Origin of the sequence: Streptococcus parasanguinis, assembly GCF_000963275.1 — a bacterium.
Classification (GTDB): domain Bacteria; phylum Bacillota; class Bacilli; order Lactobacillales; family Streptococcaceae; genus Streptococcus; species Streptococcus parasanguinis_B.
This window is the reverse complement of sequence record NZ_JYOW01000001.1, coordinates 691,225-921,910: the sequence shown is the minus strand read 5'-3', so window position 1 is coordinate 921,910 and position 230,686 is coordinate 691,225. Positions and strand designations below refer to the sequence as shown.

General features: G+C 41.7%; 221 protein-coding genes, 3 tRNA genes, 2 pseudogenes, 1 riboswitch and 1 other annotated feature (2 of these 228 running past the window's edge). Of the genes and pseudogenes, 144 read left to right on the top strand and 82 right to left on the bottom strand.

Going from position 1 to position 230,686, the window contains the following annotated elements:
- The 19 genes from proB to ldcB all read left to right on the top strand — a co-directional run.
- A protein-coding gene (proB, locus tag TZ97_RS04600) for a glutamate 5-kinase (protein WP_031573640.1) crosses the window boundary here: on the top strand, window positions 1-310 show its end. The gene continues 800 nt to the left of window position 1, outside the view; 310 of the gene's 1,110 nt are visible here — the last part of the coding sequence; its start codon lies off the left edge, out of view; the stop codon is at window positions 308-310.
- Window positions 311-320: 10 nt separating this feature from the next.
- Entirely contained in the window at window positions 321-1,568 is a 1,248-nt protein-coding gene (locus tag TZ97_RS04595; RefSeq protein ID WP_031573643.1) for a glutamate-5-semialdehyde dehydrogenase, read from the top strand.
- 3 nt (window positions 1,569-1,571) lie between these two features.
- Window positions 1,572-2,372 (top strand): pyrroline-5-carboxylate reductase, encoded by an 801-nt coding sequence (gene proC / locus TZ97_RS04590; protein ID WP_031573645.1) that lies wholly within the window; start codon window positions 1,572-1,574, stop codon window positions 2,370-2,372.
- A 116-nt stretch (window positions 2,373-2,488) separates the two neighbouring features.
- Entirely contained in the window at window positions 2,489-3,619 is a 1,131-nt protein-coding gene (gene hemW, locus TZ97_RS04585) for a radical SAM family heme chaperone HemW (RefSeq protein WP_045759550.1), read from the top strand.
- 3 nt (window positions 3,620-3,622) lie between these two features.
- Window positions 3,623-4,378, top strand: a complete 756-nt coding sequence (locus TZ97_RS04580) for an acyl-ACP thioesterase domain-containing protein (protein WP_003007697.1) — start codon at window positions 3,623-3,625, stop codon at window positions 4,376-4,378.
- Window positions 4,368-5,054 (top strand): hypothetical protein, encoded by a 687-nt coding sequence (locus TZ97_RS04575; RefSeq protein ID WP_045759549.1) that lies wholly within the window; start codon window positions 4,368-4,370, stop codon window positions 5,052-5,054. Before TZ97_RS04580 ends, TZ97_RS04575 begins: the two co-directional genes overlap by 11 nt.
- Window positions 5,055-5,825 (top strand): TIGR01457 family HAD-type hydrolase, encoded by a 771-nt coding sequence (locus TZ97_RS04570; RefSeq protein ID WP_045759548.1) that lies wholly within the window; start codon window positions 5,055-5,057, stop codon window positions 5,823-5,825.
- A complete protein-coding gene (locus TZ97_RS04565) occupies window positions 5,818-6,438 on the top strand; it encodes a TIGR01906 family membrane protein (protein ID WP_045759547.1) in 621 nt (206 codons plus the stop codon). Before TZ97_RS04570 ends, TZ97_RS04565 begins: the two co-directional genes overlap by 8 nt.
- On the top strand, window positions 6,435-7,418 hold the full coding sequence (locus tag TZ97_RS04560; RefSeq protein ID WP_031573660.1) for a CPBP family intramembrane glutamic endopeptidase: 984 nt from the start codon (window positions 6,435-6,437) through the stop codon (window positions 7,416-7,418). Before TZ97_RS04565 ends, TZ97_RS04560 begins: the two co-directional genes overlap by 4 nt.
- 200 nt (window positions 7,419-7,618) lie before the next feature.
- A complete protein-coding gene (gene uvrC, locus TZ97_RS04555; protein ID WP_031573664.1) occupies window positions 7,619-9,454 on the top strand; it encodes an excinuclease ABC subunit UvrC in 1,836 nt (611 codons plus the stop codon).
- Between the two features lie 10 nt (window positions 9,455-9,464).
- Window positions 9,465-10,307, top strand: a complete 843-nt coding sequence (locus TZ97_RS04550) for a metallophosphoesterase family protein (RefSeq protein ID WP_045759546.1) — start codon at window positions 9,465-9,467, stop codon at window positions 10,305-10,307.
- 148 nt (window positions 10,308-10,455) lie between these two features.
- Window positions 10,456-11,061 (top strand): nitroreductase family protein, encoded by a 606-nt coding sequence (locus TZ97_RS04545; RefSeq protein ID WP_003001591.1) that lies wholly within the window; start codon window positions 10,456-10,458, stop codon window positions 11,059-11,061.
- Between the two features lie 34 nt (window positions 11,062-11,095).
- Window positions 11,096-12,502 carry a dipeptidase PepV gene (gene pepV / locus TZ97_RS04540; RefSeq protein WP_045759545.1) on the top strand — a complete coding sequence of 469 codons (1,407 nt, stop codon included), beginning with the start codon at window positions 11,096-11,098 and terminating at the stop codon, window positions 12,500-12,502.
- Window positions 12,503-12,554: 52 nt separating this feature from the next.
- The gene (locus TZ97_RS04535) at window positions 12,555-13,139 is read left to right on the top strand and encodes a uracil-DNA glycosylase family protein (RefSeq protein WP_045759544.1); all 585 of its coding nucleotides are present in this window, start codon (window positions 12,555-12,557) and stop codon (window positions 13,137-13,139) included.
- A gap of 12 nt (window positions 13,140-13,151) precedes the next feature.
- Window positions 13,152-13,643 carry a prolyl-tRNA synthetase associated domain-containing protein gene (locus tag TZ97_RS04530; RefSeq protein WP_045759543.1) on the top strand — a complete coding sequence of 164 codons (492 nt, stop codon included), beginning with the start codon at window positions 13,152-13,154 and terminating at the stop codon, window positions 13,641-13,643.
- Between the two features lie 20 nt (window positions 13,644-13,663).
- Window positions 13,664-13,948: a rhodanese-like domain-containing protein gene (locus TZ97_RS04525; protein ID WP_045759542.1), complete on the top strand. Its 285-nt coding sequence runs from the start codon at window positions 13,664-13,666 to the stop codon at window positions 13,946-13,948.
- Window positions 13,949-14,341: 393 nt separating this feature from the next.
- Window positions 14,342-15,481, top strand: a complete 1,140-nt coding sequence (locus TZ97_RS04520) for a DUF6574 domain-containing protein (protein ID WP_045759541.1) — start codon at window positions 14,342-14,344, stop codon at window positions 15,479-15,481.
- 66 nt (window positions 15,482-15,547) lie between these two features.
- Window positions 15,548-17,335 (top strand): TcaA second domain-containing protein, encoded by a 1,788-nt coding sequence (locus TZ97_RS04515; protein ID WP_200893073.1) that lies wholly within the window; start codon window positions 15,548-15,550, stop codon window positions 17,333-17,335.
- A gap of 10 nt (window positions 17,336-17,345) precedes the next feature.
- On the top strand, window positions 17,346-18,125 hold the full coding sequence (ldcB, locus tag TZ97_RS04510) for an LD-carboxypeptidase LdcB/DacB (RefSeq protein ID WP_003007645.1): 780 nt from the start codon (window positions 17,346-17,348) through the stop codon (window positions 18,123-18,125).
- Between the two features lie 33 nt (window positions 18,126-18,158).
- On the opposite strand, the gene TZ97_RS04505 is transcribed toward ldcB, so the two are convergent.
- From TZ97_RS04505 to coaA, 3 genes are all read right to left on the bottom strand, one after another.
- Window positions 18,159-18,665, bottom strand: coding sequence for a DNA topology modulation protein (locus TZ97_RS04505; RefSeq protein WP_045759539.1), 507 nt, complete (start codon window positions 18,663-18,665; stop codon window positions 18,159-18,161).
- A gap of 66 nt (window positions 18,666-18,731) precedes the next feature.
- Window positions 18,732-18,980: a 30S ribosomal protein S20 gene (rpsT, locus tag TZ97_RS04500; protein WP_003007640.1), complete on the bottom strand. Its 249-nt coding sequence runs from the start codon at window positions 18,978-18,980 to the stop codon at window positions 18,732-18,734.
- A gap of 96 nt (window positions 18,981-19,076) precedes the next feature.
- Entirely contained in the window at window positions 19,077-19,997 is a 921-nt protein-coding gene (gene coaA, locus TZ97_RS04495) for a type I pantothenate kinase (RefSeq protein WP_003007638.1), read from the bottom strand.
- Window positions 19,998-20,087: 90 nt separating this feature from the next.
- On the opposite strand from coaA, the gene TZ97_RS04490 reads away from it, so the two are divergent.
- The 14 genes from TZ97_RS04490 to TZ97_RS04425 all read left to right on the top strand — a co-directional run bounded on the left by TZ97_RS04490 (window position 20,088) and on the right by TZ97_RS04425 (window position 34,125).
- The gene (locus TZ97_RS04490; RefSeq protein ID WP_037615364.1) at window positions 20,088-20,681 is read left to right on the top strand and encodes a class I SAM-dependent methyltransferase; all 594 of its coding nucleotides are present in this window, start codon (window positions 20,088-20,090) and stop codon (window positions 20,679-20,681) included.
- Window positions 20,678-21,955 carry a pyrimidine-nucleoside phosphorylase gene (locus tag TZ97_RS04485; protein ID WP_045759538.1) on the top strand — a complete coding sequence of 426 codons (1,278 nt, stop codon included), beginning with the start codon at window positions 20,678-20,680 and terminating at the stop codon, window positions 21,953-21,955. Before TZ97_RS04490 ends, TZ97_RS04485 begins: the two co-directional genes overlap by 4 nt.
- A gap of 17 nt (window positions 21,956-21,972) precedes the next feature.
- On the top strand, window positions 21,973-22,635 hold the full coding sequence (gene deoC, locus TZ97_RS04480) for a deoxyribose-phosphate aldolase (RefSeq protein ID WP_045759537.1): 663 nt from the start codon (window positions 21,973-21,975) through the stop codon (window positions 22,633-22,635).
- Entirely contained in the window at window positions 22,622-23,011 is a 390-nt protein-coding gene (locus TZ97_RS04475) for a cytidine deaminase (RefSeq protein ID WP_031573704.1), read from the top strand. The genes deoC and TZ97_RS04475 overlap by 14 nt, the downstream gene beginning before the upstream one ends.
- Before the next feature lie 75 nt (window positions 23,012-23,086).
- Window positions 23,087-24,148 (top strand): BMP family lipoprotein, encoded by a 1,062-nt coding sequence (locus tag TZ97_RS04470; RefSeq protein ID WP_031573707.1) that lies wholly within the window; start codon window positions 23,087-23,089, stop codon window positions 24,146-24,148.
- 134 nt (window positions 24,149-24,282) lie between these two features.
- Window positions 24,283-25,818 carry an ABC transporter ATP-binding protein gene (locus TZ97_RS04465; protein ID WP_045759536.1) on the top strand — a complete coding sequence of 512 codons (1,536 nt, stop codon included), beginning with the start codon at window positions 24,283-24,285 and terminating at the stop codon, window positions 25,816-25,818.
- Window positions 25,811-26,872 (top strand): ABC transporter permease, encoded by a 1,062-nt coding sequence (locus TZ97_RS04460; RefSeq protein WP_003007621.1) that lies wholly within the window; start codon window positions 25,811-25,813, stop codon window positions 26,870-26,872. Before TZ97_RS04465 ends, TZ97_RS04460 begins: the two co-directional genes overlap by 8 nt.
- Entirely contained in the window at window positions 26,872-27,828 is a 957-nt protein-coding gene (locus tag TZ97_RS04455; protein ID WP_021153355.1) for an ABC transporter permease, read from the top strand. The genes TZ97_RS04460 and TZ97_RS04455 overlap by 1 nt, the downstream gene beginning before the upstream one ends.
- A 275-nt stretch (window positions 27,829-28,103) precedes the next feature.
- On the top strand, window positions 28,104-28,706 hold the full coding sequence (locus tag TZ97_RS04450; RefSeq protein WP_045759535.1) for a hypothetical protein: 603 nt from the start codon (window positions 28,104-28,106) through the stop codon (window positions 28,704-28,706).
- A gap of 21 nt (window positions 28,707-28,727) precedes the next feature.
- Window positions 28,728-29,363: a copper homeostasis protein CutC gene (locus TZ97_RS04445; protein ID WP_045759534.1), complete on the top strand. Its 636-nt coding sequence runs from the start codon at window positions 28,728-28,730 to the stop codon at window positions 29,361-29,363.
- Between the two features lie 103 nt (window positions 29,364-29,466).
- The gene (locus TZ97_RS04440; protein WP_023918296.1) at window positions 29,467-30,132 is read left to right on the top strand and encodes an MmcQ/YjbR family DNA-binding protein; all 666 of its coding nucleotides are present in this window, start codon (window positions 29,467-29,469) and stop codon (window positions 30,130-30,132) included.
- A gap of 1 nt (window position 30,133) precedes the next feature.
- Window positions 30,134-31,888, top strand: coding sequence for an ABC transporter ATP-binding protein (locus tag TZ97_RS04435; protein ID WP_045759533.1), 1,755 nt, complete (start codon window positions 30,134-30,136; stop codon window positions 31,886-31,888).
- Complete coding sequence (locus tag TZ97_RS04430) at window positions 31,875-33,629, top strand: ABC transporter ATP-binding protein (RefSeq protein WP_045759532.1); 1,755 nt, start codon at window positions 31,875-31,877, stop codon at window positions 33,627-33,629. Before TZ97_RS04435 ends, TZ97_RS04430 begins: the two co-directional genes overlap by 14 nt.
- Before the next feature lie 247 nt (window positions 33,630-33,876).
- On the top strand, window positions 33,877-34,125 hold the full coding sequence (locus tag TZ97_RS04425; protein ID WP_045759531.1) for a hypothetical protein: 249 nt from the start codon (window positions 33,877-33,879) through the stop codon (window positions 34,123-34,125).
- A gap of 17 nt (window positions 34,126-34,142) precedes the next feature.
- Here TZ97_RS04425 and TZ97_RS04420 read toward each other — a convergent pair whose 3' ends face one another.
- The 3 genes from TZ97_RS04420 to TZ97_RS04410 form a co-directional block, all read right to left on the bottom strand.
- Window positions 34,143-35,447: an aminotransferase-like domain-containing protein gene (locus TZ97_RS04420; protein WP_045759530.1), complete on the bottom strand. Its 1,305-nt coding sequence runs from the start codon at window positions 35,445-35,447 to the stop codon at window positions 34,143-34,145.
- Window positions 35,448-35,510: 63 nt separating this feature from the next.
- Window positions 35,511-36,158 (bottom strand): PAQR family membrane homeostasis protein TrhA, encoded by a 648-nt coding sequence (trhA, locus tag TZ97_RS04415; protein WP_003011253.1) that lies wholly within the window; start codon window positions 36,156-36,158, stop codon window positions 35,511-35,513.
- Window positions 36,133-36,633: a DUF1836 domain-containing protein gene (locus tag TZ97_RS04410; RefSeq protein WP_045759529.1), complete on the bottom strand. Its 501-nt coding sequence runs from the start codon at window positions 36,631-36,633 to the stop codon at window positions 36,133-36,135. The genes trhA and TZ97_RS04410 overlap by 26 nt, the downstream gene beginning before the upstream one ends.
- A 66-nt stretch (window positions 36,634-36,699) precedes the next feature.
- On the opposite strand from TZ97_RS04410, the gene yaaA reads away from it, so the two are divergent.
- On the top strand, window positions 36,700-37,425 hold the full coding sequence (gene yaaA / locus TZ97_RS04405) for a peroxide stress protein YaaA (RefSeq protein WP_045759528.1): 726 nt from the start codon (window positions 36,700-36,702) through the stop codon (window positions 37,423-37,425).
- Between the two features lie 118 nt (window positions 37,426-37,543).
- On the opposite strand, the gene TZ97_RS04400 is transcribed toward yaaA, so the two are convergent.
- Complete coding sequence (locus TZ97_RS04400) at window positions 37,544-37,990, bottom strand: MarR family winged helix-turn-helix transcriptional regulator (protein WP_003001765.1); 447 nt, start codon at window positions 37,988-37,990, stop codon at window positions 37,544-37,546.
- A 291-nt stretch (window positions 37,991-38,281) separates the two neighbouring features.
- On the opposite strand from TZ97_RS04400, the gene TZ97_RS04395 reads away from it, so the two are divergent.
- From TZ97_RS04395 to TZ97_RS04365, 7 genes are all read left to right on the top strand, one after another.
- Window positions 38,282-38,695, top strand: a complete 414-nt coding sequence (locus tag TZ97_RS04395) for a cell wall elongation regulator TseB-like domain-containing protein (RefSeq protein WP_045759527.1) — start codon at window positions 38,282-38,284, stop codon at window positions 38,693-38,695.
- A 16-nt stretch (window positions 38,696-38,711) separates the two neighbouring features.
- A complete protein-coding gene (locus TZ97_RS04390; RefSeq protein ID WP_045759526.1) occupies window positions 38,712-39,890 on the top strand; it encodes a pyridoxal phosphate-dependent aminotransferase in 1,179 nt (392 codons plus the stop codon).
- Window positions 39,891-40,038: 148 nt separating this feature from the next.
- Window positions 40,039-41,385 carry an asparagine--tRNA ligase gene (gene asnS / locus TZ97_RS04385; protein WP_045759525.1) on the top strand — a complete coding sequence of 449 codons (1,347 nt, stop codon included), beginning with the start codon at window positions 40,039-40,041 and terminating at the stop codon, window positions 41,383-41,385.
- A 68-nt stretch (window positions 41,386-41,453) separates the two neighbouring features.
- Window positions 41,454-42,191, top strand: a complete 738-nt coding sequence (locus TZ97_RS04380) for a DUF1003 domain-containing protein (protein WP_045759524.1) — start codon at window positions 41,454-41,456, stop codon at window positions 42,189-42,191.
- Between the two features lie 58 nt (window positions 42,192-42,249).
- Window positions 42,250-43,449 (top strand): MFS transporter, encoded by a 1,200-nt coding sequence (locus TZ97_RS04375; RefSeq protein ID WP_045759523.1) that lies wholly within the window; start codon window positions 42,250-42,252, stop codon window positions 43,447-43,449.
- A gap of 116 nt (window positions 43,450-43,565) precedes the next feature.
- Window positions 43,566-45,293 (top strand): ABC transporter ATP-binding protein, encoded by a 1,728-nt coding sequence (locus TZ97_RS04370; RefSeq protein ID WP_045759522.1) that lies wholly within the window; start codon window positions 43,566-43,568, stop codon window positions 45,291-45,293.
- Window positions 45,290-47,032 (top strand): ABC transporter ATP-binding protein, encoded by a 1,743-nt coding sequence (locus TZ97_RS04365; protein ID WP_045759521.1) that lies wholly within the window; start codon window positions 45,290-45,292, stop codon window positions 47,030-47,032. The genes TZ97_RS04370 and TZ97_RS04365 overlap by 4 nt, the downstream gene beginning before the upstream one ends.
- 338 nt (window positions 47,033-47,370) lie before the next feature.
- Here the strand turns inward: TZ97_RS04365 and TZ97_RS04360 are convergent, their stop codons facing one another.
- Together TZ97_RS04360 and TZ97_RS04355 are read right to left on the bottom strand one after the other, a co-directional pair.
- Window positions 47,371-48,111, bottom strand: a complete 741-nt coding sequence (locus TZ97_RS04360) for an amino acid ABC transporter ATP-binding protein (protein ID WP_045759520.1) — start codon at window positions 48,109-48,111, stop codon at window positions 47,371-47,373.
- On the bottom strand, window positions 48,111-50,294 hold the full coding sequence (locus tag TZ97_RS04355) for an amino acid ABC transporter substrate-binding protein/permease (protein ID WP_045759519.1): 2,184 nt from the start codon (window positions 50,292-50,294) through the stop codon (window positions 48,111-48,113). The genes TZ97_RS04360 and TZ97_RS04355 overlap by 1 nt, the downstream gene beginning before the upstream one ends.
- A 260-nt stretch (window positions 50,295-50,554) precedes the next feature.
- Here TZ97_RS04355 and TZ97_RS04350 point away from each other — a divergent pair, with 260 nt between their 5' ends.
- The 14 genes from TZ97_RS04350 (at window position 50,555) to TZ97_RS04285 (ending at window position 63,469) form a co-directional block, all read left to right on the top strand.
- A complete protein-coding gene (locus TZ97_RS04350) occupies window positions 50,555-51,502 on the top strand; it encodes a CPBP family intramembrane glutamic endopeptidase (protein WP_045759518.1) in 948 nt (315 codons plus the stop codon).
- Window positions 51,503-51,798: 296 nt separating this feature from the next.
- A complete protein-coding gene (gene uvrB / locus TZ97_RS04345) occupies window positions 51,799-53,787 on the top strand; it encodes an excinuclease ABC subunit UvrB (RefSeq protein ID WP_045759517.1) in 1,989 nt (662 codons plus the stop codon).
- Window positions 53,788-53,802: 15 nt separating this feature from the next.
- Window positions 53,803-54,300, top strand: a complete 498-nt coding sequence (locus TZ97_RS04340) for a GNAT family N-acetyltransferase (RefSeq protein WP_045759516.1) — start codon at window positions 53,803-53,805, stop codon at window positions 54,298-54,300.
- A 93-nt stretch (window positions 54,301-54,393) separates the two neighbouring features.
- Window positions 54,394-55,017, top strand: coding sequence for an NAD(P)H-dependent oxidoreductase (locus TZ97_RS04335; protein WP_045759515.1), 624 nt, complete (start codon window positions 54,394-54,396; stop codon window positions 55,015-55,017).
- 30 nt (window positions 55,018-55,047) lie between these two features.
- Window positions 55,048-55,602, top strand: coding sequence for a hypothetical protein (locus tag TZ97_RS10815; RefSeq protein WP_045759514.1), 555 nt, complete (start codon window positions 55,048-55,050; stop codon window positions 55,600-55,602).
- A gap of 297 nt (window positions 55,603-55,899) precedes the next feature.
- Window positions 55,900-56,367, top strand: coding sequence for an 8-oxo-dGTP diphosphatase (locus TZ97_RS04325; RefSeq protein WP_045759513.1), 468 nt, complete (start codon window positions 55,900-55,902; stop codon window positions 56,365-56,367).
- 122 nt (window positions 56,368-56,489) lie between these two features.
- The gene (locus TZ97_RS04320) at window positions 56,490-56,894 is read left to right on the top strand and encodes a PaaI family thioesterase (RefSeq protein ID WP_003016342.1); all 405 of its coding nucleotides are present in this window, start codon (window positions 56,490-56,492) and stop codon (window positions 56,892-56,894) included.
- Entirely contained in the window at window positions 56,869-57,621 is a 753-nt protein-coding gene (locus TZ97_RS04315) for an HAD family hydrolase (RefSeq protein ID WP_045759512.1), read from the top strand. The genes TZ97_RS04320 and TZ97_RS04315 overlap by 26 nt, the downstream gene beginning before the upstream one ends.
- A 128-nt stretch (window positions 57,622-57,749) precedes the next feature.
- Window positions 57,750-58,085: a zinc ribbon domain-containing protein YjdM gene (locus TZ97_RS04310; RefSeq protein ID WP_003016288.1), complete on the top strand. Its 336-nt coding sequence runs from the start codon at window positions 57,750-57,752 to the stop codon at window positions 58,083-58,085.
- A 44-nt stretch (window positions 58,086-58,129) separates the two neighbouring features.
- Window positions 58,130-58,765 (top strand): Pr6Pr family membrane protein, encoded by a 636-nt coding sequence (locus TZ97_RS04305; protein ID WP_045759511.1) that lies wholly within the window; start codon window positions 58,130-58,132, stop codon window positions 58,763-58,765.
- A gap of 262 nt (window positions 58,766-59,027) precedes the next feature.
- Window positions 59,028-59,546, top strand: coding sequence for a bifunctional pyr operon transcriptional regulator/uracil phosphoribosyltransferase PyrR (gene pyrR, locus TZ97_RS04300; RefSeq protein WP_003001719.1), 519 nt, complete (start codon window positions 59,028-59,030; stop codon window positions 59,544-59,546).
- Window positions 59,547-59,592: 46 nt separating this feature from the next.
- A complete protein-coding gene (locus tag TZ97_RS04295) occupies window positions 59,593-60,516 on the top strand; it encodes an aspartate carbamoyltransferase catalytic subunit (protein WP_003007497.1) in 924 nt (307 codons plus the stop codon).
- A 125-nt stretch (window positions 60,517-60,641) separates the two neighbouring features.
- Window positions 60,642-61,733, top strand: coding sequence for a carbamoyl phosphate synthase small subunit (locus tag TZ97_RS04290; RefSeq protein ID WP_024055662.1), 1,092 nt, complete (start codon window positions 60,642-60,644; stop codon window positions 61,731-61,733).
- Entirely contained in the window at window positions 61,730-63,469 is a 1,740-nt protein-coding gene (locus TZ97_RS04285; RefSeq protein WP_045759510.1) for an ATP-binding protein, read from the top strand. The genes TZ97_RS04290 and TZ97_RS04285 overlap by 4 nt, the downstream gene beginning before the upstream one ends.
- A 37-nt stretch (window positions 63,470-63,506) precedes the next feature.
- On the opposite strand, the gene pepT is transcribed toward TZ97_RS04285, so the two are convergent.
- Genes pepT through TZ97_RS04270 form a run of 3 tightly spaced genes read right to left on the bottom strand, consistent with a single transcriptional unit; the run spans window position 63,507 to window position 66,303 of the window.
- Window positions 63,507-64,727 (bottom strand): peptidase T, encoded by a 1,221-nt coding sequence (gene pepT, locus TZ97_RS04280; protein WP_045759509.1) that lies wholly within the window; start codon window positions 64,725-64,727, stop codon window positions 63,507-63,509.
- A 2-nt stretch (window positions 64,728-64,729) separates the two neighbouring features.
- Complete coding sequence (locus tag TZ97_RS04275) at window positions 64,730-65,551, bottom strand: Cof-type HAD-IIB family hydrolase (RefSeq protein WP_045759508.1); 822 nt, start codon at window positions 65,549-65,551, stop codon at window positions 64,730-64,732.
- Window positions 65,548-66,303, bottom strand: a complete 756-nt coding sequence (locus TZ97_RS04270; protein WP_045759507.1) for a LexA family transcriptional regulator — start codon at window positions 66,301-66,303, stop codon at window positions 65,548-65,550. The genes TZ97_RS04275 and TZ97_RS04270 overlap by 4 nt, the downstream gene beginning before the upstream one ends.
- 195 nt (window positions 66,304-66,498) lie before the next feature.
- Here TZ97_RS04270 and TZ97_RS04265 point away from each other — a divergent pair, with 195 nt between their 5' ends.
- From TZ97_RS04265 to TZ97_RS03935, 67 genes and pseudogenes are all read left to right on the top strand, one after another.
- Complete coding sequence (locus TZ97_RS04265) at window positions 66,499-66,936, top strand: GNAT family N-acetyltransferase (protein ID WP_045759506.1); 438 nt, start codon at window positions 66,499-66,501, stop codon at window positions 66,934-66,936.
- A 66-nt stretch (window positions 66,937-67,002) separates the two neighbouring features.
- Entirely contained in the window at window positions 67,003-68,829 is a 1,827-nt protein-coding gene (lepA, locus tag TZ97_RS04260; protein WP_045759505.1) for a translation elongation factor 4, read from the top strand.
- Between the two features lie 308 nt (window positions 68,830-69,137).
- Complete coding sequence (locus TZ97_RS04255) at window positions 69,138-69,782, top strand: hypothetical protein (protein ID WP_045759504.1); 645 nt, start codon at window positions 69,138-69,140, stop codon at window positions 69,780-69,782.
- A gap of 84 nt (window positions 69,783-69,866) precedes the next feature.
- Window positions 69,867-70,361 (top strand): YkgJ family cysteine cluster protein, encoded by a 495-nt coding sequence (locus TZ97_RS04250; protein WP_045759503.1) that lies wholly within the window; start codon window positions 69,867-69,869, stop codon window positions 70,359-70,361.
- Window positions 70,361-71,050, top strand: coding sequence for a pyrimidine 5'-nucleotidase PynA (gene pynA, locus TZ97_RS04245; RefSeq protein ID WP_045759502.1), 690 nt, complete (start codon window positions 70,361-70,363; stop codon window positions 71,048-71,050). Before TZ97_RS04250 ends, pynA begins: the two co-directional genes overlap by 1 nt.
- Window positions 71,051-71,173: 123 nt before the next feature.
- Window positions 71,174-71,446, top strand: a complete 273-nt coding sequence (gene rpsP / locus TZ97_RS04240) for a 30S ribosomal protein S16 (RefSeq protein WP_003007475.1) — start codon at window positions 71,174-71,176, stop codon at window positions 71,444-71,446.
- Window positions 71,447-71,466: 20 nt separating this feature from the next.
- Entirely contained in the window at window positions 71,467-71,706 is a 240-nt protein-coding gene (kphA, locus tag TZ97_RS04235) for an RNA-binding protein KphA (RefSeq protein WP_003001620.1), read from the top strand.
- Between the two features lie 43 nt (window positions 71,707-71,749).
- Window positions 71,750-72,082 (top strand): MazG nucleotide pyrophosphohydrolase domain-containing protein, encoded by a 333-nt coding sequence (locus TZ97_RS04230; RefSeq protein ID WP_045759501.1) that lies wholly within the window; start codon window positions 71,750-71,752, stop codon window positions 72,080-72,082.
- A gap of 74 nt (window positions 72,083-72,156) precedes the next feature.
- Window positions 72,157-72,939 carry an alpha/beta hydrolase gene (locus TZ97_RS04225; RefSeq protein ID WP_045760189.1) on the top strand — a complete coding sequence of 261 codons (783 nt, stop codon included), beginning with the start codon at window positions 72,157-72,159 and terminating at the stop codon, window positions 72,937-72,939.
- Between the two features lie 36 nt (window positions 72,940-72,975).
- Entirely contained in the window at window positions 72,976-73,494 is a 519-nt protein-coding gene (rimM, locus tag TZ97_RS04220; RefSeq protein WP_003016315.1) for a ribosome maturation factor RimM, read from the top strand.
- Window positions 73,484-74,200 carry a tRNA (guanosine(37)-N1)-methyltransferase TrmD gene (gene trmD / locus TZ97_RS04215; RefSeq protein ID WP_045759500.1) on the top strand — a complete coding sequence of 239 codons (717 nt, stop codon included), beginning with the start codon at window positions 73,484-73,486 and terminating at the stop codon, window positions 74,198-74,200. The genes rimM and trmD overlap by 11 nt, the downstream gene beginning before the upstream one ends.
- Before the next feature lie 138 nt (window positions 74,201-74,338).
- Complete coding sequence (locus tag TZ97_RS04210; RefSeq protein ID WP_045759499.1) at window positions 74,339-76,660, top strand: CAP domain-containing protein; 2,322 nt, start codon at window positions 74,339-74,341, stop codon at window positions 76,658-76,660.
- A 230-nt stretch (window positions 76,661-76,890) separates the two neighbouring features.
- Entirely contained in the window at window positions 76,891-77,634 is a 744-nt protein-coding gene (locus tag TZ97_RS04205) for a DeoR/GlpR family DNA-binding transcription regulator (RefSeq protein WP_045759498.1), read from the top strand.
- Window positions 77,631-78,542 carry a 1-phosphofructokinase gene (pfkB, locus tag TZ97_RS04200; protein ID WP_045759497.1) on the top strand — a complete coding sequence of 304 codons (912 nt, stop codon included), beginning with the start codon at window positions 77,631-77,633 and terminating at the stop codon, window positions 78,540-78,542. Before TZ97_RS04205 ends, pfkB begins: the two co-directional genes overlap by 4 nt.
- Entirely contained in the window at window positions 78,539-80,506 is a 1,968-nt protein-coding gene (locus tag TZ97_RS04195; protein ID WP_045759496.1) for a PTS fructose transporter subunit IIABC, read from the top strand. The genes pfkB and TZ97_RS04195 overlap by 4 nt, the downstream gene beginning before the upstream one ends.
- Before the next feature lie 132 nt (window positions 80,507-80,638).
- Complete coding sequence (locus tag TZ97_RS04190) at window positions 80,639-81,013, top strand: DUF1149 family protein (RefSeq protein WP_009731099.1); 375 nt, start codon at window positions 80,639-80,641, stop codon at window positions 81,011-81,013.
- A 3-nt stretch (window positions 81,014-81,016) separates the two neighbouring features.
- The gene (locus TZ97_RS04185; protein WP_045759495.1) at window positions 81,017-81,865 is read left to right on the top strand and encodes a DegV family protein; all 849 of its coding nucleotides are present in this window, start codon (window positions 81,017-81,019) and stop codon (window positions 81,863-81,865) included.
- Between the two features lie 10 nt (window positions 81,866-81,875).
- The gene (gene dapB, locus TZ97_RS04180; protein ID WP_045759494.1) at window positions 81,876-82,643 is read left to right on the top strand and encodes a 4-hydroxy-tetrahydrodipicolinate reductase; all 768 of its coding nucleotides are present in this window, start codon (window positions 81,876-81,878) and stop codon (window positions 82,641-82,643) included.
- Window positions 82,640-83,851, top strand: coding sequence for a CCA tRNA nucleotidyltransferase (locus TZ97_RS04175; protein ID WP_045759493.1), 1,212 nt, complete (start codon window positions 82,640-82,642; stop codon window positions 83,849-83,851). The genes dapB and TZ97_RS04175 overlap by 4 nt, the downstream gene beginning before the upstream one ends.
- Window positions 83,848-85,716, top strand: a complete 1,869-nt coding sequence (locus TZ97_RS04170) for an ABC-F family ATP-binding cassette domain-containing protein (protein ID WP_045759492.1) — start codon at window positions 83,848-83,850, stop codon at window positions 85,714-85,716. The genes TZ97_RS04175 and TZ97_RS04170 overlap by 4 nt, the downstream gene beginning before the upstream one ends.
- Window positions 85,717-85,725: 9 nt before the next feature.
- Complete coding sequence (locus TZ97_RS04165; RefSeq protein WP_045759491.1) at window positions 85,726-86,244, top strand: hypothetical protein; 519 nt, start codon at window positions 85,726-85,728, stop codon at window positions 86,242-86,244.
- 86 nt (window positions 86,245-86,330) lie between these two features.
- On the top strand, window positions 86,331-87,290 hold the full coding sequence (locus TZ97_RS04160; protein ID WP_045759490.1) for an ROK family glucokinase: 960 nt from the start codon (window positions 86,331-86,333) through the stop codon (window positions 87,288-87,290).
- Between the two features lie 78 nt (window positions 87,291-87,368).
- Entirely contained in the window at window positions 87,369-88,208 is an 840-nt protein-coding gene (locus tag TZ97_RS04155; protein WP_045759489.1) for a thymidylate synthase, read from the top strand.
- Window positions 88,209-88,411: 203 nt separating this feature from the next.
- Window positions 88,412-91,204 carry a CshA/CshB family fibrillar adhesin-related protein gene (locus tag TZ97_RS11070; RefSeq protein WP_412179241.1) on the top strand — a complete coding sequence of 931 codons (2,793 nt, stop codon included), beginning with the start codon at window positions 88,412-88,414 and terminating at the stop codon, window positions 91,202-91,204.
- 114 nt (window positions 91,205-91,318) lie between these two features.
- Window positions 91,319-92,878 (top strand): annotated as a pseudogene (locus tag TZ97_RS11095) (CshA family fibrillar surface protein C); the annotation flags it as partial.
- Between the two features lie 111 nt (window positions 92,879-92,989).
- Complete coding sequence (locus TZ97_RS11065) at window positions 92,990-96,346, top strand: LPXTG cell wall anchor domain-containing protein (protein ID WP_459542872.1); 3,357 nt, start codon at window positions 92,990-92,992, stop codon at window positions 96,344-96,346.
- 146 nt (window positions 96,347-96,492) lie between these two features.
- Entirely contained in the window at window positions 96,493-97,002 is a 510-nt protein-coding gene (locus TZ97_RS04145) for a dihydrofolate reductase (RefSeq protein ID WP_045759488.1), read from the top strand.
- A gap of 208 nt (window positions 97,003-97,210) precedes the next feature.
- Complete coding sequence (clpX, locus tag TZ97_RS04135; protein WP_045759487.1) at window positions 97,211-98,443, top strand: ATP-dependent Clp protease ATP-binding subunit ClpX; 1,233 nt, start codon at window positions 97,211-97,213, stop codon at window positions 98,441-98,443.
- A gap of 11 nt (window positions 98,444-98,454) precedes the next feature.
- Window positions 98,455-99,057 carry a ribosome biogenesis GTP-binding protein YihA/YsxC gene (gene yihA, locus TZ97_RS04130; protein WP_045759486.1) on the top strand — a complete coding sequence of 201 codons (603 nt, stop codon included), beginning with the start codon at window positions 98,455-98,457 and terminating at the stop codon, window positions 99,055-99,057.
- Window positions 99,058-99,206: 149 nt separating this feature from the next.
- Window positions 99,207-99,911 (top strand): glucosaminidase domain-containing protein, encoded by a 705-nt coding sequence (locus TZ97_RS04125; RefSeq protein WP_021153281.1) that lies wholly within the window; start codon window positions 99,207-99,209, stop codon window positions 99,909-99,911.
- A 167-nt stretch (window positions 99,912-100,078) separates the two neighbouring features.
- The gene (locus TZ97_RS04120; RefSeq protein ID WP_045759485.1) at window positions 100,079-100,876 is read left to right on the top strand and encodes a formate/nitrite transporter family protein; all 798 of its coding nucleotides are present in this window, start codon (window positions 100,079-100,081) and stop codon (window positions 100,874-100,876) included.
- Window positions 100,877-100,937: 61 nt separating this feature from the next.
- Window positions 100,938-101,072: a sequence feature (ribosomal protein L10 leader region), on the top strand.
- Window positions 101,073-101,110: 38 nt separating this feature from the next.
- Window positions 101,111-101,611 carry a 50S ribosomal protein L10 gene (gene rplJ, locus TZ97_RS04115; RefSeq protein ID WP_003001722.1) on the top strand — a complete coding sequence of 167 codons (501 nt, stop codon included), beginning with the start codon at window positions 101,111-101,113 and terminating at the stop codon, window positions 101,609-101,611.
- Window positions 101,612-101,686: 75 nt separating this feature from the next.
- A complete protein-coding gene (gene rplL, locus TZ97_RS04110) occupies window positions 101,687-102,055 on the top strand; it encodes a 50S ribosomal protein L7/L12 (RefSeq protein WP_045759484.1) in 369 nt (122 codons plus the stop codon).
- Between the two features lie 159 nt (window positions 102,056-102,214).
- Window positions 102,215-102,658 carry a hypothetical protein gene (locus TZ97_RS04105; RefSeq protein WP_045759483.1) on the top strand — a complete coding sequence of 148 codons (444 nt, stop codon included), beginning with the start codon at window positions 102,215-102,217 and terminating at the stop codon, window positions 102,656-102,658.
- A gap of 147 nt (window positions 102,659-102,805) precedes the next feature.
- Window positions 102,806-103,258, top strand: a complete 453-nt coding sequence (locus TZ97_RS04100; RefSeq protein ID WP_003007432.1) for a hypothetical protein — start codon at window positions 102,806-102,808, stop codon at window positions 103,256-103,258.
- A gap of 108 nt (window positions 103,259-103,366) precedes the next feature.
- Window positions 103,367-103,816, top strand: coding sequence for a hypothetical protein (locus TZ97_RS04095; RefSeq protein ID WP_045759482.1), 450 nt, complete (start codon window positions 103,367-103,369; stop codon window positions 103,814-103,816).
- Window positions 103,817-103,993: 177 nt separating this feature from the next.
- Window positions 103,994-105,730 carry an ABC transporter ATP-binding protein gene (locus tag TZ97_RS04090; RefSeq protein WP_045759481.1) on the top strand — a complete coding sequence of 579 codons (1,737 nt, stop codon included), beginning with the start codon at window positions 103,994-103,996 and terminating at the stop codon, window positions 105,728-105,730.
- Between the two features lie 13 nt (window positions 105,731-105,743).
- Window positions 105,744-107,522: an ABC transporter ATP-binding protein gene (locus TZ97_RS04085; protein ID WP_045759480.1), complete on the top strand. Its 1,779-nt coding sequence runs from the start codon at window positions 105,744-105,746 to the stop codon at window positions 107,520-107,522.
- A gap of 189 nt (window positions 107,523-107,711) precedes the next feature.
- A complete protein-coding gene (locus TZ97_RS04080; protein WP_052690139.1) occupies window positions 107,712-109,706 on the top strand; it encodes a right-handed parallel beta-helix repeat-containing protein in 1,995 nt (664 codons plus the stop codon).
- Window positions 109,707-109,839: 133 nt separating this feature from the next.
- Complete coding sequence (locus TZ97_RS04075; RefSeq protein WP_045759479.1) at window positions 109,840-110,346, top strand: GNAT family N-acetyltransferase; 507 nt, start codon at window positions 109,840-109,842, stop codon at window positions 110,344-110,346.
- 105 nt (window positions 110,347-110,451) lie between these two features.
- Entirely contained in the window at window positions 110,452-112,026 is a 1,575-nt protein-coding gene (gene cls / locus TZ97_RS04070) for a cardiolipin synthase (protein WP_045759478.1), read from the top strand.
- Between the two features lie 15 nt (window positions 112,027-112,041).
- Window positions 112,042-112,701 (top strand): DNA alkylation repair protein, encoded by a 660-nt coding sequence (locus TZ97_RS04065; RefSeq protein WP_045759477.1) that lies wholly within the window; start codon window positions 112,042-112,044, stop codon window positions 112,699-112,701.
- Window positions 112,702-112,984: 283 nt separating this feature from the next.
- Window positions 112,985-113,986 carry a DUF3137 domain-containing protein gene (locus TZ97_RS04060; protein WP_045759476.1) on the top strand — a complete coding sequence of 334 codons (1,002 nt, stop codon included), beginning with the start codon at window positions 112,985-112,987 and terminating at the stop codon, window positions 113,984-113,986.
- Complete coding sequence (locus TZ97_RS04055) at window positions 113,983-114,534, top strand: LemA family protein (protein ID WP_045759475.1); 552 nt, start codon at window positions 113,983-113,985, stop codon at window positions 114,532-114,534. The genes TZ97_RS04060 and TZ97_RS04055 overlap by 4 nt, the downstream gene beginning before the upstream one ends.
- 144 nt (window positions 114,535-114,678) lie before the next feature.
- A complete protein-coding gene (locus TZ97_RS04050; RefSeq protein ID WP_045759474.1) occupies window positions 114,679-115,755 on the top strand; it encodes an aspartate-semialdehyde dehydrogenase in 1,077 nt (358 codons plus the stop codon).
- Between the two features lie 252 nt (window positions 115,756-116,007).
- Window positions 116,008-116,943: a 4-hydroxy-tetrahydrodipicolinate synthase gene (gene dapA / locus TZ97_RS04045; protein ID WP_037607907.1), complete on the top strand. Its 936-nt coding sequence runs from the start codon at window positions 116,008-116,010 to the stop codon at window positions 116,941-116,943.
- A gap of 71 nt (window positions 116,944-117,014) precedes the next feature.
- Window positions 117,015-117,353, top strand: a complete 339-nt coding sequence (locus TZ97_RS04040) for an ATP cone domain-containing protein (protein WP_006597242.1) — start codon at window positions 117,015-117,017, stop codon at window positions 117,351-117,353.
- A 113-nt stretch (window positions 117,354-117,466) separates the two neighbouring features.
- Window positions 117,467-118,318 carry a ribosome biogenesis GTPase YlqF gene (gene ylqF, locus TZ97_RS04035; RefSeq protein WP_023918177.1) on the top strand — a complete coding sequence of 284 codons (852 nt, stop codon included), beginning with the start codon at window positions 117,467-117,469 and terminating at the stop codon, window positions 118,316-118,318.
- The gene (locus TZ97_RS04030) at window positions 118,305-119,072 is read left to right on the top strand and encodes a ribonuclease HII (protein WP_045759473.1); all 768 of its coding nucleotides are present in this window, start codon (window positions 118,305-118,307) and stop codon (window positions 119,070-119,072) included. Before ylqF ends, TZ97_RS04030 begins: the two co-directional genes overlap by 14 nt.
- A 3-nt stretch (window positions 119,073-119,075) precedes the next feature.
- Window positions 119,076-120,005 (top strand): ROK family protein, encoded by a 930-nt coding sequence (locus TZ97_RS04025; protein WP_045759472.1) that lies wholly within the window; start codon window positions 119,076-119,078, stop codon window positions 120,003-120,005.
- 61 nt (window positions 120,006-120,066) lie between these two features.
- Window positions 120,067-120,915, top strand: a complete 849-nt coding sequence (gene dprA, locus TZ97_RS04020) for a DNA-processing protein DprA (RefSeq protein ID WP_003007405.1) — start codon at window positions 120,067-120,069, stop codon at window positions 120,913-120,915.
- A gap of 86 nt (window positions 120,916-121,001) precedes the next feature.
- Window positions 121,002-123,083, top strand: a complete 2,082-nt coding sequence (gene topA / locus TZ97_RS04015) for a type I DNA topoisomerase (protein ID WP_045759471.1) — start codon at window positions 121,002-121,004, stop codon at window positions 123,081-123,083.
- A gap of 106 nt (window positions 123,084-123,189) precedes the next feature.
- Entirely contained in the window at window positions 123,190-123,867 is a 678-nt protein-coding gene (locus TZ97_RS04010; protein WP_045759470.1) for a SatD family protein, read from the top strand.
- Window positions 123,851-124,555 carry a DUF3307 domain-containing protein gene (locus TZ97_RS04005; RefSeq protein ID WP_045759469.1) on the top strand — a complete coding sequence of 235 codons (705 nt, stop codon included), beginning with the start codon at window positions 123,851-123,853 and terminating at the stop codon, window positions 124,553-124,555. The genes TZ97_RS04010 and TZ97_RS04005 overlap by 17 nt, the downstream gene beginning before the upstream one ends.
- 154 nt (window positions 124,556-124,709) lie before the next feature.
- A complete protein-coding gene (trmFO, locus tag TZ97_RS04000) occupies window positions 124,710-126,044 on the top strand; it encodes a methylenetetrahydrofolate--tRNA-(uracil(54)-C(5))-methyltransferase (FADH(2)-oxidizing) TrmFO (RefSeq protein ID WP_031573201.1) in 1,335 nt (444 codons plus the stop codon).
- A gap of 93 nt (window positions 126,045-126,137) precedes the next feature.
- Window positions 126,138-126,965 carry an alpha/beta hydrolase gene (locus tag TZ97_RS03995; RefSeq protein ID WP_045759468.1) on the top strand — a complete coding sequence of 276 codons (828 nt, stop codon included), beginning with the start codon at window positions 126,138-126,140 and terminating at the stop codon, window positions 126,963-126,965.
- 39 nt (window positions 126,966-127,004) lie between these two features.
- Window positions 127,005-127,745, top strand: a complete 741-nt coding sequence (locus TZ97_RS03990; RefSeq protein ID WP_045759467.1) for an esterase family protein — start codon at window positions 127,005-127,007, stop codon at window positions 127,743-127,745.
- A gap of 21 nt (window positions 127,746-127,766) precedes the next feature.
- Window positions 127,767-128,933 (top strand): ATP-grasp domain-containing protein, encoded by a 1,167-nt coding sequence (locus TZ97_RS03985; RefSeq protein ID WP_045759466.1) that lies wholly within the window; start codon window positions 127,767-127,769, stop codon window positions 128,931-128,933.
- A 219-nt stretch (window positions 128,934-129,152) separates the two neighbouring features.
- On the top strand, window positions 129,153-130,121 hold the full coding sequence (locus tag TZ97_RS03980) for a thiamine pyrophosphate-dependent dehydrogenase E1 component subunit alpha (RefSeq protein WP_045760187.1): 969 nt from the start codon (window positions 129,153-129,155) through the stop codon (window positions 130,119-130,121).
- Between the two features lie 16 nt (window positions 130,122-130,137).
- Window positions 130,138-131,130: an alpha-ketoacid dehydrogenase subunit beta gene (locus TZ97_RS03975; protein WP_045759465.1), complete on the top strand. Its 993-nt coding sequence runs from the start codon at window positions 130,138-130,140 to the stop codon at window positions 131,128-131,130.
- 271 nt (window positions 131,131-131,401) lie between these two features.
- The gene (locus tag TZ97_RS03970; protein ID WP_003007379.1) at window positions 131,402-132,445 is read left to right on the top strand and encodes a dihydrolipoamide acetyltransferase; all 1,044 of its coding nucleotides are present in this window, start codon (window positions 131,402-131,404) and stop codon (window positions 132,443-132,445) included.
- A gap of 41 nt (window positions 132,446-132,486) precedes the next feature.
- Window positions 132,487-134,193 carry a dihydrolipoyl dehydrogenase gene (gene lpdA, locus TZ97_RS03965; protein ID WP_045759464.1) on the top strand — a complete coding sequence of 569 codons (1,707 nt, stop codon included), beginning with the start codon at window positions 132,487-132,489 and terminating at the stop codon, window positions 134,191-134,193.
- Window positions 134,194-134,261: 68 nt separating this feature from the next.
- On the top strand, window positions 134,262-135,251 hold the full coding sequence (locus TZ97_RS03960; protein ID WP_045759463.1) for a lipoate--protein ligase: 990 nt from the start codon (window positions 134,262-134,264) through the stop codon (window positions 135,249-135,251).
- A gap of 372 nt (window positions 135,252-135,623) precedes the next feature.
- Window positions 135,624-137,633: a DUF1430 domain-containing protein gene (locus TZ97_RS03955; protein ID WP_045759462.1), complete on the top strand. Its 2,010-nt coding sequence runs from the start codon at window positions 135,624-135,626 to the stop codon at window positions 137,631-137,633.
- Between the two features lies 1 nt (window position 137,634).
- The gene (locus TZ97_RS03950; RefSeq protein ID WP_045759461.1) at window positions 137,635-138,261 is read left to right on the top strand and encodes a putative bacteriocin export ABC transporter; all 627 of its coding nucleotides are present in this window, start codon (window positions 137,635-137,637) and stop codon (window positions 138,259-138,261) included.
- A gap of 473 nt (window positions 138,262-138,734) precedes the next feature.
- A complete protein-coding gene (locus TZ97_RS03940; RefSeq protein ID WP_045759459.1) occupies window positions 138,735-139,661 on the top strand; it encodes an ABC transporter ATP-binding protein in 927 nt (308 codons plus the stop codon).
- Window position 139,662: 1 nt separating this feature from the next.
- Window positions 139,663-140,424, top strand: coding sequence for an ABC transporter permease (locus TZ97_RS03935; protein ID WP_045759458.1), 762 nt, complete (start codon window positions 139,663-139,665; stop codon window positions 140,422-140,424).
- A gap of 174 nt (window positions 140,425-140,598) precedes the next feature.
- Here TZ97_RS03935 and xerS read toward each other — a convergent pair whose 3' ends face one another.
- From xerS to TZ97_RS03875, 12 genes are all read right to left on the bottom strand, one after another.
- Window positions 140,599-141,669 carry a tyrosine recombinase XerS gene (gene xerS, locus TZ97_RS03930; protein ID WP_045759457.1) on the bottom strand — a complete coding sequence of 357 codons (1,071 nt, stop codon included), beginning with the start codon at window positions 141,667-141,669 and terminating at the stop codon, window positions 140,599-140,601.
- Between the two features lie 193 nt (window positions 141,670-141,862).
- Window positions 141,863-142,846: an acetylxylan esterase gene (locus TZ97_RS03925; protein ID WP_045759456.1), complete on the bottom strand. Its 984-nt coding sequence runs from the start codon at window positions 142,844-142,846 to the stop codon at window positions 141,863-141,865.
- A 105-nt stretch (window positions 142,847-142,951) separates the two neighbouring features.
- Window positions 142,952-143,719: an alpha/beta hydrolase gene (locus TZ97_RS03920; RefSeq protein WP_021153217.1), complete on the bottom strand. Its 768-nt coding sequence runs from the start codon at window positions 143,717-143,719 to the stop codon at window positions 142,952-142,954.
- A gap of 65 nt (window positions 143,720-143,784) precedes the next feature.
- Window positions 143,785-145,356, bottom strand: a complete 1,572-nt coding sequence (gene ffh / locus TZ97_RS03915; RefSeq protein ID WP_024055635.1) for a signal recognition particle protein — start codon at window positions 145,354-145,356, stop codon at window positions 143,785-143,787.
- A gap of 18 nt (window positions 145,357-145,374) precedes the next feature.
- A complete protein-coding gene (locus tag TZ97_RS10895; RefSeq protein ID WP_003007304.1) occupies window positions 145,375-145,590 on the bottom strand; it encodes a hypothetical protein in 216 nt (71 codons plus the stop codon).
- A gap of 2 nt (window positions 145,591-145,592) precedes the next feature.
- Window positions 145,593-145,925 (bottom strand): putative DNA-binding protein, encoded by a 333-nt coding sequence (locus TZ97_RS03905; protein WP_003001435.1) that lies wholly within the window; start codon window positions 145,923-145,925, stop codon window positions 145,593-145,595.
- A gap of 80 nt (window positions 145,926-146,005) precedes the next feature.
- Window positions 146,006-146,950 (bottom strand): 3-oxoacyl-[acyl-carrier-protein] synthase III C-terminal domain-containing protein, encoded by a 945-nt coding sequence (locus tag TZ97_RS03900; RefSeq protein ID WP_045759455.1) that lies wholly within the window; start codon window positions 146,948-146,950, stop codon window positions 146,006-146,008.
- Window positions 146,951-146,962: 12 nt separating this feature from the next.
- A complete protein-coding gene (locus TZ97_RS03895) occupies window positions 146,963-148,228 on the bottom strand; it encodes a F390 synthetase-related protein (protein WP_045759454.1) in 1,266 nt (421 codons plus the stop codon).
- A complete protein-coding gene (locus TZ97_RS03890; RefSeq protein ID WP_045759453.1) occupies window positions 148,194-149,021 on the bottom strand; it encodes an MBL fold metallo-hydrolase in 828 nt (275 codons plus the stop codon). Before TZ97_RS03890 ends, TZ97_RS03895 begins: the two co-directional genes overlap by 35 nt.
- On the bottom strand, window positions 148,996-149,973 hold the full coding sequence (locus TZ97_RS03885) for an NAD-dependent epimerase/dehydratase family protein (RefSeq protein WP_045759452.1): 978 nt from the start codon (window positions 149,971-149,973) through the stop codon (window positions 148,996-148,998). The genes TZ97_RS03890 and TZ97_RS03885 overlap by 26 nt, the downstream gene beginning before the upstream one ends.
- Window positions 149,970-151,247, bottom strand: coding sequence for a glycosyltransferase (locus TZ97_RS03880; RefSeq protein WP_045759451.1), 1,278 nt, complete (start codon window positions 151,245-151,247; stop codon window positions 149,970-149,972). The genes TZ97_RS03885 and TZ97_RS03880 overlap by 4 nt, the downstream gene beginning before the upstream one ends.
- A 227-nt stretch (window positions 151,248-151,474) precedes the next feature.
- Window positions 151,475-152,173: a GntR family transcriptional regulator gene (locus tag TZ97_RS03875; RefSeq protein WP_045759450.1), complete on the bottom strand. Its 699-nt coding sequence runs from the start codon at window positions 152,171-152,173 to the stop codon at window positions 151,475-151,477.
- A 128-nt stretch (window positions 152,174-152,301) separates the two neighbouring features.
- Between TZ97_RS03875 and guaA the strand changes: the two genes are divergently transcribed.
- Complete coding sequence (gene guaA / locus TZ97_RS03870) at window positions 152,302-153,867, top strand: glutamine-hydrolyzing GMP synthase (RefSeq protein ID WP_023918114.1); 1,566 nt, start codon at window positions 152,302-152,304, stop codon at window positions 153,865-153,867.
- Window positions 153,868-154,124: 257 nt separating this feature from the next.
- Here the strand turns inward: guaA and TZ97_RS03865 are convergent, their stop codons facing one another.
- The 4 genes and pseudogenes from TZ97_RS03865 to TZ97_RS03850 all read right to left on the bottom strand — a co-directional run bounded on the left by TZ97_RS03865 (window position 154,125) and on the right by TZ97_RS03850 (window position 161,352).
- Window positions 154,125-155,426, bottom strand: a complete 1,302-nt coding sequence (locus TZ97_RS03865; protein ID WP_045759449.1) for an McrC family protein — start codon at window positions 155,424-155,426, stop codon at window positions 154,125-154,127.
- A 3-nt stretch (window positions 155,427-155,429) separates the two neighbouring features.
- On the bottom strand, window positions 155,430-157,157 hold the full coding sequence (locus tag TZ97_RS03860) for an McrB family protein (protein ID WP_459542871.1): 1,728 nt from the start codon (window positions 157,155-157,157) through the stop codon (window positions 155,430-155,432).
- Between the two features lie 335 nt (window positions 157,158-157,492).
- A pseudogene (locus TZ97_RS03855) lies at window positions 157,493-159,529 on the bottom strand (restriction endonuclease); the annotation flags it as partial.
- Window positions 159,475-161,352: an Eco57I restriction-modification methylase domain-containing protein gene (locus TZ97_RS03850; RefSeq protein ID WP_045759448.1), complete on the bottom strand. Its 1,878-nt coding sequence runs from the start codon at window positions 161,350-161,352 to the stop codon at window positions 159,475-159,477. The pseudogene TZ97_RS03855 and the gene TZ97_RS03850, both read right to left, overlap by 55 nt.
- Before the next feature lie 446 nt (window positions 161,353-161,798).
- Here TZ97_RS03850 and TZ97_RS03845 point away from each other — a divergent pair, with 446 nt between their 5' ends.
- The 3 genes from TZ97_RS03845 (at window position 161,799) to TZ97_RS03835 (ending at window position 163,308) form a co-directional block, all read left to right on the top strand.
- Window positions 161,799-162,485 (top strand): DUF3800 domain-containing protein, encoded by a 687-nt coding sequence (locus TZ97_RS03845; protein ID WP_045759447.1) that lies wholly within the window; start codon window positions 161,799-161,801, stop codon window positions 162,483-162,485.
- Between the two features lie 312 nt (window positions 162,486-162,797).
- Complete coding sequence (locus tag TZ97_RS03840) at window positions 162,798-163,013, top strand: hypothetical protein (RefSeq protein ID WP_042507510.1); 216 nt, start codon at window positions 162,798-162,800, stop codon at window positions 163,011-163,013.
- A 67-nt stretch (window positions 163,014-163,080) separates the two neighbouring features.
- Window positions 163,081-163,308, top strand: coding sequence for a hypothetical protein (locus TZ97_RS03835; protein ID WP_045759446.1), 228 nt, complete (start codon window positions 163,081-163,083; stop codon window positions 163,306-163,308).
- A 173-nt stretch (window positions 163,309-163,481) separates the two neighbouring features.
- Here the strand turns inward: TZ97_RS03835 and pezT are convergent, their stop codons facing one another.
- The 12 genes from pezT to TZ97_RS03775 all read right to left on the bottom strand — a co-directional run bounded on the left by pezT (window position 163,482) and on the right by TZ97_RS03775 (window position 173,657).
- Entirely contained in the window at window positions 163,482-164,249 is a 768-nt protein-coding gene (pezT, locus tag TZ97_RS03830) for a type II toxin-antitoxin system toxin PezT (protein WP_045759445.1), read from the bottom strand.
- Window positions 164,249-164,725 (bottom strand): type II toxin-antitoxin system antitoxin PezA, encoded by a 477-nt coding sequence (gene pezA, locus TZ97_RS03825; RefSeq protein WP_045759444.1) that lies wholly within the window; start codon window positions 164,723-164,725, stop codon window positions 164,249-164,251. Before pezA ends, pezT begins: the two co-directional genes overlap by 1 nt.
- 258 nt (window positions 164,726-164,983) lie before the next feature.
- A complete protein-coding gene (locus tag TZ97_RS03820; protein ID WP_045759443.1) occupies window positions 164,984-165,994 on the bottom strand; it encodes a DUF1002 domain-containing protein in 1,011 nt (336 codons plus the stop codon).
- A gap of 167 nt (window positions 165,995-166,161) precedes the next feature.
- Window positions 166,162-167,007, bottom strand: coding sequence for an alpha/beta hydrolase (locus TZ97_RS03815; RefSeq protein WP_045759442.1), 846 nt, complete (start codon window positions 167,005-167,007; stop codon window positions 166,162-166,164).
- Between the two features lie 161 nt (window positions 167,008-167,168).
- The gene (locus TZ97_RS03810) at window positions 167,169-167,771 is read right to left on the bottom strand and encodes a lysozyme family protein (protein WP_003007284.1); all 603 of its coding nucleotides are present in this window, start codon (window positions 167,769-167,771) and stop codon (window positions 167,169-167,171) included.
- Window positions 167,771-168,745 (bottom strand): nucleoid-associated protein, encoded by a 975-nt coding sequence (locus TZ97_RS03805; protein ID WP_045759441.1) that lies wholly within the window; start codon window positions 168,743-168,745, stop codon window positions 167,771-167,773. The genes TZ97_RS03810 and TZ97_RS03805 overlap by 1 nt, the downstream gene beginning before the upstream one ends.
- A gap of 8 nt (window positions 168,746-168,753) precedes the next feature.
- Window positions 168,754-170,010, bottom strand: coding sequence for a serine hydroxymethyltransferase (gene glyA, locus TZ97_RS03800; RefSeq protein ID WP_045759440.1), 1,257 nt, complete (start codon window positions 170,008-170,010; stop codon window positions 168,754-168,756).
- A 38-nt stretch (window positions 170,011-170,048) separates the two neighbouring features.
- Entirely contained in the window at window positions 170,049-170,660 is a 612-nt protein-coding gene (locus TZ97_RS03795) for an L-threonylcarbamoyladenylate synthase (RefSeq protein ID WP_045759439.1), read from the bottom strand.
- On the bottom strand, window positions 170,647-171,483 hold the full coding sequence (gene prmC, locus TZ97_RS03790) for a peptide chain release factor N(5)-glutamine methyltransferase (protein ID WP_045759438.1): 837 nt from the start codon (window positions 171,481-171,483) through the stop codon (window positions 170,647-170,649). The genes TZ97_RS03795 and prmC overlap by 14 nt, the downstream gene beginning before the upstream one ends.
- A complete protein-coding gene (prfA, locus tag TZ97_RS03785; protein ID WP_045759437.1) occupies window positions 171,483-172,562 on the bottom strand; it encodes a peptide chain release factor 1 in 1,080 nt (359 codons plus the stop codon). The genes prmC and prfA overlap by 1 nt, the downstream gene beginning before the upstream one ends.
- A 9-nt stretch (window positions 172,563-172,571) precedes the next feature.
- Window positions 172,572-173,051, bottom strand: coding sequence for a GNAT family N-acetyltransferase (locus TZ97_RS03780; protein ID WP_045759436.1), 480 nt, complete (start codon window positions 173,049-173,051; stop codon window positions 172,572-172,574).
- A 21-nt stretch (window positions 173,052-173,072) separates the two neighbouring features.
- Window positions 173,073-173,657: a thymidine kinase gene (locus TZ97_RS03775; protein WP_003007269.1), complete on the bottom strand. Its 585-nt coding sequence runs from the start codon at window positions 173,655-173,657 to the stop codon at window positions 173,073-173,075.
- A gap of 114 nt (window positions 173,658-173,771) precedes the next feature.
- Here TZ97_RS03775 and TZ97_RS03770 point away from each other — a divergent pair, with 114 nt between their 5' ends.
- Entirely contained in the window at window positions 173,772-173,954 is a 183-nt protein-coding gene (locus TZ97_RS03770) for a 4-oxalocrotonate tautomerase (protein WP_001117401.1), read from the top strand.
- A gap of 59 nt (window positions 173,955-174,013) precedes the next feature.
- Here TZ97_RS03770 and ilvD read toward each other — a convergent pair whose 3' ends face one another.
- The 21 genes from ilvD to nox form a co-directional block, all read right to left on the bottom strand.
- Window positions 174,014-175,732 carry a dihydroxy-acid dehydratase gene (gene ilvD, locus TZ97_RS03765; protein ID WP_003016651.1) on the bottom strand — a complete coding sequence of 573 codons (1,719 nt, stop codon included), beginning with the start codon at window positions 175,730-175,732 and terminating at the stop codon, window positions 174,014-174,016.
- 126 nt (window positions 175,733-175,858) lie between these two features.
- Window positions 175,859-177,202 (bottom strand): MATE family efflux transporter, encoded by a 1,344-nt coding sequence (locus TZ97_RS03760; RefSeq protein WP_037607892.1) that lies wholly within the window; start codon window positions 177,200-177,202, stop codon window positions 175,859-175,861.
- A 110-nt stretch (window positions 177,203-177,312) separates the two neighbouring features.
- Window positions 177,313-178,575 carry a nucleobase:cation symporter-2 family protein gene (locus tag TZ97_RS03755; RefSeq protein WP_003001507.1) on the bottom strand — a complete coding sequence of 421 codons (1,263 nt, stop codon included), beginning with the start codon at window positions 178,573-178,575 and terminating at the stop codon, window positions 177,313-177,315.
- A complete protein-coding gene (locus TZ97_RS03750; protein WP_045759435.1) occupies window positions 178,575-179,156 on the bottom strand; it encodes a xanthine phosphoribosyltransferase in 582 nt (193 codons plus the stop codon). Before TZ97_RS03750 ends, TZ97_RS03755 begins: the two co-directional genes overlap by 1 nt.
- 90 nt (window positions 179,157-179,246) lie before the next feature.
- Window positions 179,247-179,342: riboswitch (purine riboswitch) on the bottom strand.
- Window positions 179,332-180,315 carry a GMP reductase gene (gene guaC / locus TZ97_RS03745; protein ID WP_045759434.1) on the bottom strand — a complete coding sequence of 328 codons (984 nt, stop codon included), beginning with the start codon at window positions 180,313-180,315 and terminating at the stop codon, window positions 179,332-179,334. (Overlaps the previous riboswitch by 11 nt.)
- A 182-nt stretch (window positions 180,316-180,497) precedes the next feature.
- Window positions 180,498-181,223, bottom strand: coding sequence for an alpha/beta fold hydrolase (locus TZ97_RS03740; protein ID WP_045759433.1), 726 nt, complete (start codon window positions 181,221-181,223; stop codon window positions 180,498-180,500).
- Window positions 181,224-181,255: 32 nt separating this feature from the next.
- Window positions 181,256-182,182: a hypothetical protein gene (locus tag TZ97_RS03735; protein ID WP_045759432.1), complete on the bottom strand. Its 927-nt coding sequence runs from the start codon at window positions 182,180-182,182 to the stop codon at window positions 181,256-181,258.
- An 87-nt stretch (window positions 182,183-182,269) separates the two neighbouring features.
- Window positions 182,270-183,157 carry an NAD glycohydrolase inhibitor gene (ifs, locus tag TZ97_RS03730; RefSeq protein ID WP_045759431.1) on the bottom strand — a complete coding sequence of 296 codons (888 nt, stop codon included), beginning with the start codon at window positions 183,155-183,157 and terminating at the stop codon, window positions 182,270-182,272.
- 84 nt (window positions 183,158-183,241) lie between these two features.
- Window positions 183,242-183,763, bottom strand: a complete 522-nt coding sequence (locus TZ97_RS03725) for a hypothetical protein (protein WP_152620212.1) — start codon at window positions 183,761-183,763, stop codon at window positions 183,242-183,244.
- A 34-nt stretch (window positions 183,764-183,797) separates the two neighbouring features.
- A complete protein-coding gene (locus TZ97_RS03720) occupies window positions 183,798-184,265 on the bottom strand; it encodes a hypothetical protein (RefSeq protein ID WP_045759429.1) in 468 nt (155 codons plus the stop codon).
- A gap of 49 nt (window positions 184,266-184,314) precedes the next feature.
- Window positions 184,315-185,064, bottom strand: coding sequence for a PoNe immunity protein domain-containing protein (locus tag TZ97_RS03715; RefSeq protein WP_045759428.1), 750 nt, complete (start codon window positions 185,062-185,064; stop codon window positions 184,315-184,317).
- A 32-nt stretch (window positions 185,065-185,096) separates the two neighbouring features.
- Window positions 185,097-185,843, bottom strand: coding sequence for a PoNe immunity protein domain-containing protein (locus tag TZ97_RS03710; protein ID WP_045759427.1), 747 nt, complete (start codon window positions 185,841-185,843; stop codon window positions 185,097-185,099).
- A gap of 34 nt (window positions 185,844-185,877) precedes the next feature.
- Window positions 185,878-186,609 carry a PoNe immunity protein domain-containing protein gene (locus tag TZ97_RS03705; protein WP_045759426.1) on the bottom strand — a complete coding sequence of 244 codons (732 nt, stop codon included), beginning with the start codon at window positions 186,607-186,609 and terminating at the stop codon, window positions 185,878-185,880.
- 78 nt (window positions 186,610-186,687) lie between these two features.
- Window positions 186,688-187,623, bottom strand: a complete 936-nt coding sequence (locus TZ97_RS03700) for a hypothetical protein (protein WP_045759425.1) — start codon at window positions 187,621-187,623, stop codon at window positions 186,688-186,690.
- 662 nt (window positions 187,624-188,285) lie between these two features.
- On the bottom strand, window positions 188,286-188,483 hold the full coding sequence (locus TZ97_RS03695) for a Sec-independent protein translocase subunit TatA/TatB (RefSeq protein ID WP_003007243.1): 198 nt from the start codon (window positions 188,481-188,483) through the stop codon (window positions 188,286-188,288).
- Window positions 188,483-189,202, bottom strand: a complete 720-nt coding sequence (tatC, locus tag TZ97_RS03690) for a twin-arginine translocase subunit TatC (protein WP_045759424.1) — start codon at window positions 189,200-189,202, stop codon at window positions 188,483-188,485. The genes TZ97_RS03695 and tatC overlap by 1 nt, the downstream gene beginning before the upstream one ends.
- The gene (locus TZ97_RS03685; protein WP_045759423.1) at window positions 189,189-190,874 is read right to left on the bottom strand and encodes an FTR1 family iron permease; all 1,686 of its coding nucleotides are present in this window, start codon (window positions 190,872-190,874) and stop codon (window positions 189,189-189,191) included. Before TZ97_RS03685 ends, tatC begins: the two co-directional genes overlap by 14 nt.
- Complete coding sequence (gene efeB, locus TZ97_RS03680) at window positions 190,852-192,057, bottom strand: iron uptake transporter deferrochelatase/peroxidase subunit (protein ID WP_045759422.1); 1,206 nt, start codon at window positions 192,055-192,057, stop codon at window positions 190,852-190,854. The genes TZ97_RS03685 and efeB overlap by 23 nt, the downstream gene beginning before the upstream one ends.
- 5 nt (window positions 192,058-192,062) lie before the next feature.
- A complete protein-coding gene (efeO, locus tag TZ97_RS03675) occupies window positions 192,063-192,935 on the bottom strand; it encodes an iron uptake system protein EfeO (protein ID WP_045759421.1) in 873 nt (290 codons plus the stop codon).
- A 109-nt stretch (window positions 192,936-193,044) separates the two neighbouring features.
- Window positions 193,045-194,589 carry a ClC family H(+)/Cl(-) exchange transporter gene (locus TZ97_RS03670; RefSeq protein ID WP_045759420.1) on the bottom strand — a complete coding sequence of 515 codons (1,545 nt, stop codon included), beginning with the start codon at window positions 194,587-194,589 and terminating at the stop codon, window positions 193,045-193,047.
- A 361-nt stretch (window positions 194,590-194,950) separates the two neighbouring features.
- Entirely contained in the window at window positions 194,951-196,327 is a 1,377-nt protein-coding gene (gene nox / locus TZ97_RS03665; protein ID WP_045759419.1) for a H2O-forming NADH oxidase, read from the bottom strand.
- A gap of 225 nt (window positions 196,328-196,552) precedes the next feature.
- Between nox and TZ97_RS03660 the strand changes: the two genes are divergently transcribed.
- From TZ97_RS03660 to TZ97_RS03650, 3 genes are read left to right on the top strand one after another with little or no spacing between them, the layout of a single operon-like run.
- Window positions 196,553-197,476, top strand: a complete 924-nt coding sequence (locus TZ97_RS03660; RefSeq protein WP_200893072.1) for an FAD:protein FMN transferase — start codon at window positions 196,553-196,555, stop codon at window positions 197,474-197,476.
- 25 nt (window positions 197,477-197,501) lie between these two features.
- Window positions 197,502-198,107: an NADPH-dependent FMN reductase gene (locus tag TZ97_RS03655; RefSeq protein WP_045759417.1), complete on the top strand. Its 606-nt coding sequence runs from the start codon at window positions 197,502-197,504 to the stop codon at window positions 198,105-198,107.
- Between the two features lie 18 nt (window positions 198,108-198,125).
- Window positions 198,126-199,370: an NAD(P)H-dependent oxidoreductase gene (locus tag TZ97_RS03650; protein WP_045759416.1), complete on the top strand. Its 1,245-nt coding sequence runs from the start codon at window positions 198,126-198,128 to the stop codon at window positions 199,368-199,370.
- 36 nt (window positions 199,371-199,406) lie between these two features.
- Here the strand turns inward: TZ97_RS03650 and TZ97_RS03645 are convergent, their stop codons facing one another.
- The 3 genes from TZ97_RS03645 to brnQ form a co-directional block, all read right to left on the bottom strand.
- Window positions 199,407-199,967: a TlpA family protein disulfide reductase gene (locus TZ97_RS03645; RefSeq protein ID WP_045760184.1), complete on the bottom strand. Its 561-nt coding sequence runs from the start codon at window positions 199,965-199,967 to the stop codon at window positions 199,407-199,409.
- A gap of 23 nt (window positions 199,968-199,990) precedes the next feature.
- Window positions 199,991-200,698, bottom strand: coding sequence for a thiol-disulfide oxidoreductase-associated membrane protein CcdA2 (gene ccdA2, locus TZ97_RS03640; protein ID WP_045759415.1), 708 nt, complete (start codon window positions 200,696-200,698; stop codon window positions 199,991-199,993).
- Window positions 200,699-201,093: 395 nt separating this feature from the next.
- The gene (gene brnQ, locus TZ97_RS03635) at window positions 201,094-202,410 is read right to left on the bottom strand and encodes a branched-chain amino acid transport system II carrier protein (protein ID WP_045759414.1); all 1,317 of its coding nucleotides are present in this window, start codon (window positions 202,408-202,410) and stop codon (window positions 201,094-201,096) included.
- A gap of 135 nt (window positions 202,411-202,545) precedes the next feature.
- Here brnQ and TZ97_RS03630 point away from each other — a divergent pair, with 135 nt between their 5' ends.
- Window positions 202,546-203,574: a YdcF family protein gene (locus TZ97_RS03630; protein ID WP_045759413.1), complete on the top strand. Its 1,029-nt coding sequence runs from the start codon at window positions 202,546-202,548 to the stop codon at window positions 203,572-203,574.
- A gap of 185 nt (window positions 203,575-203,759) precedes the next feature.
- On the opposite strand, the gene TZ97_RS03625 is transcribed toward TZ97_RS03630, so the two are convergent.
- The gene (locus TZ97_RS03625) at window positions 203,760-204,314 is read right to left on the bottom strand and encodes a GNAT family N-acetyltransferase (protein ID WP_045759412.1); all 555 of its coding nucleotides are present in this window, start codon (window positions 204,312-204,314) and stop codon (window positions 203,760-203,762) included.
- 96 nt (window positions 204,315-204,410) lie between these two features.
- On the opposite strand from TZ97_RS03625, the gene TZ97_RS03620 reads away from it, so the two are divergent.
- Entirely contained in the window at window positions 204,411-205,754 is a 1,344-nt protein-coding gene (locus tag TZ97_RS03620) for an MATE family efflux transporter (RefSeq protein ID WP_045759411.1), read from the top strand.
- Window positions 205,755-205,822: 68 nt separating this feature from the next.
- Here TZ97_RS03620 and TZ97_RS03615 read toward each other — a convergent pair whose 3' ends face one another.
- Entirely contained in the window at window positions 205,823-207,493 is a 1,671-nt protein-coding gene (locus TZ97_RS03615) for a formate--tetrahydrofolate ligase (RefSeq protein WP_045759410.1), read from the bottom strand.
- Window positions 207,494-207,668: 175 nt separating this feature from the next.
- Here TZ97_RS03615 and TZ97_RS03610 point away from each other — a divergent pair, with 175 nt between their 5' ends.
- From TZ97_RS03610 to TZ97_RS03590, 5 genes are all read left to right on the top strand, one after another.
- A complete protein-coding gene (locus tag TZ97_RS03610) occupies window positions 207,669-208,346 on the top strand; it encodes a phosphopantothenate--cysteine ligase (protein WP_045759409.1) in 678 nt (225 codons plus the stop codon).
- Window positions 208,347-208,356: 10 nt separating this feature from the next.
- Window positions 208,357-208,896 (top strand): phosphopantothenoylcysteine decarboxylase, encoded by a 540-nt coding sequence (gene coaC / locus TZ97_RS03605; protein ID WP_045759408.1) that lies wholly within the window; start codon window positions 208,357-208,359, stop codon window positions 208,894-208,896.
- The gene (locus tag TZ97_RS03600) at window positions 208,893-209,453 is read left to right on the top strand and encodes an ECF transporter S component (protein ID WP_045759407.1); all 561 of its coding nucleotides are present in this window, start codon (window positions 208,893-208,895) and stop codon (window positions 209,451-209,453) included. The genes coaC and TZ97_RS03600 overlap by 4 nt, the downstream gene beginning before the upstream one ends.
- 150 nt (window positions 209,454-209,603) lie before the next feature.
- Complete coding sequence (locus tag TZ97_RS03595) at window positions 209,604-211,319, top strand: phospho-sugar mutase (protein WP_045759406.1); 1,716 nt, start codon at window positions 209,604-209,606, stop codon at window positions 211,317-211,319.
- A gap of 109 nt (window positions 211,320-211,428) precedes the next feature.
- Window positions 211,429-211,776, top strand: a complete 348-nt coding sequence (locus TZ97_RS03590) for a thioredoxin domain-containing protein (protein ID WP_045759405.1) — start codon at window positions 211,429-211,431, stop codon at window positions 211,774-211,776.
- 804 nt (window positions 211,777-212,580) lie between these two features.
- On the opposite strand, the gene mutY is transcribed toward TZ97_RS03590, so the two are convergent.
- From mutY to TZ97_RS03560, 5 genes are all read right to left on the bottom strand, one after another.
- Window positions 212,581-213,726 (bottom strand): A/G-specific adenine glycosylase, encoded by a 1,146-nt coding sequence (mutY, locus tag TZ97_RS03580; RefSeq protein WP_045759403.1) that lies wholly within the window; start codon window positions 213,724-213,726, stop codon window positions 212,581-212,583.
- Window positions 213,727-213,972: 246 nt separating this feature from the next.
- Window positions 213,973-214,947 (bottom strand): phosphate acetyltransferase, encoded by a 975-nt coding sequence (gene pta / locus TZ97_RS03575; RefSeq protein ID WP_003015160.1) that lies wholly within the window; start codon window positions 214,945-214,947, stop codon window positions 213,973-213,975.
- A gap of 21 nt (window positions 214,948-214,968) precedes the next feature.
- Window positions 214,969-215,862 (bottom strand): RluA family pseudouridine synthase, encoded by an 894-nt coding sequence (locus TZ97_RS03570; RefSeq protein ID WP_045759402.1) that lies wholly within the window; start codon window positions 215,860-215,862, stop codon window positions 214,969-214,971.
- Entirely contained in the window at window positions 215,859-216,677 is an 819-nt protein-coding gene (locus TZ97_RS03565; protein ID WP_319637125.1) for an NAD kinase, read from the bottom strand. The genes TZ97_RS03570 and TZ97_RS03565 overlap by 4 nt, the downstream gene beginning before the upstream one ends.
- Window positions 216,661-217,332: a GTP pyrophosphokinase gene (locus tag TZ97_RS03560; protein WP_023918039.1), complete on the bottom strand. Its 672-nt coding sequence runs from the start codon at window positions 217,330-217,332 to the stop codon at window positions 216,661-216,663. Before TZ97_RS03560 ends, TZ97_RS03565 begins: the two co-directional genes overlap by 17 nt.
- Window positions 217,333-217,427: 95 nt before the next feature.
- Here TZ97_RS03560 and TZ97_RS03555 point away from each other — a divergent pair, with 95 nt between their 5' ends.
- From TZ97_RS03555 to TZ97_RS03530, 6 genes are all read left to right on the top strand, one after another.
- On the top strand, window positions 217,428-217,985 hold the full coding sequence (locus tag TZ97_RS03555; RefSeq protein WP_045759400.1) for a CYTH domain-containing protein: 558 nt from the start codon (window positions 217,428-217,430) through the stop codon (window positions 217,983-217,985).
- A gap of 72 nt (window positions 217,986-218,057) precedes the next feature.
- Complete coding sequence (locus TZ97_RS03550; RefSeq protein ID WP_003007186.1) at window positions 218,058-219,014, top strand: ribose-phosphate diphosphokinase; 957 nt, start codon at window positions 218,058-218,060, stop codon at window positions 219,012-219,014.
- Window positions 219,015-219,023: 9 nt separating this feature from the next.
- Window positions 219,024-220,136: a cysteine desulfurase family protein gene (locus tag TZ97_RS03545; protein ID WP_045759399.1), complete on the top strand. Its 1,113-nt coding sequence runs from the start codon at window positions 219,024-219,026 to the stop codon at window positions 220,134-220,136.
- Between the two features lie 9 nt (window positions 220,137-220,145).
- On the top strand, window positions 220,146-220,493 hold the full coding sequence (locus TZ97_RS03540) for a DUF1831 domain-containing protein (protein ID WP_009730974.1): 348 nt from the start codon (window positions 220,146-220,148) through the stop codon (window positions 220,491-220,493).
- A 1-nt stretch (window position 220,494) separates the two neighbouring features.
- The gene (locus TZ97_RS03535; RefSeq protein ID WP_045759398.1) at window positions 220,495-220,710 is read left to right on the top strand and encodes a DUF4649 family protein; all 216 of its coding nucleotides are present in this window, start codon (window positions 220,495-220,497) and stop codon (window positions 220,708-220,710) included.
- A 130-nt stretch (window positions 220,711-220,840) separates the two neighbouring features.
- Entirely contained in the window at window positions 220,841-221,488 is a 648-nt protein-coding gene (locus TZ97_RS03530; RefSeq protein ID WP_003007178.1) for a redox-sensing transcriptional repressor Rex, read from the top strand.
- 202 nt (window positions 221,489-221,690) lie between these two features.
- On the opposite strand, the gene radC is transcribed toward TZ97_RS03530, so the two are convergent.
- The 4 genes from radC to gyrA all read right to left on the bottom strand — a co-directional run bounded on the left by radC (window position 221,691) and on the right by gyrA (window position 226,091).
- Window positions 221,691-222,374: a RadC family protein gene (gene radC / locus TZ97_RS03525; RefSeq protein ID WP_045759397.1), complete on the bottom strand. Its 684-nt coding sequence runs from the start codon at window positions 222,372-222,374 to the stop codon at window positions 221,691-221,693.
- Between the two features lie 54 nt (window positions 222,375-222,428).
- The gene (locus tag TZ97_RS03520; protein ID WP_003003299.1) at window positions 222,429-222,707 is read right to left on the bottom strand and encodes a hypothetical protein; all 279 of its coding nucleotides are present in this window, start codon (window positions 222,705-222,707) and stop codon (window positions 222,429-222,431) included.
- A gap of 170 nt (window positions 222,708-222,877) precedes the next feature.
- Window positions 222,878-223,621 carry a class A sortase gene (locus TZ97_RS03515; RefSeq protein ID WP_045759396.1) on the bottom strand — a complete coding sequence of 248 codons (744 nt, stop codon included), beginning with the start codon at window positions 223,619-223,621 and terminating at the stop codon, window positions 222,878-222,880.
- Window positions 223,622-223,634: 13 nt separating this feature from the next.
- The gene (gyrA, locus tag TZ97_RS03510) at window positions 223,635-226,091 is read right to left on the bottom strand and encodes a DNA gyrase subunit A (protein ID WP_045759395.1); all 2,457 of its coding nucleotides are present in this window, start codon (window positions 226,089-226,091) and stop codon (window positions 223,635-223,637) included.
- A 198-nt stretch (window positions 226,092-226,289) separates the two neighbouring features.
- On the opposite strand from gyrA, the gene TZ97_RS03505 reads away from it, so the two are divergent.
- Entirely contained in the window at window positions 226,290-227,276 is a 987-nt protein-coding gene (locus tag TZ97_RS03505; protein ID WP_021153137.1) for an L-lactate dehydrogenase, read from the top strand.
- A gap of 44 nt (window positions 227,277-227,320) precedes the next feature.
- Here TZ97_RS03505 and TZ97_RS03500 read toward each other — a convergent pair whose 3' ends face one another.
- From TZ97_RS03500 to TZ97_RS03470, 7 genes are all read right to left on the bottom strand, one after another.
- Entirely contained in the window at window positions 227,321-227,737 is a 417-nt protein-coding gene (locus tag TZ97_RS03500; RefSeq protein WP_045759394.1) for an NUDIX hydrolase, read from the bottom strand.
- Window positions 227,738-227,793: 56 nt separating this feature from the next.
- Window positions 227,794-227,865: transfer RNA gene (locus tag TZ97_RS03495), tRNA-Arg, on the bottom strand.
- Window positions 227,866-227,941: 76 nt separating this feature from the next.
- A complete protein-coding gene (gene rpsA / locus TZ97_RS03490) occupies window positions 227,942-229,141 on the bottom strand; it encodes a 30S ribosomal protein S1 (protein ID WP_003011990.1) in 1,200 nt (399 codons plus the stop codon).
- A 168-nt stretch (window positions 229,142-229,309) separates the two neighbouring features.
- Window positions 229,310-229,381: transfer RNA gene (locus tag TZ97_RS03485), tRNA-Gln, on the bottom strand.
- 9 nt (window positions 229,382-229,390) lie between these two features.
- A tRNA-Tyr gene (locus TZ97_RS03480) sits at window positions 229,391-229,471 on the bottom strand.
- Window positions 229,472-229,523: 52 nt separating this feature from the next.
- Window positions 229,524-229,754, bottom strand: coding sequence for a DUF2969 domain-containing protein (locus TZ97_RS03475; RefSeq protein ID WP_021153135.1), 231 nt, complete (start codon window positions 229,752-229,754; stop codon window positions 229,524-229,526).
- A gap of 234 nt (window positions 229,755-229,988) precedes the next feature.
- Window positions 229,989-230,686, bottom strand: partial view of a branched-chain amino acid aminotransferase gene (locus tag TZ97_RS03470; RefSeq protein ID WP_021153134.1) — the 3' portion only. It continues 325 nt past the right edge of the window; 698 of the gene's 1,023 nt are visible here — the last part of the coding sequence; the start codon falls outside the window, past its right edge; it ends in the stop codon at window positions 229,989-229,991.

Here is a 230,686-nt window from a genome sequence, read left to right as displayed (position 1 = left end):
GCTAGCCTTTTATGCAGAAAGCAAAGGTGCTGTTTGGGTGGATGCTGGAGCAGCGCAAGCCCTGTTGGATCATGGAAAGAGTCTATTGATTTCTGGTGTGACCAAGGCAGAAGGAGATTTTTCTTATCACGATATCGTCAGCGTCTATCATCAAGAGACTGGTCAATTACTAGGAAAAGGCAAGGTCCGTCTCGGCCAATCAGCTGTGCGTGATATGCTCCAGTCTAAAAAAGCTAAGGGAATCCTCATCCACCGGGATGATTGGATCTCGGTAACTCCCGAGATTGACCTACTCTTTACAGAATTCTAGAGGAAAACGTATGGGAACAACACAAGAACAATTAGCCTTAGCGAGATCAGCTAAGAAAAGCATCAATACAGCCAGTACCGCTCTTAAAAATCAAGCCTTGGAGGCTATGGCTAGCCAGCTTTTGAAAGCGACGGAAGCCATTTTAGTAGCCAATCAAATCGATATGGAAGCGGCACGCGGGAAGATTTCTGAAGTCATGCTGGATCGCCTCTTTCTTGATCAAGAGCGGATTGTAGGGATGGCACAAGGAATTCGTGCTTTAATAGACCTGCCAGATCCGATTGGGGAAGTGCTGGATACTGAAGTCTTGGAAAATGGTCTTGAAATCCAGAAAGTTCGAGTCGCCATGGGTGTTATTGGCATCATTTATGAAAGTCGACCAAATGTGACGTCGGACGCTGCAGCACTTGCCATCAAGAGTGGAAATGCAGTGGTCCTTCGTACTGGAAAGGATGCCTTTCATTCTGCTCAAGCGATCGTGACAGCCCTCAAGGCTGGATTGGAAGAAGCCGGACTGAATCCAGATCTTCTCCAACTGATCCAAGATACGAGTCGAGCTTCTAGCCTTGCGTTGATGAAGGCTAAGGGCTATCTGGATTTGCTCATTCCGCGTGGTGGTGCTGGCTTGATCCAAGCGGTGGTTGAAAATGCCATTGTCCCCGTGATCGAGACAGGAACTGGGATCGTCCATGTCTATGTGGACAAGGAGGCTGATTTCCAGAAAGCCCTCGCCATTATTGAAAATGCTAAGACCAGTCGCCCATCCGTCTGCAATGCCATGGAGGTCTTGTTGGTGGATCAAGCGATCGCGTCTGATTTCTTGCCTTTGGTCAAAGAGCGTTTAGTGGAAGCACGAGAAAGATCCGTTGAGTTGCGCCTAGATGAGCAAGCACAGGCTATCATTTCTGGAACAGCAGCACAGGAACTGGATTTTGATACCGAATTTTTAGATTATATTTTAGCAGTCAAGGTCGTTGATGGAGTTGAGGAAGCGACGAACCACATTGAAGCGCATAGCACCCATCATTCGGATGCCATTGTGACAGAAAATTCTGAGACAGCGGCTTATTTCACCAAGCAAGTAGATTCAGCAACCGTTTATGTCAATGCTTCTACACGCTTTACAGATGGGGGTCAGTTTGGCCTAGGTTGTGAAATGGGGATCTCGACCCAAAAACTCCATGCGCGTGGACCGATGGGACTACGGGAAATGACCAGTTACAAGTATATTGTCATTGGAAATGGTCAAGTGAGGTAAGAAATGAAAGTTGCATTTATCGGTCTTGGAAACATGGGGGCTAGTTTAGCCAAAGCAGTCGCAAAGGAAGTGGACGCGCAAGACCTGCTCTTGGTCAATCGTTCTCCTCAAAAGGTACAAGAGTTTATCAGCCAGTATGGGGGAACGGCGTCTAATCTTGAACAAGTCTTTCAAGAGGCTGAAGTGATTTTTTTAGGGGTCAAACCCTATCAGATTTGCCCTCTTTTAGAAGAGTATCAAGGCATCTTGGCCCAACGCTCTAATCTCTTGCTGGTTTCCATGGCTGCAGGCCTGGAATTAGAAAAGATGGCTGACGTGATCCAGAACGGCCAGCTAGGGCTAATTCGCATCATGCCCAATACGCCTGTGGCCATTGGTCAAGGTGTTATCAGTCTGGCCCGCTCTCAAATAGTGACAGACCAGCAGATAGCCCAGGTCAAGCAGCTCTTAGCAGGAGCAGGGGCTCTCTACGAGATCGAGGAAAAATTAATGGATCCTGCAACGGCTGTCGCAGGCTGTGGACCAGCCTTTGTCTATCAGATGATTGAAGCCATGGCAGATGCAGGAGTAGGCTTAGGACTTACACGAGAGCAAGCCTTACAGATGGCTGCCCAGACCTTCCAAGGAGCCAGTCAAATGGTCTTAGAGACAGGCGAGCACCCAGCCAACTTGCGAGATGCAGTTTGTAGCCCAGGTGGCTCTACCATCGCAGGAGTCAACCGCTTAGAACAAGTCGGCTTGCGGGGCGACATCATTGCAGGAGTGGAAGCAGCCTACAAACGCACCCAAGAATTGGGAAAATAGACGAAAGAATGAGAACCGAAATGGGTCAACCTGTTTCGGTTTTTTTCTTATTTTGAGCCATCTTTACCCCTATTTTTACCATCAGTTTTAGGCCATTTTATGGTATAATTAAAAGTATGCATACAAAACCAACGTCCGCTTATGTCCACATCCCATTTTGTACCCAGATTTGTTTTTATTGTGATTTTTCGAAGGTCTTTATTAAGAACCAACCAGTCGATGCCTATTTGGATCATTTGATCCAAGAATTTCGTCGGGAAGAAATCTCACACTTACGGACTCTCTATATTGGGGGTGGGACACCGACAGCCTTATCTGCAGATCAGCTAGCCTATCTGCTCAAGGAGCTGACCAAGTCGCTTGATCTGTCTCAAATGGAAGAGCTGACGATCGAGGCCAATCCTGGTGATTTGGATCCGGATAAGATTGCAGTCTTGAAGGATTCGCCGGTTAATCGGGTTTCATTGGGCGTGCAGACCTTTGATAATCGCTTGCTCAAGAAGATTGGTCGGAGCCACCAAGAGCAGGACATTTATGACAATATCGACCGTCTGAAGCTGGCTGGTTTTGACAATATTTCGATCGACCTCATTTATGCCCTTCCGACGCAAACCATGGAGCAGGTCAAAGAGAATGTCGCGAAGGCTCTTGCCCTCGACATTCCCCACATGAGCCTCTATAGCTTGATTCTGGAGAATCACACGGTCTTTATGAATCGCATGAGACGGGGCAAGCTTCCTCTACCTAAAGAGGAGATGGAAGCGGAGATGTTTGAATACATTATTCAGGAGATGGAGCGTGCGGGCTTTGAGCATTACGAAATTTCTAATTTCTCCAAGCCTGGTTTTGAAAGTCGGCACAATCTCATGTATTGGGACAATGCCGAGTATTATGGTTTGGGAGCTGGAGCATCCGGCTATGTCGATGGGATTCGCTACAAGAATCATGGCCCCATTCGTCACTATATGCAGGCTGTCGAAGAGGGAAATGCGCGTGTCCAAGAAGAGCATCTGACTCAGACAGAAATGATGGAGGAAGAGATGTTTCTAGGACTACGTAAGAAAACAGGCGTTTCCAAGAAGCGTTTTGAAGAAAAGTTTGGTGTGAATTTTGACCAACAATATGGATCAGTGGTTGAGAAATTGATCCAGCAGGGCCTTTTGGTACCTGACAAGGACATTGTACGAATGACCAAGAAAGGTCTCTTTTTAGGAGACACTGTAGCAGAGAAGTTTATTTTGGAGTAGAAAATGGCAAAAACATTTGAATACAGCATGAAAATTCCGTTTGATATGAGCGATGTCAATGGATTTATAAAAATTCCGCAATTGATCTTGCTGTCTTTGCAGGTATCAGGCATGCAATCGATTGAGCTGGGCATGAGTGATATGTACATTCTAGAGAATTACAATCTAGTCTGGATTATCACGGATTACAATATGAAGATCGAGCGTCTCCCTGTTTTTGATGAGAAAATCACTATTGAAACCTATGCCAAGAGTCACAATCGACTTTTCTGCTACCGGGCCTTTAATATCAAGGATGAAGCAGGAAATACTATCATTGAGATGGTCGCGACCTTTGTCTTGATGGATCGTGATACACGCAAGGTTCATCCTGTTATGAGTGAAATCACGGATGCCTTTGACTCTGAATTTTCAAAAACCATGCTCCGCGGTCCCCGTTTCAAAGAATTAGAAGGTGGCGTGGAACAAGAATACCGAGTTCGGTTTTACGACTTGGATATGAACGGACATGTCAACAATAGCAAGTACTTGGACTGGGTTTTTGAGGTGATGGGAGCAGACTTCTTGACCCATCATGTCCCTAAAAAAGTTCATCTAAAATATGTCAAAGAAGTGCTAGCAGGAGGTCTCATCACCTCTCAATATGAACAAGAGGGCTTGAAGACCCAGCACCAAATTACTTCAGATGGTCAGATCAATGCCCAAGCTGAAATTGAGTGGGAAGAAGTAGAAGAAAAGGGTTGGACTTATGGAAAGTAGAAGATTAAAAAATAAAAAACAGGAACTTGAAAGCTATCAAAAACGGGTTGTGGCCTATGCCAAGCGTCAAAAGAACCCTTTGTACATGTTGGGAGATTGGCTCTTGACTCTTTGTGCTTTGGGCATCATCCTGGTAGAGGAAATTTATAAATTTTTCCGCTATCGCTTGAATTTAGATAGTTTTAGTCGCTTTTTAAGAGAAGATATACGCTGGTACCGGGTCTGGATCCATTTCACCTTGGCCTTTCTTTTACCGGTCATGATCTTCTCGATTGGGATTACTAGCCAATCAGGATCCTTCTGGTCCAATTTCTATCACCGCTTGTCCCAAGGCGTGCTCTTTAGCACGACAGTCAGCCTCGCTGCGACCTTGGTGACGGATTTTGTGGAGAATTTGCAACCAGAAACTAAGTCTGACGGGAAAAATCGGAGCACTAAACGCACGGTTTATCAAATCAGTGTGGATCAGGCAACCGTGATAGGCTTGTTATTGACCATTGTGATCCTCATGGTAGCATCCTTCTTGTTCACCCAATCAGGAAGTCAAGGGATTAATTTTACAGGTTTGATTTTACAATTTATCCTCTATGCTGGAGCCTTGCTCTTATATGGTTCTGGTGGACGAGTCGATGCAGAGAAGTTTCATGAAGAAGCTGACACAGAAAGGGAAGAATAAATGCACTATAAGGGCTATTTGATTGATTTGGATGGCACTATTTACAAAGGAAAATCACGAATTCCTGCAGGAGAAGCTTTTGTTCATGAACTGCAGGCGCGTGAGATTCCATATCTCTTTGTGACCAATAACACAACCCGCACACCAGAGACTGTTCGGGATATGCTGGCCACTCATTTCAATATTGAAACCCCAGTTTCGACTATCTATACAGCTACCCTTGCGACCATTGACTACATGAATGACCAAAATTTGGGCAAAAAGGTCTATGTGATCGGAGAAGCGGGGCTCAAAGATGCTATTGAAGAAGCTGGCTATATCATCGATGAAGAAGCACCTGATTATGTGGTGATTGGCCTCGATTGGCAAGTGGATTATGAGAAGTTTGCTATTGCGACCTTGGCGATTCAAAAAGGAGCTCACTTTATTGGGACCAATCCGGACCTGAACATTCCAACAGAGCGTGGCTTGATGCCAGGAGCAGGATCCTTGATTGCGCTTGTAGAGGCTGCGACACGGGTCGAGCCTGTCATCATTGGAAAACCAAAGGCCATCATCATGGATAAGGCTATTGAACATTTGGGTCTTGAAAGAGAAGAAGTCGTTATGGTCGGGGACAATTATCTAACAGATATACGTGCAGGTATTGACAATGGGATTCCAACCCTTTTGGTGACGACAGGTTTTACCAAACCAGAAGAAGTGCCGACCTTACCAATTGCACCGACACATGTTGTTTCCAGTTTAGCGGAGTGGGATTTTGATGCTTAAAAGTCTGAAATCAATCAACCAATTTTTCTTTATCTTGTCAGCTGCAATCCTTCTCACCATTGCTCTCGCTTGGGCCCTCTATCCCATGGAGATTCATTGGTTGGGGATTCAAAGTCGGACTGGTTTTTCGGCATCTGTCATCATGAAGAATTTTAATGTTTTGATGAACTATTTGACCAATCCGTTTCAATGGGTGTTGAAGATGCCTCAATTCCCCTCTTCAAAAAATGGACTGCACCATTTTGAGGCCGTCAAGTACCTATTTCACTTAGTGACAGTCGTTTTCGTGGTGACACTCCCTGGTTTTATCCAGTTTATGCGGACAGTTGTCAAAAAAGGCTACTTGGCCTTGTACCGTAGTCTCTTCTTTTGGATGATGGTTTTACCAGTAGTGCTTGCAGTGGTGGCTGTTATGATTGGCTTTGATCAATTCTTTACGCTCTTTCATCAGGTCTTATTTGCTGGGGACAATACTTGGCTCTTTGATCCGCGCGTGGATTCGATTATTCTTGCATTACCAGAAGACTACTTTATGCATGCCTTTTTGATTTTCTTTGTCTTATACGAAGGAATGTGTGCGAGTTTTTATCTATTTTCTAGGAGGAAGAAATGAACCAATACAACCGATTATTAGACCCTAAAAAAGATATAGGAAGGTATTCCGGGACACTTGCTATTTATCTCTTGGTAATGACCTTAGTAACAGTCCTGTGGGAAGTCCTCCTTGGATTGACCATAGCAGGCTCTCTCAGAAAAGATCCGAGTCAAGTAACGGAGAAACTCAATGCCCTGAATGTTTGGGCTGGTATTCCCTACCTTATCTCTATTTCCATTGGACTCTTTCTCTTTAATGCCTATCGTAAGAAGGCCCTCTATAAATATGATCTTAAGCACAAGGGACGTAAGATGACTCTTTCAGTCTTCTTTATCCTTCTCGCCTTTCTTGGCTTTTCTCAAGTCTTTTCATCTGTGATGACACAAGTGATTGAGCGCATGTTTGAGACCATTGGCCTTCATTCTCCAACACCCGATCTAGGTGATACGATTGAGCGATCATGGACCATGCTCTTGTATGCTGGCTTTTTTGGTCCTATCACAGAGGAATTCTTCTTCCGTGGGGCAGGCTTGCGTGGCCTGGAACGGTATGGCAAGATCTTCGCCATTGTCATGACGGCTATCTTGTTTGGTCTCTTCCATGCCAACTTTGACCAGCTCTTTTTCGCAAGTATTATTGGCCTAGGATTCGGCTACATTGCCTTTGAATACAATATCTGGTGGGCTATTTTCTATCACATTTTCAATAATTTTGTGATTTCCCAAGGCTTGCATTATGTGGCCTATCATGTGGACGAGGGACTAGCGAATTGGCTCCAAATCGGTGTTTTAGCCATTGGTTCCATTGTCATGATAGTGGTTCTTGCGACTAAATGGCCAGCTATCAAGGCTTATATTCAAGTCAATAAACCTCAACCGGGAGTTTTCCAGCGTGCCCTCGCGTCCTTCTGGTTCTGGTTCTTCGTGTTATTTACTATCCTGATGTCTATTGTTCCTTATGTGATTCCGATCTTCCAGATGGCTAATCTCAAAGGATAAAGTTTATCGATTGCTAGTAAAGGGGGATCCTTTAAGATCCCTCTTTTTGCTATGAAAAAGGGCAAGTGAAGATGAAGGAGTGAGGATGAGGGTCTGATATACTATTTAATAATTATTTTTTACTTGGTGAAGGTGGATAACAATAATACAAACATACTAGAGAGAGGCTAACCCCTCTCTTTTTTGCTATAATAGAGAGTATGAATAACTTGATTAAATCCAAGCTCGAGCTCTTGCCGACGAGCCCGGGCTGTTACATTCACAAAGACAAGAACGGAACCATCATCTATGTGGGTAAGGCCAAAAATCTTCGCAATCGGGTGAGGTCCTATTTCAGAGGGAGCCATGATACTAAGACGGAAGCGCTGGTATCTGAGATTGTGGATTTTGAATTTATCGTCACCGAGTCCAATATTGAGGCCTTGCTTCTTGAGATCAACCTGATCAAGGAGAACAAGCCCAAGTACAATATCATGCTCAAGGACGACAAGTCCTATCCCTTCATCAAGATTACCAATGAGCGTTATCCGCGCCTCATCATCACGCGCCAGGTCAAAAAGGATGGTGGTCTCTATTTTGGTCCCTATCCAGATGTGGGAGCGGCCAATGAGATCAAGAGGCTTTTGGATCGGATTTTCCCATTCCGCAAGTGTACCAATCCGCCTTCCAAGGTCTGCTTTTACTACCATTTAGGGCAATGTATGGCCCACACAGTATGCCACAAGGACGAGTCCTATTTCAAGGGCATGGCCCAGGAGGTTTCTGATTTCCTCAAGGGGCAGGATGATAAGATTATCGATGAGCTCAAGCTCAAGATGAATACTGCTGCGCAAAACATGGAATTTGAGCGGGCAGCCGAGTACCGCGATCTGATCCAGGCCATCGGGACCCTGCGGACCAAACAGCGGGTCATGGCTAAGGATTTGCAGAACCGGGATGTCTTTGGCTACTACGTGGACAAGGGCTGGATGTGTGTGCAGGTCTTCTTTGTCCGTCAGGGCAAGCTGATCGAGCGTGACGTCAACCTCTTTCCCTACTACAATGATCCGGACGAGGATTTCTTGACCTATGTGGGGCAGTTTTACCAGGAGAAATCTCACCTGATCCCCAATGAAATCCTGATCCCTCAAGATATCGATGAGGAAGCGGTCAAGGCCCTAGTGGATACCAAGGTCCTCAAGCCCCAGCGTGGGGAGAAGAAGCAGTTGGTCAATCTGGCCATCAAGAATGCGCGTGTCAGTCTGGAGCAGAAGTTCAATCTTCTTGAAAAATCCATGGAAAAGACCCAAGGTGCCATTGAAAATCTTGGAAAACTCCTGCAAATTCCAACTCCTGTGCGCATTGAGTCCTTTGACAACTCCAACATCATGGGGACCAGTCCAGTTTCAGCCATGGTGGTCTTTGTCAATGGGAAGCCAAGCAAAAAGGACTACCGCAAGTACAAGATCAAGACCGTCGTCGGACCAGATGACTATGCCAGCATGCGGGAGGTCATTCGCAGACGCTACAGCCGGGTTATGCGGGATGGCCTGACGCCACCTGATCTGATCGTTATCGATGGTGGTCAGGGCCAGGTTAATATCGCTAAACAGGTGATCCAAGAAGAGTTAGGGCTGGATATTCCCATTGCAGGCCTACAAAAGAATGACAAGCACCAGACCCATGAATTGCTCTTTGGCGATCCTCTCCAAATTATTGAACTTTCGCGCACCTCACAGGAATTTTTCCTCCTCCAACGGATCCAGGATGAGGTCCACCGTTTCGCCATCACCTTCCACCGCCAGCTTCGGTCTAAGAATTCCTTCTCCTCCCAGCTGGATGGGATCGAAGGCTTGGGACCAAAACGCAAGCAATTGCTGATGAAGCACTTCAAGTCGCTGACCAAGATCAAAGAAGCTACTGTAGATGAGATTGTCACGGTTGGCATCCCACGAGCAGTCGCGGAGGCAGTGCAAGCCAAGCTCCATCAAGGAAAGCAAGAAGAAGCAAGTCCCTTGATGGAAGTTGCGGAGGATTCTGAATCATACCAATCATAAGGAGTTTAAAATGAACCATCGAATCGCTATTTTATCTGATATCCACGGAGATACGACAGCCCTGGAGGCAGTGATTGGGGATGCGCGTGCTCAAGGCGCGACAGAATACTGGCTTTTAGGGGACATTTTGCTTCCTGGGCCTGGAAGAGATGACCTTTTTGAGTTGCTGGATGCGATTCCGATCACAGCGGCTGTTCGGGGAAATTGGGACGATTGTCTCTTAGAAGCCTTGGATGGCGAGTACGGACTTGAGGATCCGCAGGAGATCCAACTCCTTCGCCTCACTCAGTACCTTATGGAAGGACTGGATCCTAAGCGAATTGATTGGCTTCGATCCCTTCCATTGGTAGAGAAGAAGGAGGTCAATGGCATTCGCTTTTCACTGACCCACAATTTGCCAGAAAAGAATTATGGTGGGGATTTGCGTCCAGCTAATGCGACGGAGAACTTTGACCAATTGCTGGATGACCAGACGGATCTGGCGATCTACGGTCATGTCCACAAGCAGTTGCTTCGCTATGGCAGCCAGGGTCAGCAGATCCTCAATCCGGGGACTATTGGCATGCCTTATTTTGACTGGGAACCAATTCAAAACCACAGAGCTCAGTATGCGCTAATCGATGTCGAAGCAGATGGGGTGACCAACCTGCAATTTCGTAAGGTGGCCTATGACTATGAAGCAGAGCTCCAAGATGCCAAGGACAAGGGCCTCCCCTTTATTGAGATGTACGAAGAATTGAGACGCGAGGATAACTATCGGGGCCATAACATCGAGCTTCTAACTAGCTTAATTGAGAAATACGGTTATGCCAAAGAAGTAGCTGCCTATTTCAATCTTTCTAATGAATCATAGATGGGTCTCTTATGTATTCAACCTATAACAAAGAAGCGGATCTTCAAAATGTCTGCTTCTTTTTTCACAATCTTAGGCTGTAAAACCCTGCAAGCTCTTTCATTTTGTGTTAAAATAGAGGTAACAGAAATAGAAAAGGAAGAAGCTTATGAAATTTCTAGAGCTCAATAAAAAACGCCATGCGATCAAGCATTTCACTGACCAACCGGTCGATCCAAAGGATGTACGGACTGCTATTGAGATCGCAACCTTGGCCCCTAGTGCCCACAATAGCCAGCCTTGGAAATTTGTGGTCGTTCGTCAAAAAAATGCTGAATTGGCAAAATTAGCCTATGGTGCAAACTACGATCAAGTCATGGAAGCACCTGTGACCATCGCCCTCTTTACAGATACTGATTTGCAAAAACGGGCTCGCAAGATTGCGCGTGTCGGTGGGGTGAAAAACTTCACAGACGAACAGTTGCAATACTTTATGCAAAATCTTCCTGCTGAATTTGCGCGCTATGATGCCCAACAAACAAGTGATTACTTGGCTTTGAATGCTGGTCTTGTGGCCATGAACTTGGTACTTGCTTTGACAGACCAAGGCATTGGAACCAATATTATCTTGGGATTTGATAAATCGAAAATCAATGAAGTCTTGGATATCGAAGAGCGTTTCCGTCCGGAAGTCTTGATTACGGTTGGCTATGCGGCTGAAAAAGTAGAGCCAAGCTATCGCTTACCAGTAGACGAAATCATTGATAAACGCTAAGCCAATTAGCAAATAGAAGATCGAGGAGGAATTCATGACAACAGTTGACTTTAAAGCAGAAGTAGAAAAACGTCGCGATGAGATGATGGCTGACTTATACAGCCTCTTGGAAATCAATTCTGAACGCGATGACAGCAAGGCAGATGCAGAGCATCCTTTTGGACCTGGTCCTGTAAAAGCTCTTGAAAAATTCTTGGAAATTGCCAAACGTGATGGCTATGAAACCAAGAATGTCGATAATTATGCCGGTCACTTTACCTTTGGTGAAGGAGAAGAAGAGCTTGGGATCTTTGCTCATATGGACGTCGTGCCTGCAGGTAGTGGTTGGAAGACGGATCCCTACAAACCAGAAATTATCGATGGCAAGCTCTATGCGCGTGGTTCGTCTGATGATAAAGGGCCTACAATGGCCTGCTACTATGGTTTGAAGATCATTAAAGACCTAGGACTCCCTGTTTCTAAGCGCGTGCGCTTTGTTGTCGGTACGGATGAAGAATCAGGCTGGGGCGACATGGATTACTATTTCAAACACGTCGGACTTCCTGAGCCAGATTTTGGCTTCTCACCAGATGCGGAATTCCCAATCATCAATGGGGAAAAAGGAAACATCACTGAGTACCTTCATTTTGGAAATGACAACACAGGAAGTGCCCATCTTCATAGCTTTACAGGCGGCCTTCGTGAAAACATGGTACCAGAGTCAGCGACTGCAGTCGTTTCTGGACAACTACCAGATCTTGCTGGCCTCTTAGATGCCTTTGCCAAGGAACACCAGCTCAAGTATGAAATCTCAACTGTTGACGAAAAAACCTATACCGTTACGATTGTCGGGAAATCTGCTCATGGATCAACTCCTGAAGATGGGATCAATGGTGCAACCTACTTGGCTCTCTTGTTGAACCAATTTGATTTTGGTGGTGCTGCTAAGGCTTACCTTCATGTGACAGCTTCACTTCTTCACGAAGATTTTGCAGGTGAAAAATTAGGAATTGCCCATACAGATGCCAAAATGGGACCATTGAGTATGAATGCAGGTGTCTTCCATTTTGATGACAGCCAAGCAGACAACACTATTGCCCTCAATATCCGTTACCCTCAAGGTACAGATCCTGAAACTATCAAAGCTATCCTTGAAAAGATCGAAGGAGTGGCTACAGTAAGCTTGTCAGCCCATGGTCACACACCTCACTATGTTCCGATGGATGATGAATTGGTATCCACCCTCTTGCGTGTTTACGAAAAACAAACTGGCCTCAAAGGACATGAACAAGTGATCGGTGGTGGTACCTTTGGTCGTCTCTTGAAACGTGGCGTTGCCTTTGGTGCTATGTTCCCAGACTATGTCAATACTATGCACCAAGCTAATGAGTTCGCAGATGTTGAAGATCTCTATCGTGCAGTAGCTATTTACGCAGAAGCCATCTATGAACTAATCAAATAATCCACTACTCGGCCAGTTTTTCTGGCTGAGTTTTTCCATAGAAGGAGGACTTATGTCAACGATTGAAAGCATTAAACAAGCCATTATGGCAGATCCTCAAAATAAAGAATATACAGAGAAAGGGATAGAGCCACTCTTTGCAGCCCCAAAGACAGCTCGTATCAATATTATCGGACAAGCTCCAGGGATGAAGACGGAAGAAGCTGGTATTTACTGGAAGGATAAGAGTGGTGACCGCCTGCGCGAATGGTTAGGAGTTGACGAAGACACCTTTTATAATTCTGGTTTGTTTGCGGTCATCCCCATGGACTTTTATTTCCCAGGGCATGGGAAATCTGGTGACCTTCCACCTCGCAAAGGATTTGCGGAAAAGTGGCACCCTCAACTTCTCAAGGAGTGTCCGGATATTGAGTTAACCCTCTTAATTGGACAATATGCCCAAGCATACTACCTTCATGAAAAGGTTAGTGGCAAGGTAACCGAACGGGTTCACCATTTTAAAGATTATTTGCCAACCTATTTTCCACTCGTTCACCCTTCCCCTCGCAATCAAATCTGGATGGCTAAAAATCCTTGGTTTGAGGCAGAGGTGGTTCCAGAATTGCAAACCTTAGTACAAGAGATCATTCAAAAATAAAGGAGAGCGACGATGGATCCTTATCAACAAGTTAAAGAGAAATTAGACGAGTTAGGCATTTCATTTGACGTGGTGGAACACCCACCTGCATTCACAACTGAGCAGGCCGATTCTTACATTGAAGGCTTAGAAGCTGTTCGGACCAAGTCCATGTTTTTGACCAATAAGAAGAAAACCCAATTCTATCTGCTCATCATGGACGACCAGAAACCATTGGATATGGAGGATTTCAAAGAGCAAGTGGAAGCCAACCGGATCCGCATGGCTTCAGCAGATTCTTTAGCTGAAAAAATGCAATTACCGGCAGGTACGGTTTCTCCATTTGGTTTATTGAACAATGGAGAAAAAGATATTCGAGTCTATTTCGATAAAGACATTGTGTCAGAGGAGATCATGACTTTCCATCCCAATACCAATGAAAAGACGATCTTTATTAAAACCCAAGACTTGTTACGATTTTTAGAGGCTGTTGGCTTTCATTATGAAATTCTAACCCTCCCATAACATACCTGATAGGAGAAATCATGAAAGAAATTCCATTTTCAAGCTTTTACCAAGCTTATCAAAAAGGAGACTTACACGTTCTTGATGTACGCGAGCAGGAGGAATATGATGCCCTTCACTTAGACGGAGTTCGTCTTCTTCCCTTATCTGAGTTAGCAGATCGCTACCAGGAATTAGAGAAGGATTATCCCTATTATGTCATCTGCAAGTCTGGTCGACGCTCAGCACGTGCTTGCCAATTTTTGGAAGAGCAAGGCTATGATGTGACCAACGTCCAAGGTGGCATGGATGCATTTGAATCCTAAGAAACGGGAGTGGGAAAGAACTCCTTAAAATAAAAAAAGTTGAAAAGGTTCCCCAAACCTTTTCAATCTTCCCACCTCCGCATAGCTTCAACAGTCTGGGAGACTGTTGAAGGTTGTGGATAAAGGAAACTTTGTTTCCCTCATTAGGTCATCTTTGGAGCTTAAAAGGCGAACAAAGATGCCAATCAACCACTGCGTCTTGCACTTATTCCTATCAAACATCAAAGGCTGGACAGTTTTTGCCCAGCCTCTTTTTCTTTACTAATTTCTAAAAATGAGTAGAATTTGTATGTTTTTCAAAAGATCTTGCAGGGATTTTCCAGTCTTTCATTGAAAATGGTTCAGAAATTTTGTATAATACCCTAGTATAAACAATAGTTAAGGAGATTCATTATGTCAAAACAAGATTGGCTGGATTATTTCGAAGCCGTAAATGGTCGTTCTGCTAGTGCAGAAGAAATTGCTCAAGCACTGGCTGCAGGAGAATTTCAAGAAGAAGTAGTGGTTCCAGAAACCCCACAAGCTCCAGAATTTGTCGCAGCACCAACTGCCCCTGTTGAAGAACCAGTAGCAGCTCCACAAGCCCCAGAGTTTGTTGCAGCGCCAACTGCCCCTGTTGAAGAACCAGTCGCAGCGCCACAAGCCCCAGAGTTTGTCGCAGCACCAACTGCCCCTGTTGAAGAACCAGTAGCAGCTCCTCAAGCTCCAGACTTTGTCGCAGCGCCAACTGCCCCTGTTGAAGAACCAGTCGCAGCTCCAGTTCAAGAGCCTGCCCCTCAAGCTGCTCCAGCGAATGGACCTGCTTTCCAACAAGCTCCACAACAAACCTACCAACAACCTACTCAAGCAGCTTATCAACAAGCTCCTTACCAAGGTCAACCAGGACAACCTTATCCTGCCCAACCAAGTCAATTTGGTGTAGCCGTTGGGGGTTACTGGAATTGGTTCCTTTCAGCTTTGAAACGTCCAACAGCTGTAGAAAATCCAAAAGCTCTTAACGGAATTTTACAGTATGTCTTAACTGCCTTTGTCTTGACCCTATCAACTTTCTTCACAGCTAGTGGATTTACAGGCGGTTATGGAATGGATTTCCGTGCCTTTATGTTGACATTGATTTCCCTATTCTTTAGCGTTTACGCCTTCCAAGTAGCTGGATTCTTTGTTCGTCGTGTGGTTCTTCAAGATAAGGAATACAGTTACGGTCGTTCATTTGAAGAGTTTGGACGTTTGTCTGTTTACACTTTGCCACTTGCCCTTCTTGCTTTCTTAGTAGGTCTTGTAAAAGTTTATGAATTTTATGGCTTTGTAAACTTCCTTATTTTCTTCTTGTTCTTTGTTGGAACATGCTACGTCGTTCATCAAGGATTGAACAAGACAAGCTTTAAAGCAGATAAATTCTTGCTTCTAGTAGCATCATCTGTTGTCTTGCTTCTCATTGCCATCTTTGTCATTTATGTGAATGCTCGTATTTTAGAACAAGTAGCCGTAGGATTTATTCCAAGTGCTCCAAATTTCTCTAACTTTGGATTCTAACAATATCACAAAACGGAAGGTGGGGGAACCCACTTTCCCTATTTTATAATGAGGGAGAAGAGATCCATGCAAAAGAAATGGGTTGAATTATTTGAAAAAGTGATTGGTCGCAAACCGTCACCAGAAGAGTTTATGGCTGGGAAAGCTTGTGGATTTGATTTGAAACAAATTCAGTCTATCGCAGGGAATGCCCCGGCAGAGGAAGTCGCTACTGTTGAGGAACCAGTGTTTGAACCAGTTGAAGAAGTGAAGAATGTTGATCCACTTCTAGCAGCTCGTCAGGCTTGGTTGCAACATTTTGAAGAAACCTATGGGCGCAAGCCAAGTGCAGAAGAATTTACCGCGGCTAAAAGTCAAAACTTTGAGTTTTTTGTAGGACCTGTACCTGAAGCAGAATTTGCGACCCTAGATGCAACAGAAGTAACACAGGAATATGTACCTCAACAGCCAACTCAAGAGTATACGGCTCCACTTGCTGCTGAGCAAACGCAGATCTTTGCTGGTCCAAATGTCACAGAAGCAGGTCCAGCTCAGAAAAAACAAAAGGCCCCTAAAACGAAGGGTGGAAAGAAAATTTCCAAGAAGAAAATTGGAATTATTTCTGCTATTGCAGTCCTTGTGATCGCTTTGGTGGCAGCCTTCTTTTACTTCCAGTCTACAACACGTGTCGAAGTGACTGCAGATAAATTCATTAAGGCAGTGGACACCAAGGATTATCGCGAGGCAGCAGACCTGCTTTCAACCGATAACGATAAATGGACGAAGGATGAAGCCGAAAGCTTTATTACCAGCATGGAAGATCAAGGGGTCGATATCGGCACAGAGTTGAACAAGATCATTGATAATGGTGGAGAGGGCAGCTATACGGATAAATCTGGAAACAAAATTTTTGGTTTGGAAAAAGCGGACAAGAAATTTGGGATCTTCCAAGAATACCGTGTAGCCAGCTATCCAGTACAAGTCAAGGTCAAGACCAATTTGGACCAAGCCAAACTCAAAGTGGCTGCCAATAAAACGGTGACCTTGAAGAAAGATGCAGTGACAGACCTTGGTTCTTTCCATTACAATACAAAAGAAATGGAATTGACTGCTAAAACAGAGGTCGGAAATGTTACTTCTAAGATCCATCTCAATCCTAAAAAAGCAACCAAGAATAACTTAGAATTGCAGTTGAATTCTGAAAAACGCAATTTAGAAGTTGAGTTCCCAGATGAAGTTGAAAACCCAACGGATGTGAAGGTTGTGGTTAACGGCAAAGAAGTCGGAACCAGCACGACCTTTGAAGTAGATAGCATCCCTTATCAAGAAATTGAAGTACATGCTGTCTTCAACATGAATGGGGAAACCTATACAACTGAGAAGGCTAAGGTGACGATTGAAGAGGGTGAGAACGATCCGATCGAACTTAAACTAGCCAAAGATACCCTAAAACGCATCAAGAGTGCACAAGATGCTAAGAAAGCGCAAGCTGCCAAAGAAGAACAAAATCGGACCTTGGCGGAAGAATTCTTGAAAGAGTACCGCGACGCTGTCTTTAGCTCCGTTTCAAACCGAAATAACACCTACTCTAAATACTATGACACACAAAGTCAAGCTTACAAGGACATGGTTGAGTTCACAACTGGTGATGGTGTTCGAAAGGCTAAAATTGACTACTATACTCCAGGAGCTTTGGACATTCAAAGTGTCACGGAAGAAAATGGTGTGGTGACGATCAAGACTTATGAAGACTTTACCGTGCATTATACAGATAGCCATCCAGATTCACAAAACCGCAAGTACAAGACCTACACCTTGAAAAAAGTAGGTGCAAGTTATGTGATTACGGATATTGTCGTAACAAAAGAATCATAGGAGATTCCCCATGAAAGCAAGATTTTCCAAATTAACTTTAGTGACAGTTGCCTTGTTAACCCTGACAGCTTGCTCCCAATCTCAATCCACTAGTTCTAAATCTTCTGCAAAAGAAGAAAGCAAACAAACGCAAACCAAGTCTTCCAAAGAAACGTCTTCTGCAAAGGATACGTCAAAAGAAACTGGCAAAGAAGAGTCGTCAAAAGCTGGTAAGTCAGATGTGAAAGTGGATTCTGGTGTGAGCTATAATGGTTCCTACTATAGTGTCAAAGGGAAATATGGTGAGGTCATGATCGCCAACAAACATTATCCCTTGTCGCCTGACTTTAACCCAGGGGAAGATCCTGAAGCTGTTTCAGCCCTTCATGAATTGATCGCAGCCATGCAGGCAGAAGGTTATCCGATCAGTGACCAATATAGTGGTTTTCGTAGCTACGACACCCAAGTTGGCCTCTACCAAAACTATGTCAATCAAGATGGTCAGGAGGCCGCAGATCGTTATTCTGCTAGACCAGGTTATAGTGAACACCAGACAGGTTTGACCTTTGATTTGATCGATACCAGTGGGAATCTGGTGACAGAACCTGGACCAAGTAAGTGGTTGCTCAAGAACGCAGCTAAATATGGATTTGTGGTTCGTTACCAAGAAGGTAAAGAAAAAGTGACAGGCTACATGCCTGAAAGCTGGCATCTCCGCTATATCGGAAAAGAAGCACAAGATATCGCTGACTCAGGTTTGAGTCTGGAAGAATACTATGGCTTCACCGGTGGCGATTACGTTGATAAATAAGAAAAGGTTGGGGTTGATATCCCAACCTTTTTATTATATGTTTTTTAGAAACGTATCCAGTTCTTTTTGGTTTTTAAGAGAGATAAATTTGTCTGGATAGGTTTGGCCGATAGTCCGATAGCGTGTGACCTGTCTGGCTTGGCGTCCATCCCAAAGAATCCAACGGATGAATTCCCAGTCAAATCGTTCAGGGCAGCCAGCTGCCATACTCTCACGGACCCGACCTTTATAACGGCGGTATCGTTTCCACCCTCTATAGAGGCAGTTCCAACAAGAGAAGTTGAGAAAGATAATCTGGTCGGCTTGCTCCATTCTCTCCTCATAGCAGCACCAAGAGTAATTGCCATCAATGACCCAGTCTTTATGATCGCTGAGAAACTGTCTCATCTCACCTTCCATCGTATCCCGGTCACTGTCTATCCAGCCCGGTTGAAATTGAAGGGTATCCATGTGGAGCTTGGGAATGGAGTAGTAGCGAGCTAAGTTTTCAGCCAAGGTGGATTTACCTGAGCCAGAATAGCCGATAATAACGATTTTCATAAGCACCTCTCAAAAAATTAGGCACAAAAAAAGCTCCGGAGAGCTTGATTTTTATGCTGTTCTTGATTAACCAAGTTTCGCTGCAAGACGTGCTTTATCACGGCTAGCTTTGTTCTTGTGGATCAAACCTTTAGTTTCTGCTTTATCGATAGCTGAGCTAGCAGCGCGGTAAAGTTCTTCAGATGGGTTTGCTTCAAAAGCTTTGATTGCAGTACGCATAGCTGATTTTTGAGCTGAGTTTTTTTCGTTTTGTTTAACGTTCAATTCAGCGCGTTTGATAGCTGATTTAATGTTTGCCAAGTTATTCACCTCCATTGATAATCTAACTATCTCATTATATATGAAAAGTTAAGATTTGACAAGCCTAAAATAGCTTTTCCTTAAAAAAGTACCGTTAACAGGCCATTTTCTCTAGCGTTTGAGATAAATTTCGTCGATTTCATGGTTGGTTGCCTTATGGAGAATCAGATCAGCTCGGTTTCTGGTTGGTTGGATGTAATGTTGCAAGTTGACTAAATTAATGGATTCCCAGACCTGATGGGCCATGCTTAAAACTTCTTCTAGGGGTTGCTCTGTAAATCGATAGTAGTAGTTATTGGGATCATTCTGAGCTAATGCAAGGAGTTTTTGGAAGCGATCGATATACCAAGATTCGATATCATCAACTGCAGCATCCACATAGATTGAAAAATCAAAGAAATCGGTCATATAGAGACTGTCATTTTGCGGATTTTGAAAGACATTGATCCCTTCTACAATGACAAAATCAGCTGGTAAAATGGTTTGCTTCTCATCTGGGACAATATCATATATTTCGTGGGAATAGACGGGGATTTCTACGCTCTTGTTGTTTTTGATTTGATTAAGAAAATCAAGGAGCAATTCCATATCATAGCTTTCTGGAAATCCTTTCCGATTGAGGATCTCTTGTTCTTTTAAGATAGCATTTGGATAGAGAAAGCCATCCGTTGTCACCAACTCTACCGTCGAGCCTTCAAAGGTTCGAGACAGCAGGATTTGAAGTAAACGGCTAGTGGTAGATTTTCCAACCGCAACGCTCCCTGAAACCCCAATGATAAAGGGTTGGCGTTCACTCGTTTTTTGAAGAAAAATACCTTTTGAGAAGGCCAAATCTTCTTTGGAACGCTTGTAGATTCCAATCAGGTTTGTCAAAGGCAGGTAGACGTCACGTACATCCTGGAGGTTAATGCGGTCGTTAAAACTTTTAATAGAATTGAGCTCTGTTTGGGAGAGAGGTGGGGTGGTTTTGCGGTGCAAATTTTGCCAGGTTTCCCGATTAATTTTTTCAAAATGTAGAAATTCTTTGTCCATATGTCACTCCTATTGTAGTCTTTAGTATACCAATTTTTAGAGGTCATGTAAACGATTTAAAAAAGGAATGAATTATGATAAAATAACCTTATGAGTAAAATGTATTTCGATGTAAACCCCGATGCAGCCCATGATATTCATGATCTGGCTGTTGTTTTATTGGGGCAAAAGATGAATTTCTATACGGACGCGGGCGTCTTTAGTAAAAAAATGATTGACTATGGAAGCCAGGTGCTTTTATCAACCCTGGATTTTCAAGAAGGAGAAAGTGTCCTCGATGTTGGCTGTGGCTATGGTCCAATCGGCCTCTCTCTGGCTAAAGCCCAGGGAGTTGCAGTGACCATGGTCGATGTCAATGAGCGGGCACTGGACTTGGCTAAGAAAAATGCCAGTCGAAACGGCGTGGAAGCTCAGATCTTTTCTTCGGATGTCTATGAAGCAGTAGAAGGGGTCTTTGACCATGTAATCAGTAATCCGCCGATCCGAGCTGGTAAGAAAGTGGTTCACCAAGTGATCACTGGTAGTTTTGAGCATTTGAAACCAGGTGGAGACTTGACCATTGTCATTCAGAAAAAACAAGGGGCTCCGAGCGCTAAGGCCAAGATGGAAGAGACCTTTGGCAATTGTGAGACCGTAAAAAAAGACAAAGGCTATTATATTTTAAGAAGTGAGAAAGAATCATGAGAGCAGTAGATATCATTCAGAAAAAAAGAGATGGTCTTGCCTTAAACAAGGAAGAAATTGAATGGCTGATTGAGGGCTATGTGGCTGGAACGGTTCCAGATTACCAAATGTCCGCTTTTGCTATGGCTGTTTATTTTAAGGGGATGACGACAGAAGAAATCTCTCATATGACCATGAAGATGGTCCAAACGGGGCAACAGTTTGATCTGTCAGCTATTCCAGGGATCAAGGTGGACAAACATTCGACTGGTGGTGTGGGAGACAAGGTAACCTTGGTCTTGGTGCCTTTGGTTGCAAGTTTCGGAGTGCCGGTTGCCAAAATGAGCGGTCGTGGCTTAGGACACACAGGTGGGACCATCGATAAGTTGGAATCCATTAAAGGTTTCCAGATTGAACGGACCCAAGAGGAATTTATCCAGCAGGTGCAGGAGATCGGCTTATCGGTTATTGGGCAATCCGACCAACTCGTAAAAGCAGACAAACTCTTGTATGCTCTGCGTGATGTGACGGCGACAGTGGATACCATTCCTTTGATTGCTAGCTCCGTTATGAGTAAGAAAATCGCTGCTGGAGCGGATGCTATTCTTTTGGACGTGACGGTAGGCGAGGGTGCCTTCATGAAGAATATTGAGGATGCTCGTCGCTTAGCACGTACCATGGTGGATCTTGGAAATGCAGTGGGTCGGAAAACCATCGCTGTCATTACAGATATGAGCCAACCATTGGGAACCAGTATTGGCAATCGTTTAGAGATTTTGGAAGCCCTGGATATTCTGAAAGGACAGGGGCGCGCTGAAGTCACTGAGTTTATTTGTGAATTAGCGCAAATCATGTTGAAATTGGCCAATGTAGATCAATCGATTGAAGCCATCCTTGAACACTTGACCAATGGTCAAGCTTTAGCGAAGTTTGAAGAAATGGTGGTGGCTCAAGGTGGAGACTTAGAAGATTTGCATCGTCCCGTTAAAGTGGATCAGGTCCTTGAAGTAACAGCGGACCAAGATGGCGTCATTGCTGCTTTACCTGCCATGGAGTTTGGTTTGTTTGCTATGCGCCTGGGTGCTGGTCGTGCTGTCAAATCGGATCCCCTCGATTATGAAACAGGGATTGTGTTTGACAAAAAAGTGGGAGAGCACGTCAAAAAAGGGGAACGCATTGCTCGCATTTTCATGAATGAAAAAAATTCACAAGAAAGCGTTACAGAATTCAAAAAAAATGTTAAAATACTAGAAAGGGCTGAAAGCGTTAAAGAAATTATTGAAATAATATCTTAAGCAGCTCAGGAGATTGTATGAAGTTAAATAAATATATCGATCACACTCTTTTAAAACCAGATGCGCAACAAGAACAGATCGAAAAGCTGATCGAAGAAGCCAAGGCTTATGATTTTGCGAGTGTCTGTGTGAACCCGACATGGGTGAATTTTGCGGCTGAGGGCTTGCGCGATTCAGACGTTAAAGTTTGTACCGTCATTGGTTTTCCTTTAGGAGCAAATACACCATTTGTCAAAGCGTGTGAAACAAAAAATGCGATTCAAAATGGTGCCGATGAGATTGACATGGTCATTAATATCGGGGCTCTTAAGTCTAAGAATTTAGCACTAGTTGAGGAAGATATCCAAGCGGTAGTCGAAGCGAGCGGTGATAAGCTGGTCAAAGTCATCATTGAGACTTGTCTCTTAACCGATGATGAAAAGATCGTTGCTTGTCAAATTGCTAAGTTAGCTGGCGCAGACTTTGTGAAGACTTCAACTGGCTTCTCAACTGGAGGAGCAACGGTAGAAGATGTGGCCTTAATGCGTCAAACTGTTGGACCCGACATGGGTGTTAAGGCTTCTGGTGGTGCTCGCTCTTATGAAGATGCTCTTTCTTTTATCGAAGCTGGTGCGACCCGTATTGGGACTTCTTCTGGTGTAGCCATCATGGAAGGAAAGGTGGCTCATGGCGACTACTGAGTTGATTGACTTAGCAGTTGAAGTGAGTAAACAAGCCTATGTGCCTTACTCTCATTTCCCAATTGGAGCTGTACTGCTAACGAAGGATGGAGAAATCTATACAGGGGTCAATATAGAAAATGCCAGTTTTGGTTTAACCAACTGTGGAGAACGGACAGCCATTTTTAAAGCTGTTTCTGAAGGAGCTCGTGAGTTTCAAGAGCTCATTATCTACGGGCAAACAGAAAAGCCCATCTCTCCATGTGGTGCTTGTCGCCAGGTCATGGCTGAATTTTTTGAGCCAGACCTTCCTGTAACCTTAGTATCTAAAGATAAATCGACGGTCGTGATGACGGTCAAGGAATTACTTCCATATTCCTTTACAGACTTGACTTAATGGGTCTGTGAGGCGGTCTTTTGACCCTTTCAATACTTCGCAACAATGTTGCACAATAATTTAGGAGGTTCAGTAATGAACAAGAAACAATGGCTAGGCCTTGGTCTAGTAACTGTCGCTGCTATCGGACTTGCAGCATGTGGAAATCGTGCGTCTAAAAAAGATAGCGCTAACTCAGAATCTAAAACAGATTTGAAAGCTGCTATCATTACCGATACTGGTGGTGTGGATGACAAATCATTCAACCAATCTGCTTGGGAAGGTTTGCAAGCTTGGGGTAAAGAAAACGGTCTTTCTAAAGGGAACGGATTTGACTACTTCCAATCAACAGATGAATCTCAATATGCGACAAACCTTGATGAAGCTGTTTCTAACGACTACAAATTGATCTTTGGTGTTGGTTTTGCCTTGAGCGACTCTGTTAAAAAAGCTGCAAAAGACAACCAAGATGTGAACTATGTCATCATCGATGACCGTATTGAAGGACAAAAGAACGTAGCATCTGCTGTTTATGCCGATAACGAAGCTGGTTACCTTGCTGGTATCGCTGCTGCAAAAACTACAAAAACTAAACAAGTTGGTTTTGTAGGTGGTATGGAAAGTGAAGTTATCACTCGTTTCCGCGCTGGATTTGAAGCTGGTGTTAAATCTGTTGACCCATCTATCAAAGTTCAAGTAGACTACGCTGGTTCGTTCGGTGACTCTGCTAAAGGTAAAACAATTGCTGCTGCACAATACGCTGCAGGTGCAGACGTTATCTACCAAGTAGCTGGTGGTACTGGTGCAGGTGTCTTCTCTGAAGCTAAAGACTTGAACGAGAAGAAAAATGAAGACGAAAAAGTTTGGGTTCTTGGTGTTGACCGTGACCAAAAAGCTGAAGGTGAATACACTTCTAAAGATGGTAAAAAATCTAACTTTGTATTGGCTTCAAGCTTGAAGAAAGTCGGAGAATCTGTAAAAGACTTGGCTAAGAAAACTGCTGACGGTAAATTCCCTGGCGGTAAAGTGATTACTTATAGCTTGAAAGATGGTGGAGTTGATTTGACAACTGACAACCTTTCTGCAGATGCTAAAAAAGCAGTCGAAGATGCTAAAGCTAAAATCCTTGACGGGTCTCTTAAAGTTCCTGAAAAATAATATTTGATTGGATCGGCCCGACCTTCAAGGGCCGTTCCTTTTAATAAATTGAGACATTTTTGTCTCAGTAAAATCTATTAGCAACCCTAGTAGATTTTATTGAAATAAAAATAGATTTGAAAGGAAACACCCCCATGACACATGAATATGTCATCGAAATGCGTGAGATTACCAAAAAATTTGGTGACTTTGTAGCAAATGACAAGATTAATCTTCAGTTGCGCAAAGGTGAAATCCATGCACTTCTTGGAGAAAATGGTGCAGGGAAATCTACCCTGATGAATATGCTGGCTGGTTTGTTGGAACCAACTAGCGGAGACATCGTGGTAAATGGAAAAACTGTTAACCTAGACTCACCTTCAAAAGCAGCTTCTTTAGGAATTGGAATGGTGCACCAACACTTTATGTTGGTTGAAGCTTTCACTGTTGCTGAAAATATCATCCTTGGTTCTGAAACCACTAAACACGGTGTTTTGGACCTTAAGAAAGCCAGTCAAGATATCCTTGACTTGTCTAAAAAATATGGCTTGGCAGTAGATCCAAATGCTAAAGTTGAGGATATTTCCGTTGGTGCGCAGCAACGTGTGGAAATCTTAAAGACGCTTTATCGTGGAGCCGACATCCTAATCTTCGATGAACCAACTGCGGTGTTGACACCAGCTGAAATCGAAGAATTGATGACAATCATGAAGAACTTGGCGAATGAAGGAAAATCGATCATCTTGATTACGCACAAGTTGGATGAAATCCGTGCTGTTTCTGACCGCGTCACAGTTATCCGTCGTGGTAAATCGATTGAGACAGTCGAGATTGGTGGAGCTACTAACCAAGACTTGGCCGAAATGATGGTCGGCCGTTCTGTTTCCTTTAAGACTGAAAAAGGTCCTTCTCAACCGAAAGAAGTGGTCTTGTCGATCGAAAACTTGGTTGTAAACGAAAACCGTGGTGTCCCAGCTGTTAAGAATTTGTCACTGGAACTTCGTGCTGGTGAAGTCGTTGGGATCGCAGGGATTGATGGAAATGGTCAGTCTGAGTTGATCCAAGCCATTACAGGTCTACGGAAGGTAAAATCGGGTTCAATTAAGATTAAAGGCAAGGATGTTGTAGGACTACGTCCACGTCAAATCACAGAAATGAAGGTAGGGCACGTCCCTGAAGACCGTCACCGGGATGGTTTGGTCCTTGATATGATGATCTCTGAAAACATGGCTCTTCAAACCTACTATAAAGAACCTCTTAGCAAGAATGGTATTTTGAATTATCCAAATATTACCTCTTATGCCAAGAAGTTGATGGAAGAGTTTGACGTTCGTGCAGCTAGTGAAGTGGTACCAGCTAAGGCTCTTTCTGGAGGAAACCAGCAAAAAGCCATTATCGCTCGGGAAATCGATCGCGATCCAGATCTCTTGATCGTCAGCCAGCCGACTCGTGGATTGGACGTTGGAGCGATCGAATATATCCACAAACGTTTGATACAAGAACGGGATAATGGAAAAGCCGTTCTGGTTGTCAGCTTTGAATTAGATGAAATTTTGAATGTTTCTGATCGTATTGCGGTTATTCATGATGGGAAGATCCAAGGGATCGTAACCCCTGAAACAACGAATAAGCAAGAACTTGGAATCCTCATGGCAGGAGGACAAGTAAAGGAGGGAGCATCAAATGAATAAGAATTTAAAACAAATTGCCGTTCCATTGGTGTCTGTCCTTTTAGGATTGGTCTTGGGTGCCATTATTATGTGGGCCTTCAGCTATGATGCCCTTTGGGGATATGAATTGCTGTTTAAAAAAGCCTTTGGTTCGATTAAGAGTTGGGGAAATATTTCCCGTGCCATGGGGCCACTGATTTTGGTTGCTCTTGGATTTTCAGTAGCTAGCCGGGCCGGCTTCTTTAACGTTGGACTTCCTGGTCAGGCTTTTGCAGGATGGATCATGGCGACTTGGTTTGCCCTCTCCTTCCCAAATATGCCTCGCTTACTGATGATTCCGATGACCGTTTTGATTGCGGCTATTGCAGGTGGATTTATTGGAGCGATTCCTGGTTTCCTTCGTGCCTATCTCGGAACCAGTGAGGTCATCATCACCATTATGATGAACTACATTGTTCTCTATGGTGGGAATGCCTTGATACATAGCTTCCCAGCTTCCTTGATGAAAAACAAGGACTCAACCATTGATGTGGGAGCCAACGCTGTCTACCAGACGGAGTGGTTGCGTAATTTGACGGACAAATCACAAATGAACATCGGGATCTTCTTTGCCATCATCGCAGTGGTGGTCATCTGGTTCTTGATGAAGAAAACAACACTTGGTTTTGAAATCCGTGCCGTTGGTCTCAATGCGAATGCGGCAGAATACGCAGGGATGTCTGCAAAACGGACCATTATCCTTTCTATGATAATTTCTGGTGCTCTTGCTGGTATTGGTGGGGTAGCAGAAGGTCTAGGTATTTACTCAAATGTCTATGTTCAAACAAGCTCAATGAGTGTTGGATTTAACGGAATGGCCGTTGCCCTTCTTGCGATGAATTCACCAATTGGTATTCCATTTGCTGCCTTCTTGTTTGGTGCACTTCAAATTGGGGGAGTTGGTATGAAGCCAGCTGCAATCCCTGAAGAAGTCGTTCAAATTGTGACAGCATCCATTATCTTCTTCGTATGTGCCCACTACATTATCGAAAAGATGATCTCGATGCGTTCAGCTAAAAAAGGAGGAGCAAACTAATGAGTATTGTAACGATTTTAAGTATTCTTGTTTCCTCTATGATTGTGTATGCGGCGCCGCTGATCTTCACAAGTATCGGAGGAGCATACTCAGAACACGCTGGGGTTGTTAACGTTGGTCTGGAAGGAATCATGGTTATGGGAGCCTTCTCAGGTATTATCTTTAACTTGACTTTTGAGCCTGAGTTAGGAAGTTTGACACCATGGTTGTCCTTGATCGTTGCTGCAGGAATTGGAGTACTCTTCTCCTTGATCCACGCGGTGGCAACCATTCATTTCCGTGCTGACCATATCGTCTCAGGTACAGTATTGAACTTGATGGCACCTCCATTGGCAGTCTTTCTTGTCAAAGCGATGTATAACAAGGGACAAACTGATAATATCAAAGTTGCCTTTGGGAAAACATCTATTCCAGTCTTATCTAAAATTCCGGTCATTGGGGATATTTTCTTCAACAATGCCAGCATCATCGGCTGGGTTGCGATTCTATTTTCATTCTTTGCTTGGTTTATCATGTTCAAGACGAAATTTGGATTGCGTCTTCGTTCAGTTGGTGAACACCCACAAGCAGCAGATACATTGGGAATCAATGTATATAGAATGCGCTACTTAGGAGTGATGATCTCAGGTGCTCTTGCAGGAATCGGAGGAGCCATTTACGCTCAGTCAGTTTCTGTTAACTTCGCGGTGACGACTATTGTAGGTCCTGGATTTATCGCCCTTGCGGCTATGATTTTCGGGAAATGGAACCCAATCGGGGCCATGCTTGCTAGTCTCTTCTTTGGAGCTTCTCAAAGTTTGGCTGTTATCGGGAATCAATTGCCTTTGCTTAAAGGGATCCCATCCATCTACTTGCAAATTGCGCCTTACGTTTTGACCATGGTTGTCTTGGCAGCCTTCTTTGGACAAGCAGTTGCGCCAAAAGCAGATGGTGTTAACTATATTAAATCGAAATAATGCACAGAGAGAGGTTGGGACAAAAGTCCTAGCCTCTCAATTGTTTTTGGATTGTCGAGTAAGACGCAGTGGTTGAGTGGGCTCTACTACGCTGATTTTATCAACTTTTACAGCCCTACTCAACTGTGCAGAGGTGGGACGACGAAATCGAATTCTAACGAATTACCGATTTCTGTCCCACGCTCTCTTTTGCTTTGTAAAGGCCCCTCTTAGTCGCAATTTCTTTAGAATTAAGGTACAATAAGAATACAACTTTTCACGTATTGGAGGAGCAGATGTTTAAGTGGATAAGACGCCTGATTGGCATGGTGATCGTTTTATTGATTTTATTAGTGATCTTGTTGGTTCCTGGAACTATTCCTGAAGGGGAGCAGCTGAGAAATGTGCAGGCAGGGAGTTCTTTGATTGAGCTGGCTCAAAATGCTGTTTCAAACGCCTCTGTGAGCACGGAAGGACTCTCAACTGAGCTAAGTCTCAATTCTGTACAATTAAGTCAGGTCGTAAAATCAAGTGCTGGTTCTGCCCTTGACAATTCTGACTATCAAAAGATGGCACTAGGAATGGATGGCAATGACCTTCACGTCAAAGTTCCTGTTTCCTTAGGGCCAGTTGATAGCTATCTAGATTTAACCATGACCGGTCAAGTTGAAAACAATGTCATGAATTTGACTGTGACCAGTGCTAAATTAGGGAAAATGCCCATTCCAAAATTCTTGGTTCTCAACTATTTGAAGGATCAATCCAATCAAAATGGAGGCGGCTTTACAGTGAATGGTGATCAAATCACCCTTGAGATCCCTCAAGCAGGCTATAGTATCTCAAAAGCGAGAGTGGAAAATGGCAATGCTAAGGTAACTGTTAGTATATCCTTGTTTTAAGTCTTTGAAAATGGAGTTGTCATGCTTGTCTTTGAATTTTGTGCAGAGAATTTAACTTTTATTGATAAGGCGATTGCTGCTGGGGCAGGTCGCATTGAACTGTGCGACAACCTGGCAGTAGGCGGGACCACACCGAGTATAGGTGTGATCAATGAAGCAATCAAACTGACAAGAGAGAAGTCCGTGGATCTATGTGTCATTATCCGGCCCCGTGGTGGCGATTTTGTCTACACTGAGCTGGAAGTCGAAGCTATGCTAGCGGATATTCGGGCTGCGAAAGAAATAGGGGTTACTTGTTTTGTGCTGGGTGCGCTGACGAGCGATCGAAAGTTGGACCAGAGGATCATGCAGCTTTTACTAGCAGCCTGTGGAGAGGCAGAGGTGGTCTTTCATATGGCCTTTGATGAGTTAGCTCATACAGATCAGCTAGAAGCGATTGAGTGGCTTTCTGATCAGGGTGTGGCCCGTATTTTAACACGAGCTGGAAGTCCAGGTGACCCACTAGAGCAACGTTTTGCACACTATCATCGTTTATTAGATGCGGCTAATGGAAAGATTCAGATCCTGCCAGGTGGAGGTGTGACCCTTGACAATCGTCAGCTCTTTTTGGAGCAATTGGGCGTTTGTCAACTGCATGGCACGCGCATCGTGTTTTAAAAAAGAAACGATCACTGCTTGAAGTAGTTTTGAAGATCCGTTATCAAGGTTGGGGACGTTGTTTCCAGCCTCTTCTAGTGCAAAAATGAATAAGGGAGAGAAAATGTTTTTAGAGCATTATTTTGAACGGTACACCTTTCAGCCAGAAAAGGGATTGGCTTACGGATTTAAGAAGAGAGGGGCAGGCTATGAGTACCAGTGTCCCGTCTTATCGGACTCTTTTCTCTTAAAGGTCCGTGTCTGCGACCAGAAGATTTCTTTTCAGGTCTATGATCAGGATACAGGAGACGAGTATATCCAAATCCATCAGGAACAGCTACAAGGAAATTTCGTCGGCCAAGTCAGGGAATCCTGTCAGGAAAGTCTTGCAAGGATTCGCCAAGCTTGTTTTGAGGTCCAAGAATTTCTCTATCCTCAAGCCAAGCGTCTCATGTCCTATATCTCCCTGCACTATCAGGGAACGATTGAGTATTTGTGGGAGAGATCTCCGGAATCCGGTGCCATTCGCCACCGAGACACCCTCAAGTGGTATGGTGTCTTTATGACCATTGATTGGAAAAAACTGGATGCTGGCAAGTCTGGGAAAATAGAAGTTTTGAATGTCAAGTCTGACCAAGTAGCCCATTTCATCCAGCAGAAAGGGATTTATCCAGCTTTTCATATGAATAAAAAATATTGGGTGAGTATCCCCTTAGATGGAACAATTGCTGATGAGGAGTTGTTTGCTCTAGTGGATAGTAGTTGGCAACTCACAAAAAAGGGGAAATAAGATGAATCTGTTGAGGAAATTATCTTGGTTTTTTAATTTAGAGAAGAAGCGATACTTGATCGGGATAGGGTCCTTGATCTTGGTTAGCTTTTTAAATCTCATTCCTCCAAGAATCATGGGACTTGTGATCGATTTGATCGATAAAAGAAGGCTGACGCTGGGGCAGTTAGTTGTAGATATCGCTCTTTTGGTCCTCGCAGCTCTTGCTATGTATGGCCTTCGTTTTGTCTGGAGACGCTATATTTTTGGAACGGCCAATAAGTTGGCTCGGATCTTGCGTTACCGTTTGTTTAAGCAATTTACGCTCATGTCTCCGTCTTTTTATCAGCGTTATCGGACAGGGGATCTCATGGCCCATGCCACTAATGATATCAATGCGGTAACCATGTTTGCTGGTGGTGGAGTCATGTCTGCTGTAGATGCTTCTGTGACAGCCTTGGTGACCCTAGTCAGCATGTTTTTCATGATTGATTGGCGCTTAACCCTCTTAGCTATTTTGCCCCTACCGGTCATGGTAGTAGTAACTTCGGCTATCGGACGCAAAAATCACAAAGCCTTCAAAGAGGCCCAAGAAGGCTTCTCAGAGCTGAACAACTTTGTTCAGGAATCAGTATCAGGAGTCAAGGTGACCAAATCCTTTGGCTTTCAGGCAGATGAGATTCAGGCTTTTGAAAAAACCAATCAAATGGTCTTTTCAAAGAATATGACTTCAGCCGGTTACAATGCTTTGTTTGATCCGACCACTCTTCTTTTTGTCGGTCTCTCCTATGTCTTGACGCTCTACTTCGGGGGGCTATTTGTTCAGGAAGGGAGCCTGACGGTTGGACAAATCGTAACCTTTATAACCTATCTCAATATGCTCGTCTGGCCTCTTCAAGCTATGGGCTTCTTGTTTAATATTAGTCAGCGTGCTAGCGTTTCCTATGATCGGATTGAGACACTTTTAGCAGAAACACCTGATATCCAAGATCCAAGTCAACCAGTCAAAAACATTCAAAATGGCGATCTGGAATATGACATTGAAGAATTCGCCTATGAGAAAGAGCCTGTCCTTGAAAAGGTTGTCTTTCATTTAGAAAAAGGGCAAACCCTTGGAATTGTGGGTCCAACTGGATCTGGAAAGACCACCTTGTTGCGTCTCTTGCTTAGAGAGCACGACTTGGAGCAGGGAGATATCTTGCTCAATGGAATCTCCATCAAACATTATCGCTTAGAAGATCTTCGAAGCTTGATCGGCTACGTCCCTCAAGATCAGATTCTCTTTGCCATGACCATTCGCGAGAATGTCGCTTTTTCAGATCCACAGATCAAGGAGGAAGAGGTGATGAAGGCTCTGAGAACTTGTGGAGTCTATGAAGATATTCTGGCCATGCCAGACCAGATGGAGACAGTGCTAGGAGAGAGAGGGGTCTCTCTTTCTGGCGGACAAAAGCAACGGATTGCCATGAGTCGTGCTTTGGTCATGAATCCTGAGATCCTGATTTTGGATGATTCCCTGTCTGCAGTAGACGCTAAGACGGAGCATCAGATTATCGAAAATATGAAACAGGAACGCAAGGGGAAAACAACCATCATCACAGCTCACCGCTTATCAGCGATCGTTCACGCGGATTTGATTCTGGTAATGGAAAACGGACAGATCAAGGAGAGAGGAAATCATGAGGAATTAATGGCTCAAAAAGGTTGGTACTATGAAACCTACCAAGCCCAACAATTATCAGAAGAAATGGAGGGAAAGCTGAATGAAAATATCTGAAGCTCGTGTGATGAAGCGGCTCTTGACTTACATGTGGCGTTATAAATGGTTAACAGCATTAGCCTTAGCGTTTACCTTCCTAACTAGCCTTTTATTGACGGCGATCCCTCTTGCAGCTCGCTGGTATATTGACCACCTAGTGGATCCAACAGAAGCCGGCTCTCCAGTACTGACAGCTTTTCAGTTTTTGATTCTCTACTATGGGTTATTCATTGGCCGCGTGCTGGCAACTTACCTGAGCCAGTTAACCTTTGCACGTGTATCCAATTCCATCGTAAGAGATATCCGTCTAGATATTTTCAAAAATCTTCAAAGACTGGGCATGTTCTTTTATGACCAGACAGCAGCAGGTTCGATTGTTTCGCGTGTGACCAATGATACCCAGGCAGTCGCAGATATGTTTTCTACGGTCTTTTCAAGCCTGGTTTCATCCTTTTTACTCTTTCTAGTCACCTTGGTAACCATGTTTAGTTTGGACTGGCATTTGACCATTTGGATCCTGCCTTTTCTTCCCATTATTTGGTTTTCCATCCGTCTCTATCGCAAGTTATCCAATCGCTTGGTCAAGATGACCCGACAAAAATTATCAGATATCAATGTGAAATTATCGGAATCTATTGAAGGAATGCGGATTGTACAGGCCTTTCGTCAAGAAAAGCGCTTGACGGATGAATTCGAACAGATAAATGGGGAACATTTAGACTATGCCAACCGATCTGTGGATGTCAATTCCCTCTTTTTGAGGCCAGCTATGACCCTGTTACAGGTTCTGGCTTATGCGGTTATTCTAACCTTTTTCGGCCTAAATTGGCAGTCCTCTGGCTTTACAGCCGGTCTTATCTATGCCTTTATCCAGTATGTTAGCCAGCTTTTCCAGCCCTTGATTGATGTCACTCAAAATTTTGCAACCTTGCAGACCTCAACCATTTCTGCAGGTCGTGTCTTTGAGATGATGGATCGAGACGACTATGAGCCCAAGCAAGCTGGTAGCCTGAAAGAAATCGAGCGGGGAGATATTCGTTTTGAGCATGTATCTTTTTCTTATGATGGCAAACGGGATGTCCTAAAAGATATCTCCTTTGAGGTTAAAAATGGACAAACCATTGCCTTTGTCGGTCATACTGGTTCTGGTAAATCCTCTATTATCAATCTCTTCATGCGCTTTTATGAATTTGATCGTGGCCAGATCTTGATTGATGGACAGGATATCAAGGACTACAGCCAGGAAGCCTTGCGCAAGTCTATTGGTCTAGTGTTGCAGGAACCCTTCCTCTATCATGGAACCATTGCTTCTAATATCCGTATGTACCATAAAGAATTGACAGATGAGGACGTCCGACAAGCAGCTGCATTTGTGGATGTAGCAGACTTTATTGAGAGTCTACCTGGTGGCTATGACCATCCGGTAACAGAGCGGGGTTCTACCTTATCGACTGGTCAGCGTCAGCTTCTGGCTTTTGCTCGAACCATTGCTGCCCAGCCTAAGATCCTCATTTTGGATGAGGCTACTGCCAATATTGACCAAGAGACGGAAGAGATGATCCAAAATTCTCTGAAGAAGATGCGCCAAGGGCGGACAACCATTGCCATTGCCCATCGCCTTTCTACCATCCAAGATGCCGATTGTATCTATGTTCTCGATAAAGGAAAAATCATCGAATCAGGCAACCACGACCAACTCATTGCTCTAGGAGGAACGTATAAGAAAATGTATGACCTTCAGGCAGGTATGATGAAATAAGGACAAACAAGGAGAGTGGGACAGAAATCGGTAATTCGTTAGAATTCGATTTCGTCGTCCCACCTCCGCACAGTTGAGTAGGGCTGTAAAAGCTGATGAAAACAGCGTAGTAGAGCCCACTCAACCACTGCGTCTTGCTCGACAATCCAAAAACAATTGAAAGGCTAGGACTTTTGTCCCAGCCTCTTGTTTTTCTATCTTGAAAGCTGTAAAATAAAGAAAAGAACAGAAAAAGGGAGCATACACCATGTCAAACGATCTGATCCTGATGGGAGTTGTGATTGTCTTATTTGGACTCTATTTCACCCTTCAAGTTGAGCTCAATAAAGTCAGAAATCAATTCACCCACTATCTTCTAAAACCAGGTAGTATTTCCAAGGAACAAAGAGAGAAGTACCTCAAAGAACCAGAGATGGAAGCGATTCGCCTAATTCGTCTCGATTATCGGATCGGTCTTCAAAATGCCAAACTTATCTATGAGCACTTAAAGAAATAAGAAAACCCTCGTATAGTCTATACGAGGGTTTCTCTTTCAAAAAAAGGCGTCAGCTTTGGTAAAACGTTGGCAACATCTGCTGATTGGATTTTTGCTAGTTGATAGGGACAAGGAGTGATGTAGGCTGCTTCAAAGAAATCAAGCGGGAGTCCACTGTGTTTTAAGGCAGCAAGAGATTTGACCTGATGAAGATCTAGTAGGATCCCATCGTGGGTCAGGGCCAGATGAGGGAGAAGAGAAGACTGATCCATCAAGGTCTTCAATCTTTCTTCTTCCTCTTTTTTTCTGGCTAGGAGTCGTTTTTTATTGGTCAAATACATACCATTATCAATGTAGAGACTTAAGGCCTTTTGCATGATGAGATTGCTATCATAGTCCAGAATCGTCTTATAGGTCAAGACCGGCTTTAAAAGGGCTTGGGGAAGGATCATGGAAGTGATGCGAAGAGCAGAAAAAAGATTGGTCGAAAAAGATTTGATATGGATGACTCGGTCCTTTTGATCCAAATAATGAAAAGATGGAGCATTGCTGCCATCAAGATCTCCCAAATAGTCGTCCTCAACAAGGTAAACATCATATTGGTCAGCTAGTTGCAAGATCGCTTCTTTCTGCTTGGTCGAATAGCTATGACCAAGCGGATAGTGAAAACGAGGGATCGTGTAGAAGAATTTGATATGGCCACTTTTAAAAATCTCTTCAAGCTCCTCAAGATCAATCCCCGTTAAATTACGTTGAATGGTACGGTAGGCAAGTTGCTGTGAATCTAAGAGTTGGTTCATCCGGTGATAAGTCGGTTGCTCGATCAAGATCTGCGATTTTTTATTGGGAAAGTCAATCTGGCTGAGGATATTAAGCGCCTGCTGGGTACCAGCAGTCAAAACAATCTGATCTGCAGTCGTATAAATACTTTCTTCCTTCAATAAGCCTTGAATCGATTGGCGTACTTCGAGTAAGCCTGCTTGGTCCGAAAAGTTATTAAAGAGATAATTCTCCCGTCCAATCAAGGTTTCATTAATACAAGTCCGGAAATCCTCGAAAGCCTGGTTGCGGTCTTTCTCTAATTTTAGCGGAAGATCCTCATGTCGATTAGGTTCTTGCTCCAAAACATAGTAGCCACTTTGAGGCTTAGCATAGAGGAAGTGCTGGTAAGTCAAGTCCAGCAGGGCTCGTTGCACTGTGTCCTTATTACAAGAAAATTGACTAGCTAACTGGCGAACGGAGGGAATTTTCTCTCCAGTTTCCAGTTCTCCATCTTGAATGGCTTTTTTTAGTACATGAATAATTTGTTGGTATTTGCTCGTCTTCATCCTGACTGTCCCCATACAGTTTTTTTCTATTGTACAGAAAAAATCACAAAAAAACCACTCCGAAGAGTGGTGAGCGTATTACATAAAGTAAACGATGGCTAAATACTGAAGAGCAGAAGCTGCCAGGATGAAGAGGTGCCAAATCATGTGGAAGTATGGTTTTTTCTTAGCATAAAAGCCAGCTCCAACCGTGTAGCACAGACCGCCCATGAGCATGAGACCCCAGAAGATCGGATTGGTTTGGCTAACGATTTGGGGAATAATAAAGATGACCAACCAGCCCATGATCAAGTAAAGAGCGAGACTGAACTTTTCATTGACTTTTTTAGCAAAGATTTTGTAGAGAATACCAAAGATGGTGGTGCCCCATTGGATCAAGATAATGCTGTAACCCATCCAGTTGTTCATCAAGGTAAGGACTACTGGTGTGTAACTACCTGCGATCGCAATGTAGATCATGGAATGGTCGATAATGCGAAGTACATACTTTTGAGGTGAATCGTAAGACATGGCATGGTAGACGGTCGAAGACAGAAACATCAAAAAGAGACTGATCACAAAGATAGAAGTCCCAAAAGCACTAAGCAGACCGTGTTGCTCAAAGCTATAGACTGCTGAGATCGGAAGCAAGATCAACATGAGGAGGGCCCCAACAGCGTGGGTTACGCTATTTGCGATCTCTTCTCCAAAGGATAATTTTTTACTTAGTTTCATGGTGTAATTCATCAGTTTCTTCCTCCGTTTTTACTGGTTGAATATAAGATAGGGTTTCAAGATAAAGTTGAACTGTCTGACAGGCAGAGCGAATGATAGGAGCGATCGGCTCTTTTTGCTCATTGAGATAAGCGACAAAGCTATTATAGAGAAGATCTGAGCTTGCCTGGTCCTGCAAGAAATTTAAGGTAGAAGCGATCTCCTGAATAGAAAAGACCGTTTTTAAGGTTGTAATAGCAATCAAGCGAGCTACCTGTCTACGCTGGTATTTCTTCTTATCTGGTTTTTCGACATAGCCATGTTTTACGTAATTGTTGATCATGGCAGCCGTCAAGCCCTTGTCTGAAGAAGAGTGAACAGGTGCACAGGTTTTATTGACATAAAGTAGGACCTGATCAAGATAGAGGTCTAGCTCAGGTAGTTGCTCCCACGTTGGATAGGAAAAAGTGGACACTAAATCTTCACCTTTCTTTAATCTAGTTTTCATAACTAGATAATAACATTTATAAAAACTCCTGTCAAGAAAATTTGAAAAATATGGTACAATAGACCTATGAAACTATTAATTCCATCCGCCAAAGAACTGAACGAACAGGCTCGTATCGTCGAGCCCCAACCCTTGTCAGAGAACACAAAAACCATCCTCCAAGCTTTGAAGGCATTCTCGCTAGAAGAATTAGCGACCTTTTACGGGATCTCAGAGGAAAGAGCCCTAGTAGAAAAGGAAAGAATTGAAGCTTTGTTAGCTGGGAGTGCTAAAACCTATCCTGCTTTGGAACTGTTTGATGGCCTTATGTATCGTAGTATCGAGCGTCAAGACTTATCCGAAAAAGAGCAGGCTTATCTGCAGGAGCATTTGTTAATCACGACCGCTTTATATGGTGTACTACCTGCCTATGAAGGGATTGCTCCCCATCGCTTGGATTTTATGATGAAGCTAAAACCAGCTGGAAAATCTCTAAAGGCATTCTGGAAAGAGGACTATGATCAGGCAGTAGAAGGTGAGGAGCAGATCTTATCCCTTTTGTCCTCTGAGTTTGAACAGGTCTTTTCAAAAGCCATTCGTGAGCGAATGATTCGGATCAAATTCATGGAGAATCGTGGTGGGACACTGAAGATTCACTCGACGATTTCAAAAAAAGCACGTGGGGCTATGGTGACAGCCATGATGAAGGAAGAAATCACCCATCTAGAAGATCTGAAATCACTAGAAGTAGCAGGTTTCTCTTATCGTGAGGATTTATCGCAAGAGAAGGAATGGATCTTTGTGAAAGAATAAATAAAAATATTCCTGAGAAGCGTCAGGAATATTTTTTTGATCTGTTAGATAAAGAGAATGCACGATGAAAACTCCAAAATGGAGGATTTTGGAGTCAGAATCGTCTTGAGCAGTAGGCTTAGGCGATATGTTTGAATTTCTTCAAGAGTTCTGTCAACTCAGCTTGCTCGCCACTATTAAAGACTTGCATCAAGCGTTGAATATTCTTGATATGATCTGGAAGAGCTTCTTCGATCTTTTTACGACCGGCATCTGTAATAGATACAAGATAAGCACGGCGGTCTTCTGGATCGGTTTCGCGTGTAATCCAACCATCTCGGACCATATTGCGAATAACCACAGTCATATTTCCAGAGGTCGCAAGAATGCTGTCAATCAGATCTTGAATGCGGAGATCGCCTTTACTGTACAAGGTTTCAAGTACAGAGAATTGAGTTGGTGTCAACTGGTGCTTTTTAAAGATATGAGCCTCAGACGCACGGATCAATCGTTCTGCCTTGTGGAAGACGATCATGGTTTTTAAATCTACGTTTGCTTCTTTGAATAATCTCTTTAAATTTTCCATATCTATATTTTATCAATAAATAGTATTTCTGTCGTTTAATTTTATTTTCAAATTAGTTACAAAATTGTGACAAATGTATTAAACTATGAACAAATGATAGCATAGATGTTAATTTTACTTTGTTTATCAAACAATTTTATACTAAAACATTGTAACAGGTATGAAATATTAGTAACAATTCTTTCTTGAAAATCTATAGAATTCTAGGTGGCTTTGGTGTATAATGAGGGAGTGAAACAGAAAAATTATCTTTTTATAATATGGCAACATATAATAGGAATCTGTATCTTAGTGTTGACGATCCTTTTTTCTTGGCTATTTCTTGCTGAAAAAACTTCTGATCGCTTGCAGGATCAAATGGCGCAAGCAAGAAAAATAGCTCTGTCTCACTCTTCTATTGCTACTATTGAGTCGGAGAGTTTCTATCATGGCAAAGAAGCCTATCTTTCCTTTATTGGCAAGGACCAAGAGGGGCAAGATCTAGCGGTTTTGGTGGGGCAGGCAGATGATGCAGTCTATACCTACCCTTTGAAAGAAGGAGTTAGTTCCAAAGAGGCAGCTTCCGTCGTCAAAGAGAAGAGTCAGGACGCGATTGATCGGGTAACGTTTGGACGCTTTAAAGGAAAACCGATCTGGGAAGTCAAGGCCGGGAGTTCCTATTATGTGGTGGATTTCAAGACTGGGAAAGTCACCGGTGTTTTTTAAGATTTGAGGAGGAAATATGAAATTATCAAATCGTGTATTGGAAATGGAAGAAAGTGTGACCTTGGCTGCAAATGCGCGTGCCAAAGCTTTGGCAGCAGAAGGTCGTGATATCTTAAGTTTGACCCTGGGTCAACCTGACTTTGCGACTCCCAAAAATATTCAAGAAGCAGCAGTCGCATCCATTGAGGATGGTCGTGCCAGCTTTTATACGGTCGCATCTGGACTTCCAGAATTGAAGGATGCCATTAGCGACTATATGAAAGAGTTTTATGGCTATGCAGTGAACCGAAATGAGGTTGTGGTCGGTACTGGTGCCAAGTTTATCCTCTATGCCTTCTTTACTTCTGTCATTAATCCAGGTGATGAAGTCATCATTCCAACCCCTTGCTGGGTTTCTTATGTAGACCAGGTTAAGATGGTAGAAGGCACACCTGTTACTTTCCAAACAACAGAAGAAAATCACTTCAAGGCAACGGTAGAGCAACTGGAAGCAGCACGGACAGACAAGACCAAGGTTGTCTTGCTGAATTCGCCATCCAATCCAACAGGAATGATCTACAGTAAAGAAGAACTCGAGGCAATCGGAAATTGGGCTGTTGAACATGACATCTTGATTTTGGCAGACGATATCTATGGTCGATTGGTTTATAATGGCAATACCTTTACGCCCATTTCTAGCTTATCAGAAGCGATTCGCAAGCAAACTATCGTGATTAACGGAGTTTCCAAAACTTACGCTATGACCGGTTGGCGGGTTGGCTTTGCAGTGGGTGATCCAGAGATTATTGGAGCCATGGCCAAGGTGATCAGCCAAACAACTTCCAACTTAACAACCGTTTCCCAATATGCCGCAATCGAAGCCCTCACAGGAGATCAATCTTCTATTGAGATCATGCGTCAGGCTTTTGAAGAGCGTTTGAATACTATTTATCCTTTGTTGAATGAAGTGCCTGGTTTTGAAGCCATCAAACCTCAAGGAGCCTTCTATCTCTTCCCAAATGTCAAGAAGGCCATGGAGATGAAGGGCTATACGGATGTGACGGAATTTACCACTGCAATTTTAGAAGAAGCAGAGGTTGCTTTAGTAACGGGAGCTGGCTTTGGTGCCCCTGAAAATATTCGCTTGTCTTATGCGACAGATTTGGACACCCTGAAAGAAGCTGTTCGCCGACTCAAGGCCTTTATGGAAAAATAAAATCGCAAGATCCTTAGTAATGAGCTGAGGATCTTTTTCTTTAAAAAAAATCTGGTTTTCACAGGTAGAGCCTAGCACTGAAAGCCTTTTTATGATACAATTAAGAAGATAATGTCTTCGGACAAGTTTAACGAGAAAAGGAAGATGAATGATGACAAAACGTATTACTATCATCGAAGTAAAAGACTATGTTGGTCAAGAAGTGACCATCGGTGCTTGGGTGGCCAACAAATCAGGTAAAGGAAAAATTGCTTTCTTGCAATTGCGTGACGGGACTGCCTTTTTCCAAGGTGTGGCTTTTAAACCAAACTTTATCGAAAAATTCGGCGAAGAAGTGGGGCTTGAAAAATTTGATACCATCAAACGCTTGAGCCAAGAAACATCAGTGTTTGTGACTGGTATTGTCAAAGAAGACGAGCGTTCTAAATTTGGTTACGAATTGGATATTACAGACATCGAAGTGATCGGTGAATCTCAAGATTACCCAATCACTCCTAAAGAACACGGGACAGACTTCTTGATGGACAACCGCCACTTGTGGTTGCGTTCACGCAAGCAAGTTGCTGTGATGCAAATCCGTAATGCCATTATCTATGCAACTTATGAGTTCTTTGATAAGAATGGCTTCATGAAGTTTGATAGCCCAATTCTTTCAGGAAATGCTGCAGAAGATTCTACAGAACTTTTCGAAACAGACTACTTTGGAACACCAGCCTATTTGAGTCAATCAGGTCAGCTTTATCTGGAAGCAGGTGCTATGGCACTTGGTCGCGTCTTTGACTTTGGTCCAGTATTCCGTGCTGAAAAATCAAAAACTCGTCGTCACTTGACTGAGTTCTGGATGATGGATGCTGAGTACTCATACTTGACACACGATGAGTCACTTGACTTGCAAGAAGCTTATGTGAAAGCTCTTCTACAAGGTGTTTTGGACCGTGCACCTCAAGCCTTGGAAACCTTGGAACGTGATACGGAGCTCTTGAAACGCTATATTGCAGAGCCATTCAAACGCATTACTTACGATGAAGCCATTGATCTCTTGCAAGAGCATGAAAACGATGAAGATGCGGACTATGAGCACCTTGAGCATGGAGATGACTTTGGTTCACCACATGAAACTTGGATTTCAAACCACTTTGGTGTGCCAACCTTCGTGATCAACTATCCAGCTGACATCAAGGCCTTCTATATGAAACCAGTTCCTGGTAACCCAGACCGCGTGCTTTGTGCAGACTTACTCGCACCAGAAGGTTACGGAGAAATCATCGGTGGTTCAATGCGTGAGGAAGACTACGATGCCCTTGTTGCTAAAATGGATGAACTTGGCATGGATCGTACAGAGTATGAATTCTACCTTGACCTTCGTAAATACGGTACAGTTCCACACGGTGGATTTGGTATTGGGATTGAACGGATGGTAACCTTCGCAGCTGGTACAAAACATATCCGTGAAGCCATTCCATTCCCACGTATGTTGCATCGTATCAAACCTTAATAGACGTAAAAACGCCATTTGGCGTTTTTCACTTTTATCTGCTTCAAAAAACTATGAAAGGAATTTCAATGCTGAAAATAGACATCATCGATGGGAAAGAATACGAGGATGGTCAGGGGTCTTTGATCGCAGATCTAGACCATAGCATTCAACAGATGCTCAAGACCTCCTACCCGGAAAGTCAAATGGATGATTTTATCACGTATAAAAATTTGAGCCAATATTGTATGGATTATCTAGGTCAGATTATTGAGCGTGCCAATGATAAAAATGATGCGATTAAACAGCAGGTAACAGCTGTCATGCCCGAAAGCGAGCGTCCCTTTAACGTTGAAGACCGCTTGACAGCCAGCTATACCTTCGGTCAGCGTGTGGCGGATTCGGTTGCGCGCTTCGGTGGTTCTTGGACCTTTATTATTAGCTTCATCCTGATGATGGCTATCTGGATGTTGATTAATGTCTTGCATCCCTTTGGCTGGAATTTTGACCCTTATCCTTTCATCTTGCTGAATCTAGCACTTTCTACGATTGCGGCGATTCAAGCTCCTTTGATCATGATGAGCCAAAACAGGGCAGCAGATTATGATCGCCTGCAAGCGCGAAATGACTTTAACGTCAATATGGAGTCTGAACGGGAAATTCGTTTGTTGCATACGAAAATTGACCATATGGTGCAGCAAGACCAGACGGATTTGCTGGAAATTCAAAAGTTGCAAACCGAATTGTTGGTATCCTTGTCTAATCAAGTGAGCCAATTGCGTCAAGAACTGAATCAAGAAAGAATGAAAGAGGTGGAGAAAATGTAGGCAACTCTAAGTAAGTCTTTTAGAAACACTCAAATAATCTATTGAAAGAGGAAAAACAATGTTTAAAAGAACTTACAAACGCAATATTTCACTCCTAGCAGGACTGGAATTTACATCTTATTTTGGAATCACCAGTTTTTGGATTTTATTTTTTATTCAGAATGGTCTTTCTTTACTTCAAATCGGTCTATTAGAGAGTATCTTTCATGGGACGAGCCTTTTATGCGAGATCCCATCTGGTATGTTGGCCGATCGCTTTAGCTACAAGACCAATCTTTATTTGGCTCGCTTGTCCAGTATTGGATCCTCGATCTTGATTTTATTTGGTCAGGGGAATTTTTGGATCTATGCCATTGCTATGATGGTCAATGCTTGGTCTTATAATTTTGACTCGGGGACCAGTACAGCTTTCTTATTTGATTCAGCAGTGGAAGCGGGTCAAAAGGACCGTTATCTTCAGATATCCAGCTTTTTGTCTGGTGTGGCCGAAGTCACCCGAACGTTAGGTACAGTTGTGGCAGGCTTCTTTATTCACGGAGCATTGGCTTGGACCTATTATATTGCTATTGGTCTTTCCTTGCTTTCCATTCTTTTGATCTTTCTAATGAAAGAGCCAGAGAGCAAGAGTGATGAAAGAAATCATTTGACCTTAAAGCGGATATTGGAGGTAGTGAAACAAGAATGGCAGGACAAACCAGTCTTGTTTTACTGGATGCTCACCTATCAGTTGGTAGGGACCATCATGTGTATGTTTTATTTTTACTACCAACAGAAAATTAGTGACTTAGCCAGTTGGCAAGTTTCGCTCATCATGTTAATTGGTAGTGGATTCAATCTCCTGGCGGTTTATTTGGCCAGTCAAATCGGGAAAAAATGGAATAGTAATCAAGTCTTTCCGATTCTAGTTGCACTGACAGGGTTGGCCTTGTTTTTGGTAGGTGTAAAGACTCCATTCGCTTATCTGTGTGTCTATCTCTTGACCAATGCTCTTTATGCCGTTTATCAACCCATCTACTACAATGATTTACAAGCCTATCTACCTTCCAGTGTACGAGCAACCATGCTGAGTATCAATTCCATGATGTTTAGTCTATCTATGATTGTCATTTTCCCACTGACTGGTTGGTTCATTGATAGCTGTGGCTTTGTAGCAGTCTTTCTTGTATTAGGCCTTATAACACTATTTTCTTTCCCACTACTAATGATTGGATTGGGGAAAATGGGTAAGACCTTAAGCAAGGTAACAAAGAAGGAATAAGATTTCTGACCTTCATCTGGTCAGTATTCAACTCTCTCTGCTCTGTAGGGGGAGTTTTTTCATCTTAAGAATTTGTGGTAAAATAGGTATATCCTATTTAAAAAGAATCGAGTTGTATGAAATCATTATTGAAGTATTTTAAGGGCTATCTATGGGAAACTTTTCTAGGGCCCGCGTTTAAACTTTTAGAAGCTATTTTTGAATTGTGTGTCCCCTTAATCATCGCCCACTTAGTCGATCAGGTCATTCCGAAAAAGGAAACGAGCGCAGTGGTGATGACGGTCGGTGTTTTGTTTTTATTTGCGAGCTTTGGGGTCGTCGTAGCCATTACGGCCCAGTATTTTTCTTCTAAAGCAGCTGTCGGCTTTACCCGCGAGATGACCAAAGATTTGTATGAGAAGATCTTATCGCTTCCAAAGGACAAGCGCGATAGGATCGGTACTTCTAGTTTGGTAACCCGTCTTACTTCTGATACCTATCAAATCCAGGTTGGGATCAACCAATTCTTGCGCCTCTTTTTGAGAGCACCGATTATTGTCTTTGGTTCTATCATCATGGCCTTCACCATCAGTCCTAAACTCACTCTTTGGTTCTTGGGGATGGTGGCGATTTTAACCCTGATTATTGTCATCATGTCTCGGATTGTCAATCCTCTTTTTGCCAAGATTCGTAAAATTACAGACCGAATGGTCACGGTGACGCGTCAGCAATTTCAAGGGATACGGGTGATTCGGGCCTTTGGACAAGATGCTAGTGAATTAGAAGATTTTAGAGAGGTCAATCAGGACTACAAGATCTGGCAAATTCGCGCTGGTATCTGGTCTAGTTTGGTGAGTCCCTTGACATTCCTTGTGGTCAATACGACCTTGGTTTGTGTTATTTGGCAAGGACAATTGAATATCTCTGCTGGCCTTCTAACCCAAGGGATGTTGGTCGCTTTGGTCAATTATTTATTACAAATTTTAACAGAATTGATCAAACTGGCTATGCTGGTCACGTCTTTAAATGTCAGCTATATTTCAGCCAAGCGGGTACAAGAGATCTTTGATTTGAAAGAAGAAGACCTCCTAGAAGCTTTGACAGAGGAAACCGCAAGAGAACAAGAAGCGATCAGTGCAGAGGAAGTTTCTTTCACCTATCCAACGGCTTCAAGCCCAGCCCTAGAGGGAATTTCCTTTGATCTTGACCAAGGACAGATGCTGGGAATTATCGGTGGTACAGGATCTGGGAAGTCCACCCTTGTTCAGTTATTGAGTCATTTGTATGCTGTTAGTCAGGGGAAATTAGCCCTCTATCATCAAGGTAACTCTCCTAGAACTCTCAAGGAATGGCGGGAGTGGGTAGCTCTTGTCCCACAGAAGGCAGAGCTCTTTAGAGGGACTATCCGCTCGAATCTCTTACTAGGGATGGAAGAAAATCTATCGGATGATGATTTGTGGTGGGCCCTAGAAACAGCTCAGGCGGCTGATTTTGTCCGTGAAAAAGAAGGACAACTCGATGAGCCAGTGGAAGCCTTTGGTCGAAATTTCTCAGGTGGGCAACGTCAGCGTTTGACCATTGCGCGTGCCCTTTTGAAGAAGGCTCCTTTCTTGATTTTGGATGATTCAACTTCTGCCTTGGATTATTTGACGGAAGCACGTCTCTTAAAATCGATAAAAGAAGAATTGAGTGATACGAGTTTGATCCTAGTATCTCAACGAACCAATAGTCTCAAGTCTGCTGATCAGATTTTGGTCTTGAACAAGGGACATCAAGTAGGACTAGGAAATCATGATTTCCTTTTGTCTACCAATGAGATTTATCAAGAAATTCATTATTCACAACACGGGAGGGAGGAAGCATGAGTCAAAAACGTTCTAGTTATGTAAAACGTCTGTTTAGAGATTTTGCTCACCATCCCGGGCTCCTGATTCTAGCTAGTCTTGGAACCATCGCTCAAGTAGCCTTAACGGTCTGGTTACCGATCCTGATCGGACATGCAGTTGATTTAGTCATCAATCCTCAAGGGATGAAAGTCTTATGGCCTGTTTTGATCCAAATGGTTCTGGTCATTGTGGCTAATACCCTGATCCAATGGATCAATCCTCTTGTCTATAATCAATTGGTCTATCGGTTTAGCCAAAGCCTAAGAGCAGAAGTGATGGAAAAAGTACACCGATTGCCCTTGTCTTATCTAGATAAACAAGGGAGCGGGGACTTCGTCAGTCGCCTCACGACCGATGTAGAGCAACTTAATAGTGGTCTTCTGATGGTCTTTAACCAGTTTTTTGTTGGCCTCCTAACCATTCTTGTCACTATCGTGACCATGGCAGAATTGGATTTCTTTATGATGGTGGCTGTTCTGGTCTTAACTCCTTTATCCCTTGTGATTGCTCGTTTTATTGCCAAGCGTTCTTATACGCTTTTCCAAAAGCAGACCAAGGCGCGTGGTCTTCAAACCCAGTTGATCGAAGAGTCTTTGACCCAGGAAAGTTTAATCCAGTCCTTTAACGCTCAGGATCAATTTCGTACGGCTTTTAAAGGGACTAATGAAAGCTATGCCAATTATTCCCAATCCGCTGTCTTTTATTCCTCAACTGTCAACCCTGCCACTCGCTTTGTGAATGCCTTGATTTATGCGGTAGTGGCTGGATTTGGTGCTGTACGCATTATTTCGGGATCTCACTTTACTGTTGGTCAATTGGTGACCTTCCTCAATTATGTCAACCAATACACCAAGCCCTTTAATGACATCTCCTCCGTCTTGTCAGAACTCCAAAGTGCCCTTGCTTGCGCAGAGCGCTTGTATAGCGTCTTGGATCAAGCTGAGGTCGAAGAGACGGGGCAACGGGTCCTGGAAAGTCAGGATGTCAAAGGTGCGATTGGTTTTGAACACGTCACATTTGGCTATGATTTGGGGCGGACTTTGATCAAAGATTTAACCATTCAGGTTCCAGCTGCCAGTAAAGTGGCCATTGTAGGGCCTACAGGAGCAGGAAAATCGACCTTGATTAATCTGCTTATGCGGTTCTACCCTGTTAATTCTGGAGAGATCACGATTGATGGGGTGCCAATTACGGACTACACCCGTGCTTCTTACCGCCAACAGTTTGGTATGGTCCTGCAAGAAACTTGGCTCAAGGTCGGGACCATTCATGAAAATATTGCCTTTTCTCGTCCCGATGCAACTAGAGAAGAAGTCATAGAAGCAGCCAAAGCAGCCAATGCAGATTTCTTTATCCGGCAGTTGCCACAAGGGTACGATACCTATCTTTCAGATGCTGGAGAGTCTTTGTCTCAAGGACAACGCCAACTCTTAACGATTGCGCGGGTTTTCCTTTCAGTTCCTAAGATTTTGATCTTGGATGAGGCGACATCCTCCATCGATACTCGGACTGAGGTCTTGATTCAAGATGCCTTTAATCAGCTCATGAAAGGACGGACCAGCTTCATCATTGCTCACCGCTTGTCGACCATTCAAAATGCCGATATGATCCTTGTCATGGTGGATGGCGATATTGTTGAGCATGGCACTCATGAAGAGCTCATGCAAGCGCAAGGTGTTTACTACAAGATGCAGACAGCTCAGCAACAGATTAGTTAGAACGTAAACAAACCATTTTTAATGTAAAATAAGTATAGTGATTCTGCAAAGAAATAAATATCTACCCAATTTGTATAACGAATTAAGAGAACATTAAAACTTTCCGCTGTGAGAAAAGTGCCTGAAACAATTTAGTTTCAGGCACTTGGAATTATTGAGACTTTAGGCTCAATAATTAGTTTTGGAACTTCGCAGAATTTCGCTGACGTCCGTACTCACTTTAGGAAAGTTTTTAATATGTCTATATCTTCAATCTAAGCATTTTCAGGTTTGAAAATGCTTTTTTTGTCTAAAAAACATCTAGCAAAATTGCTAGATGCTTCAAAAACCACTATTTTTTAAACGTTTAGAACCTTATCCAAGAATTCTTTCAAACGTGGGTGTTGTGGGTTGTCGAAGATTTGGTCTGGTTTGCCATCTTCGAGGAATTCACCGTCTGCGGTGAAGATGACGCGGTTGGCTACTTGGCGGGCAAATCCCATCTCGTGGGTAACGATGATCATGGTCATGCCTTGCTCTGCTAACTCTTTCATAACGTTCAATACATCTCCAACCATCTCAGGGTCAAGGGCAGAAGTCGGTTCGTCAAAGAGCATAATATCTGGATTCATGGCAAGTCCACGTGCGATAGCCACACGTTGTTTTTGACCACCGGAAAGGCTGTTTGGATTGGCATCGGCTTTATCTGCGAGTCCAACTTTTTCCAACAATTCCATACCGACTTTTTGAGCTTCTTCGCGAGTCATTAGTTTGTGCTCTACTGGTGCAAACATAATGTTTTCAAGAACGCTCATGTGAGGGAAGAGGTTGAAGTGTTGGAAGACCATCCCGACATTTTCACGGACCAAATCGACATTGGTTTTTGGATCGGTTAGATCATATCCATTAACTGTAATTTGACCTTTTGTCACTTCTTCGAGGAGATTGAGACTACGAAGGAAGGTCGATTTACCTGAACCCGATGGTCCGATAATGCAGACCACATCCCCTTCGTAGAATTTTGCTGAGATTCCTTTTAAGACCTCATTTTCACCGTAGTATTTATGGAGGTCATGGACATCAATTTTTAATTTAGCCATTAGTTAGCCCTCTTTTCTAATTTTTTTGCAAATCGTGTTAGCAAGGTGATAATCACGAGGTAGAAGACGGCAAGGATCGCATACATCTTGAAACTTTGGTAGTTTCGAGCGATGATGATCTTACCAGTTTGGAAGAGTTCTACCAATCCGATCGCAGATACGATAGTCGTATCTTTCAGGGCAATGACGAATTGGTTAACAAAGTTTGGAAGCATGAGTTTGGTTGCTTGTGGCAAGATGATCTTGCGCATGGTCTTACCATAAGAGATTCCAAGGCTTCGGCTGGCTTCCATCTGTCCAATCGGTACAGCTTGGATCCCCCCACGGACAATTTCTGCGATATAGGCAGCAGCATTGAGAGAGAGGGCAATAGTACCTGCGACAAAGTCGTTGATTGGGGATTGATGACCTGTGACCGATTCAATCAAGTTTGGAATTCCCCAGAAGATGAAGGCGGCGAGGATCATGAGTGGGATCCCACGAATAACATCGACAAAGATTTCAGCAGTCCAGCGGAGCCACTTATAAGGGCTAACACTAAACATCCCAAAGATAACACCGATCACCATAGCAATGGCGAAAGAGAGAAGGGCAAGGGCAAGAGTGACACCCAAACCACTTAACAATTGTTTGTAGTTGTTTTGGAGCAAGCCCCAGATCGTTGTTTCATCTGCTGTTGTACTTGAAGTACTTGATTTGCTATCTGCTTTAAGGTATTTATCGAGAATCTTTTGGTATTGACCGCTTTTCTTCAAGTTCGCAAGACCGTTATTGAACATTTCGATCAATTCAGGATTTTCACCCTTCTTAACGGCAAATGCTAGTTGACCACTTGGAGTCCCTTCGATAGGTGTTTTGAATTTACGTCCTTGTTTAATAGCGTATTTGATAACAGGTTCGTCATCCATGATCGCTGCAACAGAACCAGAATTCAAACTATCATACATAGAAGCTCCGTCAGAGAACGTTTTGATCTTGTAACCATATTTCTTTTGGTTTTCTTCAAGGAAGTTTTGTGAGGAAGTACCGTTTTTAACACCGACTGTCTTTCCTTTTAGGTCATCATATGAATCAATCTTGCTGCTTTCTTGAACGGCTAGAATAGAATTGGCCGTGTAGTATGGTTCAGAAAAATCAAATGTTTCTTTCCGAGCATCTGTTACGGTCATCCCTGCGATCATTCCTTGCGCATGGCCGGATTGGACATCACTTACCGCTGCGTCAAATCCAGGATTATTAATCTCGATGGTAAATCCTTGGTCTTTGGCAATAGCCTTGATCAAGTCCATATCGATCCCTGTGTATTTGTTTTTTCCATTTTGGAAGACAAATGGTGCAAAAGATGAGTCACTTGAAATTACATATTTTGATTTTTTAGGAGTTGCTTTTTGACCAGCAGGAGTAGTTGTTTCTGGAACGGCACTGTTACTTGATGATTGGCTTTCACCTGTCCATTTCTTGATGATCTCATCAAGTGTTCCATCAGCTTTCATTTGAGCGAGAGCCTTGTTAAATTCAGTGATCAACTTTTCATGATTTCCACCTTTTTTAACACCAAAGGCAAAGCCACCGACTGCTTCCCCGTTCATATTGATAGCTAGGTCCTGACCCTTTTGAATGGCATATTGAATGACGGGTTGATCATCCATGACTGCATCCACTGCACCAGCTGATAAACTGTTGTACATGAGATCGCCAGTATCAAAGGTCTTGATCTTGTAGCCGTACTTGTCCTTGTTTTTATCGAGGAAGCGTTGGGCTGCAGTTCCGTTTTTGACACCGACTGTCTTCCCTTTTAATTGGCTGTACTTCGTGATTTTGTCAGCTTTCGTAGTCGCAATGACAACTTTTGTATCATAGTAAGTATCAGACATGGTGAAGACTTTTTCACGCTCGGTTGTTTTGGTCATTCCGGCCATGATGGCATCTGCTTGACCAGCTTGAACTGCATTGACCGCTGCATCAAATCCCGGGAAGGATTTGTCCAAATCCCAGCCATTGATTTCAGCGACCTTGTCCAAGATCTCTACGTCAATTCCTTTATAGGTTTGATCTGAATCCTTAAATTCAAACGGTGCATACGCTGTGTCGAAAACGACCTTGATCGTTTCAGCATGAGCATGACCAGCGAATGCAACGAATGGAAATAAGAAAAGCAAACATGCTAGTAATTTTTTCTTCATTTCTGTCTCCTTTTAATTCTTTTCTCTTTGGGGTTTTGACCCATGAGCACATTGACCAAAGGATGGCCTTAAAAAAACAAATCATTCATACCAAAACGAGTATGAATGGTCTTATGTTTTTCTACAAAAGCTATTATATCAGAAAAGACGTTGCTTTGCAAGAAAAATCCAGTTTTCATGTTAGGTTATCTAACATGAGTTGATCTTGCAGCTCCAGATTTTCTTTGTTACAATGGACCTATTAGATAAAGGAGGTTACGATGAAGAAAGGGTTGATCATTCAAGAAATCAAAACGAAGACGTCTGTGCCAGTTTTCGTTTCTACACTATTTTATGTATTATTAGCATCTCTCTTTATAGAAGGAGGCCTTTGGATTGGTAGTGAACTTGTGGGGCCATTTTCCTTAGTGATCGGTTTTCTAGTGGAGTTCTTCTCACCAGGAAATGGGGTTGCAAGTATTCAAGAGTTTTTCTTCCATTATATTCTCTATTATGAGCTTTTCAGTTTTGTATTTATTCTCTTACTCTTTATTTTTTGGGTGAAAGTAATAGAGAAGAATTCCTTATCAAGCTTAGGTTTTGTAAAAAGAAATTGGCTCAAGTATCTAGGCTGGGGGATCTTGCTTTCCCTTCTTCAAATGGGAATGATTGCCCTTGTCTACCAAGTGGGTGGAATCGGGACTTTTGAGCTAAATGAATTAAGTTTAGAACCCATCCTCTTTATTCTAGGTTTATTCCCATTTTGGCTCCTTCAAGGAGGAACGGAAGAAGTAGCGACGCGGGGTTGGCTCCTGACTCGGATTGCTGCAAGAGCCAATCTACCCTTAGCGATCTTGATTTCTAGTAGTCTCTTTGGCATTCTGCATATGGGTAATGCAGGAGTGACCTTCTTATCCGTTCTGAATATCATCCTTGATGGGGTGCTAGCTGGTCTGCTTTTTATCTATACCGATAGTATCTGGCTAGTGGTCGCTCAGCACGGGACCTGGAACTATGTACAAGGAAATCTCCTTGGTTTTCAAGTCAGTGGGACGGGGGCAGATGCCTCTATCTTCAGCTTTACCATGGGATCAGGACCTGACTGGTTGACCGGAGGGGAATTTGGAGCGGAAGGTTCGATTATCACAACTCTGGTTCTTCTAATATCCGTAGTGATTGTCTACCGCTTAGGGGAAAGAAGAGAAAGAGTTGATAATGAACAAGTGTGAAATGGTTGATAGGAAATGATGATAAATACGAGAGAGTGGGACAGAAATCGGTCATTCGTTAGAATTCGATTTCGTCGTCCCACCTCCGCACAGTTGAGTAGGGCTGTAAAAGCTGATGAAATCAGCGTAGTAGAACCCACTCAACCACTGCGTCTTGCTCGACAATCCAAAAACAATTGAGAGGCTAGGACTTTTGTCCCAGCCTCTTTTCTGTAATAGGACTCTCTTCTTAAAAGTCAGAGAAATATCCTTTTTTATGGTAAAATAAAAAAATAGAATATGTATAAGAGGCTTTTATGATAAATCGAATAACTGACAACAAATTTAAACTGGTATCCAAATACCAACCATCTGGTGATCAACCGCAGGCCATTGAGCAGTTGGTGGATAATATCGAGGGAGGCGAGAAGGCCCAAATCCTGATGGGGGCGACTGGTACAGGGAAGACCTATACCATGAGTCAAGTGATTGCTCAAGTCAATAAACCAACCTTGGTTATCGCCCATAATAAAACGCTGGCGGGTCAGCTCTATGGGGAGTTCAAGGAATTTTTCCCTGAAAATGCGGTTGAGTATTTCGTTTCATATTACGATTACTACCAGCCGGAAGCCTATGTGCCATCGAGCGATACCTACATTGAGAAGGATAGTTCTGTCAATGATGAGATTGACAAGCTTCGTCACTCTGCAACATCAGCCCTCTTAGAACGAAATGACGTCATTGTGGTCGCGTCTGTTTCGTGTATCTATGGTTTGGGTTCGCCTAAGGAATATGCTGATAGCGTAGTGAGCTTGCGTCCAGGTCTCGAAATTTCTCGTGATAAACTGCTGAACGACTTGGTGGACATCCAGTTTGAGCGCAATGACATCGACTTTCAACGGGGGAAATTCCGTGTCCGTGGGGATGTGGTAGAGATTTTCCCAGCTTCTCGTGATGAGCATGCCTTTCGAGTAGAGTTTTTCGGAGACGAGATTGACCGTATCCGTGAAGTTGAAGCTCTGACTGGTCAAGTTCTCGGTGAAGTGGACCATTTGGCGATTTTCCCAGCCACTCACTTTGTGACCAATGATGACCATATGGAAGTTGCCATTGCCAAGATTCAGGCTGAACTGGAAGAGCAGTTAAAGATCTTTGAACAAGAAGGTAAGTTGCTAGAAGCCCAACGCCTGAAGCAACGGACCGAGTACGATATTGAAATGTTGCGGGAGATGGGCTACACCAATGGGGTGGAGAACTATTCCCGTCATATGGAAGGCCGGAGTGAAGGAGAGCCACCGTTTACTCTTTTTGACTTTTTCCCAGAAGATTTTCTCATCATGGTCGATGAAAGTCACATGACCATGGGCCAAATCAAGGGCATGTACAACGGAGACCGCTCGCGTAAGGAGATGTTGGTCAACTATGGCTTCCGTTTGCCGTCTGCTTTGGACAACCGGCCACTGCGTCGTGAAGAGTTTGAAAGTCACGTCCACCAGATTGTCTATGTGTCTGCGACACCGGGTGACTATGAGATGGAACAAACCGATACTGTCATCGAGCAGATCATTCGTCCGACAGGTCTACTCGATCCTGAGGTGGAAGTGCGTCCGACCATGGGACAAATGGACGATCTCTTGGGTGAAATCAATGCGCGTGTAGAACGTGGAGAGCGGACCTTTGTCACCACCTTGACCAAGAAGATGGCAGAAGACTTGACCGACTACTTCAAAGAAATGGGTGTTAAGGTCAAATACATGCACTCAGACATTAAGACTTTGGAGCGGACGGAGATTATCCGTGATTTGCGTTTGGGCGTTTTTGATGTCTTGGTCGGAATCAACCTTCTTCGGGAAGGGATTGACGTACCTGAAGTTAGTTTGGTTGCTATTCTCGATGCTGATAAGGAAGGCTTTCTTCGTAATGAGCGTGGATTGATTCAGACCATCGGTCGTGCTGCCCGTAATAGTGAAGGTCACGTGATCATGTATGCGGACACCATGACCCAGTCTATGCAAAAAGCCATCGATGAAACAGCCCGTCGTCGGAAAATCCAGATGGCTTATAATGAAGAGCACGGCATTGTGCCACAAACCATCAAGAAGGAAATCCGTGACCTCATTTCTGTTACCAAGGCTGTGGCCAAGGAAGAGGATAAGGAAGTGGATATCACCAGTCTCAACCGCCAAGAGCGCAAGGAACTGGTCAAGAAACTGCAAGGTCAAATGCAAGAAGCCGTCGAAGTGCTTGATTTTGAACTGGCAGCGCAAATCCGCGATATGATGTTGGAAGTCAAGGCTTTGGATTAAGATAGGATAAAGCGAATGAAGATTATTATTAAAACAATGGAAACTCCTGAAGAGATAGAAGGAAAATCTCTCGTTCATTGGCAAACGTGGAGAGAGGCTTATGACAATCTTTTACCCGCGGAATATCAGGAGACGATGACATTAGATAGATGTCGTTTCTTTAGTCAAAAGTATCCAGAAAATACCTTGATTGCGATGGATGGAAAAAAGGCCGTTGGATTTATCAGCTATGGAAATTTTCGTGATGAGGCCATTCAAGCTGGTGAAATCATCGCCTTATATGTTTTAAAAGATTACTATGGAAAAGGTGTGAGTAAACAGTTAATGCAAGCTGCATTTGCTGCTCTCGATCATTTCTCTGAGATTTATTTATGGGTGTTAAAAGATAATAAGCGAGCCATTGCTTTCTATCAAAAAATGGGTTTTACTTTTGATGGTCAAGAAAAAATACTTGAACTTGGAAAACCTGTTAAGGAATTGCGGATGATGTGTTCTTCAAATAAAAATTCCTAAAGGACCTATCTATCAATCTTTGAACCATTATCAATTAATCAAGTAAAAAAATAAAAGAGATAGAATGAACTAAAGAAATGAAGGAGAAGACGAATGAAAATTCTAGTCATCAATGGGCATCCAGATAAGGAAAGTTACTGTCAGGCTATTTTTCAAACCATTGTCGAAACTATTGACTCAAATCACCACGAGCTTAAAGTGATTAGTCTCAATGAAGAGGACTTTGATCCTGTTCTTCGCTATGGTTATCGAAAGCGGATGGAGGAAGATTCCTTTATCCTTCGTTCTCAGGAATGGATACAATGGGCGGATCACCTGATCTTTGTCTATCCCATTTGGTGGAGTAGTATGCCGAGCCTCATGAAGGGCTGGATCGATCGGGTCTTTACACCAGGTATCGCCTACTCGGCCAATGATCAGGGAAGCTTTATCTGGAATTACTTGAGAGGCAAGCAATTCAAGAAGCTGCTCAAAGGGAAAACAGCCAGTATTTATGCGACCTCCATGGCGCCTACTTGGTGGTACAAGATCTTTTCAGGCCCTCTCAACATTCCGGATAGTTATGGCATCTCTGTTTTGAAGAATGCCGTCTTGAACCATTGTGGGATTAAAACCAAGCGTGTTTGCATCTTGGGTGAAGTCGGCCGGGATGTGAACACCGCTAGCATGCGAGAGAAGCATCTTCAAAAGGTAGCGGCAGAAGTGAAGAAACTCTGAGTAAATCCTTAACGTTAGGAAATAAGGTTAATGAAGCAGAAGAAAAATACTGTAAAGAAGGTCAACCATCAAAATAAAATAAAGAGTAAAAGAAGCTGGTTAGATCGCTTAAACCTGTGGCTTGAAAAGCATTCAGGTATTGGTATGCTTTTGGATTTTATCATGTTTTTGGCAATGGGAGCGACCCTAGGTGTCTTTCTTTTTGACAATGATCTAATCCCAAGGACTTACCGTGATTTTAATTATCTATTTCCCTTATTTATGAATCTATATTTATTGCTGAATGGATTGTATTTTAATGTCTTTCGAGTGCAGAAAGAAGACCGAGCTTCCATTGAATTTTTCGCAACCGTCTTTTTGTACGTGAATGCAATTACGTCTGTTTTGCATATTGGATTTGGGATCGAAGGACGACGTATAGGAGATTATATTCCAGCCCTCTACACATTGAATCCAAAATACATTTGGTTTCCTATTCTAACCTATGCTATCTTCTTCATTTTAGCGGCCTTGATCTTGTTCATAATAAAATTGAGGAATAGGAAGAAAAATAAGAGAGTGGGACAGAAATCGGTAACTCGTTAGAATTCGATTTCGTCGTCCCACCTCCGCACAGTTGAGTAGGGCTGTAAAAGCTGATGAAATCAGCGTGGTAGAGCCCACTCAACCACTGCGTCTTGCTCGACAATCCAAAGACAATTGAGAGGCTAGGCCTTTTGTCCCAGCCTCCACAATAGACTTCCAAATGGTATCCAATCAGATTGTGATTGTCAGAGGCTCTTTGATCCATGGTTACCATGAGTATCATGAGCTAGTTATGAAAAAAGAAATTCATAAAAAGGTGTATATTGATTCATTGTCAACATATTAGAAAGGAAATTTATGTCACGCGAAACATCTACCATTCTAACAAATCTATGTCTGATCGAAGACTGTTCAACGAATAAAGTAGTCCTCCAATACCGCTCACCTGAAAAGACTCACTGGGCTGGCCATGCTTTTCCAGGTGGCCATATCGAAGAAGGAGAAAGCCTTGTAGAATCCGTCATTCGTGAAGTCTACGAAGAGACAGGACTGACAATTGCAGATCCAAAACTGGTCGCAGTCAAAGACTGGGAGCCAGATGAGGGAGGCCGCTATATTGTCTTTTGCTACAAAGCGACAGAATTTACAGGCCAGCTCAGATCATCTGAAGAAGGAGAAGTTTCTTGGGTTGAGAAGGACCAATTAGAAAAGTTGGACTTGTCCTACGACATGCTTCCTCTCCTAGAAGTGATGGAAGACCCAGATTTATCCGAGTACTATTATCGCAAACGGACAGACGATGATTGGGAAAAATTAAGATTTTAAACAAAGGGCTAGAGGTATCTAGTTCTTTTTAGCTCTAAGGAATTGCCCCTTTGCTTGTATCTGCTTCTTAATTGTAGTATGATAGAGGAGTTGAAAAGATGCTAGAAAAGGTGGCAAGTAATATGAAAGATTTTCACTTTGATGCAATTGCTGCATTTGAAAATTACGAAATCGAAAAGATGAGAGATGGCCATGTGGTGGTGACAACCAAGGTCGTGGAATCATCGCTCAATTATTATGGAAATGCGCATGGAGGCTATCTCTTTACCCTGTGTGACCAAGTCAGTGGTTTGGTCGTGGTTTCTCAAGGTGTCGATGGGGTGACCTTGCAATCCTCGATCAATTACTTGAAAGCAGGACGTCTGGGTGATGTCCTTACGATACATGGCGAATGTGTCCACAGTGGACGGACGACTCGAGTTGTGGATGTCGATATTACCAATCAAGACGGGGCCAATGTCTGCAAGGCAACCTTTACGATGTTTGTTACGGGAGTGAGAGATGAATCCGCACAAGTACGCATTTAAAAACTATATTTTTGATTTTTATGGAACCTTGGTCGACATCGAAACGGATGAGTCGAGCCCCATTTTATGGGATACCATGGCTCAGATCTACCAATCCTACGGGGCAAGCTACACAGGAGAAGGTCTGCGCCTGCGTTATAGAGAGTTGGTGCAACAAGCCGAAGAAGACTTGTCTAAGGAAAAACACGTTGCCTATCCAGAGATTGATCTGACGGTCATCTTTGTGCAATTGTATTTAGAAGGTCATCCAAGTGGGGATAGTGTTGCCCACCTCAAAGAGTGGGGACGTTTGATTGCGAGGACTTTCCGTGTCCTTTCTCGCAAGCGGTTGGAGCTCTATCCTCACACGAAAGAAGTGTTAGAGGATATGAAAGCTGCAGGTTGCCGAATCTTTCTTTTATCCAATGCCCAAGCAGATTTTACCAATCCGGAGATTGATTTGGTTGGTTTGAGAGAGCTTTTCCATGCCATTTACTTGTCGTCTGACGCAGGTATTCGCAAACCTCAGCCAGAGTTCCTCTTGGAAGTGATGAAAGAACACCAGTTGAACCCTGAGAAAACGGTCATGGTGGGGAATGACTTTACGACAGATGTCGCTGTTGCCCAAAGTATCGGGATGGAGAGCATCTTGATCAATACCTTCCCATACTCTGATGCTGAACTGCGCGAGAAGAATCAAGCAGGTGTGCGCGTGATTCGAGATATTCAAGAATTGCAGGAAGATTGAGAAATATGATCTATGTAGGGAGGCCAAGTCGCCTCCTTTTTTCTTGAAAATGCTACAGTCGAGCAGGATTTGTCAAATTTTCGCTTTCATGGTATACTATGAAAGTTAATTTGAATAAGGAGATAAAAATGAATAACTTACCAAACTGTCCAAAATGTAACTCTGAATACGTCTATGAAGATGGAGCGCTCTTGGTGTGCCCAGAGTGTGCGTATGAATGGAACCCAGCTGAGGTCGAAGAAGAAGAGGGTGTCGTAGCGATTGACGCCAACGGAAACAAATTGGCTGATGGCGATACAGTGACTTTGATCAAAGATTTGAAAGTTAAGGGTGCACCGAAAGATTTGAAACAAGGGACGCGCGTGAAAAACATCCGTATCGTTGAAGGAGACCACAACATCGATTGTAAGATTGATGGCTTTGGTGCAATGAAACTAAAATCAGAATTTGTGAAGAAAATCTAAAGAAAAGAAGGAGGGCCTTGCCTCTTTTCTTTCAGGAGAATACTATGAAATTCAAATTATTATTTAGCTATCGTTTTCTATTGTTTATCTTAAGTGTTATTGGCGTTTATCTGCAACTCACCAAGCATGGTGGCTTTGGCATGATGCTCTATTACACCATTTTATCCAACATGTTAGTCATGTTCTTTATGGGAGACATGGTTTGGCGCATGGTTCGAGGTCGTTCGACCCAGACTCAGGGTTACCTTCGTATGAAAGGCGCAGTTACCATGTCCATTATGATTACCTGTGTCATCTACCACTTTATGTTGGCGCCTCTTGCGACACCAGAGAAGTTTTATCGTTTGGAAAACTTCCTCTGTCATTACATCGTTCCTTTGATGTTCTTCTTTGATACCCTAGTGATTGATAAAGCCAAGCAATACCGTAAGCTCGATCCTTTCTTTTGGACCTTGATTCCACTGGCTTACATGCTCTTTGCTCTTCTCAATGGGTTGGTCTTGAAGTGGCCAATTCCAGGTGCAAAAGATAGTCCCTTTGCCTATTTCTTTATCAATGTGAATAAATACGGCTGGGCCTTTGTTGGAAAATGGGTGGTGATCATCTTTATCGCTTACCTCTTGGCTGGCTATGTGCTCTATGGGATTAAAAATATCAAGCGGAAATCGGCTGTTTCTTAGTAAAAACCGAACATTATTCGGATGAAAAGTCATGTTTTTAAATTTTTTTGAAAAATGTTGAGTTTTTTCTTGCATGTCGTTTGAAACTGTGATATAGTTATTTCAATTAAATAAATCCTTTAATCCTGTCCCGTGAGGCAGGCAAGGAGACTGTGAAAAACAATGGCTAGGACCATAGAGCGAGACTCTATCCTCTTAGACCATTCATTTGCTGAACCTCCTTGAAAAAGGAGGTTTTTCTTTTACAACTAAGGAGGACTGAATGAAAACCAAAGAAGTCGTTGATGATTTGACGATGAAACGGGCCATTACCCGCATCACCTACGAAATCATTGAACGAAACAAAGATTTGAGCCAGATTGTGCTGGTGGGGATCAAGACGCGTGGCGTTTACATCGCTCGCCGGATCCAAGAACGCCTCTCTCAGCTGGAACAAATCGATGTCCCTGTAGCAGAACTAGATACCAAGCCTTTCCGAGATGACATGAAGGCGACAGAAGATACAACGGTCTTACCAGTTGATATCGCTCATAGAGAAGTCATTTTGATCGATGATGTCCTCTATACAGGTCGCACAATACGCGCTGCCATTGACAATCTGGTCAGTCACGGTCGTCCTGCTCGAGTGAGTCTGGCGGTTCTAGTCGACCGTGGGCATCGGGAGTTGCCGATTCGTCCGGACTTTGTTGGGAAAAATATCCCGACAAGTAAGTCAGAGGAAATCATTGTCGAGATGGTGGAGCTAGACGGTCAAGACCGCGTCCTCATCAAAGAAGCTTAAACAAATTGTAAACTATTTGCATTCACATTATAAAAGGAGAATCAACATGTCTGAAAATCAAATCGCTCTTAAAAACCTTGTCTCAATGGAAACTCTTACCAATGAAGAAGTAATGGCATTGATCAAACGTGGGATTGAGTTCAAAAACGGAGCTAAAGCATCCTACGAAGACCAACACATCATCTCAAACCTTTTCTTTGAACCTTCAACTCGTACCCACAAAGCCTTTGAAGTGGCAGAGTTGAAATTGGGATGTGATCTCCTTGACTTTGATGTGAAGACAAGCTCTGTGAACAAAGGGGAAACACTTTACGACACAATCTTAACCATGTCAGCTCTTGGAGTAGATGTCTGCGTCATCCGTCACCCTGAAGTGGACTACTACAAAGAATTGGTTGAAAGCCCAACGATCACAGCCTCTATCGTCAATGGTGGGGATGGTTCAGGTCAACACCCAAGCCAAAGTTTGCTTGATTTGATGACTATCTACCAAGAATTCGGTCACTTTGATGGCTTGAAAGTTTGTATTGCTGGGGACTTGGATCACTCACGTGTGGCAAAATCAAATATGCAAATCTTGAAACGTTTGGGAGCAACCCTCTACTTTGCAGGTCCAGACGAATGGAGAAGTGCGGAATTTGAAGACTATGGAACCTTCGTCACTATCGATGAAGTCATTGAAGAAGTAGATGTGATGATGTTCTTGCGTGTGCAACACGAACGTCATGATTACGAATCACTCTTCTCTAAAGAAAACTACCACCGTCTTCATGGTTTGACACAAGAACGTTATGACCGTATGAAAGATACAGCAATCTTGATGCACCCAGCACCAGTCAACCGTGACGTTGAAATTGCGGACCACTTGGTAGAAGCTCCTAAATCACGCATCGTAGAACAAATGACCAACGGTGTCTTTGTCCGTATGGCCATCATTGAAGCCGTCCTTAAAGGTCGCGGTGCAAAATAAGATAACTGACAATTCATTGAAAGGAAAGAAAGAGGACAGAGTAGACAGCTACATGGAATCTGACTTTCCTTTTTTTGAGGAACTATGATAAAATTGGATTAGTGTAAAAAGAAGGGAGGGGTTCGATGAAACGATTATTGGTCCTAGAGGATGGGACTGTATTTGAAGGAGAAGCCTTTGGTGCAGACTTATATGTGACTGGTGAATTGGTCTTTACGACAGCCATGACAGGCTATCAAGAATTGATCACGGATCAGGCTTTTAGTGGCCAGATCCTCTCCTTTACCTTTCCAGTTATTGGCGCAACAGGGATCAATCGAGATGATTCTGAATCGATTACGCCCACTTGTTTAGCAGTAGTCGTTCAGCATCTAGTGGAGATGCCGAGCAATTGGCGGCAGCAGATGACCTTGGATGAATTCTTGAAGCGAAAAAAAATCCCTGGTATTGTAGGGATTGATACGAGACAGGTGGCAAAAATTGTCCGCAAGTATGGACGGATGAAGGCGACTGTCATTAACAAGGGGGATTCGATCGAGCATATCTTGGATCAGTTGCGAGCAACGGTCCTTCCCAAAGACCAAGTGCGTCAAGTTTCTACAAAAACGGCCTATGCTGTACCAGGTTTTGGAAAGAGTATTGCCTTGATTGATCTAGGGGTCAAGCACTCTGTCTTACGCCAGCTGAGTCAAAGGGACTGTAATGTGACAGTTTATCCCTATGATATCTCTTATGATGAACTGATGGAACAGCAGCCCGATGGCGTTATTTTATCCAGTGGGCCTGGCGATCCCCATCAGGTGAAAAAACTCTGCCGCTTGATCAAAAAGCTCAATGGTCAGATTCCAATCTGGGGTATGGGCTTGGGAGCACAGGTATTGGCTCAAGCTTACGGGGCTGAGCTAGCTCCCATGGAAGTTGGGCATTTCGGTTTAAATATTCCCGTCCGTGAAATTGCGACAGGGAAAATCGAGATAACGAGTCAAAATCACTTGTATAGTATCGCACGCGATAGCCTACCCCATGATTTATTGGTCACGCATGAAAACGTCAATGACCATAGTATCGAAGCTTTTCGCCATCGTTACCAACCGATTTTAGGGGTTCAATTCCAAGTGGATGCGAGTCCAGGGCCAAGGGAAAATCTCTATTTTTACGATGAATTTTTAGAATTGATTGATGCCAAAATTCACGAAAGTAGAAGGGAGAAGGAATGATGAAAGAAAACCAGAAATTGCTTCTCCTATGTGGAGATTCTTATCAGGATATTAGCCTCTTGGCTGCGGTAAAGGAAGCACAAAAACTTAATGCCAAGGATGGGAATGCTCTGGTCCTTTATCTGGGCGAAGAAAATACTATCACCCAAGAAGCTGGAAAACAGGTTGTAGTCAGTAAGCTTAAGCTGGATGCTCTTAGGACGATTCTTCTTTCTTATACTCGATCTCGCTTGCTCCTAACCTTTGCGGATAAACAGATTTTGAACCTCTTGTTTCGATTGGAAGAAACTGGATTTTTCAAAGACGCATCGATTAGAATTATCGGACCGAGCCTTCAACGCTACCGCACCTTTTATCAGCAGGCGGATCAACGACGCCTCTTTCAAGAGTTGGGCTACCAGGTACCCGCTTCCGCACTGGTTGGTTCTGTTCGAGAAGCCATTGAGTTTTCTGAAGGCATTCAATTTCCCATTATGATCTGGCCGGTAGCGAGTAAGCAAGGGCAGGGGCGAAAGATTGCTCATAATCTAGATGACTTGTGCGAAGCAGTAGAAACGGGACTTTCGGTCTCTCCAAGTCAGCAGTGTTTGCTAGAGTTTTCGACCTATGGCTTTAAGGAATTGGATTTTGTAGTCATGCGCGATCGTGAAGACAATCACTATCTGGCGGCCTCTATTGAAAGCATTGATCCTGTCGGGATCCACTCTAGTGACTCTTATCAATTTATGCCAGCGGTCACCCTGACAGACCGGGAGTTTCAAAATCTTCGTGAAGCAGCGATCCACATCAGTCGCTATTTGAAGCTGACAGGAGCCATTTCGATCAAGTTTGCTTTGGATCCGACGAGCTATGCTTTTTATATCCTAGAAGTTAATCCATTTGCTTCAGATAGTATCTCGATGGCCTCTATGGGCTTGGGCTATTCCTTGTTTGAGCAAGGCGTGCAGCTGCAATTGGGGCGCTCTCTCGAGCATTTGCCTCATCCCTTATTAAAGGATTTAAGGGCCGTTTACGAACCGAGTTTGGACTATATCTTCTTTAAGATCCCGATTTTTTCTGATGTTGCTAAAAATGCCCGCCTCAATACCCAAATTCACTCTTATGGGGCAGTTTATGGATTTGGAAAGAGAATCGATGAAGCTTATCAACAAGCCCTAGAAACCATTAAAGACAAGAACTTGCTGACCATCCTTCCTGAGGAAATGAGCGATGATGAATTAATCCAGAAAATTGCTCGTCATATGCCCCACCGGCTCTTCTATATCTTAGAAGCTTTGAAACGTGGTTTTGAGTTTGAGGAACTCTTGGATTTGAGTAAATTAGCACCTGTCTATTTGCAGGTCCTAGCCAATCTTGTAGCAATGGAAAAAGAAGCAGAAGTTGCAACCGGTCCAGCCTTCCTTCCGGTTGAGCCATCAGCTGGCTTATATGAGGTCAAAGCGGGCGCATCCTATTATCTGACCCAAAACGAAACCAATGAATCATTGGGTTTGGACGCTGCTTGTGTCTTGGTGGATGATCTAGAAATCTGCGATGAGCGTTTTTACCAAAAGGTGAGAAAGCAGGTGAAAGAGCTGAAAGAAAAAGGACAACAGGTGATCTTACTCACGAATCGTCCTTTTACAGAATCTTTGGCAGATAAAGTCTATTATCTTTCTATCAATGAGACAAGCCTTCGCCTGATTCAGACCATTGATCAGGTCAAAGAAATTGTCAAGCTTTCTAATCTACAATAAAGGATCCGGACAATCTATCCGAATCCTTTTTTGTTTCTTATTTTTTGGTCACAATACCGATAATGGTATCAACTGCGCGTTCCATGGTTTGGAGGCTTACGTATTCAAAGCGACCATGCATATTTTCACCACCGGCAAAGATATTTGGTGTTGGAATCCCCATAAAGGAAATTTTAGATCCATCTGTACCACCGCGAATAGGTTCAATGATTGGAGTGATTCCAAGATCTTCCATGACTTCCTTAGCAAGGGTGATTGGTGTCATATCTTTTTCAATCACTTGCTTCATGTTGTAATACTGATCTTTGAGGGTGAGGAGAACGCGTTCGCTACCGAGCTCCGCATTCATCTGATCGGCAATAGATTTCATAAGGTCTTTGCGTTTCTCAAAGCTTTCAGTTTCAAAGTCCCGAATGATGTAGCTGGCACTTGCTTCCTCGACAGTTCCATCAATATTCATCAAGTGGTAGAAGCCTTCATAGCCTTCGGTTAATTCTGGACGTGCTCCTTCAGGGAGTTTGTTATGGAAATCAATGGCCAATTGAAGAGCGTTGATCATTTGACCTTTGGCTGTACCTGGGTGGACATTGCGTCCTTTGAAGGTAATTTCAGCCCCAGCTGCTGAGAAGGTTTCGTATTGAAGCTCTCCGAGAGGACCACCATCAACAGTATAGGCAAAGTCTACATCAAAATCCTCTGCATCAAATTGATCTGCACCGACTCCAATTTCTTCATCGGGACCAAAGCCGACACGGATTTCTCCATGTTTGATTTCAGGATGAGCTGTCAGGTATTCAATAGCTGTCATGATTTCAGCGATACCTGACTTATCATCTGCACCCAGAAGGGTAGTACCGTCAGTCGTGATCAAGGTTTGTCCCTTGTAGTTGTTCAAATGGGCAAAATCGGCTGGATCCAGTGTGAAACCAGAGTCCCCAAGGGCAATAACACCCCCATCATAATTCTCAACGATTTGAGGATTGACATTTTCGGCATTGAAGTCAGCGGTATCCATGTGAGAAATAAATCCAATCTTGCGTGTAAAGCTTGGATCATTGGCTGGAAGTGTTCCAATAGCATAGCCGTTTGGTAAATAGTAGACGTTTTGAAGGCCCACGCGTTTCATTTCAGGGATCAAGACGTTTGTTGCAAAATCAACTTGTGATTGGGTACTTGGAGTGGTTGTAGAGTTTTCGTCTGAACGTGTGTTGACCTTTACATAGGTAATAAAACGGTCCAACAGATTTGCGTATTTCATAATCATTCTCCTTTTTCAGTTTCAATTAATTTGTGAATAGCATGGGCCACACCATCCTCATCATTGGTCAAGGTGATGAAGTCAGCTATCTCCTTGACAGCAGCATTTCCATTTCCCATAGCGACGCTATAGCCAGCAAAACGAAGCATCTCAAGGTCATTATTGGCATCTCCAAGAGCCATAACCTGGTCTCTGCTGTAGCCTAATGTTTGGCTCAATGCTTGAAGAGCAGATGCCTTGCTCGCACCTTTTGGAAGGATTTCAAATAAGATATCCTGTGAACGAACAGTGTTAAAATCGGTTTCTAATGCTGTCTCGTGCTGAGCTTGAAAGGCATCAATAGCAGAAGGATCTCCTACGTACATAGCTTGAAAAATAGGGACAAGGTTGGGCAGATCCTTTTCTGAGACAGGTGTCGGTTTACTATTCACGATGCCGGCATCCATCGTAACCAGTTCACTGGCTTCCGGTGCGACTACTAGGTAATGATCCATGTCGAATAAGGTCAGCTGGACGTCTGAATCTTTCGTCAAAACATGCAACCGGTGCATGTCCTCGAGACTTAATTCTTCCTTGCCAATGATTTCCCAATTCTTAGTAGACAAAGTTGTACAGCCGTTATTGATAATCATATAGTAGTTGCCATCCGGAAGACCAATCTCTTCAAAGATGGGACGGACACCCGCTAAGGGACGTCCCGTACAGATCACAATATCATAGCCAGCTTGATGGGCCTTATGAAGAGCTTCGATATTGCCTTTAGACAGCGACTTATCTTCATGCAAGAGAGTTCCGTCCAAGTCAATCGCGATTAATTGAATCATTTGATCTCCTCCAAATCAAGAGGAACAAAGCCATCTATAACCTTACCAATCACTCCAGGTTCCTCATCCAGTGGAATGATCTGATCACTATATTTCTTATTGAGGGAAACCAGTCGAATACCGTTGGCCTCACGAAAGACGCGTTTGATCAAAGTTTGCCCGTCAAAATCAATGGCATAAATAGCCCCTGCCTGATCGTAGTAGGTTTGCTTGACTAACACAACAGCTCCTTTTTCATATTTGGGCTCTAGGGAATCCGTATGAATCCAAAAAGCCAAATCGTAAGGGATCTTTTGATCAAACCAGACGATATCAGCTTGTTTCTGATTTTGATAAGATGCAAAAGAATCATAGACAGAATAAGAGTGGTATTGCTTTTCAATCTTCTGTTTCTCTTTCTGATGGGTCAAGAGACTTTTTCCATAAGAAAGAAGATTTTCTTGATTTCCCTCATCGAGCTGTTTATACAATCTCTCAATCTCTGAATCAATGACCACAAAATCATTTCGTAATCGAGGGTCAATTTCAGCAATTGCTACCTGAAAAAAGGCAGCAATCTTCTCCAAATTTTCAGGAACGGGGAGAGAAGTTCCTTTTACATATCCAGTCAAGGTGCTAGCAGGAATTCCAGTAATACGAGATAATTCGATCTGCTTTTTTCCTTGTTCTTTCAGTAATTCTCTGATCTTTTCCGATATAATCCGTAATGCCTCTTTGTCTTGAGGACTTGCTTTTCCACGACCTCTGGCCAACGTACTCACCTCCTTGTATTTACCTTTTCTATTATAATGAATTAAATCGAAAAAGTAAATAGAAATCCGTGATAAATGTGAAAAAAGATTAATTTGATATAAATCGGATTTCTAATGGAAATTTTATTTAATTTTCCTTTACTTTCTGAGGAAAAAGGTCTAAGATAAAATCAAAGAATTCATGGAGGTTGGGGTATGATTCGTAGCGTTCAAGTCAAAGATGCAGGTCAAATTCGAGATTTGTGTCACCAAGCATTGGGGTATGATTCGACCCTTGAGAAAGTGGCGGGTCAGATTGAAAAATTCAATCTGCCAGACTCGGGTCACTTTTGTTTTGTTTACGAAGAGGACCAAACAGGCCATATTCTTGGTTATGTTGAAGCAGAGGTTTATGAAAGTCTTTATAGTGACGCCGGTCTAAATATTTTAGGTCTAGCGGTTTTCCCTTCTGCTCAAGGACATGGGATTGGTCGCCAATTGATGGAGCGAGTTGAAGAACTTGCCCAAAGCAAGCATTCTGCTTTTATCCGTTTAAATTCTGCATCTCATCGAAAAGAAGCCCATATCTTTTACGAACGCATAGGTTATGAGGGAAATAAAACGCAGAAGCGATTTTTGAAAATAATGGATTAAGATAGGCAAAGGCCTATCTTTTTTGTTATAATGAAGAGTACGATTAAATTTACTAGGAAGATGATTATGCCAAATTTTGAAGAATTAAAAAAACGACAAGAGAAGATTCGGAACTTCTCGATCATCGCCCATATTGACCACGGAAAGTCAACCTTGGCCGATCGAATTTTAGAAAAAACCGAAACCGTGTCTAGTCGGGAGATGCAAGCCCAACTCCTAGATAGCATGGACCTGGAACGGGAACGTGGGATTACCATCAAGCTCAATGCCATCGAGTTGAACTACACGGCTAAAGATGGGGAAACCTATATCTTCCACTTGATTGACACACCGGGGCACGTTGACTTTACTTATGAGGTTTCACGTTCGCTGGCTGCCTGTGAGGGTGCCATTCTCGTAGTAGATGCGGCTCAAGGGATTGAAGCCCAGACTCTAGCCAATGTTTACCTTGCTTTGGACAACGATTTGGAGATTCTGCCAGTTATTAATAAAATTGACCTACCAGCTGCGGATCCAGAACGTGTGCGTACAGAAGTAGAAGATGTCATTGGCCTGGATGCCAGTGAGGCAGTCCTAGCCTCTGCCAAGGCTGGTATTGGGATTGAAGAGATTTTGGAGCAGATCGTTGAGAAAGTTCCTGCTCCGACAGGTGATGTTGAAGCTCCACTTCAAGCTTTGATCTTTGATTCCGTCTATGACGCCTATCGTGGGGTGATCCTTCAGGTACGGGTTGTTAACGGGATGGTGAAACCAGGTGATAAGATCCAGCTCATGAGCAATGGAAAAACCTTTGATGTCACTGAGGTTGGGATCTTTACTCCTAAAGCGGTTGGACGTGATTTCCTTGCAACTGGAGACGTTGGTTATATTGCAGCCTCTATCAAGACCGTTGCAGATACTCGTGTCGGGGATACGGTGACCTTGGCTACCAATCCAGCAAGTGAGCCTCTTCATGGTTACAAGCAGATGAACCCAATGGTCTTTGCTGGTCTTTATCCGATCGAATCCAACAAATACAACGATCTTCGTGAAGCTTTAGAGAAGTTGCAATTGAATGACGCCAGTCTTCAATTTGAGCCGGAAACTTCTCAAGCCCTTGGTTTTGGTTTCCGTTGTGGTTTCTTGGGACTACTTCACATGGATGTTATCCAGGAACGCTTAGAGCGTGAGTTCAATATTGACTTGATCATGACAGCACCGTCTGTTATCTACAAGGTTAATTTGACAGATGGCGAAGCACTAGATGTGTCTAACCCATCTGAGTTCCCAGATCCAACCAAGATCGCTTCAATCGAAGAACCTTATGTCAAAGCACAAATCATGGTGCCACAAGAGTTTGTCGGAGCTGTCATGGAATTGGCACAACGCAAACGGGGGGACTTTGTGACTATGGACTACATCGATGAAAATCGAGTTAATGTCATCTATCAAATCCCACTGGCGGAAATTGTCTTTGATTTCTTTGATAAATTGAAATCCTCTACTCGTGGCTATGCGAGCTTTGACTATGAGTTGTCTGAATACCGTCCTTCTAAATTGGTCAAAATGGATATCCTTCTCAATGGCGATACTGTGGACGCCCTCAGCTTTATCGTTCACAAGGACTTTGCTTATGAACGTGGTAAGTTGATCGTTGAGAAGCTTAAGAAGATTATCCCTCGTCAACAGTTTGAAGTGCCTATCCAAGCAGCTATCGCTCATAAGATTGTGGCCCGTACAGATATCAAGGCTCTTCGTAAGAACGTCTTGGCCAAGTGTTATGGTGGAGACGTCTCACGGAAACGCAAGCTTCTTGAAAAACAAAAAGCCGGGAAGAAACGGATGAAAGCCATCGGTTCGGTAGAAGTGCCACAGGAAGCCTTCTTATCCGTATTGTCAATGGATGAAGAATAACAATTAGAGAGTGGGACAGAAATCGGTAATTCGTTAGAATTCGATTTCGTCGTCCCACCTCCGCACAGTTGAGTAGGGCTGTAAAAGCTGATGAAATCAGCGTAGTAGAGCCCACTCAACCACTGCGTCTTGCTCGACAATCCAAAAACAATTAAAAGGCTAGGACTTTTGTCCCAGCCTTTTGTTTTAGGTTTAAAAGAAATGAACTGAATTTGAAAGGTTTGATCAGATGTGACACGTATCCTATTTTAAAATACCTGCATTTATGGTAGACTAGAGGACAGAAAACGTTCTCAAGGAGGTTGAGCATGAAACACAAATTACTAGTCGCATCCCTTACGATTTTTTCTGCCTGCACACTAATGGCCTGTAGTCACACCACTAAAAAGGATACAGCAGCTTCTTCTACAAAAGAAAGTAGCAGCAAAGTCGAAAAGAAAACAAGTAGTTCTTCGTCAAAGGATACTACCTCTACAAAGAAAAGTACTACCAATCAAGAAACCAAGCGGATTGGAAATGCAGATTATGGGTTCATCGATATTCCAAGTAAATGGATCAAGTTCACGGATATCGATGGGACAGAAGCTATCCAGTATACGGATGGGAGTGGCTATAACATTGTCACCTTGAACAGCTTTACGCGGGAAAAAGCAAAAGTTCCTGCTGATATTGAATTTAATGCTGAATTTCTAGCCAAGAAACTGGCCGTTATGTGGCAAGATAACCAGGATGTTGATAAGATGACGGGAGCGCGGACTAAAGTCGCAGGTCTGGACGCTTACCAGCTTCAAATTGTCATGAAATCTGGTCAATACCTGATTACTTGGATCTTCCAGAAGGGTGAAAAAGTTTATACCATTTCTTTTGAAGGAGATGCAGAAACCTTGAAAACCTTTATCCCATACATCGAAGACACTTGGAGTCTGGATGGAACAGGTGCCGTAACGGATTGATGAAGTGAGATAGATCTCAGGATCTATCTTTTTTTAGAGTCTTTGTGGTATAATCTTTCTATTGTTTAGAAGAGGAAATAGAGGATGACACAGGAAATTGATATTGAAAAATACCATCAGTTAGCTCTCCAAAAGCAAAAGGAGCACCGCAAGGTATTGGCAAATCTCAAGAAGAAGCCACCTAAGAATTTAGATAAACTAGCGCAAGAAATTCACGATGAAGTTTTCCAAGAAATCGATTGTACGGCTTGTGCCAATTGCTGCAAAACCTTAGGGCCTGATTTTAAGGAAGCGGATATCACACGCATCGCCAAATATTTCAAGATGAAGCTTCCTGCCTTTGAGGCGGAATTTCTTCAAGTCGATGAAGATGGGGACAAGGTTTTTAAATCCATGCCTTGCCCCTTCCTTGGTGGCGACAATCTCTGTTCCATCTACGATGTTCGGCCGAAAGCTTGTCGGGAATTCCCTCACACCGATCGCAAGAAGATCTATCAGATCAACCATCTGACCATCAAAAATACGCTCACCTGCCCAGCAGCTTATTTATTTGTAGAAAAATTGAAAGATCGTTTGTAATGGCATATAAATTTTTACTTTTTGATTTGGACCATACCTTGTTGGATTTTGAATCTGCTGAAGAAACAGCCTTGACGCAGATGTTAGAAGACATGAATTTTCCAGATGTAAAGGCCTTTAAAGATTACTACAAACCTATGAACCAAGGGCTCTGGAAGGATTTGGAACAAAAGAAGCTCACTAAACAAGAGCTCGTAGACAGTCGGTTTGCGATTGGGTTTGCCCACTTTGGGATCACGGTTGACGGGGCTGAGATGGCTCTTCGCTACCAAGATTACATCAGTCTTCAAGGGCAGTCTTTCCCGGGGGCAGAGGACTTACTGGCCCGACTTGAAAAAGCTGGTTACCAGCTCTATGGCGCAACGAATGGAGTGACCGCCATTCAAGAAGGACGCTTAGCTCATTCTACCATCGCACCTTATTTTAAAGAGGTCTTTATCTCTGAACAGCTTCACACTCAGAAACCAGAACCTGCATTTTTTGACAAAGTTGGTCAACTGATTCCAGGTTTTAGCAAGGAAGAGACCCTTATGATCGGTGATTCCTTGACAGCGGATATCGCAGGAGGCCATGCTGCGGGGATTGATACCGTCTGGTATAATCCAGATCACAAGGAAAATACCAGCCAAGTAGTGCCGACTTATACCGTTAGCAACTATCAAGAAATCGCCGATTTACTGATAAAATAAAAAAATTAAATACTGTCAAGTTTTTTTCTTGACAGGTTGATGAAATGTGTTATAATAGATCATGTGCTAAATAGCTTGTCTATTTCACCGAAAAATTAAAATATAGAAAAGAGACTTATAAAAATGGCAGTTAAAATTCGTTTGACTCGTATGGGTTCTAAGAAAAAACCTTACTACCGTATCAACGTAGCAGATTCACGTTCACCACGTGATGGACGTTTCATCGAAACAGTTGGAACTTACAATCCACTTGTTGAAGAAAACCAAGTAACTTTGAAAGAAGACCGCGTTCTTGCATGGTTGGCTGATGGAGCTCAACCTTCAGATACAGTTCGCAACATCCTTTCAAAAGCTGGTGTTATGAAGAAATTCCACGATTCTAAATTCTCAAAATAATTTTTTAAGTAGGTTGATGTATGGATACGATTGAAAATCTCATTATTGCAATTGTGAAACCCTTGATTTCACAACCGGATGCTTTAACCATCAAGATCGAAGATACTCCTGAATTTTTGGAGTACCATCTTGACCTTGATCCTAGCGATGTTGGTCGTGTAATCGGTCGAAAAGGTCGCACCATTTCTGCGATAAGAACGATTGTCTACTCTGTCCCAACTGAAGATAAAAAAGTAAGAATCGTTATTGACGAAAAATAAAAAGGCGGGACTTGGTCCCGTTTTTTTGTTGAAAGGAGAAGGAATGAAAGAAGTGACCATTCAGCAATTACAAGCCTATTTAAAAGAACATTACCAGGACACCAGAACTGAAGAAGGGCTGTTTATCAAACTGGTTGAAGAGGTTGGGGAAGTAGCTGAAGTCTTAAATGGACGTTCTGGACGTAAAGCAGGTGTTCAGGATTCGAATGAGGAATTGGCTAAAGAGCTCGCTGATATCATTCACTATACGGTTGCCATCGCTGCTATCAATGAGATCGACCTTACTAAAACCATCTTTGAAAAAGATAAAACAGCAGCAGTTAAATACCAGCACGAGCGGGATTTGGAGCAGTTTCTAGCAGATAAGTCCATTTGAGAAAATACCTTGAACGTGATAAAATAAACATAAGAATATTTAGTGAATTATTGTATAGAATGAGTGGTTTTGATATGAACCGATTTGAAGTAACTACAAAGATTGGTTGTCTCTCTGTTACTTATAAAAAGAGAAATAGAGTACTAGTTTGTTTAAATGGTGCTGGTTTGATTCCAACTTATGAAAATTTTCTACCAATACTTGAAAAACTTCCTTCTTCAATGGGCTACCTTACAATTGATTTTCCAAATACAGGAAGGAGTTCTATTCATAATCAGACAGGACTTAATTTGGACAATCTGGTTGATACGGTATACAAAATTCTGAAAGGATTGGGAATTTCTGATTATATACTATGTGTTCATAGTTTAGGTGGTGTTTTGGCTTTAAAGTTGATGAGTAAACCAATTAAGTGTCAAGCATTGATAGCACTTGAACCGACAACGAAAAATATAATGTTTGCTGATTTTTCCAAAAATCCTTATCCAGAAATGGAAGATCAAATGAGGATGATTGAAGAATGTGGGCCTGAAAATTATTTCAAGGGATTAACTCAAGCAGCATTTGACCTTGAAACTGATAGACTGATTTGGGAATTGATGGAAGCAAAGGGATTAGAGTTGGAAACGCAAGTTCATGGTTTTCAGATATCTGTAAATATTACTGCTGAAGATTTTGATAGTTTGTCCTTAGCAGATAATATTCCTATTTTCATATTTTGTCAGGCGTATAGAGAAAAAGAGTACAGAGATTCAGAATATTGGAGTACTAAAACAAGACTCATTCTAGGTGGAAATCACCACTATCTACAGTGGTCAGAGTCGGAAAAAATTGCAACTATTATTAAGGACTTGTAGAGATAAACTAATTAAAAGAGGAATGTAAAGAATAAAATGAATTATTTTAATGTTGGGAAAATTGTCAATACCCAAGGCTTACAAGGAGAAATGCGGGTCTTGTCTGTGACAGACTTTGCGGAAGAACGCTTTAAAAAAGGAGCAGAGTTGGCTCTCTTTGATGAGAAGGATCGTTTTGTCCAAACGGTGACCATTGCTAGTCATCGCAAGCACAAGAACTTCGATATCATCAAGTTCAAGGATATGTACCATATTAATGCCATTGAAAAGTTCAAGGGCTTTAGCCTCAAGGTTGCAGAAGAAGACTTGACGGATTTAGATGAGGGTGAGTTTTATTACCATGAGATCATCGGCCTTGATGTTTACGAAAATGACCAATTGATCGGTCAGATCAAGGAAATCCTGCAACCAGGTGCCAATGATGTCTGGGTCGTGAAACGCAAAGGCAAACGTGATCTTCTCTTGCCTTATATCCCACCAGTAGTCCTCAATATTGATATCCCAGGAAACCGGGTGGATGTAGACATCTTAGAAGGGTTAGACGATGAAGATTGATATTTTAACCCTCTTTCCAGAGATGTTTTCTCCCCTTGAGCATTCCATCGTCGGCAAAGCGCGTGAAAAGGGACTTCTCGAGATCAACTACCATAATTTCCGTGAAAATGCGGAGAGGGCGCGCCATGTGGACGATGAACCCTATGGTGGCGGGCAGGGCATGCTTCTACGAGCGCAACCAATTTTCGATGCCTTTGATGCCATTGAGAAGAAGAATCCACGCGTGATCTTGCTGGATCCTGCTGGTCGGACCTTTGATCAATCTTATGCAGAAGAATTGGCTCAGGAAGAAGAATTGATCTTTATCTGTGGTCACTATGAGGGCTATGACGAGCGGATCAAGACTTTGGTGACGGATGAGATTTCTCTTGGCGATTATGTCCTGACGGGCGGTGAGCTAGCGGCCATGACTATGATTGATGCGACGGTGCGCTTGATTCCAGAGGTAATTGGGAAAGAGTCCAGCCACCAGGATGATAGTTTTTCGTCTGGGCTTCTAGAATATCCTCAATACACCCGGCCTTATGAATTCAGAGGGATGACGGTTCCAGATGTCCTCATGAGTGGTCACCATGAAAATATCCGTCAATGGCGCCTCTATCAGAGTTTGAAAAAGACCGTGGAGCGTCGTCCAGACCTGCTAGAAAACTATGAATTGACAGCAGAAGAAGAGAAAATGTTAAAGCAAATTCAGGAAGAAGATTAACAGCCTTAGCTGTTTTTCTTTTGCCTCAAAATTTTATGAAAAAAACTTTTTAAACCTACTAGTTATTGGTAACAAAATGTGGTATGCTATGGGGTAGAGAAACTTCAAGAAAAGGATTCAGTTTTGGGGGTGAGTTTAATGGGAAAGAAATTAGGAAAATCGGTTTTCACGACGGGGATTGCTGCAACAACAGTCCTATCTGGTATGTTTCATCACAAGGCAAATGCCGAAGAGGTAAAGCAAAATGAAAATCCAGAAACCAACAGCACGGAAGTAGTCGAAAAACCAATTACAGTTGATGAGTTGAAGCAAATCACAGCTCAAAAAGGGCAAGTGGTGAAAGATGTCCACTACCAAGAGCAAAAAGTGATCGATGCTCAAACGGAAGTCAAGGTGGCTGGGCAAGAGCTGGAAGAAAAGAAAGCTGAAGTGACGGAGGCGGAAAACCTTATCGCAACGACTTCGAATGCACAAGTTCAGAACGCAGAAAATGACGTTAAGGTGGCGCAAGCCTATGTGACCATCGAAGAAAATAAGGTTCGAGAAGCAGAAGCTGCACATGACCAAGTCGTAGAGGCTGTTCGTCAACAAGAAAATCAGGTTACTGCTCAGGAATCTTTGGTCGATGTAGCACAAAATGAATTGAACCAAGCAAAAGCGCCGATTTCTAATGATGAGAATGTGCTAAACCAGGCCTTGTTAGAGCAAAGTCAAGTCGAGCAAAGTATCCGAGAATCTCAGAATTACCTTGCGACCTTGCAAGCGAGTCAGCAAACTGGCTCAGATACAGTGGCTCAAATTGAGAGCGATATTCAACTGGCTCAAACACGTCTGACAGATTTGAAAGCGGTCATCGCAACCAAGGAAGCAGAATTGGCTGCCATAGAACAAGCGGCAGCGAACAGCCCTGTTCAGTTGAGTCAAGCGACTTATGAAGGTTATTTGCAACACTTAGCTGACAATGGCAATGAAGCTGCAGCAAGTGCTTTAGCCCTTTACAAGCGTGGTCGTGAAGAAGATGGCTTGACGGTTGGAGAGTCTGGATCCTTGCAAGCCAATCTTCGAGCTCTTGAAATTGCGGATGCCATTAATAGCTATCGTCGCAATGCAGGTTTGCCTGAATTGGAGCTGGATCCTTATTCCCTTCCTGCCAGTCAAGTTCAGTTAGAATACTTCAAAAAGGCTAACTGGCATATGTTTAAGTATTTGCCAAACGAAAACATTGCTTATGGTTTCTCACCTGCTGGTGCAGTAGACTTTTGGTACAATGAAAAAGCGGCTTACCAAGAAGTAGCAACTCAATATGGTCTACCGACAGACGAAACACAAATCGATGCCAATGACATCTATATGAAGATTGGGGCTGAGGCCTTTGCTAAGGTTGGTCACTACCTCCAAATGGTAGACAACAAAGCAACGGCATTATCAGTGGCTTATGACCCAAGTAATGCCATGTCAGAAGCGGCTTTCTTACACAGTCCAGTTACCTCAGCAGTGTCAACCAATGCACTTGCTTACCAATTGCGTCAGGGAGCTGGTGCTACAACGACAAGATCAGATGTCAAAGCAAAATCTGATGAAGTCGCTAACCTCAAGCTGGACAAGGCCAATCAAGAGTCCCAAATCATTATCTTGCAAGGCAAATTAGAAGATGCCCGCCATACTAATTCAAATGTAGAAGTAGAGATGGCCAATGTGCAAAAGACCATCCAAAACTACAAAATTCTTCTTGTCAGCAAGGATCATGCAGTTGAAAAAGCAAAAGCGACTCTTGATGTATCTCGAGGTCGGATTGAAGCAGCTATCCAACCAAAAGAAGCAGCGCTTCAAAAAGCGAAAGATTTGTTAGCAGCTGCGCGTGAGAAATTAGATCTTTTAAAAGCAGAAGAAGCAGAAAAAGCCCAAGTCGTTCAAGAAGCGCATGAGGGCTTGAAGGCAGCGCAAGAACGCTTGGTTGCTGCTGAAAAACGTCTTTCTGACTTTAAAAATGCTCCAGAATTATTGGTCAAAGCCCAATCAGTTTTATCAGCTGCGGTGGCTAATTTAGAAAATAAAAAAGAAAAATTAGAAGCCGAATTCACTACTCTTCAATCTTATCACAGTGTCGTGGAACTGTTGAATTCTCAATATGAAGATCTAGCGTCACGAATGGATCCAGCTATTTTAGAAGCAGCAGATATGCCAATGGATATCCGCTCAAGCAATCCAACTACTTTTTCGGATAGACCAACAGTTCTTCCAACAGGTACCAATAGTCCGCAAGTGCAAGCACCAAAAGCTACTCCAGCTCCAAAACAAGAAGCTAAAGTAGAAGAAATCAAACCCAAAAAAGAAAACAGCCAAGCTGTGGCAAGTAAAGATTCTTCCAAATATGCAGTAGCAACAACAGGTGTTGCCGTCGGGCTACTTGCTGGATTGTTTGGTTTCAAGAAAAAGAAACAATCTTCAAAAAATGATTAAGACATACCGAAGATAGAGTGGATGCTTAGACACTTTATTGCTTAAAATCCTCAAAGAAGATATATGAGGGTGGGAAAAGAACTCGCTTAACAAAATGAGTTCTGTCCTGCTCTTTTTTTCGTACACTTTTAGAATTCTTGAAAGAAAATGACAGAAAATGATAAAAAGTGTTGACATTTTTTGGAGATGGAGTATAATAGTCCTTGTAATCGATTGCAAAAGGAGGAGAAATGCTTAAGTCTGAACGAAAACAATTCATCCTCGAGAAGGTACTGAAGGAAAAGTTTGTTTCCTTAGAAACCCTTGTACAAGAGCTAGGGACGTCTGAATCAACGGTTCGTCGTGACTTGGATGAATTAGAAGCTGAAAGTAAACTTCGCCGGGTTCACGGCGGTGCGGAAAGCCTGCATTTTCTTCAAGAGGAAGAAAGCAATAAAGAAAAATCTATCAAAAACATTCAAGTTAAGTCAAAGATCGCGGTAAAAGCGGCGGAATTGATCAAAGATCATGACGTGATCTTTATCGATGCTGGGACGACCAATGAATTGTTGGTACAAGAAATTGTCAATCCAACGGTAACCGTGGTGACCAACTCGATTCACCATGCGACCAAGTTGGTCGAGCGAAATGTTCCAACAGTCATCATCGGTGGGAAGGTAAAATCTTCTACAGATGCTAGTATCGGAGGGATCGCGCTCAATCAGATCGGTCAGTTGAACTTTGACAAAGCCTTTCTTGGAATGAATGGAATCGATGATGAATTTTACAGCACTCCAGACCTGGAAGAAGGATCTGTCAAGCGTGCGATTATCGAAAATGCGAAAAAAACCTATATCTTAGCGGATGATTCGAAAATTGGTGTGACATCCTTTGTCAAAGTGGCTCCTATCAAGCGAGCCATGATTATCACCAATCAATGTGATCCGCAACGATTAAAGGTTTTAAAAGAAAAAACGGAGGTTATAGAGGTTTGATTTATACAGTAACACTGAATCCAGCCATTGACTATATTGTTCGACTCGATCATGTAGAGACAGGGGCGGTCAATCGGATGGCTTCGGAAGATAAATTCGCCGGTGGTAAAGGGATCAATGTCAGTCGTGTCTTGAAACGTCTCGATATCGAGAACACAGCGACTGGATTTATCGGTGGTTTCACAGGACGCTTCATCGAAGACGTACTGACTAGCGAAGCCATTTCCACCAACTTTGTGACAGTGGACCAAGATACCCGGATCAATGTCAAGATCAAGGCTGATGAGGAAACAGAGATCAATGGGAATGGCCCAGAAGTGACGGAAGCGCAGTTGCAAGAATTGCTCAACATCTTATCGAGCTTAACAACAGATGATGTGGTAGTCTTTGCAGGATCTGCCCCATCTTCACTTGGGAATGGCGTTTACAAACAATTGATCGCAGCAACTCGTGCGACAGGTGCGCAAGTGGTTTGCGACTTTGAAGGGCAAACCTTGATTGATTCCTTGGAGTTCAATCCCCAATTGGTCAAACCAAACAACCATGAATTGGGAGATATCTTTGGCGTTACCTTGACGGAATTGCCAGAAATTGAACGTTATGCTAAAGAGATTTTGGCCAAGGGTGCACAAAACGTCATTATTTCCATGGCGGGTGATGGTGCTCTCCTTGTCAGTCCAAACGGTACTTACTTCGCAAAACCAATCAAAGGTCAAGTGAAGAACTCTGTTGGGGCTGGAGATTCCATGGTAGCTGGCTTCACTGGGAAGCTCGCAACAACAGGAGATGTCATCGAAGCCTTCAAATGGGGCGTGGCTTGTGGCACAGCAACCACCTTCTCAGATGACTTGGCGACAGCTGACTATATAAAAGAAACTTATGAAAAAGTAGAGGTAGAAAAACTATGAAAATTCAAGACGTTTTAAATAAAAACGTGATGTTGTTTGACCTTCAAGCAACAGATAAAGAGGGCGTGATCAATGAGATGGTCCAATCGCTCGTTGACAATGGTGTGGTGACAGATTTTGACACCTTCAAGGCTGGAATCATGAACCGTGAAGCACAAACTTCAACTGGTTTGGGTGACGGAATTGCCATGCCCCACAGCAAAAATGAAGCAGTTAAAGAAGCTACAGTCTTGTTTGCAAAATCAAACAAGGGTGTGGACTACGCTTCACTGGATGGCCAACCAACAGACTTGTTCTTCATGATCGCAGCTCCAGAAGGAGCAAACGACACTCACTTGGCAGCCCTAGCTGAATTGTCTAAGTACTTGATGAAACCAGGTTTTGCAGACAAACTTCGCCAAGCAAGCACTCCTGATCAAGTGATTGCAGCCTTTGATGCAGAAGAGCAAGAAGCTGCAGCTGAAGAAGCGAAAAAAGCAGAAGCGGTCAAAGAAGCAGCTTCATCTGACAAACCTCTCATCGTTGCTGTTACAGCATGTACAACAGGTATCGCCCACACTTACATGGCAGAAGAAGCCCTCATCAAAAAAGGGGAAGAAATGGGTGTTACGGTCCGCGTTGAAACCAACGGGGCATCTGGTGTCGGCAACCGCTTGACAGCTGAAGAAATCGCAAAAGCTGAAGGGGTCATTATTGCAGCTGATAAAGCAGTTGAAACCGCTCGTTTCGATGGCAAAAAATTGATCTCTAAACCAGTCGCAGCTGGTATCCGTCAGACAGAAGAATTGATCCAAACCATCTTGGACGGCAAAGCAGATGTCTTCCACGCTGAAAATGCTGCCCAAGCTAGCGCTAGCCAAGAAAAATCGAGCTTGGGTGGAGCCTTCTACAAACACTTGATGAGTGGGGTTTCTCAAATGCTTCCATTCGTTATCGGTGGTGGTATCTTGATCGCCCTAGCCTTCTTGATTGACCAAGTTCTTGGTGTTCCTCAAGATCAATTGTCTAGTCTTGGTTCTTATCATGTATTAGCAGCACAATTTAAAACAATTGGTGGTGTAGCCTTTGGCTTCATGCTTCCTGTACTTGCAGGTTACATTGGATTCTCAATCGCTGAAAAACCTGGTTTTGTAGCAGGGTTTATCGCTGGATCTATTGCTAGCTCAGGGTCAGCATTTGGAAATATCGCCTACGGTGCTGCTAAAGGTGAATTACCAGCAGCCGTATCATCAGGTTTCCTTGGAGCTTTGGTAGGTGGTTTCCTTGCAGGTGGAGTTGTTCTCTTACTTCGCAAAGCCCTTGCAGGTCTTCCACGTTCACTCGATGGTATCCGTTCAATCCTTCTCTTGCCATTGCTTGGTGTTGGTTTGACAGGATTCTTGATGTTCCTCATCAATATTCCAATGGCTGCTATTAATACTGGTCTTAACAACTTCCTTTCAAGCTTGTCAGGTAGCTCAGCTGTCCTTCTTGGACTTCTCGTCGGCGGTATGATGGCTGTAGATATGGGTGGACCAGTTAACAAAGCCGCTTATGTCTTCGCTACAGGTACACTTGCTGAATCTGTTGCTTCAGGTGGTTCTATTGTTATGGCAGCTGTTATGGCAGCTGGTATGGTTCCTCCATTGGCAGTATTCGTAGCAACTGTATTGTTTAAAGATAAATTCACACAAGAAGAACGCGATTCTGGTTTGACAAACATTGTCATGGGTCTTTCCTTCATCACAGAAGGTGCCATTCCTTTCGGTGCAGCTGACCCAGCTCGTGCCATCCCTAGCTTCATCGCAGGCTCAGCATTGACAGGTGCTCTTGTTGGTCTTGCAGGCTTGAAACTCATGGCTCCTCACGGAGGAATCTTCGTTATCGCTCTTACATCAAACCCACTTCTTTACATCTTGTTCGTATTGATCGGTGCAGTCGTAAGTGGTATCTTGTTCGGATTGCTTCGCAAACCTAAAAACTAAACATGATTAAAAGGTTGGGAAATTTCCAACCTTTTCTTTTTGTACTAGCGAAAAAATCACCTCATTCTACGTTGGTATCTTGAGCTGAATTATGATATAATAAGCCTAACGCATATTTTTAGGAGAATAAAAATGGATATTCAACGTGAAAAAGAATTTGTCAGCCAATACCACTATGACGCTCGTAATTTTGAGTGGGAAAAAGAAAATGGCATCCCCGAAACAAAAGTAGATGTAAACTTTCAATTAATCAATCGTGATCAACAACAAAATACAACGTCTTTGATTGTCATCTTGAGCTACATGATCGTTTTTGACGGCTTTGTGATCAGTGGAACCATCACTCAAATTAACCACTTGTTTGGTCGTTATGTCAATGAACCAAGCGAATTCAGCAAAGACGAAGTGGAAGAATTGGCACGTCCTTGCTTGGATATGCTCAACCGTTTGACTTATGAAGTTACAGAAATTGCCCTTGATTTACCGGGTATTAATTTGGAGTTTTAATCAATGAAATTAGCAGTGATCACGGATTCGTCTGCCTATTTACCGCAAGAGGTGCTCCATCACGACGACTTATTTATTTTAGAGATCCCGATCTATATCGATGGGGAGTCTTATGTTGAAGGGAAGAACCTGACACACGATGAGTTCTATCAAAAGATGGCTGCGTCTAAGGAATTGCCAAAGACTAGCCAGCCGAGTGTGGCAGAGTTAGAAGAAGTCTTATCTGGTTTGACAGCTAAGGGCTATACGCATGCTATCGGTCTTTTCTTATCATCTGGTATTTCTGGTTTCTACCAAAATATCCAATATTTGAAGGACGAATTTGAAGGCTTGACCGTCGAATTTCCGGACTCAAAAATTACCAGTGCTCCTCTAGGAATGATGACAGAAGACTGCTTGAAATGGGCTGGTGAAGGCCGTTCCTTTGATGAGATTGTGGCCAATGTCCAACACCAGATCGATGGTACCTCTGCCTATATCATGGTGGATGATTTGAACCACTTGGTTAAAGGTGGCCGTCTGTCAAATGGGGCTGCTATTCTTGGGAATCTCTTGAGCATCAAGCCTATTCTTCATTTTAATGATGAAGGCGTAATTGAGGTCTTTGAGAAAGTCCGGACGGAAAAGAAAGCCATGAAACGCTTGGTAGAGATTGTTGTATCAGATATCGCAGATGGTCATTACCAAGTCTTTGTCATCCATGCCAATGTCCCTGAAAAAGCAGAAGCACTTCGCCAACTACTCATGGAAGAAGGAGTGGAAGGAGACATTCCTTTTGCTACTTTTGGAGGGGTTATTGGGACGCACTTAGGTGACCATAGCTTAGCAGTTGGGTATATCCCTATCGTTTAAGGAGAATTCTATGTCAATTAAAGTCATTATCGCAGGTTTCAAGGGTAGAATGGGACAAGCAGCCTACAAGATGGTTTCTGAAGATCCTGAGTTAGAATTAGCTGGCTTGATCGATCCATTTACTGATGAGACAGAAGTTGCAGGAGTTCCTGTCTTTAACCGCAAAGAAGATGTTGTGGGTCTAGAGGCAGATGTTTGGGTCGACTTTACCATGCCCAAGGTCGCTTACGAGAATACTCGCTTTGCAATTGAGAATGGCTTTGCGCCTGTTGTGGGAACGACTGGATTCACTCCTGAGCAGATCCAAGAATTGACAGACCTTTCACGTGAAAAGGGCTTGGGTGGCTTGATCGCGCCGAACTTTGCCATTGGAGCTGTGCTCTTGATGCAATTTGCAGCGCAAGCAGCCAAGTATTTCCCGAATGTAGAAATTATCGAATTGCACCACGATAAGAAAAAAGATGCACCGAGTGGAACAGCGATTAAGACCGCTGAGTTGATCTCTGAGAAGCGTGAGAAGATCCAGCAAGGTGCAGCAGATGAAGAAGAGTTGATGCCTGGAGCAAGAGGGGCAGAGTTTGAAGGGATGCGCATCCATTCGGTTCGATTGCCTGGCCTAGTCGCTCACCAAGAGGTGATTTTTGGTAGCCAAGGCGAAGGCTTGACTCTCCGTCATGATTCCTATGATCGTGTTTCCTTCATGACAGGAGTAAATCTAGGGATTAAAGAAGTTGTCAAGCGTCATGAGCTTGTCTATGGTTTGGAACACTTACTATGAGATTAGAAAAGATGCCTTCTGAGTTTCAGGAGGCTTTACCAATATTAGAGAAGATTAAAGCAGCTGGTTTTGAGGCCTATTTTGTAGGGGGATCTGTCCGTGATGCCCTCTTGGATCGTCCAATTCACGATGTCGATATCGCTTCCTCCTCATACCCAGAAGAGACCAAGGCGATTTTTGATCGAACAGTAGATGTCGGTATCGAACATGGGACCGTCTTGGTTCTTGAAAATGGTCAAGAATATGAAATTACGACCTTCCGGACGGAGGATGTCTATGTCGATTATCGTCGCCCGAGCTCGGTGTCTTTTGTACGCTCACTTGAAGAAGACCTCAAGCGCCGTGATTTCACCGTCAATGCCTTTGCTTTAAATGAAAAAGGAGAAATTGTTGACCTCTTTCATGGACTAGAAGATTTAGAAAACAAGGTCCTTCGGGCGGTTGGCCTTCCTCACGAACGGTTTAATGAAGATGCGCTCCGGATCATGCGAGGATTTCGTTTTCAGGCCAGTCTCGGCTTTGAATTAGAAGAGGCAACCTTTGATGCCATGAAGGAGTGTGCTCCCTTACTAGAGAAGATTTCAGTAGAGCGCACTTTTATCGAGTTTGATAAACTCTTGCTTTCTCCATACTGGAGACAGGGCTTGGAGGCTATGCTAGCAAGTGGAGCCTATCACTATCTGCCAGAGATGAAGGATCGTAAAGAAGCGATCGAGCGTTTGTTTGACACAGAGTTGGAATATACTTTTTCAACTTCTGAGCAAGCCTGGGCTGCTTTGGTCTTAGCACTAGAGATTCAAGATATTCCAAAATTCTTTAAGAAATGGAAGACCTCTAGAGACTTTGCTAAGACGGTGGAGCAGATCGTGGAGATTCTAAAGCTCCGAGAAAATGGAAGCCTAGACAAGCGTGCCTGCTACAAGTATGAGAAACGTTTGTTACTGGTTGCTGAAGAGCTCCGTGAAGCTTATGCCTTGAGTGTGGATTATTTGGCCATTGAGCGTGTCTATGATAGCTTGACCATTCATGATAAGCATGAAGTGGTGGTCAATGGTGGCATGCTGATCAAAGAATATGGTTTTCAACCAGGTCCAGCCTTGGGAGAGATTTTGACAAAAATTGAATATGCCATTGTCGATGGGGAGCTGGCCAATGAAAAAGAGGCCATCATTGCCTATATCCAGCAAGCAAAAGAGGAGGAAAAATGAGCGATTTTATTGTCGATAAATTAACCAAATCTGTCGGAGATAAGACCGTCTTTCGTGAGATTTCCTTTATCATTCACGACTTGGATCGGATTGGATTGATCGGGGTCAATGGGACTGGAAAAACCACGCTGTTAGATGTATTGTCAGGTCGCTCTGGCTTTGATGGCGATGTGAGTCCTTTTTCTGCCAAGAGTGATTATACGATTGGCTACTTGACGCAGGAACCTGACTTTGATGATCAAAAGACGGTTCTGGATACGGTGTTGTCTAGTGATTTGCGTGAAATGCAGCTCATTCGCGATTATGAATTCTTGATGGCGGATTACCGAGAAGAGAACCAAGCCCGTCTTGAAAAGGTCATGGCGGAGATGGATTCGCTCAATGCTTGGGAAATCGAGAGTCAGGTTAAGACAGTCCTTTCTAAGCTTGGAATTGAAGACTTGAACGCCAAAGTTGGGGATCTATCTGGGGGCTTGCGTCGTCGGGTGCAACTGGCACAAGTTTTGCTGTCTCACCACGACCTGCTCTTACTAGATGAGCCAACCAACCACCTGGACATTGATACCATCGAATGGTTGACCAATTTCTTGAAGAACTCTAAGAAAACTGTGCTTTTCATTACCCACGATCGCTATTTCTTGGATAATATCTCGACACGGATCTTTGAGTTGGATCGAGCTAGCTTGATCGAGTATCAGGGCAACTACCAGGATTATGTTCGCTTAAAGGCTGAGCAAGACGAGCGTGATGCAGCCCTTCTTCATAAGAAGCAGCAACTCTATAAGCAGGAGTTGACCTGGATGCGGCGTCAACCCCAGGCGCGTGCGACCAAGCAACAGGCACGGATCAATCGATTCCATGATCTCAAACAAGACTTGTCTGGTCAAAGCAGCCAGACGGATTTGGAGATGAACTTTGAGACCAGCCGGATCGGAAAGAAAGTCATCGAGTTTAAAGATGTGAGTTTTGCTTTTGAAAACAAGCCGATTTTACAGGGCTTTAACCTCTTGGTGCAAAATAAGGACCGCATCGGGATTGTCGGGGATAATGGTGTCGGCAAGTCCACCCTACTTAATTTGATCGCTGAGCGACTGCAGCCTCAGTCTGGGCAAGTCATTATCGGAGAAACCGTTCGGGTGGCTTATTTCTCTCAACAGATCGATGGTTTGGATGAGAGCAAGCGCGTGATTAATTTCCTCCAGGAAGTTGCTGAGGAAGTGAAGACGACCGTTGGAACGACATCAATTGCAGATCTCTTGGAGCAATTTCTCTTCCCACGCTCTATGCACGGAACCTTGATCGAAAAACTCTCCGGTGGGGAGAAGAAGCGCCTCTTTCTCTTAAAACTCTTGATTGAAAAACCCAATGTACTTCTCCTCGATGAGCCAACCAATGACTTGGATATCGCAACCTTGACGGTTTTGGAAAACTTCCTTCAAAACTTTGGAGGTCCCGTCATTACCGTTAGCCACGACCGCTATTTCCTAGACAAAGTCGCAAGCAAGATCCTTGCTTTTGAAAATGGGGGAATTCGTGAGTTCTTTGGCAATTATACGGATTACCTGGATGAAAAAGCCTTTGAAGCAGCTCAAGTAACGGCCAGTCACAAGGTTGAAAAAGAGAAACCTGTCAAGCCAAAAGAAGAGAAGAAACGCATGAGCTACATGGAAAAGCAAGAGTGGGCAAGCATTGAAGCAGATATCGAAGCCATTGAAAATCGGATCGCAGAGATTGAAGTGGAAATGAATGAAAACGGCTCTGACTTTGGCAAATTGTCAGCCCTTCAAAAGGAATTGGATCAGGAAAATGAGCGATTGCTTGAGAAGTACGATCGCTATGAATACCTGAGCGAATTAGATGAATAAGGAGGCCCTATGAATCAATTGAACCGGATATCCCTTGGGATTTCAGCCACTATTTTTACCATTATCGGTATCGTCTTGTTTATCAATCCGATTGAGCACATTGGCTCGTTTAGCTGGTTGATTTCCTGTGGTTTCTTTTTAATCTCCCTTTCGCGTTTTTCACGCTATTACCGATTGCGGCAAGCTGGTATCATTCAGCAGCAACAGCTCTTCCACAGTATGGTCGCCTTGGTTTTTGCAGTCTACTTACTGCTCTATGGCTACAAAACCTTGCCGATTGTCTTTCCAGTCACTTTAGGAATTTGGCTGATCTATCGTTCGATTTTAAACTTCCGAAAAGCCAATTTCTACTCGAGGAAGGTTGAAGAACTGTCCAAGCGTTATATTTTCTTTGCCTTGCTACAACTCTTTATTGGATTGTTCTTAATCGTTAGTCCGCTTTCGATTAGCGTCTTTCTATTAAATATTATTGGCTTGATTTTCCTGCTTCTAGGATTTCAATCTTTTAGTCTTTTGTTAAAAAGTTAAGAAAAGTTACGTGCAAACCTTTGCGTTTGATAAAAAGTCTGATATAATAGATCTGTAAGTGTTTACAAGTATGAAAGGAGTTACAGATGTCTAAAAAAATTATTGGGATTGACCTTGGAGGAACTTCAATTAAGTTTGCCATCCTTACTTTGGATGGGGAAGTTCAAGAAAAATGGTCTATTAAAACAAATATCTTGGATGAAGGTAGCCATATCGTAGATGATATGATCGAATCCATCGCGCATCGTTTGAAAATGCTTGGGCTTGATGCTTCTGAGTTCCAAGGAATTGGAATGGGTTCACCTGGTGTCGTTGACCGTGAAAAAGGTACAGTTATCGGTGCCTACAACTTGAACTGGAAGACCCTTCAACCAGTCAAAGAAAAGATCGAAAGTGCCCTTCATATTCCATTCTTTATCGATAATGATGCCAACGTTGCTGCTTTGGGTGAACGTTGGAAAGGGGCTGGTGAAAACCAACCAGATGTCGTCTTCATGACACTTGGTACAGGTGTCGGCGGTGGTATCGTTGCTGAAGGTCGTCTCTTGCATGGTGTACGTGGAGCTGCTGGTGAGCTTGGTCACATCACTGTTGACTTTGATGATCCAATCCAATGTACCTGTGGTAAAAAAGGCTGTCTTGAAACGGTTGCCTCAGCAACTGGTATCGTCAACTTGACTCGTCGTTACGCCGATGAGTACGAAGGGGACTCTCAATTGAAAGTCTTGATCGACAACGGAGAAGAAGTAACGGCTAAAACGGTCTTTGACCTGGCAAAAGAAGGCGATGCTCTTGCTTTGATCGTCTACAAGAACTTCTCACGTTATCTTGGACTTGCTGCTGCTAACATCGGTTCAACCTTGAACCCATCTAAGATTGTTATCGGTGGTGGGGTTTCCGCTGCTGGAGACTTCCTCTTGGACGGTGTGCGCAAGGTCTTTGAAGAAAACTCATTCCCACAAGTGCGTGAATCTACTCAATTGGCACTTGCTACTTTGGGAAATGACGCCGGTGTGATCGGTGCTGCATCCCTTGTATTACAATAAGATTAAAAGGAGATTTGCCTCTCCTTTTTTCTTTATCCTGTGATATAATGAAAGCAATAGTAGATTAAAGGAGGAGATATGACAAAAGCAGATACCATTTTTAAAGAGTATATTCGGAAAATCATGGAAGAAGGTGTTTGGTCTGAACAGGCCCGACCTAAATACAAGGATGGTAGAACGGCCAACTCCAAGTACATCACGGGAGCCTTTATGGAGTTTGATCTCTCAAAAGGCGAGTTTCCTATCACGACCCTTCGTCCCATCGCGATTAAATCAGCCATCAAAGAGATGCTCTGGATCTACCAGGATCAGTCGAATAGCTTAGACCTGTTAGAAGATAAATACAATGTCCATTATTGGAACGACTGGGAAGTAGGGGATAGTCGTACTATTGGTCAACGCTATGGTGCTGTGGTCAAAAAGCATGACATTACCAATAAAATCCTCAAACAATTAGAAGCCAATCCCTGGAATCGCCGCAATATTATCTCGCTCTGGGATTATGATGCCTTTGAGGAGACCGACGGACTCTTACCATGTGCATTTCAAACCATGTTTGACGTGAGGCGGGTTGATGGAGAGATTTATCTAGATGCTACCCTGACCCAGCGTTCAAATGATATGTTGGTAGCCCACCATATCAATGCCATGCAATATGTAGCTCTTCAGATGATGATTGCCAAGCACTTTGGCTGGAAGGTTGGAAAGTTCTTTTACTTCATTAATAACCTTCATATTTATGATAATCAATTTGAACAGGCTGAAGAGTTACTCCGTCGCGAGCCTTCAGATTGTCAGCCACACCTGGTCTTGAATGTGCCAGATGGAACCAATTTCTTTGACATCAAACCAGAAGATTTTGAACTGGTCGATTACGATCCAGTGAAGCCACAATTGAAGTTCGATCTTGCCATTTAGTAATAAATCAAGGTTTTTTGATACCTTGATCAATTGGTAAAATCCTTTTAGAATTAAAACAATTTTAGCTAAAAATTTTTACTCATTTTTGAGTCAATATGTTTTGAAAATCGTTCGGTTTTTGTTAAAATAGATAAGGTTTGTAAAAACTAAACAATTTTAAAAAGAATGTTAATTTATAGATAAATATGGAGGTCCATTAGATGGGGAAAGACTTATTTAATGATCGTATTAGCAGATTCTCAATTCGTAAATTGAATGTGGGTGTTTGCTCTGTACTATTGGGAACACTTGTCATGGTTGGGACAGCCGCAAGTGCAGCCGCAGAAGAAAAGACAGATACGACAAGTGAAAGTGTAGCAGCAGTTGCAACAGCGTCAGAAGCGCCCGCAACTTCAACAGCCACAGCAACTTCAGCAGCATCAACAGCTGCAACAACGAGTACAGCAGCGACAACGTATGAAGCAAACCCAGCTGTTACTGCACCAGCAACATCAACAGCACCTGCTTCAACTAGTGAAGCAAGTAGCACAAGCACAGCAGCATCTGCAGCCTCGACTGCACCGGAAACATCAACCGCTGCAACACCAAAATTAGAAGCAGCTACACCAGAAATCAAGGCAGCAGAAGCAGCTACAACAGATAAGAAAGAAGTAGTGGCTGCAGGTGTCGAAGCACCAGCTACTGAAACTCCTGCTGTGACAGCCGAAACTTCTGGTCCTAAACGTCGTAATCGTCGTGCATTGGGTGATACCAATGATCCAAGCTTGATTGGGGCAGATGTTGTAGACGCAACTTCAACTCCGAAAGTTGAAAAACCAGGCTTTACAACAAATATCAATGCTAAAGATATAGCCAGCCAAATCTCATGGTTGGACTTTGGGGATACGGCTAACTGGACAGGGACTACTACAACATCAAAAGGGGACCTTGCCCTTCAAGTAGGTTCTACTTATACCAAGGAAATCATGCCGGGCTATGTGGTAACCATCAAGGTAAAATCTTTGAAGCCTTTCCAAGCGACAGAGATCTACAAAAAGCGCCTTGAAGACCGAGGAGCGACAGCTGCTGAAAAAGCAACTTATGATCCAAATGCCAGAAATGGTTATGGGAATGCTTCTAATACACCTGCTACGAGAGCAGCTTTTGCTGCTGGTGAAGAAGCTAAAGTTATTGCCGAAGCTCAAAACCGTTGGACTGAAATTAAAAAAGAAGGTATTGATACTGGTGACAAAAAGAAAACTACTATCAGTTCAGAACTTGAAGGTGGGAATATCGGTGTTCAGTTTGAAGTTTCTGCGACCTTCCGTGGAAAAGTGGTCAAACCTGCCATTGTCATGGCGGATGGTGAGTCCGCTAACCCTGGTGAAATGGTACTATTCACCACAAACGGAGAAGGATGGCAACATATTGGTGAATGGCCTAAGGGCAATAATAAAACTTATATTCCACAAGATACAGACAATTTATTCGGTCCAAACCCTGCCACTAATATAGATGGCATGAGTTACTATAGGACGAACCTTGACCTACTTCGACGCTCAGATCAAGTGGGGCCAGGTAAAAAAGCGGTTGCTTGGAAGTACTTTGGAAGTGCTGATTTAACAACTGCAGGTCTCGGAACTGGGGTCTTTGGACCAAATATTTCAAGTATTGCTGCTGTTCCCCTTGTTATGACACGTGGAGCGTCCGAAGTTGGCTTGTATATTGCATCTTCAGGTAAACAATCAGCCATGCTTGGCTTCTTCCCGCTTGATGAAGGAGATGCGCCAGCATCTTACGGTAAGGCGATCCACTCTATTGCAACTGTTGATGGTGTAACAGGTAAGAAAGTAAACCAACCTTATCTAGGTCACTTAAGCCCTGATATGGATGAAAACAATACGCTTGATTGGACGGGTGATGACAAGGCGACCACTGCGGATGAAGGCATCGACCAATTACTTCCAAATGATCTCAAAGGGAAAACCAATGAGCTGATCAAGATGGACCGGACACGTCCAGGTAATTACACCATTTCAGTGGAAGCTCATACGGATGGAGCAGCCAAAGCTAACATCTATGGTTGGATAGATTTCAACCAAAACGGAACCTTCGATGAAGATGAACGTTCTGATTTAACAACTATTACTCAAGATGGGACGGCTACGTTAAAATTTACAAAGAGTAAAACCTATATTGATCCTAGTGTCAATGAATTGGGTGTTCGGATCCGTATCGCAAAGAATGATAAGGAGATTGAAAGCCCAACGGGTATGGCTTTCTCTGGTGAGGTTGAAGACTTTAAGACTCAAATCACTCACCCACCAAAAGGGGAATTTAAAGAAACAACTGGCCCTCAAGGTGCAAAACAAACCGCTACTGTAGCCTTTACCGCTCGAGGTTTGCAAGGCTATAGCTTAACTGAGCCAGCTAAAATTGACGAAACAATTGAACCTTACATTGTTGATTCTAATGGTAACAAAGCTACTTTGGATGCTGAAGGTTACTATGTCGTGCCAGGTCAAGGTAAATACAAAGTTACTGGTAATGGTAAAGATGTAGATGTGGAATTCATCCCAGAAGATCACTTCCTTGGAACAGCTGATGGAATCTCTATCCGTCGTACAGACAGCAATGGCTACGATACGGGTTGGTCAACAAAATTCCCAGCTGACGAAGCCAATGTAGATACTGTTTTGAATACTATGGATGGTCTTTATATCCCAACTGTTACACCAACGGAAATTGAAGGGGTAGATAAGACTTCAACAGATGTCCAAGGTGCGACTCAAACTGGTACACCAACCTTTAACACAACTACAACGAATGCTAATGGCGAAAAGATCTCTGTCACTCCAAGCTTGGAATACCCTGCTAAATTGGTGGACCCAGCGACTGGTCAAGTAACCAATGCAACCTCTGTAACAGTAGCAGGTGAAGGAACTTACAGCATTGATGATGCTACTGGTAAAGTAACCTTTGTTCCAGAACCAGGATTCACAGGTACAGCTTAAGGTGTTACCGTATCTGTAACAGCTCCTGTCGGAAAAGATAAAGACGGAACCGTCCGTGATGAATACCTTAAGACAGCAACAGCTAAGTACACACCAACGGTTACTCCAATCACAGTGACTCCTACAGACAAGGTTTCTGCGGACATTCAAAACGTTCCTCAAACCCAAACACCAACCTTTGATTTGAGTAACGACAAGACTGCTGAAATCACCAGCAAGAAATTGGTGGATCCAGCAACTGGTCAACCAACTGATGAAACAACTGTAACAGTAGCAGGTGAAGGTAGCTATACAATCGATCCTACTACAGGAGCGGTGACCTTCACACCTGAAAAAGACTTTGTTGGTACTGCAAAAGGAGTAACTGTTCAGGCAACTGCTACTATTACAAATGGTAATGGTAAGACTGCAACCATTACTTCAGATGCGACCTACACACCAACTGTTGTGCCAGCAGTTCCAACAGCAAGCCCTGCAACTTCTAAAGATGTTCAAGGTGCAACTCAAACCGGTACACCAACCTTTGCAGGAACTACTGTCCAAGTAAACGGTGAAGATAAAGCTATTACCATTAAAGACAATAGCTACACGCTTTTGGATAATGATGGCAATGAAGTGACAAGTACACCAGCTTATGCCGCTGATGGTACGACTGAAATCGGTACTTACTCAATCGATCCTACAACTGGTCAAGTAACCTTCACACCGACTGACAAGTCATACACTGGCGCAGTCACACCAGCCAAGGTTCAAGCTGAAAGCTCAAACGGTATCAAGGTGGATACAACTTACACGCCTGAAATCGTTCCAGTAACACCAACTGCAACTCCAGCAGAAACAACTGACATTCAAGGTGCAACTCAAAAAGGTAAACCTGAATTCAAGGGTGGAACTGTGACTGTTGATGGCGTTGAGAAAACTGTTGAAATCAACGAAGATGTTCCAGCAACATTTGACGATGGCTCAACAACTAAGACAGTAGAAGGCGTTGGTACCTACACAGTAGCAGCAGACGGAACTGTAACCTTTGTCCCTGAGAAATCATTCACAGGTAAAGCACCAGCCGTAACGGTTGTTCGTGAAGATAAGAATGGAACTAAAGCTTCTGCGACCTACACACCAACTGTAACTCCAGTAACACCTACTGCGACACCTGCTGAAACAACAGATATCCAAGGTGCCACACAAACTGGTAAACCTGTATTCACTGAAGGCGACAGCCGTGTACCAATGAATGATGATGTTGCTGCAACATTTGACGATGGATCAACAACTAAGACAGTTGATGGCGTTGGTACCTACACAGTAGCAGCAGACGGTACTGTTACATTTGTACCAGAAAAATCATTCGTCGGAACAGCGCCAGCAGTGACGGTTGTTCGTGAAGATAAGAACGGAACAAAAGCTTCTGCGACTTATACACCAACTGTGACTCCAGTCACACCGACAGCTACACCAGTTGAAACAACAGGTAAACAAGGTCAAACTCAAACAGGTAAGCCTGAATTTACTGAAGGTGATAGCCGTGTGCCAATGAACGATGACGTTCCAGCTACTTTCGACGATGGCTCAACGACTAAGACAGTAGATGGCGTTGGTACTTACACAGTAGCAGCAGACGGAACTGTAACCTTTGTCCCTGAAAAATCATTCACAGGTAAAGCACCAGCCGTAACGGTTGTTCGTGAAGATAAGAACGGAACCAAAGCTTCTGCAACTTACACACCAACTGTCACTCCAGTAACTCCAACTGCAACACCAGCTGAATCTGAAGCACCTCAAGGTTTGGTTCAAACTGGAACTGTAACCTTTACTGAAGGTGATGAAGTAGCGCCAATCGACAAGAATACCATTACTCTTCTTGATGAAAATGGTCAACCAGCAGCATCAGTAGAAGCGAAATCACCAGCAGGTGATGTGATCGGTACATACACAGTTGATAAAGACACAGGTGTAGTTACTTTCACACCAACAGATAAATCTTATTCAGGGGATGTTGTCCCAGTTAAGGTTCAAGCAGCTGATGCAAATGGAACTACAGTTGAAACAACTTATACACCGAAGATTACTCCGGTTGTTCCAACTTCTGAAGATGCTACATCGACAGATATTCAAGGTCAAACACAATCTGGTAAACCAACCTTCACGGAAGGCAATCCAAATGTTCCAATCGATGAAGATACTCCAGCTACCTTCGAAGATGGCTCAACTACGAAGACTGTCGATGGTGAAGGAACATATACTGTTGCTCCAGATGGAACCGTAACCTTCGTACCAGAAAAATCATTCACTGGAACTGCTACAGGCGTAACAGTGAAACGCGTGGATAAGAACGGTACTGAAATCACAGCGAAGTACACACCAACTGTGACACCAGTAACTCCAACTGCAACACCAGCAGAAACAACAGATATCCAAGGTGCGACTCAAACTGGTAAACCTAAATTCACCGAAGGTGACAGCCGTGTGCCTATGAACGATGATGTTCCAGCAACCTTCGATGATGGATCAACTACGAAGACTATAGATGGCGTTGGTACTTACACAGTAGCAGCAGACGGTACAGTGACCTTCGTACCAGAAAAATCATTCGTTGGAACTGCTCCAGCTGTAACAGTGGTTCGTGAAGATAAGAACGGAACAAAAGCTTCTGCGACTTATACACCAACCGTAACACCAGTTACACCAACTGCAGAAGATACAACATCTACTGACAAACAAGGTCAAACGCAAACAGGTACACCAACCTTCACACCAGGTAATCCAAATGTTCCAATGGATGATGATACACCTGCAACATTTGAAGATGGCTCAACAACCAAGACTATTCCTGGTGAAGGAACTTACACTGTTGCTCCAGACGGAACCGTAACATTTGTTCCAGAAAAATCATTCACTGGAGAAGGTACAGGCGTAACGGTTAAACGTGTCGATAAGAACGGTACTCCAGTTACTGCTAAGTACACACCAACTGTAACACCAGTAACTCCAACAGCAAGTTCAGCTGAATCAGAAGCACCTCAAGGTGTGGTTCAAACTGGAACTGTAAACTTCACTGAAGGTGACCCAGTTGCACCAATCGACAAGGATACCATTACTCTTCTTGATGAAAATGGTCAACCAGCAGAATCTGTAGTTGCTAAATCACCAGAAGGTAAAGAAATTGGTACCTTCACCGTTGATAAAGAAACAGGTGTTGTGACCTTCACACCAACGGATAAATCTTACTCAGGTGATGTTGTTCCAGTTAAGGTTCAAGGTAAAGATACAAATGGAACTGTTGCTGAGACAACTTACACACCGAAGATCACTCCAGTTGTACCAACTGCTGATCCTGCAACATCTACAGATATCCAAGGTAAAACTCAAACAGGTACACCAAGCTTCACACCTGGTAACCCTGCAATCCCAATGGATGATGATGTACCAGCTACCTTTGAAGATGGTTCAACTACGAAGACCATTCCAGGTGAAGGAACTTACACAGTAGCTCCAGACGGAACAGTGACATTTGTACCAGAGAAATCATTCACAGGAACAGGTACAGGCGTAACAGTGAAACGTGTTGATAAGAACGGTACTCCAGTTACTGCAACATACACACCAACTGTAACTCCGGTAACACCAACAGCAGAACCAGCAATATCAACAGATATTCAAGGTAAGACACAAACAGGCAAACCAACATTCACACCAGGTAACCCAGATGTACCGATGGATGATGATGTGCCAGCAACATTTGAAGATGGTTCAACAACTAAGACTATTCCAGGTGAAGGAACATACACAGTAGCTCCAGATGGAACAGTTACCTTCGTACCAGAAAAATCATTTACAGGAACAGGTACAGGCGTAACCGTGAAACGTGTTGATAAGAACGGTACTCCAGTTACTGCAACTTACACACCAACCGTAACGCCTGTTACACCAACAGCTGATCCTGCAACATCTACAGATATCCAAGGTCAAACCCAAACAGGTAAACCAAGCTTCACGCCTGGTAACCCAAGTGTGCCAATGGATGATGAAGTTCCAGCAACCTTTGAAGATGGCTCAACAACTAAGGTTATTCCAGGTGAAGGAACTTACACAGTTGCTCCAGACGGAACCGTAACCTTCGTACCAGAAAAATCATTCACAGGAACTGCTACAGGCGTAACAGTGAAACGTGTTGATAAGAACGGTACACCAATTACCGCTACTTACACACCAACTGTAACACCAGTTACACCAACTGCAGAGCCAGTTACTTCAATTGGTAAGAAGGGTCAAACCCAAACAGGCAAACCAACCTTCACAGAAGGTGATAGCCGTGTACCAATGAATGACAAAGTTCCAGCAACATTTGAAGATGGTTCAACTACGAAGAAAATTCCAGGTGTTGGTACTTACACAGTGGCAGCAGACGGAACTGTAACCTTCACACCAGAACCTGAATTCACAGGAACTGCACCAGCAGTGACAGTGGTTCGTGAAGATGTGAACGGAACAAAAGCTTCTGCAACTTACACACCAACTGTCCTTCCAATCACTAAGTTTGTTGATAAAGAAGGTAAGGAAATCCCAGGATATCCTACAGTTGATGGAGAAGAACCAAAAGCTGAAATTCCAGGTTACCGCTTTGTGGAAACGAAGAAATTGCCTAATGGTGATACAGAACACGTCTATGAAAAAGTTACGACTTCATATGTAGACGAAAATGGGGACCCAATCCCAGGTAACCCAACAGAAGATGGGGAACAACCGAAGAAGGATATCCCAGGTTATGACTTCGTGAAGACTGTTGTAGATAAAGATGGAAACACTCAACATATCTACAAGAAGACTGTGACACCAACTCCAATGCCGGATCCAACTCCGACACCAGAGCCACAGCCACAGCCTACTCCACAGCCTACTCCACAACCACAACCGCAACCAACACCAGAACCACAACCTACTCCACAACCAAAACCAGAAGAACCAACGATTCCTGTCGTTCCAGAAACGAAAGAAGAAGTGAAGTATATCGATCCACAAAATCCTACTGCACAACTTCCAAACACAGGAACAAAAGAATCTTCTACTGCTGGTCTTGCAATCTTTAGTGCTTTAGCAGGTCTGTCATTATTCGGATTTGCAAAACGCAAAAAAGAAGACTAAGCTAACTTGTGGCTAAGAAAAACCGCGAAAATCTCGCGGTTTTTTTCTGTTTGTATTTAAAAAATATCCTCCAAACTAGATAGTTGAAATCAGTCTTTTATAAGAAAATTTGATAAAATAGAAGTATCAGTGTAAAGGATGAGAGAATGAAAAAGATAATTGGTATCTGGGCTCAAACTGAAAATGGCATTATTGGAAAGGACCAAGTGATGCCTTGGCACCTGCCAGCTGAGCTTCAGCATTTCAAAGAAACAACCATGGGGCAAGCGATTCTCATGGGAAGAGTGACCTTTGATGGTATGAAAAAACGGGTTCTACCAGGTCGGACCAGCATTATCTTAACGCAAGATCAAGCCTATGATCCTGAAAACGATGCTGTACTCGTCATGCACAGCAAAGAAGAAGTCTTGGACTGGTACCAGAACCAAGAGAAGAATCTTTATATTATCGGTGGCAGTCAGATTTTAAAGCTCTTTTCTGACCAGTTAGAAGAATTGATCCAGACCATGATTCATGCAACGATTGATGGAGATACACTTGCACCAAAATTTGAAAAGAGTCACTATGAAAAAGTCAGTCAAGTTCCCCATTCAAAAGATGAGAAAAATCCATACGATTTCACGGTCAACTATTATAAGAGAAAGGATTTAGACTAATGGAGCGAAGTGTCTTTGGTTTTTTTACAGCTGTCTTATGCGTCATCTGTTTGATTTGCGCCTTACAAACCTTTCGTAAAAAACGGTTTGGCCTCGCTATTTTATTCTTACTAAATGCTTTTACCAATCTTGTGAATTCCATTCACGCCTTTTACATGACCTTATTTTAAACTAAATAGAAACAGAAAATGACAGAAAGAGGAAATACATGCCAACGAATCAAAATAATGATATGATGGTTTATTGTTCATTTTGCGGAAAGAGTCAAGATGAAGTCCAAAAAATCATTGCAGGAAACAATGCGTTTATCTGTAATGAATGTGTTGAGTTAGCACAAGAAATTATCCGTGAGGAGCTAGCAGAAGAAGTTCTTGCAGACCTTAGCGAAGTTCCAAAACCGATCGAATTGCTCAATATCTTGAACCACTATGTGATCGGTCAAGATCGTGCAAAACGTGCCCTTGCTGTAGCGGTATACAACCACTACAAACGCATCAACTTCCACGATACGCGCGAAGACGAGACAGATGTTGAATTGCAAAAATCAAACATCCTCATGATTGGCCCTACTGGTTCAGGTAAGACTTTCTTGGCCCAAACCTTAGCACGTAGCTTGAATGTCCCATTTGCCATTGCAGATGCAACAGCCTTGACAGAAGCTGGTTATGTGGGTGAAGACGTTGAAAACATTCTCTTGAAACTTCTTCAGGCGGCTGATTTTAACATCGAGCGTGCAGAACGAGGCATTATCTATGTCGATGAAATCGATAAGATTGCTAAGAAAAGTGAAAATGTCTCGATCACACGTGACGTTTCTGGTGAAGGGGTGCAACAAGCTCTCTTGAAGATCATCGAAGGGACCGTCGCTAGTGTTCCACCACAAGGGGGACGCAAACACCCTCAACAAGAGATGATCCAAGTGGATACCAAGAATATTCTCTTCATCGTAGGAGGAGCCTTTGACGGAATCGAAGAAATTGTTAAGCAACGTCTCGGTGAAAAAGTCATCGGTTTCGGTAAGAACAATAAAGCCATCGATGAATCCAGCTCTTACATGCAAGAAATTGTAGCAGAAGATATTCAAAAATTTGGAATTATCCCAGAATTGATTGGACGTCTTCCAGTCTTTGCGGCTCTTGAGCAATTGACGGTTGACGACCTTGTCCGTATTCTAAAAGAGCCACGCAATGCCTTGGTAAAACAATACCAAACCTTGCTCTCTTATGATAATGTTGAATTGGAATTTGACGATGAAGCCCTTCAAGAGATTGCGAATAAAGCTATTGAAAGAAAGACTGGAGCTCGTGGTCTTCGTTCGATTATTGAAGAAACCATGATGGATGTCATGTTTGAAATTCCAAGTCAAGAAGATGTAAAACTTGTCCGAATCACAAAAGAAGCTGTTGACGGAACAGAAAAACCAGTTCTTGAAACAGCCTAGAAAGATAAAATATGGAAATTAACACACATAATGCGGATATCCTCTTAAGCGCTGCAAATAAGAGTCATTATCCTCAAGATGAGATTCCAGAAGTTGCACTTGCCGGTCGATCAAATGTCGGCAAGTCTTCTTTTATTAATACTCTCTTAAATCGAAAGAACCTAGCCAGAACATCTGGTAAACCAGGAAAAACCCAATTGCTCAATTTCTTCAATATTGATGATAAACTCCGTTTGGTAGACGTACCTGGTTATGGCTATGCACGTGTCTCTAAAAAAGAGCGCGAGAAGTGGGGGAGGATGATCGAAGAATATCTCACTAGCCGGGAGAACTTAAAAGCAGTCGTTAGCCTAGTTGATTTTCGACACGAACCTTCAGCAGATGATGTTCAGATGTATGAATTCTTAAAGTACTACGAAATTCCCGTAATCTTGGTAGCGACTAAGGCAGATAAGATTCAGCGTGGAAAATGGAACAAACACGAATCGATCATCAAGAAAAAACTAGATTTTGATCCAGCTGACACCTTTATCGTCTTTTCTTCTGTAACCAGGGAAGGACTAGAGGAGTCATGGGATGCTATTTTAGAAAATGCGTTTTACGAAATAAATTGAAATGACATGAAAATGTCATTTTTGTTTTGGATTTATCTCGCAATTGTAATACAAGTGTAATATAAGTGCCTTTGTTTTCTTCTATTTATATGGTATAATCTCTATAAAGATAAAAGATGATAAAAAATTAATTGGAGATAAATTGTATTATGAAAAAGAAAATACGGAATAAAACGAAATTATTTGGTTTGTTCGTTTCTGTATTAGCAGTGGGGACATTTGCTGCTGCCATGAGCGAGCACGTCACATCAGTTGGCGCTAATGATGGAACTTACCAAGCTTATTCAGACCCTACTGAAGCTTTCATCTCACAAATTGGTGAGTCAGCTCGTCAGCTCGGTCAAGAGAATGACCTTTATGCTTCCGTTATGATCGCACAAGCTATCCTTGAAAGTGGATCAGGTCAGTCTGGCTTGTCTTCTTATCCACATTACAACCTTTTCGGGATTAAAGGAAGTTATGCTGGTCAATCCGCAGTGATGCAAACTTGGGAAGATGACGGTGCTGGAAATGCCTATACGATTAATGACGCTTTTCGTTCTTACCCATCTTACTATGAATCATTGCAAGACTATGTAGCTGTTTTGAAACAAGGACATTTTGCAGGTGCTTGGAAGAGCAACACCTCTAGTTATCAAGATGCAACAGCAGCGTTGACAGGGGTTTATGCGACAGACACAAGCTACTATGCAAAACTTAATAACATCATTGAAACTTATAATTTAACTCAATACGATTCACCAAATGTTCAAGGTGGTATTACAGGTTCGGTATACAATCCATATCGTCAACAGTTCACTTCACAAGAAATCTTGAATTTGGATATCGCTTGGGCGAACCGTTTGAATTATTAAAACTAAAACAGGCAGATGCCTGTTTTTTTATTTGTTTTTAGCACACAGTGATATTCGATATAAAACGTATGTGATGAAAAAATAATAATTCTCCCTGAAAACCTTTTCATTCTTTTCTCTCTATGTTATAATGATTTTATTCACAAACATTATATAAGGAGAATAGTATGTCTGAATCTAATTTCATTCAAAAAGTAGGAGCGGCGTGTAATAAGAAGGAAGATCTCTATCAGAAATCTAAAACGCGCTATGCAGTCCGTTCTATTTTTGCTGGAGGATTTCTTACTTTAAGTACGGCGGTCGGAGCAGTTGCAGCTGACTTATTAAATACTTTTGTACCTGGATTGGGTCGTTTTCTATTTCCATTCATCTTTGCCTGGGGCTTGGTTTACCTCTTATTCTTAAATGCGGAATTAACCACCTCAAATATGATGTATTTGACGGCGGGTACCTATCTAAAGAAGATTCATTGGAAGAAAGCTCTGGAAATTCTTCTTTATTGTACCTTCTTTAATTTAATTGGTGCTTTAATCGTCGCTTTTCTTTTCAATCAAACAACTGCCTTTGCACATATTGATCCAAAAGGTTTCCTAGCTACGGTGGCAGAAAATAAACTCCAACGAAGCAATCAAGTGGTTTTCTTTGAAGGGATTATTGCCAATATCTTTGTAAATATTGCTATTCTTTCTTATCTATATTTTAAAGATGAAACAGCCAAGGTGCTCTTAGCCCTCTCTGCTATTTATATGTTTGTCTTTATGACCAATGAACACTTGGCTGCAAACTTTGCTTCCTTCTCATTATTGAGCTTTAATTCTGTTTCTAGCCAATTGCCACATTTTGAGTTTTTAAATATTTTACGTCATTATAGCGTAACCTTCTTTGCCAACTGGGTAGGAGGAGGGGTCCTCATGGGACTAGCCTATGCTTGGTTGAATAATATTAAGAGTCTTTATAACGATTAAAAAATATAAAAAAAGTTTGCAAAAGTACTTGCATTCTTTTTTTATATATGATAAACTAATCTACGGTTTGAAAAAACTGCCTAAGACAGTAGGGGAGCTCGACTCATAAAGATCCTACCGAGGACAAAACGTATCAATTAAAAGAAGCGTATTGTACTTTCGTGTCTAGGTTTGGGCGCGTTTTTCTTTTGGAAAAATTCCCCAAGCAAAATAATTACGGAGGTGAACACACTAATGAGTGAAGCAATTATTGCTAAAAAAGCGGAACTTGTTGACGTGGTAGCTGAAAAAATGAAAGCTGCTGCATCAATCGTCGTTGTAGATTCTCGCGGTTTGACAGTTGAGCAAGATACAGTTCTCCGTCGCAACCTTCGCGGAAGCGAAGTTGAGTTTAAAGTTATCAAAAACTCAATCTTGCGTCGTGCAGCTGAAAAAGCTGGTCTTGAAGATCTTGCATCTGTATTCGTTGGACCTTCTGCAGTAGCATTTTCTAACGAAGATGTTATCGCACCTGCGAAAATCTTGAACGATTTTGCAAAAGACGCTGAAGCACTTGAAATTAAAGGTGGTGCAATCGAAGGCGCTGTCGCATCTAAAGAAGAGATTCTTGCACTTGCAACTCTTCCAAACCGCGAAGGACTTCTTTCTATGCTCCTTTCTGTACTTCAAGCGCCAGTGCGCAACGTTGCTCTTGCAGTCAAAGCGGTTGCAGACAACAAAGAAGACGCAGCTTAATCTTAAGCTACGCAGCGTAGCCTAGCTACAAAAAAATAAAAACATAAAATTAAAACTTATTTGGAGGAAATAACAATGGCATTGAACATTGAAAACATTATTGCTGAAATTAAAGAAGCTTCAATCCTTGAATTGAACGACCTTGTAAAAGCTATCGAAGAAGAATTTGGTGTAACTGCAGCTGCTCCTGTAGCTGTTGCTGCAGCTGGTGCTGCTGACGCAGGTGCTGCTAAAGATTCATTCGATATCGAATTGACATCTGCAGGCGACAAGAAAGTCGGCGTTATCAAAGTTGTACGTGAAATCACTGGTCTTGGTCTTAAAGAAGCTAAAGAACTTGTTGATGGTGCACCTGGCGTTATCAAAGAAGGTGTTGCTGCAGCTGAAGCTGAAGAACTTAAAGCTAAATTGGAAGAAGCTGGAGCTTCAGTTACTCTTAAGTAATAGAGTTTCCAATCAAAATGAAAACCGAGGTTTAGGCCTCGGTTTTTTTATGCATTCTTTCTTTTATGATTTTTACAAGCCCTGTATCATCAAATATTTCATTGAGATACAACAAGATTGTTGCTATAATAGGGATATTCTATGAACTAAGGAGAAGGTATGAAAATTTTCAAACAGATTCTTTTGGCTTTAGGTGCTGTTTTTGCAGCAGTCCTCTTGGTAGCCTGTGGTCTAAACAGTGATAATGGGACTTATGTATTCGAACCCTCAACAGAAGAAGTGAGGGAGATGCTACCAAGTCAACTTGCTTATATCATTTCAGATGATTATAAATTTAAGGTTTCGATAATCATTAAGGACAAAACAGGCCTCATAAAGGTTCAGATAAAATCAAATGTTCAAAATACCAATCTACCCTATGATTTTAAGGTTGATCAAAAAACTAAAACAATTATATTGGAAAGTGAATATAGTAAGACTAAAATTACTTATCAAATTTCTGGTGGGGTATTAACAATTAAAGATGTAAGTGATTCTGGCATGAGTAATTCCGACACCTATATAAATTTCATAAAATACGCGAAATTTAAAAAGATCAAATAAAAGAAATGGTAGGTACGGATCCTGCATTTTTAATCGTTTAATATTAGTTGATAAATATATTACAAGAGTATTACATTTGTAATATTTCATTGCCGTGTGTCTGAATTGTTGATATAATAGGGTGAATCTAACTAAAAAGGAGAAGTTATGAAAAACTTTAAACGTATTCTTTTGGCTGTAGTAGCTGTTTTTGCAGCTGTCCTCTTGGTGGCATGTGGTGCCAAAAGTGATAACGGGACTTATGTCTACAAACCATCAAAAACTGAAGTGAAGGAAATCCTTGAAGAACAAGGTGCTCCAAGTTCAAGTGTAGATGCATTGATCGACAATGTTAAATTGGAAGTTTCAGTGACCATTAAAGATAAAACAGGTAGCCTTAAAATTAAAGGTGAAATGATGGGACAAAAGACTGACCAATCATTTGATATGAAAGTTGACCAACAAAAGAAAACTCTTCAATCTAAAACAGGTGAAGGTGAGAAGGTTAAATACAAAGTTTCAGGCGATGTGTTCACTTTTGATTTATCTGGTGAAAAGAGTTCAGGTCATGAGGCCGCTTTGGAAATGTTCAAAAACGCTAAATTCAAACGTACAAAATAATACAAGAGAAGGGCAGAGGGGATCTGCTCTTTTTCTTCTTTAAAACATCTTGAATCGGTATGAAAATAGTGGTAAAATCTCATTATAAAATACATTAGGAGATTGATTATGAAAAATATTAAACGTATTCTTTTAGCTTTCGTTGCAGTTTTTGCAGCCGTCCTCTTGGTGGCATGTGGTGCCAAAAGTGATAATGGGACTTATGTCTACAAACCATCAAAAACTGAACTCAAGAAAATTCTTGAGGAGCAGGGCTTATCAGGTAGTCAATTAGAGTCTATTGGAGACGTTATTAATTTTGAAGTTTCTATTAAGATCAAAGATTCTAAAGGAACCCTCAGCATCGCGGGTGAAGTCGCTGGTCAAAAGAATGAGCGATCTTATGATGTCAAAATCAATCAAAAAGAGAAAACAATCTCGTCAAATGATGGTAGTGGAGAAAAGATTACATATAAGGTCGATGGTGACTATTTGACATTTGATCTTTCTAAGTTAAGTAATAGCAACCAAGGGGATCTTATGATTCTTAAAAATGCAAAACTCAAACGCACGAAATAATTCAAGTGAAGAGCGGGGAAACCTGCTCTTTTGCTTTACTTTTATGACTGGTTTGATATAATAAATAAGAATACAGATGGGACTGGGGCAGGAATGATTTTCTTTGAAAATGATTTCGTCTCGCTCCCTCTTTTCTGTGTGATCAAGGTTATTATTTATGAAAAAGGAGAATCATCTATGCTATATATTTGGTCTTACTTGAAAAAGTATCCCAAGTGGCTAGCCCTGAATCTATTTTCAGCGGTCCTGTTTGTTATTGTCAATTTGGGCTTGCCAACGATTCTAGCTCGCATGATTGATGAGGGGATTAACCCGCGTGATGTGGATCGGCTTTATTTCTGGGGCTGGGTCATGTTTGCGATTATTTTGCTTGGGATTTTGGGGCGGATTATCTTGTCTTACGCGGTTGGTCAACTAACGACCACTATGGTCCGTGATATGCGCAATGACCTCTATGCTAAGTTACAGGAGTACTCGCATCACGAGTATGAGCAAATTGGGGTATCGTCATTGGTCACTCGCTTGACTTCTGATGCCTTTGTTTTGATGCAGTTTGCGGATTCTATGTTGAAGATGGGGGTCATCACACCCTTGATGATGGTTTCCAGTGTTCTCTTGATTCTGACGACCAGTCCTTCTTTAGCGTGGATTGTAGCGGTTTCTGTACCATTTCTTGCTGTCGTCGTCTGGTATGTAGCAGTTAAGACACGTCCTCTTTCTGAGAAGCAACAAAAGACACTCGACCATCTCAACCAGTTTGCACGTGAAAATTTGACTGGACTTCGTGTGATTCGTGCCTTTGCCCGCGAAGAATTCCAAGAGGATAAATTTGCGGCTGAAAATGAAGTCTATGCGGAAAACTCGAATAAATTGTTCAAACTAACTGGTTTGACAGAACCCCTGTTTGTGCAGATCATCATTGCTATGATTGTGGCGATTGTCTGGTTTGCTTTGGATCCTCTTCATGACGGTAGTTTGAAAATTGGGGATCTGGTTGCCTTTATTGAGTATAGCTTCCACGCGCTCTTATCCTTCCTCTTTTTAGCCAATCTCTTTACTATGTATCCTCGGACTGCGGTTTCTAGTCGTCGGCTCAAGGAAATCATGGACATGCCCATTTCGATCGATCCAAATGAGAATGGTGTAACAGAAACAGCATCTCGTGGCTATTTGGAATTTGACAATGTCACCTTTGCTTATCCAGGTGAGACGGAGAGTCCGGTTCTCCACAACATTTCCTTTCAAGCCCAACCTGGCGAAACCATTGCCTTTATTGGCTCAACCGGTTCTGGAAAATCTTCACTTGTGCAGTTGATTCCTCGATTCTATGATGTCACCCTAGGGAAAATTTTGGTGGATGGTGTAGATGTCCGTGACTACAATCTGAAAGCCCTTCGCCAAAAGATTGGTTTTATTCCGCAAAAGGCCTTGCTCTTTACAGGAACCATTGCTGAGAACCTTCGTTATGGGAAAGAAGATGCCTCTGTACAAGAGCTAGAACAAGCGGCTGAAATTTCCCAAGCCAAGGAATTTATCGACAGTCGTGAGGAACGCTTTGATACCCATTTGGCAGAAGGTGGTAGCAACCTTTCAGGTGGTCAAAAACAACGCTTATCCATCGCTCGTGCCGTTGTCAAAGATCCAGATGTCTTTATTTTTGATGATTCCTTCTCTGCCTTAGACTACAAGACGGATGCCACTTTGCGGAAGCGTCTCAAAGAAGTCACAGGAGATGCGACCGTCTTGATCGTAGCGCAACGCGTGGGAACCATTATGGATGCGGATCAAATTATTGTCTTGGACCAAGGGGAGATCGTTGGTCGAGGAACCCACGATGAATTGATGGAAAGCAATGAGATCTATCGTGAAATTGCCAATTCGCAGCTCGATAGTCCATCATTAACAGAGGAATAGAAAGGAGAAGCAGATGAAACAAGAACAAAACAGTTTTTCTAGACTATGGACTTACTTGAGAGCCTATCGCTTGGAAGTTTGCTTGTCCATTTTCTTAAAAATCCTGAGTGTCGTCATGAGTGTTGTCGAACCCTTTGTTTTGGGACTTGCCATTACTGAGTTGACAAAAAATCTCATGGATATGGCAAAAGGCCTTGCGGGAGCTGGTCTTAACACCTCCTATATCGCGATCATTATGACGCTCTATCTATTCCGTGGGGTTCTCTATGAGTTGGGATCTTATTATTCCAACTATTTCATGACCAATGCTGTTCAAAAAACCGTTCAGGACATGCGAAATGATTTGTCTCATAAAATCAATCACATTCCGGTTTCTTATTTTGACCAGCATCAGTTTGGAGATTTGCTCGGACGTTTTACTAGCGATGTCGAAACCGTCTCTAATGCCTTGCAACAGTCCTTTTTACAAATCGTCAATGCTATCTTTACCTTGCTCTTTGTCATCAGCATGGTCTTGTACTTAAATATCCAATTAGGGATGGTGGTGATCTTGTCCATTCCGATCACTTATTTCAGTGCTCGATTTATCATGAAAAAATCTCAGCCTTACTTTAAAGAGCAGGCAGATGTTTTGGGAGCAATGAACGGCTTCGTTCAAGAAAATTTAACAGGTTTTAATGTCCTTAAGCTCTATGTCCGAGAAAAATCTTCCCAGGAAGAGTTTCATGATATTACCCATCATCTACAAAAGGTAGGATTCAAGGCCAACTTCATTTCCGGCTTAATGATGCCGATTTTAAATGGGATTTCAGATTTGACCTATCTGATGATCGCTTTGATGGGGGGCTTGCAAGTGGTAGCGGGTCGTTTGACAGTCGGGAATATGCAAGCCTTCGTTCAGTATGTCTGGCAGATCAATCAACCCATTCAAAACTTGACCCAATTAGCCGGCCAACTCCAAAGTGCCAAATCGTCACTAGATCGGATTTTCCAAGTCATGGATGAACCAGATGAAGTGGCAGATGTGACAGAAACACTCTCTGGAGATTTGACAGGGCAAGTTAGCTTTAAACATGTTGATTTTCAATATGTAGCGGATAAACCCTTGATTCGTGATTTTAACCTAGAAGTGAAACCAGGTGAAATGGTGGCTATTGTCGGACCTACCGGAGCAGGGAAAACAACCCTGATTAATCTGCTCATGCGCTTTTACGATGTGACTGCGGGATCGATTACGGTGGATGGTCATGATATTCGCCATCTGTCTCGCCAAGATTACCGTAAGCAATTTGGGATGGTACTTCAGGATGCCTGGTTGTACGAGGGAACCATCAAAGAAAATCTTCGCTTTGGTAACCTAGACGCAACGGATGAAGAAATTGTTGAAGCTGCAAAGGCAGCTAATGTTGATCACTTTATCAGAACGCTTCCTGGTGGTTATAATATGGAAATGAACCAGGAGTCTAGCAATATTTCTCTAGGGCAAAAGCAACTCCTAACGATTGCTCGTGCGCTCCTGGCTGATCCTAAAATCTTGATTTTGGATGAAGCGACGTCTTCTGTCGATACGCGTTTAGAGCTCTTGATTCAAAAAGCGATGAAGAATTTGATGAAAGGCCGGACTAGCTTTGTCATTGCTCACCGCCTGTCTACCATTCAAGAAGCAGATAAAATCCTTGTCCTCAAAGATGGCCAAATCATCGAGCAAGGAAATCACCAATCCTTGTTGGCAGACAAAGGATTCTACTATGAGCTCTACAATAGCCAATTTTCAAATAAAAAAGCCGAATAAGCTTGTGTCATCGAAAGAGGTTTGAGAAAGCATTCTCAGCCTCTTTTTCTTACTCACTTTTATTACTACATAAAAAGGTTAACATATCTGCAACAAATTGATACAGAATATTCACACAATTCACCTTGTTTGTCATGATAATTTTTATTAGGATAGAATTGTTGTAAAAAATAAAAGGAGAAATGTGTGATGAATCATTTAAACAAAGATATCGTTTTTGGTATTCGCAAGTCTAAGCTTGGAGTCTTTTCTGTCGTGATTGCGATCATGGGGGCTTGTTTTTTGACTGGACAATCTGTGGCAGCTGATCAAGCTGGAGAGCAGGCACAAGTCCAAACACAAGGGCAAGAAGCGACAACCTCTGATCCCGCAAGTTCTCAAGTAGATACCAGCAAATATGGAGCATCTATGCCTTACACCCGTTATGAGGCTGACAAAGGAGATCTCCTTGGAAATGCAGAGGTGGAGCAGTCTCAAGACAGTCACTCAACAGCTATTGAAGCTTCTGATCAGACTTATGTCGCTTTAAAAGAAAAGGGAGATGGTGTTTCCTTTAAGGTCAATGAACCAGCCAATGCTTTAACCGTACGCTACACGGTACCAGATGGCGCAAGTGGACAACTCGATGTACAGGTGAATGGTCATAGTGTTCAACAATTGAATCTTTCGTCCTCATCTAACTGGCAGTATTTGAATGACAAAGGTGTACACGATAGTGCACAGGCTGATACACGTGCCCGCTTCCAATTTGACGAAGTGCATAGCCTGCTTCCAGGCATTCAACTTCAAAAAGGAGATGTGGTTTCACTCGTAAAAAACAAAGCAGACGACGTCCATTACGGCCTTGACTTTGTGGAATTTGAGCAAGCTCCGGACCCGATTGCTCAGGGAGACAATGCCATCAATATCATTTCTAAAGGAGCTACGCCAAATGATGATACCGATGACAGCCAGGCCCTCTATGATGCGATTTATGAGGCAAAACAAACCGGTAAAAATGTCTATATCCCAGCTGGGCGATTTAATCTCAATCGAAAAGTCGGTATCGATGCTTCTGATATGAAGATTTCAGGGGCTGGTATCTGGCATACCCAACTGCATTTTACTAGTGACCAAGCTGGTGGCGGTGGATTTGACTTCCTTCACCAAGACAACCATGTTGAATTTAGCGATGTCTATCTATCCTCCAACCTCCGTTCACGCTATGGTGAAAATGCTCAGTACAAGGCCATTTCTGGAACGCCAGGGAAGAATTCTCATATTCACGATATTTGGGCCGAACATTTTGAAGTCGGCATGTGGATTGGCGATTATGCTGGAAAAAATGATATGAAGTACACAGATGGTCTAGTAGTAGAAAATGTCCGTTTGCGCAATAACCTGGCTGACGGCGTCAACTTTGCCCAAGGGACTAAGAATTCGATTGTCCGCAATTCTAGTATCCGTGGAAATGGAGATGACGGACTAGCCAGCTGGTCAAGTATTGCGGATGGAACAGAATCAGCAGTAGCAGAAAATAATAAATTCTTGCACAATACGATTGAACTCGGTTGGCGCGCTGGAGGTGTGGGAATCTTTGGTGGAAAAGGCCATGAAATTGCCTACAATCGGATTAAAGACAATATCGGGGATGCCGGAATTCGCTTGACAACTGTCTTTAAGGGCCATAACTTTGATTTGAATGAAGAAGGAATTCGGGTTCACCACAATCTCTTGGAGCGTACAGGGACGAAGAGCGATATCTACAACAAGCATCGTGGATCGATTGATGTTGAAACGCGCTATGGAGATATTAAAAATGTCACCATTGAGGACAATGTATTTGTAGCGCCATTTGATACAGGTGTGACCGATCACCTCAATCCAAATGGAGGTATCCTAAACCATGTCGAAGTCAGAAACAATCAAACCATGAGTCAACTCTCTCATTCAGCTCAAGCAGGACTATCTGCTCCTGCTTCAAAACCAGTTGTACAAGCCTTGAAGGTGAAAGAAAAACCCCTTCAAGCAGGCGCAGTTAAAGCTTCCCTTCAACCGTCTAAAAAACAAACCGGCCTGAATCTTAAACAGGCTAAGACAGTCACCAAAACAGTCAAACCTAACTATGTGCTAAAAGCAACAAATTCCAAGCAAAAGAGCTTTTTGAAGGCTCCGAGTGCTTTATTCCTTTACCGGATGTTGTGATTAAGTCAAACGGTTTAAGAAGGATGGAAATCCTGGATACAATTCCAGGATTTTTTGCTTGCTGCTAGTCCTTCATTGACAGTGAGAAGGCATATCGGTATACTAGGTATAATCTAATGAGGAGGCCACCATAATGATTCGACCCGTTCAGCTCAGCGATGCAGCAGCTATCCGAGCGATTTACCAACCTTATGTGACAGAGACAGCCATTACCTTTGAGGTTGATGTGCCGACTGTCCAGGAATTTGAAAGTCGCATCGTAAAAACGCTGACCCAATTTCCTTATTTGGTCGCAGAAGTGGATGGGAAAGTTGTGGGGTATGCCTATGCTTCGACCTATTATGCACGCGCTGCCTATGATTGGACCACTGAATTGTCTATTTATGTAGCAAAAGAAGCGCGTGGACAAGGGATTGGATCGGCCCTTTATACGGCCTTAGAAGAGGAGTTGCAATCACGAGGCTATTTACGCTTTCTGGCTTGTATCGCAGTTCCGAACGAAGCGAGCATTTCCATGCATGAAAAGCGAGGGTATGTCCAAGTGGCTCATTTCCCAAAGATTGGCTATAAGTTTAACAAATGGCATGATATCGTCTGGATGCAAAAGACGATCGAAGGGCCGGTGAGAAAAATCAAGTAAGAGCTGATAAGGAGTAGTAGCTAAATGAAATGAAAGCTCCATATCACTTGAAACAATCCATAAATTATTCAGCATAGAAGATGTTTTTATACGAAAGAGGTTTTTATGACTCAAGAACAAAGTGCTAGACTGTTACCTCAAAAGGCCTCAAGATGGGCTAAAATTCTACTTAACCGAAAGGTTCCCATTCTTCTGTTCTTCTTACTGGAATTGGCCTTTCTTGTCTTTTCATATCTCAGTCTACAAGAGCATTTCCCATCCATTATCTTATGGGAACACTTGTTGAGTGTCTTTACCTTCTTTTACTTGCTCAATCGTTCCATGGATTCTCGTTCCAAACTGTCCTGGGTGATTATCATTGCCCTCTTTCCAATTTTTGGGACGGCTCTGCTCTATTTTTCGTTAGCTGATTTGGGTGTAAGACGCTTGAAAAAACGACTTGAGGATGCTACAGTGCAGGCATCCGACTATCTAAGCACCGATCCAGGAGTTGCTGATTATTTATCCCAAAGTGATCGCCAATTACAGAAATTAGCTTATTTTTTGGAGCATAGTCCAGCACAGTTTCCTATCTACAGAGACACAGAGGTTACCTATTTTCCACTTGGAGATGACATGCTTCCAGCCTTGTTGGAGGATTTGAAAAGGGCGGAGCGTTATATCTTCATGGAATATTTCATTATTGACGAAGGGATCATGTGGGGTGAGATTTTAGCCATTTTAGAGGAGAAGGCCAAGGCAGGTCTGGATGTTCGTGTCATGTTTGATGGGATGAATGAGATGACTACCTTGTCCTACGATTATATCGAGCGATTGCACAAGGTTGGGATTAAAGCCCAGGCCTTCTCACCAGTCAAGCCTATTCTATCAACCTATTACAATTACCGAGACCATCGAAAGATTACAGTGATTGATGGTCAAGTTGCTTATACTGGTGGCGTTAATATCGCTGATGAGTATGTCAATAAACGAGAACACTTTGGTCATTGGAAGGACACGGCCCTTCGATTAGATGGTTCAGCAGTTCAAACGCTAAAAGCTCTCTTTTTGACCATGTGGACAGTGACTGGAATAGAAGATAAAGCGGATATGGAGCACTATCTACAAGAAAAACCTCAACAAAGAAAGAGCCAGGGCTTTGTACTCCCTTATGGCAATTCACCATTGACCTATCACAAAGTGGCTGAGGATGTTTATCTTCATTTACTGAATACATCGACCGATTATGTTCACATCATGACCCCTTATTTGATCTTGGATGACGAATTGGTTAGAGCCATGACTTTTGCGGCCAAACGAGGAGTAGATGTTCGGATCATTATGCCAGGGATTCCAGATAAACAGTATGCCTTTGATATTGCGACGACCTATTTTAAAGTGCTCTTGGATGCTGGCGTCCGTATTTTCCGTTATACCCCAGGCTTTGTCCATGCTAAGGTTTATGTTTCTGATAGCCAACAAGCGGTGGTAGGAACCATTAATACAGACTACCGAAGTCTCTATCAAAATTTTGAAGATGGGGTTTATCTCTACAAAAATCTGGAAGTGCTTAAGATTGAAGAAGATTTTGAGAAAACCCAGGCTCTCTCAGAGGAAGTTACTCTGGATAGCTTGTCTAAAATGCCTATAGCTCATCGTCTGGGTGGCTATCTCTTTTCTTTGATTGGACCTTTGATGTAAAAAAGGAGGAATCATATGGATACAAAAATTCTTTTGAAATTGTTAGAAGACCAAGCTGATCCAGCGAAAGTCCCAGCAATGGAAGCTTATATGAAAAATAAATTCAGCTTTCTTGGCGTTCAAAAACCAATTCTCAAAAAGATTGAAAGAGAGTTTTTTAAACCTTTCATAAAGGATCCAATTGATTGGACTTTTGTGGAAGAGTGTTGGCAGCAACCTTATCGTGAGTTTCAATATATTGCTATGGATTATCTGGATAAAAAGAAGAAGGAGCTTAGACCTGAAGATTTTCCAAAGCTAAAGGAATTGGCTCAAACCAAGTCCTGGTGGGATAGTATTGATCAGTTGGACCGCATCATCGGAGAGATTACTTTCACATATCCAGAAACCAAACAGGTTATGCTGGATTGGAGTAGGGATCAGGACTTTTGGTTGAGGCGGATTGCCATTGATCACCAGCTTATGAGGAAAGAAAAAACAGATACGGATTTGTTAGAAAAAGTGATCCTCAATAATCTAGGTCAAAGCGAGTTCTTTATAAATAAGGCAATTGGCTGGAGCTTACGCAACTATTCCAAGGTCAATCCGGATTGGGTAGGGGTCTTTATCGACCGCTATCGAGATCAGTTGTCACCATTAAGCATTCGGGAAGGAAGCAAGTACTTACCTTCTTGACAGTTTGTGGATGTTCATGGTAAACTAGATTCATGCGATGAGTCGATTGGCTCTTAGGAGCCTTTTGCGCTGAGGAGGTCTACATTCAATTGTAACGCAGGAGCGGACCTTGAACAGTTGTGTGAACCGGCTGTTCTCACCGAAAGGTGCCTCAAATCCTGGTCTTCGGATCAGGATTTTTTTGTACCTTCAAAATACCAAAACTATTATAATACAGTTGCTACAAAGTTATGTTGGTGTTATAATATAGTAAAGTGCCTAGGTCAGAAAGGAGTGGAGTTGATTGGGAGATTTCTATCATTCTAATGATTCAGCATCTACAGACTATTCGCAAAAAATTGAAGAGCTTGAAAACTCCAAACAATTTCAGGATGCCATCGGATTGATCCGAGAACAGATGAAGAACAATCTTCAGTGGAATGTTTTGCGATCTTTTGGTATTATTTGCGCCATACTGTCTCTCATTTTATTGCGTTTTGCAGCTATTCCTTTGATCCTTTTAGTTGTTGGTTTGTATTATTGGCCGCAATATAAAAAACGAAAAGCCTTGTTTGGGGATCGAATTCGTTCGAACGATGAGATCTATCTTGATGATATCCTGTCGCCTGTATTAAAGGAAGTTTTTCCTAAGGCTTCGATCAAAGAGGACGGTTCCATCCCTTCTGAAGCTCTCTCGCATTTATGTCCTCGATCGACTGATTTTCTATGTTTCAAAGAACTATCGTTTCATGATGACAAAGAGCTAACGGTGTCAAATCTCTATGCCCATCATACGGAGACTCGTTACCGGACGTCTAATGGACATACGAGGACGGAACATGTGGAAGTTACAGATTTTCTTGGACAAGTGTTCTCTTTATGTCTACCGATCAATTTCTCTGGTCATCTTCGGGTGGTTCCGACCAAGAAATCCTTTCTTTTTAAGAGGGAGGTGAATGGGGTTTATCCTGGAGCCAGAGGGGATGAAGTGCAGATTGAAACCGAGGATATTCGCAATAACGAAAATTACAATATCTACTGCACGGACGAACTGTCTGCCCGTAAATTTCTCACCCCTAAGATGTTGGAATGGTTTGATCGACAAATTTCTCAAAATGCCATGTGTGTATTTTTGAAAGACAAGAAACTATTTATTTCTTTGTATACCGATCGCTATATCTTTCCGACTCCCCAAAAACCGGAAGATATTGATCAACTATCTTTGGTATCTGAATATCATAAATTATGCAGAGAACTAGCTTTAATTAAAGAAATAACAGCAATTTTTGAAGGAGAAGCATCATGAATCTCATTATCGGCTTAATCATATTTGTTGCCCTATTGGCTATTTGGTTTATTAGTGTAGGAAATCGTCTCAATCGCTATCTAGTGACCATTGAAGAATCAAAGAGAACGGTTGATATCGTCCTCGTAAAACGCTATGATACCATTTCGGAAATGCTAAAAGTAGCCAAAGCCTATGCAAAGCACGAGCAACAGATTTTCACTGATTTAGTTTCTTTACGCCAAGGAGCGACTATTCAAGAATCCAATCAAGTCATTACCAATCAAAATGATGTCTTGGCACAAATTCGTGCAGTCGGTGAAAACTATCCAGAGCTCTTGTCTTCTAACCAATTCTTGGCCCTACAAAAGGAAATTGCTGACGAAAATGAAGATCTTGCTGCAGCGAAGCGAATTGTTAACAGTAATGTCAGCCACATCAATCAAGAAATTGTTTCCTTTCCAGCGTCTATCGTAGCAGGTGTAAAGGGGATCCATCAAGTTCCATTTCTTGCTGAAGAAACACAAGGTAAGAAAGATTTAAGTGACTTGAACTATGACCTGAATTAAAGAGCTTTTATGATAAATAACCATTAAAAATCCTGGTCTTAGAATCAGGATTTTTTCCTACTGTTGGTACTTTTCATTTATGCCAAAAAATTGTATAATAGTACAAATACTCAATTTTTAGAAAATTTTGAAAGAGGATTTACTATGGGATACACAGTTGCTGTTGTCGGTGCTACAGGTGCCGTTGGTGCTCAAATGATCAAAATGTTGGAAGAATCAACACTTCCAATCGACAAAATTCGCTACCTTGCGTCAGCACGTTCTGCAGGAAAAGTCTTGCAATTTAAAGGGCAAGACGTGACCATCGAAGAAACGACTGAAGATGCTTTCGAAGGGGTTGATATTGCCCTTTTCTCAGCTGGCGGTTCAACATCTGCTAAATATGCACCATACGCTGTGAAAGCAGGCGCAGTGGTGGTGGATAACACTTCTTATTTCCGTCAAAATCCGGATGTCCCATTGGTTGTTCCTGAAGTGAATGCACATGCGCTTGATGCTCATAACGGAATTATCTCTTGTCCAAACTGTTCAACGATCCAAATGATGGTCGCTCTTGAGCCAGTCCGTCAAAAATGGGGATTGGACCGTATCATCGTATCCACTTACCAAGCTGTATCAGGTGCTGGTATGGGAGCAATTCTTGAAACCCAACGTGAGTTGAAGGAAGTCTTAAACGACGGCGTTAATCCACGTGATGTCAAAGCTGAAATTTTGCCTTCAGGTGGAGATAAGAAACACTATCCAATCGCCTTCAACGCTCTTCCTCAAATTGATGTCTTCACAGATAATGACTACACATATGAAGAAATGAAGATGACGAATGAAACCAAGAAAATCATGGAAGATGATAGCATTGCTGTTTCAGCAACATGTGTGCGGATTCCAGTCTTGTCAGCTCACTCTGAGTCAGTCTACATTGAAACTAAAGAAGTGGCACCAATTGACGAAGTGAAAGCTGCGATTGCTGCCTTCCCAGGTGCTGTCCTTGAAGACGACGTTGCTCACCAAATCTATCCTCAAGCAGTTAATGCTGTCGGTTCACGTGATACTTTCGTTGGACGTATCCGTAAAGACTTGGATGCTGAAAAAGGGATCCACATGTGGGTGGTTTCAGACAACCTCCTCAAAGGTGCCGCTTGGAACTCCGTTCAAATCGCAGAAACCCTTCATGAACGTGGACTCGTACGTCCAACAGCTGAATTGAAGTTTGAATTGAAATAGGGAGAAAAACAGAAATCAGTAACTCGAAGAGTTTGATTTCGTAGTTTTTCCCCCGCACAGTTGATTAGGAAGTACGAATGTTGCAAACATGAGTAGTTCCAATCAACCACTGCGTCACGATTCAGAAATCAGTAACTCGAAGAGTTTGATTTCTTCCTCAGCTACCTAGCAAATCAACTTGTTTTATGAACAGATCATGAGGCAAAGGCAAGCATGCCCCAGCCTCTTTCTTATATAGAGAAAGGTTTTTCTATGTCTTATAGTGATTTAAAAGATTGTAAAATCATCACTGCATTTATCACCCCCTTCCATGAAGATGGGACCATTAATTTTGACGCTCTTCCTGCCTTGATCGAGCACCTCTTGGCTCATCATACAGACGGGATTCTCTTAGCTGGAACGACTGCAGAAAGTCCAACCCTGACCCACGATGAGGAATTGGAGCTCTTTGCAGCTGTACAAAAGATTGTCAATGGTCGAGTTCCTTTGATCGCTGGTGTCGGAACCAATGAAACTCGCGATTCGATCGAGTTCGTTAAAGAAGTAGATGCTTTTGGTGGCTTTGCAGCAGGATTGGCTATCGTTCCTTACTACAACAAACCATCCCAAGAAGGTATGTATCAACACTTTAAAGCCATTGCGGATGCATCCAATCTTCCGATTATTATCTACAATATTCCAGGGCGCGTGGTAGTGGAAATGACCCCTGAAACCATGCTTCGTTTGGCAGAACATCCAAACATTATCGGGGTTAAAGAGTGTACAACTCTTGCTAATATGGCTTACTTGATTGAACACAAGCCAGAAGAATTTCTCGTCTATACAGGGGAAGATGGAGATGCTTTCCACGCTATGAACCTTGGTGCAGATGGGGTGATCTCAGTAGCCTCTCATACAAATGGGGATGAGATGTATGAGATGTTCCAAGCCATTGAGCACAATGATATTAAAAAGGCTGCGGCCATCCAACGTCAATTTATCCCTAAAGTCAATGCTCTCTTCTCTTATCCGAGTCCAGCTCCTGTCAAAGCTGTCTTGAACTATATGGGATTTGAAGCAGGGCCAACCCGTTTGCCATTGGTGCCAGCACCGGCAGAAGAAGCGAAACGTATCATCAAGGTTGTAGTAGACGGGGATTACCATGCAACCAAAGAAATCATTACGGGAGTTCTTCGTCCGGATTATTGATGTCTTAGATTCTTGACAAATCCCCTATTTATTAAGATAATAGAAGTATATTGATGATCAAGGAGAATAAGATGGAAGTCATTAAACGTAGTGGTGAAGTTGTAGAATTTGACCCAGATAAAATCTATCAAGCTGTTTTGAAGGCAGCACAAACAGTTTATGTCTTGACGGATGATCTTCGCCAAAACTTGGCGCAAGTGACCAAGAAAGTTGTGATGGATTTGGAAGAAGCTAAAGTGGAACGTGCGACGATCAGCATGATCCAGTCAATGGTTGAGCACCGTTTACTTGGTGCTGGTTATATTACCATTGCTGAACACTATATTTCTTATCGCTTGCAACGTGATTTGGAACGGAGCGGCTATGGTGATCATATCGCCGTGCATTTGCATTTTGAGCAAATTCGCTAGAATATAAAATAGAAGTTACTTAGGTAGCTTCTTTTTTAGTATTTTTCTTAATCACAGTGATTTCAGAAAACATGGTATAATAGAAGAGATTGAACTGGAAAGGAATGGAGAACATGGCAACTATACAATGGTTTCCTGGACACATGTCCAAAGCTAGAAGACAAGTACAAGAAAATTTAAAATTTGTGGATTTTGTGACGGTTCTGGTAGATGCTCGTTTACCCCTATCAAGCCAAAATCCTATGTTAACGAAAATTGTTGGTGATAAGCCTAAATTAATGATTTTGAACAAGGTAGACTTGGCAGATCCTGTGGCAACAAAAGAATGGCAGGACTATTTTGAGTCTCAAGGCATCAAAACCTTGGCTATCAACTCCAAAGAGCAATCTACGGTTAAGAAGGTCACAGATGCTGCTAAGAGCTTGATGGCCGATAAAATTGCCCGTCAAAAGGAACGGGGAATTCAGATTGAAACCCTTCGGACCATGATCATCGGAATTCCTAATGCCGGGAAATCAACTTTGATGAACCGCTTAGCAGGGAAAAAGATTGCTGTTGTTGGGAATAAACCAGGGGTGACCAAGGGGCAACAGTGGTTGAAAACCAACAAAGACCTTGAAATCTTGGATACTCCTGGGATTCTCTGGCCCAAGTTTGAAGATGAAGAAGTGGCCTTAAAGCTCGCTTTAACAGGTGCCATCAAAGACCAGTTGCTTCCAATGGATGAAGTGACCATCTTTGGTCTTAACTATTTCAAAAAGCACTATCCAGCTGTTTTGCAGGAACGTTTTAAACAAATGGATCTGGAACAAGAAGCTCCTGAAATCATTATGGAAATGACCCAGAAATTAGGATTTCGAGAGGATTACGACCGTTTTTACAGTTTGTTTGTCAAGGATGTACGTGATGGTCGTTTGGGACGCTATTCACTTGATCGTGTAGGTGAAATAGATGCCAACGATTAAAGAAATCAAAGAGCGTTTGGCAACGATTGACGATCTAGATCATCCCTTATTTGAAGAATTGATCCTTGATGGTCGAGCGGGGGTTCAAGCGGCTATCAGCAAACGAAAACGCGAACTCCAAAAACAAGTGGATGAAGACTTGCGTTTGGAAAAAATGCTAGCCTATGAGAAAGAACTTTATGCTCAAGGGATTGATCTTATTGCAGGTGTGGATGAAGTGGGACGCGGCCCATTAGCGGGTCCAGTTGTTGCAGCTGCCGTGATCTTGCCGAAAGCTTGTAAAATTCCGGGACTCAACGATAGTAAAAAGATTCCAAAATCCAAACACAAAGAAATCTATGAGGCTGTGCTCCAAAACGCCATTGCGATCGGAATCGGCATCAAGGACAATCAAGTGATTGATCAGGTTAATATCTATGAAGCTACGAAGCTAGCCATGATGGAGGCCATTGGTCAGCTAGAGCCTCAACCCCAGCATCTTTTGATTGATGCCATGAGGTTGGATCTTCCTATTCCCCAAACTAGTATCATCAAAGGGGATGCTAACTCCTTATCCATTGCTGCAGCATCCATCGTAGCCAAGGTGACTCGGGATCAGATGATGGAAGAGTTTGATAAAGAATATCCAGGTTATGATTTTGCTCAGAACGCTGGCTATGGGACGGCTAAGCATCTGGCTGGCCTCGACAAGCTGGGAGTGACACCTATCCATCGGCGTTCATTTGAACCTATCAAATCAATGTGTGAGGATTAGGCTATGCTATTTACCATCGATATCGGAGGAACCTTTATAAAGTATGGTCTGATGGATGCGGACTATCAATTGGTTCATACAGACAAGATCCCAACACCACCCACGATTGAGGACTTTTGGCAAGGATTAGAAGAAATCGTTGCACCCGTAAGGGAAGAAATCGAGGGGATCGCCATTTCATGCCCTGGTGAGATCCAAAAGAGCCTTGGCTTTGTCTTTCGAGGTGGTCTCATTCCATATTTACGAGGCATTCCTCTAGCAAGTAGACTCGAACAAACATTTCAAGTACCTGTCACCGTTCTCAATGATGGAGAAGCCGCTGGTCTAGCGGAAGCAAGGCTTGGTAATCTAAAAGATTGTCCTTGCGGTGCGACCTTGGTCTTGGGGACAGGAGTTGGCCTTGCTCTTCTTTCTAATCGTGACCTATTGAGAGGATGGCAACTGACAGAATACATTCGGTCTATTGATAAGTCAGAAAGAACACCAGAAAATCGCCGCTTTCATCGCGGACTCTTTTTGCAAGGCATTTCCAATCTTTTGGAAAACACCGGTTCAGCTGTTCAATTTGTTGAGAAGGCTAGTCACATCTTAAACCTAGAAAAGGCAGATGGTATAGCCGTTTTCAAGGCTCTTGATCAAGGAGGCCATGAGGAGCTGAAATCCTTGTTTCGGGAGTATTGTCATGATATTGCTATTCTGATTTTTAATCTTCAATCATTGCTCCTGCTTGAGAAGGTGACAATTGGAGGGGGCATTAGTAGCCAACCGCTACTGATCGATGAGATCAGTCGACAATACCATAACCTACTCTCTCAAAAAGGGCATAAACAATTTGAGGCCTTGCCGATCCAAGCGGCTCGCTTCCATAATGAAAGCAACTTGATTGGTGCCGCATCTTACTTTTATTCTTCTACATATCAAAAAAAGTTCTAGAAATAGAGCTTTTTTTCCATTCTTTTTCGAATAAATAAGTGAGAGGAAGTAGAAGGTGACCATGGAGAAATTTGAAATCTTTAAATTAAAAGAAGCTGGTTTATCAAATGAGCAAGTCTTGAGAGTTTTGGACTACTGTAGGAAAGACCAAGCCTTACCAAGCTTAGAAGAGATAGCAAGGATCGCTCGCTGTCGCAGTATTATTCATTTTGTAGACAAATACCGGCAGCTGGATGAAGAGCATTTACACAAGGAGTTTGAACGGTTCCCATCTCTATCCATTTTTGATCCTGAATACCCGGAGGAATTGCTACAGATCTACAATCCTCCTGTACTCCTTTTTTACCAAGGGGATTTGCAACTGTTAAGCAAACCGAAGATTGCAGTTGTTGGAGCTCGAGAGACCACGCGAGAAGGGGTTCGTTCTGTAGAGAAGATAATTAAGGAACTTGGAAATGAACTGGTCATTGTTAGTGGACTTGCTAAGGGAATTGATGCGACAGCGCATTATGCCAGCATTCGTAATGGTGGAAAGACCATCGGAGTGATAGGAACGGGGCTGGATGTTTTTTATCCGAAAAGTAATCAGAGATTACAGACCTACATGGGAGAGCACCATCTGATCTTGAGCGAGTATGGTCCAGGACAGGCCCCTTTGAAGTTTCATTTTCCTGAGAGAAACCGCATCATTGCAGGACTCTGTCAGGCTGTGATTGTGGCAGAGGCACGACTTCGTTCAGGGAGTTTAATTACTTGTGAGCGTGCCATGGAGGAAGGACGAGATGTTTTTGCTATTCCAGGAAACATTTTAGATGGAAAATCTGCAGGATGCCATCACTTGATTCAAGAAGGTGCAAAGCTTGTCACATCAGGCCAGGACATTCTTGATGAATTGAAATACGAATTGTGATTTTCCTATAGGAGAAGTTCCTAGTTGACATCTTTCTTAAAATGTATTAAACTCAATGAGATTTATACAATACAGAGGGATAAAACGTGGTAACAAAAAAGAAAAGCAGTACAACCAAGAAAAATTTGGTGATTGTGGAGTCTCCTGCTAAGGCGAAAACAATCGAGAAATACCTTGGTCGTAACTATAAAGTCATGGCCAGTGTTGGTCATATTCGGGACCTGAAAAAATCAACCATGTCAATTGACTTCGACAATAACTATGAACCGGAATATATCAATATTCGCGGAAAAGGTCCCTTGATTAATGATTTGAAAAAAGAAGCTAAAAAAGCCAAACAAGTCTTTCTCGCAAGTGACCCGGACCGAGAAGGAGAAGCTATTTCTTGGCATTTGGCTCATATTTTGAACTTGGATGCTAAGGAAAAGAACCGTGTGGTCTTTAATGAAATCACTAAGGATGCAGTTAAAAATGCCTTTAAAGAACCGCGTCAAATCGATATGGATTTGGTTGATGCCCAACAAGCACGTCGGGTCTTGGACCGGATTGTAGGGTATTCGATTTCACCTATTCTTTGGAAAAAGGTTAAAAAAGGACTTTCTGCAGGGCGCGTGCAATCAGTTGCCCTCAAATTAATCATTGATCGTGAAAATGAGATTAATGATTTCAAGCCGGAAGAATACTGGACCATTGATGGTGTCTTTAAAAAAGGGACCAAGCAATTCCAAGCCAGCTTCTATGGGATTGATGGCAAGAAGATGAAGCTCAACACCAATGAAGAGGTGAAAGCTGTTCTTGAACGCTTAGATGGCAAAGATTTTACCGTTGAAAAGGTGGAAAAGAAAGAACGTCGTCGGAATGCGCCACTTCCATACACCACCTCTTCTATGCAGATGGATGCTGCCAATAAGATCAACTTCCGTACACGTAAGACCATGATGGTCGCCCAGCAGTTGTATGAAGGAATCAATATTGGCTCTGGTGTTCAAGGTTTGATTACTTATATGCGTACCGATTCCACACGGATCAGTCCAGTTGCGCAAAATGAGGCAGCGAACTTTATCGTGGATCGCTTCGGTGAGAAATATTCCAAGCATGGAAGCCGAGTGAAGAATGCTTCTGGTGCCCAAGATGCCCACGAAGCGATTCGTCCATCCAGCGTCTTCAATACTCCTGAGAGCATTGCTAAATACTTAGACAAAGACCAATTAAAACTCTACACCTTAATTTGGAACCGCTTTGTAGCTAGTCAAATGACAGCAGCTGTCTTTGATACCATGAATGTCCGTTTAGGTCAAAATGGGGTTCAGTATACGGCAAATGGGAGCCAGGTGAAGTTTGATGGTTATTTGGCTATTTATAACGACTCAGATAAGAACAAGATGTTGCCGGATATGGTAGAAGGCGATAGCGTTAAGCAAGTCAATAGCAAGCCTGAGCAACACTTTACCCAACCACCTGCTCGATATTCTGAAGCAACTTTGATTAAGACCTTGGAAGAAAATGGGGTTGGTCGTCCTTCAACCTATGCTCCGACGATTGAGACCATTCAAAAACGCTATTATGTGAAGCTGGTAGCTAAACGCTTTGAACCAACAGAGTTAGGAGAAATCGTTAATAAACTGATCGTTGAATTCTTCCCAGATATTGTCAACGTGACCTTCACAGCAGAGATGGAAGGTAAACTCGATGATGTCGAACTTGGAAAAGAAGAGTGGCAAAAAGTCATTGATGCCTTCTACAAACCATTCTCTAAAGAAGTCGCAAAGGCTGAGGAAGAGATGGAAAAAATCCAAATTAAAGATGAACCAGCTGGTTTTGATTGTGAAGTCTGTGGTAGCCCGATGGTGATTAAATTAGGACGTTTTGGTAAGTTCTATGCTTGTAGTAATTTCCCAGATTGTCGTCATACCCAAGCCATTGTCAAAGAAATCGGCGTGGAGTGTCCTGACTGTCATCAAGGTCAAATCATCGAACGTAAAACCAAGCGCAACCGCATCTTCTATGGATGCAATCGCTATCCAGAGTGTGAATTTACCTCTTGGGATAAACCAATCGGTCGGGATTGTCCAAAATGTGGCCACTACTTAGTTGAGAAAAAAGTTCGTGGTGGCGGCAAACAAGTCGTATGTAGCAATGGCGACTACGAAGAAGAAAAAGTGAAATAAGCTTTTAAATGATTCAATGTCTATTATAACGGCAATTTTTATAAATGTCTGTTATAATAGACATTTTGTTTTTTTTTCGTTATAATAGACATAAGGAGGTGGGCTTATGTATCTTGCTTTGATTGCAGATGTGATTGATTCCAAAATCGTACAAGAACGTTTTGACCTGCAAAAACAGTTAGAAAAAACCCTTCAAAAGATCAATGAGCTTTTTAAAGACTATCTAGCATCGGCTTTTACCTTAACTTTGGGCGATGAGTTTCAAGCGCTTTTGACAGTAGAGGCTCCCATTTTTCAAATCATCGATACCTTGCGTTCAGAACTAAAACCGACTCAACTTCGTTTCGGTATTGGCCTTGGGGAGATTGTAACGGATATCGATCCCCTGCAAAGTATCGGTGCAGATGGACCAGCCTATTGGAATGCTCGTGCAGCTATAAATCTGGTCCATCAGAAAAATGATTATGGCAACACCCAGATTTATTTTTTGAGCGGTAATGACAGCCAGGACTTAGTGGTGAATGCGCTTATCGCTTCCGGAGAGGCCATACGTTCGGGCTGGAGAGAGAGTCAGGAAGAGATCCTGCTCAATCTGCTAAAGAGATCTGTCTATAGTGAAAGCTTTAGCCAGCAGGATTTGGCCCAATCGCTAGGGCTTAACCCAAGTGCCCTGTCCAAGCGCTTAAAGAGTAGCAGTATTCGTGTTTATTTACGGGGACGAGCAGCAGCACTAGCTAGTATTCAAAGCTTAGAGAAAGGAGAGTCCCATGAGCGGATTGTCTAGTATCGTAATGAATCCATACTTGATCCTTTTGTTAATTTGTCATTTGTTATCGGATTATTATTTTCAAAGTCAGAAGATGGCGGATCGCAAGGATCAGGATAAGAAGGTGCTCGGGCTTCACATTCTATATGTAGCTCTGCCTCTGATCGTAGTTTCTTTCTGTCATCTAGACTTGTGGTGGATTTGCTTAGTAGTTTTACTGAGCCATGCCACAATAGATTTCTTAAAACCGATCGTGCAGAAGCAATTGAAATTACCAACCGCATGGACCTTTGCCCTGGATCAAGTCTTGCATATCGCCATCATTAGCTGTCTAGTCCTTTTAGGAGCGAAGAATGGCACGACCTATCTACCCTTGGACATTTTAAATCTAATCTTTTATGTCCTCCTAGTTGGGAAACCAAGCAATATTGCCTTTAAAATTCTGTTTGCTAAGTATCAACCTACCAGCAAGAAGAAAATGGATACGATCACTGGGGCTGGTTCCATGATTGGCTTTTTAGAGCGTTTGGTGATTGGTGCCTGTCTCATCTATGGGCAATTTGCTTCTATCGGCCTAGTCTTTACTGCCAAGTCCATCGCTCGCTACAATAAAATTTCGGAGGATCCAGCCTTTGCGGAGTATTACTTGATCGGGTCCTTGTTCAGTATCCTATCTGCCCTCTTAGCAGCTTGGTTGTGTCTATAAGAAAATAAATAGTAAAGTCTAAGACAGGAAGGAAAAGCCTCCCTGTCTTTTTACTTGGCTTTTTGGTATAATGGACCAAGTAGAAAATTAGAAAGATTTGTGGGTGTCTAACAGTTCAGTGAGGTGTTTTGATACCCAAAGAGGTATTAGTGTCATGTCTCAATCTTATATCAATGTGATCGGTGCGGGCCTTGCAGGCTCGGAAGCAGCTTACCAGATTGCCCAACAGGGAATTCCGGTCAAGCTTTATGAAATGCGTGGAGTCAAATCCACTCCGCAACACAAAACAGACAACTTTGCTGAGTTAGTGTGTTCCAACTCTCTTCGTGGGGATTCTCTCACCAATGCTGTCGGGCTCCTCAAAGAAGAAATGCGTCGTCTGGGTTCTGTCATCCTTGAAGCAGCGGAAGCGACTCGTGTACCAGCCGGTGGAGCACTTGCTGTGGACCGAGAAGGTTTTGCTAGCCGGGTGACGGAGAAGGTGTCCCAACATCCGCTCATCGAAGTCATTCGTGATGAAATTACGGAATTGCCGACAGATGCCATCACAGTGGTCGCAACGGGGCCTCTAACCAGTGATGCCTTGGCAGAAAAGATTCACGCCCTTAATGGTGGCGACGGTTTCTATTTCTATGATGCAGCAGCTCCAATCATCGATGTCAATACTGTCGATATGAACAAGGTCTATCTCAAGTCACGCTATGACAAGGGAGAAGCAGCGTATCTCAACTGCCCAATGACCAAACAAGAATTTATGGATTTCCACGAGGCCTTGGTCAATGCTGAAGAAGCCCCGCTCAACTCTTTTGAAAAAGAAAAGTATTTCGAAGGCTGTATGCCCATTGAAGTCATGGCCAAACGAGGCATCAAAACCATGCTCTATGGTCCTATGAAGCCAGTTGGACTCGAGTATCCAGATGACTACAAAGGGCCACGTGATGGGGAGTTTAAGACACCCTATGCAGTTGTTCAGTTACGTCAAGACAATGCGGCTGCCAGCCTTTACAATATCGTTGGCTTCCAAACGCACCTTAAATGGGGCGAACAAAAACGGGTCTTCCAAATGATTCCAGGTTTGGAACATGCGGAGTTTGTGAGATACGGAGTCATGCACCGCAATTCCTACATGGATTCTCCAAATCTGCTTGAACAAACCTACCGTTCGAAGAAACAACCAAACCTCTTCTTTGCGGGTCAAATGACAGGGGTAGAAGGCTATGTGGAGTCAGCTGCCTCAGGTTTGGTAGCTGGAATCAATGCAGCTCGCCTTTTCAAAGGAGAAGAAGCGGCGATTTTCCCTGAAACGACAGCTATCGGAAGTCTGGCTCACTATATTACCCATGCCGACAGCAAACATTTCCAACCCATGAATGTCAACTTCGGGATTATCAAGGAGCTAGAAGGCCCACGCATTCGGGATAAAAAGGAACGGTATGAGAAAATTGCCGAACGTTCTTTACAAGATTTGGCTCAGTTTATGGAAAAATAACCCAAGAAAGGAAAAAGTTTGGAGAAAATCCAGACTTTTTCTTCTAAAAATGGTATAATGAATAAAATTTAGAATATAGAGAGTTTTCTGACAATGAACAAATCCTATTTTTATTTAGATATGAAGACACACGAGTTGAAAGTGCCTTATACCGGAAAACTCCGTCGTGTGCGAGTCTTATTACCTAAGAATTATGAAACGGATACAGATAGACGTTACCCTGTTGTTTATTTCCACGATGGACAAAACGTTTTGTATAGCAAGGAGGCCTATGCGGGTCATTCCTGGAAGGTGATTCCAGCCATTAAGCGGAATCCCGATATTAGTCGCATGATTGTCGTTGCGATTGATAACGATGGTTTGCAACGGATGAATGAATACTCTGCCTGGAAGTACAAGGAATCTAATATTCCTGGCATGCAATTTGGTGGCAAGGGCGTTGAGTACGGCGAATTTGTCATGGAGGTGGTGAAACCTTTTATCGACCAAGAATACCGAACTCTTGCTGATCGAGAACATACGGCCATGATTGGTTCTTCCTTGGGGGGAAATATTACCCAATTTTTGGGCTTAGAGTACCAAGATCAAATCGGTTGTTTAGGGGTCTTTTCATCCGCTAACTGGCTACACCAAGATGCCTTCAATCACTATATTGAACGCAAAAAATTATATGCAGACCAACGGATCTACATTTATGTGGGAACTGAAGAAGCTGATGAAACGGATAAAACCCTAATGGCAGGGAACATCAAGCAAGCCTATATTGATTCATCTCTTCGTTATTATCATGACGTCATCCAACAAGGGGTGGATCTCAATCATATTGCCATTCGGATTCAATCTGGAGCTATTCACCACGAAGAAGCTTGGGCTGAACATTTACCAGAATGCCTTCGTTTTTTGGCAGAAAATTGGGATTAATGGACTCAGAACAAATCAATAGAGAGAAAGAGGGAACCTATGAATATTGAACATCTAAGCCACTGGAGTGGCCAACTCAACCGTGAAATGTATTTGAACCGCTATGGACACGCAGGTATTCCTGTTGTGGTCTTCGCTTCATCAGGTGGAAGCCATAACGAGTACTATGACTTTGGTATGATTGATGCTTGTGCTCAGTTTATCGAAGAAGGTCTGGTTCAATTCTTCACCCTTTCCAGTGTCGATAGTGAGAGCTGGCTTTGTGATTGGAAAAACCCTCATGATCGAGCTGAAATGCACCGTGCTTACGAGCGCTATGTGATTGAAGAAGCGATTCCTTTTATCAAACACAAAACAGGCTGGTTTGACCCGATGATGACAACTGGTTGCTCTATGGGTGCCTACCATGCCCTCAATTTCTTCTTGCAACATCCAGACGTCTTCAACAAAGTGATTTCCTTGAGTGGTGTCTATGACGCTCGTTTCTTTGTTGGTGATTTTGGAGGCGATGAAGCCATTTACCAAAACTCTCCATCTGATTATATCTGGAACCAAAATGATGGCTGGTTTATCGATCGTTACCGTCAGGCCGAAATCGTTGTTTGTACTGGTTTAGGAGCTTGGGAACAAGACGGGCTTCCATCTTTCTACAAACTAAAAGAAGCCTTTGATCACAAAAACATTCCCGCTTGGTTCGCTGAATGGGGACATGATGTAGCCCACGATTGGGAATGGTGGCGCAAACAAATGCCCTATTTCCTAGGACAAATGTATCTATAAGTCAAAAGGGAGGAGACCTCTATGAATTATCTTGTTATTTCACCTTATTATCCACAAAATTTCCAACAATTTACCATTGAACTAGCTAACAAGGGAATCACAGTCTTGGGAATTGGTCAAGAGCCGTACGAACAGTTAGATGAGCCTTTGCGCAATAGTTTGACAGAGTATTTCCGAGTTGAAAATTTGGAAAATCTGGACGAAGTGAAGCGTGCGGTAGCCTTTCTCTTTTACAAACATGGTCCAATCGATCGTATCGAATCCCACAATGAGTACTGGTTGGAATTGGATGCGGCGCTTCGGGAGCAATTCAATGTCTTCGGGGCTAAGCCAAAAGATTTGAAGAAAACCAAGTTCAAATCCGAAATGAAGAAACTCTTCAAGAAAGCTGGAGTCCCAGTCGTACCTGGTGCTGTGGTTAAAACAGAAAAAGACATTGATAAAGCTGTGAAGAAGATTGGGTTACCTTTGATTGCTAAGCCTGACAATGGGGTAGGAGCAGCAGCGACCTTCAAGATCGAAACGCCAGAAGATGTGGACCATTTCAAGGCAGAATGGGATGGCCATACAGAGTACTTCTTTGAGAAATTTGTCACTTCTAGTGAGATTTGTACCTTTGATGGTCTGGTTGATCGTGATGGCAACATTGTCTTCTCCACTACATTTGACTATGCTTATACGCCACTCGATTTGATGCTCTACAAGATGGACAACTCTTATTATGTTCTCAAAAAGATGGATCCAAAATTGCGTCAATACGGGAAAGCGATTGTCAAAGCCTTTGGCATGAAAGAACGTTTCTTCCACATCGAATTCTTCCGCGATGGGGATGACTATATTGCGATCGAGTACAATAATCGCCCTGCAGGTGGCTTTACCATTGACGTCTACAACTATGCCCACTCGATTGATTTGTACCGTGGCTATGCTGCTATCGTAGCTGGAGAACCTTTCCCAGCTTCTGAATTTGAGCCCCTATATTGCTTGGCGACTTCACGCCGTGCCAATGCAGCCTATGTTCTGTCAGAAGAAGAAGTTTTGGCTAAATACCATGATCAATTCCGTGTCAAGAAAGACATGCCAGCGGCCTTTGCGGAACTTCAGGGAGATTACCTCTATATGCTTACAACACCTAGTCGTGAAGAATTGGAACAAATGATTCATGACTTTGGCCAACGCCAATCATAAGATAACGACCGCTAGGATAGGATCCTACCGGTTTTTTATTTTTTAATGCAATCCCATGAAAGAAAAGTTTGTGAAATATTCTATTTGAAGTTGAAAATACTTATAAAACCATCTTCCAAGGAATAAAGTTTGTGAAATCATTTGAGCATTATTTTTGACGGTGCTTTCATTTTTGGCTAGAATGAAAGAGAATGAATAAATGCTAAGAAAGGCGAAATGATGGCAACATTAGATAAAAGTCTCTTATTGGAAATGTTCCGTAAAATGGAAGAAATCCGTCGCATGGACTTAAAAATTGCACAGTTAGTAAAAAAAGGGAAAGTGCCAGGTATGACGCACTTTTCTGTTGGGGAAGAAGCGGCTAACGTTGGGGCTATGTTAGCTCTAAACGAAGACGACCTCATAACATCGAACCACCGTGGACACGGACAAGCCATTGCTAAAGGAATCGATTTGAATGGCATGATGGCAGAAATCCTTGGTAAGTATACCGGTACTTGTAAGGGGAAAGGCGGCTCCATGCATATCGCTGATCTGGATGCTGGTAACCTTGGTGCCAACGGGATCGTTGGTGGTGGTATGGGAATTGCAGTAGGTGCAGCTCTTACTCAACAAATGAAAAAGACTGGTAAGATTGTTGTCTGCTTCTTTGGGGACGGCGCAACCAACGAAGGTGTCTTCCACGAAGCAGTCAATATGGCTTCCATCTGGAATCTGCCAGTAATTTTCTACTGTATCAATAACGGTTACGGAATCTCTGCCGATATCAAGAAAATGACCAATATCCAGCACATTCATGAGCGTAGTGCTGCTTACGGCATTCCTGGAATGTTTATTCCTGATGGGAACAACGTCATTGATGTCTATGAAGGATTCCAAAAGGCTGTTGAACACGTCCGCTCTGGAAAAGGTCCTGTCTTGATCGAAAGTGTCACCTATCGTTGGCTTGGTCACTCTTCATCTGACCCTGGTAAATACCGGACTCGTGAAGAAGTCGAAGAGTGGAAGAAGAAAGATCCGATTGAAAATCTTCGCAAGTATCTCCTTGAAAATGAAATTGCGAGCGCAGAAGAATTGGATCAGATTCAAGAAGAAGTGAAAGAAGCCGTTGAAGCTTCAGTGAAATTTGCGGAAGAAAGCCCATTCCCTCCACTCGAATCAGCTTTCGAAGATATTTACGCAGACTAAGGGGGAGTAGAGAATTATGGAAATAAAATTAATGTCTTTCCGCGATACCATTATCCTTGCTATGTCTGAGGAAATGCGTCGCGACGAAAATGTATTGTTGATGGGGGAAGATGTCGGAGTTTTTGGTGGAGACTTCGGAACTTCCGTAGGGATGCTAGAGGAATTCGGTCCAGAACGTGTCCGTGACTGTCCGATTTCTGAGGCTGCAATTTCAGGTGCAGCAGCTGGTGCAGCCATGACTGGACTTCGCCCAATCGTTGATATGACCTTCATGGATTTCTCAGTAATTGCCATGGATGCTATTGTCAACCAAGCTGCTAAGACTCGCTACATGTTTGGCGGGAAAGGTCAAGTACCGATGACCATTCGCTGTGCTGCTGGGAATGGAGTTGGATCTGCAGCTCAACACTCCCAATCTTTGGAATCATGGTTTACTCATATTCCTGGTTTGAAAGTTGTTGCTCCTGGTACGCCAGCGGATATGAAGGGACTTCTCAAGTCATCTATCCGTGATAACAACCCCGTTATCATTCTGGAATACAAATCAGAATTCAACCAAAAAGGGGAAGTGCCTGTTGATCCGGACTACACGATTCCGCTTGGTGTCGGAGAAATCAAACGCGAAGGTACAGATGTCACTGTTGTAACCTACGGGAAAATGCTTCGTCGCGTGATGCAAGCTGCTGAAGAATTGGCAGAAGAAGGCATCTCAGTAGAAGTAGTAGACCCACGGACCTTGGTCCCACTCGATAAAGAGATCATCATTAATTCTGTCAAGAAAACAGGAAAAGTAGTCCTTGTCAATGATGCCCACAAAACAAGTGGCTATATTGGTGAAATTTCAGCTATTATTTCTGAATCAGAAGCATTTGATTACTTGGATGCACCAATCCGCCGTTGTGCGGGGGAAGATGTGCCAATGCCTTACGCACAAAACCTTGAAAATGCAATGATTCCAACAGTTGAAAGCATCAAAGATGCTATTCGTAAAACATATAACAAAGAATAATACATAACATAAATTATGTAATGTCATTTAAATTAGAGCACGGGCTAAAGTCTGGGTGAAAAAGAGAAACTTTCCTAGAAACTAAAGTTTCTTCGTCAAGTTTCCTATTTTCACTTTGACTTTTGACGCCCTTAGTATCTTATAACTGAATCCGGACGGAGGACTGTAAAAAAAAGATAGATTTCCTTGTGTTCATGGAACACAGCGTCAATCTCCTATTTTTTCTTTGTCCACTACGTCCTTGATATCTTAGTATAGAATAGGAGAGGTCATGGCTGATGATAAGCTAAGAGCGACTCCTGCGGCTAGAAAATTAGCGGATGATCTTGGGATCAACCTCTATGATGTTTCTGGTTCAGGCGCAAACGGTCGTGTCCACAAAGAAGACGTGGAAACCTATAAAGACACAAATGTGGTTCGCATTTCACCACTTGCAAAACGAATTGCTTTAGAACACAATATTGCTTGGCAAGAGATTCAAGGAACTGGTCATCGTGGTAAGATCATGAAGAAGGACGTCCTTGCTTTCCTTCCTGAAAATATTGAGAATGAGACCATTAAGTCACCTGCTGAAATCGAGAAGGTGGAGGAAGCTCCAGATAATATGACACCTTATGGTGAGATCGAGCGGATTCCGATGACACCAATGCGGAAGGTGATCGCTCAACGGATGGTGGAATCTTACTTGACAGCACCAACCTTTACTTTGAACTATGACATTGATATGTCTCAAATGTTGGCCCTTCGTAAGAAGGTTTTGGATCCAATCATGGAAGCAACTGGCAAGAAAGTCACTGTAACAGATTTGCTTTCTCTAGCAGTTGTTAAGACCTTGATGAAGCACCCATACATCAATGCGTCATTGACAGAAGATGGCAAAACCATCATCACTCATAACTATGTCAACTTAGCGATGGCGGTTGGGATGGACAATGGCTTGATGACTCCAGTTGTCTACAATGCTGAAAAGATGACCTTGTCAGAGTTGGTGGTAGCCTTCAAGGACGTTATCGGACGTACCTTGGATGGTAAGCTTGCTCCAAGTGAATTGCAAAACTCAACCTTTACCATCAGTAACTTAGGGATGTTTGGTGTTCAATCATTTGGACCGATTATCAACCAACCAAACTCTGCCATCCTTGGAGTTAGTGCAACGGTTGAAAAACCAGTTGTTGTGAATGGTGAAATTGTCATTCGTCCAATCATGAGCTTGGGCTTGACCATTGACCACCGCGTTGTCGATGGAATGGCTGGTGCCAAATTCATGAAAGACTTGAAAGCCTTGATTGAAGACCCGATTTCAATGTTGGTCTAATCAACGAGAGAGAATAGAAGCAAGAAAAAGAGGGAAATAAAATGGCCTTAGAAGTAATTATGCCAAAAGCCGGCGTAGATATGACCGAAGGACAAATCGTTCAGTGGAATAAAAAAGTCGGCGAATTTGTAAAAGAAGGAGAAGTTCTCCTTGAAATCATGACAGACAAAGTCAGCATGGAGTTGGAAGCGGAAGAAGATGGGTACTTGATCGCTATCCTGAAAGGGGATGGAGAAACTGTTCCTGTAACAGAAGTAATCGGTTATCTTGGTGAAGAAGGGGAAAACATCCCAACAGCTGGAGGAGCAGCACCAGAAGCGAGTCCAGCACCAGCTGCAGCAAGTGCTTCAAACGATGACAATAAGAGTGATGATGCCTATGATATCGTAGTGATCGGTGGGGGCCCTGCTGGTTATGTATCTGCCATTAAGGCAGCTCAATTAGGTGGTAAGGTCGCTCTCGTTGAGAAATCTGAACTTGGTGGAACGTGCTTGAACCGCGGATGTATCCCAACTAAGACTTACCTCCACAACGCTGAAATTATTGAAAATATTGGGCATGCGGCAAACCGTGGTATTATCATTGAAAATCCAAGTTTCTCAGTAGATATGGATAAGGTACTTGAAACCAAGAACAAGGTCGTAAATACCTTGGTTGGTGGTGTTGCAGGGCTTCTTCGCAGCTACGGAGTGGATGTTCACAAGGGTATCGGTACCATTACGAAAGATAAGAATGTCTTGGTAAATGGTTCTGAATTGCTTGAAACGAAGAAGATCATCCTTGCTGGTGGTTCAAAAGTAAGTAAAATCAACGTTCCTGGTATGGAATCATCTCTTGTCATGACCAGTGACGATATTCTTGAAATGAATGAAGTTCCAGAAAGCCTTGTCATCATCGGTGGTGGTGTTGTCGGGATCGAACTTGGTCAAGCCTTCATGACCTTTGGTTCAAAAGTAACAGTCATCGAAATGATGGACCGCATCGTTCCAGCTATGGATGCGGAAGTATCTAAGAACCTTCGTTTGATTCTTGAACGCAAGGGGATGACCATCTTGACCGATACAAAACTGCAAGAAATCATTGAAGAAGACGGAAAACTCCGTATCAAGGTTGAAGGCAAAGATGATATCATTGCTAACAAAGCTCTTCTATCAATCGGACGTGTTCCAGACCTTGAAGGTATCGGTGAAGTCGAGTTTGAATTGGATCGTGGACGGATCAAGGTCAATGAATACATGGAAACATCTGTTCCAGGCATCTATGCGCCAGGCGATATCAACGGTACCAAGATGTTGGCTCACGCTGCCTTCCGTATGGGTGAAGTAGCGGCTGAAAATGCTCTTAAGGGAAATCATGCTGTTGCAAAATTGAACTTGACTCCTGCAGCGATCTACACCCTTCCAGAAGTTGCAGCTGTTGGTTTGACAGAAGAACAAGCTCGTGAGAAATATGATGTCCAAATCGGTAAATTCAACTTTGCGGCTAACGGACGTGCCATTGCATCAGATGCGGCTCAAGGATTTGTAAAAGTAATTGCAGACAAGAAATATGGTGAAGTTCTTGGGGTTCATATCATTGGTCCAGCAGCAGCTGAATTGATCAACGAAGCTTCTACCATCATTGAGATGGAAATCACTGTAGAAGAAATGCTCAAGACCATCCATGGTCACCCAACCTTCTCAGAAGTGATGTACGAAGCCTTTGCGGATGTACTTGGCTTGGCGGTTCACTCACCTAAGAAGAAATAGTATTTGAAATGATAGAATGGCTGGACAGCAAATGCTGGACCAGTCTCTATCGTATATAAAGGAATCTTATGAAATACATTATTAATTATTCAAATGATACTGCTTTTAATATTGCTTTGGAAGAATATGCCTTCAAACACCTTTTAGATGAGGATCAAATCTTCCTTCTTTGGATTAACAAACCATCGATTATCGTTGGTCGCCACCAAAATACCATTGAAGAAATTAACCGTGACTACGTTCGGGAGCATGGGATTGAAGTGGTTCGCCGGATCAGTGGTGGTGGGGCTGTTTATCACGATTTGAACAACCTCAACTACACCATCATTTCAAAAGAAGATGAACACAAGGCCTTTGACTTCAAGAGCTTTTCAACTCCCGTGATCAACACCTTGGCTCAACTTGGGGTTAAGGCTGAATTCACGGGTCGTAACGACTTAGAGATTGATGGCAAGAAATTCTGTGGAAATGCCCAAGCTTACATCAATGGTCGGATCATGCACCATGGTTGCCTTCTCTTTGACGTTGATTTGTCAGTCCTTGCTAATGCACTCAAGGTGTCTAAAGACAAGTTTGAGTCTAAAGGGGTTAAATCGGTTCGTGCTCGTGTGACCAATATCATCGATGAATTGCCAGAAAAAATCACGGTTGAAGAGTTCCGTGACCTCCTTTTGGACTACATGAAGAAAGAATACCCTGAGATGACAGAATATGTCTTCTCGGATGAAGAATTGGCTGAAATCAACCGGATTAAAGAAACCAAGTTTGGTACTTGGGATTGGAACTATGGAAAGTCTCCTGAATACAATGTCCGTCGTGGCACAAAATTCCCTAGCGGTAAGGTTGAAATCTTTGCCAATGTCATTGAATCAAAGATCCAAGACATCAAGATTTATGGAGACTTCTTTGGTATCGAAGATGTTGCAGCTGTAGAAGATGTCCTTCGTGGTGTCAAATACGAACGCGAAGACGTTCTTAAAGCCCTACAAACCATTAACCTAGGTCGTTACTTCGCAGGAATCACTGCAGAAGAAATTGCTGAGGCAGTGGTGGAATAAAATCATAAGAGAGTGGGACAGAAATCGGTAATTCGTTAGAATTCGATTTCGTAGTCCCACCTCCGCACAGTTGAGTAGGGCTGTAAAAGCTGATGAATTCAGCGTAGTAGAGCCCAGTCAACCACTGCGTCTTGCTCGACAATCCAAAGACAATTGAGAGGCTAGGACTTTTGTCCCAGCCTCTTTTTTGAAACTAGTTTCACATAAAAATTATTGTTTTACTAAGTATTTTGTAGTATAGTAGAGGTGGAAAACTGTATTCGCTTACAAAGAATGTAACTGTAATTTGTAAAATTCAGTAATTACTAAACAACGAAATTAATTGACTAGCTAGGTATTACTTTCCTTTTCTGCTTTAGAAAGTGTGATGATATGAAACGTGTCTTTATTATTTTATCAAACCTTTTCATCTCTAGCTTTTTGATTTGGATTGCCTTTATTTCTCCAAATACGGTTATCCACAGCAGTCTTCCGGTAGTAGCTGTGCTGAGACGAGAAAAGAGCGTCACATATGAAGAATTATCTTCCAGTTTAGACCGTTTGGCAAGGGAAAATCATAGTATAATTGCCCGTCAGATACAAAGAACAGATTCTAAAGGGCAGGTTGTTTTCACCTATGATATCTACGGAGAGGGAAAGCTTCCTCTTGGAATTAAAAGAGAGAAGAAAGAACTGGCTGCCAATGAAAGCCTGGTAGTGAATTATTATGTATTAACAGGTGATTTAGAAACTGAAAAGCTGGATCAAACGCTTCATACTCTTGGTTTCTCACAAACTTTTATAGAGAAACCAAATCCTCTGCAGACCTTTATTGCCTTTTTTGGCTCCGGTTCACAATCACTTGCCTTGGTTATTTTTATTATTAGTTTTAGCGCTTTGACGATTATACAAAAAACACTTGAAATGAGAAGCGCTGGGATTCGATATATCTCAGGAATGAGACGCTTGCAGCTTTTTGGACATTCCTTAAAAGATGATAGTATAGAGTTGCTTTTGGGATGTATTGTCGCAAGTATAATGGGTGCGGTTTTGATTTATTCTTTCCAATTAACACCTTTTACCTATTCCGTCATCATTTCAAGTAGTATCATTTACAATGGGATGTTACTTATTTTATCTGCTATCTTATCCTTCATTTTTGCATATAGTATTCAAACAATGCATTTAGTCACCCTTCTAAAAGGGAAAGTTCCATTAAAGCGCATTTTGGTTTTCCTCTTTATTTGTCAATTTCTCGCTGTGGCATTAATTGGCCTTGCGATTCATCGAATCAGTATTTATGGATCAGTCTGGCAAACTCACCAAGAGGGAAGTGAGGCTTGGTCAAAACAGTCGAATTGGGTTCAAATTGGTGAAAATCGGGAGGATTTTTCACAGAAAACAAACAAAGAGACGCAAATTGAGAACAGAGCAAAATGGTCTAAGCTCATCGAGTCTGGTATTGAAAATGGTGGTCTTTTAGCTTATCATAATCTCGTATCTTTTAGTTCAAAAGGAGTTATGACGGATCCTAGTACAGGTAAAGAGTTTTCAATCACAGATTACGATCCTCTTGCCAATAGCCTGTATGTCACTCCAAATTATCTTGATATCCAAAGGATCTCAGTTTCCTCTGAGGAAAAAGAGCGCTTGAATCACTTGCAAGCTGGAGAATTTGGACTCTTACTTCCGGAAAAATTAAAAGGTCGAGAAGAGGAGATGATCAAACGATATGAAGATTATCTATCTCCTCGAGATGATCAAGGAAATATCACCTTATCAATGAAGGCGCAGGTAACGTATATTCCGAATCATCAAAAACGCTTTATCTACAACAACACACCAATTAGCTATAAGCAATTCTTTACCGATCCGGTTTTAGTGGTTATTCAACCTGAAAGTTTTGGAGGCTATGTGAATCCATATTTCACCGATCTAAATCCCTACCTTTATTTTAATGGACTTCAGAATAGTAAGAAGCTAATCGCTGAGTATAATCTTGAAAAAAGTGTTAGTCAGTACGACTATGCAGTGGACGTTTACCAGCAAATGGCCCAAAAAATACAAATAGAAAATCTCATGATAATTGCAGGAGGAGTCTTTGGTATAGCAACCTCTGTTCTTCTTTTTAACACTATGAATTTCCTATATTTTGAAGAGTTTAGAAAACAAATCTTCTTGAAGAAGATTGCAGGTCTGGGATTTGTAAACATTCACCAAACGATTTTGCTCTCAGAAAGTGTCCTCTTACTATTAGGAAGCTTCCTTGTATTCATTCTCACTTCGGAATGGTGGATTGCTCTTGTCACTCTCTTGCTATTTATTACTAATGCTTGGTTCATTCTTCTGTATCGGTCTCATAAAGAAGACCACTTGTTAGCCACTGTACTGAAAGGAGCCTAATATGATTAGCGTAGAACATTTAACCAAATCATTTGGCCAACGAACGGTCTTTCAAGATTTGAGTTTGCAATTTACAGAAGGTAAGGTCTATGCTCTGATCGGAAATAGTGGGTGTGGTAAAACAACCTTGCTCAATATCTTGGCGAAGATAGAGCCTTATGAAGAAGGGAGTATAAGCTATCAAGGGCAAGAACTGAAACAAATCAAACAGCATCACTTCTTTAAGCGTGAATTAGGTTATCTCTTCCAAAACTTTGGCCTACTTGAAAACGAGACTATCGCTAAAAATTTAGATTTGGGATTGATTGGGCAAAAATTAACGAAAAAAGAGAAGAAGCAGCAAGAAGAAGAAGTGCTCAAAAAAGTAGGATTGGCTTACCTTGCTCTGGATCAAAAGATTTATGAATTATCTGGGGGAGAGGCGCAACGTGTCGCATTAGCTAAAGTTATTTTAAAAGATCCACCTTTAATTTTGGCAGATGAACTAACTGCAGCACTGGATCCAGAAACCTCACAAGAGGTGATGGACTTGCTCTTAATGTTAAAGAATCAAGAGCGTATAATCATTATCGCAACCCATAATCCAGTGATTTGGGAAAAAGCTGATGAAGTTGTAAAGCTCAACTAGTCCATGGCTGAAGAATGGTTTGATTTTCTACATTATCTTTTATAGCTAGCTATTCAGGAGGTAAGAGCTGATGAAAATAAATGTCAAAAAAATCTCCTTTTCATTATTTATATGATCATGGCCCCATTTTGCGATCGGATAAAGGAATTCTATGGATTCAGTTCAAAAAGAAGGATCGTGAGATTCCAAAAGGTGAAATCTATCGAAATGAAAACTCTGTAATACGCTATCAAGAATGGTATAAAGGAGAAAAAAACATGAAATAGTTTATCTATTCATTGTATTTCTGACTTTTCTTTGTTTATCTGGCTATACAGAGACACAAAAAGAAAGCCAAATAATTTCTTCCATCTCTCGTAAAGTAACTTTCTCTTCATCAACATCAGTCATTGTAAAAACAAAGGTGTGTAAGGTATACCGTACCAATGACAGCAGAAGTGATGAGTGATCAAAAATAAAGAAGGGGAGACGAAATGGCACTATTACAAATTTTTGGTCTAAATAAATCGTATAACAAAAAGAAAGTAATTGAAGATTTGTCATTTGAGTTGCAGAGTGGCGAAATAATGGGACTCATTGGACAAAATGGTTCTGGGAAAACTACAATATTCAAGACGATTTTAGGTTTAGTAAAAAAAGAATCTGGTGAAATTAAAATCAATGGGAAACTAATTGAAGGGAAGTCAAAGGGCTATTTAAATACTATCGGTACGATTATTGAATATCCTACATTTTATGAATCTTTAACAGCTAGACAGAATTTAATGCTTATTTCGAGTCTTTATGATGATGTAAACTTATCAAAAGAAGATCTGTTAAACTATCTGCATTTAGTAGGTTTAGACAATAGTGTGGATTGTAAAGTATCTAGTTTTTCATTAGGTATGAAACAACGTTTGGGACTTGCTCAAGCCTTAATTCATCAGCCAACTATCTTATTATTAGATGAACCATTCAATGGATTAGATCCAATAGGAATGAAAGAGTTTAGAGACTTGCTCATTGAATTGTCTAAAAAAGGAGTTGGGATTGTAATTTCTAGTCATTCATTGGAAGAATTAAGTAAGTTAGTGGATACAGTTACAATTATCAATCAAGGGAAAGTAATTTTCCAAGGGAAAAAGACAGAATTTTTATCACTTGGATCTATAAAGAATGTTTGGTTGTTGAAAACTGATAACATAGAACTTACAAAGTCTATCTTAAATAACTTAAACATTGTTTTTACTGAAAGAATAGAGCAACTTGAGTTATCTTTAGATATAGAATCAATGAAAGAGGTAAAGGAGAAACTACTCACAGAGTTATTACGTCAGGATATCTCCATCATAAATTTTTCTGAGAAACAAAATAATTTTGAAGATATTTTTATCAAAATGCAGAAAGATATGGAGGTTTGATATGCTTAAATTAATAAAGATTGAGTTGTTCAAATTATTTGCTGGGAAAAAGATTTTCTATGTTTTTGGAGGGTTTGTTTGTGTCATTTCTCTATTGATACTGTATCTAAGAATGGTTGCACCAGAATCTTCATTTGGAAATGTTTTTAAAACCTCAAGCGATACATTTTCGATATTTGCTTTGATAGTAGGAGTTATAGTAGCATTAGTACCGTTTTATCAAGAAATTCAGCAAAAAACAATTAAATCATTGTTAGTCACACCGGTTAAACGAGTAGAAATTTTGTTTTCAAAATTGTTAGCATCTATTTTTACCTCATTCTTAATTTTAGTTGTTTTAAGTTTAACATCTTTTATAGTGACAACATTACTATTTGGATTTTTTAAAGTTGGAGCTTACTCTTCATCTGCAGATAATATGCTTACTTTTACGGCCGGATTCATTCAAATTATTACAACGTTTTTTACAACTATTTTTTATAGTACTACAATTATTTGTTTATTTTTGATAACAAATTCTTTATCGAGTACCCTAGTTGGAGTTGTTTTGTTAAGAGGTTTAGGAGAACTGATTTCAAGAAGTTTATTAGACAAAAATAACTTATTATTATCTTTTAGCCCATTAGGAGTATTGAATATTTTAAACCCTGTTTCAAGGAATATATCGATAATCAGCTACACCATTCAACTACTTTTAACTGTTATTTATTCAATTGTAATTTTTTACATTGCTATTAAACTGTTTGAAAACAAAGAATTCTAAAAATTGCTTCAAAATCAAATTCATGAATCGGGAGAATGGTTTTCCAATTGGAGTAAGAAATCATACAAATTAATGAAGTTAAAGAAAATAAAGAATAAAAGAGCGTAAGATTCGATAAAAAATCCTACGCTCTTTTTCTAATACTAAAATATTACATAATTTATATTATGTATCTTATAAACTATCCAAGGCATTTTTCTGTTCGTCATTAACGATATGCGTATACAAGTCCGTTACTTGTGTGCTAGCATGTCCCAGCTGGTGGCTGACCAAAACTTGGGATTTGGTTGCATCATAGAGGCGCGTTGCTAATGTATGGCGAAGTTTGTGGGGGGTCACGCGGACTTTGAAGTCTTCTGAATACTTGGCCACCATCTTTTCAACACTAGAAGCATCAATCCGGTTTGGAACACCTCGATACAAGGTTAAGAAGAGGGCTGTATCAGTCTTTTCTGTCTTATAACGTTTGTCTCGAATAGCGAGATATTGCTCTAAATAGGGTTTAGCAAAGGCAGCAACATTGACTGAGTCTCGTTTTCCACCTTTTCGAGTGACGTCAATCACCATCATCTTAAGATTGAGGTCTCGAAGATCCAGGTTAACTGCCTCAGAGAGACGGACACCAGAGGCGAGAAGTAGTGCGATAATGGCTAAATCTCGTTCTTTATTCTTATTAAAGGAGGATAAGGCACGATTTGAGAGTGTTTGAGGGTACTCCTGATCGATATAGTTGAGGAAACCTTCTGTCTCATCCCCTAAAAAGAGCTTTTGCTTGATATTTTCAGCCCGAGCAGCCAAGGTTTCTTTCTTTTTCTTGGTCGCAACCTTCTTCATGACATTACGGTAGAAATAAGGTTCCCCATGCTCGTTTTCAACTTCCTCAGTCAAATACTTATAAAGGCTAGAAAGTGCCGAAAGGGTACGGTTAATTGTTGTTTGAGAAACCCCATTTTTCGTAGTATTGGCATTAAGCAGAGGACGTTCACGTAAGTAAAGAATGAAGGATTCCATGTCTTTCTTGGTCATGTGCTCCAGAACCTCTAAAGGGATATTAGCCATGGTGTCAGCATCTGATATACCAGATTCCAAGACCCAGGTGAAAAATCGATCGTATTCCTTTAAGTATTCGTATAAGGTCGTAAAACTATATGGAACGGCCAGTTTTGATTGGTAATATTCTAAGACGTACCAAGGCATGACTTGTTTGAGTTTATCGATACGTTCTAATAAGATCTCGCGTTTCATGTTTTTCTCCAAATCTTTCTATACTAGTAGTATAGCATAGCCAGATATATTTTTCAAGAAAATTATAGTTTTTCGGAAAGATGTTATAGGGTTTATATAGGACTGTTTTGTATCCCTTTCTATACTAGATCCCTTTTAAACACAAAACAATCAGCAAATCTCATGGATTTACTGATTGTTTTTCTTTTCTAACTTATTTTTCTACATATCGAAATGGAATCTTGCTACCACAGAGCCAATTATAGACTCGATCATTGACTTGAATATTCATAGCTTCGTGGGCATATTCTGGCATGATTAAATGCTCTTTTGGACCTTCTAATCGATTATAAATGGCAAACTGCGTTTCAGGATAACAGACATCATCATCTAGACCTGTAATCATGTGAACCTGTCCTTTGATACGATGGGCAAAATTTTTCACATCAATATAGGCCAAAGTCTGCATCAAACGATCTTCCGTTTCATGGAATGGATCATGGAACTTGAAATAACGGAAAAGCTCGTCATAGGCCTCACTGGTATTTCCGATCTCTAATACCCGTCTGAAATCCGATAAGAATGGATAAATGGCGACTGTTCGTTGGATTCGGGGATTTAATCCAGCAGCAATCAGGGCCAGGGCACCACCTTGAGAGGCTCCGTAGCTGGCAAGTTTGCTGTCATCTACTTGAGGAAGGTTGGCTACAATTTCAATTAACTGGTAAAGGTCTAAGTAGATATCTTTATAAAAGAGCTCATCCGGACCTTCCACGGCTCCACGGATAATCTGTCCTTTTACCGTATTCCCAAGTGGTGAACGATCTCCGTCTGTTGAAAAACCTGACTGACCTCTTACGTCCATAGACACAACACCATAGCCAGCTACTGTATAAGCCAGCATGTCGGACCAATCCCAACAACGTCCCATATAGCCATGAAAATGGAAAATAACGGGAACCTTATGATCCGTTTTTGGAAGAATCATTCTTGAATAGACCAGGCCATTCCTGGTTCCTTTAAAGGTTAATTCATAACATTGAACATTTGGAATGCTGAAATCTCGTTCTTCGAGCTTGTATTCAGGCAGTTCAGTCATCTTTGCTAGGGCTTGATTCCAAAAGCTATCAAAATCTTCAGGAACGTCATCCCGTCCCTTGTAATCTTTCATTGTTTCTAATAATTTGGGATCTTTCATAAAATCCTCCTTAAGCATGTGTAATCGCTACCAAAAATGTACCATATTTACCTAAGGATTGCAAGAGACAAATAAAAATTACATAACCGAAATTATGTAATTTAATTATAGATTCAAAAACAGACTTAATTGTTTTACTAGATCTGGATTAGTGGGTAAAGCTGAATGATGAGCCTTACGACCATTTAAATTCACTTCTGTATAGGTTTGATTGTCAAAAATAGATTTTGCTGCTTGGGCACTAGAGAGAGGAACGATGCCATCTGATTTCCCAGCAAAGCTACCGACAAAGTTAAGGACCTCTACTTCTTTATCTAATCGATGCTTCCATTTTTGAAAATCGTCATACATTTCTTGATTGAATTGGTAAGGACTACCAATAATAACCAGCTTGCTCACGGTCACCTTCTTTTTCTCTAAAAAGCCACTTTCCAATAAACCAGTCAAAACCAGTCCACCATTAGAGTGACCCACTGCCTTAAACTCAGTAAAATGATAGTGATCAAGAAGATAGGTTAAAGCAATTTTAAGGGATTCGATTTGCTGCTTGATATTGCTGTAGCCATCTCGATTATTCTCAAAGCCAATCACAATCATAGGGTTTGGCTCTTTTGTATTTAGTCTTCCTTCCATCTCTATAGAATCATCTTTATTGACCTTTATTTTTAAGAGACTTTGCTTTTTTCTAGAAAAGCGATGGAGCATGCGGATGGTTCCGTTGAATCGCTGGATACTGGCTGAACTCCCAGGTACAAAGATAATTGGTCTGATGGGTGGTTTCTTCGATCCTTTAGGAAATTCAAAGGGCTTTCTGTGCGAAGAAAACAATCTTGTAAAGAAACGAATGACTTGTTGAAATAGTTTTTTTAACATCTTTCCTCTAGTAGTAGTTTCTAAAAGAACCCAGAACAGTGTGTTCCAGGCCCTCTTAGAAACGATTATTTCCGTTTTTTCTTATTTTTGCGCATTTGTTTGGCCATCTTGTTCATCGCCCGTTTCATCATGAATTCACCGGCTTTTCCTTTGAGACCGCCACCGAACATTTGGCTCATGTCTGGCATCCCAGCGCCTCCGCCAAGAGCTGATAAGTCAGGCATCCCGCCTTGTCCCATCATCCCTTCGAGGGCAGACATATCAGGCATGCCACCTGGCATATTCTTCGGCATATTATTTGGATTAAGCCCCATTTGTTTCATCATCTTGTTCATATCGCCAGAGAGGACACCTTGCATCATCTGCTTGGCTTGGTTAAAGTCCTTGATGAATTTATTCACTTCGACAAAGCTGTTTCCTGAACCAGCAGCAATCCGACGACGACGGCTTGGATTTAACAAATCTGGATTTTCTCGTTCAGCTGGGGTCATGGATGATACAATTGCACGTTTGCGAGCAATCTCTCGTTCATCGACCTTGAGGTTCTTCATAGCTGGATTGTTGGCCATACCTGGAAGCATCTTAAGCAGGTCTTCCATTGGTCCCATGTTTTGAACTTGGTCTAACTGATCGATGAAATCGTTGAAGTCAAAGGTGTTTTCCCGCATCTTCTCAGCGAGTTCAAGAGAGCGTTTCTCATCGTATTCTTGAGAAGCCTTCTCGATCAGCGTCAGCATATCCCCCATACCGAGGATCCGACCAGACATACGGTCCGGATGGAAGGTTTCGATATCCGTGATTTTTTCACCAGTACCAGTGAACTTGATTGGTTTTCCAGTAATCTGACGGACAGAAAGGGCCGCACCACCACGGGTATCCCCATCGATCTTGGTCAAGATGACCCCAGTTACTTCGAGTTGTTCGTTAAACTCACGCGCCACATTGGCTGCCTCTTGACCAATCATGGCATCGACAACCAAGAGGATTTCATTTGGTTCAGCAAGGGCTTTGACGTCGCGCAATTCACCCATGAGTTTTTCATCGATTTGCAGACGACCAGCCGTATCGATCAAGACATAGTCATTGTGGTTGGCTCTCGCTTGCTCCAAACCTTGACGAACGATCTCTACTGCAGGGACTTCTGTACCAAGTGAGAAGACAGGGACATTGATCTGTTGACCAAGGGTCTTCAACTGGTCGATGGCTGCTGGACGATAGATATCGGCCGCAATCATCAAAGGACGTGCATTCTCTTCCTTGACCAATTTGTTGGCTAATTTACCCGCAAAAGTTGTTTTACCAGCCCCTTGAAGACCGACCATCATGATAATGGTTGGAATCTTTGGAGATTTGATAATTTCTGCTGTTTCTGAACCCAGAATCGCTGTCAATTCTTCATCAACAATCTTCACGATTTGTTGGGCAGGGTTCAAGGTTTCGATGACTTCATGACCTACAGCCCGTTCGCGGACCCGTTTGATGAAGTCTTTTACAACAGGAAGGGCAACGTCGGCCTCTAAGAGGGCTAGACGAATCTCTTTGGTTGCCTCTTGGACATCCGCTTCAGAGATTTTCCCTTTCTTACGAAGATTTTTAAAGACGTTTTGTAAACGTTCGGTTAAACTTTCAAATGCCATACTCTTTCTCCTAGTTTTTCAATTCAGTGGAAATCGTCCGAAATGTTGCAAACATTCTAGTTCTTCGGGTGTGACTTCTTTCATGATTTCATTTGGATATCCCCAACAGCTAAAACCTATTTGCATAGCTTTGGAGATATCATTGGGCGAGATAATCTGTAGTCGAGTAGGAAATACTTCCTGTGCGACTAATAGTTTGCAAGGTATTCCTTGATAAATGACGAGACTGCCCATAATCACTCCCGATTGTCAATGCTTGATAAAATTTCAACCTGCTCTTGTAGAAAAGTATCTTCCGGATAGCGTTCTAAAATCTGATCAAAAATCTGGCTGCGTACAATGTAATCGGAATACATATGGAGTTTCATTTCGTAATCTTCCAAAATCTTTTCTGTACGTTTAATATTGTCATAGACCGCTTGACGGCTCACTCCAAACTCTTCTGCAATCTCAGCCAAGCTGTAGTCATCTGCGTAGTAGAGCTCGATGTAGTTCATCTGCTTGTCCGTCAAGAGCGCTGCATAAAACTCAAAGAGCGCATTCATTCGGTTGGTTTTCTCAATTTCCATACCTTTCATTATATCAAAAAAGCCCGCTAAAGACTAGCGGGACTTGATGCTTTTTGAGCTTGAAATAAGAGGATTCATCATTAAAGTTTCAGTGCCAACATATTGACCGTCATCCCTGCTGCAGTTCCCATCAAGAAGATGGTATCTCCTTCCTTCACATAGCCATGATCCAGTGCATAGGCTAGGCCGAAAGGTACGGCTACCGAAACCATATTTCCATAATCACTGACAATATTGAGGTACTTGTCTTTGCCGACGCCCAATTTGTCCATGACAAGTGGTAAGGCGCGACTTGCTTGGTGAGGAATAATATAGTCTACAGCATCTTTAGAAATGCCTGATTTTTCTTGGAATTCTTGGAACATTTCTGGAATAACACGGGCAGAAAGTAAGAGGATTTTCTTCCCTTTCATATCAAACATGAAATCAGTCTTGGTTGCTTCAGAGTACAATTTCGGATGATAAGCTGTCAAACCACCACGAATTTCAGTATCATGGGCTCCCTCAGACCAGGTACGTTGCATACTGGCAATGATTCCTTTATCTTCCTTTGTTGCTTCAAAAATAAAGGCTGCAGCTCCATCACTAAACAATTCAAAGCTTTCTTTTTGTTTAGGATTCAGCCCTAGGCTCCCTACTTCACTAGATACAATCAGAACCCGTTGGTATTCACCACCTTCAATCAGATAAGAAACAGTGCTTAAAGCAGATACAAAACTGGTACAAGTGGTATTGATATCCATAGCAGGAATCGTCAGTCCCTTGGCCACGCGCTCATGGATCAGAGCTGCTGTACAAGGAATGGGCTGAACGCCAACCGCACTAGCCGAAACCAGGCAGTCGATGTCTGCCATCTTAAGTCCTGCATGGTTTAAAGCCGCTTCAATCGCACGCGCTGCAAGATCAATCTGTGTTTCTTCTCCTTCTTTCACGCGGTAACGAGTTTGGTCTTTGAAAGTCACGGTATGAGCTGGAAGCGCTGTTCCATAGCCTTTAATTTGCAAATGTCTTTTTACAGTAGTCATAGGATTCTCCTTTTATTGAAGTCGTTGAACACGTTTTAATTTACGTGTTGGGTCCCATTGGTAATCGATAAAATGAATACTTGGGAGAATGAATTGTTTCTGCTGAGCTAAGAGTTCAAATTGAGCAAAAATCGCTTGCTCCATAGACTCTGTCCGGTGACTCAAGGCAATGGTAATGGATCCATCTGTCAACTGAGTTACTTGATAGTCCTGAATATTTTCGACAAAGAGAATACACCGTCGAATAAAATCCGGATAGATCATTTGGCTACTGCCATCGTCTTTTTTGAAATAGAAGATATCATCTGATCGTCCTTCGATCTTTGCGATTCGAGTAAAGACGGAACCGCAAGGGCAAGGAGACTTTTCTTCCACCAAAATATCATTGAGGCGGTAGCGATAGATGGGTTGACTGGTTCGTTTGAAATCCGTAATAATCGGATAAAAGCGGCTATCATCTAGATACTCTTTTTCGACATACAAAATATCTTCGTTGAGATGTAGATTGCCTTCTGAACAGGTACAAGCTAAAAATCCTTCTGTCGCTTGGTAGACCTGATCAAGCTTGTCTAGTTGAAAAGCTTTGGCTATGATCTGAGCATCTCGATCTTCTAGGATCTCTGCGACAGAAACGACCTTGACGGGTTGAATCGCAAGTTGCTGATTGCTGACATAGTTGGCTAACTCAATCAAGGTTGAAGCTGGTGCAACCACAATGGTTGGTTGATAGTCTTTGAGACGCTCTAAATGCTCCTTGCTATCCTTGAAAATATCAAAATATTCCAAGCGAATCAGGCCTGAATTAATGGTTTGATAGAGTTCATTGTCCGCTCGTAAGAAAAAGGCAATGCGATGACCAAAGAGTTTTCCTTTCGGTAGCATCTTGGCTAGAATCGCTGCAGCCCACATACTTCTTTCTTTTTCTGTGGTGACAAAAACTCCTCGGTGGCCGGAGGTTCCAGAAGACAAGCCTACTGCTACTTCTCCATTCATCTCGGTAAAATCTCGCGTTTGTTCTCCGCGAATCGCCATCTCTAAAGCCTGATCTCGATCCACTCCCAGAGTATTGAGTTCATTGAAATGCGTCATCATGAAATGCTTATCCATGGTCCCAACGGATTCAGGAGAATGTGTCTGGAAATAGGGAGACTGAGAAGTGATAAAAGTATGGTAGCGTGCCAATTGCTTATCTTGGTATCGCTTCAAGGCCTCTTTTGAACGGAATCGATGGCACCATCTGGTTTCAATAAAGGTTTTCAGAAAGACTGTATTTTTCATTTAAAATCCTTTCAATCCGTTCTTGCGGGTCGTGGCTGACCAAAACTTGAATGCCCTCTTGCAAGAGTGTTTCCAGCAAATCAGCTCCTTTTAAATAAGCCTTCTTATCATCCTGAACCAAGGATGGAATGAGACGAATTTGCCGTGTGTAAGGCAAGAGCTCTACTCCCCAAGAAAGATCTGCTCCGATGAAGAGTTTGAACTCATCCAGATAAAGACAACCTTGCCCTCTCGCATGTCCATCAATAGACGAAACAAGGATGCTCCCATCTCCAAAAAGATCCGCGGTCGGACGATAGGGGAAAGCAGGATGCCTTTGATCTGCTTTGAGACAAGTCACCCGATCTTTGAAATCAGCTGGAAGAAACTCTTTAAAAATCAGATCTTTAAACTTCGGTTTTTGGTACACCTCATAGACTTCCTGGGTGACAAAGAAATGAGCATTTGGGAAAAGGGCTGCTCCGCCGAGATGATCAGGGTGCAAATGCGAAAGAATCACATAGGAAATGGATGCCGGATCAATCCCACGCTCTTGCAATAAATAATTGATTTGGTCTTCTTTTTTCATCTGCATTGGGGTGGCTAGACGGTACCAGAAATACCGAGCTTTTTTCTTAATCTCGTAGTGATAGCCGGTATCGTACAAAATATAGCCTTTTTCACGATGATGAATCAAAAAGACACCTGCTGGAAATTGCATTTTTTCATTCGGAATCCCTTTAAATAAGAGACCAGAATGACTGCTGCAATAGCCTGCTGGAAAATAATCAATGTGCTTGATCATGTTGGACATAGTTGTCAATCCCTTCTTCAATGGTCATTTTTGGATAGTAGCCAAGTTCGGTTTGAGCCTTTTGAATATCGAGGGTTTGGCTATATCGAAGGAGATAATAGGTATAGCGAGTCAATGGGGGTTCGGCTTTCAGATGAAAGAATCGATACACCCCTTCAAGGCTATAAGCCACACCTGCTACTAGACCTGCTGGAAGTTTCCGATAGCGAATCGGCTCTCCCAATCCCTTTAGTGTGGTTTCGATCAAATACTTAAAGGTCTTTGGTTCCCCATTTGTAATATTATAAACTTGTCCGTGAGCTTCTTTGGCTTCCAGAGCCAAGCGAATGGCTAGGGCGACATTTTCCACACAGGTCATATCCATGAGCTGCTCTCCTCCTCGAATCAAGGGAATTCCAATTTTTCGACTGAGGCGTAAGACACGAGGCAAAATACTGGTATCCCCCACACCAAATAATCCTCTAGGTCGCAAGATGATACTTGGCACATCTGAATAGTCAGAAAAAAGTTTTTCAGACGCCAATTTGCTTCGGATGTAATTGTTGAGGTGATTTTCTTTTGGAGCATCACTTTCCATGATGTTTAATTGATCTTTTCCAGCTGCGTAAATACTAGGAGAAGATACGTAAACCAAGCGTTTTACCGCATATTCACGGGACAAGTCAAGGACATTTTGAGTACCAACTACATTAGCCTGATAGAAGGCCTTCCAAGGTCCCCAGGCAGTGGATAAAGCTCCTGCATGAACCACAGCATCAACAGACTGAAAGGCTTGTCTTAATTCCTCAATAGCGCTCAAATCCCCTTTGATAAATTGGACGCGATCATTTTCCAGAGTCTTCCCAATTTTTTCATTTCGGCCAAAGGCTACAATGGTATAATCGTGAGCCAACAACTCATCGATCACATATTTTCCAAGGAAGCCAGTCGCACCTGTTACAAGAATTTTCATAGTTTCCCATCCGTTCCACGTCTTAATAATCGTTGAATCTCAAACTCTAAGGTATCCAAAGGCTTGTAGGTTTTTGAAAGTTTGTTTAGTCTCTCTAACTTTTCCCAAGATTCTTTTTCTAATAGGGCATTGAAACCTGCTTGAATCTCTTCGGTGCGATTGCGATGAGCTTGAAAGGCAATTCCTGCTTCTACTCCTCGAATCGCATAGTCAAATTGGTCATAATCATGTGGCAAGATCAAGGCTGGTTTTTTAAATTCGATACACTGATAAAAGATTCCAGCTCCTCCATGGTGAATGACATAGTCCATCTGCGGAATATATTCTTTGTAGGGTAGATATGAGACAACCGTCACATTTGGCGCTACTTCTTCTTCAGAGAATTCCTTTGCCCCATCTCCTAAGGTGACGAAAAAGTGACATTCTGGATGCTCTTTGGCCAACTGCTTGGTTTGTTCTAGCAAATTCTCCTTTGCCCAAGGCAACTGGGTTCCACATGTCACGAGTACCTTCGTCTTGTCCTCGTAAGGACTGAGATCTAAAGGATAATCTTCAGCTTTTTCAAGAGAAGTCCCCAAAGGGCCAAGCCACGCATATTGATGAGGGAAGTGTGTTTTCAACTCTAGCTCCATCATCCCAATTCCAAAGATCGCATAAGGAGAGTAGATGGTCTCCACTCCATTTTGATTGTACAACTTGAAATTGTAACGTTTTAAGCGTTTGCGTAAGAGGAAAGCCCCACAGTATTTTCCAATGCGCGTGAGTTTACGGCATAGTGCTTGGATCTTCTCTTCCTTCTTCGTGCGCGCGATTCCCATCCCTCCGAAGAAGCAAGGAGGACCATAAGGAGTTTCGATTGCAAATTGGGTTGCCATGGTGGTAATCCAAGGAATTTCCAACTCTTCTGCCACAAATCCTGCTGATAGAGTGATAAAGTCAGCAATGACAATATCTGGACGGTTGACACGCCACTCCTCTAGCAATTGATCCGATACATGATTAATCAAATCAAGACTCCTAGACAATTGCCGATAAGCTGAAAAGAGATTGTATTTTTTATCGTTATTAGCCACACGTTCAAATTCTTCTACTTTGTCCTCTAGAATCGGAACGACCGTGAAGCCGAGACTTTCTGCGACGGCTTTTTTCTGAGGACCCGTGAAAATTCGGATTTCCATAGTTGGATCATCTAATAAGGGTTTAACGAGATTTAAAGTTGGGTACAGATGCCCACTCAAGGGAACAGCTACCACATCGATTTTAATTTTTTTCATTTTTTCCTGCCTTATATCTTTTTTTAGATCTAAAACTAGCTTCTATCTATTAATTCGTAAAAAAAATCAAAAATTGAAGAAAAAATAAAATTTTTTTAAATCTTTTATTTTTGACCGTACTATCACTATTTAGAAAGAATGATTTCAACCTAAAAAAAGCTCCCAAATGCCAAAGAGAGTGAGCTCTCACACATTTGAAGAGTTTTCTATTTTTACGATTTGCGAGCTTAGTTATTTTCTAAATAAAATTCGAACCGCTCGCCGACATACTGACTTTTTACATACTCAAAAGCCGTCCCATCTTCAAAATAGGAAACCTGTGTCAGACCTAAAATAGCCTGCCCTTTTGAAATCTGTAAGTACTCCGCAATCTTATCCTTGGCCAATCGCGCATAGATGGTCTGGTGCGACTTTCCAATCTTATAACCATGACGCTCCAAGGTTTGGAAGAAATGGCTGGTAACCTCTTCGCGATTGAAATTCTTAATAAATTTCTCTGGAATAGAGGCCACTTCATAAACAACAGGGATCCCATCAGCATACCGGACCCGCTCCATCCGAATGATGGTTTCTGTCTTATTGATGCCCAATTTGTCCACTTCTTGGAGACTAGGAATGGTTTTACGATAAGATATCACTTGGCTAGAAGGTTCCTTGCCTTGCGATTTCATAATTTCTGTAAAACTGGTTGTGCCTCGCATTTTTTCTTGGACGCGCGTGCTAGTGATAAATGTGCCACTTCCTACTCGTCTTTCAAGCACTCCTTCTTCGACCAGAAGGGTAATAGCTTGCCTAAGCGTCATCCGACTCACTTGAAATTTCTCAGCTAGATCGCGTTCGCTGGGAAGACGCTCCCCGATTTTCCATATTTTTTGATCAATCTCAGACTTAATCTGATCATGAATTTGAATGTAAGCTGGAATCATAACCTTGCTCTTTCTCTGTGTTATCTCTATTGTAGCGTAAAATTCCTAATTCTTCAATCAGAGATTGGTAAAGACAAGGCTTTTGTGTTAGAATAGAGGAAAGTAAATTTCTTTAAGAAGGGGATAAGATGACAAACCTATCAACTGATTTGCATGATGTTGAAAAAATCATCGTGCTTGACTACGGTAGCCAATACAATCAGCTTATTTCACGTCGGATTCGTGAAATTGGAGTCTTCTCAGAGTTGAAGAGCCACAAGATTTCTGCTGATGAAGTTCGTGCAATCAATCCAGTTGGGATCGTTCTTTCAGGTGGACCAAACTCTGTATACGAGGAAGGTTCTTTTGATATCGATCCTGAAATTTTTGAACTCGGTATTCCAATCCTTGGAATCTGTTACGGGATGCAATTGTTAACCCATAAATTGGGTGGGAAGGTCGTTCCTGCAGGTGATGCTGGTAACCGCGAATATGGTCAATCTGAACTGAATTTGACAGAATCTTCTGCTCTTTTTGCCGGCACACCAGACAAACAATTGGTCTTGATGAGCCACGGGGATGCTGTTACAGAAATTCCGGCTGACTTTATCCGCACTGGTACTTCTGCTGACTGTCCATTTGCATCGATTGAAAATCCAGACAAGAAAATCTACGGAATCCAATTCCACCCTGAGGTTCGTCACTCTGTTCACGGTTATGACATCTTGCGTAACTTTGCCTTGAACATCTGTGGGGCTAAAGGTGACTGGACCATGGACAACTTCATTGACATGCAGATCAAAAAAATCCGTGAAACCGTCGGAGACAAACGTGTCCTTCTTGGTCTTTCAGGTGGTGTTGACTCTTCCGTTGTTGGGGTTCTCCTTCAAAAAGCCATCGGCGATCAATTGATCTGTATCTTTGTAGACCACGGTCTTCTTCGTAAAGGAGAAGCTGACCAAGTGATGGATATGCTTGGTGGTAAGTTTGGTTTGAACATTGTCAAAGCAGACGCTGCAAAACGTTTCCTTGATAAGTTAGCAGGTGTATCTGATCCTGAGAAAAAACGGAAGATCATCGGTAACGAGTTTGTTTATGTCTTTGATGACGAAGCAAGTAAACTCAAAGATGTGAAATTCTTGGCACAAGGAACTCTCTACACTGACGTGATCGAGTCTGGTACGGATACTGCTCAAACTATCAAGTCTCACCACAATGTGGGTGGACTTCCAGAAGACATGCAGTTTGAACTGATCGAGCCACTGAACACTCTTTACAAGGATGAAGTTCGTGCGCTTGGTACAGAGCTTGGCATGCCAGACCACATCGTATGGCGCCAACCATTCCCAGGACCAGGTCTTGCCATCCGTGTTATGGGAGAAATCACTGAAGAAAAACTCGAAACCGTTCGTGAATCTGACGCTATCCTCCGTGAAGAAATCGCCAAAGCTGGTCTTGACCGCGATATCTGGCAATACTTCACTGTCAACACAGGCGTTCGTTCAGTAGGTGTTATGGGTGACGGCCGTACGTATGACTACACTATTGCCATTCGTGCTATCACTTCTATCGATGGAATGACAGCAGACTTTGCGAAGATTCCATGGGAAGTCCTCCAAAAAATCTCAGTCCGTATCGTAAATGAAGTTGACCACGTCAACCGCATCGTCTACGATATCACAAGTAAACCACCTGCAACTGTAGAGTGGGAATGATTTATAAACATGATTTGAAGTGAAATGGTTGTTTTAACAGCATTTTCAGTTATTATAAAAGGTTAAAAATCAGTCAAAATTGATTGGTTCCCCACCAAAAACCCCACCAGAATTTTTCTGATGGGGTTTTTATATTAAATTTTCGTTTTCTTAAAACTACTTCTATAGTGAACCTGAAAAAAACTCTTTTCTGTTAATAATCTTATCCTTATTATTTTTGACACTAAAACTAAACTTCAAGTAAATACTCTGAGTATTCAAAGATTTAATTTATCCAAAAATTGTTTTTCGCTCTTTTTTATACTATCCACAAATTCTTCGTATCTAGTAGCTTCTGGTATTTTGAGTCCAATCTTTTCTACTCGTACATCTATCTTTTTTGTAGGAGATGCTTCAGCAGCTACTCCTTCCATCAGATAGAGTATTTTATGATATTCCTCTTTTGAAGGATGGAAAAAATACGCTTGTTTACAATCAAATCGAAACATGTAGGATAAAATCTGAGAATAGTCGCTGTTTTTAATATTATTTTGAGGTTTATATTTTGCATCAGCAACTACTCGATTATCTGGTAATTTCCCTATAAAGTCTGGATAAATTCTTCCGTTACTGTTATTAAAATAATAATGAGGCATAGTACCTACTTTATTTTGAGGATGATAAAAGTGATCTTTTATTAATAAGTTTAGATACTCTTCCCATAACCAAGCAATATCTATAATGATTCCATGTACTTTCTGGTCGTTAGCTCCGAAGCTAATCCTCTCATCAGTCAATATTTGAAGGCATAGAGTCTGCAACTGAGTGTATTCTTCATAGAATCCATGCTTTATAGTATTAAATCTATTCTCAAATAACACATCTTCTAAATCATAATGAGAATAACTTGGAGTCAACTCTTTTATCCTCTTTACATTATTTCGAATAGTTAAACTTTCATTTAGTAAAAAAGGTCTTGTAACTTCAATTTTTTCAATGGTATGTCGAATCAATTGATTTAATTTATTGTCGAACGAATACTCCCGAGTATTGTATGCAACATTTCCAACAAAAGGTACATTCTGTCTAATGTGTCTGTTGATATCCATCTGACCTCGAACATTACTATTATTATAGGAATGATAAACATATTCCTTATAGAACCCTTTTCTCATAGCTTCCTCTAAATAATAAGGAAATAAATACACTAAAAGATCATAATAAGAATGATTATCAGATGATGAAATTTCATTGATTGTTACATTATAGTGAAGCACTTTTTGTAACATATAATTTAAAAAATAATCCTCATCTTTCGACTCAAAAAACCGAGTATGAATATGGATTTCATTCTCACCATCGCTCAAAAATCCCACTATATTACAAGTCTTAGTTTCACCATTAAACGTCCTAAATATGCAATTATCCTCATCTAAATCAGCAGAGTTCTTTAGTAAAGGCGGAAAAATGATAAACCTTTCCTGATCTAAGGTAGATAAAGATTTATTTGCTAGTTCATTAATAATTGAATGACCTACATTACTTTGTTCAATTTCTGTGTTATCACTTATTTTAAGCATAAACTAGTCCTCACTAGTTCCAAAATAAGCGTTTTCCAAGGCTCTCATCTTGTCATTGGCTAATCTTTCACCTCGGAAATAATCATTTAGTAGAGGTTTTAACTTATAATCCCAAAGATTTTTAATTGATAATGTTCCTTCATCGAGATTCTTAAAATAACTAGCACCAATCTGATAATCTTGAGTTAAATGTCCTTCTTCAACAATTGCATTATTTAATCGATACATTATTTCTTTTGTTTCTTCATTAAGCTGCATATTTTGAGCAGACTGATCCGCTGTGATTTCTACAAAAGTAAATCTGCGTCTCATTGCGAAATCAAAGGTCTCAACTGAACGGTCTATATCATTCATTGTTCCTATAATATAAACATTTTCTGGTATATATAACTTTTCCTCAGAATTATAAGGTGTACTTACTGCTCCTTTAAATCCACGATAGTCTGGATCTATAGAAAAGAAGAGTTCTCCAAAAATCTTTGAAATTTCACCACGGTTAATTTCGTCAATGATAAAGACAAACTTATCTTGATCGTTCTTAACTTTGCCAACTATATAGTCTTCAAGTCCAAACTTTTCTCTCAAGTGTTTAACAACTGCTTTTCTATAATTGTCAAGTCCCCCTTCTGGAACACCTGGCAAACCTCTATAAACATTATATATTTGGTTATAATTAAGATATTGGGTGGTACCTTTTTTGAAGACTCCTTGTATACCATTCTTATCATAAGAAACTATATTCCCCATTGGCTTACCAGTCAATGTTTTTAATTCATTATACCCTTGTGAAGTTTCCATCGCTTCAGTAACTGCTTCAAAAAATTTTCCCCATGCCTGAGCAAAGTTATCTTGACGGTCTGCAGTCTCAAATTTTTGGGCTTTTCCAATAAATTCTTTGAACTTCCCAGGTTTTAGACTAAAACCAATTTGATTATTCTCTGCCTCTGAAGGACGAAATCCTTCAACAAAATCAGTATAATCATATGAAGGATGAAACTGGACAAAATCAATTTGATTGATTTCATTCTGTGAAAGACTATTAATATCACTAGTTCTACCGTTAGAAACAATATATGATGCAATCTGTTTAGAAAGGTAGGTTTTACCAGTTCCCGGTGCTCCTCGAAATACTATGTTTTTTGAAGATAATAAAAGATCGGAATAACTCCTTATATGTTCTTCTATAGCCATTGTTTGTGAACCAGACTCCATAACTTCATTCTCCCCACCTTTGTCTTTATAAATTAAAATAAATTTATCACCTTCAGTACCAAATCTTTTTAAACATTCCTTTACAAATATGAGAGTTGAAAATATGTTCCAACAGTAAAAAACCAAAGATTCGCCGTTCTCACATTCATAGGTTAAGTATTCAAGAGTATTTCTATTTTCTTTGAAATCATCAATACTAGAAAATATTCCCTGTATCATGTCATCTGTTGGCCTATATTTACAAATTGGAAACTTCTTCCGTTCTTCATTTGAAAGTGCAAGTAATTGTTGTTCAAATATTTGACAAGTTAAACGAGGTAAAGTTTGATTAGATATTTTTCTTTCAAATTTTTTTTGTCTTCTTCTAATGATTTGCCCATCTGCTGTTTCAAACTTAACATCTATAATTTTATAATCATCACCTAAACTTAAATTATCCATTGTAAAGCGACTATCCGTCGAATTAATCTCATTACTAGATATTGTTAATTCATACTTTTCTAACATTCCCATATTCACACATTACATCCTTAGTTTACTACTAATTTTGATTCTATATAATGATTATATCATATAAAATAAATTTAATTTTGAATGACAAACATTCAAACCTTCAGATAAGTACCTCAAATTGAACTTCCAACAAATTAAGGGGTTTTATTATCAAAATTATCTTCGTAGAACCTTAAATAATTAATAACAATATAAACCTAATTAAAAATAAACTAAAAGGACCTAGGCTGCAACGTACAGAACTAAATCCTTTAGTTAAATTATTTTCTATTCACTTCATGTTTTAGATACGAAAGTTCTTTGTACAATTTCGTAAGTTTTAATTTCAATCAACTAGAATCTTACCCAAAATATTTATCTACTAATTCTTGGATTTTCCCTTCTTTAGCAGCTGGAATGGTATCTTCTAAAACAAAATTATTTCTACTGATGTCTTGGGAGAGATTTCCAAAGATAAAATTAGTGGAAATATTATAGATAATCTCTGAGGGCGCAAATCCATAAACTTGATTTTCTAGGATATGTTTTAAGCGTTCTTCAGGATTTGGAAATGCATCTTTCAAGCCATTGCTGTTATATAGCCGCTTAACGAGTTCTGCAATATAGAGACCTGACTTCATGTACAAATCAATGAATGTCTTAGATGGGTCATCAAAGATTCCTGGGTTTTCTTTCTCAAGATCATCTACCATTCTCCTCACCACACGTTTAGGAGTGAAAATCTGGTTGGTCTTCTGCGGTGGAATATAGTCAAAGATGTCTTCTTTTTGATCTTTAAAATAATCTGCCAACTCCTCTTTCTTACGAAGAAATTCTTGAATGGCCTCATCGAATGTTGCTCGATCAAAAAGATGTCCTGCAAAATCTTGCCCACCATCTCTTAAATAACGAAATTGATCAATCGTAATCCCCGTTACTTCAAAGAAGACATGCTCAGGAACAAAGGTGTCAAAATTATCAAGAGTTAGAGATTTATCACCATAGGCCATGATAAAGCTAGGGATTGTTCGTGCAAAGCCTCTAAGGTGATCACGAATCTCATCCTGAGCTGATTGTTTCAACTGCTCCACACGTTTGACCTCAACCTGTTCGATAAACTTCTCAGGCATCTTTTCCACTTCTTTTTTGAGTGTTTGTTCTAGTTTTTCTTTGTGAATGAGATTATTTTCTTCTATACGTTTTTCAAGATCTTCTTGAATCTTATCTTGTTGCTCTTTACCATTTGCTTCCTTGAGTTGTTGCTGCAACTCTTCCTTGATATGAGCTTCAGAAATTTTACGTTCAATATCATTTTTTCGAACTTCGTTCTCAAATGTTGCTGCAATTTGTTTCTTGATGTGGTCTGTTTCCCGAGTTTTCAGATCATATCCAGCTTTCAATTCCTCTACAATCACTGAAGAAACTGTCTGGCTCAAGTCATTAACTAGTTGTTTTTGAGTTCGTTCCTCATCTTTTGTGACTAATTCAACAACAGACTGTCCAAGTCCATAAATTTTTTCACCAAAAAGTCGCGTTTGTTGATTGATCACGATTTCATGGTCAACAACTGCATTGCCCTCATCATCCACTGTAACATCTGAAAAATCTAGTAACTCAGAAGACGTTGGTAACTTGCCTTCCTTTTCTACTGGTAGTTCATTTAAAATGTCTAGAACGGTTTGACTGGCTTGGAAAATACCACTGATATTATCAAAAAGGAGATTGGACATAAATCCTCGTTTGAGGACTTCTCTAGCTTTTATCTGACGCGGTATAGTCAGAACTGCCTTAGCATCAATTTCAACCATCTTACCTGCACGGTCTTCTGCTATGACAGGGAAGAAATTTAGTAATTCTCTAATGTTTTCTTCGCGAGTTGCTGAAGTTCCTCCACCTCCTGCAGTTGCAAGTGATAAGTTATTCGCAAACTCATCAAAGAGAATCAAGGTTCTTTCTGGCGCAAAGTCAAAGACATAGGCTCTTTCTTTGCGGAAGTGATTTCCTTTGCTATCACTCCATGAGTATGGGTTTTGAGCACGGAAGGCAGCCTGCATATAAAGGGCAGGTGATTTCAAGTTTGATAACATCAATACGCCTGTCCATTCAGGGATAGTTACACCTGTCGTTAACTGACCGACGGATAGGGTAATGGTTTTATCATTCTCTGCTATCGCTTTTCTAACCAAGTCTAAGGATTTGAGTGTAACCTTATCATCTTCCTCAGACATACGCCCGTCACCAGCAGCTAGAACAATCTCATAGTTTTCATAAATGGGATGCTCTTCTAGTAGTGCTTTTAAGGCTTTAGCTGAGGCTACACGCTCTAACAACCAAAAAGTATGTTTTAGTTCATTTCGAAGTTCTTTGGTTGAAAATGGATATTTTTCATTACTTGATAGAGCTGACGGTCAATATCAGCCACTGATTGTGTCCAATCAATGTCCGAATTGACCGTAAAGTCTTGGAGTGGGATATAATGCCATACTGCTTTCGTGTTATCTTGAGTAATTTTCAAAATTCCAAGCATTGTGCGTAAAAACTTAGATTTAATATATTTTAAACAAGCCTCCGCCTCTTCTAAAGAATCAAATTCACCAACAGAAATAAATGTCTCTGTGTACCCGATGACGGGGTACCCGATGACGGGGTACCCGATGACGGGGGTCGATAGGACTTCGCCAATCGCCCCACTTCCATTTGCTTTTGGAAGAATTATTTTATACTTTTCAAAATTTGATGGGCATGTTACATAATCTTTTCTAAACCATTTATATACACGTTCATTATTAAAACGTCCATATATTTTTATATACTCATTCCCATCTTCAGGTTTTATATCGAAAAATAATTCAGGCAATTTTTCAAAAGCATTAGAAGCAACTCTCCTATCAGAAACTCTGCTCATTAGTTTAGGAAAATCTGTATAAATCAAATCAGAATAGCGATATGAGCCTCTATTAGTAACAAACTGATCAATAGATTCAAAATTTTTCTTTATAACCTTTTTTCTAATTGAATTCATTTCTATAAAGGGAACAAAAACTTCAATTGGTTCAAATTCCCGTTCAGCGTCATAATAAGTAACTGCTACCCCTCCTTTTATATCAGTTCCAGGAAATACATTACCACTCTTTTGTTCAAAAAAAGATACTTTTACATGTTGATTATTCAACATTTGTTGATTCCAAGTTTTAGGAGTCCCTCCAGCATTTGATAAAAATCTTGCAGGAGTTATTAAAGATGCTTTTTTAGAAATTTTATATGATTCTGAAATAAATTTATGATATATAGGCATATCCTTTGTACTTGTTCCCTGTGCTTCCTCTTGGTAAGGCGGATTTCCTATCACGACGTCAAATTTCATTTCACTTTCCTCACTAGATAGGCGCTCAAAACCTATCATCTTATTCTTTTTCCAGTCTTTGATTTGGGTTTTAGATTCTTCTACTTCTTGGACTTCTAGCTCATCTGAAAACAAGCTTAGCTGTTGAGATGGATTTTGTTTGGCCGAGTAAGGACTGATTTTTTTCAATCCATCCATCTGAAATACATTGTATGAGATGATGGTCGCAATTTCTTTTTTCTGCTCTATGGTCGGTTGAGTTCCAGTCTTTGCTAGATAGTAGTCCTCAAAGGTCGCTAAAAGGTTTTCACGCGCCAAAAGCAGGGAATCTCCTTGATACTCATAACCATACGAAGCTCGATAAGCTTTTTTTACGAGTTCGTAGAATGTGGCTTCATCTGAGACCTCACGACTAATGCGCTGCAATTTTCTATCAACAAAACCAACTCGCTCAGATAAAGGGATTTCCTCACCAGTCACTGTATCATAGCGCGTTACCATATAAGGTGCTTCACCACAGGTAATTTCTAGCCAGCGCACTTGGATATAATCTTCGAGAGCTAGATCTTCAAGTTCAGCTTCCACGTAGGCATTTTGCTTTTCAACCAACCAAGTTGGCGTAAAAACTTCGGCTCTAATCTTGGTTCGGTCTTTTTGCTCATACTTAGATTTTTCTGATCGGGGTTGAATCAAGCTTGCATAGGTTCCTGTCACCCTACTTGGAGTGATGCGGTCACTTGGAGCAAATCCCTTGCCTAACAATTCATAAGAATGCGTCGCCCAAACAATGTTTTTCTTGGTCGTTCGATCTTTTAAAAGAATTTTTAATAAGTCAGCCGACTCCAGAGCCAACTGTTCTTCACTAATATCTATTGGCATAAAGCAACCTTTCCTGTTAATTATTGGAATTTCTACAAAATGCGTATTATCATTTATTAATCTACTATATTCTACCACAAAAACACACTGAGATACTCGTCCCAGTATGTTTATTTCATTCTATTGTTTTCGTCTCAGTGAGCGTTTTTTTCTGTAATAAGTTTTAATCTAATATGTTATAGTTGATGAGATTGTAGATGAGGTAGGAAAATCAAGAACAATTGTATACCTAATTATGCAAAAGGCTATAGAACACTTAGCAGATGTATTTACTACAGATTGATTTATACCTATGTAAAACTATAAGGTTACATATTTAAAAATAGTAAGGTTTTGGTAAAGTACAGGAGTTTTTATAGAATAAAAAATGAGAAAAAATCTCAAAAAATGGAGAATTAAGAAGTTATTATGGTATAATTTAGGCAGTAATAAATAAGGAAAAAAAGATGAAAAAAATTTCAATCTTTATTGATGACTCAGGGGTTTTCCACTCCAATCATAACTACTTTGTGTATGCAGGTTTTTGCTTTATTTCTGATGAGGACAAAATATCTGCTAAAAAACGCTATCGCTCTCTTAATACAAAAATAAAAAAAGAAAAAGGCGTAGAGGGAGAACTTAAGGCGTCAAACATTGAGAAAAAACATAAAAACACCCTATATAAAGTTCTTAGAAATGAGATTAGTTTTTCTGTATCAGTAAATTTAAAACGTGTCCATTCAGGTGTTATGAAAGATAAAAAGTCACGTCAACGATTTAAAGACTATGCTCTAAGGAGAGTAGTGAAAGAATTGTTTAAAAAGTTACTTGAGCAAGGCGCAATAAGTAAAGGCGACGACATTGAACTTTATTTAAATATTGACCAGCAAGGTATAGCTACTAATGGTTTGTATGGTTTAGGCGAGGGTATCCATGAGGAGTTTAAGTATGGTATCAATAACTTTAACTACGGGAATTTTTACCCTCCGATTTTAGAGGGGGAATTCATAGTTTATACAAAATCATGTATCTCAGCAAATGACTACCTTATACAAGCTGCTGACATCTTAGCTAATAGAGTTTGGAATTCTTATGAGAAACAAATAAAAGAGCTGCTAAATATCCCTAATCATATAAATTTAAATTTACCGTAGTTTTTACTTGCCAAAAATCTTCACGTGGTATAAAATGGAATTACAGGTATAAGTACACTGTTTAAACATCTGAAATGTGATTAAAGCAATTAAGTGTATGTTAAGTACTCCACACTCAGATGGAAAAGCACCGTATGGTGCTTTTTTTTGTAATCTTTTGATATAATATTACTGAGGAAATGAAGTAGAAAAATATCGAACGCACACGCACCCGAAAGGGTATCTGAGAGGTGGGGAATGTCCGTCCCACCATTTCCTATTGAGGCTATAAGCCTCTTTTTTAGAATTTTAGCAACTGAGAGAGGGCTAAAAATGAGTGAACAACTTTGGAACTACCTACGCTCAAGAGTTCAGGTAGTAACTAGTGACGGTGAAGTCATAAATGGTTTTGTCACAGATTTTATTGACGAAATGGACAATGATGAACAGGATGAAATCACTATCCTCATTGACAATCCTAGACCTGATGAACCAACTGAGATTTCTCTCTTTGAGAGCGAAATTATCTCAATTAAAGCAATCTCATAGCGCTTAGAACAATCTAGGCACTTTTGCCCGCCTTACTTGAAAGAAAACACTACGGAAAAGGATTTATATGGCAATTTTAGATGATTTACAAGCGTTATACGATAATGGTTGGGATGCCTCTTTTGATTATAATGGTCAAGCTTGTGGGATTTTCATTCATTCTATTCATGATATTGTAGTGGTTATTGGAGATAAAGAATACCAGGTATCATCATTAAATGATCTGATTTCTTTAAAAATTGGTGGTAATACTTTAATAAATATTATGGATGGTATTGAAGTACAGTATTATTAAAATAAAAAGCACCTATAACAGGTGCAATTTACTTGCTTATTAAACACATCACTTTAATTAACCTTTTAGTTACCCTTTATGTTTTCTCTACTTTTTTATAAAATGAACTTTGGTAGAAAACAGGTCAAAAAACAGAGCAGGCTTAGGCCTGTTTTTATATACCTTTTAATTCGTCACTTATCAATTTTCCCCAACTCTCTCAACCGTTCCTGTCCCAACTTCAACATCTCTTCCTCTACCTTACTCCATTTTCCGAAGAGGCATTCTTGTAGAACTTCTGCTGCTGAGATTTGATCTATTTCCGAATCATAAACACACGATTGATCTCTTTGATAAATTTGAATTTGATTAAAAATTTTGTCATTTTCTAACTCTCGTAAGTTATCAACTAAATGTTCTACAATTCCATCATGGTGTGCTTTGGGAGTCGCTCTAGCTTGACTAGGATCTATAGCATAGAGCTCTTCATAACGTATCAAGGTACTGAGATAGGACAATTCTGGCTTGGTCGCAATTAGTGCAAGTGAGACTTGATATCCTTTTGTTATCAATAATTGTGCCGTTTTTCTAGGAACTTCTGTTGTTCTCAAGGTACCCTCGATTAATAAATGATAACCTTTTTTACTCAACTCATCTACAAGATATTCAACCATTTGTCCCGCGAATACTTTGGTATAATCCACACTATCTTTGCCATACTTTTCCTGTAGTCCAAGGTAGTTCGGATGAAAAGAGCGATAACTATCTCCATCAATGATAATGATATTGCCTTGAAATTCCCTTTGTTTCACACGATGAATCGTTGTCTTACCAGCACCACTCTGTCCACCGAGTAAAATAGCTTTAGGCTGAGATGAGCTTGTTTTTCCACGAGTTAAAGAACGAACGAGTCGTTTGGATGCTCGTTCAAAATCATCTTGACTAAATTCTTCTAGTTTCATTAAGCCACCACCAGATGACGAGCTTGTTCTAGCATACGTTCAATGCCATCCAAATAGCCATTATATCGCTCTACATCCTCAAAAGTTGCAACAAGATAAATCTTCGTGTTAATCAAATCAGAAAGATCGTCGCTCATTAGAACCCAAGGATTCAAAGTATCATCAAATGCAATTCCTTGTTCATCTTGAAAACGATAAAGTTGCGCTAAGATATTCGCACCTCGTTCTTTAATCACTTCAATTTTCAGAGTTAACTGATAATCTTCTACTGGTGTGAGCATTTTTTCCTCCCCTACAATATCGATATAGGAAACATTAAATTTTTTGCAGATACGATCGATTAATTCTGTCGAAACTCGACTCGTCCCATTTTCATAACGACTCAAACTATTTCTAGAGATACCAACAATCTTTGCAAACTCAGGCTGCGTTAATTTATGTGTTTTACGTAACGTTTTTATATTTTCTCCAATCATGTAATTCCTCCTTTTATTTATTTCTATTATAGCACAAATAATAAAAACGCACCAAAAATGGTGCGTTTGTTCTTTCGTTCTAGGCGAATGAAATATTCCATCTGTTACATTGATGGCAAACCAATCATCTAAAAAAAGTTAAAGGATAAAGATATGAAAATCACTTTTAGCAATCCTAAAAATGTCTTATAAAATATAAGAATCATTAAACACAGGAAAGCACTCTGACTTCTTGTCAAGAGTGCTTTCCTGCTATTTTTAGCCAACTAAACCACTAAAGAATTTGACAATGGCATTCCAGATGGCTCCGAAGAAGCCGGCAATGGCATTCCACGCATTTGTGAAGAAGTTTCCACTGTCTTTTAGAATAGCATTGGTATCAAAATTGAGATTGATATTATTAAAGGTATCGCCTGCCTTATCAACGATACTATCTTTCAGATCCGACAAGGTCTTCGTAAAGCTTTTGCTACTGATAACACTACTCTTTGAAAGATTCACAGCGAAATTCACGATCAAATTGATCTGGTTACCCGTCACGGTTGTATCCAGCTTATAATTTTTCAGGGTTTCTTCGACGATCTTTCGAATATCATCCTTGCTTAAATCCTGATTGTTCTGTTTAGCATTGGCTACTGCTGTTTTAATGTCGGTCAATGCCACGTTTAACTTATCCGCATCGAAGTTTTTCTTACCAGCGTTTTCTTCATTGATCCCGGATAGAGTCTTTAACTCTTCTTGGGCCAGATCTTTGCTTTCTTGAGAAACTTTGGCACCATTTTTCTCAAGCGAGTAATAGATCCCAGCCAAGGCACTTTCTCCAGTCACTTGTATAGGTGAAGCTACTGTAATTTGAGCATGCTCCAATCCAAGTGTAACGGCTGCATTACGATACATATCTGCAGTGACCTTGGTGATGTTTTGAGGTGTCACGATATTGACTTCTAGTGGCTTATTTTTGCCTAGCTTTTGAATTTTAACAGAGGAATATAGTTCCAAACTATCATCGTTGGCAACGTTCATAATCGAAGAATAAACCTCTGGTGTCATGGTCTTCCACTCCTCTTTATCTTTTGAACTATCGTAGTTCAAGAGACTCAAGGTTTGTTCGATTTGACTTTGGTCCAACGAATAGCCCAAAACATAGTCTGGCTTGACATAGGTTTCATCAATGACTTTCTGCACATTGCTATCTGCAGAAACACGTGGGACAGCTGTAAACAAGGCTAAAGTCGTCGTTACAAACAATGCAATCTTCTTTAAATTCATCTTTTTCTTCTTTCTAATTCAAATCAACTCTGGGCATCTCATATTACCTTTCTCACCTCACTAGAGATGAAAAAAGAAGTAAATAAAGAGTTTACCCACTTCGATTTTCATTATACAGTTGATTTCTTAAAACTAGCTTACAGTTTTTTTAAGAATGCATGACATTTTTATTTTCCCCAAAGAAACTGGATCAACAGCTTATCTACTATTGGATTTTCATGAAGTTGGCTGTGCTGGGCACCTTTGCCATCAATCTTTTCTTCACGGTAGCTTTTTGCGCGCTCTGCTACTAGGTAACGAAGGGCTTTCGAAGAAACATTGAGAACCGATCCATCCGTCTCTCCACCGATATCACCATAGATATTCAGCACATCGATTTGATTTTCAGGATAGACTTCCCGAAGAGCTAAAAGATGCTGGTACTGCTCATTCATTGCGGAGGGTTTACCAGTTTGCGTATCTAGAGTCAACCCCTGGGGTAGGTTCATCCCTTCGATTCCAGCAACATGGTTTGCAATGGCGACCTGCTTGATAATTTTTGGTAAATTCTCATCACTTCCATGTTCCAGAAGATAATATAAGACAGACATATTTCCCATAGAATGAGCGACAAGGTTCATCTCTTTAAAATGATAGGTCTCTTGAAGCTTTTTGACCACCTGATAGGCATAATTGCTGATGACTTTTGGATCTGGCGTGCGATTGTTTTGGTATTCCACTTTGATTATTGGATTGACTGCGCCTTTTGGAATGGTCCCTGTCAGCCTTACCTGCCCATCATCAGCCACGTTTGCAGTGATGACGGTTTGTGTCACCCCTGCTTTTTTTGCCGCATCTGTCATGTGTTTTTCTGCATTGGCACTCGATCCATAACCATGAAAAAATAAGGTAGGACGACTACTTTGTAGGTAATTCGTGTGGTCCAGCTGCGTTTTTTGTTGATACTTCCCCAAAAATGCGATACATAGGAGAATCAACCCCAAAAGCAGTCCGTAGAATGATTTTTTGTTCAATAGGAACTCCTCAAGATAATTTAAAACTAACTAGTATTTTATCATAGCTATTCAATGATTTCAAAATATTGAGAATGAAAGAGCCAAAATATACAAAAGATCGAACAATTAAGGAGATAGATAAGAGGCCAGACTACTTGTCCGACCTCTGAATTGATTGATTAAAACCATGAAAATAGCTTCATAATCGTCATATTGGTTTCTACTAAACGGGAATAATAAATATTGCCACCGTTTATGTATAGTTCCATCCCGTTTAAAAGAGAGATAGGGTGGAGGTAAAGATAAGTTTCACCGGTAACATTGCCAAGACTTGGCGCTACTACATCCCGTGAATAAGCGCGGGCCAACTCTAGGGAATTTGTCCCACCGTGTTTAGCCACATAATCAATGTAGTCTTTCCCGAAATTATAGGCTTGAACGGCTGTCCAGCTATCAACGCCTTTTTTCTTGGCTTCTTTTAACTCATCTGAAAGAGTCTGAATACCTTGGCGAATACTGGCCTTATTATCACTAATGGTATTGGTTTCACCACTTGCACTCTCACTTGCCTGCATGACATCGTCCTCTCGACCTTTGGTCTCAGTATAGATCATAGCAAGAATGAGGTTTTCATTGGCCGTGGTGTCCTCTTCAGCAAGGACTTCTCTAACCAGGGAGCGGTACTGCATGACTTGTTTGACATCATGGTGGATCTGAATTCCCTTGTAGATTCCAAATATTAGTAAGATGAATAAGAAGATCTTCACTATACGTTTAATCATTATTTACTCTGTATATCCTCAATATTTTTGATCAAAATAGAATAGGTTCCGTTCTCGTTTAGAATAAATTCAACAGATTCTGCATCTTCATAGACATTATTCGGAACGATTAGTTCAATTCCATTTGACAATGACAATTTCTGATTTTCGAACTTCTTCAACTGGCGACTGGCATCAATCTCTTCAAAAGTGACAGGCTCAGGCACAGCTTCTTTAACTTGGTCAATAAAACTGAGACGAGCTGTCAGATTGTCGTTGAAGAGATCATCCGCTAATTTCTCTGGAGAGAGTTTATTTTCTTCCTCAATATGGTTAAAAATAGCTGATTTAACCTTTGATTGAAATTGAAAATCGTCTGTGTTAAAGCTTTCCGCAATCTTCTGAGCTGTTTTTTCTAGTGCCTTGATCGATTTTTTAGGGGAGATCTTGGGTTGCGCCTGCAACAGATTCTCAGAAAAATAGTTCAAGAACGTCCCATTGTACTTGATCCGTTTTTCAATCAAGTGGTATTTGCGACTTTGAAGATTGATGACCAAGGCCTCATCAGCACCAGTGCCAAAACCAGGTAGATTATTTTGCGTCAGCTTAATCGGATTATCCACTTCACCACCAAGATGGGTCAGGGTTTCCCGTAAGGCAATCCGAAGAAAGGCAAAATGGTCCACCCCTTCTTTTGAGAATTGAATGAACACCAAATCGTTGGTTTTTTGATTCTCAGAGACGACAAATTCTTCCTTCCAACGATTCGCTACTGCGACCGAAGTTTCTAGTAGGTCATCTGAAATCATCTCAAGAAAAGGATTGTCCTCTTCGAAAATACCGGTCCTGGCTTCATCAGAATAAACCCGTTCAATCTTTTTGCGCAAGTATTCCTCAATTTTAGGCGTGATATTGAGCAATTTATCTGCCAGATAAAGATCGGTATCGTCGGAGCTAAATTGATGAATGATGGCTTTTTTTACGTAAATATCCATAAGATGGTTTAGTCCTCGTAAAGTGGAAAGGCGTCTGTCAAGGCTTTAACTTGGCTACGCACTTTGTCTAATACTTCTTGATTGTCCGCATTCTTCAGCGCTTTGATCATCAGTTCAGCAACGGTGCGACTTTCTTTTTCACCAAAACCACGAGCGGTGATGGCAGCTGCACCAATCCGAATCCCACTGGTCTTAAATGGAGACAAGGTTTCATAAGGAATAGAGTTCTTGTTGAGGGTGATATTGACTTCATCCAACAAGTTTTGCGCCACTTTCCCATTTTCAACGACTTTAGTGACGTCGACAAGGAAAAGGTGGTTCTCTGTTCCGCCTGAAATGACACGGAAATCAGGATCTTGCAAGAAGACATCAGCCATGGCCTGACTGTTCTTAATCACGTTAGCTGCATACTCTTTAAAGGCAGGATCCAACGCTTCTTTGAAAGCGACAGCTTTGGCTGCAACGACATGCTCCAACGGTCCTCCTTGAATACCAGGGAAAATAGCAGAGTTAATTTTCTTAGCTAACTCCTCATCATTAGTCAAGATCAGGCCTCCACGAGGGCCACGAAGGGTCTTGTGAGTAGTCGTAGTCGTGATATGGGCATAAGGAACTGGACTTGGATGGAGACCCGCTGCCACGAGACCAGCAATATGGGCCATGTCAACCATGAGCTTTGCTCCTACTGCATCCGCAATCTCACGGAATTTAGAGAAATCAATGATATGAGAGTAGGCTGAGGCACCAGCGACGATGAGTTTTGGCTTCACTTCTTGGGCTTGTTTTAGGATGGCATCAAAATCCAAGAGCTCTGTTTCAGGATCTACACTATAGGACACAAAGTTATAGGTTTGACCAGAGAAGCTCACAGAAGCTCCGTGCGTCAAATGCCCACCGGCAGCTAAATCCATCCCCATGACAGTATCACCAGGCTCAATCAAGGCCATATAGGCAGCACAGTTTGCCTGACTTCCTGAATGTGGTTGAACGTTGGCAAATTTAGCACCAAAGATTTCTTTGGCCCGTTCAATCGCGAGACTTTCGACCACATCGACCACATCTGTCCCGCCATAGTAACGACGGCCAGGATAGCCTTCGGCATACTTATTTGTCAGAATAGACCCTTGAGCAGCCATCACTGCCTTAGAGACAACATTTTCAGAAGCAATCAACTCAATATTGTTTTGTTGACGCTCTTCCTCTTTAGCGATCGCATTCCATAGGTCTGCATCATAAGCTTTGTAATCTTCTTTATCAAAAATCATCGGTCTACTCCTTTATAAAAAATTATTTATGTACATTATCACTGAGGAAGTTCATCTTCCTCAAAAGAAAGCTCTGGCACTTGTGCAAGCAAGTCAGCTTTCGTTATAGAACCTTGCCGCAAAATCCTGGCCTTGGAACCAGAGATATCCAAAATAGTTGAATCTTGTCCAGTCAAGAAGTCATCATCCTCTATACCAGGAACCACTTGATCAAACTCGCTTACAATAGCCTGATACTTTGTTCCACTTGCATGACCTGAAAGATTGGCTGAGGGACCAACCAAAGGACCGTATTTACGAATTAATTCCAATGTTTTTGGGTGAGCCGGAATACGGAAGCCAACCGTATCCAAGCCTGAATGAATCCAGCCAGGTACATTTTCATTTGCCTGAAGAATAATAGTGAGAGGCCCTGGTAAAAATGAATCAATCAGTTTTGTTAAATAGCTAGGTTGATCTTTCGAATAAATTCGAATTGTATCTTCATCGGCTACATTTAAATTCAGAGCCTTTTCTCTAGGCCTACGTTTTAATTCGTAAATATAATCAACTGCCTCTTGGTCCAAAGCTTTAGCGAAAATACCATAGACTGTTTCAGTTGGCAGAATAACCGCACGGCCTGCTTCTAATTCTTTCTCAATGTGATCCATTGTCTACTACTACCATTCTATCTTGTCCAAATTGGTCTTTCAGAACTCGAACGCGTTTGTCAGGAAACGCTTCTTGAAAGAGCTCTTTTACTTTGGCTCCTTGCTTATAGCCAATTTCTAGATAGATCTTTCCGTCTGGTGTTAAAACACTTGGTGCTTGCTGGGCAATCTTTTCGTAGATAGCATATCCATCACGATCCGCAAAAAGAGCTAAGTGGGGTTCAGAGGCTAAAACATTGGCTCCGACTTCTTCTACATCATCATGGGAGATATAAGGAGGGTTGGACACAATCAGGTCATAGGGACCTGGTAGCTGCTCCAAAACATCTGACGACTTAAATTCAAGGAAAGCTTCTAACTGCTTGGCATTTTCTTGAGCCAGGGCTAAAGCCTCTTCTGAGACATCACTAGCTTGAACCTGCCAGGTAGGTCTAGCAAGGGCTAGGCTAATAGCAATAGCCCCACTACCTGTTCCGATATCTAGAACTCGTAAGGCTTTCTCATCGTTTTCTTCAAGAATAAGAGCGACCAATTCTTCCGTTTCAGGTCGTGGAATCAGCACACGCTCATCAACTGTAAAAACATGACCAAAAAATTCTGCGCTGCCAATAATATATTGGGCAGGGACGTGATGTTTCAGCTGCTCAAAGATGGATAGAAGCAAGGCCTGATCCTCTACTTTTACTTCTGTTTGCAAGGCAAGGACAAAGTCTGTAAAGGTCCAGTTTTTTAAAGCACGATACGCGAAGGAGAGGCTTTCTGGTTCCTCTCCAATGGCTATTAATTCTTCTTCATACTGGGCTAATAATGGTCCCAACAACATTATTTGTTCAACTCTTCTAGTTTTTGTGTTTGATCATACAAGACCAAAGCATCGACCACTTCATCTAATTTACCAGATAAGATGGTATCCAGTTTTTGAAGGGTCAAGCCAATCCGGTGATCGGTCACACGGTTTTGAGGGAAGTTGTAAGTCCGGATCCGCTCTGAACGGTCACCAGTCCCGATAGTAGACTTCCGCTCAGCGTCTTGCTCGTCTTGGGCAATCTGAGCAAAGTGGTCAGCCACACGCGCACGGATGATCTTCATGGCTTTTTCGCGGTTCTTTTGTTGCGTCCGTTCTTCCTGCATCTCGACCTTGATATTGGTTGGCAAGTGAACGATACGAACGGCTGTAGCGACCTTGTTGACGTTCTGTCCACCCGCACCAGATGCGTGGTAGATGTCAATCCGAAGGTCTCTTGGATCAATGTCATACTCGACTTCTTCGATTTCTGGCATGACCAGAACTGTGGCAGTTGAAGTATGGACACGACCTTGGCTTTCTGTCACTGGAACCCGTTGCACCCGGTGGGCACCAGATTCATACTTGAGTTTCGAGTAGACTGATTGACCAGAAACCATGGCTACGACTTCTTTGATCCCACCAACGCCATTGTAGGAAGCTTCCATGACTTCAAAGCGCCAGCCTTGGCTTTCTGCATATTTTTGGTACATCTGCAAGAGGTCACCAGCAAACAATTGGGCTTCGTCTCCTCCAGCTGCCCCACGGATTTCCAAGATAATGTTCTTGTCATCGTTTGGATCTTTAGGAAGAAGTAAGATCTTCAATTTTTCTTCGTACTCTTCTTTTTCAGCCTTAGCATCTTTTAGCTCTTGCTTGGCCATTTCTTCCAAATCCGCATCGCCGCCTGCTTCCTTAATCATTTCTTCAGCGTCGACAATGTTTTGAAGGACTTGTTTGTACTCTCGGTAAGCTGTCACCGTATCACGGCTGGAAGCTTCTTCTTTTGAAAGCTCCATAAAGCGTTTGGTATCAGAGACCACATCTGGGTCACTCAGTAATTCTCCTAACTCTTCGTATCGGTCTTCTACAGCTTGTAGTTGATCATAGATATTCATGTTTGCTCCTTAATTCTTGGTTGTTAGATCATAGATTGCTACAATTTCGTCTTCTATGACTTCGCCAGTTTCTTTAAATCCATAATGGAGATAGCAAGATCTCGCTTGATGATTTTCCGGTTCATAAGATAACCAAAGACTTGTTGCTTTTCCAGCTGGCTCTGTTCGAACAAAGTCAATGACTGCATCCATAGTCGGTTTAAAATAGCCTAAACCTTGAAATTCTTTATCGATCATAAAACGAAATAACAAGTAGTTCCCCTTGCTGATCCCAATTTTCTGGTCATAGGCAATCATAACAAAACCAACTAATACTTCCTTATCATAAACTGCTAAGGGAGCTATAAAATCACCATTTTTATCATATACATAGGCTTCAGCTAAACTAATGGAATTGGATGCAATAAAATTCCTTTGGTTTGGATGAACTTCTAGATTTAAAACGTCAAAATAATTCTCTATTGTAATATCTTTTAAACAAATAGACATTATTATCCTCTCTAAAACGTTCTAGACGCTTTCAGTTGGTATGTCTGGATTAAAATAATGTTTGCGGCAAACGGAGATATAGGTCTCGTGTCCACCGATCTGGATCTGCTCTCCATCATAGACAGGTTTACCCGCTTGGGTACGCAAGACCATGGTCGCCTTGCGGGAACAGTATTGGCAGATGGTTTTGATCTCCTCGATCTTGTCGGCTAACAAGAGGAGGTGTTTGGAACCTTCAAAGAGTTCATTTCGGAAATCATTTTTGAGGCCAAAAGCCATGACCGGCACATCCAGTTCATCAACGACTCTTGCCAAGTCATAGACATGGTGGCGTTTCAAAAATTGAGCTTCATCGATTAACACACAGTAAGGTTTGATTGTTTGGTTTTTAATAAAGCCAAAGATATCCGTATCGTCTTCAATTGCAACGGCTTCTCGTTTCATACCGATCCGACTAGAAACCACTCCTACTCCATCTCGTGTATCGATTGCCGAGGTCATGATAACGACGCTCTTGCCTTGCTCTTCATAATTATGGGCCACCTTCAAGATCTCAATGGTTTTCCCCGAGTTCATGGTCCCATATTTATAATATAATTGTGCCATTTTCCTTCTGTTCTCTCTAAAATGTGTTTCATTATCATTTTACCATAATTTTGCTAAGCTTTGTATCTCAAAATGTGATAAAATAGTCCTATAAAAAATTTAGGAGGTGGCCATATGCCATTTGTACGAATTGACCTATTTGAAGGACGCACCTTGGAACAAAAGAAAGCCTTGGCCAAGGAAGTAACCGAAGCTGTTGTCCGCAATACTGGTGCTCCTCAGTCAGCTGTTCACGTCATCATTAACGATATGCCTGAAGGAACCTACTTCCCTCAAGGTGAAATGCGCACCAAATAATGGTTCCACTAAAAAAGCCTTTCTTGCTTGTGATATCACATAGCAGGAAAGGTTTTTTCTTATTTTTCTTGGGCTTGACGTTCTGCTTTCCGTTCTTCGAATTCTTCGTCACTCATCAAGGTTCCGCCGACATTGGCTGATTTGGCAAAGGCTGTATAGCGACGTAACCAACCGCTGGAAATTTTTGATTTGAAAGGTTTCAAATGTTTGCGACGTTCAGCAAGAGTTGCATCATCGACAAGTAGATCAAGGGTACGATTTGGTAGGTCAATCACGATTTCATCCCCATCTTCAATTAAGGCGATATTCCCACCTTCTGCTGCTTCTGGAGAAACGTGACCAATAGCAATCCCACGAGTAGCTCCTGAGAAACGACCATCCGTAATCAGAGCCACATCTTTACCAAGACCGCGTCCGACAATCTTAGAAGTTGGTGCTAGCATCTCTGGCATACCAGGACCACCCTGAGGACCTTCATAACGAATAACGACGACATGTCCCTTCTTGACAGTTCCATTGTCAATCAACTCAAGGGCTTGATCTTGTGAATCGCAACAAATAGCTTTACCACGGAAAGTAGTCACAGATGGATCGACCCCACCGACCTTGATAACAGCCCCATCTTGAGCGATATTTCCGTAAAGGATCGACAAACCACCTACAGGTGAAATCGGATGTTCGATTGGATGGATAATTTCTTCATTTTTGATTTCAGCACCAGCTACGTTTTCTTTCAAGGTTTTACCAGTAACTGTGATACGATCACCCTTGATGGCTCCTTTTTTGATCAACTGATTGATAATGGCTGGAACACCACCAGCTTCATGCACATCATGCATAGTGTAAACACTTGAAGGGGCAATTTTAGAGAGATAAGGTGTCTTCTTGGCAATCTCGTTGATATCTTTGAGATCATAGTCAATCCCTGCTTCACGCGCAATAGCCAGTGTATGAAGCACCGTATTGGTTGAACCACCCATGGCCATATCGAGCGCAAATGCATCGTCGATGGCTTCTTTGGTCACGATATCCCGTGGACGGATACCCTTTTTAATATTCTCTACCAATTGTTTGGCCGCTTGGCGAACCAATTCCCGGCGTTCATCTGAAACCGCTAGGATGGTACCATTTCCAGGAAGAGCAAGTCCTAATACTTCCATCAAACAGTTCATGGAATTGGCAGTAAACATACCAGAGCAAGAGCCACAAGTTGGACAGGCATTTTTTTCCAAGAAATCGAGCTCATCCATGCTCATATCACCAGCTTGATAAGTACCTACAGCTTCAAACAAACTTGAGAGCGTCGCCTGATGCCCTGTCATGTCAACGCCACCCTTCATGGGTCCACCAGAACAAAATACGGCAGGCACATTGGTCCGCATGGCTGCCAAAATCATACCTGGTGTAATCTTATCACAGTTGGGAATATAGAAAACACCATCAAACCAGTGGGCATTGATGACTGTTTCAGCAGCATCTGCGATCAACTCACGAGATGGCAAACTATAACGCATCCCGATATGACCCATCGCAATCCCATCATCGACCCCGATGGTATTAAATTCAAAAGGAATCCCACCAGCCTCGCGGATAGCTTCCTTCGCAACATCTGCTAACTCACGCAGGTGAACATGGCCTGGAACGATATCAATATAGGAGTTACAAATGGCAATAAAGGGCTTTTGCATATCCTTTGCTGATTTTACTTGCCCTGTTGCATAGAGGAGACCACGTGCTGGTGCTCGGTCGATCCCCATTTTGATCATATCACTTCTCATCTTGTTCTCCTTCTAGTTCTTCATTTCTACCTCCTAATCTTACCACTTTGACATCAATTGTCAAGAACTTTCAGAAAATTTATAATATTCACGGTACACAAAAAGCCTGGTTTCCCAGACTTCATTTTAGTTTGTTTGCTTTTTTTCAATCTGCCAGAGCCGAAGTTGGTAACAAATTCCACTCACGACAAGGCTAGAAATAAGGCCGATCCAATAAGCATAGGGACCGAGGTTGGTCACATGGTCAAGGAAAATCCCTAGTGGGATAGAGATACACCAATAACTAAAGACTCCTAATAAGAATGGAACGGTTGTATCCTTATAGCCCCGCAAAATCCCTTGTAGGGGTGCCGCAAAGGTATCGGCTACTTGGAAAAAGAGGCTATAGGTCATGAAAATAGCTGTTTGTTGCACAAAGACTGGATCCTTGCCGTATAGCCCTGCTAGTTGGAAGCGGAATGTATAGAGAAAGACCAGGGTGACAATGGCAAAGCCAAAGGCTGTCAGTCGTCCCAAACGGCAATATTGTTTGACCACTTCTGGTCTTCCTGCTCCCAGTTCGAAAGAAACGATAATCGCCATAGTACTGGAGATACTAACTGGGAAAGCATACATCAGGGTAGAAAAATTCATGGCCGATTGGTGGCTCGCAATGGTCAGTGATGGGAATTTTGCCATTAACAAACCAACCAGCGAGAAGATGATGACTTCTGCAAAAACAATTCCACCAATTGGAAGCCCAAGGCGCAGTACTTCTTTCATCCCTTTAAAATCATAAGGTTGAGGCTTCCACAATTGGAAAGGTGCTACCTTGGGGTGTTTGCACAAGATCAAAACCGCAATGGCCAACAAGACCCAGTAGGCCAGAGAGGTTCCAAGACCTGCTCCTGCTCCTCCCATCTCAGGAAAACCAAATGCTCCATAGATCAGGATATAGTTAAAACAAGCATTGAGAGGCAAAAGCAAGAGCATCAAGTACATGGATAGACGCGTCATGCCCAAGGTATCGAGGAAGGTCCGCACGATACTAAAGAGCAACAAAGGTAAGATTCCTAGAGAAAGGAAATATAAGTAGCGAATGGCTATTTGCGCAACAACGTTTTCTAAGCCGATCTGCTTGAGAATCATGGGTGCAATCCCCCAAACAAAGCCTATTAAGAGAATGGCCATACCAAATGACAGATAGAGGAATTGGTAAAAATCGCCAGCAATACGTTCTTTATTTCCCTTTCCTAAATGATGCCCAACAATCGGTGTCAGCGCAGAGACAATCCCTGTCAGAAAAGTAAAAAATGGATTCCACAGACTGGTAGCTGTAGAAACACCAGCCAAATCAAGGGTCCGGTACTGACCGGTCATGGCTGTATCGACAAAGCTGGCCGAATAATTGGCCAATTGATAGATTAAAATCGGCAAAAATAGACTCAAAAACAAGCGCAAGCGCTCTTTAAAGTGATAGGTTACATACATGATTCTAACTCTCTTCTCATCAAATAAGATTTTCTCCTCTTCCACTCTACTATATGTTTCTTTAAAAGTCAAAAAAACCGAAGATCCAAGGACCTCCGGTTCATGTGAGATTAGTTTTTGTTGCGGTTTAAAATAGCATTGAGAACGATCGCCAAGACACTGGCAACGACAATTCCGTTCGCAAAGAACATTTGGAATCCTGTTGGAAGGCCATTGAAGAGGGTGCTGTTGTTCAAACCAACCCCTGCAGCAATCGATACAGCAGCGATCAAGAAATTGTGCTCATTGTGTTCAAAATCAACACGCGCAAGAATCTGCATCCCTTGAATCGATACAAAACCAAACATGACTAGCATTGCTCCCCCAAGGACTGGGCTTGGAATGATTTGTGCCAAAGCACCAAACTTAGGAAGGAGACCAAGAAGAACAAGGAAACCAGCCGCATAGTAGATTGGAAGACGAGTCTTGATACCAGACAATTTCACCAAGCCAACGTTTTGTGAGAATCCAGTGTAAGGGAAGGTGTTGAAGATACCACCGAGGAGAACGGCCAACCCTTCAGCGCGGTACCCATTGCGAAGGCGCGTGCTATTAATTGGATCTTTGGTAATATCAGAAAGAGCGAGATAGACACCTGTTGATTCCACCATAGAAACTGTTGCGATGATACACATCATTAAGATTGAGGTGATTTCAAACTTAGGAGCTCCAAAGAAGAAAGGTGTTGGAACGTGAACGACTGGTGCTTGCGTCACAGGTGTGAAGTCTACCAAGCCCATAGAAGCCGCAATGGCAGTACCTACGATCAAACCAATCAAAATTGAAATGGATTTAATAAAGCCAGTCGTATAGATATTAACGACTAAAATGATGAGAATAGTCACCACAGCCAAAATCAAGCTTTGAACGGTTGGTTTTGGCGCATTATTTCCCATATTTCCAATCGCTACTGGAATCAAGGTCAAACCAATGGTTGTAATAACGGATCCCGTTACAATTGATGGGAAGAGGTTGGCAATCTTAGAGAAGAAACCAGAGACAAGGATGACATAAATCCCTGAGACAATCAAGGCACCAAACATGGCACCACTACCATGGCTAGCCCCGATCATGCTGAGAGGAGCCACAGACTGGAAGGCAACCCCAAGGACTACCGGAAGACCGATCCCAAAGTATTTATTGAGCTGCACTTGAAGGAAAGTTGCGACCCCACACATGAAGATATCTGTAGAGATGAGGTAGGTTAGTTGATGAGCGTTATAGCCCAAAGCTCCTGCGATCATGATCGGCACCAAAATAGATCCCGAATACATGGCCAAAAGATGTTGCAAGCCTAGAATGGCCGCCTGTGAATGGCTTTCTTGTTTTTGCATTAGATGTCTGCCTCCTTGAATACAACCTGACCATTTTCAAAACGGTCCAAACGTGCGAGGGATACAACTGGATATCCCAACTCTTCTAACAATCCCCGTCCATCTTGGAAGGATTTTTCAATCACGATCCCAATCGCTTCGACTTGAGCCCCGGCTTGTTCGATGATTTGAATCAAGCCTTTGGCTGCTTGCCCATTTGCAAGGAAATCGTCAATGATCAAAACCTTATCTGATGGATCCAAGAATTTACCCGCAATTGAAACGGTGCTGGTGACTTGCTTGGTAAAGGAATAAACCTCAGCCGTCAAGATGCCCTCATTCATCGTGATGTTTTTCGCCTTTTTAGCAAAGATCATGGGAACATCCAGTGCTTCAGCTACATAAAGGGCAGGTGCAATCCCAGATGCTTCAATGGTCACGACTTTGGTCACACCAGCATCTTTGAACCGGTCCGCAAAAGTCTGACCAATTTCTTTCATCAATTTGAAATCCACTTGGTGGGTCAAAAAGGAGTCCACCTTGAGGATACTCTCACCTAAAACATTGCCATCTTTTAAGATGCGCTCTTCAAGTAATTTCATACTTCCTCCTACTTTTTTAAAAAATCCTCTACTCATTCACAAAACACAAAAAGGCCTGCTAAGCAAGCCTTGAAATCTCTCTAGAAAGAGAGATAATCCCGACTTACTTATTGTTAGGTGTTCCGGCACCTTGTAGAAACATCACGCCCATTCGTGAAATAAATAAGTAATTCAATTAGTGTGCATCGCCATTCCAGATAGAATTCTTAACGATCACATAGTCAACGTGTTTCAAATCTGCTAATTTTCGGCCTCCTGCATAAGAGATCGAACTTTGCAAATCTTGTTCCATTTCCGTTAAGGTGTCTTGCAAATGACCCTTGGCAGGCAATAAAATCTTCTTACCTTCGACGTTCTTATAAGCGCCTTTTTGGTACTCGGAAGCAGATCCATAGTACTCTTTGAAAGACTCTCCATCAATCTCTACTGTTTTACCAGGACTTTCGATATGTCCTGCAAAGAGAGAACCGATCATGACCATAGACGCCCCGAAACGAATCGATTTGGCAATATCACCATGAGTCCGAATACCACCGTCCGCAATGATTGGCTTACGAGCTGCTTTTGAGCACCAGCGAAGAGCAGCCAATTGCCAACCACCTGTACCAAATCCAGTCTTAACTTTGGTGATACAAACCTTACCAGGGCCGATTCCGACCTTAGTCGCATCAGCTCCCGCATTTTCCAATTCACGAACAGCTTCAGGAGTTCCAACATTTCCAGCAATGACAAAGGTATCTGGCAATTCTTTCTTGATGTGTTGAATCATCCGAATGACACTATCCGCATGACCGTGTGCGATATCAATAGTGATGTACTCAGGCGCATCTGCCTTTAATTGACTCACAAAGTCGTATTCGTATTCCTTAACACCAACCGAAATGGAAGCGATCAAACCTTGATCATGCATGCGTTTGACAAAAGGAATCCGACCCTCTTCATCAAAACGGTGCATGATGTAGAAGTATCCACCACGCGCCAACTGCTCTGCTACATTCTCATCCAAAATCGTCTGCATATTGGCTGGAACAACTGGAAGCTTGAAGGTATGGTTTCCAAATTGAACGGTTGTATCTGCTTCTGACCGGCTATTGATGATACATTTGTTGGGAATCAACTGAATATCTTCATAGTCGAAAATAGGAAATTCATTTAACATAGATTGAAAAATCTCTTTTCTAAAAACTGACCTACCTATGCGCAAGCGCATCGCTACGTCTCTTGACGTTTCCTTGATAGATTATACCAAAGATACGGACCTAATGCAATGGGAATGATTTTATAGGAAACAACGTTCGGAAATTACAAGACAAAAACCCGTTTCAAAAAGAGAAACAGGTTTTATTTATGAACATTTTGGAGCCAATTGTTGACTTCTCTAGCTACAATTTCTGGCGCCTCTGTATACAGTTCGTGCCCCAAACCTTCTAGCAAGACTTGCTTGATCTGGGGATCTAGTTGCTTCAGAGCATCTTTTCTCCATTCAGGTTCTTCTTGGTATCGAGGCCCGATAAAGAGGACAGGCAGGTCTGCCAGTGGAATCTGGTAAGTCTTGATCTGACGCCGTAGACGCAATAAAGCCATGACCTTTTCGAGATCCAGATTTAATTCATATTGTTCACTCACTGGATTCCAGCGATAGCTGGCCTCTACTGCTTTTCGCGCTATAGGCATCGGATCTGCTCCATCACCAAGTTCTGATAACACAGCTTCTTCTAAAGTTGCAAAGACTTGCTGCTGCATGAAGGACGCCGTTCCTTCTAGTTCTTCTTCAAGAGGCAGGATCTTTTCCATATCCAGATAACCCCCATCCAGGAGAATCAAAGCCTGGATCTGAGGAAACTCACTAGCCAGATATCGAGCCAAATCTCCACCCAAGGAATGACCCAATAAACAGATTTCTTCCGCCTGGCCAATCCGACCTTGAAACCAAGCACGAAGATCGTTTTCTGTCTGAATCATTTCCCTATAGGGATCTAGAAAAGTCACAGGAAAGCCAAGCTCTTCAATAAGTGGAGCCAGATGGTAGCCATTGCTACCTAAGCCACCGATAAAATAAAACTGCATGTGTTTTGTCCTAACTGTTAAAATTTTGAAAACTATAAGTGATCTCGATGTGTTTCGTACCACTCCTTGTATTCCTGATACGTATTAATCGGAGTTTGCTCATTTGTCTTTGGATCGGTTGCAATAACATCTAATTTATCCTGACCAACTGGCGCAAACCAATGGCGCATATCTTGGAAAATAGCTTCCGGATTATTGTATTCTCCTTTGCGAACTAAAATCCGTCCTCCTTTTTCTAATTTATCAAAGATTTCTGGAAACTCTTTGATAAAATTGAAAGAGTCATTCTTCAATCCGTTTTTATTTTTATTATAGCTTAGATAAAACGACCCCGTAATTCCGTTTTTTTCTAAAATATCATCTAAATTAGTGTATAAGAAAGCAAAAACTTTATTACTACTTTTTGCTTGTTCTTTTAACTTGTCTTCAGGAAGTGCCACTCCTATCTGCTCTGTATCAACATCTAAAGCAATCTCTTTCTTATCATCCTTGTTTTCCTTATTCGTTATGGAAAAAACTAAATAATCTATCCCGTTAACTGTATAATCTCTTGTCGAGTAAAAATCCAATTTATAATCCTGATTATATTTTTGTATAAGTTTAACAACATCAATTCTCTTCGGAGGATTATTTATATGATTCAGATCATAGACGTTTACGGATAATTCAACTAACCGACTGTTCCCTATGCCAACAAATTTTGCATCACTTGTGACAAAGTGATTGGATAAAACATCTGCCGGAATTGAGTTCTTTGTTTTATAGTATACATAGCGATTCTGAGATCCAAAAGTTTCTATTCTTTCCACCTTTGTTTTAACAATCTGTACTTCATGGTCTTCCTTCCACTGAACATATTTAGGCCAGACGTAGGAATAAGCTGAGTAGGTAACGAGAGCTAACAAAATCAAACTCACAATCGCCTTAGTTCGAAAGCTGAGGGACTTCAGATATTTCATCCGATTAACATTCTCCTATCTATTTCAAGTTATTAATCAATTCTCTAGTTTTTCCACAAACTATTTCGATTAAACGAGGGGTGGGTATTACTCCGGTAATTCCACCTTCAAGCTCATATCAGTCGGTTGTAACACTTTCTGAACCGCTGCGAGAAAGGCCAATCCATTATCAGATGGGGAATATTGGAAAGTAATATGGATGATTTTTTTATTAAACTTTTCACCATGTCGCTCCACATACTGCTTGCTTTCGAGGAAGTAGATGTAGTTGTTGAGTTTTTCTTGAAGTTTCAAGAGATGTTCCTCTTCTAATGACTCAATCCATTTGTTTTCATCAATCAACAACAACTCTAGATGGTCATCAGAGACCCCCATAGCATCGATGCTTGTAACATCTAGTTCAATTTTCTCAACTGTTTTAATGGTTTTTACTACCTTTGGTGGATTATAGTATTTTTCCTTGAATTCCTTAAGGATCTTCTCTACTTTTTCTTCGTCACACTGTCTGTATTCTGGATTACATTCTAATACATTACACAACCCTTCATAGATATACGAACGTTTCTGCTCATGTGATAGGTGGGAAGTGCTTTCTATAATGTTTCTTACTAACTCATCTGTTTCAATAACAAATGGAATATCATAATAATTCGTTACAAACCTTTTTTGATTAGAAATATATTGAGTGACCTTCTTTAATTTCATTAAATCATTAGATAAGCTAAAATCTTTCAAGATATCAAAGGTTCTGCTCGCTATATCCCTATCACCTTCCACATACAAAGGATATAAGCAATATTCTATCAATACCCCAATATCTGTACTATCAAGTTCATAAGAATCCCTTTGCCATATACGATATTTTGGATTTGTACCTAAAAAAGCTTCCTCCTCTTTCCCTTCTCTCATCGTATCACTATAAAAATTAACAAAAGATTCATATTCTTTAGGCTCTGGTATTTCAAATTTCTTCATTTATTACTCCATTGAATCTAAAATGAACTTTCATGACGTTTCTCTACCTTTCGTTTCGATTAAATAATAGTGCAATATCATTCACTATCTTAAATTGATATTATCACCCTCTTCAATCCAATATTGTTCTTCTTTGGGGATCAAATGATCAAAACGTCCTGAAAAAACCTTCCATCCATTTGGCACATATCTTTCGTAGTTTTTCATCCCCAGATGGTTTGAATAAAATTCTTCTTTATCAAAATCGATGAAAAGATCCGGAAGCAAGGCTTTTCCTTCCAGAATAATCTCTGAATTCAAGTTATCCTCTTCCATTGAGCGTTTGATCATTGAGATCAATTCTTCAACGGTCACCTTCAGCCAATCATCTTTATACATTTCTAAGTAGGATTCAAGATTGCTTTTTGTAACCACATGAAGATTCTGTTGAATCTCAGGTAAATAGGAAAAATCAAGATCCCAACCCGCTTCCTTGTAAGATTGAATATATTTATCAATATCCATTGTCCACATATCATTGGAACAAATATACCAGTTAAACTGATGGTTCACAATAACCCCGACAATGTTTATTTCTGGCTTGTTTATTAATTGGTCTTTATCCACTAGTATTTATCCTATCTCTGTTATTCAACTGTAATTAATCTTCACCATATACATCGCTGCCACAAGCTAACCAGAATTTTTCTTCTTCTGGAATCTCATCCCCAAACAATTTATATTGGCCTTTCCATGGTTCTGAAACATATTCTTCGAATGATACGTATTCTGCGTACTGCGAGTACAATTCCATCTCATCCATATCAATAAACAAGGAAGGTTTAAAATCATAAACTGCGTTCAATCTATCTTCCTGATACGATTTAGCAAAAGCTTCTCCTAGCTCGTTTCGATCACATTTATATACTTCCATATCTTCTAAGAAATATGGCAATGTTTCATGGGTCAGTTTCGAAGAACGTTTTCGCTCATCATACAGAGTATCAAGCGAATAGCATGCTACCTCATAATCAATATACCAGAATTCTAGATCCGAAACATACCAAGTATATTTATTTTCATGTTTAAAAAGAACAACAATATTTTCACCGTACTTAGGTTCGATCATAATTTATTTTCTCTCTTTTTTAAATTTAATGACGCATGCATCACGAGACTTATTTTTTTGTTCCACCTTCTGCAACCAAGTCATATGGGAAATATGGAAGTCCTTTTAACTCCTTGTAGTCCAATCCCTTCAATTTGCAGAGAGCACCTGATTCAAAGGACCAATAACCATAATAATTATCAATATTCTCTTTATGCAGATCATACCAACCTTCCTCTCTACATCCTTGATACCACTTTTTAGTCAAGTATTCTTTAAGGAGAGCTATGGCTTTTACAGAATTTTCTTCCACAATAATCTTTCGGGTAAAGCCATAAGGTCTTGGAAAATTATAGTTTGTTCGAATCTTCCACTTTGGATGACGAGATTTTATGAGGTAATCAATCAAATAATCCTCTGGATCATCTTTTTTGACTAAATCTACCAACTGATCAAAAGTTACTTCATCAATCTCTAACAAAATGCCGATGGAAAGGGACCAGAGCATTGCATCATATCCTGAATTGCTCTGCCAAACAGGGATAAGGCTATCGACATATTTAAGGTATTCTTCTTTGAATTTCTCAATAGAATATCCTGCAGTATAGGTGGCAACTAGTACTTCTTCGCTCAATACATTGATTGTCCCCTTGATATTTGCAATAACTTCGTCATTTGTTAGCTTGTATCTTTGGACCCCTTCCTCTGTATCCTTCATAAAACTCTTAATTTTATTTCGTTTTTCATTTATGAGGTTTTTTTCAATATCAATTAACTTTAACAGTCTATCGCTCGTTGTTATTTTATCCCTTAAAATCATACTTTTCTCCTATGGATTTATACAATCTCATCCTATACTTTCGCGTCTCCCGCAATCAAATCATATGGGAAGTACGTAAGTCCTTCTAATTCCTTGTAATCCAATCCCTTTAGTTTGCATATAGCAGCTGATTCAAAGGACCAATAGCCATAATAACTTCTGTTATTGGTTTTATGTAAATTGTACCATCCTGTATCTCTGCTGCCTTGGTACCATTTCTTAGTCACATATTCTTTAAGCAATTTTAGAGCTTGTTCAGAATCCTCTTCTTCAATAATTTTTCTGGTAAAACCATAAGGCTTTGGAAAATTATAATTCAGTCGAATCTTCCACTCTGGACGTCGATATTGAATCAGATAGTCAATCAAATAGTCCTCTGGGTCATCCTTCTTGACCAAATCTACTAGATGATTAAATATATCCTCCTCAACATCTAACAAAATTCCAATAGAGAGGGCCCAGACCATTTGTTCATAGCCAGATTTGCCTTGCCAAGATAGTTGCAAACTCTCTACATACTTAATATACTCACCCTTGAAATCTTCAATAGAATAACCCGCAGTATAAGTCGCTATCATAACTTCTTTTTGGTACCGACATATTGATGATCTTATATTAGAAATGACAACTTTATTGTCCAAAGAAAATTTTTGGATTCCTTCTTTCTCATCCTGTTCAATTGCTTGAATTCGTTCTTCAGAATCTTGAATGGCTTTTTGAAAAACTTGGATTAGTCCATTGATATTATTTTTATCTGAAAATGTGTCTCTTAGTTCCAATTCTATCTTCTTTCTAAATCCTTATATCGGTTATCTATGGTTTCGCACTTTCCGCAACCAAATCATAAGGAAAATACGAAAATCCTTCTAACTGTTTATAATCTAAGCCCTTAATCTTGCAGAGAGCCCCCGACTCAAAAGACCAGTAGCCATAATAATTATCAATGTTGCGCTTATGCAAATCATACCAGCCTTCATCTCTACATCCCTGATACCATTTTTTAGTCAAGTATTCTTTCAAGAGAGATACAGCCTTTTCAGAATTTTCTTCCTCTATAATCTTTCGAGTAAAGCCATAGGGTCTTGGGAAATTATAGTTGATACGAATCTTCCACTCTGGATGACGAGACTGAATGAGGTAATCGATCAAATAGTCCTCTGGATCATCTTTCCTTACCAAATCTACCAATTTATCAAAAGTCGTTTCATCAACCTCTAACAAAATACCAATGGAAAGAGCCCAGAGCATTGCATCATATCCTGAATTGCTATGCCAAACAGGTATTAGGCTATCGACATATTTAAGGTACTCTTCTTTGAATCTCTCAATAGAATATCCTGCAGTGTAGGTAGCTATCATTTTCTTTTCTTGATAAATAGAAATATCTTCTTTAGTTAGCCTAATAACTTCTTCAATTGGACGTTTATAAGGATTAATTCCTTGGTTAAGTTGGTCTAACTCTTGTAACCATTCCTTAATCACCATTTCATTAAATTTAATGAGTTCATTAATTTTTTCTTCTATAAATATATTATCTCTTTTCACTGCTTATCCTCAAATAGTTATATAGAGCTTTTCATAGGCATTACATAATCAGATAGAATACAAAATAGTTCTTTCCCTCTAATAAATACTACTGATGGAAAATATTTCAGCACCTTCTGGTATAAGTGGGGATAAATGATCAAGAATTTCTTTTGGACTTCTATCACCATTAAAAGTTGGATAATAAGCGCTATCCTTTTCTTTTAAAATTTTGTAAGCCTTTGGATATTCCTTCCGAATAGGTAGATCTTTATTTTTGTCAAATAATTCTTTTTTGATGTTTACAGTATTATAGTTCAAATCAAGACCATATTGTAACAATTTATCTCCTGGTGAAGAATCACCTTGATTATTTTCGTTAATTGAATAATATAATCCTTCTATCTTTTTGCTGTCCTTCTGATAGTCAATGAATTTTCCCGTTTCCAAATCTAAATAAAATGGTTTAATCTCTGTCTTAGAAACCAGAGTACCATTCACCTTTTTTTCTGTACTCTTTTTAATATTGACCGACAACACTTCTTTTCCGTTAGGTAGTGTATTTAAAGATGGACCAACTGTACTTAATCCCCAACCTTCACCTTTTTCTCGGAGCCATTTTAAAACATCAACCTCTTTCTTTTTTAAAGTTTGATCATTTGTATCATAGATTAATAAACGATAGGTACTTCCACCTTTTTTGCGCGACATCGTTTTAAAATTCTCTCTAATGATAAAACGTTTACCTGCCATGATAACATCATTGTTATGATATTCGACTTTACTTTGTGGATCGTTCTTAAGGTGCTTACGAATTTGTTTATCTTCTTCCGGATCTTTACTAACCCACTTTGCTACGACGCCCTTTTCTCCTAGAAATTCATAATCACCAATTTCGTAGTCACCACTGTAAGTGTACACATTATTGTAATAATCTTCTTTTTCTTGTTTATCTTGGTAGTATTTCCAGACAAAAAATCCCAAAATTGCAACAAAAATCGTAGACAATATTGCAATCTTTTTAAAACTCTTCATTCCTTCTCCTTCTTATCTGCAGCCCCTTGTATATTACTCAGTCAGGTCCTCACAAATGAACTGTCATTCTATTACCTACTATCATACCGAAATACAGTTTGAAGTTCAAGTTAGTCACTAGCTAGGGAAATTAAATAAGTAAAAAGACACCACAGGGTCTCTTAGAATGTAAAAAAACTATCTTAAAGTATAATAAGTTGATAAAATATCGAAACTTTCCGCTGTGGGTAAAGTGTTAGAAACAATTGTGTTTCTAACACTCGGGAGTTTTGGAACTTTAGTTCCAAAACTAAGTCATGGAACTTCGAAGAAGTTCGCTGACGTCCGTACTCACCTAAGGAAAGTTTTTGATACGACTTGTCTTCAATCTCAGACCGTTGAGCTCTCTCTTTTTATTTGCTTTCTTCCAAATAAACAGGATACAAAAAAATCCACTCACTCGGGGTGAAATGGATTGTTTCTTTATTAACGGTTCAACAAGAAATTGAACAATTTTTCGACAATTTTTACGACCAACCAGCATAAGAATCCGATATAGCTGAAATAGAAAATGAGTGACAAAATCGTAATAATCATGGTTTCCTCCTTCGTCGATTGCAAGTACTTGTCTTATTATACCTTTTTATGCAATCGAACTCAATAGAATTTTGAAAATTGTCTGATTATTCTTTTTCTTCTTTAGCTTCTTTGGTGTCTTGATCGGCTTCTTCACTGCCTTTGTTGACAGCTGTCTTAAATTCAGCAAACATTTTGCCGATGGACTGGCCCAACTCTGGCAGGCGTTTTGGTCCAAAAATCAAGAGGGCGCCCAGGATGATGATGATCAAACCTGGTGCTCCAATATCACGTAAAATTCCCATTAGTTTCTCCTTTTTCTTGAATAGATGACTTTACTGATGGCGACACTGACTTCAAATAAGAGGATCAAAGGGAGTGTCATGGCCAAGTCACTAATAAAGTCCGCTGGCGTCAACACGACGGCTAAGACCAGCAGGACAAAGTATGCGTAACGTCGGTAAGTTATTAAAAACTGTGGTGTCAAGAGCCCAATCGAGGTCAGAAAAGCAACCAAAACTGGTAACTCGAACAAGACCCCTAAAGGCAAGGTGGTGTGCCATAAGAAGGTTAAATAATTTTGTGCCGTCAATTGGGTATCAAACAGTCCTTCTCCCAAGCGCATCAAGACCTCTAAAATAGCTGGACTGACAAAGAAATAACCAAATGCAAGCCCCAGCACAAAGCAAATAAAGCTAGCTGGGATGTAGGCAAAGACTGCACGCGCCTCCTTCTCCTTCAAAGCCGGCCTTACAAATTGCCAAATCTGGTAGACAATAAAGGGCAAGGTCAGGCTAAAGGCTGTGAGATTGGCCAGCGATACATAGATCCAGAGGATATCATTCGGTCCCAGTACCAGCAGTTTTTGATGGAAGCTAGCAGTCAAGGCTTGGTAGAGTTCTCCACCAAATACAAAAGCCACCAGAAAGACGATAATATAACATAAGACCACTGCGATCAATCGTTTTCGAAATTCGACCAAATGTTCAACAATGGTCATTTTATCTGCTCTATTCTTTGCCATGTTGTTTCACCGTGATAAGGGCGATCAGGGCCACAAAGAGTAGTTGGGGAAGAAGAACTTCCCAGCTTGGATAGATCCCTGCCCAATCGATGGTTGGAAGTCCATTGACCAAATGACTCGATAGGATATTAGTCAACTGCAGGGCGTGGATGCTGACACCGAGCATCTTGAAGGCCAAGGCGTAAATCAACCAAGTCAGAATGAAAAAGATTCTGTGAGGTTGGATAGCTTGACTAGCCTTGGTCATAGCCACTGCAATGATGATGAGAACGGCTATAGCAAGCCCGATTCCCAGTAAGAAATTCGCAGTTGTAATCCGAGGAATGATCCCAACATAAAAGAGAATGGTCTCAGCTCCTTCACGAAAGACTGCTAAGAAACTGAGAGCAAACATAGAGACAAAGCTTCCTGTAGCCGTTACGGTCTTCATTTGACGGTCCATAAAGGCATTCCACTGTTTGACAGAGGAATTGCTGTGGAGCCAAATTCCGATGAGAATCATCATGACTACAGCGAAAATCCCAACGCCACCTTCAATGATTTCCCGGTTAGACCCCGAAGTAACGGCTGGAAAAGCTACTTGCAAAACAAGAGCGATCGCTGCACTGGCAAGAACACCAGCAATAGCTCCACCGTAAACCCATTTGAGGCCTTTCCTCATCTTAGCGGCCTTAAGGGTCGTCACAAGTGCCATGACGATCAGAAGGGCTTCTACTCCTTCACGCAATAGAATCAACATGGCATCAAAAGCGTTGTAAGAAGCTGTCGTATCGATCGTAGAAAGGTCCTTGATCAAGGCTTGTAATTTCTCTTGATAGGCCTTTTCTTTCCCCTTGACCATAATAACCGGGGATTCGCTCTCTACGCGCGTGTAGAGACTGGGATTGGTCGTGCTAACATCCCCTTCGATAGTTGGCCAGATCGTGATGAAATGCTTCATAGTCGCTGCAGCAGATTTATCGTCGCCGGATTGAAATTGGCTTTGCGCCTTCTCCAAAAGCTTGATCCCATCTTTCAACGTCAAATCCGTACTGGCACTGCTAATGGCTTCTCCTTTTACAAAGGCATCAATCCCATTTTTGAGGTCATTATAAGAGGACTGGATGTTAGTGAAATCAGTAGGCTCTGTTTCAATACTACTGCGCAAGAGCGAAATGGCCGTCTCGATTTTGCCATAGTAGGCTGTGCTGTGATCTCTTACCACCGCTTCGTTTCGCGTCCAGGTGTTATTGAGATCAGCATAGGTTTGACGGGTTTTATCCAGATCCTTAGCTGTAATGGCCTCTTGTAGGTTCTTAAAATAAGGTGCGAGCCGACTCACGAGTTTGTCTTTTTCCGCCTCTAAATCGACCGGATTTTGCTCTTTTTCAAAAGCCAGCAAGGCTGATGAGATCTTGGTAAGATCGTCTTTGGTTACCTCCCCTTTTATAGCCAGGGCTTGGTTAACTTTTTTCCCTGCCTTGGAATCATGGTGATCTTTGGATTCAAAATCAGCCTGAATCTCAGCGATTAATGCCTTGGCCTTTTTCTGGTCCTTATTTTGTACAGCGGTTGTTGCATCCGTGATCTTGATAAAGAGATCGCTATAAGACTCCGCAGCCACTGGATGAGTCCAGAACAAGGCAAGAAGGCCTAAAAGGATCAAGAGTTTATTCAAAGAGTGCTTGACCAAGATACCCTCCTTTCTCAACGCCTGCAAAGCAAGCAAAGAGTCCACTTCCGATATGGGTGATGTACTCGTTCATTTTATCCACCGCGCCCAAGTTGGTTTGGATTTTGACAAAGCTGTTCGGATCCTTTTGAAAGGCGATAAAGATCAAGCCAGCATCAAATTGCCCAGTCTGTTCATTGATGCCATCCGAATAGGAATATGACCGCCGTAAAATCGGCCGATCCACTTCTTTGGCCAAACGGACATGTGAATCCACTGGTAGTTTAGATAAATCTACTTCATCAAATTCGTTGGTTTTACCAAAGGGAGCACCTGACTCCTTGTAGCGACCAAAGGTATTTTCCTGTTCCTGCAAATTGGTTCGGTCCCAAGTTTCCAGGTGCATTTGCACTAGGCGAAGAGCCATATAGGAACCACCCTTCATCCAGTCCTTACTATCAGTCCAGACGACCTTGTCAAAATCCTTCTCCGTCGTGACATTTGCCGTTCCATCCTTGAAACCAAAGAGGTTGCGCGGTGTTTCTTTTCGGTCACCAATAGCTGCAAATCCTGATTTGCTCCACTTCATGGTAATGGTATTGCGACCCTTACGAATCAGATTTCGCACTGCATGAAAGGCTACTTGTTCATCATCTGCACAGGCCTGAATGACGATATCGCCACCTGTGTATTTGTCCTGCAACTGCTCCTTTGGAAATGGAGGCAAATCACGAAAGAGTTTGGGACGTTTGGACTCCAAGCCCAGTTTCTTAAGAAAGGAAGCCGATACCCCAAATGTCAGGCTCAAGCGATAGGGGTTGAGTCCGACTGTTTCACCTGTATCTGTTGGTGGCAATAGGGCATTGGAACCATCTTTTTTGACCAATTCTCCTTCGACTAATTTACTACTATAATCGGTCCAGTCTTTAAAGAGCTGTATGACTTCTTTTTTGTCCGTCGTGTGAAGGTCTAATACCACCAAGTAGCAAGCCTTCTGCATAGGAGTCGTAATCCCTGCTTGGTGCTTGCCATAAAAGGAGATGTCTTCATCCCCATCATAAGCTTTTTTGCTGGAACTGTCTTGATTAGCGAAAAAAGCAGATGCACCAGAGAGGCCCAGCGCTAGACCAGCCCCTCCAATACCTGCTTTTTTAAGAAATTCACGACGGTCCATTTTTTTATCTAAAAATTTTTCGTCAGCCATTTTTCTTATTTCCCATCTAAAATCACACCCATTTGAGACAAAGGTTCACCAAGTTTGGTCACAGCTTCTGCCAATTCCTTGGTATCTTCCTTAGACAAATCTGTATAAGACTTATAGTTTGAATCATCTGTCATGTGTTTGTCCAATAAAGCATTCACATTCTTGAATTCTGCTTCCAAGGTTTTAACCAATTTAGCATCTTTTTTCTCAATCAAAGGTTTAAAGAGAGAGAAGATCTTTTCAGCCCCTTCAATGTTGGCACGGAAGTCGTAAAGATCTGTATGAGAGAAGACTTCTTCCTCACCAGTGATCTTTTGCGTTGCCACTTCGTTGAGCAAATCGACAGCTCCAGTCAACATGATATCCGGTGTGACTTCCACTGTAGCAATTTTAGCTTTTAGCTCCTTGATATCGTTCACCAGTTGGTCAGCGTATTTGTCTGTTCCATCTGTGGTATTGTTTTCCCAAAGGATACGCTCAATCCGGTGGAAACCTGACCAGCCATCTTCTGATTTATTTTCATCCACATAATCTACCAAGCGGTAGTCGATCTTGACATCCGATTCCCCGAAGGTTTCAGCAATCGGTTCGGAACGTTCATAGGCCATACGGATCAAGGGATATTGCTTTTTAGCTTCTTCCAAATTCCCCTCTTTTAGCGTAGCTCGGAATCCTTCTGTATCCTTGAGCAATTGGTCAATTTGCATTTCGACAAAGTCTTTGTATTCAGCTGTCGCATTGTCCAAGGTCTTCTGGTCAGCCTTTGACAATTGTACTGTTGAGCTGGTTTGCGTCTTTTGACTGGACTGTTTGCCAGTAGAGTTCGCACATCCGGCTAAAAGAGCAACACTCAATAAGAGTAGACTATATTTTTTCATGAAAGACTTCTCCTCATTTGTTCTTGCCCTTATTCTACCAGAAGTTTTCTCATTTTTCAATAATTGTCTGAAAATTTAATGATAGAAACCGTTTCTGAGAATCTGTATATTATAAAAGAATATCCTTGACCCGTCCGATTTCGGATTCTTTAACCACCACAAAGATGCTATCCCCTAGATACAAGCGGGTCGCGCCATTTACCGTGTAGCTCTTGCCGCTTCGCATTTGCGTGGTGATCAAGATATCTCGAGGGAGCTCTAGTTCATGAACTTGCTTACCTGCGATCTTTTCTGATACAGGGATCTCGATCAGGGTCAACTCTCCTTCTTCTTGCGCTTTATCCGGTAACAATTGCTCCAGCATGGCTTCATAGACTGGCGCTCCATGGAAGAGATCCATAATCATATAAGCCAGCAAGGTCACCATGCCTAGGGGCATTAAACTGCGAATATCACCGACCATCTCTGTTACCAAGATCATCGCTGTTAAAGGTGCTTTTGAAATAGCCCCAAAATACCCACTCATTCCTAAAATAATGAAGAGAGGCAGCTGATTTTGAGAGATAAAGCCAATGTTTTGAAGGATAGTTCCAACGATGGCCCCTAAAAGTGATCCTAATGCTAGTATGGGCAGGAAGATTCCTCCCGGCAAACCACTACCATAGCTTAACATACTCCAGATGAAACGGATCACAAAATAGAGAAGGATGGTCAGCACTGGATACGGTACTCGAGCTAAATCCAAGACTAATTGGTTCCCACCACCAAGAATTTGGGGAAGAAAATAGCCGATTGGAAAAATCAAGACAAAGGCGAATAAAGAAGAATAATGAGAAGGAACATGGAAAATCTTCTCTAGCAAACGATACAGGCGACCGATATTGAGCACCACTATTTCGTAGACATAACCCGCTGCCCCTAAAAAGACTCCAAGAAATAGATAAATCCAGTACTGAGACAGATGAAGCGGTGGAATATTTTGTGGCATATGAAGTACGGGTGTTTGACCAAAGACATTGAGTGAAATAAAATTAGCCGTCAAACTAGCAGCCAAGGTTGAAATCCAAAAGAAGCGTGAAAAATGATGGTAGACCTCTTCAACCACAAATAAGAGCCCCGCTATAGGTGCATTAAAGGCAGCGGCAAGTCCAGCAGCAGCCCCACTTGCAATCAAAGATCGCTCCTCAACCGGACTGACCTTCAAATGATGGGCCACTCCTTTTCCACCCATTGCCCCTAATTGAATACTAGGACCTTCACGACCAAGCATCAAGCCACTTCCGATGGCCAAGACACCTAAAATATACTTCTTCCACAAGGTATCCCACCAGCTTACCGCCAATAGGCCCTTAAGCTCTGCTTCGACTTGCGGAATTCCTGATCCTTTGATATCCCGATTGGTGCGAATAAGTCGGCCAGCAATCAGTACGATCACCCCATACCCCAACAGCATCGCCAGCAAATAAAGTGGTTGACCAGACATCTCCTTGTAAACGCCTTGAACAAAATGAAAAATATGTTCAATCAAAAAACGAAAACTCGAGACGATGCAGCCCACAACGATCCCAACCAGAACACCTCTGACAATATGGGCCACAATTGAACTAGAGGCAAATTGAAATTCATTTTTAAAGGCTTCTTCTTTAGCAGACATTCCCTAACTCCTTCAAACTCTTATCCTATTCATTATACCTTATTTCACTGCCTCTGAATACATGTAAAGACAGAAAAAAACAAAACCACCCTTGTTAGTTTTGTTTAGAATGTAGACAAACCATTTTATCAAGTAAAATAAGTTAAGAAATTCTACAAAGAAATATAAATATGTTCTATTTATTATGGAATGAATAAAGAAAAGTCAAAACATTCCGCTGTGAGAAAAGTGCCTGAAACAATACAGTTTCAGGCACTCGGAATTATTGAGACCTTAGGCTCAATAATTAGTCATGGAACTTCTACGAAGTTCGCTGACGTCCGTACTCACCTAAGGAAAGTTTTTAATAGAACTTTAGCTATTATTCAGCAGTTAAAGCTGCCATTGTGATGTAGTTATATGGTTTGTTGAAGTGTGGCAAGAAGAACAAGTCAGTCAAGGCTAACTTATCAATCGTCACATGTTCTTGAATTGCAAGCGAGAACATGTGGATGGCCATTGAGATGGCGTTATCACGTGATACCATTTGAGCTCCAAGGATTTGACGAGTGTCTTTGTCATAAACAATCTTAATACCAACCTCATAGTTATCGTGTTTGATAAATTCAGGTTTTTGAAGGTCGTTGAAGCCTGTTTCAGTGGCATTGAAGCCGGCAGCTTTTGCTTTTTCAAGAGTCAAACCAGTTGAAACCATGTGAAGACCGTAAATCGAAATACCGTTAGAACCCTGAACACCGATTCCTTCCAATTCATGACCAGTCGCATTGTAGGCACCTACAATACCAGAACGAACTGCATTAGATGCAAGAGCGATATAGCTCATTTCACCACGTGCATTGTCATAAATTGTTGCACAGTCACCAACGGCAAATACGCCTGGAATTGATGTTTCTTGTTTCTTGTCAACAAGGAAGGCACCGTTGCGGAAGAGTTCGATCTTACCATCAGCAAGAGCTGTATTTGGACGGAAACCAACAGCCAAGATGACCATATCTACATCGAAGGTTTCTTTATCGGTTACAAGACGTTCTACCTTACCATCTCCTTCAACTGCTTGAACAGTTTGTCCAAGTGCCAAACGGATGTTGTGGTCTTCTAAGTTTTTCGCCATGATGTCTGTGAAGTCTTTGTCGTAGTAACCGTTTAAGACAGTGTCCACGATATCCACCAAGACAACGTCTTTACCAAGACGTTCGAAAGCTTCAGCAAGTTCAACACCGATGTACCCACCACCAACTACGGCGATACGGTTCAAGTGTTTGCTGTTGTCTTTCAATTTTTCAATCACTTCTTCAGCGTTTTGGTACAATTTAACGAATTGAAGATTTTCAAGAGTTGCTTTGAATTCACGGTTACCAGGAACAATTTCAACTCCTTTAATTGGAGGAATGATTGGTGTTGATCCAGTCGCAAAAATTAATTTTTCATAAGATTCTTTGTGTTCTTTTCCATCAACTTCTGCAGTTACCACTTTGTTGTCATAGTCAATTGAAAGAACAGGAGAGTTCATGTAGACTTTTGCACCTTTTGCTTCCAATTTTTCTTTGTCAGAATAGAAGAGACCTTCTGGACCATCGATTTGCTCACCGATCCAAAGCGCCATCCCGCATCCAAGGAATGAAATGTTTGAGTTTTGGTCAAAAACCACAATTTCATTTTCATTTCCAAAATTATCTAACATAGTGTTGATACAAGCTGTTCCGGCATGGTTTGCCCCTACAACAACGATTTTACTCATAGAATAAATCCTACCTTTAATTAAAATTTACTTCTTGAGTATATCATAAAAATGATATCGGTTACAAGATATTTGCTCAATATTTGTGATCTTTTCTTCAAACCTTCTGAAAGCTTCCTCTCACAGCTTTCATAAAATGTCAAATAATTTGTCTGAAAGGATTGTGAAAACGGTCTCTATTTGTTATACTGTAAGTAAGTGAAAATTGGAAAGGATAGATTTTTAGTGGACCTAAGTAGTCGATCCGAACGTCTGATGGGAACCTCCATCACCGTTTCGATCTGTGACCCACAAGCGGATGAACTCCTTGCGCATTGCTTTGAACTTCTTCGCTCCTACGAACATCGCTTCAGTGCTAATGGTGCAAGTTCTGAACTCATGGAAATCAATCACCAAGCTGGTATTGCTCCTGTTCAAGTTCATCCAGATCTTTTTGAACTGATTGCATTAGGTACCTTGCATAGTCAAGCTAAAAATAGCCATTTAAACATTGCTATCGGCCCTCTGGTGCAAACCTGGCGGATCGGATTTTCAGATGCCAGACGGCCTGCACCAGAAGAAATCGAACAAGCGCTTTTAAAGATCGATCCCCAGCAGATTCAATTAGACCAAGAAAACTATACAGTCTTTTTGAAACGTCCTGGAATGAAGATCGACTTGGGAGCTTTAGCAAAAGGCTATAGCGCAGATCTAATTGCTACCTATCTGAGAGGTAAGGGAATCAAGGATGCCTTGATCGATCTTGGAGGAAATATCCTAACCGTCGGTCAACACCCCGTTAAACAACAGCCTTGGCGGATTGGTATTCAAAATCCAGTTGAAAAAAGAGGCCAGCACCTACTGGTCCTCTCAGTCAAGGACAAATCTGTTGTCACCTCTGGCATCTACGAGCGTCATTTAGAAGTCGACGGCCAGTCGTTTCACCATATCTTTGATAGCGCGACAGGCTATCCGGTTGAGACAGACTTAGCCAGTATCACCATTATATCTGATCGATCCGTAGACGGGGAGATATGGACTACCCGCCTGTTCGGGGACTCTCCTACTTCTATCCTCAACACTGTTGAATCACTTCCTGGTATAGAGACCTTATTGGTTTCACAATCAGGCAAGATCGCCTATACAAGTGGGCTTCAATCTTATTTATAATTCTGTTATCAGAAAGGAAATTTCCATGGTAAAACTTATTGCGATTGTGGGGACTAACTCCAAACGTTCTACAAACCGTCAACTGCTTCAATACATGCAAAAACATTTTGCTGATAAGGCTGAGATCGAATTGGTCGAAATTAAAGATATCCCTGTCTTTAACAAACCAGCCGACAAACAAGTACCTGACGCTGTCTTGGATATTGTTGCAAAAATTGAGGAGGCTGATGGAGTCATTATTGGGACTCCAGAATACGACCACTCTATTCCAGCGGTCTTGATGAGTGCTCTAGCTTGGCTCTCATACGGAGTCTTCCCATTGTTGAACAAACCAGTCATGATTACTGGGGCATCATACGGTACCTTGGGATCTTCACGCGCCCAACTCCAACTCCGTCAAATCTTAAACGCTCCAGAAATTAAGGCGAATGTCTTGCCAGATGAATTCTTGCTATCTCATTCATTACAAGCCTTTGATCAAAATGGAGACTTAGTAGATTTGGATGTTATTCAAAAATTAGATGCCATCTTCAATGATTTCCGTGTGTTTGTAAAAATCACAGACAAATTACGCAACGCCCAAGAATTGCTTCGCAAAGATGCTGAAGAATTTGACTGGGAAAACTTGTAAGATAGGAGACAGAAAAGAATGAAATTTGTAGGACTTGTAGGATCAAACTACGATCAATCATATAACCGTAAACTCTTGGAATTCATTCGCCGCCAATTTAAGATCAAATTTGAATTGGAAGTTCTTGAAATCGATGAAGTTCCAATGTTTAACCAAGATGAAAAATGGGACGAAAGTTTCCAATTACGTCTTTTGTACAATAAAATTACTCGAGCAGATGGTGTCATCATTGCTACTCCAGAGCACAACCATACGATCTCTGCTGCTCTTAAATCTGTTCTTGAATGGCTCTCTTTCGAGGTGCATCCATTTGAAAACAAACCAGTCATGATCGTTGGTGCTTCCTACTATGATCAAGGGACATCACGTGCTCAGGTTCACCTCCGTAAGATCCTCGATGCCCCAGGTGTCAATGCTTATACCCTTCCAGGAAATGAATTCCTTCTTGGAAAAGCAAAAGAAGCTTTTGACGAAGACGGCAATATCATTAACGAGGGAACCGTCAAATTCCTTGAAACCTGCTTGGATAATTTTATGAAATACGTTGAGGTTGTATCGAAATTGAAAAAACCAAAACCAATTGAACCAGAAGACTTGGATTGTAAACATCCAATCGCTACAACTGTTACTGAGGTCGATCCTGACGATCCAGATTGGGTAGAAAAAGTAGCTGAAATCACTGGTGCCGTTTCCGGCGATACCTATGTCAAACTCGACCACGGTATCCTAACCGTTAACCAAATTGATATGTTCTTAAAGGCTATGCCATTTGAATTGACCTATGCCGATGATAACAACCAATTCCTCTACTACAACAATGCCCATCAAGATCCTGATACCATGTTTGCCAAACGCGTGCCACCTCAATCAGGAAGCCGGATGTCAACCGTTCATGGTTCCCTACCACCAGCACGTATGAAAAACGTGGAATGGGTGATTGGTACCCTTCGTAACGGTAACCAAGACTATGTTCGGACCATTGTTCCAGGATCTCCTGAGGGTGTGATCAACACTCACAACTACCAAGCTATGTACTATGAAGATGGTTCATACGCTGGTATCAATGAGATTGTCTTCAACTTCAAACCATGGTTGGACTGGTACCTGCAAACAACCGGTCAACGTCTAGTTGGCGGAAGCGGTCCATTTGCTCCTGCTGGTGGACATGGTAGTGCAGATGCAACTTCTGGTGCTTCTGATGCTGGAGGACATGGTGACGGAGGGCACGGAGATGCCGATGCCACTTCTGGTGCAAGCAACTAAGAAACTAGAAAAAATGAAGCTTCATGCTTCATTTTTTTATTGTAACTCTTTGATAATCTTCTTAGCCTCTTCGTTTGAAATAGCTCCTAATTGGACATGTCCAATTTTCCCATGACTGTCTATAAAGACTTCTGTAGGAATAGAGCGAACCTGATAATCTGCAAATACTGAACCGTCTGGATTGTACAAGACCGGTACGGACTTGTAATCTTGTTGATCAAACCATTTGACGAATTCTTCTTCTGTTTTTTCACCTTGCATCCCCGGTGCCATAATGGTCAGAATTTCAAAGTCTCTATCCGTATCCTTGACCAATTTCTCTAATTCAGGCATACTTTGCCGGCAAGGACCACACCAGGTTGCCCAAAATTTCAAATAGACCTTCTTCCCTTTGTAGTCTGAAAGTTTAACCGTATTCCCCTTCATATCCTTTAGTTCAAAGTCACTAGCGTCTTTTCCTACCAAAGGATTCTTATTCGTTGTTGTATTCATTGTTGGCTGATTGCCCATACTACTCTCACTGGTTTGATCCATAGAACAAGCTGACAGCAAAGCCAGAGAAAGTACTGAGAAACAAGCATATTTAAAACCTTTCATCATGCATTAAACCTCCGATTATTTTATGAAAAGATAGATGACAAACTGTTCAATTGTCCCAAAAGTAAGAGAATTCCCATCAGAATAATGATAGCTCCGCCGATTTTCTTCAACAATAACAAATGGGGTTTGAGACGATTAAAGTAAGGTAGGACCAGACTAGATGCTAAGGCTAACAGTAAAAACGGAAGAGCCATTCCCAATGTATAAACAAGGAGATAAATAGCTCCCATAAGAGCATCTTGTCCATCTGATGCTGCTAAAGCAAGAACTGATCCTAATACCGGACCAATACAAGGCGTCCAACCAAAACTAAAACCAAGACCGAGGAGAAAAGCTGAAAACAACTCATTCTTCTGTTTGTTGGCTCCAAAATCCATTGTTTTTTGCTTTTCAAGGAAATGAAAATGAAAGACTTCCATCTGATGAAGACCAAGGATAATGATGAGGGCTCCCATCAGATAACGGAACCAATTGGTGTACATGATCTTTCCAAGCAAGCCCGCTCCAAAACCAATGAGGAGGAAAATAACAGAAATACCAGCAATAAAACATAGGGTTTTCAGCAAGCCATGCCAGCGAATTTTTTTCCCGAACAATAGGATAGCCTTTTCCTGATCACTTCCTAGCAAGATTCCAATATATACCGGTAGCAAAGGAAAGACACAGGGAGAAAAGAAAGACAGAATACCCGCAAGAAAAACTGTCAATGAAAAAATGATTGGATTCATAGTTCACTCCGTATATTGATATGCTACATTCAGTATAACATTGACTGACCTAAAATAAAAATTTCTGCTACGTTTTTTTACTAAAGTTTGGATTTAGATACTAGTTTCAAAAGAAAGACCCTAAAGCCAATAACTTTAGAGTCTAAGTTGTGGTGAAAAACTAAAAGAATATATAAGGCACATTCAAGTATACATTGAAACTTTCCGCCGTGAGAAAAGTGCTAGAAACAGTGATGTTTCTAGCACTCGGGAGTTTTGAAACCTTAGATTCAAAACTAAGTCATGGAACTTCTATGAAGTTCGCTGACGTCCGTACTCACCTAAGGAAAGTTTCTAAGAAGATATTATCTTCAATCTATTTCTAAAGCATAAAACTTTAGAGTTTCTAATATAACTTATTCTTCTGCCGTTTGTTTATTTGGTAATACGAGCGATAAAAGAATTCCGATAACTACTGGCACTAACCATGGAAGAGATTGAGCCGCAAATGGAAGCAAAGCAATCCACTTTTCTACAAGTGAAATTTTAAAGGTACTTGCCAGAACACTCGCAACAGAGACCAAGCTGGCCAAGAAAATAGTCAGTTGCATTCCTGGTTTTGAAAGAGCCACAAATTTATTCACTATCACAATCAATACAATGGTAATGGTGATTGGGTAAAGAATCATCAAGACTGGCAATGAGAAAGCAATAATGGCATTCAAGCCTAGGTTGGCAATCGCAAAACCAATCAAAGTGAAGACACTTGCATAGACCTTGTAAGAGACCTTAGGGAAGGTGCTATGGAAGAATTCACTGGTAGAGACGATCAAACCAGCGGTTGTGGTAAAGCAAGTTACCGTCACCATTCCTGCTAGAAAAATCTGAGCAGTCGGACCAAAGATCGCTTTGGTCGCTTCTGATAATACATACACCCCTTTATTGGTATCAGATGCCATAACAGAAGCCGGAATTGGAAAATGATTCCCCAGATATCCTAAACCGATATACAGCACACTAAAACCAAGCGCTACGACAATCCCAACCAACCAAATGGTCTTGATGTATTCTTTCTTACTTGAAAATCCAAGTTGATTCAAGGTAGTCACTGCGATCACACTAAAGGCAACAGATGCCAAGGCATCCAAGGTATTGTAGCCCTCTAAAAATCCTTGCCCAAAGGCAGAAGCCTGATAGGCTTTTGTAGCCACCATTGGAGCATGTCCACTGTATTTTAGAGCTCCAAGAACGACCAAGATCAAAATGAGAATCGCAAAGATTGGAGTCAATATACGACCGATCCGATCTAGAATCTTAGATGGATTCAAAGCAATCAGAAAGGCTAACAAAAAGTAGACCAGGGTAAAGATGAAAAGTGCTAAACTGGCATTCATTCCACCTAATAAGGGGGCTGTCCCCACTTCGAAAGATACCGTCGCCGTTCTTGGAATGGCAAAGAAAGGACCAATTGAAAGATAAAGCGCAACTAAGTATACTATCGCAAAAATAGGTGAAATCTTACGAGAAATCTCATGAATATAGCCTTTGGGATTAAGCGTCCCGATAATCAAGGTCACAATGGCAATTCCCACACCTGAAAGGACAAACCCAGCAATAGCTGGCCAAAATTGATTACCCGATAAAGCACCAAGAGCCGGTGGGAAAATCAGGTTTCCAGCACCAAAAAAAATACCAAACAGTAATAAACCTGTCAGGGAACCTTTTCGTAACATACGATCTCCTTAAAAAAACGATAATCTTAACTTTATCAAATTCATTTGAAGAATGCAACTTATTTGCATGAACAATCCGCTATTTCTATCAGTCATTATGGTACAATGGATGTAAGATTTTACGAGGGGCAAAACATGTATCTATATCTATTCTGGTTATTTCCAGCTCTTATCTTTTTATTGTTCTTTATGAGTGATCGCAGAAGACTGTTCAATGCTTATCTATTTTCGATAAACCTAGGACTTCTTCTACTGATTTCTGCATTTTTACTAGTCGTTCGAACTGAGCTATGGTTTAATCAACAAATTGCAATGATTGTCTTTGTAGTGATTTCCATCCTCGTTTTTCTCAGCGTTATTTTCTCCTCTCTTTTTCTTCTCTTTAACGGCCGTCAAATGATGACTTTTGAAGGAAAAAGACTGTCCAACCTCCTCTCTCTGCTCTATGGACTGTTTATTATCGGAGCTTTGGCACTTCATTTTCTACCTTATTTCCCAGGGAATGACATCCTCATTTATCTGACTGACTTTGCCCTGTTTTACATGACCTTTCTCTACCTCTCTTATGTATCCTATGGGACCTTTTGCAATCTCTTTCCGGTTCGCAAAGAGCCAGACGCCATCATCATCCTTGGCTCAGGTTTAATCGGAGACAAGGTTCCCCCACTCTTGGCCCAGCGTCTTGATAAGGGAAAGGCCATCTATGAGCAGTTTGAGAGACGACCAAAGCTGATTGTTTCTGGTGGTCAAGGGTCAGATGAGCTGATCGCTGAGGCAGAAGCTATGGCTGGATACTTGATGGAACACGGGGTTCCAGAAGATGCCATTCTCATCGAGAATCGCTCTCGTACTACTTTTGAAAACCTGACCTTTAGCAAGCGTATCCTTGAAGAAGAGGGGCTTGGCAAGAGAGTCCTTGTGGTGACCAATTCTTTTCACGCGCTCCGTGCAGGTGTCTTTATGAGACGATTGAAAATACCTGGTCGAAGTATCGGTTCAAGAACAGCCTTTTACTATCTCCCATCCGCTTGGATTCGAGAAACTGTTGGCTTGGTTTCACTCTATTGGAAATGGCATGTTGCCTTCCTAGCTCTTCTGTTTCTGCCTTGGTTCTTTACACAAATCATGAAACTAATTGAGTTCTTCATTAAATATCTAAACTAAAAGAGAGAGGGACAGAAATCGGTCATTCGTTAGAATTCGATTTCGTCGTCCCACCTCCGCACAGTTGAGTAGGGCTGTAAAAGCTGATGAAATCAGCGTAGTAGAGCCCACTCAACCACTGCGTCTTGCTCGACAATCCAAAAATAAATGAGAGGCTAGGACTTTTGTCCCAGCCTCCTTCTTGTCTAGTGGTCACTAAAGCGTCTATATTTAATGCGGAAATCGAAATAATTTTCTTCCTGCAGTTTACGGAAAATATCGCGATAAGCCTCTTCGTCAAAGTGGTCACCCCGATAGAGAATTTCAAAGCTCAGTCCTTCGTATTCTAAAAAGGCATTGGCAGTTTTAAATCCATTTCGCTTATAGAAATCCATCCGAGACTGACGTTGCTCTAGATTGTCACATTCTTCATCTAAACGTTCCACTTCAAGAATCATGGTTCTTTGGTAAAATTCTACCAATTTTTCAATGATTTCTTGACCATAACCGTGGCTACGTAGGTGGGGCATAATGGCAAAGAAGCTAACATAAAAAGCTTTCTGATTATAGATAGAAAAAGCAAATCCGACAAATTCTTCGTCGTTATAAAAAGCAAAGAAATTAGCATCGTCATTGTCCGTATAACGCAGGTATTCCGACAAAGGAACTCGCTCTTCTTCTGGAAATGCCTCGATATTCAGCCTCTCGACCTTGTCCAGATCTGGGAACGTTTCCGTGATTAATTGACTGGTTAAGCTCATAAAAGCCTCCTTTTCTGCCCTGATTATACCAAAAAATGTAAGGGCCTTCAACTATCGACGCTTGTCGCTGGTTCCTGAAGTTGGTATAATGACACTATGAAAAGAATTCAGCGTGTGGACCTCATAGATGGTCCTATTTTACCCGCTCTTTTGAGTTTTGCCTTTCCTATTCTTTTGTCCAATATCTTTCAACAACTCTACAATACCTCGGATGTCATGATTGTAGGGCGTTTTTTAGGTCAAAAATCTTTGGCCGCCGTTGGAGCAACCTCTGCCATATTTGATTTGATCGTTGGATTTGCTGTCGGTGTTGGAAATGGGATGGGGATTATTATCGCGAGAAATTATGGAGCCAAAAACGAAGACCAATTACGAAAATCAGTCGCCGCAACTGCTATTATTGGTTGCATTCTCAGTCTCTTCGTGATCTTCATTGGAGCTGTCGGACTTTTTCCCCTGCTCCAATTTTTAGGGACCCCATCAGCAATTGTGTCTCAGTCTTATCTCTATATCGCTACCATTGTTAATGGTGTGGCTGTGACCTTTGCCTATAATCTTTGTGCCGGACTTCTTCGAGCGGTTGGCGATAGCCTAGCGGCACTCTATTTCTTGATTATCGCCGCTATTCTCAATATTCTTCTCGATCTTTATTTTATTACCCAACTCCATCTCGGAGTCCAATCCGCTGGAATTGCGACCATTATTGCCCAGGGTATTTCGGCCCTTCTTTGTCTTCTCTATATTCGTAAGAAGGTCCCTTTTCTGCTCCCGCATCGCAAGGATTTTGTTTGGGACAAGGAGCTTTATCAGGATCTGCTAAGTCAGGGCCTTGCCATGGGCCTCATGACTTCCATCGTTTCGATTGGAACGGTTATCCTCCAATCCGCTATTAATCAGCTTGGAACAACCATTATCAGTGCACAGGTCGCAGCCCGTCGTATCATGTCCTTTGCCGTTTTACCGATTACAGCTATCGCCTCAAGTATCACAACCTTTATCTCGCAGAATTTTGGCGCAGAGCAATTCCAGCGGATCAAAAAAGGCGTTACCATTGCCAACCTTCTTTCTTGGGTTTGGTCTGTCTTGGTTGCTGCTCTTCTATTCTTCACAAGTCCGTCTTTAACCAGCTTTATTTCCGGCTCGACAAATCCTGATCTCATTGCAAATGCCAGTCTTTATCTCCAGATCAGCTCTTGCTTTTATCCTATTTTGGCGAGTCTCATCATCCTGAGAAATGCCCTACAGGGAATGGGTAAAAAATTAACCCCACTCACATCCAGTTTTATTGAATTGTTTGGAAAAATTTTCTTCGTTCTGTGGATTATTCCTCACACCGGCTACATGGGGGTCATTCTCTGCGAACCCCTTATCTGGATTCCCATGACCCTACAGCTCATCATAATCTATCGAAAAATCAGGTACCAACTCCTTACTGAATAATGATTGATTAACAAGACCAAAACAACTTCTGCTCATTTGAACAGAAGTTGTTTTTAGATATCTAGCTATTAGAACAAACCGATGGCTGTTCCGTCAGCAGCTACATCCATATTTAAAGCAGCTGGACGTTTTGGTAAACCAGGCATGGTCATCACATCCCCCGTCAAAGCGACAATAAAGCCTGCTCCCAATTTTGGAACCACTTCACGAATAGTGATTTCAAAGTTTTCAGGAGCTCCCAAGGCATTTGGATTATCAGAGAAGCTATATTGGGTTTTGGCCATACAGATTGGCAACTTATCCCATCCATTTTTCACGATTTGGGCAATTTGTGTCTTGGCTTTCTTCTCAAAATTCACCTTCGTACCGCGATAGATCTCTGTAACAATCTTTTCAATTTTTTCTTCAACAGAAAGGTTGTTATCATACAAGCGTGTGTAGTTAGCTGGACTTGTTTCGATGGTATTAACCAAGGTTTCAGCAAGGTCAACTCCACCGTCCGCACCATTCGCCCATACACTTGCAAGTTCAACTGGCACATCAATTTCAGCACACAATTCTTTCAAAGCAGCAATTTCTGCTTCTGTATCAGTGATAAATTCATTGATGGCAACCACTGCAGGAATGCCAAACTTACGGATATTTTCAACGTGACGTTTCAAGTTGGCAAAACCAGCACGAACAGCTTCTACATTCTCTTCAGTCAAAGCATCCTTGATCACTCCACCGTTCATCTTAAGAGCACGGAGAGTCGCTACAATCACAACCGCATCTGGTGATGTAGGCAAGTTTGGAGTTTTAATATCAAGGAATTTTTCAGCGCCAAGGTCAGCCCCAAAACCTGCTTCTGTAATCGTATAATCAGCTAAATGCAGAGCTGTCGTCGTTGCTAATACAGAGTTACATCCATGGGCAATATTGGCAAATGGACCACCGTGAACAAAGGCAGGCGTTCCATAGATGGTTTGAACCAGGTTTGGCTTAATCGCATCTTTGAGGATCAAGGCAAGAGCCCCTTCCACTTCCAAATCACGGACATAAACTGGACTACGATCATAACGGTAACCAATTACAATGTTGGCCAAACGACGTTTCAAATCTTCAATATCTGTCGCCAAGCAAAGGATGGCCATGATCTCAGAAGCAACGGTAATATCAAAACCGTCTTCACGCGGAATCCCATTTAAAGGACCGCCAAGACCGACAGAAACATGACGAAGAGCGCGGTCATTCAAGTCCACTACCCGTTTCCAGATAATCCGACGTTGGTCAATTCCTAGCTCATTTCCTTGGTGCAAATGATTATCAATCAATGCTGAGAGAGCGTTATTAGCCGTTGTGATCGCATGCATATCCCCTGTGAAATGAAGGTTGATGTCTTCCATCGGTAGAACTTGGGCATAGCCACCACCAGCAGCACCACCTTTAATCCCCATAACTGGACCTAAAGAAGGTTCGCGAATGGCAATCATGGTTTTTTTACCGATTTTATTCAAAGCATCTGCTAGACCAATGGTGATGGTTGATTTCCCTTCTCCAGCTGGAGTTGGGTTGATCGCAGTGACTAAGATAAGTTTTCCTACTGTATTTTTCTCAACTTCACGAATCTTATCAAAGCTCAATTTCGCCTTGTATTTTCCATACAATTCAAGATCATCGTCAACCAAACCAATTTTCTTCACAACGTCCACAATCGGTTGGAGTTCAATGCTTTGAGCAATTTCGATATCTGTTTTCATAAGGGACTCCTTTATATTTGATAGGTCTATTATACCTAAAATTCGCTAAAATGACATGGTTTTTCCACCTTTTGAATCGAACGTTCGTTTTTTATGTAAATTTTATGGCTACACATAGCTAATCCTAATAGCTTCAGAACTTTACTTATGTATCTTTTTTGTGTAAAATAAGCATATGCATATTTTAATTACATCAGGCGGGACGAGCGAAGCCATTGATAGTGTTCGTTCGATCACCAATCATTCCACCGGGAGCCTAGGGAAAATCCTTGCAGAAACGGCTCTTGCTAAGGGACATCAGGTGACCTTGATCACAACGCCTACCGCTCTTAAACCCGACCCTCACCCACAGCTTCGACTTCTATTGATCCAGAATGTCGAAGAACTTCTCACACAAATGAAAACGGAAGTCCCTCATCATCAGGTTTTGATTCACGCTATGGCAGTCTCAGACTACACACCTGTTTACATGACAGGCCTTGAGGAAGTTGAGAAAGCTCAAGATCTCCATACCTTTATCCATCGCGAAAATCAGGAAGCGAAAATCTCTTCGAGAGAAGAATACCAAGTGCTCTTTCTAAAGAAAAATCCGAAGATTATCTCCCTCGTCAAAGAATGGAATCCTGCCATTCAACTGATCGGCTTTAAACTATTAGTCGGCGTTTCTTCTGAAGAGTTGATCCAGGTAGCGCGTGAAAGCCTCGTTAAAAATCATGCCAGCATGATCGTTGCCAATGATCTGACCAAGATTCAGAACGGTCAGCATCAAGCCTATCTAGTGACAGATGATCAGGTCCTAGAAGCTTCTACGAAAACAGAAATCGCAGAGGCCATCCTACGTTATATCAAATAAAAAGGAACATATGAAACACATTACTTTAGCGGTTACCGGTAGTATTTCCGCCTATAAGGCTGCTGATATTACCAGCCAACTAACCAAATTGGGATTTGAAGTGAAGGTCCTCATGACTCCTTCAGCCCAAAAATTTATCACCCCTTTAACCTTGCAAGTTCTTTCAAAAAATCAAGTGGGGCTTGATGTTATGATTGAAGACGATCCACAGCGGATCGAGCACATCGACATTGGGAAAGAAACTGACCTCTTTCTTGTAGCGCCGGCCAGTGCCAATACCATTGCTAAATTGGCTATGGGACTGGCAGATAATATGGTCACAAGCACAGCTCTAGCCTTGCCTCAAAGGACTAAAAAATTACTGGCCCCTGCTATGAATACAAAAATGTTAGAACATCCCGCTACCCAACGAAATCTAAAGCTCTTACAAGACTATGGTTACCAGATTATCCAACCTCGTGATGCTGTTCTTGCTTGTGGGGACAAAGGTGCTGGAGCTCTAGCGCCTGTAGAAACTATTGTAGAAACTGTTAAGGAGAATTGTTTATGAGAAAATCATCTTCTATTTCACGAATTGCCATCTTTTTTGCGGTGATGATCACCATTCACTTTGTGACATCTTTCATTCTGCAATTTGTTCCATCAGGAATTCAACCAACCTTGGTTCATATTCCTGTCGTGATCGCCTCTATCATATACGGTCCACGAATTGGAGCTATCTTAGGACTCCTCATGGGACTCTTTAGCCTCACTATGAATACCTTGGTTTTAACACCAGCCAGCTATCTCTTTAGTCCCTTTGTCCCTCACGGGAATCTCTACTCCCTTATCATTGCCATAGTCCCTCGGATTCTCATCGGGGTAACCCCTTACTTCGTCTATCGCTGGATTCGTAATCGTACAGGACTTGTGATCGCTGGAATTGTCGGCTCTATGACCAATACTGTTTTCGTTCTAAGTGGGATTTATTTCTTCTTTGGCAACAGTTTTGGAGGGGGGATTCAACATTTCCTTGGCTTGATTGTCTCTACTAACTCACTCATCGAAGTCATTGCGACAGTACTCATTACCAGTGCAGTCGTTCCATCTCTTGAAAAATTAAAATAACCTTTCAAGCCAAGACCAATTTATCTTGGCTTTTTTTGATGGTGAATTAGCTCTATTTTTTTGAAAAGATTTACAATTATCGCTAGAATTTTCTGAAAAAATTTGCTATAATGTAAGCGATTAAATTATAAGCAAAAAGGAGACGCTTGCATGACCTATCAAGAAAACTACCAAAAATGGCTCAACTTTGCTGAATTACCAGCTTACCTTCGTGATGAGTTGGTCGCAATGGATGAAAAAACAAAAGAAGATGCCTTCTATACCAACCTAGAATTCGGTACAGCTGGTATGCGTGGCTTAATTGGTGCTGGTACCAACCGTATTAACATTTACGTTGTTCGCCAAGCTACTGAAGGCTTGGCCCAATTGATCGACTCAAAAGGTGAGGAAGCGAAGAAACGCGGAGTTGCGATCGCTTACGATAGCCGTCACTTCTCTCCTGAGTTTGCTTTTGAATCTGCTCAAGTTTTGGCTGCACACGGTATCAAATCTTATGTATTTGAAAGCCTTCGTCCAACACCTGAATTGTCATTTGCTGTTCGTCATCTTCACACATTTGCTGGGATCATGGTAACAGCTAGCCACAACCCAGCTCCATTTAACGGATACAAAGTATACGGTGAAGACGGTGGACAAATGCCTCCTGCAGATGCCGATGCATTGACCGATTATATCCGTGCTATCGAAAATCCTTTCACTGTAAAATTGGCTGACCTTGAAGAAAGCAAAGCTAACGGCTTGATTGAAGTTATCGGTGAAAATGTCGACGCTGAATACTTGAAAGAAGTGAAAGGCGTTAACATCAACCAAGACTTGATCAATGAATACGGCCGTGACATGAAGATTGTCTACACGCCACTTCATGGTACTGGTGAAATGTTGGCTCGTCGTGCTCTTGCCCAAGCTGGATTTGAAGCTGTTCAAGTTGTTGAAGCTCAAGCAGTTCCTGATGCAGACTTCTCAACTGTTAAATCTCCTAACCCAGAAAGCCAAGCAGCCTTTGCTCTTGCTGAAGAACTTGGCCGCAAAGTAGACGCTGATGTATTGGTTGCAACTGACCCAGATGCTGACCGCCTTGGTGTTGAAATCCGCCAACCAGATGGTTCTTACCTCAACCTTTCTGGTAACCAAATCGGAGCGATCATTGCTAAATACATTCTTGAAGCTCACAAAACAGCTGGTACCCTTCCTGCCAATGCTGCCCTCTGTAAATCCATCGTATCAACTGAGTTGGTGACTAAGATTGCAGAAAGCTACGGCGCAACAATGTTTAACGTCTTGACTGGTTTCAAATTTATCGGTGAAAAAATCCATGAATTTGAAACACAACACAACCATACTTACATGCTTGGTTTCGAAGAAAGCTTCGGTTACCTGATCAAACCATTCGTACGTGACAAAGACGCTATCCAAGCCGTTCTTATCGTTGCTGAAATCGCAGCTTACTACCGCTCACGTGGTATGACTTTGGCAGATGGTATCGAAGAAATCTACAAACAATACGGTTACTTCGCAGAAAAAACCATCTCTGTTACCCTTTCAGGTGTGGACGGGGCTGCTGAAATCAAGAAAATCATGGATAAATTCCGTGGTAATGCTCCTAAACAATTTAACAATACAGACATTGCTAAGACAGAAGACTTCTTGGAACAAACAGCTACTACTGCTGACGGCGTTGAAAAATTGACAACTCCTCCAAGCAACGTTCTTAAATACATCTTGGCTGATGATTCATGGTTTGCCGTTCGTCCTTCAGGTACCGAACCAAAAATCAAATTCTACATCGCTACAGTTGGTGAATCTGAAGCAGATGCTAAAGAAAAAATTGCGAATATCGAAGCAGAAATCAATGCTTTTGTAAAATAAGCAACCACAAAAGATGAGATCAACCAATCTCATCTTTTTTTCGTATCAAAATACAGCATTTTTTCGCCCTTTATGGCATACTAGATTTATAAGAAAGCGAGGTAATCTCATGGAACAATTTTTAGAAGATATTAAAGATCTTGAAGTCACAACTGTCGCGCGTGCGCAAGAAGCGATCGATCAAAAAGAAACAGCGACCTTCTTTATCGGACGCAAGACTTGCCCTTACTGCCGGAAGTTCGCTGCTAAATTAGCAACTGTCGTAGCTGAAACAAAAGCTCATATCTATTTTATTAATAGTGAAGAACCAAGTCAGCTAGACGCGTTACAAGCCTTCCGGTCAACTTACGGTATCCCAACAGTCCCAGGATTTTTACATGTCGAAGCCGGTGACGTTACTGTTCGTTGCGACTCATCCATGTCTGAAGATGAAATTAAAGCATTTGCTGGTATTTAAGCAGAAATCTCCATCTAAAGGGTAATTTATTAACCTCTCTACTTACAGTGCGAGAAGGACTATAAGTTATTTTAAAAGCGAAAAAGACAAACTATATTGTTTGTCTTTTATTTTTCTTTCAAAGTATATATCGGAAAGCCGTGTTCTACTATTTTATCATCTAGTTTAAAGTAATTTTTAAACCAAAGTTTATATTTTTTAAATAAAACTTCAATACAGAAACACAGGATGATTATTAAAAAGAGAAATAGAAGAGCGTGCCAATTTTGAAATTTCGATGAACTCTCAATGAAAATACCCCAGTATACACATGAGAAGAGCAAGAGAACTCCTAAAAATAAATTCACATATAAAATATAGCTCGCCAAGAAGAGAAATTGATGTTTCTTTGATCTTTTACTGTAATAGACTTTATAGTTTTCGGTATGTCTTTCGAAGACAGGCAAGTGAAAGGAATAGCGTCCGCTCCCAAACTTAACTAACTCAGGTAAGGCGTGGTAACCACACCAGTGAAGAATTTTAAAATTTAACTCACGAATCAAGAAAAATAAATTATAACAAATAAAGCAACAAATTAAGATAGAACTTATTTTTGTATGATTAGAATATAATACGCGAATATAAGCAAAATATGCAAAAGCCAAAAAATAATTGAAACAAGCTAATATAAAATAAAGAATACTAGCAAATATACTACGAGTTCCTATAAAATTTTTATCTGAATAATCTGGTCTATACTCCATATAAGTTACATAATCCTATTCTTTTTCTTCATAAAGTTAAGCTCCATACTGAAATGAACGTTCATTTATTAAATGCTTCCCAGATCTTTTGCTGGGGTTTTGCAAAAGGATAATCAGAAAATTCGTCAGGTTTTAACCAAACAGTCGATTCACTTGATTGCTGCACTCCTTCTTTCACCAGACCATATCGAATCTGAACCTGCCACTTACGATGCGAAAAGACATGCTGAACAATAGGGTAAGACTTGTCCTGCCAATCAATGGCCAAGTCATAGTCCTGTTCAAAGGAAAGAATTTCTGGGTTATCCTCTGCTTCTCCATTACCATCTAATAACGACAATTGTCCAAGGGTATCAGAAAGACTATCCACTTCGATCAAAGGGAAATGCCAAAAACCAGATAAAAGACCTTCTCGCTCATTTTTCTCCAGCAAGTAACGCCCATGGCTATCCTTGATAATAAAGGCTGTTAGAAAGACAGGTACCGGTTTCTTCTTAGGACCCTTGATGGGATAACGATCCATGGTTTCATGTTGGTAGGCCGCGCTAAACTCCTTGACAGGACTTTCTTCTGGCCGTGGATTGACTGGGGACTCAATATCTGAGCCCAAATCCATCAAAGCCTGATTAAAATCACCAGGACGGTCTGGATCAATCAAGAGTTCCATCATAGCTTGAAAAATCTTACGATTGGTTGGGATTCCGATATCGTAGTCGACCTCAAACAAACGAGCTAAAACACGCATGACATTGCCATCTACTGCCGGCTCTGGCAATCCAAAAGCAATACTAACAATGGCACCAGCTGTATAAGGCCCAATGCCCTTCAGTTTTGAGATAGACTCGTAGCTTGATGGGAACACTCCCCCATGCTCCTCCATGATTTGCTGGGCAGCCTTCTGCATGTTGCGGACACGTGAGTAATACCCCAAGCCTTCCCAAGCTTTTAAGAGCTTTTCCTCAGATGCCTGAGCCAAATCAGCAACTGTCGGAAACCAATTCAGAAAACGCTCATAATAAGGAATCACCGTATCGACACGTGTCTGCTGGAGCATAATTTCTGAAATCCAAATTTTATAAGGATCCTGCGTCCTTCTCCAAGGGAGATCCCGTTTATTGGCATCATACCAGGCTAATAACTTTTCACGGAAGGAAGCAATTTTTTCCTCCTCCCACATGATAATCCCGTAATCTTTTAAATCTAACATATTCCTAGTATACCATAGAATGGGTTAGAGTTTAGAAATTCTGATTTTATAAAGAAAAAGAGGCTGGGACAAAAGTCCTGGCCTCTCAATTATTTTTGGATTGTCGAGCAAGACGCAGTGGTTGAGTGGGCTCTACTACGCTGATTTCATCAGCTTTTACAGCCCTACTCAACTGTGCGGAGGTGGGACGACGAAATCGAATTCTAACGAATTACCGATTTCTGTCCCACTCTCTAAATGCATTTCTTATTGTTCAACAGCTTGAGCTGCTGTAATCAAGGTCAATTTGAAAACGTCATCTGCATTACATCCACGAGAAAGGTCGTTGACTGGTTTGTTCAACCCTTGCAAGACAGGACCTACCGCTGCAAAGCCACCAAGACGTTCTGCCATCTTGTATCCAATGTTACCTGCTTCAATACCAGGGAAGATAAAGACATTAGCTTGTCCTGCCACCTTGCTTCCTGGAGCCTTCAAGGCTGCAGTTTCAGGCACAAAAGCTGCGTCAAATTGCAATTCCCCGTCAATTTCAAGGTCTGGACGAAGTTCATGAGCAAGCTTAGTCGCTTCAACAACCTTATCAACACTTTCTCCAAAACCAGATCCTTTTGTTGAATAGCTTAACATGGCGATTTTAGGATCAATTCCAAACATCTTGGCTGTGATAGCTGAGTTGATGGCAATTTCGGCTAATCCTTCAGCATCTGGATTGATGTTGATGGCACAGTCCCCGAACAAGTAGCGTTCAGACCCACGAACCATGAGGAAAGCCCCCGAAGTCCGTTTTACATTTGGACGAGTTTTGATAATTTGTAAGGCTGGACGAACAGTTGCAGCAGTTGAATGAATAGCCCCTGATACCATCCCATCAACGATTCCCATGTGCACTAACATGACACCAAAATAGTTAACGTCGTCTTTCAAGATTTGACGCGCTTCTTCTTCTGTCATTTTTCCCTTACGACGATCTACCAAGGAAGCTACCATCTCTTCAAAACCTGGATAAGAATGCGGATCAATAACTTCATATCCTTCCAAAACCCCTTCGATTTCAAGATAAATCCGAATTTTATCTGGATTACCAAGCAAGACAGGGGTTACATCTGTCTCGTTCACAATTCGTTTTGCTGCTTGGAGAATACGAGGCTCTTCACCTTCAGGTAATACAATACGTGCATTCTTACCAACGAGGTTGGCTTTGAGATTTTCAAAAACTTCCATGAGTTTTACTCCTTTTAATAATTAATAACTTGTTTGAAGCTGTGTTAATACAGCTTGAAAATCTGGAGGTAGTGGACTTTCTATGACCAATTCATCCTCTAGAAATGGGTGATAATAGGATAGGCGATGACAATGAAGGGCCTGGCGCTTAATGCCGTCTTCTAAACTCCCGCCATAGAGATCATCTCCCAAAAGTGGAAAACCAATATGGGAAAAATGAACACGGATCTGATGGGTTCGACCTGTGTGCAACTGGATATCCACTAGATGAATATCACCAAAAGACTGGACAACTTGGTAACTAGTATGAGCATACTTGCCACCTTTAGCTACTTTGCGGGTTATGATCGACTCTTCATCACGCGCAATCGGAGCAATAATTTCTCCGATAGGATCAAGCTTCCCAGATCCCTTGACCAAGGCGTAATAGCGTTTCTGAATCGTTTTGGCTTGCAATTGCTTATCTAAACGGGCATGAGCATAGCCATGTTTGGCAAAGAGCATAACGCCACTAGTATCCTTATCCAGGCGAGTGACTATGTGGACCTGCTGGTTCTCATAGCCCTGCTTCACATAATAGCCTTTTACAAAATTTGCCAAGCTATAGGAATGAATCGCACTTGGAATCGATGCGATCCCAAAGGGTTTGTTTAAGACCAAAAAATGATCATCTTCAAACAAAATATCCAAAGGTCGATCCATAGGTTTTAGGGTTTCAAAGCCTTCTTCTGCTGGAATGTCTATGACCAAGCGATCCCCAATATCCAACAAATAAATCGCATTCTCCGGACGTCCATTGACAAGGATCTGGCCACCACGAAACTTAATCTTTGCTAAGAGCCCCTTAGAAACCTCATGCTTTTTCAGAAAAGTCTTAACCTTGACATGCTCATCGACAATGAATTCAAATCTCATTCTCCGTCATCTCCGATAAAGGCATCCTTGACCCGATTCCAGAAACTGGTGTGACTGGAACTTGCCACAAAATTAATCTTATGGTTGTCAATCTGATACTCTACCTTTCCAATATTGCGGTAAGAATAGGTTGAATTATCGACAGAGATAATGTGGAAGCCAGGTCTCGTCGGTGTAATCTCAATCTTATCCTTTTTAGGGACAATGACAGAAGAACCCAAGGTACGATAAACACGGTTGTTGAGACTAGCAATTTCAGCAATCTGCAAGGCTTCAATAGTCGGGTGAAGAACTGCTCCTCCCAAGGATTTATTGTAGGCCGTACTTCCTGTAGGAGTCGAAACGGTGATCCCGTCTCCTCTGAAGCGCTCAAAATCCACTCCATTTATCGTGAGATCGGCAACCATGGTCCGGTCGCTTCTCTTAATCGTTGCTTCGTTCAAAGCCCTCATGGTACGGGTTTCCCCATTTTCGAAAGTAATCTTGACATTCAAAATAGGGTAAGAAACCTTAGCTCCAGTATCATATTTTAAGTTCTCAACCAGCTTATCGATTTCACTGTCTAAGTAATCTGTATAGAATCCTAAGTGTCCGGTATGGACGCCAACAAATCGCACCCGATCCAACTGGTGTTCATACTTGTGAAAGGCCGATAGCAACATCCCATCGCCACCAATTGAAATCACAATATCCGGGTGCTTCTCCGTCAAAATAAAATTATTTTTCCGAAGCTTGTAGCGCAACTGCTGAAAAACCTCTTCACTTTGACGCTTGCGATTGCGAATAATGGATACTTTTTTACCTGTAGTCTTCATCTGTGTCATCACTATTTCCAACGCCATCATTTAACTTACGATGAAGTGGATCAAACAGGGCTTGAGCCTCCTGAATCGCATCCCGAATTGCCCCCATCTCTTCATCCAAGAGATAGGCCAGGTTTGCTGTCGTCTCTAAGCGTTTTTTGATCTCGTCTGGAAAGTCTCCTTTATATTTATAATTGAGCGAGTGTTCAATGGTTGCCCAAAAATTCATGGACAAAGTCCGAATTTGAATCTCTGCTAAGATCGTTTCATTTCCATCAATGGTATCGACCGGGTACTCGACAACGACGTGGTAACTCCGGTAGCCACTTGATTTCTTGTGGCGGATGTAATCTCGCTCTTGGACCACGCGCATATCCTGCCGTTGTCTCAGAACCTCTAGGATCTCTTCGACGTCATCCACAAACTGGACCATGATGCGAAGACCAGCAATATCTTGCATATCCTGAGCCAGATTTTCTTCAGAAATATTTCTTCGGATCATCTTTTCACGGATGCTCTCAATCGGTTTGACCCGTCCTGTGACAAACTCAATTGGAGAATGCTTTTGCTGTTTACGATATTGCTTACGAATCCCACGCAGTTTGATTTTTAATTCCCCAACTGCTTGGATATATGGATCTAAGAAGTTTTCCCAATCAATTGCCATCCTACCACCTTGTAATCTGAACCATTTTTGTATACAATAAACACATCTCTTATTATATCATGAATCGCTTTCGAAAAAAAGCAAAGGACTACAAAATGAACCATTTAGAAATTGAATACAAAACCTTGCTAGACAAGGAGGAATACCAATCCCTCCTTCCACTTTTTGCTGATACAGAATTGGTTGTCCAAACCAATCACTATATCGATACACCTGACCAGCTCATCCGTAAGGAAAAAATGGCTTTGCGGGTGCGTACTTTCACAGATCAGGCTGAATTGACTCTCAAGGTCCCTGAAGCAGTTGGTCATTTCGAGTACAATCAAAACCTCAGCCTAGAAGAAACCGAGGCGATCCTTCAACACCAACAGTTTCCTGACGGAGAAATCAAAAATCTCTTGATCTCTAAAGAAATCCCCGTTGAGCAACTCGCTGTCTGGGGAAGCCTTACAACAGAACGCTTCGAAAAAGAAACAGCTGCAGGCTTGGTAGCACTAGACCACAGTCTCTATCTAGACACTGAAGATTATGAGTTGGAAATCGAGGTCGAAACCGCTGAACAGGAAGAAAATTTCCATCAGTTCATCAAAGAGCATGGAATCGTCTACAAAGCTGCAAAAAATAAAATCGCCAGATTGGCGGAAAGATTGTAAAATAGCTGAAATTATCGCAAATTTTTGCTAAAATAGTGCTAAGATCAAAAATCTAAATGAGGTTGGAATCACATGTCAGATAAAAAAAATATGAAGCTCTTCTCTCTCAATTCAAATCCAGAGATTGCGCAAAAAATCGCGGATCATGCTGGGGTTCCACTTGGGAAAATTTCATCCCGTCAATTCTCAGATGGTGAAATCCAAGTCAATATTGAGGAAAGTGTTCGTGGATATGATATTTATATCATTCAATCAACCAGTTTCCCTGTCAACAATCACTTGATGGAACTCTTAATTATGGTAGATGCTTGCCAACGGGCCAGCGCAAATACTGTCAATGTGGTCATGCCTTACTTCGGTTATGCCCGCCAAGACCGGACTGCTGCTCCTCGTGAACCAATCACTGCTAAACTCGTCGCAAACATGTTGGTCAAAGCTGGGGTGGATCGCGTCGTCACACTGGATCTCCATGCAGTGCAAGTTCAAGGTTTCTTCGATATTGCCGTAGATAACCTCTTTACCATTCCACTTTTTGCAGAGCACTACATCAACAAAGGTCTAACTGGTCCTGATGTTGTAGTCGTCAGCCCTAAAAACTCAGGTGTTAAACGGGCTCGTAGTTTAGCTGAATATCTTGATGCACCGATTGCGATCATTGATTACGAGCAAGATGATGCAAACCGTGATTATGGCTATATTATCGGGGATGTCAAAGATAAGAAAGCGATCTTGATTGACGATATCCTCAATACTGGTAAGACATTCTCAGAAGCTGCGAAAATCGTCGAACGCGAAGGTGCTACTGAAATTTATGCTGTATCAAGCCATGGTTTATTTGTAAAAGGAGCTGTTGAATTATTAGACCAAGCTCCGATCAAAGAAATCTTAGTAACCGATTCTGTTGCTCCAAATGGACCAACACCAAAAAATATTAACTATCTGACAGCTAGCGAACTGATCGCTGAAGCTATTGTTCGCATTCAAGAAAGAAAACCTGTTAGTCCTCTATTTGCCTACCACAAGAAATAAGGTCTTAATGTGATATATTTTGATAATGCCGCAACAACTCCCCTTCTACCTGAAGTCATTGATAAAATGTCTGAAACTATGAAGACCACTTTTGGAAATCCATCGAGCCTTCATGCTCATGGACGGATGGCTAGTAAACTCCTCCGAGAATCTCGCGAGCAGATTGCTCAGTCTCTCCATACTCTTCCAAATCGTATTTTCTTCACTTCAGGTGGATCAGAAAGTAATAATACCGTTATAAAAGGCTACTGCTTGAAACACCAAGCAGATGGCAAACACATCATTACGACCGCTTTGGAACACCATGCGGTTCTCGAACCCATCGAATACCTTGTAGAACGTTTCGGATTTGAAGTTACGATCGTCCAACCAAGAGATGGACGCATTCAGGCTAGTGATATCAAGGCTGCACTTAGACCGGATACCATTCTTGTCTCTACCATGTTTGCCAATAACGAGACAGGCGATCTTCTACCGATTAAAGAAATCGGAGAATTCTTAAAAGATCATCCAGCTGCCTTTCACGTTGATGCTGTCCAGGCAATTGGAAAGGTCCCTGTCTATCCCGAAGAGTTGGGAATTGATTTTCTCAGTGCTTCTGCCCACAAATTCCACGGACCAAAGGGAGTCGGCTTCCTTTATGCAGCCGTCCCAGATTTTGATAATCTCTTACACGGTGGGGATCAGGAAAGTAAGATGAGAGCCAGCACGGAAAATCTCATTTCTATTGTCGGGATGGCAACCGCGCTTCAGCAAGCTACACTTCATCAAGAAGAAAATTTCAACCAGGTTCAAAAACTTGGCCAAGAACTAGTTAATGGTTTAACAGACTACGACTACTACGTAAATGCGAATGACGATCATCTTCCATTTGTTTGGAATCTTGGCTTTCCGGGTGTCCAAAATGATGTCTTATTGATGCGACTCGATCTTGCTGGAATTTCTGTCTCTACAGGTTCTGCTTGTACCGCTGGTACAGTTCAACCCAGCCATGTCCTTGAGGCGCTCTATGGAAAAGATAGCTCACGCCTAAAAGAATCCCTTCGAATTAGTTTTTCAGAACTCAATACCGTAGAGGAGGTTCAAGACTTCCTCTCAAAACTTAAAGAAATTTTATCATAGGAGAACAATATGGCTTTTGAAACAAGTGTTTCATTGAAAGACTGCAAATATACCTATAGTCTACACCCAAATGTTAAAAAATATACCTTACGTGACAATACATTCGCTGTTACAAAAGTTGGAAATTACGAGTTAAATCGTTTGCTCGAAGCCGTTCCAAATAGCGGCGAAGGCTTCCTACTTAAAATTATTTTCAATAAAGATTTGACAGGTTTTAAGATCAATATTACAGACAAGTCTGGGCTTCGGCTGGTTAATATCTTTAAAAATCCAGAAAATGACATTATCCAACAAAAATTCTATTTCCTAATGGATAGTCTTGTCGAAAGAGAAATTTTCAACAAAACAGAGGCCTAATATGGTAACCTTAACTTATATCGATGCTTACAAAGTAGAACGAACGACTACTTATCCCGACCTTGCAGCCTGCATCCTAGCTTTTTCAGGCTGTGTAACCTTGCCTGACTCTTACTCAATCGTATCCATTGAATACAAGGGGGAAAAGCTCCCCTATACAGGGCGAGTCGATGGACTCTATGCTTTTTTGAAAAAGGTAGAACAAGCTGAAAACTAAGCTGATGCTGATGGAACTCTCCCATCGCCATCAGCTTTTTCTTTAGACAAAAATATTTTTGAAAAATTGCTCTAGATAGTTGATTTTTTCACAATCTTCCTATACAATAAGAGGGAAAGGTTGTGATATTGTGAAACATGATAAAAATACTCCAATTCCACGCGCAACAGCAAAACGCTTATCGCTCTACTACCGCATTTTTAAACGCTTTAACTCTGAAAAAATAGAGCGCGCCAATTCCAAGCAAATTGCTGATGCAATTGGGATTGACTCTGCTACCGTTCGCCGAGATTTTTCTTATTTTGGTGAATTAGGAAGACGGGGATTTGGTTATGACGTAAAAAAACTGATGAACTTCTTTGCCGATCTTTTAAATGATAATGCCATTACCAATGTCGCTATTGTGGGGATCGGAAATATGGGAAGTGCGCTCCTCAATTATCGCTTCCATGAACGCAATAAGATGAAAATTGTCATGGCTTTTGATGTAGATGATCATGAACTGATTAATACCAAAAGTAAGGATGGGATCCCCATTTATGGGATTTCTACGATCAAAGAAAAGCTCAAACAAGAAGACATTCAAACAGCAATTTTAACTGTCCCAAGTATTAAAGCGCAGGAAGTTGCTAGTCTTTTAGTAGATGCCGGTGTCAAAGGAATTCTAAGCTTTTCTCCGGTCCATCTGACAGTTCCTAAAGACGTTGTTGTCCAATATGTCGATCTCACTAGTGAATTGCAAACACTCCTTTATTTCATGCGAAAAAACGAAGAATAAAGATTTATACATTAACAAGAAAAGAGGCTGGGACAAAAATCCTAGCCTCTCAATTATTTTTGGATTGTCGAGCAAGACGCAGTGGTTGAGTGGGCTCTACTACGCTGATTTCATCAGCTTTTACAGCCCTACTCAACTGTGCGGAGGTGGGACGACGAAATCGAATTCTAACGAATTACTGATTTCTGTCCCACTCTCTTTTTTATACCAAATAATCTGTCTCTTCACGGTAACTATAATAGTTTTCTTCAGATACAATCAAGTGATCCAATAGGGTTAAACCCATCACTTCACAGGCCTCTAAAACTCGTTGCGTTACTTCATCATCATTTTTACTGGGAAATACGGCACCAGATGGATGATTGTGAGCCAAGATGATAGAGGTTGCCATGTGCTTCAGTGCATAATGCAGGATTTCACGTGGCTCCGCAATACTTCGATTCACGGTTCCAATAAAAATGGTCTGCTGATGAATAATTTCATTCTGCGTATTTAAATAGAGGGCAACCAGGTGCTCCTGTTTCTTATGGCCGATTTCCTGTTGAATTTTATGGGCCAATTTCTGGCTGCTCATGATCTGTTCAGAACTCATCAATTCGTCTTTATGAATCCTTCGTCCAAACTCAATCACAGCCTGAAGTTCGATGGCCTTCACCCGGCCAATACCTGAGATTTCCTGTAGCTCCTCTAGAGTTAATTGACTTAACTCCTTTAAACTATTAACCGAACTCAAAAGACCTTGTGCAATCTCATAAACGCTTTTTTTCTTATTGCCTGTCCGTAAGAGAATGGATAGCAATTCTTGATGACTCAGCTTATCTACCCCTTCAGAAACCAAACGTTCTCTAGGAAGCAAAGATGGTTCAATAAATGATATGTCGTACATAATTTCCTCCTCACTTATTAATTCGTAATAAATAGAGAAAACGACAACCTTTCATTATTTACAGGCGATTTCTTGTTTCAAGTCATCTAACACTAAGACTTCATCTTTATTAAAGCGGATCTGGTAACCTGTTTGAACTTGTTCAAGCTCTTTTAAAAACTGTTGAATTTCACAGCGAATCAAGTACTCCTGGCTCTGAGGAATGGCCTCTAAAGCTTGGTAGACCTGCTCTACTTCGTAGATTCCTTTCGTAATTAAACCATTTCGTGGAAAATCGTTTACTAAGAGATTATAGAAATGATGCAAGAGATGATAAATTCGCTCTTTCGTCACTATTCTACCTCCTTATCATACCCTTTCTCCTCTATTATATACTGATTTTCCCTCGATATTATGACAAATTCCTTACATAATATTACCAATCTCTTACAATTTTACAAGAATTTCTCCTAGCTTCCCACATAGAAAAAAGCCCTCGCATCTCTGCCTTGGGCTTTATTTTCTTAAAGTTGCATTTGATTATAAGACTTGCTGAATGAATCCAGGATGTCTTTTGGAGCCTTGTCATAGTCAACAGAGGTTTCCAAATTTCCTTTTACAATCGTACGGTAAGTCGCTGCAGCATCCTCACAGGTCACTAAAGTGATCTCATTGACACCTTCACGATCTTGAATAACATCTACACGGTCCGGAGTCACTGTCTCAACAGACGAGATGACATAAGTATAGATTTTTTCTTTATCCGTGATGTAGATCTTCATACCCGCCTTGGCTTTCTCTAATGGTGAGAATAACATGGCATTTGCTCCAGTTAGGCCAAATACGTGGTGACTAGCAAGAGAATAATTGCCTTGTCCCATGACTTGGTTTTCCTTCATGGTCCCTGCTCCGTAGTAGAGGGCTACATTTTCAAGCCCCTTAAAGATCGGAAGGTTCATGTTTAATTCAGGAATCGAAATTCCCCCAATTACTGGTAGTTTTTGAGCTTGCCATTGGGCATTGATGACGGCTTCCGTCGAAAGTGACTGGACATGTTGGAAATCAAAGCTCGTCTTCACTTCTTTATTCTTATCAATGGTTTTTTTATCGACCTTGCTAACCTGATATTGGTTGGTATGCCAAACCATAATCATGTTTCGGATCGGAGCATTGAAAATCAAGAGAAGCGAGAGAATAAACAAAAGTGTTGCAACGATGTTGATAAGAGTATTGCGTAAACTCTTTTTCTTTTTTCTTTTGCGTGACATGCTGTCCCCTTATCTATTCGTTTTCTTCCACTACTTCTTCATCTTTTTCATCAGGCTGGACAGTTGTAAAGGTCACAATTTTCGCATCCTGATCCAGTCTCATGACTTTCACACCCTGAGTTGAACGACCTGTTTGAGAAATGTTAGCCACACCTGTGCGGATCATGACTCCTGTATCGGTAATGATCATCAGATCTTCATCCCCTTTAACGGTTAAAAGACCCGCTAAGGAACCATTTTTCTCTGTAATATTGGCTGTCTTGATTCCTTTACCGCCACGGCCTTTGGTTGGGTATTCGCTAGCCATTGTCCGCTTACCATACCCTTTTTCAGTGATGATCAATACTTCATCTTGATCCGTAACGACGCTAGCCCCAACAACCTTGTCTCCTTCACGGAGATTCACACCACGTACACCTGTGGCAGAACGTCCCATATTCCGGACTACAGCCTCATTAAAGCGGACAGAATAACCATACTTGGTACCGATAATAACGTCAGCATTGCCATCTGTAAGGAAGACATTGATCAATTCATCCTCATCACGTAGATTCAGAGCTTTGAGACCGTTCTGACGAATATTCGAAAATTCAGCTACATTGGTCCGCTTGACTAAACCTTGTCGCGTCGTAAAGAAGAGATAAGCTTCGTCACTGCGGTCTTGCTCCACATTGATAATGGTTTGAATCGATTCACCTTCGTCCAATTTTAAGAGGTTGACGATTGGTAATCCTTTAGCTGTCCGGCCATATTCTGGAATCTCATAACCTTTCAGACGATAGACACGCCCCTTATTGGTAAAGAAGAGCAAGTGATCATGAGTGCTCGTAGAGACCAGTTCACGGACAAAGTCATCATCTTTGACACCAGTTCCTTGAACCCCACGTCCACCACGTTTTTGAGCCGTAAATTCCGCTTGGTCCAAACGTTTGATGTAACCTTTATTAGAAAGGGTGATTAAGACATCTGTTTCTTCGATCAAGTCTTCATCTTCAAGAGAAAGGACTTCTCCGATCATCAACTCAGTTCGGCGAGCATCGCCAAACTTGCGTTTGACTTCTTCCAGTTCTTCCTTGATGATGGTCGCCACACGTTCTGGCTTCGCCAAAATATCAGCCAAATCGGCAATCAAGGCAACCAAATCATCGTATTCACTTTGGATCTTGTCTCGTTCCAAACCGGTCAAACGACGAAGACGCATGTCCAAAATGGCTTGGCTTTGACGTTCAGAGAGCTTGAATTTAGCCATCAATTCAGCTTGTGCTTCAGCGTCTGTCTGGCTATTGCGGATGATCCGGATCACTTCATCGATGTGATCCAAAGCAATGAGCAAACCTTCTAAAATATGGGCACGTGCTTCCGCTTTTTCTTTATCAAAGATAGTCCGGCGAGTCACCACTTCTTTCTGGTGCTCAATATAAGCCCCTAAAATTTGTCGAAGAGAAAGAATCTTTGGAACACCATTTTGGATCGCCAACATATTGAAACCAAAATTGGTTTGCATTTGTGTCATCTTAAAGAGGTTGTTCAAAATAACGTTAGCCGAAGCATCTCGGCGGACCTCAATCACAAAACGAACCCCTTCACGGTTTGATTCATCACGTACAGCTGTAATCCCTTCGATCCGTTTTTCTTGCACCAAGCGAACGATGTGCTCGTGCACCTTGGTTTTATTGACCATATAAGGGAACTCAGTGACAACAATCCGTTCACGGCCACTCTTGGTTACTTCAATCTCTGTACGAGAACGAAGAACAATTGAACCTTTCCCTGTTTCATAGGCCTTATGAATACCTGATTTCCCCATGACCAAGGCTCCGGTTGGAAAATCTGGACCAGGCAGCACTTCCATGAGTTCACGAGTGGTCACTTCAGGATTGTCCATCATCAGCTTCACTGCATCAATGGTTTCTCCCAAATTGTGTGGAGGAATATTGGTTGCCATCCCAACGGCAATCCCTGTAGCTCCATTCACAAGAAGGTTAGGGAAGCGTGCTGGTAGCACCATGGGCTCCCGCTCACTGGCATCATAGTTATCTGCAAAATCAACTGTATTCTTATTGATATCCCGCAACATCTCAAGTGCGATCTTGCTCATACGGGCTTCGGTATACCGTTGTGCAGCGGCCCCATCTCCGTCCATAGAACCAAAGTTCCCATGGCCGTCCACTAGCATATAGCGATAGCTCCACCATTGCGCCATCCGAACCATGGCTTCATAAATAGAGGAATCCCCGTGTGGGTGGTATTTACCCATAACATCCCCTGTGATACGGGCTGACTTCTTATGTGGTTTATCTGGCGTAACACCCAATTCATTCATACCATACAAAATACGACGGTGAACGGGTTTTAAACCATCCCGAACATCAGGTAGGGCACGAGCTACGATAACACTCATCGCATAATCGATAAAACTCGTCTTCATTTCTGATGTTAAATTCACATCAATTAGATTATTATCCTGCATTCAAAAAATGCCTCTCTTTACTTAATTCACCATACTATTATAACACATTTTAGCCTATTTTTCTTCTTAGGAACACAAACGTAAAAACGTTTACATCAAGGATTCATACTGTTTCAGATGACAAAGACTTTCAAAAGTGGTAGAATGAAGTCGTATGAGAATCTATCTCAAAAAAAAATGAAGGAGACGTTTAGACTCATGGATTTGACTAAACAACACAAAAAAGTTATCCTTGTCGGTGACGGTGCCGTAGGTTCATCTTATGCATTTGCACTTGTCAACCAAGGAATTGCACAAGAGCTTGGAATTATCGAAATTCCTCAATTGCACGAAAAAGCTGTCGGAGATGCGCTTGACCTTAGCCACGCCCTTGCCTTCACTTCACCTAAGAAGATCTATGCGGCTGAGTACGCTGACTGTGCGGATGCTGACCTTGTTGTAATTACTGCAGGTGCTCCTCAAAAACCAGGTGAAACTCGCCTTGATCTTGTTGGTAAAAACCTTGCCATTAACAAATCAATCGTAACACAAGTTATTGAATCAGGATTTAACGGTATCTTCCTTGTAGCTGCTAACCCAGTTGACGTTTTGACATACTCTACATGGAAATTCTCAGGATTCCCTAAAGAACGCGTTATCGGTTCTGGTACTTCTCTTGACTCAGCTCGTTTCCGTCAAGCACTTGCTGAAAAATTGGACGTTGATGCTCGTTCAGTGCACGCCTACATCATGGGTGAACATGGAGACTCAGAATTCGCTGTATGGTCACACGCTAACATCGCTGGTGTAAACCTTGAAGAATTCCTTAAAGACACTCAAAACGTTCAAGAAACTGAATTGATCGAATTGTTTGAAGGCGTTCGTGATGCTGCTTACACTATCATCAACAAAAAAGGTGCTACATACTACGGTATCGCTGTTGCCCTTGCTCGTATCACTAAAGCAATCCTTGATGATGAAAATGCAGTACTTCCACTTTCTGTATTCCAAGAAGGTCAATATGGTGTTAGCAACGTCTTTATCGGTCAACCTGCCATCGTAGGTGCACACGGTATTGTACGTCCAGTGAACATCCCATTGAACGATGCAGAACAACAAAAAATGAAAGCTTCTGCTGATGAATTGCAAGCAATCATTGATGAAGCATGGAAAAACCCTGAATTCCAAGAAGCTTCTAAAAACTAAGAAAAAAACATCTCCTTATTAAAAGGGGATGTTTTTTAGCTGCTTTATTTGGATTTGTCAGCAAGGATTTCAAGCAAATAAGGCACAACGAGATTGCTCTCTATGTCTTTCAAAGAAGAAATCCATTTAAAGTCTGTATGCTCTTCTGGATCTAATATAAAATCACGCTCTTCCAAAATCTCGCCAGCATAAACTAGGCGTGTAAAGACAGTATCTTTGCTGGCATCAAATTGACTATCTTCGTGGATAATCTTATTAATCCGAAGCTTTTGATTAACCTCCTCAATAGCCTCACGTAGAGCAGCCTCTCTGGGCAATTCATTCTCTTCTACACTTCCACCTGGAATATCCCAATAAGATGGATAGACATTAGGGAGACCTCGCTTTATTTTCGAGCGTTTGATAAGCAGATACTTCCCGTCTTTCTCAATCAAGGTATGGGCGATTAATTTTACTGTCATTGCATGTTCCTCCAAGAAAGAGCAAAAAAGACTCCGAGGAGCCTCGTTATGAATCATCCACCCTGAGGGAATCGAACCCCCATCTCAAGAACCGGAATCTTACGTGATATCCATTACACTAAGGGTGGCAACTGTTATAGTATATCAAATTCTCGAGAATTTTACAAGTAAAAAAAGCTTACCGAGAGGTAAGCTTTTTGAATATTACAATTCGATATCGCCAAACAAGTCAGCCATTGAGAATCCAGTTTGAGTTTCTGGAAGATCAAAGTCGCGTTTTTCTTGTTTTGGACGACGTGGGCGAGATTGACGTTTTTCTTGTTTTTCGCCTTCTTCTTGAGCTGGACGTTCTTCAAGAGCTTTGATAGAAAGTGATACACGTTCATCTGCAGCATTTACTTCAAGAACTTTAACAGTTACTTCTTGTCCAACTTTAAGAACATCTTTTGGATTTTCAACACGTTTGTGTGAAATTTGTGAGATGTGTACAAGTCCGTCGATACCTGGCAATACCTCAACGAATGCACCGAAGTCAGTCAAACGTTTAACAGTTCCTTCGATAACATCACCAGCAGCCAATTTTTGTTCAACGCCATCCCAAGGTCCAGGGGTTGTAGCTTTCAATGAAAGTGATACACGACCTTCTTCTTCGTTCAAGTCAAGAACTTTCACTTGGATTTCTTCACCAACAGTTACAACTGATTTAGGTGATACGTTGCGTTCGTGTGATAATTCTGTCAAGTGAACCAATCCATCAACACCACCAAGGTCAATGAAGGCACCGAAGCTTGTGATACGTGCAACTTTACCAGTTACGACATCACCAACGTTCAATTTACCAAATACTTCTGCGCGTGCTGCAGCTGATTCAGCTTCAACAACTTCACGACGTGAAAGGATAAAGCGGTTTTCTTTTGGATCTACTTCTTTGATTTTAGCATCAAATTCTTGACCTACGAAACGTTCAGTGTTACGTACAAAACGAGTATCAAGCATTGAAGCTGGAATAAATCCACGAAGTCCTTCAAATTCTACTGAAAGTCCGCCCTTAACAGCGCGAGTTCCTTTAACAGTAACAACTTCTTCTTCACGTCCAACCAATTTGTCCCATGCTTTGCGAGCTTCCAAACGTTTTTTAGATACAAGGTAAGTTACTGTATCAGTATCTTTACCAACTACTTGACGAAGAACAAGCAATTCAAGTGTTTCACCTGGTTTTACCAAGTCGTTGATGTCAGCATCACGATCGTTTGTCAATTCGCGAAGAGTCAAGACACCTTCGACACCAGTTCCAGAGATTGCAACGTTAGCTTGGTTCGCGTCAACTGTCAATACTTCAGCAGTAACAACGTCACCTGGTTCAACTTGGCTAACACTGTTTAGCAAATCTTCAAATTCATTCATCTAAAAAATCCTCCAACAATCAAGTTTTCTAAAACTTGACATACTTATAATTATTTTTCCTAAGCAAGCACTCGCAATGAGATCATCTACAATCTTTAACGACTCATCCTATAAAGAAATAAAATACCTGGATAGATATTTTATCACTTATCTGATATTACCTAAGAACTGGGGTAGCTGGATTCGAACCAACGCATGAGGGAGTCAAAGTCCCTTGCCTTACCGCTTGGCTATACCCCATGAATGAAATGGAGAGAGAGGGATTCGAACCCCCGAACCCGAAGGAGCGGATTTACAGTCCGCCGCGTTTAGCCTCTTCGCTATCTCTCCATATAAATCAACAGGATCTATTATACCATTGATTTATTATGATTGCAAGCCCTTATTTATTCAAATTATAATTTTCTATCAAAATTTCAACGGCTTTTTCAAGTTTTTTGTAAAGAGAATCCACATTTCCATTTTTGATAATGGCAAATTGCCCACCCATGTCTGCAATTTCACCAATCGTTTTCTTGCCAATGGACAAAGTGAATCCATCAAAAGTGTCTTTTCCGACGGTTACTTTACTATCAACGATTTGAATCTCAATTTTCTTATCTTTTTTACTCATTTCAACCCTCTTTTCACTTTTTCTATTTTACAAAAATTCTCTTGATGACGCAAGAGAAAAGGGAGTGGGCAGAAAGAATTTAGTTAGAAATTCCTTCTTTCTCCCACCCCCGAAAAGGTCATTCGGCACTCTTTTGAGCCTAAAAGCGAATGAAGAGAAACTTTAGCTACTACGTCCTTCGTTAAGACTCGTTCTCATTGAAGCCTGGACACTTTTATCTCAGATGCTTTCGGTTTAATCGACTTTGACAATCCATCCTTCTGGCGCTTCGACATCGCCAAATTGGATACCGGTCAACTCGTCATAGAGCTTACGTGTGATAGGACCTACTTCTGTTTCAGAATAGAAGACATGGAAGTCATCACCGTGTTGAACACCTCCGATCGGAGAGATGACAGCTGCGGTACCACAAGCTCCTGCTTCTACAAAGCGATCCAGCTCATTAATAAAGACATCCCCTTCAATTGGTGTCATACCAAGACGGTGTTCTGCCAAGTAAAGCAAAGAGTACTTGGTGATCGATGGCAAAATAGACGGACTCAATGGCGTCACAAATTCGTTATTAGCAGTGATACCAAAGAAGTTTGCAGAACCAACTTCTTCAATCTTGGTGTGAGTCGCTGGATCGAGGTAAATCACGTCAGAGAAGTTACGATCATGCGCAATCTTACCTGGCAACATACTAGCTGCGTAGTTCCCACCAACTTTTGCAGCCCCTGTACCATGTGGTGCAGCACGGTCATACTCATCTTGAATCAAGAAGTTCGTTGGGACCAAACCACCTTTAAAATAGTTACCGACAGGCATGGCAAAGATGGTAAAGATATACTCATCTGCTGGATGCACACCAATAATATCACCAACCCCAATCAAAAGTGGACGAAGGTAAAGGGTAGCTCCTGTACCATATGGTGGAACATACTCTTCATTGG

What these genes read in the sequence shown, in the direction of transcription:
- TZ97_RS03720 (WP_045759429.1), bottom strand. Translation starts at nt 184,265, where the DNA reads ATGATCGAACCTAAGTACGGTGAAAATATTGTTGTTCTTTTTAAACAT.
- TZ97_RS03810 (WP_003007284.1), bottom strand. Translation starts at nt 167,771, where the DNA reads ATGATTAAACGTATAGTGAAGATCTTCTTATTCATCTTACTAATATTT.
- TZ97_RS03905 (WP_003001435.1), bottom strand. Translation starts at nt 145,925, where the DNA reads ATGGAAATTGAGAAAACCAACCGAATGAATGCGCTCTTTGAGTTTTAT.
- tatC (WP_045759424.1), bottom strand. Translation starts at nt 189,202, where the DNA reads ATGGCAAAGAATAGAGCAGATAAAATGACCATTGTTGAACATTTGGTC.
- TZ97_RS04195 (WP_045759496.1), top strand. Translation starts at nt 78,539, where the DNA reads ATGAAAATTCAAGACGTTTTAAATAAAAACGTGATGTTGTTTGACCTT.
- TZ97_RS04505 (WP_045759539.1), bottom strand. Translation starts at nt 18,665, where the DNA reads ATGAAAATCGTTATTATCGGCTATTCTGGCTCAGGTAAATCCACCTTG.
- TZ97_RS04055 (WP_045759475.1), top strand. Translation starts at nt 113,983, where the DNA reads ATGAATCTCATTATCGGCTTAATCATATTTGTTGCCCTATTGGCTATT.
- TZ97_RS03670 (WP_045759420.1), bottom strand. Translation starts at nt 194,589, where the DNA reads ATGTCTGCTAAAGAAGAAGCCTTTAAAAATGAATTTCAATTTGCCTCT.
- deoC (WP_045759537.1), top strand. Translation starts at nt 21,973, where the DNA reads ATGAAGTTAAATAAATATATCGATCACACTCTTTTAAAACCAGATGCG.
- ilvD (WP_003016651.1), bottom strand. Translation starts at nt 175,732, where the DNA reads ATGAGAAGTGATATGATCAAAATGGGGATCGACCGAGCACCAGCACGT.
- asnS (WP_045759525.1), top strand. Translation starts at nt 40,039, where the DNA reads ATGATGACAAAACGTATTACTATCATCGAAGTAAAAGACTATGTTGGT.
- TZ97_RS03555 (WP_045759400.1), top strand. Translation starts at nt 217,428, where the DNA reads ATGAACCATTTAGAAATTGAATACAAAACCTTGCTAGACAAGGAGGAA.
- TZ97_RS03840 (WP_042507510.1), top strand. Translation starts at nt 162,798, where the DNA reads ATGAGTGAACAACTTTGGAACTACCTACGCTCAAGAGTTCAGGTAGTA.
- TZ97_RS03540 (WP_009730974.1), top strand. Translation starts at nt 220,146, where the DNA reads ATGGCTTTTGAAACAAGTGTTTCATTGAAAGACTGCAAATATACCTAT.
- TZ97_RS04435 (WP_045759533.1), top strand. Translation starts at nt 30,134, where the DNA reads ATGAATCTGTTGAGGAAATTATCTTGGTTTTTTAATTTAGAGAAGAAG.
- TZ97_RS03885 (WP_045759452.1), bottom strand. Translation starts at nt 149,973, where the DNA reads ATGAAAATTCTTGTAACAGGTGCGACTGGCTTCCTTGGAAAATATGTG.
- TZ97_RS04085 (WP_045759480.1), top strand. Translation starts at nt 105,744, where the DNA reads ATGAAACAAGAACAAAACAGTTTTTCTAGACTATGGACTTACTTGAGA.
- TZ97_RS03880 (WP_045759451.1), bottom strand. Translation starts at nt 151,247, where the DNA reads ATGAAAAAAATTAAAATCGATGTGGTAGCTGTTCCCTTGAGTGGGCAT.
- coaC (WP_045759408.1), top strand. Translation starts at nt 208,357, where the DNA reads ATGAAACACATTACTTTAGCGGTTACCGGTAGTATTTCCGCCTATAAG.
- guaC (WP_045759434.1), bottom strand. Translation starts at nt 180,315, where the DNA reads ATGTTAAATGAATTTCCTATTTTCGACTATGAAGATATTCAGTTGATT.
- TZ97_RS04185 (WP_045759495.1), top strand. Translation starts at nt 81,017, where the DNA reads ATGAAATTAGCAGTGATCACGGATTCGTCTGCCTATTTACCGCAAGAG.
- TZ97_RS03655 (WP_045759417.1), top strand. Translation starts at nt 197,502, where the DNA reads ATGGTAAAACTTATTGCGATTGTGGGGACTAACTCCAAACGTTCTACA.
- hemW (WP_045759550.1), top strand. Translation starts at nt 2,489, where the DNA reads ATGCATACAAAACCAACGTCCGCTTATGTCCACATCCCATTTTGTACC.
- TZ97_RS04410 (WP_045759529.1), bottom strand. Translation starts at nt 36,633, where the DNA reads ATGAAAACTAGATTAAAGAAAGGTGAAGATTTAGTGTCCACTTTTTCC.
- yaaA (WP_045759528.1), top strand. Translation starts at nt 36,700, where the DNA reads ATGAAACTATTAATTCCATCCGCCAAAGAACTGAACGAACAGGCTCGT.
- TZ97_RS04175 (WP_045759493.1), top strand. Translation starts at nt 82,640, where the DNA reads ATGAGATTAGAAAAGATGCCTTCTGAGTTTCAGGAGGCTTTACCAATA.
- pyrR (WP_003001719.1), top strand. Translation starts at nt 59,028, where the DNA reads ATGAAAACCAAAGAAGTCGTTGATGATTTGACGATGAAACGGGCCATT.
- TZ97_RS04255 (WP_045759504.1), top strand. Translation starts at nt 69,138, where the DNA reads ATGAAACACAAATTACTAGTCGCATCCCTTACGATTTTTTCTGCCTGC.
- coaA (WP_003007638.1), bottom strand. Translation starts at nt 19,997, where the DNA reads ATGGACAAAGAATTTCTACATTTTGAAAAAATTAATCGGGAAACCTGG.
- TZ97_RS04120 (WP_045759485.1), top strand. Translation starts at nt 100,079, where the DNA reads ATGTCTGAATCTAATTTCATTCAAAAAGTAGGAGCGGCGTGTAATAAG.
- TZ97_RS03955 (WP_045759462.1), top strand. Translation starts at nt 135,624, where the DNA reads ATGAAACGTGTCTTTATTATTTTATCAAACCTTTTCATCTCTAGCTTT.
- trmFO (WP_031573201.1), top strand. Translation starts at nt 124,710, where the DNA reads ATGTCTCAATCTTATATCAATGTGATCGGTGCGGGCCTTGCAGGCTCG.
- TZ97_RS03805 (WP_045759441.1), bottom strand. Translation starts at nt 168,745, where the DNA reads ATGGATATTTACGTAAAAAAAGCCATCATTCATCAATTTAGCTCCGAC.
- uvrB (WP_045759517.1), top strand. Translation starts at nt 51,799, where the DNA reads ATGATAAATCGAATAACTGACAACAAATTTAAACTGGTATCCAAATAC.
- TZ97_RS03795 (WP_045759439.1), bottom strand. Translation starts at nt 170,660, where the DNA reads ATGGATCACATTGAGAAAGAATTAGAAGCAGGCCGTGCGGTTATTCTG.
- TZ97_RS10895 (WP_003007304.1), bottom strand. Translation starts at nt 145,590, where the DNA reads ATGGGCAGTCTCGTCATTTATCAAGGAATACCTTGCAAACTATTAGTC.
- TZ97_RS03895 (WP_045759454.1), bottom strand. Translation starts at nt 148,228, where the DNA reads ATGAAAAATACAGTCTTTCTGAAAACCTTTATTGAAACCAGATGGTGC.
- TZ97_RS04430 (WP_045759532.1), top strand. Translation starts at nt 31,875, where the DNA reads ATGAAAATATCTGAAGCTCGTGTGATGAAGCGGCTCTTGACTTACATG.
- TZ97_RS03900 (WP_045759455.1), bottom strand. Translation starts at nt 146,950, where the DNA reads ATGACTACTGTAAAAAGACATTTGCAAATTAAAGGCTATGGAACAGCG.
- rplL (WP_045759484.1), top strand. Translation starts at nt 101,687, where the DNA reads ATGGCATTGAACATTGAAAACATTATTGCTGAAATTAAAGAAGCTTCA.
- TZ97_RS04565 (WP_045759547.1), top strand. Translation starts at nt 5,818, where the DNA reads ATGCTTAAAAGTCTGAAATCAATCAACCAATTTTTCTTTATCTTGTCA.
- TZ97_RS04285 (WP_045759510.1), top strand. Translation starts at nt 61,730, where the DNA reads ATGATGAAAGAAAACCAGAAATTGCTTCTCCTATGTGGAGATTCTTAT.
- TZ97_RS03980 (WP_045760187.1), top strand. Translation starts at nt 129,153, where the DNA reads ATGGCAACATTAGATAAAAGTCTCTTATTGGAAATGTTCCGTAAAATG.
- pepT (WP_045759509.1), bottom strand. Translation starts at nt 64,727, where the DNA reads ATGAAATACGCAAATCTGTTGGACCGTTTTATTACCTATGTAAAGGTC.
- TZ97_RS04090 (WP_045759481.1), top strand. Translation starts at nt 103,994, where the DNA reads ATGCTATATATTTGGTCTTACTTGAAAAAGTATCCCAAGTGGCTAGCC.
- rplJ (WP_003001722.1), top strand. Translation starts at nt 101,111, where the DNA reads ATGAGTGAAGCAATTATTGCTAAAAAAGCGGAACTTGTTGACGTGGTA.
- TZ97_RS04575 (WP_045759549.1), top strand. Translation starts at nt 4,368, where the DNA reads ATGGAAAGTAGAAGATTAAAAAATAAAAAACAGGAACTTGAAAGCTAT.
- TZ97_RS04050 (WP_045759474.1), top strand. Translation starts at nt 114,679, where the DNA reads ATGGGATACACAGTTGCTGTTGTCGGTGCTACAGGTGCCGTTGGTGCT.
- xerS (WP_045759457.1), bottom strand. Translation starts at nt 141,669, where the DNA reads ATGAAACGCGAGATCTTATTAGAACGTATCGATAAACTCAAACAAGTC.
- TZ97_RS04205 (WP_045759498.1), top strand. Translation starts at nt 76,891, where the DNA reads ATGCTTAAGTCTGAACGAAAACAATTCATCCTCGAGAAGGTACTGAAG.
- TZ97_RS04155 (WP_045759489.1), top strand. Translation starts at nt 87,369, where the DNA reads ATGACAAAAGCAGATACCATTTTTAAAGAGTATATTCGGAAAATCATG.
- TZ97_RS04320 (WP_003016342.1), top strand. Translation starts at nt 56,490, where the DNA reads ATGAAAGATTTTCACTTTGATGCAATTGCTGCATTTGAAAATTACGAA.
- TZ97_RS04225 (WP_045760189.1), top strand. Translation starts at nt 72,157, where the DNA reads ATGAACCGATTTGAAGTAACTACAAAGATTGGTTGTCTCTCTGTTACT.
- rpsP (WP_003007475.1), top strand. Translation starts at nt 71,174, where the DNA reads ATGGCAGTTAAAATTCGTTTGACTCGTATGGGTTCTAAGAAAAAACCT.
- TZ97_RS04315 (WP_045759512.1), top strand. Translation starts at nt 56,869, where the DNA reads ATGAATCCGCACAAGTACGCATTTAAAAACTATATTTTTGATTTTTAT.
- TZ97_RS04030 (WP_045759473.1), top strand. Translation starts at nt 118,305, where the DNA reads ATGCCAACGATTAAAGAAATCAAAGAGCGTTTGGCAACGATTGACGAT.
- TZ97_RS03645 (WP_045760184.1), bottom strand. Translation starts at nt 199,967, where the DNA reads ATGAAAGGTTTTAAATATGCTTGTTTCTCAGTACTTTCTCTGGCTTTG.
- pta (WP_003015160.1), bottom strand. Translation starts at nt 214,947, where the DNA reads ATGGAAGTTTTTGAAAATCTCAAAGCCAACCTCGTTGGTAAGAATGCA.
- TZ97_RS04340 (WP_045759516.1), top strand. Translation starts at nt 53,803, where the DNA reads ATGAAGATTATTATTAAAACAATGGAAACTCCTGAAGAGATAGAAGGA.
- TZ97_RS04525 (WP_045759542.1), top strand. Translation starts at nt 13,664, where the DNA reads ATGAAAGAAATTCCATTTTCAAGCTTTTACCAAGCTTATCAAAAAGGA.
- TZ97_RS03565 (WP_319637125.1), bottom strand. Translation starts at nt 216,677, where the DNA reads ATGAAGACTACAGGTAAAAAAGTATCCATTATTCGCAATCGCAAGCGT.
- rimM (WP_003016315.1), top strand. Translation starts at nt 72,976, where the DNA reads ATGAATTATTTTAATGTTGGGAAAATTGTCAATACCCAAGGCTTACAA.
- TZ97_RS03740 (WP_045759433.1), bottom strand. Translation starts at nt 181,223, where the DNA reads ATGCAGTTTTATTTTATCGGTGGCTTAGGTAGCAATGGCTACCATCTG.
- ylqF (WP_023918177.1), top strand. Translation starts at nt 117,467, where the DNA reads ATGGCAACTATACAATGGTTTCCTGGACACATGTCCAAAGCTAGAAGA.
- ffh (WP_024055635.1), bottom strand. Translation starts at nt 145,356, where the DNA reads ATGGCATTTGAAAGTTTAACCGAACGTTTACAAAACGTCTTTAAAAAT.
- TZ97_RS03820 (WP_045759443.1), bottom strand. Translation starts at nt 165,994, where the DNA reads ATGAATTTAAAGAAGATTGCATTGTTTGTAACGACGACTTTAGCCTTG.
- TZ97_RS04440 (WP_023918296.1), top strand. Translation starts at nt 29,467, where the DNA reads ATGTTTTTAGAGCATTATTTTGAACGGTACACCTTTCAGCCAGAAAAG.
- pezT (WP_045759445.1), bottom strand. Translation starts at nt 164,249, where the DNA reads ATGAAACTAGAAGAATTTAGTCAAGATGATTTTGAACGAGCATCCAAA.
- trhA (WP_003011253.1), bottom strand. Translation starts at nt 36,158, where the DNA reads ATGAATTACACCATGAAACTAAGTAAAAAATTATCCTTTGGAGAAGAG.
- TZ97_RS03925 (WP_045759456.1), bottom strand. Translation starts at nt 142,846, where the DNA reads ATGAAAGATCCCAAATTATTAGAAACAATGAAAGATTACAAGGGACGG.
- TZ97_RS04460 (WP_003007621.1), top strand. Translation starts at nt 25,811, where the DNA reads ATGAATAAGAATTTAAAACAAATTGCCGTTCCATTGGTGTCTGTCCTT.
- TZ97_RS03850 (WP_045759448.1), bottom strand. Translation starts at nt 161,352, where the DNA reads ATGCCAATAGATATTAGTGAAGAACAGTTGGCTCTGGAGTCGGCTGAC.
- TZ97_RS04470 (WP_031573707.1), top strand. Translation starts at nt 23,087, where the DNA reads ATGAACAAGAAACAATGGCTAGGCCTTGGTCTAGTAACTGTCGCTGCT.
- TZ97_RS03960 (WP_045759463.1), top strand. Translation starts at nt 134,262, where the DNA reads ATGAAATACATTATTAATTATTCAAATGATACTGCTTTTAATATTGCT.
- prmC (WP_045759438.1), bottom strand. Translation starts at nt 171,483, where the DNA reads ATGTTGTTGGGACCATTATTAGCCCAGTATGAAGAAGAATTAATAGCC.
- TZ97_RS03560 (WP_023918039.1), bottom strand. Translation starts at nt 217,332, where the DNA reads ATGGCAATTGATTGGGAAAACTTCTTAGATCCATATATCCAAGCAGTT.
- clpX (WP_045759487.1), top strand. Translation starts at nt 97,211, where the DNA reads ATGCCAACGAATCAAAATAATGATATGATGGTTTATTGTTCATTTTGC.
- TZ97_RS04025 (WP_045759472.1), top strand. Translation starts at nt 119,076, where the DNA reads ATGCTATTTACCATCGATATCGGAGGAACCTTTATAAAGTATGGTCTG.
- TZ97_RS04005 (WP_045759469.1), top strand. Translation starts at nt 123,851, where the DNA reads ATGAGCGGATTGTCTAGTATCGTAATGAATCCATACTTGATCCTTTTG.
- TZ97_RS03995 (WP_045759468.1), top strand. Translation starts at nt 126,138, where the DNA reads ATGAACAAATCCTATTTTTATTTAGATATGAAGACACACGAGTTGAAA.
- TZ97_RS03500 (WP_045759394.1), bottom strand. Translation starts at nt 227,737, where the DNA reads ATGACAGTAAAATTAATCGCCCATACCTTGATTGAGAAAGACGGGAAG.
- TZ97_RS04105 (WP_045759483.1), top strand. Translation starts at nt 102,215, where the DNA reads ATGAAAATTTTCAAACAGATTCTTTTGGCTTTAGGTGCTGTTTTTGCA.
- TZ97_RS04010 (WP_045759470.1), top strand. Translation starts at nt 123,190, where the DNA reads ATGTATCTTGCTTTGATTGCAGATGTGATTGATTCCAAAATCGTACAA.
- TZ97_RS03570 (WP_045759402.1), bottom strand. Translation starts at nt 215,862, where the DNA reads ATGAGATTTGAATTCATTGTCGATGAGCATGTCAAGGTTAAGACTTTT.
- TZ97_RS03845 (WP_045759447.1), top strand. Translation starts at nt 161,799, where the DNA reads ATGAAAAAAATTTCAATCTTTATTGATGACTCAGGGGTTTTCCACTCC.
- TZ97_RS03920 (WP_021153217.1), bottom strand. Translation starts at nt 143,719, where the DNA reads ATGTTAAAAAAACTATTTCAACAAGTCATTCGTTTCTTTACAAGATTG.
- pepV (WP_045759545.1), top strand. Translation starts at nt 11,096, where the DNA reads ATGACAACAGTTGACTTTAAAGCAGAAGTAGAAAAACGTCGCGATGAG.
- TZ97_RS03650 (WP_045759416.1), top strand. Translation starts at nt 198,126, where the DNA reads ATGAAATTTGTAGGACTTGTAGGATCAAACTACGATCAATCATATAAC.
- TZ97_RS04520 (WP_045759541.1), top strand. Translation starts at nt 14,342, where the DNA reads ATGTCAAAACAAGATTGGCTGGATTATTTCGAAGCCGTAAATGGTCGT.
- rpsT (WP_003007640.1), bottom strand. Translation starts at nt 18,980, where the DNA reads ATGGAGGTGAATAACTTGGCAAACATTAAATCAGCTATCAAACGCGCT.
- TZ97_RS04595 (WP_031573643.1), top strand. Translation starts at nt 321, where the DNA reads ATGGGAACAACACAAGAACAATTAGCCTTAGCGAGATCAGCTAAGAAA.
- TZ97_RS04210 (WP_045759499.1), top strand. Translation starts at nt 74,339, where the DNA reads ATGGGAAAGAAATTAGGAAAATCGGTTTTCACGACGGGGATTGCTGCA.
- TZ97_RS04350 (WP_045759518.1), top strand. Translation starts at nt 50,555, where the DNA reads ATGAAGAAAGGGTTGATCATTCAAGAAATCAAAACGAAGACGTCTGTG.
- TZ97_RS04375 (WP_045759523.1), top strand. Translation starts at nt 42,250, where the DNA reads ATGTTTAAAAGAACTTACAAACGCAATATTTCACTCCTAGCAGGACTG.
- kphA (WP_003001620.1), top strand. Translation starts at nt 71,467, where the DNA reads ATGGATACGATTGAAAATCTCATTATTGCAATTGTGAAACCCTTGATT.
- TZ97_RS04295 (WP_003007497.1), top strand. Translation starts at nt 59,593, where the DNA reads ATGTCTGAAAATCAAATCGCTCTTAAAAACCTTGTCTCAATGGAAACT.
- TZ97_RS03620 (WP_045759411.1), top strand. Translation starts at nt 204,411, where the DNA reads ATGAAAAGAATTCAGCGTGTGGACCTCATAGATGGTCCTATTTTACCC.
- TZ97_RS03970 (WP_003007379.1), top strand. Translation starts at nt 131,402, where the DNA reads ATGGCTGATGATAAGCTAAGAGCGACTCCTGCGGCTAGAAAATTAGCG.
- TZ97_RS03940 (WP_045759459.1), top strand. Translation starts at nt 138,735, where the DNA reads ATGGCACTATTACAAATTTTTGGTCTAAATAAATCGTATAACAAAAAG.
- glyA (WP_045759440.1), bottom strand. Translation starts at nt 170,010, where the DNA reads ATGATTTTTGATAAAGAAGATTACAAAGCTTATGATGCAGACCTATGG.
- TZ97_RS04275 (WP_045759508.1), bottom strand. Translation starts at nt 65,551, where the DNA reads ATGATTCAATTAATCGCGATTGACTTGGACGGAACTCTCTTGCATGAA.
- TZ97_RS04065 (WP_045759477.1), top strand. Translation starts at nt 112,042, where the DNA reads ATGGATACAAAAATTCTTTTGAAATTGTTAGAAGACCAAGCTGATCCA.
- cls (WP_045759478.1), top strand. Translation starts at nt 110,452, where the DNA reads ATGACTCAAGAACAAAGTGCTAGACTGTTACCTCAAAAGGCCTCAAGA.
- TZ97_RS03780 (WP_045759436.1), bottom strand. Translation starts at nt 173,051, where the DNA reads ATGTCTATTTGTTTAAAAGATATTACAATAGAGAATTATTTTGACGTT.
- proC (WP_031573645.1), top strand. Translation starts at nt 1,572, where the DNA reads ATGAAAGTTGCATTTATCGGTCTTGGAAACATGGGGGCTAGTTTAGCC.
- TZ97_RS03615 (WP_045759410.1), bottom strand. Translation starts at nt 207,493, where the DNA reads ATGAAAACAGATATCGAAATTGCTCAAAGCATTGAACTCCAACCGATT.
- TZ97_RS03875 (WP_045759450.1), bottom strand. Translation starts at nt 152,173, where the DNA reads ATGATTCCAGCTTACATTCAAATTCATGATCAGATTAAGTCTGAGATT.
- yihA (WP_045759486.1), top strand. Translation starts at nt 98,455, where the DNA reads ATGGAAATTAACACACATAATGCGGATATCCTCTTAAGCGCTGCAAAT.
- TZ97_RS03750 (WP_045759435.1), bottom strand. Translation starts at nt 179,156, where the DNA reads ATGAAATTACTTGAAGAGCGCATCTTAAAAGATGGCAATGTTTTAGGT.
- ccdA2 (WP_045759415.1), bottom strand. Translation starts at nt 200,698, where the DNA reads ATGAATCCAATCATTTTTTCATTGACAGTTTTTCTTGCGGGTATTCTG.
- trmD (WP_045759500.1), top strand. Translation starts at nt 73,484, where the DNA reads ATGAAGATTGATATTTTAACCCTCTTTCCAGAGATGTTTTCTCCCCTT.
- TZ97_RS03975 (WP_045759465.1), top strand. Translation starts at nt 130,138, where the DNA reads ATGGAAATAAAATTAATGTCTTTCCGCGATACCATTATCCTTGCTATG.
- TZ97_RS03865 (WP_045759449.1), bottom strand. Translation starts at nt 155,426, where the DNA reads ATGCTTAAAATAAGTGATAACACAGAAATTGAACAAAGTAATGTAGGT.
- TZ97_RS03735 (WP_045759432.1), bottom strand. Translation starts at nt 182,182, where the DNA reads ATGAAATATCTGAAGTCCCTCAGCTTTCGAACTAAGGCGATTGTGAGT.
- TZ97_RS03595 (WP_045759406.1), top strand. Translation starts at nt 209,604, where the DNA reads ATGACCTATCAAGAAAACTACCAAAAATGGCTCAACTTTGCTGAATTA.
- TZ97_RS04335 (WP_045759515.1), top strand. Translation starts at nt 54,394, where the DNA reads ATGAAAATTCTAGTCATCAATGGGCATCCAGATAAGGAAAGTTACTGT.
- TZ97_RS04570 (WP_045759548.1), top strand. Translation starts at nt 5,055, where the DNA reads ATGCACTATAAGGGCTATTTGATTGATTTGGATGGCACTATTTACAAA.
- TZ97_RS04485 (WP_045759538.1), top strand. Translation starts at nt 20,678, where the DNA reads ATGAGAGCAGTAGATATCATTCAGAAAAAAAGAGATGGTCTTGCCTTA.
- TZ97_RS03950 (WP_045759461.1), top strand. Translation starts at nt 137,635, where the DNA reads ATGATTAGCGTAGAACATTTAACCAAATCATTTGGCCAACGAACGGTC.
- TZ97_RS03505 (WP_021153137.1), top strand. Translation starts at nt 226,290, where the DNA reads ATGGATTTGACTAAACAACACAAAAAAGTTATCCTTGTCGGTGACGGT.
- TZ97_RS04530 (WP_045759543.1), top strand. Translation starts at nt 13,152, where the DNA reads ATGGATCCTTATCAACAAGTTAAAGAGAAATTAGACGAGTTAGGCATT.
- TZ97_RS04490 (WP_037615364.1), top strand. Translation starts at nt 20,088, where the DNA reads ATGAGTAAAATGTATTTCGATGTAAACCCCGATGCAGCCCATGATATT.
- TZ97_RS04535 (WP_045759544.1), top strand. Translation starts at nt 12,555, where the DNA reads ATGTCAACGATTGAAAGCATTAAACAAGCCATTATGGCAGATCCTCAA.
- TZ97_RS04325 (WP_045759513.1), top strand. Translation starts at nt 55,900, where the DNA reads ATGTCACGCGAAACATCTACCATTCTAACAAATCTATGTCTGATCGAA.
- TZ97_RS04560 (WP_031573660.1), top strand. Translation starts at nt 6,435, where the DNA reads ATGAACCAATACAACCGATTATTAGACCCTAAAAAAGATATAGGAAGG.
- lpdA (WP_045759464.1), top strand. Translation starts at nt 132,487, where the DNA reads ATGGCCTTAGAAGTAATTATGCCAAAAGCCGGCGTAGATATGACCGAA.
- ifs (WP_045759431.1), bottom strand. Translation starts at nt 183,157, where the DNA reads ATGAAGAAATTTGAAATACCAGAGCCTAAAGAATATGAATCTTTTGTT.
- TZ97_RS03610 (WP_045759409.1), top strand. Translation starts at nt 207,669, where the DNA reads ATGCATATTTTAATTACATCAGGCGGGACGAGCGAAGCCATTGATAGT.
- TZ97_RS03835 (WP_045759446.1), top strand. Translation starts at nt 163,081, where the DNA reads ATGGCAATTTTAGATGATTTACAAGCGTTATACGATAATGGTTGGGAT.
- TZ97_RS04420 (WP_045759530.1), bottom strand. Translation starts at nt 35,447, where the DNA reads ATGGGGACAGTCAGGATGAAGACGAGCAAATACCAACAAATTATTCAT.
- dapA (WP_037607907.1), top strand. Translation starts at nt 116,008, where the DNA reads ATGTCTTATAGTGATTTAAAAGATTGTAAAATCATCACTGCATTTATC.
- TZ97_RS04100 (WP_003007432.1), top strand. Translation starts at nt 102,806, where the DNA reads ATGAAAAACTTTAAACGTATTCTTTTGGCTGTAGTAGCTGTTTTTGCA.
- dprA (WP_003007405.1), top strand. Translation starts at nt 120,067, where the DNA reads ATGGAGAAATTTGAAATCTTTAAATTAAAAGAAGCTGGTTTATCAAAT.
- TZ97_RS03755 (WP_003001507.1), bottom strand. Translation starts at nt 178,575, where the DNA reads ATGCAAAAACAAGAAAGCCATTCACAGGCGGCCATTCTAGGCTTGCAA.
- TZ97_RS04125 (WP_021153281.1), top strand. Translation starts at nt 99,207, where the DNA reads ATGAAAAAGAAAATACGGAATAAAACGAAATTATTTGGTTTGTTCGTT.
- TZ97_RS03760 (WP_037607892.1), bottom strand. Translation starts at nt 177,202, where the DNA reads ATGTATGTAACCTATCACTTTAAAGAGCGCTTGCGCTTGTTTTTGAGT.
- brnQ (WP_045759414.1), bottom strand. Translation starts at nt 202,410, where the DNA reads ATGTTACGAAAAGGTTCCCTGACAGGTTTATTACTGTTTGGTATTTTT.
- TZ97_RS04160 (WP_045759490.1), top strand. Translation starts at nt 86,331, where the DNA reads ATGTCTAAAAAAATTATTGGGATTGACCTTGGAGGAACTTCAATTAAG.
- TZ97_RS03630 (WP_045759413.1), top strand. Translation starts at nt 202,546, where the DNA reads ATGTATCTATATCTATTCTGGTTATTTCCAGCTCTTATCTTTTTATTG.
- TZ97_RS04040 (WP_006597242.1), top strand. Translation starts at nt 117,015, where the DNA reads ATGGAAGTCATTAAACGTAGTGGTGAAGTTGTAGAATTTGACCCAGAT.
- TZ97_RS04400 (WP_003001765.1), bottom strand. Translation starts at nt 37,990, where the DNA reads ATGGAAAATTTAAAGAGATTATTCAAAGAAGCAAACGTAGATTTAAAA.
- TZ97_RS04290 (WP_024055662.1), top strand. Translation starts at nt 60,642, where the DNA reads ATGAAACGATTATTGGTCCTAGAGGATGGGACTGTATTTGAAGGAGAA.
- radC (WP_045759397.1), bottom strand. Translation starts at nt 222,374, where the DNA reads ATGTACGACATATCATTTATTGAACCATCTTTGCTTCCTAGAGAACGT.
- TZ97_RS04550 (WP_045759546.1), top strand. Translation starts at nt 9,465, where the DNA reads ATGAACCATCGAATCGCTATTTTATCTGATATCCACGGAGATACGACA.
- TZ97_RS04390 (WP_045759526.1), top strand. Translation starts at nt 38,712, where the DNA reads ATGAAATTATCAAATCGTGTATTGGAAATGGAAGAAAGTGTGACCTTG.
- TZ97_RS04265 (WP_045759506.1), top strand. Translation starts at nt 66,499, where the DNA reads ATGATTCGTAGCGTTCAAGTCAAAGATGCAGGTCAAATTCGAGATTTG.
- TZ97_RS03775 (WP_003007269.1), bottom strand. Translation starts at nt 173,657, where the DNA reads ATGGCACAATTATATTATAAATATGGGACCATGAACTCGGGGAAAACC.
- pynA (WP_045759502.1), top strand. Translation starts at nt 70,361, where the DNA reads ATGGCATATAAATTTTTACTTTTTGATTTGGACCATACCTTGTTGGAT.
- gyrA (WP_045759395.1), bottom strand. Translation starts at nt 226,091, where the DNA reads ATGCAGGATAATAATCTAATTGATGTGAATTTAACATCAGAAATGAAG.
- TZ97_RS04080 (WP_052690139.1), top strand. Translation starts at nt 107,712, where the DNA reads ATGAATCATTTAAACAAAGATATCGTTTTTGGTATTCGCAAGTCTAAG.
- TZ97_RS04580 (WP_003007697.1), top strand. Translation starts at nt 3,623, where the DNA reads ATGGCAAAAACATTTGAATACAGCATGAAAATTCCGTTTGATATGAGC.
- TZ97_RS04165 (WP_045759491.1), top strand. Translation starts at nt 85,726, where the DNA reads ATGAATCAATTGAACCGGATATCCCTTGGGATTTCAGCCACTATTTTT.
- TZ97_RS03715 (WP_045759428.1), bottom strand. Translation starts at nt 185,064, where the DNA reads ATGATTTTAAGGGATAAAATAACAACGAGCGATAGACTGTTAAAGTTA.
- ldcB (WP_003007645.1), top strand. Translation starts at nt 17,346, where the DNA reads ATGAAAGCAAGATTTTCCAAATTAACTTTAGTGACAGTTGCCTTGTTA.
- TZ97_RS04515 (WP_200893073.1), top strand. Translation starts at nt 15,548, where the DNA reads ATGCAAAAGAAATGGGTTGAATTATTTGAAAAAGTGATTGGTCGCAAA.
- TZ97_RS04360 (WP_045759520.1), bottom strand. Translation starts at nt 48,111, where the DNA reads ATGGCTAAATTAAAAATTGATGTCCATGACCTCCATAAATACTACGGT.
- mutY (WP_045759403.1), bottom strand. Translation starts at nt 213,726, where the DNA reads ATGTTAGATTTAAAAGATTACGGGATTATCATGTGGGAGGAGGAAAAA.
- TZ97_RS04455 (WP_021153355.1), top strand. Translation starts at nt 26,872, where the DNA reads ATGAGTATTGTAACGATTTTAAGTATTCTTGTTTCCTCTATGATTGTG.
- TZ97_RS04545 (WP_003001591.1), top strand. Translation starts at nt 10,456, where the DNA reads ATGAAATTTCTAGAGCTCAATAAAAAACGCCATGCGATCAAGCATTTC.
- guaA (WP_023918114.1), top strand. Translation starts at nt 152,302, where the DNA reads ATGACAAACCTATCAACTGATTTGCATGATGTTGAAAAAATCATCGTG.
- TZ97_RS04145 (WP_045759488.1), top strand. Translation starts at nt 96,493, where the DNA reads ATGAAAAAGATAATTGGTATCTGGGCTCAAACTGAAAATGGCATTATT.
- dapB (WP_045759494.1), top strand. Translation starts at nt 81,876, where the DNA reads ATGTCAATTAAAGTCATTATCGCAGGTTTCAAGGGTAGAATGGGACAA.
- TZ97_RS03475 (WP_021153135.1), bottom strand. Translation starts at nt 229,754, where the DNA reads ATGAGTAAAAAAGATAAGAAAATTGAGATTCAAATCGTTGATAGTAAA.
- TZ97_RS10815 (WP_045759514.1), top strand. Translation starts at nt 55,048, where the DNA reads ATGAAGCAGAAGAAAAATACTGTAAAGAAGGTCAACCATCAAAATAAA.
- TZ97_RS04075 (WP_045759479.1), top strand. Translation starts at nt 109,840, where the DNA reads ATGATTCGACCCGTTCAGCTCAGCGATGCAGCAGCTATCCGAGCGATT.
- TZ97_RS04310 (WP_003016288.1), top strand. Translation starts at nt 57,750, where the DNA reads ATGAATAACTTACCAAACTGTCCAAAATGTAACTCTGAATACGTCTAT.
- TZ97_RS04445 (WP_045759534.1), top strand. Translation starts at nt 28,728, where the DNA reads ATGCTTGTCTTTGAATTTTGTGCAGAGAATTTAACTTTTATTGATAAG.
- TZ97_RS04250 (WP_045759503.1), top strand. Translation starts at nt 69,867, where the DNA reads ATGACACAGGAAATTGATATTGAAAAATACCATCAGTTAGCTCTCCAA.
- TZ97_RS04370 (WP_045759522.1), top strand. Translation starts at nt 43,566, where the DNA reads ATGAAATCATTATTGAAGTATTTTAAGGGCTATCTATGGGAAACTTTT.
- lepA (WP_045759505.1), top strand. Translation starts at nt 67,003, where the DNA reads ATGCCAAATTTTGAAGAATTAAAAAAACGACAAGAGAAGATTCGGAAC.
- TZ97_RS04425 (WP_045759531.1), top strand. Translation starts at nt 33,877, where the DNA reads ATGTCAAACGATCTGATCCTGATGGGAGTTGTGATTGTCTTATTTGGA.
- TZ97_RS03600 (WP_045759407.1), top strand. Translation starts at nt 208,893, where the DNA reads ATGAGAAAATCATCTTCTATTTCACGAATTGCCATCTTTTTTGCGGTG.
- TZ97_RS03590 (WP_045759405.1), top strand. Translation starts at nt 211,429, where the DNA reads ATGGAACAATTTTTAGAAGATATTAAAGATCTTGAAGTCACAACTGTC.
- rpsA (WP_003011990.1), bottom strand. Translation starts at nt 229,141, where the DNA reads ATGAATGAATTTGAAGATTTGCTAAACAGTGTTAGCCAAGTTGAACCA.
- TZ97_RS04230 (WP_045759501.1), top strand. Translation starts at nt 71,750, where the DNA reads ATGAAAGAAGTGACCATTCAGCAATTACAAGCCTATTTAAAAGAACAT.
- nox (WP_045759419.1), bottom strand. Translation starts at nt 196,327, where the DNA reads ATGAGTAAAATCGTTGTTGTAGGGGCAAACCATGCCGGAACAGCTTGT.
- TZ97_RS03535 (WP_045759398.1), top strand. Translation starts at nt 220,495, where the DNA reads ATGGTAACCTTAACTTATATCGATGCTTACAAAGTAGAACGAACGACT.
- TZ97_RS04170 (WP_045759492.1), top strand. Translation starts at nt 83,848, where the DNA reads ATGAGCGATTTTATTGTCGATAAATTAACCAAATCTGTCGGAGATAAG.
- TZ97_RS03695 (WP_003007243.1), bottom strand. Translation starts at nt 188,483, where the DNA reads ATGGGAATTTTACGTGATATTGGAGCACCAGGTTTGATCATCATCATC.
- uvrC (WP_031573664.1), top strand. Translation starts at nt 7,619, where the DNA reads ATGAATAACTTGATTAAATCCAAGCTCGAGCTCTTGCCGACGAGCCCG.
- pezA (WP_045759444.1), bottom strand. Translation starts at nt 164,725, where the DNA reads ATGATTGGAGAAAATATAAAAACGTTACGTAAAACACATAAATTAACG.
- TZ97_RS04450 (WP_045759535.1), top strand. Translation starts at nt 28,104, where the DNA reads ATGTTTAAGTGGATAAGACGCCTGATTGGCATGGTGATCGTTTTATTG.
- TZ97_RS04190 (WP_009731099.1), top strand. Translation starts at nt 80,639, where the DNA reads ATGGATATTCAACGTGAAAAAGAATTTGTCAGCCAATACCACTATGAC.
- TZ97_RS04355 (WP_045759519.1), bottom strand. Translation starts at nt 50,294, where the DNA reads ATGAAGAAAAAATTACTAGCATGTTTGCTTTTCTTATTTCCATTCGTT.
- TZ97_RS04365 (WP_045759521.1), top strand. Translation starts at nt 45,290, where the DNA reads ATGAGTCAAAAACGTTCTAGTTATGTAAAACGTCTGTTTAGAGATTTT.
- TZ97_RS11070 (WP_412179241.1), top strand. Translation starts at nt 88,412, where the DNA reads ATGGGGAAAGACTTATTTAATGATCGTATTAGCAGATTCTCAATTCGT.
- TZ97_RS04095 (WP_045759482.1), top strand. Translation starts at nt 103,367, where the DNA reads ATGAAAAATATTAAACGTATTCTTTTAGCTTTCGTTGCAGTTTTTGCA.
- TZ97_RS03700 (WP_045759425.1), bottom strand. Translation starts at nt 187,623, where the DNA reads ATGAAGAGTTTTAAAAAGATTGCAATATTGTCTACGATTTTTGTTGCA.
- TZ97_RS04305 (WP_045759511.1), top strand. Translation starts at nt 58,130, where the DNA reads ATGAAATTCAAATTATTATTTAGCTATCGTTTTCTATTGTTTATCTTA.
- efeB (WP_045759422.1), bottom strand. Translation starts at nt 192,057, where the DNA reads ATGGCTGACGAAAAATTTTTAGATAAAAAAATGGACCGTCGTGAATTT.
- prfA (WP_045759437.1), bottom strand. Translation starts at nt 172,562, where the DNA reads ATGAATATCTATGATCAACTACAAGCTGTAGAAGACCGATACGAAGAG.
- TZ97_RS03935 (WP_045759458.1), top strand. Translation starts at nt 139,663, where the DNA reads ATGCTTAAATTAATAAAGATTGAGTTGTTCAAATTATTTGCTGGGAAA.
- TZ97_RS03515 (WP_045759396.1), bottom strand. Translation starts at nt 223,621, where the DNA reads ATGTCACGCAAAAGAAAAAAGAAAAAGAGTTTACGCAATACTCTTATC.
- TZ97_RS03985 (WP_045759466.1), top strand. Translation starts at nt 127,767, where the DNA reads ATGAATTATCTTGTTATTTCACCTTATTATCCACAAAATTTCCAACAA.
- TZ97_RS04475 (WP_031573704.1), top strand. Translation starts at nt 22,622, where the DNA reads ATGGCGACTACTGAGTTGATTGACTTAGCAGTTGAAGTGAGTAAACAA.
- TZ97_RS03890 (WP_045759453.1), bottom strand. Translation starts at nt 149,021, where the DNA reads ATGTCCAACATGATCAAGCACATTGATTATTTTCCAGCAGGCTATTGC.
- TZ97_RS03990 (WP_045759467.1), top strand. Translation starts at nt 127,005, where the DNA reads ATGAATATTGAACATCTAAGCCACTGGAGTGGCCAACTCAACCGTGAA.
- TZ97_RS03770 (WP_001117401.1), top strand. Translation starts at nt 173,772, where the DNA reads ATGCCATTTGTACGAATTGACCTATTTGAAGGACGCACCTTGGAACAA.
- efeO (WP_045759421.1), bottom strand. Translation starts at nt 192,935, where the DNA reads ATGAAAAAATATAGTCTACTCTTATTGAGTGTTGCTCTTTTAGCCGGA.
- TZ97_RS04465 (WP_045759536.1), top strand. Translation starts at nt 24,283, where the DNA reads ATGACACATGAATATGTCATCGAAATGCGTGAGATTACCAAAAAATTT.
- TZ97_RS03625 (WP_045759412.1), bottom strand. Translation starts at nt 204,314, where the DNA reads ATGAGCTTAACCAGTCAATTAATCACGGAAACGTTCCCAGATCTGGAC.
- TZ97_RS04380 (WP_045759524.1), top strand. Translation starts at nt 41,454, where the DNA reads ATGCTGAAAATAGACATCATCGATGGGAAAGAATACGAGGATGGTCAG.
- TZ97_RS03550 (WP_003007186.1), top strand. Translation starts at nt 218,058, where the DNA reads ATGTCAGATAAAAAAAATATGAAGCTCTTCTCTCTCAATTCAAATCCA.